Here is a 230686-nt window from a genome sequence, read left to right on the forward strand (position 1 = left end):
TACATCTAATGAAACTGGACTCCTTTTTGACAAAGCAAAAACTCCCATCATGGTAGAAGTAGAGGTTTTGTTTTTTCTACTGTCTACTATAATGGGAGCATATCACCCGGCTAGGATAGTGGTCTATTTCGGATCATTTCTGCCGAAGCCGACCGCCTTTGAAGCGGTCTACTGTGCTTCCCGGAGTCGTGTTAGCGCACGGCTCCTTCTTTAGTTTTATTATATCTTTGCTGGTTTATACATGCAACAGGAGGATTGTTGGTTAGAGTGATAAATCAACGAAGAGACAACAATTTTTTTTGGTAACACGAGTAACAGACTTGGAAAGACATTTTGCAGGGGATGGATTTGGGGACGAACCCAGTTCAACCACTTCATTAACCATAAACTGTATTTCGTCGTTGTATTGAGCAAAAGCAACCGCGCGACACGCAGGGTGGATTCATTCATATCCCTTATCTCCCGGAACAAGCGGCGCAGCATCCGAATCAGCCCAGCATGGCATTGGATACGATTGTGAACGGGCTGGTTGTGACTATTGAGACCACTATAGCCGCCACCTCTGCAGATATTGTAGAGGCAGGCGGGGAGATTAGTTAGAAATAGCTTCTCAACAGGGCTGAAGCCGTCCCATGGTCATCACGACCTGGGGCGGCCTTCTGCTGCTGCTCACTCCATGACTTGGCGAATGCCTGTTATGGAGGCCGCGCGGATAGCGTCCATTAGTCGATGCGTTCGCACTGCATGGGCGAAGTCGGGAAGCTCGGCTTCACCGCCAGCGATCCGCTCTGCGAATGTGGCGTACAGCTGGGCGACGTTATATCCCGGTCCAGGAGCAATGTGCTTCGTTAAGGAGGAAATGTAGAGGTCTGGTGTCTCAAGCTCCTCGCGTTCTCCGGACGGTCGGAGGAAGCTCATGTTCAGCCGGTCCATCTGGAACATTAGCCCGTCTCGAGGCGTTATAGCCAATTCTCCCTCCGTTCCGATAATCCGCAGCTGAAAGTCAGGCGCTCCCGCATTGACGAATTGAGCGGACACGAGTGCGCCTTGCGTCAGTTCTCCGCCGATAAGTACATGATCAGACCCAGTCGCGCGCACCGTCTGTCCCGTCTCCAGTATATTCACATCGGGGTATTGCGTCGCCAGTGTTGCGGACACTTCAGTGAATGGAGCCACCATGTATTCGATCGCATCCAATAGGTGCGCTGCTCCGATCGTCAGCTGATCGGCTCCGTTGGATTCATCCAATAGATAGGCATGCGCCTGATCGACTGTCCCATTCAATGTCGGGAATGTGGGCAGAGTGACGACGGCATTCACTGCCAGGATACGGCCTACTCTACCTTCAATGATCATATCCCGAATATAACGGACCGTCGGATTGCCGCGCGCCTGTAGGCCGACAATATGCTTAACTCCACGTTCTTCCGCAAGCGCAAGAATCGCCTCCGCTTCTGCTGTCGTTCGGGCAAGCGGCCATTCGCTATACACATGCTTCTTCGCTTCTAATGCCTTTCGAATCAATTGATCATGCTCCGGTACCTTCACTGTGACCGCTACGACATCAACGTCAGACTGCATCGCCATCTCCAGCGCATCCGTATAGGAATGCGCAATGCCGTGGCTTTCCGCCGTCTTCCGGGCGCTTTCCGGCCGTGTACCGGTTACCGCTTTCGCCTCGTATGCCTCCAGTCCTGCGATTGCAGGGACGTGAGCCATGCCGCCCCATGCTCCAGCTCCGATAATGCCTACTCCCCACTGCGTTTTCTTTTCCATGATTTATTCCTCCTCTATCTTGTCGAGCTATCGTACCTGACAAAGTTGAGTATGAACGATATAATCAAATCAGAAAAGAACGCACTTTTTCGTGATATAGTTACCGAATGGTTACGTTTAAGGAGATTATGTTATAGGAGATGATCATATATGGCGGTGAAGAATGACGAAGCGAATATCGGCGTCGTGAGCTCGAGCAAAACGTATCACAATCCGACCGAGGCGACGCTGGACCGCATCGGCGGCAAGTGGAAGACCGCTATTCTATGCATGCTTGCAGAACAGGGGGCGCTGCGCAACGGAGAGATGATGCGAATGCTCTCGCCAATTACGCAGAAAATGCTCACCCAGCAATTAAAGGAGATGGAAGCGGATGGACTCATTCTTCGCACAGTCTACCCGGAGGTGCCGCCCAAAGTCGTCTACGAGCTGACGGAGAGCGGCAGGTCGCTGCGCAAGGTGTTGGACCCCCTCTGTGATTGGGGCAAGCAGTTTATGAAGATATAATGGTCAGTGCTGTCTCTCCGGATAGAGTGACTATTTTGTTGCGGCAAAAGTACGTATAATAAACCCATAACAGGAAGATGGAAGGCGTGAACATAATGAATCATATTGTTTCTTTAAAATGGCTGCTGGCACGCATGTATGAGCCGGATGTTGTCATCGTAGACTGCAGATTTCTGATGGGCCAGCCGGATGCGGGGCGCGAGCTGTATGAGGCATCCCATATTCCCGGAGCAGTGTATCTGGATTTGGAGAGAGATCTGTCCGCTCCCGTTGAAGAGCATGGCGGCCGTCATCCGCTGCCGGATATATTCGACTTGACGGTGGCTATTAGCCGGGTAGGCATCAGCAATGAGTCACTCGTCGTCGCTTATGACGATCAAGGAGGCATGATGGCTTCGCGCTTATGGTGGCTGCTTAAGTATCTGGGGCATGAGCAGGTGTTCGTGCTTGATGAGGGTTACACGGCGTGGGTTGATGCCGGATTCCCGACATCTTCCCAGCAGAAGACGCTGATCCCTGCGAGATACCTGGCGACTGTCCAGCACAATATGCTGGTGGAGATGGATGAGGTGAAGGAGCTGCTCGGTCAGGATCGCGTGACGATCATAGATTCACGTGAAGGCCCGCGCTATCGGGGCGAGGTAGAGCCGATGGACAAGGTCGCCGGCCATATTCCCGGAGCAATTAACCGCTTCTGGAAGGACGGTCTGAGCGATAACGGAGCCTGGAAGGGTGCGGATGCCCAGAGCGAGCGCTTCGCCGATCTGGATCGCGACGGCGAACTGATCGTCTATTGCGGCTCTGGCGTGTCGGCGACACCGAATATCATTGCTCTGCAGGAAGCGGGCTTCTCCAAGGTTAGACTGTATGCGGGAAGCTGGAGCGATTGGATTTCCTATAGCGAGAATCCAGTTGCGGTGGGGGATGAGGAAGGAAAGAAACACGTAAAGTAGAATTTACTTGATAAATACATCGCCATGCGGTTTGAACGCGATGGCGATGTATTTTTTAATGTCAGACCCTGAAACCTCTTTCAGGAAGCTTAGGTCCGAGCGTATGTGTACGCTTTTGGATACATCGTACAGTCCTTGTGAACGTATAGCCTCAACGCTCACGCACACAAAAAGCCGTTCAGCCCCATCTATCTTGATAGCTCCAACCGCCTATCGTATGAAAACCTCGGAGTCAACCACTGGAACCTCCCAGATGTTTGATCAACAGCAAATCAACAGTAAAAGAAAAGAGAATAACAGAATTACTTCACTTCGGCCTCTTACAAATTATGCTATAATTAGACAAGCACATAGAACGGCTTGCAAGGGTGGTCGGCTACCTCTCGTCGAAGGGAGGGATGCCCATGGAGGTTAAAGATGCTTTGACGTTGATGATCGGTTTTGGTGCGCTTATAGTAGCGCTGCTGACGCTGGTTGTTGCCATCATCGCAATATTTAATCAACAAAAATAGACCGCCCCCTGCAAGGTTACGGTCTACTCTCGACTAGTTAACTGAAGCCGACCGCCTTTGAAGCGGTCTACTGTGCTGTCGGAGTCGTGTTGGTAGCACGGCTCCTTCTTTAGTTTTATTATAACGATCTCTATTTATACGTGCAACATGCAGAATGTTGGATAGAATATTAACTTGTATCTGAGAGAGGGGAATGTTGCATGAATTTATATTATTCTATGATCGGTCGATTACTGGACGGCAGGTCGTCGATTCCGAATGAAGGGTATTACATTTACCGGGTATTCCCCGATATTCGGGAGTTAGATGAGCAGTTTAACGAGGAAATGAACCGGAACCGGCTTTTGTCGGTTGCTGATTCCAACGAATATTGGTCTGATGCCATTGATAGCGATTATAGTTAGGAACCACCATTCACCTATATTAAACCTGCAATGGAGATATTTTTGCAGCATGAGCATTATGGCAATGAATTGGTCAAGGAGTGCCTTGAAAGATTGACGGCGCTCGCCAGTCGGGATCATTTCAACAGAAAAGATTATGAAAGACTTATGCTATAATTAGACAAGCACATAGAACGGCTTGCAAGGGTGGTCGGCTACCTCTCGGACGAAGGGAGGGATGCCCATGGAGGTTAAAGACGCTTTGACTTTGATGATCGGTTTTGGTGCGCTTATTGTAGCGCTGCTTACGCTGGTTGTTGCTATAGTCGTAGCGTTTAGCCAAAAGAAATAGACCGCCCCACTGCCAGGTGAACGGTCTATTTCTGACTTATTAACCGAAGCCGACCGCCTTTGAAGCGATCTACTGTGCTGTCGGAGTCGTGTTAGCGCACGGCTCCTTCTTTAGTTTTATTATAACTTTGCTGTTTCATACATGCAACAGAAGGATTGTCGGGTAGATCCAAGCGACTCCATTCGGATTTTGACTTGCGGGATGCTTGTTGGGCAGGCTGTGTCCTTTTCACACCCCGTGAATATAGCTCTTTTAGTGTCAAAAGTGTCAGGACTGACAACGCCCCAACTTTCGCAACTGACGCTTTTAAAGGAGTTTGCTGAGACTGAGGAGTTACAAAACGAGGGTTATCTTTGCAGTTGGCTTTTGCTTGGAAGAAGCAAAAGCCCCTTCCGCGCGTCCAAGCTGATCGTCAATGGCGTCACGGACAGCCGCTTTGCGCCGGACACGGACATCACGCGGGCGGAATTTACGGCTCTGCTCGTTCGCGCACTGGGACTTTATCTGAATCCTGACGGACAAACTTCCGACTTCGCGGATGTGGCGGTGAATGCGTGGTACAGGCCTGCCGTCGAGGCAGCGGTGAATGCAGGACTAGCGAGCGGCCTATCGCCGGACCGATTCGCGCCGAATGAGCGGATCACTCGCGAGCAGATGGCCGTAATGGTTGCCAGAGCACTATCGTTCACGGGCAAGGAGGCGGCAGCAGACATGGGAGTGCTGGGATCGTTCACTGACCGAACGTCAATCTCCGCCTGGGCCGCAGATGCACTTGCTCAAGCTGTGGCTGCAGGTATCATCATGGGCATGCCCGGCGGAACGATTATGCCTTCCGAACATGCAACCCGCGCGCAGGCGACAGCGATGTTGAAGCGGTTATTGCAATATACGGAATTTATCGACTAGAAAGTTGCCGTGTCATTTAGATTAGTAGACCGTCCGGTGATTTTACGGACGGTCTATCTGCTTTGTAAAGCAACAGACATCGTTGTGCAGCACATGTCCTTCTAAATGGAAGGCGTCCGTTCGGTCATTTCAGTCACTCCATTGCACACGGGAAAAATGCCGGCCGTTTTGGATGAGAATGAGTTTTTTTTCGATGTAACCGATGATTTTATGGTGGCCGGATCGTCTATACTTATGAAACTCAATCGAATCAAAATTTGAGGAGGAACAATCTTATGACAGTAAAACTTACCCCTTATATTACTTTGGAGGGACGGGTAAAGGAAGCAATTGCATTTTATGAACAAGCCATCGGTGCAGAAATCCTCTCCATAGCTACTTACGGTGAAATGCCGGACATGCCTAATACGTTCACTGACGAGTTGAGTAGTCTTATAGCGCACGCCAAGTTAAAAGTCGGTGAAACAGAACTCATGTTTTCGGACTCTCCAGGCGGTTCACCTATTGAGAACGGGAAACGGGTAACCATTTGCATTACAACGAATGACGTAGAACAATCAAGACGGATTTATGAAGCCTTGCGGCAAGAAGGTCAAGTCAACATGCCGTTCAAAGAGGAACCTTTCAGCCCAGGATTTGGTGATGTAACGGATAAATTCGGCGTGACCTTTCAAATTTATACGGAGATTGAGCACTAAAAACGATAGCGCCGTGGACGCGTAGCAGTATTAATTCTATGAATACATCGCTATGCGGCTTGTACGCCTTGGCGATGTATTCTTCATGGCTCGAGGTCAACATGGAATGAACACTTACATACGCTGTATCAAAATTTGGACAGTTTGATTATCGGCCTCAAAATGATACGAAGATAATAAGCCAGCAAAGACGCTTTGACGTTGATGATTGGTTTTGGTGCGCTAATTATTGCGCTGCTGACGCCGATTGTTGCCATCATTGCATTAATTATCCAACAAAAATGGTCGGGATCGCGCTTTACTTGGTCAGCATACCTTCCTTCACGCTCGAATTTATTCGCAGCAGAAATCGGAGCAAAGCGGACAAGTGGGTGTGGACCGGCCTGCTTTCATTGTTGCCGATTGTCTATATCCTGTTCTATGATCCCAATACAAGCCATTCCTTTTATGTGCTGATTCATAGTCAGCCTGAACGGGCAGCATGGCTGGCTATGCTGCTGGTCGTTCAGGTTATGATTGTCATTCTTATTCGGTTCAGAGGCATAGATACAACCATGATGTTCAAAAATCGGCTAATTAACCGGAATGTCCACGCGCTTAACCAAAATCTGAAGGGAGTGTTTCATTCCTTCAAAAATACGATCTTTACAGTGAAAATATTATCGATCGCGAGCAGGATATGGAGGTAGTCGGCACGGCTTCAAGCGGGAAGGAAGCGGTACAATTAGCACATAAGGCGCGTCCTGATATTATGTTGATCGATATTGAGATGGAGACGGAAACATCGGGTCTTGAAGCGATTGAGCACATCAAGCGCGAGCTGCTGGATATGAAAATTATCGTGCTCACGATTCACGCCGAGGACGATGTCATGTTCCGAGCCTACGGTGCGGGGGCAATGGATTTCATTGTGAAAACAAATTCGATCTCCGTTATCATTGACTCGATCCGCAGCGCTTATAACAACCGCCTCTACATGCGTCCAGAGATAGCAGAAAAAATACTCGGCGAATTGACAAAGCTGCAAAACGAAAAGAGCAGCTTAATCTATACGCTTAATATTATATCAAAGCTTACGGCAACGGAATTCGAAATCGTAAGAGCGATTTATGATGGAAGCACATACAAGAGCATCGCTAGTGAGCGATCCGTTGAGGAGGTCACAATACGTACCCAGGTCAACAAAATATTGAAGAAATTCAACAAAGGGAGAATGTCGGAGGTCGTTGCTGTGCTGCGCGAGTTGAAAGTTTTTGATATTTACTCGCGTTAAGCAGAAGCTGGAGCGGCTAGCTCTACCTCGATGAAGCCTTCAAAACTAACTGGATATTTTTCTTCTGGCCCAATATTGCTTCCAATGAAAATACATAAAGCAGCCGAAGCAAAATCCGGATAGCGCCAATATGACTGCGACCGCAAGCAAACCTAAGCTGATATTCGCCATCAGGGTGAGATTCAATACATATGCCCCGATACTGATGGATAAAAATAGAATGGCCAACAGGCTGTTGAATCTTAAAAGCTCTCTGCTTTCTGATTTATGACTGGCAGGCAACAAGGGAGAGATCAGGCGTACAAACAAGTTGTAACGAATGCCAAAAGTACGGCTTATCATTTGTACAACGAGGGGAAGAAGCAGAATCCAAAATTGCTGCGAAAGGAAAGTGGCAATAACACATAACAAAATCCCTGTCTGATTCGCTCTTACTCTATGCATGGGAACTTCATCAAGGCATTCATAGGATAATACAGGCTTATTGTTCATAAGAGATTTCCTCCTGAGTTCATAAGTGGTAGAAATATCTTTTATTATACAACATAACATAGTTATCAGGTAGGAAAAATGTAAATTAAACTTTTGATGAGAAGACGAGTCATGTAGTGGAGCTTATCCTACGCCATCACTTTCCAACAAGGAGTAAAAATGATCACGGTCGTCGTTATCGAATTGGCCCAGTGTCCGTATCCTGACAATTTCGTGTCCGCCATGTAATTCTATTTCCTCACCATACCAGTTGTATAGCGCAATCATATGGCGATCCCTATCCAACTCCATGTATCCGTAACATGGTGTCACAGTCACTTTACCGTAAAAGAGCTTAAATTTGATTTTAGCAACAGCTATCCGGAGAAGGAATAACCCAAGTATCTCTCCGCGTTGCGCAAGCTTGGCCAAATATCCGGACTTTCTCCACCTATATACCAATACGCCGATCCAGCTAATCCGTTGTTGACAACCAATTCATACTTCGCGATTAACGATCGGCCTTCCTCGAACCAGATCATATGTTGCACAGACTGCTTTTTATATCCAGCAATATATTGGCCCAAAGTGTGGTTCCATACAGGCTTAAGAGAATAGGGCTCCATCATCTCATTCTGCTCCGTAAGCGTAATGAATGCTGAGGAAGCGACGCTGCCGCTCGGCTTCAATGTCCAATCGCGGTTATAGAAGGGCAGGCCTAGAATGACCTTATCACTAGGCACAACCTTCAGCAGCGTATGGATGGCATTCGTAACATAAGGCAAGGAAGCATTGGGACCTGCGCCAGACAACGCTCCATAATGCTCGTCGTATCCCATCATTACGATATAATCCGCTTGCTTGCCAAGCGCAGCATAATCGAATGCCTCCGTCCAGCTTGTTCCCAGATCAGGAGATACATCTATCGATAGTACCGCACCTTGGGCATGCAGTCGTTCAGCTAACAAAGTAATGAAAGTTGTGTAGGATTGACGATCCTTAGGAGCTACATTTTCAAAATCAATATTAAGCCCATCTAAGTCGTATGTTCTCACCATTTCGACTAATTGATCAATCATTTTGTTTCTGGCCGCTGTATTGGTTAAAATGAAATGCGTCGTTTCCTGGTGGGAGCGATTGCCTACCATAGGCCAAATGGCTTTGTTATTGTTCGTTGCCCATGAAATAAGCTCCTTATCGGTCGCATCTGTTATCGTGCCCGTTTCATCAAGGAAATACCAACGCGGAGATAACGTATTTACATTTGATTTTAAAATATGTTTCGTATATTGTTCCGTCGTCTGACCATATTGCCACCCGATCACGATCCGTTCAGTCGATTTTTGCTCAAGTTCCGCAGCCCCGCGGTCATTTTGCAGCACCCGATCCATGAACATGGCTGTTTCTTCTCTTGATAGCGGGTCCGTCGGCCTGAACTTTCCTCTATCGTCCCCTTGTATTAGCCCCAGCTTATGGACGGCAGCAACAGATGCACTTGCCCAATCGGCAATCTGATCTTCATCTTTGAACGCCTTATTCGCAGTGGACTGGATCTCGGATTGTTTCAATGCCCTTGCCATCCATACCGCAGCTTCCTGACGTGTAACGGATTGCTCCGGTGCGAAGGTTGTGGCTGACTTGCCCTTCGCAAGCTCTAATTGAGTGGCCGCTTGAACGGAGCCATAATGCCAAGAGCTCTGATTGAGATCGGTATAGGGAGTGATGGGACTTGCCACAGGTTCTAGACCCAGCAAGCGGTTCAGCATCACAATAAATTCAGCTCTTGTAACCGATCTATCGGGCGAAAAAGTGGTTGCAGATGTGCCGGTTATGATTTTTTTGTTATATAAGTGAATGATTTCATCCTTGGCATAACTTGTGCCTATATCTTGAAAGGGCAATGCGCTAGCTGCAGCATAGTGCGGAAAAAAGCTGCTTATTGCAAATGAAAAAACAAATAGCACAATATGTAATCTACCAACAATCCTCTTCAAATCTTCGCCTCCCTATACTAACTTAGGAATCATATCAAAGATTGGATGAGTCATCATCGTAAAAATATTGGTAGATTCAGTCGACGGCATGCTATGCCGCGGACTGCTTTTGCTGTGGGCTTGCCTGCTCCGCTTCATCGCTTGCGAGCTGGTTGCGAAGCTCGTTCAGAAGCGAGTTCAGCTCCTGGCGCAGCTCATGAAGCTCACTGCGGCAACGGGCTTGCAGTCGGTCCATATGCGAAGCGGATACTTGCTGCTGCCGAATTTGATAAATCAATTTGTTCGTTATCGTTTCGTTATCGCATAGGCGCGGGGTATACGTAATGGCGGAATGGGATGACATGGAACAGGCTCCTTATTCGTTGATGAAGCCAATATACCAAGCGATTGTTAACGGAGTACTCGTCATTTGTGAAAACAATGTAAGAAATTGTTGTTAGCCGTTTCTTCCCTTGCTGATGGAATCGTTGCTTTGTTACACTTGATCTATATTTTGCCGGCCTTTTGTCGGTTTCCGGAGGTGTGAACGGTGATGTCATGTTGGGGGATCCATTTTCTGCGGTTAAGGTCATGCGAGAGGGCAGGTATATTTGGCGCGCACTCGTTCAAGCTTGTATAGAATCGCAGAAAATGGTTGTTGGCATGTCTGAATGCCTACAACAAAGGAGAGATTGCCGTGCAGCTGAATTGGAAAAAGAAATTCGCCTTTATTTTTACTGGACAACTGTTCTCTATACTGACAACCTCGATGGTTCAGTTCTCGATCATATGGCACCTGACCGAAACAACACAGTCTGCTGTCGTATTGACGATAACCGCTCTCGTCGGATTCCTGCCGCAAGCCATATTGGGCCCGTTCATCGGCGTATGGCTGGATCGCTGGAACCGAAAGCTGACGATGATTGTTGCTGACGGCGCTATTGCGTTGTTCAGCTTGGCGCTCGGTCTCTATTACTACTTCGGTGACCCCGGTCTTGGCTTCGTCTACTTGATTCTGATGGCGCGCTCCGTGGCTTCATCGTTCCATGCGCCGGCCTTCCAGTCCGCGATCCCGCTTATCGCCCCCCAAGACCAGCTGACTCACGTCGCCGGCTGGCATCAGATGGTGTTCTCCAGTTCCAACATTATCGGCCCCGCGCTTGGTATCGCCGTCTATTCGGCTACGTCCCTTGGCACGGTGCTGTTCCTCGATGTTGCGGGAGCATTGATTGCCAATATCATGCTGATGCTTGTTCGCATCGATCAACCGAAGCCGGATACGAAGCAGAAGGCTGAGTTTTTGAAGGAGTTTAAGCTGGGCTGGCAGGCTTTCGTTCAAGTAAAGCCAGTCGTCATCGTCACGGGTGCGACGGCTGTGTTCTCCATCGTATTCATGCCGCTAGCAACATTATTTCCGTTCATGACCTTGTCCCACTTCGAACGGGGCGGCTACAGCGCCAGTCTGGTGGAAGCGGTATTCGCAATCGGTATGATCGTGGGAGGATTGCTGCTGTCCGTCGTAGCGTCCAAGTGGAAGGATATTGCCTATATTTGCATGAGTATATTGATATTGGGCGCTGCCAGTCTGTTCAGCGGTCTGCTTGCGAAGGAAGCATTCATCTTATTCGTCGCGCTGTCGCTGGTCATGGGCGCCGCGGCCCCGTTCTTCAACGGACCATACATGGCGATGATTCAGAAGGCTTACGATCCTGCCATACTTGGCAGGGTCATCTCACTCGTCACTAGTATCATGCTGCTTGCGTCCCCGATCGGATTGCTGATCGCAGGCCCCATCGTCGACCGATACGGCATCCAGTTCTGGTTCGTCGGCTCAGGCCTCGTCACGATGGCGACGGGATTCGTTCTAATTGCGATGTTTAAGCGGTTGGATGCTGCAGTGCCTGCGACACAACAGGAGAGCGGAGCGAATGGCTAATTCGTCAATAATGTGTGAAGCGACCTTGAACCAATAACAACAAAAGCCTCCGAATCCGCTAGATGCGGCTCGGAGGCTTTTCCGTTTATAGGTTACATCCATAGTCGATTGGTCATTTAGAAGTCTGCGCTGCCCATCTTGCCTGCTTGGAAGTCAGCATATGCCTGGACAACTTCATCCTTGGTGTTCATAACGAACGGACCGTATTGGAATACAGGTTCGTTAATTGGTTCCCCGCCGAGCACAAGTACGAGTGTTTCGTTGGTCGTACCTTCAATCCGAATAACGCCGTCCGTATTGTTGAACATTACGAATGAGCCTTCATCGGCTTCGCGCTCTGCGTTAATTATGGCACTTCCCCGCAGTACAATTGCGGCGGCGTTATACGTAGCGGGCAACTCGAATTCGGCGATGCCGCCTTTATTGAAGGCGATATCGAACAGATGAATTGGCGTGAACGTCTGAGCCGGACCTTGTACACCCTTGTAATCGCCTGCGATAATGCGAACCTCGCCTCCGCTATCGGGCAGTGTAACGCGGCCCATCGACGCTTTTGGCAGCTCCTGATAGTTCGGTTCATGCATCTTGTGCTCACGCGGCAGGTTGACCCATAGTTGGATGAAGTGAAACATTCCCCCGCGCTTCGAGAATTCACGTTCATGGTATTCCTTGTGCAGCAGTCCCGAGCCTGCGGTCATCCATTGCACATCTCCGGGGCCGATGATGCCGTGGTTACCATGATTGTCATGATGCTCGACGAAGCCTTCGTATGCGATGGATACCGTCTCGAAGCCTCTGTGCGGATGTGCGCCTACCCCTCTTGTATGGTGACTGGGCGGGAACTCGTAAGGCGCGTTGTAATCGAGAAGCAGGAAAGGGCTGAAGCGCTGGCCGAAGTTATTTCCCGACGGGAAGTAATTGGATACCCGGAATCCGTCGCCAACCATATGGAATGGCGCTCCGCTGTAGATGCCTTCAATTGTACGGAATGTCGTTGTCATAGTCGTATTCGCTCCTTTAAAGATTATTTACATAAATCTTAATATTAATTATCTTTAATTAAAGATAACATGGAGTGCACGGGATGTCAACGTGTGCCGAGTGACCTTTACTGTGCAGAGCTATACTTATCGCATTTTAACATAATAGGAAAATCAGAATAGTGAAGAGTCATTTGCAAATATAGCTACAATTGGCTTTTTACAAGTGGTATATTGAAGGTGGCTGTATGAACAGAAGGCCTAAGATCTTGTTGTCACTTGTAACACCGGAGTCGTTAAGAGGAAGGAAGAAAGGCATGACGTTTCCGATTTGGATTGATTTGGGCTTCATCAGGCTGCATCCGCATGTGGTGTTTGAAGCGCTGGCTTATTTTATCGGCTTTCGCGTGTACCTCTACACCCGCAGGAAGGACAAGCTGCCAATTGCACAAGGCATATGGGTCATTGTAGGAGCGATTCTGGGAGCAGCCGTCGGCTCCAAGGCGCTGTATTGGCTGGAAGATCCCGTCCGTACGATTGAGAATTGGCGCAGCTATACGTATCTCATGGAGGGTAAGACGATCGTCGGAGGGCTGCTTGGCGGATTGATCGGCGTCGAGTGGATGAAGAAGCGCGTAGGCATTGTCCGGTCGACGGGCGATGATATGGCTATTCCTATCATCGTAGGCATGGTCATCGGAAGAATCGGTTGCTTCATGACCGGCTTGAGTGATCATACGTATGGCACGCCGACCTCGTGGATCACGGGCGTTGATTTTGGTGACGGAATTCCGAGACACCCTACGCAGCTTTATGAGATTGTGTTTTTGATCCTTCTGGGCTTGTTGCTCTATCGTTGGAAGAAGAGAGAGCGCTTTCCGGAAGGTGCTGTTTTTCAATTGTTTATGACTGGTTATCTGCTGTTTCGGTTAGCTATAGACTTTATTAAGCCGACACTTCATCCCTATATGGGGTTGAACAACATCCAGCTTGCTTGCATCGTCGGTTTGATCTATTACGCTGTGCTGCTGTCGAGGTGGCTGGGGAAGCCGCACTATTCGCATAAGGGGGAGTTGTAATTGCCGACGAAGAACAGGCCCTATATTTTCTACGAGCTGACGAATAGCATCTGTTCGAAATGCTTGCGCAAGGTAGAAGCCAAGGTCATTATTGAAGACAATCAAGTATTTCTGCTGAAGTATTGCGGGCAGCATGGACGCGAGAAGGTGCTCATTGCGACCGATGCGGACTATTATAAGAAATGTCGCGAATTTCTGAAGCCGGCGGAGATGCCGCAGCATTGGAATACGCCAATCCGATACGGCTGTCCCTACGATTGCGGGCTATGTCCCGATCATGAGCAGCATAGCTGCCTGACGCTGCTGGAGGTGACGGAGCGCTGCAACCTCCAATGTCCCATCTGCTATGCGGAGTCTTCACCGCACAAGGGAGAATGGCGGTCGCTAGAGCAGATTGAGCATATGCTGGACGCAATCGTCCGCAACGAGGGCGAGCCGGATATTGTGCAGATCAGCGGAGGCGAGCCGACGATTCATCCGCAATTTTTTGAAATACTGGATATGGCAAAGAGTAAGCCCATCAAGCATATTATGGTGAATACGAACGGACTTCGCATTGCGCAGGACCGCAGCTTCGCCAAGCGGCTGGCGGACTATATGCCGGGGTTCGAAATTTACTTGCAGTTCGACAGCTTCCGGGAAGAGGCGCTGCTGGAGCTGCGCGGAGTCGATCTTCTGGAGGTTCGTCGACGGGCGCTGGAGCATCTGAATGAATTCAACATCTCTACTACGCTGGTCGTGACGCTCAAGAAGGGGCTGAACGATGACGAGATCGGGGAGATTATTCAGTATGGGCTGCAGCAGCCTGCCGTGCGCGGCGTTACCTTCCAGCCGATTCAGGCTGCAGGCCGGCTGGAGGAGTACGATCCGGCGAAGGACCGCTTGACGCTAACCGAAGTGCGGCAAGGCATCATTGACCAGAGCGGTGTATTCCGGGCGGAGGATATCATTCCGGTGCCATGTCATCCCGACTGCCTGGCTATGGGCTACGCTCTGAAGCTGGGCGGAGAGACGCTGCCGCTGACGGGCTTGATCGACCCCGACATACTGCTGGAAGGCGGCCGTAACACAATCGTATTCGAGCAGGATGAGACGCTGAAGTCCAGCATATTCGAGTTGTTCTCGACCGCGCATTCACCGGAGTCGTCGGCGTTATCGCTGAAGAATCTGCTGTGCTGCTTGCCGATGGTTGCCGTACCGGAGAATATCGGCTACGACAACGTTTTTCGCGTCATCATTATGCAGTTTCTGGATCCTTATCATTTCGATGTGCGCTCGGTCAAGAAGTCATGCGTGCATATTGCTCACCCGGATGGGCGAATCATCCCCTTTGACACCTACAATATTTTTTACCGGGGCGACCAAGAAGAGAAGCTGAAGGCGTTAAGAGAGGAATACGATATGCGTCAAGGAGGGAATTGCCATGATTGATCAACGCGAGGAAGACGGCGGGCAGCAGCCAGAAGTGGCAACGCTTGACAAAGGCAAGCCGCCAGGCCATATGAAGCAGGTATGGCTCGGCATCGGATTGATGGCGCTGCTGCATCTATTGTTATTTATCGTGCCTATTGCTTTTTTCTTCATCGGCATTGCCCAGATCGTGTACTTGCTGCCTGCCATGTTCATCGTACGCAAGAGGAGCGGCATCGTGCAAGGGCTGCTCATTGGGGCGGGCATTACTTTTCTGCTGAACGCGGCTTGCTTCGGCCTGCTGATGGGCGGCGTATTCTCACTATAACCTAAGTGAAAGGAAGCGACGTTTCCGCTGTGGAAACGTCGCTTCGTTCTTGTTGCACGGCATGCAGCGCTACAGCGCCTTGTCATCAATTCCGTTCAGCCACTTCTCAATCTCGCCGATGATGGAATCGACGCAGCCGTCCTGGAACGGCGAGATCAGACCCGCCTCGCGTACAAGCGCCGTGAAGGAGAGGCTTCCGCCCAGCCGGCACAGCTTCATATAAGATGCCCATGCCGCCTCGCGATCCTCTCGCATCCACTTCCAGAATTGAAAGGCGCAGATCTGCGCCAGGGTGTAATCGATGTAATAGAACGGCGAGCTGAAGACATGGCCTTGCTTATGCCAATAGCCACCTTGCTCGTAATACCCGTTGTCCCCATAGCTCCGATGCGGCAAATAGTTCTGTTCGATCTCGCGCCAGGCCTTCTTCCGCTCCGCTGGTGTCGCATCCGGATGCTCATAGACGAAGTGCTGGAATTCGTCCACAGTCACGCCATAAGGGATGAACGTTAATGCGCCGGCCAGGTGGTTGAAGCGGTATTTGTCGGTGTCTTCCTGGAAGAAGCGCTCCATCCACGGCCATGTCAGAAATTCCATGCTCATGGAATGGATCTCCGCCGCTTCGTACGTCGGCCAGTAATATTCGGGAACCTCGAATCCGCTGCTGGAATAGACCTGGAAGGCATGGCCGGCTTCATGCGTGAGCACATCGATATCGTCGGCCGTTCCGTTGAAGTTGGCAAAGATGAACGGCGCCTTGAACTTGCTCATGTAGGTGCAGTAGCCGCCGCTCATCTTCCCTTTCTTGCTGAGCAGATCCATCAGCTTATGCTTCTGCATGTACTGGAAGAAGGCATCCGTCTCCGGCGACAGCTCGGCATACATGGATGCGCCATGCGCAATAATCCATTCAGGGTCGCCCTTCGGCACGGCATTGCCGCTCAAGAACGATAGACTTTCGTCGTAGTACATCAATTGATCGACGCCGATGCGCTCCTGCTGGCGCTTCTTCAGCTTGGACACGATCGGCACGATCGAGACGCGCACTTGCTCACGGAAGCTCGCAACCATGTCCGCATTGTAATCCGTGCGGGACATGCGAATGTAGCCGAGCTCTACGAAGCTGGTATAGCCAAGCTTCCTTGCGATCCGGGTTCTCGTCTTCACCAGATCGTCGTAGATGCGGTCCAGCTGCTCTTCGTGCTGAGTCATGAAGCCGCTGGCGGCTTCCGCTGCGCGCTTGCGCAGGTCGCGATCCGTCGCTTGCTGGAACGGCCTGAGCTGCGAGAGCGTCCGCTCTTCGCCCTCGAACATGATTCTAGCGGATGCAATCAGGGCGTCATACTCCGTAACCAGCTTGTTCTCCCTCTGCAAATCTTCGATAATGGCGGGAGTGAACGCCTTCAGCGACAGCTCGGCCAGTCGGAACAACTGCGTGCCCCACTTCTTCTCCAGCTCATCGCGGAATCGGGATTGGCTCAGCGCGCGATAGTAGTCCGTAATATATTCTTCTACTACAGGTCTGTTGTCGTCGAAGAATGCCTGCTCTTGCTTGTAGAATTCATCCTGTGTATCGATAGAGTGACGTATGTGCACAAGGTCGGCCATGGAGTCGAAGTCGCTGCGCAGCTTGTTAATCTCCGCCATCACGTCGTTTTGCTCCTCTAGTCGGCTTGCCGCGTTGAAGTCGGCCAGCAATTGCGTGAATTGCAGCTTCAGCTGCTTCACATCCGGTCTGACGTAAGGGAATTCATTTAATTGCATCCATTATCAACCCCTCAAGAATGAATTTGTTATTGCAATTCCAGCGGCAGAAAGGCGTATTTGCCATCTCTGACAATAGCGCCTTTACGGACTGGAACACGGTGCCGGAATAAAGGGCCGTCAATGACGGTCGTGTGGAACTCTCCGCCTTCGCCGCAGGGATCGATGCCGCGTGAGATCAGCTCTTGAACGAAGGCGCGGTCGAGCTGTCGGCCGAGATCACGCTCGGACATCCCTAATGTCAGGTTCACCGTCACAACGATAGACGTAAAGCCCAGATCGATAAATGTGTTCACAGCTGCTATGTGATCCATTCGCCATAGCGGCATGCCCAGCGCCAATCCCGCATTGCCGGCCACTCGCTCGTGCCAGCAATCTTCCACCGGCACATCCAGATCACCCGTGACAAGGACTTCTGCCCCTTGCTCTCTTGCTTGTATCAACAGCTTCGTGAACTTCCTCTCATAATCGTCCCAGCTGGTAGCCGCCGTATATACCGGCAGGCCGATCGCGTCGGCTTGCGCCTGAATTATCGCCGGAGACATGCCGTGAGAACGGGAGCGCTGTCCCTCTTCCTCCAGCATAACGATAATGCCGATCGCCTCGCCCGTCTGCATGGCCCGATAGAGCGCTAGCGAGCTGTCCTTCCCTCCACTGTAGGAAGCGATGAAGCGGCGACCAGCGGCGCCGGTAAGCCAATCTTTCTCATCTTTCATGTAGACCGCTCCTTCAACCGATGTATAAGCGTATTTTACCATAGCGCCTTCGCTAAGCAAGCGACGCCTTCCTGGATGGCTTCAGGGGGCAATGCGCCATAGCCCATGACGATCCGGCTTTCGTGACGCCCCTTCACGATCGCATAATCCTCTACCGCATACACCAGCACATTCTGTTCGCGGATCTGACGTATCCGTGCTGGCGTGAAGCGGACTCCCGGAATCTCTACGACCAGATGCATGCCAGCGGATTCACCCAAGATGCGCGCGCCGGGCAAGTGTCGACGCAAGGCAGAGACGAGCGTTTCCCTGCGTTTGCGATATATTTTCCTCATGCGCCGGATATGACGGTCGAAGCAGCCCTCATCCATGAAGCGGGCGAGAACCAGTTGCTCCAGCGTGGACGTATGTCGGTCTGCGAACCATTTCAACCGTCGGTAAGCTTCCACGTACTGAATCGGCAAGACGGCATAGCCGATGCGAAGCGCAGGCGATAATATTTTGCTGAATGTTCCGACGTAGATGACGCGCTCCGGATCAAGTCCCTGAAGCGAGTGAACCGGCGCGCCTTCATAGGTGAATTCGCTATCGTAATCGTCCTCTACGATGAAGCAATCCATGCGGCGTGCGTATTCGATTAATTGAATGCGCCTCTGGATGGGCAATGTGCCGCCAAGCGGGAATTGATGAGAGGGAATGACGAAGATGAAGTCGGGCCGCTCGTGCTCGGGCAGCTCCTCCGGGCGAATGCCCTTATCGTCTACGGGAACTGGGATTAGAGACGCTCCCGCATAGGTGAAGATCGTCCGCATCTCGTCCGTCACGGGATCCTCGACCGCAATTCGCGCCTGCTTGTCCTTGGACAGCAGGTCTGTAATGAGATGGAGTGCCTGCGTCGCGCCAGACGTGATGACGATCTGGTCGGGATGGCAGCGTACACCGCGCGCAAGCTGCAAGTAACGGGCCAGCATCTCGCGCAGCTCCGGCGTTCCTTCCGGGCTCGCATAGCCGAATGCCCGCTCGGGGGTATGCGTACACACTTCCTTCGCCAGCCTGCCCCAGATCGCGCGCGGGAAGTAATCCGCCGCAGGGTGTGCCGCGCGAAAGTCGATCTTGCCCTCCGCAAGCTGCTTGCTCCCTGCAGCGGGAGGCAGTGTCTCTTCGCACCCGTCATCCACCGCAGCTGTAGGGAAGTGCGAGCCGGCGGCGATATAGGTGCCGGACTGCGGACGCACCTCCAGATAACCCTCAGCGAGCAGCCGGTCGTATACTTCCATAATAATATTGCGCGACACGCCAATTGAGGAGGCCAGCTCGCGGCTGGAGAGCAGCCGCTCCCCTTCGCGTAGCTCCTTCTGCAATATGCGCTTTCGCAATTGTTCATACACTTGAACGGTAAGAGAGGTAGTGCTTGTGCGATCTACCGGAAACCACAGCATAGCGAGCTCGCTCCTTTCTGCAGCATGATGATAACTGGTACCATCATATATTCATCTGTCTGGCACTTTTGAATACCAGTATATCATGTTATGCTGTCGATAACGAAAGGGGCGTGCTTGCATGATGAAGACGATCGGACTAATTGGAGGGCTAAGCTGGGAATCGACGGCTGAGTATTACAAATATATTAATCAAGGCATGATGAATAAGCTGGGGGGATTGAACTCGGCGAAAATCCTGCTCTACTCTTGCAACTTCGAGGAGGTTGTTCGTCTGCAGAAGGCGGGCGCCTGGGAAGAAGCGGCGGCTGTATTGGCGGATGCCGCGCGGAAGCTGGAGGCTGGAGGCAGCGACATGATATTGATCTGCACTAATACGATGCATGTCGTGGCGAAGGAAGTGCAGGAAGCGGTGTCTATTCCGCTGCTTCATATCGTGGATACGACAGTGGCGCGAATCAAGAGCAAGGGACTGCGCGCAATCGGCGTGCTGGGCACACGTTATACGATGGAACAGAGCTTCTACTGCGACCGTCTGCGGGAGCAAGGCCTTGAGGTGATTATTCCCGAAGAAGCGGATCGTATTCGCATACACGATATTATTTTTGACGAGCTGTGCAAGGGAGAGTTGAAGGCGGAATCCAGAGCGGAATACACAGCTATTATAGAACGGCTGCGGGCGCTCGGCGCAGAAGGCGTTATACTGGGCTGTACGGAAATTCCGCTGCTGATCAAGCAGGACGACGTAGACCTTCCGATCTTCGATACTACGCTTATCCATGCGGAAGCGGCCGTGGCATTCGCTCTTTCGCATGAAGCATCGAGCTTGCAGGAAGCTTGATGACCATTGTGGCATAGAAAGATCCGTACCTAACCGTTAGCGCAGCGCGCGGGGATGGGACGGTTCTTTTTTTTCATTCATGCTGAATCTGTCAGATTGCTCATGATACGCGGGCCGTGCTGCATATGCTCATTATAAGCTGGCAGTCGGGAATTCATGAACGAGGAGCAATGCGCGAAGGAGGCGTCTCGTATGAGGAAGCGAATCGTCATATTGGGCGGGGGATACGGCGGATTAATCTGCGCGCGTACTGTGCGCACACATCTGTCTCCTCAGCAAGCTGCCGTAACGATGATTAATCGTCATCCCACTCATCAAATTGTAACAGAGCTGCATCGTCTGGCTGCAGGGAATGTATCACAGCATGCCGTGTCCCTCCCATTGGAGAGATTATTGAAGCGGAAGGAGATCGCTCTGCAGATCGGAACTGCAAGCAGCATTGACATACAAGGCGGCGGAATCAGGATGGATAGCGGCGATAGCCTGGAATATGATGTTCTGGTGCTGGCGCTCGGCAGCGAGACGAATTACTTCGGCATTCCGGGCTTGCAGGAGAATAGCTTCAGTCTGAAGTCCGTCGCCGACGCGAATCGGATACATGCTCATCTGGTGCAACAGATTCGGCAATTCAAGCTGACGGGAGACCGTTCGGACGCTACGTTCGTGGTAGGAGGGGGCGGGCTGTCAGGCGTAGAGCTGATCGGGGAATTCGCTGACGAGCTGCCCGGCATATGCCGGCGGCACGGAGTGAGCTTCGAAGATATTCGTCTCTATCTGATCGAAGCGATGCCCACTATTCTACCGATGTTGCCGCCGCACTTGATGCAGAGAGCGATCTCCAGTCTGGAGGCAAGAGGGGTTCGCTTCATTCTGGGATGCCCAGTTATCGGCATGCGGGACAGGGCTGTCAGCCTGAAGGACGGCACCGTAATCCAGACGGGCACGTTCGTCTGGACGGGCGGCGTGAAGGGCAATCCGTTGGTGGCGGGGTGCGGAATCGAGGTGGAGCGCGGAAGAGCGAAGGTGAATCCGTTCCTGCAGTCGGCGTCCCATCCCTCTGTCTTCTTGGCTGGCGATTGTGCGGTCGTCATGCATTACAACGGCAAGCCATATCCACCTTCCGCACAGCTCGCGATGCAGATGGGAAGAAGGGCTGGCGAGAATATTGCTGCTTCTATCCAAGGAAAGCGAATGAAGGCGTTTCATCCTCAATTGACAGGAACATTGGCTAGTCTGGGGCGCAAGGATGGCGTTGGCACCATTGGCAAGCGGGGCATTACGTTAAAGGGACCGGCTGCTTCGATGATGAAGAAGGCCAGCAATGTCCGTTACCTGTCGAGTATTAACGGCTTGTTCTCATTGTTGCAATAAGAGAGTGACGGCATGAATGACGAAAAGACCGTGCCCATGCTGAACTGCCCCCAATTATTATTAGCACGTTGTCTGATAATAATTGGGGGCAGTTCGAGTTGGGAAACGGTCTTATTGATGTGCGGGCTTAAGCCAATCGCAATTCTTCCCTTGAGGCAATGTTCTGCCGGAGCGCCTCCTGTCGCAGCTCCAGGTACAGCTCCGCTTTGGTAGCGTTGATATAAGGCCATACGAACAGTACGCCGACGAACAGCGCCAATAGGCCCAGCAGAATCCAACCCAGGAAGCTGAGATCCAGTACGAAAATGCGGAATTTATGCCCTCTTGTCATGCTGTTGCTCAAGTCAACCGCCCGTCTATACCCGATATTGGGGTTATCCGCCAGAATGAAGGGGACCTGGCTGTAAGCGTAGGATTTCACAATGCCTGGAATAATGAAGAGGAGTGTCCACAGTATCGTCAGCAGAGCTCTCCAGAGCATCGCCTTCAATGTATCCCAGTATCTGCCCTTGCCGAATGCGAATCCCAGATGATTCAAGTTGACCTCTTGCTCTGCGGAGCGCTTGAAGTAAAGCATGGCGCCAATCTCCAACGGAAAGCCGAGGAAGATTCGGAAGGCAAGCGAAATCACAATCGCGCCTAACATAATAACAATCATGATGCCGATGAGGAATGCGGCTATTCCGCCTCCAACGTTGCTCCCCATGTCGCTCAAGGATGTTCCGAGATCAAAATCATCATTAAAGTCAAAGTTGAAAGATGGCAGTGAGACGCCGCTGCTGCCACCGCCTGCGATAACTAATAGGATGCTGGCAAGAAAGGCCTTCCAGTAAGAAGTTCTCAGTACATCTTTGGCCCTATCTTTCAATTGCTTGCGATTCCACATAGCGATACTCCTTCATAGTATATTTTCTAATATACTACAGGAATTGGGTATGGAAATATACCCATTATTTCACTTCTTCATCGTACTGGAGTGGAATTATCCAGTAATCGTTGCCGAAAGTCTTCTGCATGGTCCACCATCAGGTAAATGTGTGTGGAAGAACGCTTCATGCCAAATGGCAATGTCGCTTCCACAGGTTCAGCGCATTCGATAAGTACGTTAGGCGCGTCGCTGCCCACCACGATCGCCACATTCCGTTGCTCCTTCGTCACTTCCAGCTCATAGACGGCAGCCGTTACAGCTGTAATCTGATGCAAGGGAATGTCCAGCTGTGCGCTTAGGCCGTAACGGATCTGGACGACGTTCGGCTTCACGACAATGGGACTCAGCTTCATCGCGCGGTAATTGCCCAGCACGGAAAGGAGAACGTACACGTTGCTAATGGTAAGTATCCATGCGGCGATATGCGACCACTGAGCGATTAGCAGATGAAAGGCCACTCCTTCCAGCGTAAGCGCAAATGCGAGAAAGTAGACCATAAGTAGAGCGTTGCTATTCTTATGATATGTGAACAGATCGGCTGCATCCGCATGATATAGGGCAGCTTGGCGTGAGACTGCCTTCTGTCCCCATGAGCCTAGCGCATAGTAATACATGCATGCCTCATAAGTCCAATAGCTAAGTCCGCGATCTTTTGACAGGAAAATCGCAATCTTTCGTCTTATAGCGTCATATCCAGAAGCGGGTGAGGGATTGCCGGCTTCGCATGCTTGAAGCATATGCCGGATGCGGTGGAAGCTTAGCCATCCCAATAGCAGGATGATGGGTAGCAAGATGAAGCCGAATCGATGTTCAGCTTCGTACCCGTAGGCGCTCAGCAGCAGAGCGGATCCGATATATCCCGCTGTCATTAGAAGAATGGGAATGATCCATCTGCTAATTGGCTTTCGCTTATGTATAACAAAGTAGAGTAAGGGAAGCACCAGGCAGAAGTCAATTCCGACAGCAAGCGGAACGAACGGGATAAGCTCCTTGTCTTGTACCGGATCAATCGTGTGAAGCATTGTCAGGTTAGCCGCGGGTAGGATGAGCAGAAGCAATGGGAACAGCAACTTGCTCATAGCGACCTTGCGCGAGAGGATCGTCATCATTGTTCATCTCCTTCATGATTACTCCTGTATTCTCCATTGTATAGAATGAAGGAGAGTATACAAGATGACAAAATAATGCTGATGGAAACTTTCTGTGAATTCAGCGCTAGGCCTTGGGACTAACCGGTATGTAGATGTCCATCTCCAACAGTTCGTTGCGTTCGCTGCAGCTGCGTTCGTCATAATATCCAAATTCGGGAGCCGCCGCATGTTCATAATTAGAGTTCGGCAATAACGCTGCCAGAAAGCAGGGATGTCCCCATTGTTCTCTCCATCTGCTGTCCTTGTACGAATAGCATACCCGATCACATCAAATCCTGGTTTCGTTACAATGCGTGCTTGCATGTCTACATCTTCCTTAATCCAATTGGATATTTCTTCTTACAGTATAACGCGATAAGAACTTATGTTCTATTTCCGGAAAGGGATAGCTGAAGATAGGATCTTTCCATTTTACATATTGCTTTTGTAGTCGATTAGACGATATGCTGAATATATCTTTATTATAATTTAGCGATAGGAATCGATTACACATGACAATAGGTTTTTTTGACTCCGGTATCGGTGGATTGACGGTGTTGGAGGAATCGTTAAGGAAGCTGCCGAACGAGGATTATCTGTATATGGCGGATACGCTGCATGTGCCATACGGTACTAAGACGAAGGAAGAGGTCAGATCGCACATTCTGGAATCCGTAGCGCGGATGGTGGATATCGGCATAGATGCGCTCGTTGTTGCATGCAATACGGCGACCAGTATCGCAGTGAACGATCTGCGGGAGCTGTACGACTTCCCGATTATCGGGATGGAGCCGGCTGTCAAGCCTGCGGTGGAGATGAACCGCGCCACTGGGAAGCGGGTGCTCGTATGCGCGACGCCGCTAACGCTGCAGCAGCCGAAATATTACGCGCTCGTATCGCGGGTGGACGAGACGGGCATCGTCGATTCTTTGCCGTTGCCGGAGCTCGTGCTTCTCTGCGAGAATCTTCAGTTCGATAAGGGCGTGATGGAGGATTACTTTCTCTCCAAGCTGGCGCCATACGACCTGAGCCAATATGGCATTATCGTGTTGGGCTGTACGCATTATCCGTTCTACAAGCATATCCTTCGCGGATTGCTGCCGCCGCATATCGAAATTGTCGACGGCAATGCGGGGACTGTGAAGCGGCTTACCGCCATGTTGAACCGTTACGGCATCGGTATAGGCAAGGGAAGCGGCAGCATACGGTTAATGTGTACGGATGACAGCCCGGCATATATCGATAAGATGGCGAAGGCGCTGGCCTTCCTGCAAGGCAATCATGGCGAGCATTCCTCGCTTCAGCCGATGCATCATTCATAAGCTAACACAAGCCCAATAACACCCCTGTCATAAGACTCTCTTATGACAGGGGTGTTGTTGTTTGCCGCAATATTGAAGACAAGCACAAAGGGAAGTAACCGGACGAAAATGGTAAGACGATCCGTTATACGGTGTATATAGGCGGTGTGACCTCGGTTAGAGGTAGGAGAGTAGTCGAATGGTGAGCTGCAAGTGATGTAGCCTCAGTTGGAGAGTAGAAAGTAGGCGTATGGCGAGCTGCAAGTAATGTAACCTCGGTTGCAATTTGAGAGTAAGTATAATATACGCCGCTAGGCGTTATTTTCATGTCCAAAATGTGCAGTAAACCTAACATTTTTTTGCTATATAAAACTATGGTCGCTATTTGTCGATAAATGATAGAGGACACTACTAGAGCAACTACAAATGAATATGGGGGAACATCGTGAAGAGACTTCGTAAATTATCATTATTGGTCAAGGTTGTTGCTTTGCTGGCACTGGTGTTAGTATTTGCTTTCGGAGGGCTGATTGCATTCAATCTGAATCAATTGAAGAATATTAGTCAGGAGAAAGGGGAACTGGAGGCGAAATATGCGGGCAACGCATTCTCCATCGAATTCGAAAAACAAATTACATCGGTGCATGCCACACTGGAGTCGCTGTCGGATACGTTGATGGAAGCGCGGGACAATGACAGTCTGTCGCGGAAAGAGACGGTAGCCTTGTTGCAGCGAATGCTGGAGCAGCGACCTGGATTGCTGGGCTTCTATACAGTATGGGAGCCTAACGCGTTCGACGGAAAGGATGACGCCAACATAGGGCTGACAAGCTACGATGACCATACCGGCCGATTCCTGCCATACGTCGTGCGCAATGGGAACGACATTCTTATCGAGGCGATCAAGGATTATGACAAGCCGGGCAAGGGTGACTATTATCTCATTCCGAAGCAGACGAAGCAGATGACCTACATGGACCCGTATGTCTGGGAGATAGGCGGACAGAGCGTTCTGATGATGTCGGTCGTGATGCCGATACTGGATGAGCAAGGTACATTCCTAGGGATAGTCGGAGCGGATATTGCGATGGATGATATGCAGGCCATTGCTGGACAATTCACACCACTTGGCGGCTATGTGTCGCTGGTTACCGAAAGCGGTATATATGTGGCCAACCCTAATGATCCGGAATCTATCGCGGGTCATTTCGGCGATAACCAGCAGAAGGAAGAGCTGTGGCAGAACGTCATTCAAGAAAAGACGTTAAGCGGCTACACACTGAACTCGAAGGGGATAAATGTCCTTCGTTCGTTCGAACCGATCAAGCTGCCAGGCAGCGAAGCGGTATGGTACGCCGTGACGGCGGTAGAGAAGGAGGTCATCTTTGCCACATATAATGAGAATCGCATCATCTCGTTAGCAATGGCAATTGCGGCTATGCTATTCATCGGTATCCTGCTGACATTCATCCTTCGATACATGGTGCTGAGGCACATTAACACGTTGATCGGGAAGCTGGAGTTAATGGCCCAAGGTGATCTGACGCAGAGGCTGGAAGTGCGCAGCGGCGATGAATTCGGCCGGATGGCACAATACTTCAACGTAATGACAGAGAAGCTGAGAGACATGTTCAGAATGGCTGCCGATCTGGCTATGTCTGTAGGAGCAGCTTCGCAGCAGCTTACGGCAAGCGCGGAGCAGACGAGTCAGGCATCGGAGAGCATTGCACAGTCAACGCAAGAGATAGCGGCAGGCGCGGAGACACAGCATAAGCACGCTCACGATACGTCGATGGCGATGGCGGAGATGTCGCTCGGTGTGCAGCGCATTGCGGACTCATCTATGGGAGTATCGAAATCGGCGGGCAGCGCAGCGGATCATACGGAGGAAGGCAGCAGGCTGATCCAACGCGCGGTGCAGCAGATGGGGCTTGTACAATCTGCTGTCTCGGAGACGGAAGGGGCATTCGGGCGGCTGTCGGAACGTTCGGATCAGATCGGCGGCATCATCGATCTGATTACGGGTATAAGCACCCAGACGAATCTGCTTGCCTTGAACGCCGCTATTGAAGCGGCCCGCGTCGGCGAGCAAGGAAGGGGCTTCGCTGTCGTAGCTGGCGAGGTGCGCAAGCTTGCCTCACAGACGCAGCAAGCCGCCGAGCAGGTCGGTCAGCTTATTGAAGCTGTCCGCCACGATACGGCATCAGCGGCTTCCGCTATGGCAAGAGGCACCGACGAGGTGGAAGCAGGCGTGAAGCTGGTAGATCAGAGCGGCAATATGTTCCAGTCTATCTTGTCCGAGATGGAGACGGTCAATAGCCAGGTGCAGGAGGTGTCGGCTTCCGTGCAGCAGATGTCGGCAAGCGCGGAGCAGATTACGGCGACGGTAGAGCAGCTGTCCGGCATAGCGCAGGAAGCGGCGGGCAGCGCCCATGGCGTAGCAGCCGCCTCGGAGGAGCAGTTAGCTTCTATGGAGGAGATCTCTTCATCGGCGGAAGCTTTAAGCAAGATGGTGCAAGAGCTGCTGGACAAGATGTCACAGTTCAAATTGTAAATTACGCATAACGATCATGAAGGGCCGCTCCTTGTGGGTGGCCCTTTGTCTGTGATAATAGCGTTTAAAAAGTTCCAGTTGTTGAAGAACAGAAGCCAGAGGATTGACTCGTGCGAGCCGAAATAGTGTATGAATCCTACACAGGAGCGCTAAAAAGGGGCATGCGAGCCGAAATAGTGTATGAATCCTACACAGGAGCGCTAAAAAGGGGCGTGCGAGCCGAAATAGTGTATGAATCCTACACAGGAGCGCTGAAAGTGGGCGTGCGAGCCGAAATAGTGTATGAATCCTACACAGGAGCGCTGAAAGTGGGCGTGCGAGCCGAAATAGTGTATGAATCCTACACAGGAGCGCTGAAAGTGGGCGTGTGTAGTAAGAGTATAGGACGCTTTCAGGAATTTTTATCATGCCGAGCATTGAGGTAACTCGATTCTACGAAATTGAGTATGAAGTAGGGTTATCAGAATCTCATCTTGCATGAAGATAGTCCTGTCGAAACGAGGAGCCACTGTACCTGATCTGGGTGTAGCGGCTCAGCTAACAAAACCTGCATACGCCTGTAGTCGTAATATATCTGCTTACAGGTTCGGCGCTTAGCCGAGTACATCACGCAACCGAAAGCCACCAACCCCGGAACGGATAGAGGGGGTGGTGGCTTTTGCCTAACTTCACCTTATTTCCGGGAAGCCGGTTCCCATTCTGCATACATCTCCGGCACGAACTTTACTTCCGGATAGCTGGCGTCAGGTCCTGCCGAGAGTCCGCCGCCTTCTCCCCTCAGATGCTGATTGAAGAAGTCGAGAATATATGCTTTCACAATCCCGTCAGAGCGCTTCGGAGCAATGTCCCCGTTCAACCCGATATACTTCAGCACAGGAGAGATAAGCTGGGCATCCGAGAAGTTATAATGCTTCGTGCCTTCTACATACAGGACAGACGCGCCGTTCTGCGCAAGCTGCTTGAGATGCGCCAGGTCCAGCTCGAACTCCGCCCGATGCGATTCGTATTCCTCTCGAGTAGCCCCCAGCTTGTCCAGCTCTTCGTCGGTGAACGCGTCCTGTTCTACAAGCTTCTTCTGATTCTGATAGACTTCATCGGACAGCATGAACATGAATGGCTTGTCCAGTGCCGCCTCCTCACGCTTCCTGAACAGCGGACCGTCCATGTTAATGGAAGCTTGAATCCTCTCATCAAATGCCGAATCGTAAGCGGTCGCGCCGCCGAAGGAATGGCCGAATACGCCGATATGAGCAAGCGCGAGCTTGCCGGCCACTTCGCTGGCGATCTCGCCGGACTGAAGCTTCTCCAATTGATCCAGCACGAACGTCACATCCTCCGTCCATACTTGGCTGATTCGATCCAGCGTCGCGATGTCGAAGCCCAGCTTGGAGGTGGTGTTCGTCGTGACTCGGCCATCCGGAAAGAAGGTTGCGAATGTGCTATACGTATGGTCGATGGAAGCGACGATGTAACCGTGGCTGGCCAGCTCCTCCGCTTGCGAGACATGGAAGTGCCTGGTTGTGCCGAAGCCGTGGTTGAGGATGATGACAGGGTAAGCGACCTGATCGCCGGCAACCTCCGCGCTCATGTAGGAATGGCTTGGGATATATTTCAGATAGTCGCCGAACGCTTCGACCGGTCCCTTCAGGCTGCCCAGCATCTCTGCAATCTGCTCACTCTGCGACATCCGGGCCATGTCCGGGAAGAAGAGCTCGGGCTGACCGCTTGTCCGCTCTGCGGGATACCAGAGCTGAACGATCAGCTCACGCTTGCCTTCGGTTGCGTCGTCGAACGTCTCTTCGCGCGCCTCGTCAATCCAGTGGAATTGCTCCGTTCCAATCGCATATTGTCCTGTCGGATCAGGCATCTTCACGACCGGGAAGGCATACAGCAGCAAGCCGGTCTTGAGCAGCAGCAGCGAGACGATCGTGTAGAAGGGGATCGTCAGAGCCTTGGATAATCGCCTGCGCGCTTTCCCCGTCATATAGTCCGCTGTTGCCAATGCAATAGCGGTTGCTGTGAACAGGTAAGGCACGATTAGGTGAATGCGGTAGCCTTCCAGCGTCAGATGCAGGACTAGTAGCAGGGCGCTCACACTGCCGGCAATCAGCAGATGGAGACGGCGGTTATGCTTCGCTGCCAGCAGGAAAGCCAGATAACCGATATTGCTGGCGAGCAGCAGCCATTCGAATATTCTCAAGTGGAATCATCCTCTCATTGATGTATTAATGCCATTTTAGTAGGGAGGATTATCTTTTTTATGTCACGAATCTTACTTGTTTCTTACTGCTCCCTCTGTCTCCTATAAAAAGTAAACATTATTTATTTCCTGAAGAACTGGGTTGTTGAGTGTAACAACATAGGCATAATGAGTTCATATCCATTCAAAGGGGAGAGGAAATGAAGAGTAATAGAAATCGGCGAGCACGTTTCATAATATTTACCAGGACCCGTCCGATCCGAAGCATCAAATGCTGCGTAACCTTATAGACAATTACGAAGCGGAGCATTTAGGCGTGAAAATCGATCTGAACTCATACAACACCAAGTAGCATGTTCAATTAATAATTGTATGAAAAATCGTACAAAAGTGATGGATCGAGCGTCGAGACGCGGTAGTTTGTATGAAAAATCATACAAATGTGGCAAAAATGCACCGTCTGGCAGTGGAGTTGTATGAAAAATCGTACAAAAGTGATGGATCGAGGGTCGAGGCGCGGTCGTTTGTATGAAAAATCGTACAAATGTGGCAGAAATGCACCGTCTGGCAGTTGAGTTGTATGAAAAATCGTACAAATGTGGCAGAAATGCACCGTCTGGCAGTGGAGTTGTACGAAAAATCGTACAAAAGTGACGGATCGAGCGTCGAGACGCGGTAGTTTGTATGAAAAATCATACAAATGTGGCAAAAATGCACCGTCTGACAGTGGAGTTGTATGAAAAATCGTACAAAAGTGACGGATGGAGCATCGAGGCGCGGTAGTTTGTATGAATTCCAAACACCTTCCTGAGTGCGAGTCTTTAGATTCAAATTGCCCGCACGAATAATGGAGTAACCAATCGTTTGGAAGAGAGCCTTTGCAAATGCGACAATTGCAACGGCTCTTTTTCGTCCCGGCATGCAGTGCGAGAAAAGAAAAGGATGGCGGAAAGCTTGAAGCGAGGGAGTAGTCGGTTAGGCGGCTATAGAGAATAGCACATAGATGAAATGCGGGGTAAGCAACAGGACATTTTTTGGCTTGTATAATAGTACAAGACCTTCCAACTACTTGAAACAAATGACATAATTGCTGCGTACTAACAAGGGGAAGCTGACGGTAGTATGAGGAAAACTTGGCAGACAAAAGCATACCCCTTGAAATCAAAAAATAAGTTAAGTCATAGCGAAGGAGGTGTGTACGGGTGGGTGCCATGAAATGGCTGAAACTGGCGGGATTGGTCGTCGGCACCACGATTGTGAATGTCATCGTCCTGTCGCCAGGACTGCTGGGGGTGCGATTGGGCGGGGACAGCGCGATTGAGACCGCTTTCGCTGCGACTGTACTCATTATGAGCCTCATTGTCCTCTTATATGGCAGCTACGTGCTGACGAAGCCAACCGCTATCGTGCCGGTACAGCATATTCAGTCGCATGAGGACTATGCGGCCGCACTGGAACGCTACAGAGATGTCAAGCCGTTGGCGAAGGAGATCGTGCTGGCATTGGATCAATTAGAGCGAATAGTGAGGAAGAAAGGGGCCTTGATGGAGGTGCTGAGCCAGCGCTTCCAGCCGCAAGAGCTTAGCTATAGGAAGTTCACCGCTGTCATTGCGGAAGTGGAGAAGCTGTTCTATGCCAACTGCAGAAGCATGCTGAACAAGTTGGGCGTATTCGATGCTTCGGAGTTCTCCAGGCTTGCGAGCGGGGAATTGCCCAATCGCTTCTCGAGCAAGCTTCTGCATGAGAAGCGGGAGCTTTATGCTTCCTATATGTCGGCGGTATCCGGCTACCTGGATGCGAATGAGAGCATCCTGCTGAAGCTCGACAAGCTGCTGCTTGAGATCGCGCGGCTGGACAGCATGGATTATCGGGATGTCGAGAATATGGCATGCATGAAGGAGATTGACGCACTAATCAAGCAGACGAAATATTATCAGGCATGAAAGGGAGATGGAAATGGCCAGCAGAGGGAAATCAGGGAAAACGTTCATCACAATGCTGCTGATCGCAGTCGTTGTGTTCGGTCTTGTGTATGTCGGCATCAGCTTGACGTCCGACCTGGGCAAATCCAAGACAGAGATTACAGCGGAAAATGCGGATAACCAATTGAATAAGCTATATAAGAACATCCATGTGTCCAATGCAGAACCGATAAAAGGACAGATCGATATCGATCCCGTATCCGTCGGCGATTCATTGCCGGATATTGCGAAGTTTCCCGTATCGGTGGAGCCGGCAACGGCTCACTATGTGGAAATCTTCTCCTCCACGGAGAAATCCGGATCAGGGACCGACGGCTGGCTGAATGAAGTGGCACAGGCTTTCAACCAGTCCGGCATTGAGGTGAACGGCAACATCGCTTTTGTCAAAATACGCAGCATCGCCTCCGGTACCGCTGCCGATTACATAAGGTCAGGCAAGTATGTGCCGGATGCCTTCTCGCCTTCCAACGAATATTGGGGGGAGATGGTGAAGGCACAGGGGATAAAGACCGAGCTGGTGACGAAGCGGCTTGTCGGCAATGTGACAGGGATAGTGGCGAAGAAAGCGAAATACGATGAGCTGATCGATAAATACGGCTCTCTGAATGTAAAGACGATAACGGATGCAATTGCGGCCAATGAGCTTGCTATGGGCTATACGGACCCGTTCGCCAGCTCGACAGGCTTGAACTTCCTGGTGACGGCGCTGGCCACATTCGACAGCTCTAATCTGCTGGGAGAGCAAGCCGTGCAAGGGTTCGAGAAATTCCAGGCGAATGTGCCGTTCATCGCTTCCACGACGCTTCAGATGAGAGATGCGGCGAAGACGGGCATGCTGGACGCCTTCGTCATGGAATATCAGTCTTACATGAACGCAGCGGATATGAAGGGGGGCTACGTATTCACGCCGTTCGGCGTGCGGCATGACAGCCCGCTCTATGCGCTTGGCGACTTGCCGAAGGAGAAGGCAGAGATCATTGCCGCATTCGCCGCGTTCGCTGCCGAAGACGCCTACCAGCGGAAAGCGGAAGAGATGGGCTTCAACGGACACGAGGAGTACATGGCGGAGCTGGAGACGGTTGACGGCAATACGCTATCGGCTGCGCAGAAGCTCTGGAAGGAGAAGAAGAACGGGAACAAGCCGGTCGTCGCCGTATTCGTGGCCGATGTGTCGGGCAGCATGGACGGCGAGCCGCTCCATCGGTTGAAGCAGTCACTGTTGACGGGACAGAAGTATCTGGGCCGCGACAACAGCATCGGATTTCTCTCCTATGCTAATGATGTGACGATCAATCTGCCGATCGGGAAGTACGATACGAACCAGCAGTCCATGTTCGTCGGCGCGATCAACAGTCTGCAAGCCGGTGGGGGAACCGCCACCTTCGACGGGATTGTCGTCGCTATGAAGATGCTGCAGGAGGAGATGGCGGTCAATCCTGACGTTAAGCCGCTTATATTCGTCCTGAGCGACGGGGAGACGAACGAAGGACATTCCTTGAACGACATTCGAGATCTGATCGAAGCGTATCGCATACCGGTCTATACGATCGGCTACAACGCCAACATACAAGCGCTACAGAGTATTTCCAGCATTAATGAGGCAGCCAGCATCAACGCCGACACGGAAGATGTCGTGTACAAGATCGGCAATCTTCTCAATGTGCAGATGTAACGGTCGGTCACGATCATAAGGAGGGGTACAGAAGATGACGTTCACAATGGAAGTGGCAAGCCAGGAGAAGATCAGGTCGGCGATTGCCGAGCAGGTGCAGCCGGAGCCGGAGGAGGTGTCGCAGCTAAGAGAGCTGGCGCAGAGCAACGTGGCGGCGATATTGGACTTGGATATGGAATCGCTGGAGAAGCGGAAGTCCGTGCTGCAGTCGATCGACAGCTTCGGCATGGGCACGCTGCGTTCCTCCTCTGATAAAAATTCGCTTCTGCAAGTGTCCGTCGGCAATCTGTCGAAGGCGGGCGATGAAGGCGGGCAGGTCGCCAAGGATCTGACAGAGCTGAATATTCAGCTGAAGGATCTGGACCCCAGTATCATTGACTTCGCCAAGAGCGGCCTGTTGGGCAAGCTGTTCAACCCGATGCGCAGATATTTCGCCAAGTATCAGAAGGCGGATTCCGTCATCTCCGATATTATCGTCTCTCTGGAGAAGGGGAAGTCCGTCTTGAAGAACGATAATACGACGCTGGAATTCGAGCAGCAGGCGCTCAGGGAGCTGACGAAGAAGCTGGAGAAGGAGGTGCGGCTCGGCTCCATTATGGATGCGGAGATCGAAGCGCAGGTCGAGGCGGCCAAGCAGCGCCAGGAATCGGAGGATCGCATCCGCTTCATTACGGAAGAGGTGCTGTTCCCGCTCAGACAACGCGTCATGGATCTGCAGCAGATGCAGGTAGTCAACCAGCAGGGGATTATGGCGATCGAGGTGGTCATGCGCAATAACAAGGAGCTCATTAGAGGCGTGGACAGAGCAAGGAATGTCACAGTCTCCGCGCTTCGCATTGCGGTCACCGTAGCCAGCGCACTGTATAATCAGAGCATTGTGTTGAAGAAAATCGAGATGCTGAATCAGACGACGGACAATCTGATCAGCAGCACCTCCAGAATGCTGAAGGAGCAGGGAGCGGCCATCCACAAGCAGTCGCTGGAGACCAGCATCTCTGTCGAGACGCTGAAGCAAGCGTTCACGGACGTTATGTCCGCGCTTGACTCGATCAGCACCTACAAGCAGGAGGCGCTTCCCCGCATGCGCGATACGATCCTTCAGTTCCGGGAGCTGGCCGATGCCGGCGAAGTGCAGATCCAGCGGCTGGAGAAGGGGCAGCGGATGGGTCTATAGCTTGCCTTGCATCCCCCTCATAGCTGGTGTTGTTTTCTGTATTCGCCCGGCGTGATTCCGATCGTTTGCTTGAATCTTCGGATGAAGCTGTTTACGTTGAAATAGCCGACTTCAGTTGCGATATCCTTAAGCGGAAGCTTGCTGGTGACGAGCAATTGCTTGGCTCTATTCAGCTTTAGCTGGATTTCATAGTCCAGCAGGCTGGTGCCGGTCTGTTCTTTGAACAGCTGGCTCAGACTGGCTTGCGACATGTGGAAGTGCTCCGCTACTTGCTGAACCGAATAGTCGTAGTCCATATAATGCTCTTGAATATAACCCAGTATATTGTCCAGAAGGGTGCCATTATGGCCCCTTTTTATTTTTTCGAGCGACTCGCTAATATCCCGGCTCAATCGTTTGACCATCTCCACAAGCTCTTCGACCGATTCGTATTCCGCAAGAAGGAACACATCGGGGTAATCCAAGGGGATATGATATTGCTGTTTGTTCAACTCTTTGATCGTCTGCATGACGGCGCTTATCATTTCGAATCCGATCAGCTTGACGATGAACAGGGACGGACGTTCATGCTTGAGGAAGTGAATGATCGACTGCAGCACCTGCTCGATCTCATCAATGTCGCCTTGTCGAATATATAGCTTGAGCTTCTCTGCGGCAAGCTGCGGGTATGCGTCCAGGTTGAACGCGTCAGAAGCGCACTCCTGCCAGAAGATGACGCGCCCCGTCCCCTTGACGAGCCTGTAATCAACGGCAGACATGCCTTCTATGTAGGAACGGGGAATGAGATGAACGTCTCTATAGGCAGTGCCAATGCCGACGGTCGTGTGAAGCTGGAATCGTTCCAGCAATTGTTCCTGAATCCCGGAGAAGACGTCACTCAGGCGAGCGTCATCTCTTTCTTCGCTTGCCAGCACCAATACGAGTTTATTTTGATCCGTGTGATCTCTAGCGTATCCTTCAAGCTCATCAGGCAGCGCATGCTCAATAGCAGTCAATACGGCGTCGATATCCGGCATTCCATTGTGACCCAGTTGAAAGACGACGGCGCGAAGCCATGGCTTAGTGATCGTCAGATTGATTTCCTTCGCACTGTCTCGCAATTGCTCCAGCGTTCCGAACTTCCCCTTCAATACTTGGAACAGAAAGTATTCCTTCGCCGCTACCGCCCCATCCTCAATTCTGGCATGCAGCTCCGTATTCTGATTGTTCAAATAGGCAATCGCATGCTGAACGCTTTCCAATTCATTGCTTCTCGGCGTGTGATCGCTCCATATCCCATCGGCATATTGCTTCAGGCGGCGAATGGGGCGGTAGTTCATTCCCATCAAGTAATAGATGATCGCTCCGCCAATGACAAGAATGAAGCACAATACAAAAATAAACAGCAGCTTTAATGATGTAATTCTCTGCATAACCTCACTTACGGGTACAAGGGTCATATAAGTCCAACGGGTATCTTCAGACTTCAAGTAAGAGAACAGATAGTCTCTTCCGTCGAGCGTCAAGGTTCTGTTCGTACCGGATACAGATTGCTGCAGCGCATGGCGAAATTGATCGGACTGAAGGTATGAAGCATTTGATAAAGCGCTTACAATGTTGCCCTGTTCATCGAAAACGGCCGTATTGCCATTGTAATGCTGCATCGAAGTGGCTAGCACACTATGGAAGGCTTGTTCGGGAACGAGGAACAGCACGGTTCGAGTAGCCTTGAATCCGTTATACGACAATGGCGATAGAAAAGTGACGTGCTTCATCGGCTCCGAATTGTCATTTCTATCCACCACGTCCGTTGCCCGAACTTCAGGTTTAGCGATCGTGTTCAATTTCTCTGTGAAATCTTCGATAGACCAATTCTCATAGCGATAAATACTTGAAAGAAGCATGGATAGCGAATTGGAGCCGGTAGATGTATAAATGTAGTCGTCGCCGCGATGATACAATAAAATATCGGATATAAAATCATGGGTAACTTTATATTCTTTCAATTCTTCCACAACAATGGTGGAATGCAATGGATCATCGAGAAACAAGAACGGCTTTAAATGTTGATTGATGGATAGTTGATTCGTAATAATCCGAATTTGCCGCACCTTATCATCTATATCATCCTGCGTTCGTTCCAGCTGCGTTAGATTGGCTGCTAGAATATCTTGCTTGATAATGTTGATAAAGTAGAAATAGATGAGTCCTCCCAAAATTAGAAATGGGACAAGCAAGATGGCAATATAGGAAACAAGATGTTTGACATACAAACTGCCGGTCCTCACGGTTCTCTGTTTTTTCAATGCGTGATCCCCCTCTTGATGCTGCTATCTCTCGTGTTATTATAGCATTCTTAGTGAAGCTGCAACGCCAAATGATAAAAGTGCATATTGCGATGAAATGCATATTGATTGACTGAAAAGCCCGGGAAACGGCGTCGTTGCAGCGAAAGTGAAGGTGTGTACTCCGGAGGGAAAGTGCATATATACATCGTGTAAGCGCTTCTAGTATTGTTAATGGCATGACAGCAGAGCATAAAAGGAGGCAGTGCATGTGGCACACACAGACATGACTATGATACGGAGGAAAGCCGGCCCCGTTATCGTAAAGGCATCACCTTGGAGAAAGATGATTCGCGATTATCAGCTCTATTTATTGGCTCTTCCAGCCGTTGCCTATTTATTTATTTTTCACTATATTCCCATGTACGGCGTCACGATTGCCTTGAAGAATTACAATCCGCTGGAAGGCATACTGGGCAGCCCGTGGGCCGGGTTTCAGCACTTTGAGCGGTTTTTCAACCTATACCAGTTTTGGCCGCTAATTAAGAATACGATCGGCCTCAGTTTATATCAGCTGATCGTAGGCTTTCCTGTTCCTATTCTATTGGCGCTTCTGCTGAACCAGACAAGAAACAAACGATTCAAATCGTTTGTCCAGACTGTCACCTACGCGCCTCACTTTATTTCTATCGTTGTACTCGTTGGTATGGTTACGCTATTCCTGTCGCCGCGATCCGGCTTCATTAATCATCTGATTGTGGCGTTCGGAGGAGAAGCGATTCTGTTCATGGGCGAACCTGCTTACTTTAAAACGATCTACGTCTTGTCGGGCATATGGCAGAATATGGGATGGTCCAGCATTATCTACCTGGCTGCGCTGGCTTCCATCAGTCCGGAATTGTATGAAGCGGCCAAGGTGGATGGCGCCAGCAAGTGGAAGCAGATTCTTCATATCGATATTCCCGGCATTATGCCGACGGCGATTATTCTGCTCATTCTGAATGTGGGACAATTGTTGAATGTAGGTTTTCATAAAGTCTACTTGATGCAAAATCCGCTGACGGAAGCTTCTCAGGAGATTATCTCCACTTATATTTACAAAGTGGGATTGATTCAAGCGCAATACAGCTTCTCGACGGCTGTCGGGTTATTTAATGCCTTGATCAATATTGTGCTCTTGTTCGGCGTCAATTACTTCGCTCGCCGCGTATCGAACTCAAGCTTATGGTAGGAGAAAGGCTGGTCACGCAATGAATAAGAAATATATATCGGCAGATCGATATTTCGACTGGATGAACTACGCCCTGTTGTCGGTTATTGTGGTCATCATACTGTATCCGCTTTATTTTATCATCATCGCTTCCGTATCGGACCCTACTTATGTAAATAGCGGAGCGTTAAGCTTTTGGCCGAAAGGATTTATGATTAGCGGCTACGAGAGAGTATTCGCTTATACGCAGGTGTGGATCGGTTATCGGAATACGGTATTCTACACGATTGTCGGCACGATTCTCAATGTTTTCCTGACGATGGGCATTGCTTATACATTAAGCCGCAAGCGGTTCTACGGCAAGCGATTGCTGACGTTTTACTTGCTGGTTCCCATGTTTTTCAGCGGCGGTTTAATCCCGACCTTCCTGCTCGTGAAGAGCCTTGGGCTCTACAATTCATGGCTGGCAGTGATTCTGGTCAACGCCGTCAGTATATTTAATGTCATCATCGCCCGTACCTTCATTCAAGGGTCGATACCCGAAGAGCTCTATGAAGCGGCGCAAATCGATGGCTGCAACCACTTTACTTACTTTTTCCGCATCATTTTGCCGCTATCGGGCTCTATTCTTGCGGTGCTGTTCCTTTATTACGGGGTAGAGCATTGGAATGATTTCTTCACCTCATTGGTGTATTTGAATGATTCTAATTTATTCTCGTTGCAGCTTGTTCTGCGGGGTATATTGATTCAAAGCACGGTGCAAGCGGATCTGGTGACGGGTACGGAGGATCTGGTCCGTCAGCAAAATGAAATCGAGCAGATGAAATACGCGCTAATTATTATTACAACGATTCCTCTTCTGGTCGTTTATCCGTTCGTACAGAGGTTCTTTGTGAAAGGCGTAATGATCGGCTCAGTTAAAGCCTAGCGGCTTCTCGAAACGGCGTCTTCATTGAAGACAAGGTTTCTTAAGCGAATAGCATATAGGAGGATCACACATGAACAAAACAAGAATGGGAGTCGCATCGGTTGCCCTGCTTGTCTTGCTGGCAGGCTGTTCGGGCGGTCAAAACGGTGTGCAAAACGGGGGTCAAAACGAAGCGAATGCTGGTCAGAAGGGGAATGAAAGCGCAAAGCCGTCGGCAAGCACATTGCCTGAAGCGGGAACGCTTCCGCTGTCCAATGAGCCGGTGACGCTTAAAATCGGGACGGTTGTCGTGGACGGGGCTCCGGCCAGCAAGGATGTTGTGCTGTGGCAAGAGATTGAGGAGCAGACGAATGTGCATATCGACTTTCAGGATGTCAACAAGAGCCAATGGCCTGAGAAGAAGGGACTGGCATTCGCGAGCAACGAGCTGCCGGAGGCCTATGTCGGGAATGGTATCCTGACAGATGTGGAGCTATTGAATTACGGCGCCAGCGGACTTATTATTCCGCTGGAGGATCTGATTGAAGAGCACGCGCCTAATCTGAAGAAGGCATTCCAGGAATATCCGGAGCTGAAGCAGCAAATTACAGCGCCCGACGGTCATATTTACGCGATTCCTTCCTTCAATGACGACTGGCAGCTGCCGAAGGTGGATGCGCCGCTATTCGTCAATAAGAGCTGGTTGGAAGCGGTGGGAATGGAACCTCCGACAACGACAGAGCAATTCGAGGAAATGCTGAGAGCGTTCAAGGACAACGATCTCAACGGCAACGGGAAAGCGGATGAGATTCCTTACGCCGTGGGTAAGGACTTCGGCTACTTCGTCGATATTCTGGGCACCTTCGGCGTGATGGACACCGACTTCAAGACGCATATCGGACTGGAGGACGGCAAGGCGATCTATACCTATGCGAAGCCGGAGCTGCAGGAGGCGGCCGCCTATCTGCACAGACTGTACTCCGAGGGCCTGATCGATAAAGAAGTGTTTACCCAGGACAGCAGAAGCTTCGGCGCCAAGGTGAAGACGGTTCCCCGCATCGTTGGCGTATTCCAGGGCTGGCGCAGCACAGCATGGGTTAATCAGCCGGAAGAGATGGGCGATTACATCGCGATCGGACCGCTGGCTGGGCCGAGCGGCGATCGGCAGTGGCGCAAGATCAAGAGTGGATTGTCGAACCGCGGCTCCTTCGTCATTACGAATGCAGCACAAAACAAAGAGCTTCTCATCCGGTGGGCAGATCATCTCCTTAGCGATGATATCCAAATGCAGATGGCCAATTCGGGACGATTTGGCGACTATCTAGAGAAGACGAGCGACAACAAAGTGAAGCTGCTGCGTCATCTGGACTTCACGAATCCAGTAGAAAGCACGAATACGCCAGGCAATCAATCGCGAATCGTGTTCATGACAGAAAGCAATTCGAAGCGCCTGAGCGAGGCGACTGCGGTTGCGGCGGAGAAGGCGGAATACGATAAGCTCTACCTGGATTACTTCCCTGAGGAAGTGTATCCGCAAGTGTTCCTGAGCGCTGAAGAATCCCAGGAGATTTCAACAGTGGGCAAGGACATCATCTCTTATTCGGACAGCATGCTGGCGAAGTGGATTGTCAACGGCGGCGTCGAGAAGGATTGGGACGGGTACTTGAAGAAGCTGAACGATATGGGAATGAGCCGCTATATCGAGATTTATCAGCAAGCGCTCGATCGGCAAAATAACGCCAATTAATTGGCGTGGTTACACTAATCATGCGAGGTGCTTAATATGAATCGATCTATCGTATGCGAGCCTTTGAACATGGATTGGGCAGCGATGAAGATGCCTGAGCGCGCCTTGTTCGATGAAGCGCTTGCTTACAGTGTGGAGAAAGTGAGGGGGAATCTGGGCGAGTATACCGACCAGTTCTTATCCCCTGCCGGCAAGAACAATAATTACTGGCCTGAGGACAATGTAGACTGGACGAACGGATTCTGGAGCGGTATGATCTGGATCGCGTATGCGCTGACAGAGGATGAGCAATTCCTGCGGTCGGGCCGAATTCATAGTGAGTCCTTCAAGAAACGGCTGGAGCAAGACGTCGTTCTGCAGCACCATGATATCGGGTTCCTGTATACGCCGTCTTGCGTAGCGGATTATAAGCTGACCGGCGATACGACCGCCAGGGATACAGCCATTGCAGCCGCGAATCGGCTCGCCCGATTGTACAGGCCCGTTCCCGGCATTATTCAGCGCGGCGGAGATATGGCTGATCTGTCGCACCGCTTCACCGGCATATTCATTGTAGACTGTCTTATGAACATTCCTCTGTGGTATTGGGCTGCGGAAGAGACGGGGAACAAGGATTGGCAAGAGATGGCTTACCAGCATGCCAAGAACAGCCTGATTGCGCTTGTGCAGGATAACGGCGCCGTCGTGCAGCATGGACATGCCGATGTCCGGACAGGCGAGCTAACCTGCGATCCGGAAGCTTCGCAGGGCAAGGGCGGATGGGATGCCTGCTGGTCCAGAGGACAGGCTTGGGCCATGTACGGGTTCGCATTGTCTTACAGCTATACGAAGGATCGCCGCTTCCTGGAAGCGGCGCAATGCCTGACGAATTATTACCTGAATCGGCTGCCGGACGATCTGATCGCCAACTGGGATTTGGCGTATACGGAAGATGATGCGCAGCGGGACACCTCTGCGGCGTCTATTGCCATCTGCGGCATGCTGGAGCTGGCATCCCAACTCCCTATATACGACGATTATAAGCGGACTCTGGAGAGTGCGGCGCTGAAGATGCTGGAATCCTTGACCAGGAAGTATCTGACGACGAAGGAAGAGAGCTCCAACGCCTTGCTGAAGGGCGGCGTCTACGCGTACCGGATCGACAATGGCATCAATGAGCCGTGCGTATGGGGAGATTACTATTATATGGAGGCGCTGTGGCGAGTGCTTCGCCCATTCAACAGATTCTGGTAAATGCTTGCGAATATCCTGACGCATGAATCAAAGGAGGAATCAAGCAAATGAAGAGACTCAAGAAATCCAGCTGCTTGTTGCTATTAATGTGCATGATTTCGGCACTTCTTGTGCCTGTGTCTGAACGGACGGCATACGCCTCTGATGAATACGATCTGCTAAGGGTAAAATGGACGGACTACTTGACGGGAGGCGGCGGGTATAATCCCGCCGATCTCGATATTGCCGCCGCTATCACGGCAATAACGGATAAAGCTTCCAACGCCGGAGGGACGGGCGCTTGGGATACAATGGACACAAGTCCGGGGCGGACTTATCTGTGGAGCGACTTGACCAGTACGACGAATTCCGGCCATCTGACGAGCAATTACAGCCGACTGCGGGATATGGCTGTCGCTTATTCGACTGTCGGATCGACGCTATATCAGGATACAGCTCTGGAGAGCGCCATTGTCGGCGGTCTGGACTGGATGTACGCCAATCGGTATAACGAATCCACCGCCAAGTACGGGAACAACTGGCATTGGGACATTGGCGCCCCTCTTGTTCTGGGCGATGTTATGGCGTTAATGTACGATTCCTTGTCCGCTGTTCAGATTGCGAACTACAGCGCTGCGGTCGACCACTTCACACCGGGAGTCGGAGCCGTCGATACGGGGGCTAATCGGCTGGACAAGGCACTTATCCTTATGCTTCGCGGTATTGTTGGCAAAGACAGCGGCAAGCTTACGCAAGGCCGGGATGCCGTCAGCGCTGCACTGCCCGACGTGTCCTACAGCAAGTGGCAGGCCAATATGGCATATGGCGACCGAGACGGGTTCTATTCGGATGGCTCCTTCATCCAGCATAACTATGTTCCCTCTACTGGCTCCTACGGCATCGGACTGCTCGGCGGAGTGACCAAGCTGACCATGGTGCTCCAAGGCTCGACGTGGACAATCACCGATCCTAACCTAAGCCATGTATATGACTGGGTTACGGAAGTATTCGATCCTCATATCTACCGGGGATTGGTGATGCATGGCGTTATGGGAAGAAGCATCGCACGGTCCAAAATCTACAGAGGACCGGACATGTATGTCCTGCGCCTGTCGGAAAGCGCTTCGCCTACTCAGGCAGCGTTATTCAAAAGTATGGTGAAATACTGGATTGAAGCGGACTCTACGCTGGCCAACCCTTATGAAAATCGGCGGATTAGCGACATCGCATTATTGAAATCGCTTACAGATGATGCATCTGTCTCCCCTCGGGGAGATCTGACCCTGCATAAGCAATTTTCGGTGATGGATCGCATCGTCCACTTAAGGCCAGGCTTCGCCTTCGGAGTCAGTATGTCGTCTTCGCGCATATACAATTACGAGTCCATTAACGGAGAAAACTTGAAGGGCTGGTATACCGGCGAGGGCATGACCTACTTGTACAATAATGATCTAAATCAGTATACGGACGCCTTCTGGCCGACGGTGAACGCTTATCGCTTGCCGGGTACGACTTCGGACGGCGCTACCAGGGGTCAGGGGTATGCGTCTACGAAATCCTGGGTTGGCGGTTCTGTCATCGATCATGAATACGGCGCGGCAGGCATGGATCTCGACCCCCATAACAGCAGTCTGTCGGGCAAAAAATCATGGTTCATGTTCGACGATGAGATCGTCGCTCTAGGGGCAGGCATAACGAGTACGGATAATCGCAACGTGGAGACGATTGTAGACAACCGTATGCTGAATGCCGCTGGCGATAATACGCTTACCGTTGACGGAACAGTCCGCTCCGGGCTGCTGAACTGGTCAGAATCGATGAGCAATGCCGATTGGGCGCATCTGGCCGGGAATGCGGCAGATTCTGACATCGGCTACTACTTCCCGCAATCTCCGACGGTGCACGGCCTGCGCGAAGCGAGAACGGGTAGCTGGCAGCAGATTCACAGCAGTGGAGATCCTGCTCCTCTGACAAGGAATTACTTGAGCATGGCACTGAATCACGGTACAAATCCGGCCGATGCCTCCTATTCATATGTTCTGCTGCCGAACAAGAGCGCGGCTGCCACATCCGGCTACAGCGCTAATCCCGATATCACAATTATGGCCAATAATGCCCATGTGCAGGCCGTCCATGAGAAGAATACCGGGGTGACGGCCGCTAACTTCTGGAGTCCGGGGACAGTTGGACCGATCCGATCCTCTAATCCTGCATCGGTCATGATAAGAGAGAATGGCAATGAACTGACGATTGCGGTGTCCGATCCCACGATGCTGCAAAACGAAGTGGCGGTCGAGCTGGGGAGAGCTGGCCTGTGCATTGAGAGCTATGACCCCGAGGTTTCGATCAAGCAGTTTACGCCGACGATCAAATTGGCGGTGGACACGACGCAATCATGGGGGAAAACCTATACGGTCAAATTCAAGTACAATCCCGAAGTAGAGGTGCCTCTGACGGAGACGCTGCTGCCTGTCGCCGATGCTTATGTAAGAGGAGGCGTACATGGCAACAACAATTACGGTTCCTCCAGCTTCACGGTGATCCAGGATGCCGTGAATCCGGATTTCAGCCGCAAGACTTATATGAAGTTCAATCTGCCTGACGGGGCTGTGATCCGTTCCGCCAAGCTGCGCATTCACGGCAGAAACGCGACGGATACGCTCCCTGTAACCGTCAAAGCATACGGGACGGCGGACAATTGGACGGAGAACGGCATCACCTGGAATAATGCGCCGTCTGCCGCTACCGCCATGCTGTCCTCTTCCGGCGTAGACAATATCCCTGCTTACCATGAATTCGACGTTACTGAATTTGTGCAGGGAGAGACGGCGGATGGTATTGTTTCCTTTGTCCTGTTAAGTGATGGTGATGAAGGGGAATACCTGGATTTCAGTACAAGAGAAAGCGCCGATCATAAGCCGGAATTAGTTATAGCATATTAGTGGAAAGCTTTGCTTTGTTATCCGGCTAGCTGTTGTTGCCCCATTCATTGGCGAATGGGGCTTTTTCCATACTACTTCTGCTTGAATAGCATATGCGAACTGATGGGAGCGTGACGCCAGGCGCTGGCTTTGTCACAACATGCGAATGTGCTTAGGTGGATTATTGCTCCGCCGCCTGCATCAGCTCATAAATTTTGCGAGTCGTATTCACATTGCGGATCGTAACCAGCTTGTACAGCTTGGTGCCGATAATTTTGGACATGCCGCTCTTCGTCACGTTATTACGATCTACCGACCAGATGACCGCTCCGGGAGCATAGACGGCCCGGTCAATCTCCGGCTTTAATGGCAATTGCTCCATAACGGATTCGTCATTCACTTCGTCCCACAGGAAGAGTACGTCACTTTTCATCGTCTGATCGTTCACCCAACTATCCGGTAACGCGCTCATCACATTCTTGAATTCATCCAGGCTTCGAACCACCACTCGTATAGGCAATCCGAAATCGGCGAGAATGGCTTCTTCCAGTACGGCAACCAGTTCATCTTTGCTCAATGAAGATTGCGTGAAGATGATATTACCTGTATTAATATAAGTTTTGACATGATTCATGCTCACACGTTCAAACGTTGTTTTAAGCTGCTTCATATCAATTTTATTGTTTCCGCCGACATTGATCCCTCTCAGCAAAGCCACATAGACCAACAATATCCCTCCTGTCGATATTCCATGTATAATTGAGATACAACGAGAAAGCAATTTCATTGCACATGTGTGCGGCAAGCTGCGTAGTCGTTAAGACTTGATCTTATAGTAACGTAGTTGTAAAAGAATGTATATCGCAGGAGATGAACGGCGAGTAATATTGAAATGATCTAACGTAGAAGGGGGCATGAAGCATGTACGAGTTGAAGACCAAGGAAAATGATAACAGTGTGATTGAATTTATCGAGAATGTAGAGCAGCCCAGGAAGCGCGAGGATGCCTACAGGCTGCTGGATATCTTCACGGAAACGACCGGTTATCCGGCGAAAATGTGGGGACCAAGCATCATCGGCTTCGGTTCGTATCATTATAAATACGCTACAGGGCACGAAGGCGACGCTCCGCTTGTTGGTTTCTCCCCAAGAAAAGCCAAGATCAGTTTGTATTTTGCGACGGGTGATACGGAGCGAGAAGAACTGCTGAAGCACTTCGGGAAGCACACGGCAGGAAAAGCCTGCGTCTACATCAACAAAGTAGATGATATTGATGTCGAAGTTCTAAAGGCATTAATCCGACAATCCGTTAAGTTTCTCAGGGAAACCTATGGTTCTTGATGCGCGCAATAAGCGAGCGTCTGTATGGCGTCCACCCGTCATCAGATTGACTGATGACGGGTTTTTACTCTTTGCGTACCCTCTGGCGAGGGGTGCTTGCTCTTAATCCACTTTTGAATATTGTGCTATTGTACCCGATGAAACGATGTGTGTCTCCCGATATTGGGATAGTTACTGGCTGAAGGATTACTCCCATTAGCGCTTCGTGAAATGGTTCACGCAGATTGTTGAACTTCTGGTAGAATGGGTTGAGGATTCATGCGAGTGATCTCGCATTCATACCGCCATAAAAAGAAGAATGAGGGAATGCTGTGAATCAAAAATTTGTCATCTATTTGGGGTTAGCTTTTATCGCTGCGGTATGGGGAGTGAATTTTGGGCTCGCACGGTGGGCTATGGACGTATTCGCCCCTGAGCTGTTTGTATTTCTCCGTTTTGGATTAACCGTTCCTTTGATCTTCCTCTTCCTGAGATGGAAGGAGGGCAGTGTTGGTATTGCACTCAGAGATCTATGGAAGCTTGCACTGTACGGCTTCATCGGCGTTACGATCCTGGAAATCGCAGTAATGTATTCTGTGAAATATACTACGATCGCCAACGCATCGTTGTTGAATGTCGCACCCTGGCCGATATTCACCGCCTTGCTCGCTCCGCTGTTCACCAAGGAAAAGGTGACGAGAGTGCTCGCGATCGGCGGGGTGCTGGCCGTAGCAGGAGTCACGTTCATTATTGTCGGTGGCAAGGAAGGCTTCAGCTTTTCATCGCAATATATGTGGGGCAATATGATCGCAATCGGCATTAGTCTGCTTGGGGCTGTATACAATTTGTCTTACATGTCATTGATGGAAAAGTATTCACCGCTGCGCGTTACGGCGTGGATAACCTTATTCGGCGTTATCTTTCTGCTTCCGTTTACTTGGGGGACATGGAGCTCAGTCAAGTGGACGGAGCTTGATGTGTCTGTCTGGGCGGTTTTGTTCTACAATGTGTTCTTCTGCACATTTCTTGCCTTTATCATTTGGAACATTGGTATGAAGCGGATCGGTGCTTCACGGGCGAATTTTTACCGCTATGTCGTTCCGGCGAGCGCTGCTGTCACCGGATATCTCATGTTTGGCGAGACGGTTACGCTGTGGCAGCTGCTCGGCGTGTCCCTCATCGCGGCTGGACTCCTGGGCATTACGCTGGAGCGGCAACCGAAGGAGGAGGGCATCCCGTCAAAGCCTGCAGTCATTGCTTCTATGCCAAAATCTGTACCAAAGAAATCCTAGAGCTTGTTACAGATACGTTTCGAAATTTTTTTAAATGAAATCAAACATTTTGCCATGTTGGATTGTGTTACATATAAAGGGGGGGGGAAAAGCAGCATGGAGGATACCTTGCAGCGTACGGGCAAGGAGATCACTCAAATCTATCAACGTCATGCAGACACGATTTATAAGGTCTGCTTCATGATGCTACGAAATGTTGTGGATGCGGAAGAGGCAACACAGACTGTCTTCCTGAAGCTGATGCAGACGGACAAAGCTTTCCACGACAGTGAGCACGAGAAGGCTTGGCTCATTGTGACCGCCCGCAATCATTGCAAAAATATGCTCAAAAATTGGTGGAGACGGCTGCGGGTCTCTTGGGAAGAGAGCGACCAGAAGCAGCTAGCCGAGGAAATCAAACATGACGAAGTGATCGATGAGGTGCTTTCTCTCCCCGAGAAATATCGGCTCCCGATCTATCTCTTCTATTATGAAGGGTATAGCACGAAGGAGATTGCAGATCTGCTCTCCGCGAAGGAAGCCACAATTCGCACAAGGCTACATACAGGCAGGAAGCTCTTGAAGCTGCAGATAGGTGGTGAACGGCATGAATGAGAAGGAATTGATCACCCGCTTAGGGAGAATCGGTCCGACTGAGACGCAGAAGGAGCGGATGCTTGACCGCATACTTGCGCCTGAAGCGCCGAAGAAGGCGCCCTTGAAAGCGGCCTATCGATTCGGGATTCCCGCCGCATGCTGCGCGATGCTCGCGCTCGTTCTCGCCATTCCTCTCCTCTTCAAGCAAGAGTCGGTCATTCCGCAGCTTGTGCCTGCGAATGCGCAGCCTGTCGTTGGAATTTCAGTGCTAGGGGTTCATACCCGGGGAATGGACAGGATGGGACCACAGAAGTATATGAACTATAACGGACATCGTTATACGTTCCTGCAGCAAGGTGTCGCTTACGATCTGTCCGGCTTCATGCGGGAGTCGAAGGAGGAGTTAGGTACGCTCCAATTCGATGTATTGGAAGATCTAGGAAGCGGCGGAAAGAAAGGCTATGCCAACAAGGATTATGCGGCGACCTACCTTGTAGGGGGAACGCTGTATCGTCTGCCTGGCTACGATACCGGATTCCGCCTTGCAGTGGAGCTGGACGGGCAGTATTATATCGCCCAGCTTGCCGGCAGAACGGATGAAGGAATCATTCCGGCTAATGAGTATATCGCGTTGGCCGATCTGAAGCGGCTCGCCGAACGGGTAGACATTATGAATCATAGCGGAAGCAAGCTGCTGCATTCGCTCGTGGAGAAGCAAGCTGTCAAGGAGTGGATTGAGGCGATAAGCGCCAGCAGCAGTGCGGATGATTTGACAAGAGAAGATATGGAGAAGCTTGCCAGAGCGCAATCCGAGGGCCGATCGTATAAGATTGCATTCCAATTGAAGGATAACACTTCCATTGATATGTATGTCGCACCGGAATTAAAGCTGGCATCCATCGGCAATGGAAGGTATGTGCTGGCTGAGGCGTTCCTGAAGCAATATGGACAACTATTCATAAACAACTGAGACGAGAGGATGAATCATGATGAAAAAATATATGAAGCGTTCCATTGTAACATTGACAGCAGTATCCTGCATCGCGGGAGGGGCTTCGGCTATGGCAGCCAACGTGGTGGCGGTACCGATCAGTGCTCCTATTGAAGCAGTGCCAATTAGCGCTCCTGTGGAAGCCGTGCCGATCAACGCGCCGTTGTATGAAATTGCGCAGCAAAAGATGCTGGAATCGCTGCGTATTTACGGCACAGCAACTTCTATTGAAGAAGGCCGCATCATGCTGGAGAACAACAATGAGAATGCCGAGTTCGACAAAATTGTCGTCAATGTGGGCGAGGATACATTAATTCTGGATGCGGTGACCGGCTTGCCGATGTCCATCGATGACATTCGCGAGAACGAGACCGTGTATGCGTATGTAGGTCCGGCTATGACAATGAGCTTGCCGCCGATGTCTGGAGCGGAGCTTGTGCTGGCGAATATTCCGGCTGACTTCCGGGTTCCGGCATATGAGGAAATCGATCGTGTCGAGGAAGGCGAAGACGGCAGTGTCATCGTTCATACGAATCGCGATACCACATACACAGTGACTGACGATACGGAGCTGTTCCCATATCTGACGAGAAATATCGTCACAAAGCATCACTTGATTCCCGGCACCAAGCTGCTCGTATGGGAACCGGCGGTAATGGGAGAACAAGCTGAAGGAGAAGCTGGAGAACAAGAGGAAGCAGCTTCTCTGAAAATGATGGTGTTCGCTTACGGTTATAGCGGTACGGCTGAAGTCGGGCTGGACGGCATGACAATTAAAGGAGAAGCGCTAGAACTGTCCGAAGATGAGCAGCCGTATGTCGAGAATGGTCATCTAATGCTTCCATTCCGCCAATTCGTAGAAGCGCTGGGCTACGAGATTGAGTGGAATGAGGAAACTAGAGGCATTACAGTGCTGAACGGTGAGAAGGAACTCTACAGCTTCACTGCCCGCGGTACAGAAGTTAAGCTAGGCAATGAAGAAGAGACTCGCACATTGTTCGAGGCTGCTGCAGTTGAGAACGGCGTATCCTTCATGACTGCGGACGATCTCTTGTTCCTGAACAACGTGAAGCTGGTGGAAGAGGAATAATCCGCAAGCAGCGGCGATACGAGCGAATAATCTCGTGGACTAATTGCACCATAACAGAAAAGTACAGGCTTCGAGGCTGACCAGCCCCGAAGCCTGTACTTTTTTTTGTTGGGGAAAGGGGCCGCTGTATGGTGTGGGGGAACAATTCGATTTCGAATTCTGTATTTTTATGGTTAAATTCGAAACTATTTGTCGAAATAGTATGCTATTATGTCATTATAGTTTCTGTATAGTTTATAAGTATGGTTAGTTTAAAGATAAGTAAGGAGGGGGATTGGAAAGCAATGAAGGTAGTTAGCATTTATTTCGAGACTTCTATTTTACTTTGTTGGAGAGAGAGGTTGTAATGGACATGAAGAGTAAGCACAAGGCATGGATTCGCATGAGAACTCGATTCATGATGGGATTATTCATGATATCCGTCATTACAGGAAGTTTGGGTATGCCCGTCTATGCAGAGCCGGATGCGCCGGCTCCGACGATTAGCGCGCACCCGCAAGACGCTAACGTAGATCAGGGAGCTCCGAGCATTACGTTAAGCGTAACGGCTAACGGAAGCGGCACGCTGAGCTACCAGTGGATTCGTAACTCGACTAATTCCTACATTGGCGGAAATACGATTAACGGGGCGACATCCGCGACATATGACATCCCGACCTCTACCCCACGCGACGAATATTATTACGTCATTGTGACGAATACGGATAACAGCGTATCGGGCATTAACAAGGCTACGACAAGGAGCGACTTCGCCCACGTGACGGTTAACGCGCTGGCGAATGCGGCTGTTCCGGTCATCAGCGCGCACCCGCAAGACGCTAACGTAGATCAGGGAGCTCCGAGCATTACGTTAAGCGTAACGGCTAGCGGAAGCGGGAGCGGCACGCTGAGCTACCAGTGGATGCGTAACTCTACTAACTCTTACATTGGCGGAAGTACGATTAACGGGGCGACATCCGCGACCTATGACATCCCGACCTCTACCCCACGCGACGAATATTATTACGTCGTTGTGACGAATACGGATAACAGCGTATCGGGCATTAACAAAGCTACGACAAGGAGCGACTTCGCCCACGTGACGGTTAACGCGCTGGCGAATGCGGCTGATCCGGTCATCAGCGCACACCCGCAAGACGCTAACGTGGACCAGGGAGCTCCGAGCGTGACGTTAAGTGTGACGGCAAGCGCAAGTGGAAGCGGCACGCTGAGCTACCAGTGGATGCGTAACTCTACTAACTCTTACATTGGCGGAAATACGATTAACGGGGCGACATCCGCGACATATGACATCCCGACCTCTACCCCACGCGACGAATATTATTACGTCGTTGTGACGAATACGGATAACAGCGTATCGGGCATTAACAAGGCTACGACAAGGAGCGACTTCGCCCACGTGACGGTTAACGCACTGGCGAATGCGGCTGATCCGGTCATCAGCGCACACCCGCAAGACGCTAACGTGGACCAGGGAGCTCCGAGCGTGACGTTAAGTGTGACGGCAAGCGCAAGTGGAAGCGGCACGCTGAGCTACCAGTGGATGCGTAACTCTACTAACTCTTACATTGGCGGAAATACGATTAACGGAGCGACATCCGCGACCTATGACATCCCGACCTCTACCCCACGCGACGAATATTATTACGTCGTGGTGAAGAACACGGACAATAGCGTATCGGGCGCCAAGACGGCCACCGCAAGGAGCGACTTCGCCCATGTGACGGTCAATGCGCTTGCTAATGCGTCGGCTCCGACGATTAGCGATCAGCCGGTAGGCGGAATCGTACATGAGTATGATACGGTCACGCTAGGCGTAACGGCAAGCGCAAGTGGAAGTGGCACGCTGAGCTATCAGTGGGTTCGCAACTCTACTAATTCCTACATTGGGGGAAATGCGATTAATGGGGCGACATCTAGCACATACGATGTGCCGACGTCCTATGCGCATAATGACTATTACTATGTGGTCGTGACGAATACGGACAACAGCGTTCCGGGTACCAAGACGGCCAGTACGAGAAGTGATTTCGCTCACGTCACAGTTCTTGATGTGACTCCTCCTTCAGTAAGCATCTCCTCGGCGCAAGCCAATCCGACGAATGCGTCCTCATTCCCTGTGAAAATCGCGTTCAGTGAAGCAGTAACGGGATTTGATCTAGCGGATATTGCCGTCACGAACGGTAGCGCAAGCAATCTCGTTATGAACAATAGCCGTACTTTTACAGCAATGGTTACACCGTCTACGGAGGGAGAAGTGAGGGTTAACGTTGCGGCAGGTGTTGCGGCTGACGCAGCGATGAACAGCAATACAGCGGCCACGGAATTTAGTGTTACATACGATACAACGGCCCCGACGGCAATTATCACATCGACAGAGCCTGATCCGACTACAAGCAAGCCTTTCAGTGTAACGATCGCATTCAGTGAAGCGGTGACCGGATTCGCGGTGGGCGACATTGCTGTGACGAACGGAACCGCGAGTAATCTATCGACGGCGGATAACATGACGTACAGGGCAGACATTACGCCTGTCGCGCACGGGGAAGTCAAGCTTAATCTGGCGGCGGGAACTACAATCGATGCGGCGGGTAACGACAATATAGCGGCAGCGGAGTTCACTATCGCATACGATGGCACAGCGCCTAGAGTAAGCGATTACTATCCGGAGGACGAAGCGACGTCAGTGGGATGGGATGACGATCTCAAGCTGGTATTCAGCGAGAATGTGACGGCTGTAGCGGGCAAGTCTATCGTGATCAAAAAAATGAAAGACGATAGCATTGTAGAATCGATTGCTGCAGCCGATACGTCGAAGGTGACGATTGCAGGCGCGGAGGTTGTTGTAAATGTGGAGACACTGCATTCCGGAACCGGCTATTACGTTCAGATCGATGCAGGAGCGTTCAAAGATGTAGAGAATACGGAATATGCAGGCATATTAGATAAGACATCCTGGAATTTCATGACGGTTGCGGCATCCAGAGGTCCAAGCGAAATGTTGATAGGAACTTCTGTGAACGGAAAAGAAGTGGACTTGGGGAGCGAGGTCGTTAACAGATCGGAGAATTACACGAAAACGACCATTATGCTAGATGATCGGAGCTTAATGGAAAAGCTAAAGGCAGTAGCGGACGGTGCTGTGATTACGATAAAGGACAGGAATGATTCCGATCTATACGTCACTCAGCTTAGCGGCCAGTTGCTTCGTTATTTGAAAGAAAAGCAGGTCACTCTGGAATTCAAGACGGAATACGCAACCTATACGCTTCCGGCTCAACTGATCAATATGGAGGCATTGGCGGCGCAACTGGGAGAGAACATCTCTTCGGAAAATGTCGGCGTTCGCGTCGAATTGGTTATGCCCTCGGCGGGTACGGTGAATACGGCTGAAAATGCCGCCAAGGAAGGTTCATTCGAGCTTGCAGCCAATCCGGTGAGCTTCAGAGTTATCGTGACGCACGGCGATTCTTCCGTTGAAGTAGACACATTCAAAGCTTACGTGGAGCGTACACTTCTACTTCCGGAAAGTGTCGATCGGCATCGGGTAACGACTGGCGTCGTCATCAATTCAGACGGAACGGTTCGCCATGTGCCAACCTCGTTCGAAGTGATTAATGGTCGTCAGTACGCGATCATCAACAGCTTGACCAACAGTTCGTATGCGCTGGTGTGGAATCCGGTTCAATTCGGCGATATGAGTCGTCATTGGGCGAAGGATGCCGTTAATGACATGGGCTCGCGGATGGTCATTAACGGCACGGGGGACGGTAATTATACTCCTGATACGAACATTACACGCGCCGAGTTCGCCGCAATCATCGTTCGTGCGCTAGGTATGAAGCCGCAAGCGGGAACAACGCCGTTCTCCGACGTTCAGGCATCAGATTGGTACAGCGGGGCGGTCAATACTGCGCATGCATATCGACTAATCGCCGGCTATGATGATGGAACCTTCCGCCCGAATGAGAAGATTACCCGAGAGCAAGCGACGACCATTATGGCCGAAGCGATGGCGATAACGGGATTGTACGATCAGTACGCGTCTTCATCCGCGGAATCGGCGCTTAATAAATATGCGGACGCTTCAGATGTATCTCCATGGGCGAAGCAGAGCCTTGCAGTCAGCTTGCAGGTAGGCGTCATTCAAGGAAGGAGCGGCTTGAAGCTCGCGCCGCAAGCCTTTGTCACCAGAGCTGAAGTTGCGGTCATGGTGGAGCGATTGCTGAAGCGGTCCGGGTTAATTTAACTCTTCCTTAAAGAAAGGTGCATTCCTTCAGTACAATTGAAGCGGATGCACCTTTTTTCTATGGAATGGAGCCTGCAAGAGATGAGCGTCCGATGCAACTTTAGCGATATTGTTACGTCTAATCCTAACACGAGGCTAAATTATCCAATCTAATGAAATCGGGTCACTCTACATTTGACATGTAAGGAGAAAAGTCTATGCGCAGGTCTATTGTGATGATGATAGTGTTGTTAAGCTTCATGGTCGCTATTCTGACGTTGCCGGGGTGGAAGGAAGCCGCAAGGGACAATACGAGTTTTGATGCGCCGCTCCTACCCGCTGCCCTCGAGAAGCAGGATGAACAGACGGGAGAACGATTATCGCCTGAGAAGCTGTCTTTTGCCTTGGAAGAGGAGGAGGACGGCTTCGGACTGCGGTTCGATAAGGAACAATATGTCACGCTGCTCAGGACCGTGCAGGCAGGTCATGCAATTGTACATATGACGGAAAGGTCATCGAAGTCCGGGGACAGTCGTATTTATGATGCCATAGTCGTTCGTCCAGACACGGGAGAGGCGGAGTCATATCCCTTATTCGAGACGTTCGGCGACAACTATACCTACATTGGCTCTCCGCAATTCTATCCTTCGGGCAACAATCAGGTATGGTTCATCAAGCACACAGTGGACAATGAGCAGCTGAGCTACAGTCTTATGAGGCTGGATGTGAGCACAGGCGGAGTAAGCACACGGGTTCCGGACTTCTGGCTGGTGGATCAGCGGGACGAAGCGGAGCGGGATGACTTTATCATCCAATCTTATCCGCTGTACGATGAGCATGGCCAATTGCAGAAGCTTATGGTGACGACATTCCAGGGGAAGATGTGGGTGCTGCCGTGGGAAGGCGATTACGGCCCGGCTGTCTACGACTCTCCTGCGACGTATCCCGCCTATGGCGATATCGGCAGCAAGCCTCCGCGAAGCCTTCTCTTCCCATCTCCTGACTTGGGGCGGTTCGTCTATCGGTTCGTCGACCGCAATCAGATTATGCCGGGCAACCATTATGAGGTGATAGATACCGCAACAAGACAAGTGGTGGGCCTGATCGGCATGGAAGAGACGATGATACCGATGGATAACGGTATTCGCTGGAATGAAGAGGGCAGTTTGTTTCTTCTGGAGTATGCGGATCGGGAGGAGACGATGGGCATGACCGGGGATAATGCGCATTATTTGTTCGCACAAGGCATTAACGTCTACAATCGGGATGGCGAGCTTGTTCGCAGCTTGAAGGCTCCTTCGGCCAAGCGAATGAACGCTTACGGTTGGGTGGGCGAGAACCATTTGCTTATTGAAGTATATACACCGAAACAACTGCAGGGAGACGGTACTTGGTGGAAAGAGCGTGTCGGCTACCAGCTGTATGATGTGGACAGCGACCAGTTGGCAAGCTTAACGATTGTACCAGATGTCAGAGAAATGAACGAGGCGGTTCAAAAGCTCTGGGCAGGAGCCGGCTTCGGCCATGATTCGCAATCATTCCTGCTGCTGGATAGAAGCGCAGGCCAAGTATGGGAACCTGGAGTAAAAGGTTATCAGTGGCATGAGCATGCAAATATATGGAACGTGTATATGGATGAGGGAGCATTATTGTACCGCTGGGACGAGGAGAACAGAACGCTGGAACCGGCTTACTTCGACCAGGAATACGCCTTGCAAGCTGTCGCTGGAGATTGGGGCGTGTTCCGGCACAGAAGCGCGGATAATGAGGGACCTGTTATTCGATATATACTGTTTAAGCAGTATGAGGAGGTCCTGACGCAAGACGAATTGCCGCAGCTTCCGTCTTCCTTCTTCTATGAAGAGCCGAATAGATGGTGGGACTCTGATGACCGTAAAGCTCGTAAGCTAGAGGAGAAGCAACTGCGCGTCAAAGGAAGCAGCCGATACGGAAGCTTGCAGTTGACGGCGTTGCCTGGCGAGTGGGGAAGTAGAATTACTCATAACTATTACGGTTCATATGAGGTATCCTTTCGTGATCGCAACGGGCGTGACACTGAGGAAGGTCGGAGTCCAATTCGAACAAGCCGGGAATCCATGGCGGGCATTCCCTTGGCCGGCGATCGGCGCTGAGCTGCTGCGGCCGGATACGATTAAAGTGACGTTCACCTTCAATCTGATCTATGCGATCGGGAAAGCGGCTCATCTTGAAGGAACTCTCAAACAAATAGATGGACAATGGCGATTCTATGATTTCGGCACGCTGAAGACGGAAGATTGGCAGGGAGATGATACGATGCCGGAACTGAACGGGCTGCATATAGAGGATGAGCTGGAGTTGTAGAATCAGCCATTAAACTATACAATCGTATGCATAAGATGAGCCTCGCATCATAGAAGAGACAGGAGAGAGTGTGGTTATGCAATTCGTGTTCGATCTGGACGGAACCATATGCTTCCGGGGAAAGCCGATATCGGATGGAATAGTCGGAGCATTAGAGAGGCTCTCCGCGGCAGGACATGCCGTCATATTCGCATCGGCTCGACCGATACGAGATATGTTGCCCGTGCTGCCGGAACGCTTCCACAGTTATACGATGATAGGCGGGAACGGTTCTCTGGCAGCTCGGAACGGACATATTCTCGTCTTCGGCAGCTTCAGCGAAGAGCAGTCGGCCAAGTTAAGGCAGCTTCTACAGCAGTATGATGCCGCATATCTAGCCGACGGGCACTGGGATTATAGCTATACCGGTATCATGGATCATCCTATTAGGAACAACCTTGATCCCGCAGGGCTGGCGAAGCAGGTTGATATCGACGTCCATGAAGCGATCGTGAAGTTGTTGATCTTGTCTGCGACCGATATGGAAGAAGTTGCGGCGAGACTGGAGGAGCTTGATCTGGTGCTGCATCGGCATGATAAGGAGAACGTCATCGATATTAGCCCGTCGGGCATTCATAAGTGGTCTGCGTTGCAACGATTGAACGTGCGGAGAGGGGAATATATCGCATTCGGCAACGACGCTAACGATGTGACGATGTTCATGAACGCAGCCCGTTCCGTCATGATCGGCTACCATGCAGAATTGGCCAAGCACGCGACGGATTTCATTCCACACGATGGGAATAGTGAAGAGACAGAAGCTAGAATTGAAGAGAAATTAAGAGAGCTCGGTTCATGTCCATTTGGCCGCCCATAGCTTCATCTCCTTAATAATCCGGTGAAGATCCTCTCCCTTAGGCGTTAATGTATATTCCACCGTGACTGGAACGGTGGGGAATACTTGCCGCTTCAATACGCCTTTCTCTTCCAGGTGGCGCAGTGTGGTCGTCAAGGCGCGCGGGCTAACGGCAGGGATAGAGCGCTGCAGCTCGCCGAACCGCTTCGTCCCGCCGAACAATTCTCTCAGCACGAGGAACGCCCATTTGCCGCCCAGTACCTCCAATGTTTTTTCGATATCGCATGCGATGACACAGGGGGTTTTTGGAATGTAATTGTTCGAAGACAAGGTTCATTCTCCTTTCACTAATGTATCTCTACTAACCTTAAGTATAGTAGCTATAACGCGTATAATAAAGTGAAGATTATTTCACTACTTCACCCTTGCGAGAAACTGCTCTACAATAAAGGAGTAGACAGCTTAGAGGGCATGTATGCAGCATAGATTCAGTAACAATAGGGGAGATGAATGCGGATGCAATATCGTAAGCTGGGGAAGAGCGGGTTGAAGGTAAGTGAGATCAGTCTGGGCAGCTGGCTGACCTATGGCGGTTACGTGGAGCGCGAGAATGCGGTGCAGTCCATTCAGCGCGCCTATGAGGCGGGCATTAACTTTTTTGATACTGCGAATATTTACGAACGGGGAGAAGCGGAGAAGCTGCTGGGCGAGACGCTGAAGGCGTATGCTAGAGAATCCTATGTGCTGGCTACGAAAGTATTCGGCAAAATGGGCGACGGACCCAACGACGCCGGCTTGTCCCGCAAGCATATTATGGAGCAGTGCGACGCCAGCTTGAAGCGACTTGGAGCGGATTATATCGATCTGTATTATTGCCATCGTCATGATCCGGACACACCGATGGAGGAGACGCTTCGCGCGCTTGACGACCTGGTCCGCCAAGGGAAAGTGCTCTATGTCGGCGTAAGCATGTGGACGGCTTCGCAGATGGCGGAGGCGCATGCGATTGCGGACCGCTACTTGCTGGACCGCGTGATTGCGAACCAGCCAATCTACAATATGTTCAATCGTACGATTGAACAGGAGGTTATTCCATACGGCGAGCGTGGCGGCATTGGTCAAGTCGTCTATTCTCCGCTGAGCCAAGGCATCTTGACGGGCAAGTATACGTCAATGAACGACTTGCCGGACGGCAGCCGGGCTGCTAAGCTGGAGACAGCGCGCAATGCGCTTACGGAGGAGCGGCTGGAGAAGGCGCGGCGGTTGAGTGAAGTAGCTGCGGGGCTAGATATTACGTTGGCGCAGCTGGCGTTGGCCTGGATATTGCGGCAGCCGAACGTATCCAGCGCGCTCATCGGCGCGAGCCGTCCGGAGCAGGTAGACGAGAATGTGAAGGCATCGGGCATTTCGCTTGACGAAGAGACGCTGGCTGGGATTGAGCGAATTATCGGATAAGCGAATTATCGGATAAGCGAATGATATGATAGCAAGGAGGAGCTGGGCCGCATGCGGTCCGGCTTTATTTGCGATTAGAATGACTCGTGCGAGTCTGTATTGTATGCAGCCAACACAAGAGTGGCGAACCCCCTTGTGAGCGAGTCTGTATTGTATGCAGCCAACACAAGAGTGGCGAAATCCCGAGCGAGCGAGCCTGCAGTGTATGCAGCCAACACAAGAGTGGCGAAATCCCTTGTGAGCGAGTCTGCAGTGTATGCAGCCAACACTACAGTGGCGAAACCCCTTGTGAGCGAGTCTGTATTGTATGCAGCCAACACTAGAGTGGCGAAATCAAGAGCGAGCGTGCCTGCAGTGTCCTACACTGGAGCGTCTTAAAGAAGCATACGAGCAGGAAGAGAGTAGTAAAGGACTCCGCAAGGCGCTTTTCTTATGATAAGGAAATGATTCACAAGTCCGAACTGTGGATAACAAAGTGAGTTGGATCAAAAAGTTAGCGGAGCGAAAGAAGGTCGACATTTCACCCGTGTGGTGCAGGAGCGAGAGCAGATGTATCGGTTGCCATAGAGCTTAATTGACTCATAATGATCGGATTTGTCGGCTAACGGTTCTCTTGGCGCTTATGGAGCATGGATAGTGGAATATCGGGTGTCACAGCGTAAAATAAGCTTGGTGACAGCCGTTACAGCAAAAAAAGAGGGACTAGAGACGCCATAAGCGCGATGGCATCCGTTAAAAGCCATGTCGATCAGAATATCCGAAGAGCAATCGGTGAAGCCTGTTGTTCAACAGGGTGATTTGATCTTCTGCATGAAAGTGTGCAGGATCTTCGGTGGGCAATGTGTTGGGGTAAAACGCAAAGAAACCGCGATTTACGCGGCACTTGATGATTTGAGATCCTAATAAGCTTATCTCGTCTCATTGCAATCAATTAGTACGTATTATAAATGTTTTCACATTCGTTCGCGGTCGGTTCATAAAAACAGTGCTTTTTCCATCGTCCTGCGAACGGCTGATTATACCAAGTTGGCGGACATGGTCCGGGACTTTCGAATGAGCCTGGACGGAAATACCATAGGGAGAATTTGGCTGGCCAATTCCGTTCCCCATTCACGGCCCGTTGCGCCAGACGGCGCTCCCTATCTCTTGCATTCTGATAGTACAAACCGTATTGCAACGCTTCGAACGCATGCGGCTGGTTGATCATTTGCGGAATTGTCCGGATTTCTTTGAAGTCAGAGCAATTCCCTCTTATTCGGTTAATGCCAACATTGCCAACAAGGAGCATTCCCATTTCGCCTTCTGTCTCGGCTTCAGCCCGAAGCAACCTCGCCAACATATCAATATCCTGTTTCCTGGCTTTTACGACTGCCATTGGCTCACCTCTTTAGATGTCTAGACTAGACTATCATATTGCAGGTGAAGCGAATGTGTTACTCTGGCAACTGCCATTTAGCTTCAAGCATGAAGCTGGGGACTTCCAACTTCATATGAACACTTTCTCCTAGTCAGAGCCGTCTTTTGGATCGTCCACCCGTAAGTCGCTCTCTATCGCTCAGTATGCTCACATAGTCACCGGATAGAGCTGGAAAGTAAACGCTATCGCTCAAAATGGTCACGGAGATTCTTGATTGCTATATATGAAGCTGACCCCTGGGGACGGCAAAGCACATCTCACCCGACTTGTAGGATGCGAATAAGATGCACTCCTATGCAGATATGACAAACAGCGCGTTCCGCGGAGATGCGGAACGCGCTGTTCAAGGTAATCACCAATCGTCAGCTTGCGAGCTGAATACGGTAAAGGGAACGGAGCGGATCCGCTCCAGGCCCTGCTTCGACAATGCTCCAGCCGACGGAGAGCACCTCGGCTAGCCGGGCATATTCTTCGGCAGTCAGGCCGGCTGTGACGGATTCCTTGCCGGGGTCCAGCGTCAACTCGGCTTCCTGCTGCAAAGCAACTTGAATCCAGCTGGAGATGCCGCGGATCGTGTTGTACTTAATCCGGTAGCCGTCCAATACGGCGGCGCGGAACAGCTCAGGCTGTTCCTTCGCCAGCTCCGTCAAGCTGCTGTAATCGAATTTGAACTTGGAATCGTCCGCGGGCAGGTTGCCCTCCTGCACGCGCCGGATCAGCTCGTCGCCGCTCCAGCCGTGCGCCCTCAGAGATTCCAGCATTAAGGCGTCCCATTGGGACAGCTTTGTCAATGCTGCGTTTTGATCGGTCATGGGGCTATCCCTCCAGTTCGGTTATTATTTGCTTGCTTTGTAGGCGTTCAGATGCTCTTTCGCCTTGGCAGCGTCAGCTTTCACTTCCAGCCCCGTGTTGACTAGCGGGCTGACGGTGGATACGGCTTTCAGCTTATTGTTGTTGTAGAAGGCCAGGAACTCGTCTTGATTGATGGAGTAGAGCACCGCTTTCCTCAGATCCACGCTTTCCGCGACATCGCGGCCCTTCGTGTTGAAGATCAGATACCATACGGCATTGTAGGGCTCCGATTGCAGCTCCAGCTTGCCGTCGCCCTTCACGATATCCAGTTTGTTTTCCGGCACACCGTAGTACACATGGATCTCTCCGCTGCGCAGAGCGGACAGTGTGCTGTCGGCGTCCTTGATGAAGCGAACCTTCACATTTTGGATCAGGCCGGCGTCTTCTGTTCCAGGGGCGAATCCTGGATTGCGGTAGAAGATCGCTTCATAATCGTTCTTGTGCGACAGGATGTACGGGCCGCTCGCATACAGATGATTGTTGTAGCTGTTGCCTTCCGTTACTGTATTCTGGTCGCCATATGGAATATCTTTGTTCACGTCGAACTTGTCCACTTCGTACGTATTGATGCTCTCCACTTGCTTCTTGGACACGATGCCTGCGGATTGGTGAGCCAGATAGTTCAACACTTGAGGGAACGGCTTAGTCGTCGTTACTTTCACGACTTGGTATTTGCCGGCTGCGTTATCGACTGCTGTTTTGTCAGTTACCAGCTCAGAGATGCCGGACTTCAGTCCCTTCTCCAGCGCCGCCTTGACGTTTTCACTGGAACCGGATACGTTCAGTCCTTCCAGAGAGGCAATATCCGTCACGATCTCTGCAGTTGCGATATGCTCGTGCAGCGTGTATGTGCGGTGATCCGGCACGGAGTTTTTGTCCTTCGCACGGTTCAGGGAGAAGACGACGTCTTCTGCGCTGACGAGCTCTCCAGTGTCGACGACACTCTTGTCTTTAATCGCGGCGAAGTTGATGTCGTCGCGCAGAATGAAGTAATATTCGGAATTCCCTTCGGCAATGGCGAAATTACGAGACAGGGACGCATCCGTCGTCAACTGGTCGTCGTCTGTTAGGTTGAGCAAGCGTACATACATATTCGTGTTGATCGTGTTGATAGAGCCGTCGTTGCCTTTAATAGGGTCAAGCGATGTTAGCGTGGACGCTGTCTGTTGAAGAACGAGCGTCTCTGTATCGCGCTTCGATTCGTCCTTGAAGTCCATATCGTCCCAAGCCATGGCACGGGACTTAGACAAGCGGACGGATTCCGGCTTCAAGACTTCCTTATTCAAGCCTTGCGACTTGAAGGAGATGAACAATGGCGCGATGTAAGCTTTGTCCAGCACCAGCTTCTGCTCGAACTCTTTGTACGTATCCACATATTGATCGGGCGTCTCTGTTGACGCTTTGTTGACGAGCTCGTCAATCTCCGGGTCGGACATGATGCTGTAGTCGCCGCCTGTCGTGAACAGGGAACGCACCGCATAGTCCGGATTGCCCGTAACCGTCGTCCATCCGGTAAGGGCGATGTCATAGTTGCCCGCATCTTGCTGAGCTTTGAATGTGCCGTAGTCCGGCTGAAGATTCAGCTTTACGTTGAAGCCGTTCCTGGACAATTGATCGCGTACGATATTCATATCGGCTTCGTTCTGCTGCATGCCCAGAAGCTCGATATCGACTTTGCTATTGTCGGTAACCTCTTCTTTCTTGTCTCCGTCGGTATTGTTCGCTACATCCTTCTTCGTTGTCAATTCACAAGCGCTGAGCATCAGCGCCAGGATGAGCAGCAATGGGATGAGCAGTTTTCTTGTTGTCATTTTGACCCCTCCTAAATGTATGTCTTGCATGATATCTATGAACAACATACGCATCGTTCCGATCCTATAGCAGCGGAGCAAAGCGTATGCAGTTGCCAAAAGTGATGGTTACCTCGATCGACTCGTTAGTCCAGCTTCGGATCAAGCGCGTCCCGCAAGCCGTCGCCCAGGAAGTTGAAGGACAGTACGAGCGCAATGATGGCCAGACCGGGATAGATGGCCGTAAAGGAATGCGTCTCCAGATAAGCGCTGCCGAGCTTCAGAATATTACCCCATTCCGGAATATGCGGCTCCACACCGAGTCCCAGATAGCTTAAGCTGCTGGTCGCGATTACTGCGCTGCCGATGGTCAGCGTCGACTTGACGATCATCGGCGCGATGGAGTTCGGCACGATATGCTTGAACAGAATGGTGAAGTCGCTTGAGCCGAACGCTCTGGCCGCCTGCACATATTCCAGCGTGGATACGAGCATGACGTTCGCTCTCATCGTGCGGGCGTAGGTCGGTATAGCGGCTACGCTAAGGGCAAGAATGAGATTGACCGTGCTTGCTCCGAAAGCGGCGATAATAGCAATGGCAAGCAGCAAGGCCGGAATGGCGTACAAAATATCCAGCACGCGCATAATCAGGTTATCCGTTCTTCTGCCGTAATAACCGGAGATGGCGCCGAGCGTTCCCCCGACGATAACAGGCAGCAAAGTGGACAGGAAACCGACGACGAGCGAGATGCGCGCGCCGAACACGATGCGGGAGAACAGGCATCTGCCGTAGTTGTCCGTACCAAGTGGATAAGTCAGACTAGGCGGCTGGAGAATGGCGCTATAATTATTGTCGATCGCCATGCTGTAATCGAACGTCATATAGCTGCTGACGGAGACCGAGAACAGGAATATGATGAAGAATAGTCCCAGCATAGACGTAGAGCTTCTGGACAGTCGGTCGATGACATTGTTCATCTTGGAACCGGAAGTGTGCCCTCTGTCGCGCAGCTTGGCCAATATCAAGGTGCCTAGAAACAGAGCGAACAGATTGCCCAGCAGGACGGTAGTGATGAGGGCGATCGCTACGATCGCCATCCAGCCCGGAAGCTGATCCCTGTCGCCATACTTCGCGATAAGCAGCAATGAGATCAATTGAATGCCCGCCGCAATGAGAAGCAGCAGCATACCTAGCAGGAAGGTGTCCGCTACATAAGGCTTGAACAAGTTAAGCACAGACAGAGCGAACACCAGCAAAGTCGTTATGACGGTATAGCCGGCCAAAATATAAAGAGCATTAGGTCTGCGCTTGATGAGCTGGAAGGCCGCCATCCCCACGAATAAGTTGACAGTCAGCAGACTGGGCAATAACAGGTAGCCCAACCTTCTAGTCGACTTGCTTATTTCTCCGTGACGGAGTAAATCTCTCCGTATTAAGAGGTAGGCGATGCCTTGCAGCAGAGTGAAGAGCAAGTAGGCGGAAGCTACCGTCAGCATGACGGGCTTGACGCCGCCATCATCCCAGCGGAAGCTGTTGAGCAGCAGCACCAGTGTCAACACAAGCGAGAGGACGCCGCCGAATCCGGCCTGTCCATATTCCCGGCTTGACTTGAGGCGGAAGCCTGCTTCCTGCTTGGATAGTGTGAATGTACTTGAAGTCACGGGCATGCACCTCCTTTACTGTTGTTTCATGGTTGAGCGAATTCTAGGGTCGAGGAAGGCATACAGCATATCCACCAGCACATTAATAATGGAAATCGCGATGGCGATATAGATGACACCGCCCATAATGGCGGGAATGTCGGGAATGAACTGCTTGTCGACAATGTAGCTGCCGATGCCGCTAATATTGAATACCTTCTCCGTTACTGTAGCGCCGCCCAGCATTCCGCCGAATTGAAGGCCGATGACGGTTACGATAGGAATTAACGCATTGGTGACGGCATGTCTCCATAGCACATGGCTGCGGGATAGTCCCTTCGCTTTGGCTGTTGTGATATAATCCTCATGAATAACCTCCAGCGTGGACGAGCGAGTCATCCGCGCAACAGCAGCGGTCAATGCAGTGCCCAGTACGACGACGGGCATAATCATCGATGTCCAGTCGTTCGGACTGTAAGTTGCGGGCAGCCAGTCCAGCTTGATCGAGAAGTTCAGGATGAAGATGAGACCTTGCCAGAAATTCGGGATCGACAATCCAATCAGAGCAATGAACATGAAGGAATAATCCATGAAGGAATTCGGCTTCGTTGCGGACAGGATGCCGATCGGCAGTGCGATCAGAACAGCGACGATTGTTGCAATGATGGTCAGCGTGAGTGTGACCGGAATTTTGTTCGCAATAGCTGTCGTAACCGTTTCATTGCCGGCGAACGATCTGCCCAGATCGAACGTCAGAATGCCTTTTATCGTATTCCATAGCTGCACAAGATAAGGTTGATCAAGTCCGTAGATAGCATTGAAGTTGGCGATCTGCTCTTCGGTCGCTGTATTGCCTAGAATATTGGCAGCAGGGTCCATTGGCGATATGTACAGGATGGTGAATACCATAATCGTCACGCCAAAAATAACAAATATCGTCATGAACAGCCGTTCCATGATATATTTCATGTAGGGATTGCTGTACAGGGCTATCAATGCGTACATGAGCAAGCCGGGTAACAAGGTTAACAGGAGGAACAGCGGCTGTTCCAGCAGCGATTGCATCGTAGATGAAAATGTTGCCGGGCGGATGCCTGACAGACGAGCCTGCTTCTCTACCTCTTGCTCAACATGGCGATCGAATGTTTGCTTAGCAAGACGCTGTGCTTCCTTACTTAGTTTGACTTCATCCATTCTTTGACTGAAAAATGCCGCTTTGCGGCGCAGCTGCTCTTCCCGTTCGCCTACCAGCTTCTCCATACTGCCGGAGGCGGCCAGAGCGGCTTCCGTCTCCTCACGAAGCTTCGCGTAGCCATTGGGCTGCGTTCGGCGGTACAGGTGGATGAAGGAAGCTACGATGTGTACAAGCGCTCCTATTATATATAGAAGAAATCGGTATGCCGGATGAAGCGTCATGGAGTGGTAAGTGCTGCTCAATCTATTCGTGAAGCGGGAAAAAGTGCTCTCGTTATGTTCTGATGTTGTCGTCAACTTTCTCGCCTCCTGTGCGACCTTTAAATTCCACTGTTTCTAAATGCAATTGCATTATTCCGATCAATATAGTAGATTTTATTTTAGGGTTAAGGGATTGTCAAGACGCGAATAGTATATGTAAAATGTCGGAAATCCATCAATGACAGGCTGTGGCGCGTATATTGGCTCAATTATATAGTAATTATTGGATACTAACAATAACATTGTAGGTGAACATATGGCTAATCTGTTGCAAGTGAGACATCTATCGGTTTCGTTCTTCGCGCGCGACACGGAAGTAGAAGCGGTTAGGGATATCAGCTTCGAGTTGAAGAAGGGAGAGACGCTCGGCATCGTCGGCGAATCCGGCAGCGGCAAGAGCGTGACGGCCCGTACCATCATGCGGCTGCTGCCCTCTCCTCCAGCAATGGTGAAGGGTGGCGAAGTGCTGTTCCAGGGCGAGAATCTGGCTGAGAAGTCGGACAGAGAGATGGAAGTCATCAGAGGCAAGGATATCGGCATGATCTTCCAGGACCCCATGTCCTCTCTCAATCCGACGATGCGCATAGGAAGGCAGATTGCCGAGAGCTTGATCAAGCATAGGGGAATGCGCCAGGGTGAAGCCAAGCGGGAGGCGCTGGAGCTGCTAAGCATGGTCGGGATCACCAATGTGGAGACGCGCTATGAGCAGTACCCTCATGAATTCTCCGGCGGCATGCGCCAGCGGGTCATGATCGCCATCGCGATGGCGTGCCGTCCATCCCTCTTGATTGCGGACGAGCCGACGACGTCGCTGGATGTAACGATTCAGGCCCAGATATTGAAGCAGATGAAACAGCTGCAGCAGGAGATGGGCACATCCATCATTCTGATTACGCATGATCTGGGTGTTGTCGCAGGCATGTGCGACCGCGTCGTCGTCATGAAGGAAGGGCAAATTGTGGAGACGGGCACGACGGAGGAGATATTCTATACGCCGAAGCATGAGTATACGAAGCGGCTGCTGGCAGCTCTCCCAAGACTGGATGAGAAGAAGAAGCCGAAGACCGCACCCGTACGTTCCGATGACAAGGATGATCATATGCCTCTTATTCAGGTGCGTTCGCTGAAGCAGCACTTCGACTTGGGCAGAGGGCAGAGGCTAAAGGCTGTGGACAATATTAGCTTCGATATTCGTAGAGGAGAGACGCTGGGCCTTGTCGGGGAATCCGGCAGCGGCAAATCGACGACGGGACGCACCATTCTCCGCTTGCATGAAGCGACGGATGGCGAAGTGCTGTTCAGAGGCATTCCTCTCCACCTGCTGAACCGTTCGGAGATGAAGCGGATGAGACGCCATATGGGCATCATCTTCCAGGACCCCTATGCTTCCTTGAATCCGCGTCTGCGTATTGTGGACATTATCGGCGAAGCGCTGGATGTGCACGGCATGGCGACGGGCAGGCAATCCCGGCTGAAGCGAGTCGAGGAGCTGTTGGATATGGTCGGGTTAAGTCCGATGCACGCGCTGAGGTATCCGCATGAGTTCTCGGGCGGGCAACGGCAGCGGATCGGCATCGCCCGAACACTGGCGGTAGAGCCGGAATTCATCGTCTGCGACGAGCCGTTGTCCGCCTTGGACGTCTCCATCGGGGCGCAAGTGGTGGAGCTGATGGAGGAGCTGCAGCAGCGACTGGGCTTGACCTACTTGTTCATCGCGCATGATCTGTCGATGGTGAAGCATATTAGCGACCGGGTGGCAGTCATGTACAAGGGCAAGCTGGTAGAGCTGGCGGAGAGCGAGGAGCTGTATGCCAATCCGATGCATCCCTATACGCAATCGCTGCTGGCGGCTGTGCCGGTGCCGGATCCTCGTGTGGAAGCGGACAAGTATGCGACGCCATTGCTCGCGGCGGAATCACATCAAGGCACAGGAGAGCGAAGCAGCATTTCTGGCGAAGATCCATACGGGCTGCGCGATTCCGTGTTCACAGAAGTGAAGCCGGGACATTGGGTTGCTGTGCAGGAGTAATCGTCGACATCAGCCTTTTGCTTAGGAGTTGTAGCGAAGCTCAGTGTGACGGCGGGGACCAGCCTGCAACGTTAATTAATAGGGATATTATGCATAAGAGGGATCGACATTCCGTATAGACACCAAGAGATGCTTGAAGTGAGCTGAACTGGGTTGGTGCAATTGCGGAATGCCGATCCCTTTTGTCATTAGCGTCAATGGCACCCGTTACCTTCTAACCTAGTTGACAGCCATGAATCGGCAAAAAAGACTACTATTGAGCAGGAGATTTGGAGATGAAGAAATACTTTGCAATAGAAAATATATATGTAGTAGCAGCTGGCTGCATAGCCGTATGGCTCCTGTTCCTGGATCCGTTCATCGGCGTTGCGGACAACGGCGATTTTCTTCGTATTATGGGAACGGCCGGATTGAACTATTATGACGCTATGGAGTCCTATGGCGATCGTTTCTTTAGCTTTGCGCATGCGTTATTTGCTTATGATGATTTCTTTCGCGGCTTTTATCCTTCTACACAGATATTGCTGGTAACGATTGCGAGGTTCGCAGGGCAACTGCTGAACGGCTCCGCCTTCGATATTCGTATCTTGGGATTCATTTATATGGTTCTGTTGCTGGCAGCCGGTTATATCATTATGAAATACAACAAGACTCGATGCGGAATAACGGCCGTGACGCTTGCCGCATTAATGGTATTCCTGTTTACAGACATCGGGTATTTGGCTTACTTCAATACCTTGTTCGGGGAACCGGTATCGTTCGTATTTCTGCTGCTCACGATCGGAACGGGATTGATGCTGACGAATGTGCAATCCCCTTCCAGGAAGCTGCTTGTTCTATTTTTTGGATGCGCGTTGTTCCTCGTCTGCTCCAAAACGCAAAATGCTCCGCTCGGCATCGGCTTTGCTCTAATCGGGCTGCGTTATGCGTGGATGAAGGAGGAGAGCAAGTGGCGTATCCTTGGTGTAGCGCTGGCGGGGGCAACGGTGCTGGCTTCGGTCATCATGTATATAGGGGCGCCTAAAGATTTTAAACATATTAATATGTATCAGACCGTGTTCTTCGGCATCTTGTATGATTCGCCGGATGTGGAAGGAGACTTGGAACAGCTTGGTCTGCCGACGCATCTGTCTGTGCTGGCGGGCACGAACTACTTCCAAAGCGACACTGCTATACCGCAGAACGATCCGTCTCTGAAGGCAGATTTCTATGATCGGGTATCTCATATCGACGTCCTGCAGTTCTATATGAAAAATCCAAGTCGATTAATAGGATTGCTCCAATATGCGGCGGAACACAGCATGAACATCAGACCGTACTATCTGGGCAACTACTTGAAATCGGAGGGGGAGCCGCCGGGTGCACTGTCTTACAGCTTTAGTGGTTGGAGCGAATTTAAAAGGCACTGGATGCCCAATCAGCTTTGGTTTATTGCCGTATTTTTCGGGCTGTACTTTGCGGTTGTCATAACGGAATGGATTCGCAGCAGAGAGACTCGCGTCAGGGTTCGAATTGAACTGTTGGCGCTGCTGGGCTTGACGGGTATATTCAGCTTCATGATTCCTGTGCTCGGCGATGGCCGGGCAGATCTTAGCAAGCATCTATTTCTATTCAATGTCGTATTCGATATGATGGTTGCCGCCAGCATCGTCTGGCTGGTTCATCAGATTGCAAGCAGGCTGCGAATGCGTTGAACAGGGCGAAGACGTATATGGAGCCTGAAGCGGGTCCCAGCGCGATAGTGTCCTCTTAGCTAAAAGAAGGGAACAAGCGTTATATGAACAATAGATGAGAATGCCGGAATTCCCATTCTGTTCAATCGGGAGAGTGTGTTATACTGGAAACACTATGACTATCGAAATGAATCCAATGACGATACAACAGCATACGGAGAGCAAACGATGCGCAACATGCGGCGCGATGAAGCCGCTTGGTGATTTCCTGCGGAGAACGGGCAGGAGATCCGGCCGCTACGGGCGGCGAGGCACGTGTCGCTCGTGCAGGCGACAGGAGCGACACGTGCCGGAGCGGAGCGCGCTTGCACGCAGCGGCACTCGTGCGTCAGCGGAGCAGCGTGCGGCGCCCGGAGGCGGCGCGGTAGCGGGCGTGGAGCGAGCGCAGCAGGCGGCGGAGATCGGCGCGGGAGCTGGCGCGGATCGAGTACAGCAGCGTGCGGAGGCCGAAGGCGACGCGAGAGCAGGTGAGGAGCGGGCGCAACATGCGGCGGCGGAGAGTGGCGGCGCGAAGCTGCGCAGTAAGCCGCGCCGCAAGCGCCGCAGAGGCGGTGCCAAGCTGAATCGGCAGGAAGCCGCCGCAGCACCGGCAGCGCCGATGCGTCCTCATATGGGCGATCCTCGGGACGAGTCTCTGCTGCGCCCAACGCATAAGGGCTTTATTCGCATGCGCGGCAAGACGGACAAGGGGCGGCGCTGGTATCAGGAGATCGAGCCGGAACTGGCTCGCGTACTGGTGCGGGAAGGCGCCGCAGTCATTGTCAATCCGCGGACAATCAGGAGACTTTACAGCAACAAGGAGTTCCGCCATCTTATTCTGACGCGCGACAATTATACTTGCCGCTTCTGCGGTGAATACGGCGATACGATCGATCATGTGCTTCCGCGCGCCAAGGGTGGACATACGACGCCGATGAACTGCGTATGCGCATGCAATGAATGCAATCAGATGAAAGCAAGTAAGGATATGGACGAATTTCTGAATATGCTTCCCTCCAAGTAGAGTGATTCAGAGTGGTGAGTGATCAATATGTTTGCAAGAATAACAGCTAGCTCCTACTGGCATTCGGATGCAGGGGGAGCTTTTTTTTCATTTCTCGATATCACATTACCCGAGGCTATCTATCTCTTCCCATAGTGTGCTCGAAACTGCAGTGGAGTCATACCCGTCATTCGGCGGAACGAATATACGAAGTGACTAGCGCTCTGGAAGCCTACCGTCATAGCAATGTCCTTCACAGCAAGAGATTTCGAGGAAAGAAGCATATCCTTTGATTTCTGAACTCGGAACTGCAGCAAATATTGATATGGACTTATTCCCCAACTCTTGCGGAACAACGCATTCAAATACTGTGGGCTGACCTTCAGTGTATTGGCCATCCGTTCCAATCCAAGATCGGAATCTCCGTATGCTTCCTCAATAAGCAAATAAAGAGGCGTTAGCCTCTCATGGCCTTCGGACAGGGAAGGTTGCCTGCCGGCTTGTCCGAACTGCTTGATAAGCGTCAGAAAGGCATATACCTCAAGCGAACCGTTGGTTCCTGCTAGATCGAAGCTGTAATTGCATTTGCGATAAAATTGCTGGTGAATTTCTGCGAGCGGACAATCAGAATCCCAGCTTAGCGGCTGCATGTGCTGAAGATCAAACGATGCCGTGATGGGATTGGCGAGCGCTCCGTCGAAAGTCATAAACCATGTCGACCAGACGTTTGTATCTGCGTGATAGCTGTGACTAACGTTCGGTTTAAGCAGAATGCCCTGATTCGGATGCAGCTTCACCGTCCTTCCGTTCACAGAGAACTCGCCGACTCCCTCTACTGTATGCAGCCAATGGAAAGTGTGAAATCCCTTATCCCGATTGATAGCCCCTTGATGCGTCGACAAGCCGACACTGACCAGATGCAGCGGCAGCCCCCGATTGCGCTCCGTCGTTACGAAATGCCTACCATAGCTGCTAGTCATAACCGTCCCCCAGTTTCATTTTTCGATATTGAAAGCGTTATATTTGATATATTAATACGAAAATAGATCCATTAAAATAGCTTACATAGTTAAAATATCATACCTTGGGGAATGGGAGTGATAACAATGACTGTGAAGCTTGGATTTATCGGAACCGGGGGCATCGCCAATTATCATATTGGAAGTCTAGTTCAAATAAAGGATGTATCCTTAACCGCCTTCTGCGATGTCGACCTGGGGCGTGCCCAGAGGGCAGCTTCGGGGCACCATGGCGCGAAAGCGTATGCTAAGGTCGAGGATATGCTTGACGACAACAAGCTTGACGGTGTCTACATTTGCGTTCCGCCAATGGCCCACGGGGACGTTGAACGGCAGTTGATTGAACGGGCCATCCCCTTTCTAGTGGAAAAACCGCTCGGCATCGACCGCAACACACCTGCAGCCATCAGCCAGGCGGTCAAGGCCAAAAAGTTAATCACATCTGTCGGATATCACTGGCGCTACAGTGAAGCTACAAATGTAGCCAAACAACTGCTGGCCGACAGGACGCCTGGCATGGCACTCGGCTATTGGATGGGAGGCATGCCGATGGTGCCCTGGTGGAGAGTACAGACAGGGTCGGGTGGCCAATTCGTGGAACAGACAACGCATATTGTCGATCTGCTTCGCTACTTGTGCGGCGAGGTGACAGAAGTATACGCTGCTTATTCGCATAAAGTAATGGATAAGAAAGTGGAAGGGACAGATGTTCCCGATGTCGGAACAGTGACTTTGAAGCTTGCGAACGGCATGGTCGCTACCATATCCAACACATGTATGATGCCGGTCGTCCACCACGTCGGACTTGATATTTACACGGATAAAGGAGTGCTGGAGGTTCGCGGCAACTCACTGAAGGAGATCGGAAAGGAAGGCGTACTCACGCACACCAATAAGCTGCAGCCTACTGCCGCCGAGGATGAAGCTTTCATACACGCGCTGCGTACGGGTGACACCTCTCGTATTTTATCCGATTACGAAGACTCGCTCCGTACTCACGACATTACCATTGCCGCTAACGAATCCGCGGTCTCCGGTAAACCGGTATCACTTGCAACATTTTTATAGATTGGAGGAATGAATGATGAATTTTTCATTGTGCATCGGCGCTTATGGCGGCAAAGACATCATTTATCATTTGGAGAAACTGAAGGATCACGGCCTGCACGGCTTGGAGTATTATGCATGGTGGCAGCTTGATGATCTGAGACGAATCGCGAAGGAGCAAGAACGTATCGGCGTTGGCATTAGCGCGACATGCACGAGATTCATAAGCCTGGTTGACATATCGCTGAGAGAAGCGTATATTGCCGGCGTACGCGATACGATTGAAGCGTGCAAAATATTGAATGTCACCTCCATCATCTCTCAGACGGGCAATGAGCTGGCGGGGGTGCCTCGTGAAGAGCAGCGGTCTGTCATGGTGGAGACGCTTAAGCGTTGCGCACCACTGCTTGAAGAAGCCGGTATCGTCTTGGAGGTGGAGCCTCTCAACGGACTTGTCGACCATAAGGGACATTTCCTCCAGCGCTCGGACGAATCGGTAGAAGTGATCGACCGGATAGACAGTCCGAACGTCAAGCTCGTCTTCGACGTATATCACCAGCAGATCACGGAAGGGAACGTCACTCGGAATGCAACCAGTTACATTGACCGGATCAACCATTTCCATATCGCGGACAATCCGGGCCGCAAGCAGCCGGGTACAGGCGAGCTTAACTACGTGAACATCCTGCGGGCGATTAAAGAAACAGGCTTCTCCGGATTCGTGGGGCTGGAGTGCGGCTATACGATCGATACCGACGAAGCGATAGAGCAATTTAAGCGGGATATTGTTGCCCCCGTGTTAGGAAGCTAGCGTGTTCTTACGAGTACACCTCAATTGAAGAACAGGACATAGCGATAGAAACAAAATCACCACCGTTACATTCAGCAACGACGCTCACACATACCCCAGGGTGCTGTCCCGGTACGCGCCCGGGGATTGGCCGGTCAACTTGCGGAAGACGCGGATGAAGTAGTTGTAGTCGTCATAACCGACCTGTTCCGCAATCTCTTGCAGCGGTAATTGGCTGTGGCTCAACAACTGCTTGGCCCTCTCCACCCTGATCCATTGCAAATATTGCAGCGGACTCAATCCTGTATGTCTGCGAAGGCAGCGCGCCGCGTAATCTTCATGGAAGTGAAGCTCGCGGCGCATGTCCTCCGCATGATAAGAATGCGTCATACGCTCCTCCAAATAACGCATGACCATCTCCGCCACCTTGTAAGAACGCCGATCGTGCCCTCTCCGCTGCATGGATGCCTGTAGTTGCGACAGCAGCTGGCCCAGCAGTACCTGCAAATCCATCGCTCTATTCATCGTCAGTGACTTGCGTAACTCCAGCATTCGGTCCAATATAGGGCGAATGGCGGCCGCGTCGAAGGAGCCGTGCTTCGGTAAGTACAAGTATTGCTCGCGCGGCTGCAAGTCGAAATCCGTGCCTTCCGTGACACGATGCGTCCAGTCGATCTTGCCTTCTTCAATGCGGTTCACGGGAAGCTCATGCTTGAAATGTATCCAATACACTTCGGTCGGTTCTGTACACGGCCTATGTCCCACATGCATCTTGTTTCTCTCCAGAATAATCAGCTGGCCGGCCCCGATCTCATAGGGCTCTCCTTCCTCCGTCATATATAATGTCCCGGAGCACACGAGCAGGATGTCGTACACGCTGAAGGTGCGTTCGAAGTGCTGCGTACCGGGCGTCCACATGGCATATCCGCCTGTAATGAATTGCGGCAGCGGCGGTATGCGTAGCTGCAGGATGTTCATGATTGGTCCTCTCCTTGTATCGTCTCACTAAGCTCTATCATATCATTGCGGAAGTGTAGGGCAAAGGGGGGGGGAGCTGTGAAAAAAATACGACCGCAAGTCCGTAAATGCCGTGATGGCCATGTCCTAAGAAAAAAAAGGGGTCGGTATTGTGCTATAGATAGTCGATTCTATAACTGTCGAAGGCCAGGTCAATTCCTATAAACTGAGGGCATTACATCAGTTAAAGGAGTCGGTTCAATATGCGATTCAGACAGATTCATTTGGATTTCCATACTTCCGAGGCGGTAGAGGGGATTGGCAAGGATTTCTCCAAGACGCAATTCCAGGACATGCTGAAGCGGGGACATGTGGATTCCATCACCGTGTTCTCAAAATGTCATCACGGATGGGCTTACCATCCTTCCGAAGCGAATGAGATGCATCCGCATCTTGACTTCGATCTACTGGGAGCGATGATTGAAGCGGCGCACGAGATCGATGTGAAGACTCCGGTCTACCTGTCAGCAGGGCTCGACGAGAAGCTGGCCAGAAGGCATCCGGAATGGCTCAACCGCGACGAGCAGGACCGGACCAACTGGGTAAACAGCTTCCTGAAGCCGGGCTACCACCAGTTCTGCATGAACACGCCTTATCTGGATATTCTACTGAACCAGATCGAAGAGGTTGTGCAGCGCTACGATGCGGACGGCATCTTCCTCGATATTGTAGGCGTCAGACGTTGCTTCTGCCACAGCTGCCTGGAGACGATCCGATCCGCGGGCAACGATCCATTGGACCCGGACGTCCAAGTGAAGCATGGGGAGCGGGTGTACGCGAATTATACGCGTCGCGTCAGAGAGAGGGTTGACGCCATCAAGCCGGGACTGCCTGTATTCCATAATGGCGGCCACATCCGTCGTGGACGACGCGATCTCGCGGCGATGAACTCTCATCTGGAGCTGGAGTCACTGCCGACAGGCGGCTGGGGTTATGACCACTTCCCGCTGTCTGCGCGTTATGCGCAAGGGATGGGCATGGATTACCTGGGAATGACGGGTAAATTCCATACGACATGGGGAGAGTTCGGAGGATATAAGCATCCTGCAGCATTGAGATATGAGACGGCGCTGAGCATTGCTAACGGAGCGCGCTGCTCAATCGGCGATCAGCTTCATCCGGAAGGGCTTATGGATCCCGCTACGTATAGCATTATTGGCGAAGCCTACGGCGAAGTGGAGAAGAAGGAAGCATGGTGCACGGCAGCCCGCAACGTGGCCGACACTGCCCTTCTGTCTGTCGAATCCATTATATCCCAGGGGGCGGAATCTCAAGAGGATCGCACCGGCGCGTCGGATACAGGGGCGATCAGAATGCTGCTTGAAGGACATTATTTGTTCGATGTGGTAGATATGGAGAGCGACTTCGGCGCTTATAAGGTACTCATCCTGCCGGACCGGATTACAATCTCGGATGCATTGGCGGACAAGTTGAATGCCTTCACGGCTGGAGGAGGCAAGCTTCTCGCTACAGGCTCGTCGGGCTTGAATAAGGAGGGGACAGCCTTCGCTATTGACCTCGGAGTCCGCTATGTAGGGCCGAGCGCTTATAATCCGGAATATTTCTGTCCTTCTTTCTCACTGAAAAGCTTGCCGTCGGCTTCATTCGTCTTCTACTCCGAAGGGCATATCGTAGAGCCCGCTGCCGGAAGCAACGTTCTTGGATACCGGGAATTTCCGTATTTCAACAGGGAGGGCATCACCTTCTGCTCCCACCAGCATACGCCAAGCGCGAAGCGGAACGACGGCGCGGGCATGGTGGAGAGTGCGGGCGGCATCTATATCGCATGGAGCGTGTTCGAAGATTACGCGACGAAGGGGAGTCTGGCGCTGAAGGAAGTCGTCGTGCATGCGTTGGACCTGCTGCTTGGCGCAGAGAAGAGCCTTCGCGCCTCGCTGCCGGCGCAAGGCATCGCGACCTTAATGGAGCAGCAGGAGGAGCGGCGTTATGTGAACCACTTGCTCTATGCGGTTCCCGTCAAGCGCGGCGATGGCGTCGAGGTGATCGAAGATATCGTTCCGCTCTACAACATTGAGGTGGAGGTCAAGCTTCCTGCGGAGGCGAAGCGCATCTACTTAGCGCCGGAGATGACGGAGCTGCCCTATGTGCAGGATGCGGAAGGGCGAGTCAGCTACACGCTGCCGAAGCTGGAATGCCATCAGATGATCGTACTGGAGACGTAGAAGATAATCGCTAATCCTCGGCAAAGATCGGCTTGGCGGGCAGAGCTGACGGGTCTTGCCGGTATGCCTTCGGCGTCATGCCGGTCATCTGATGGAACATGGCGCTGAATTGCGAGGGTGTCGAGAAGCCGCATTCCACGGCAATGGCGGAAATCTTCATCCGCGTGGTGGACAGCAGCTCCAGCGAGCGCTCCAGCCGCTTCATAATCATATAGTTACGGGGCGAAAGCCCCGTTCTTTCTTTGAAGGCGTGTCGAAAGCGGTCGAAGCTGTAGCCGGACAGATGCGCCAGATTGTGCAAGTCAATGCTGTGCATGTAATTCTCCTTCATATAATTGAGGGCGTAGATCATGCGATCCTCCTTCTCCAAGTCGTCCATGCTGACCTGCGGCAGGCGGCATACCTCCAGCAGCAGCTGTCCCCCGATCAGATTCAACTGCAGCGAATGGAAGCTGCGCTTCTCCATGAATTCCTTCTTCATCGCTTGTAGCAACTGCCATATCGTTCTGTGCTCGTCATCGTGGTAGATGCCGCTTGGCAAGTTGACGGGAATATCGTCGTATTCGAATCCGATGAAGAACACCTCCGTATCCGTATAACGCTTCTCGTCATGCGGCGTATGGGGGCGGATGATGGCGAACGTGCGCGGAGCGTATTCGTACCGGGTATCTCCGATATGCGTGTAGCCGGAGCCCTTACGGTAATAGACAAGCTCGAAGCAGCCATGCTTGTGCATGCCCGGAGAAGCTGCCTGGGACAGGTGATAAAACTGCAGAAAGTTCAGATTGAAGTTCATCGCAACTCATCCTTCCTTCCATCTTCATGTCCATTGCGTGATAGAAATTAGCCAGTCTGTTATAGATAAGCCTTTTCATTAACTATATGATGGATTCATGAGTTATTTCAATAATAATTCATGAAACTATCATTATTTGGTCCTGCAATAATTTATAATTATTATTTATTGTGTTGTTAGGTCCCTGAAAGGATGCTGAAGCAGGTTATGACAGAAGTGATTGTGGATACGGATATCGGCGGGGACATCGACGACCTGCTTACCCTGGCCATGGCCGCACGCTCTCCCGAGATTCGGCTTGTCGGAGTGACGACGGTCGGACAGCAGCCGGAGAAGCGGGCAAGCATTGCGCGTGCGCTGCTCGTGCTGAACGGAATGGGCCATATTCCCGTAGCGGCGGGAGCTGCATTGCCTCTGTCCGGGCAATGGCGGTATGAGGAGCCGCCCAACCAATACGGGGATGAACTGGCGCATTATGGAACGGAAGCGGAGGAAGACGGAGCCGATCTGATGATCAGGCTGGTCAATGCCGCGCCGGGGCGGATCAGCGTGATGGCGATCGGCGCCATGACGAATGTAGCATTGGCTATAACGAGATCACCTGAATTTTCTAAAAATGTAAAAGAAATAATTATTATGGGCGGCGAATATGAAGCGCATTACAAAGAGTGCAATATTGTAAGCGATCCGGAAGCGGCGGACGTGCTGTTCCGGTCCGGGATTCCCATTACTGCGGCGGGCCTGGAGGTATGTCTGGAGCTGGCATGCGATACGGATGAGGTAATTGCTACATTGCAAGCTACGAATACGGAGCAGTCGCGCTATTTGGCCGTGCTGGTGAAGCGCTGGAAGGCTGTCGGCGTCAACAGGCCAATCATTATGTTCGATGCGATACCGCTTGCCATTCTCATTGACCGCAGCTTTGTCCGGACGGAGTGGAAGCGGGTGCAGGTGGAGACGAAGGGCGAGCATACGAGGGGGATGACGTTCAGCTTGAAGCCGCATTTCGGCGAAGTGCAGGAGGGGGAGCCGAATGTGCACGTATGTGTAGATGTCGACCATAAGAGGTTGATGACGATGTTCCGAGAGAGGGTGCTGGAGGAGACATTTGAAGCAGCCGATATGAAAACGGTTTCTGAGATTGCGGCACGCGCTTTTGAAGGAGGTGAAGCTTAGATTGGGGCACTTGGCCCGACAGGAATAGCTTCAACCTTGGGGCGGCTTGAACGGCTGTCCGAGCGCAGGCAGTAAGGCATGTACAGATAAAGGGGTTCTTAACGAAAAGGGAGGATATCGATATGAAGCTTCAATTATTCAAAATGACGCTGGCTGTCATCATGGTGTTCGCCGTATTGGCGGGCTGCTCCGGCAACGGCAACAATGGCAACAACGGCAACAATGGAAAAGGCGGCAATACGGGAGCGACGGACAACGCCGGAGGCAATAGCGACGGCGAGTCGGCCCAGAAGGAGGAGCCGGTGACGCTTAGAGTTTCTTTCTTCCAGGGCGGCTATGGCGACTCCTGGTTCGTATGGTTGAAGGAACAGTTCGAGCAGCAATATGAGCATGTGACGATCGAGCTGGAGGGCAATCCGAAGATGAATGAAATTATCCAGCCGCGGATGGAATCGGGCACGAATGTGCCGGATATTGTATTCGTTGACGATTCTCTCATGCGCAAGTGGGGACCTGCCGGCCTACTCACGGACATTACCGATCTGTATCAGGAACCGCTCGCGGACGGCAAGACGATTGCCGGGACGATTACGGATTCCACCGACAATGCGATGGATGTATTCGGCAAGCGTTATGGCGTGCCGTGGACGAAGTTGACGCAAGGCATTATCTACAATGTGAAGATGTTCGAGGAGAACGGCTGGACGTATCCCGAGACGTGGGAAGAGATGGAGGAGCTGGTGGAGCAGATCAAGGCGAAGGGAATCGCTCCGTTCACCTATCCCGGCCAATACCCAATGTATCTGTTCCCGTTCGGTCATGCGGCATATCTGCAATACGGCGGTCCGGAATTCATCGAGAAGCTGACGAATCCGTCCGAGGAGGATATTCCGTCGCTCTATGAGCATGCCGGCTTCAAGCGGGCATATGGCTTGCTGGAGCAGATGATCCAGGAGGACTGGATGCTGAAGGGGACGCTGGCGCTGAACCATACGGAATCGCAGATGGAGTTCCTGCGCGGCAAGGCGGCTATGATTCTGAACGGCGAATGGCTGGAGAATGAAATGAAGGATGCTCTGCCGGAAGGCTTCAGCATGCGCATGATGCCGATTCCTCCAGCAGCGGACGCTGTCGTGAAGGAACCTGTCATCGAGTCGCTGACATCCGGCTTCGGCGGTATTCCAAGCGCTTCCAAACATCAGGAGTGGGCGAAGAAGTTCCTGCTGTTCACGTCTACGGAGGAAGCCAACCGCAAGTTCACGGAGCTGACGGGATCATCCCGTGCGTTCACCTACTCTGTCGATGGCTTGCCGATCAGCGACTTCACGAAGAGCGTGCTGGAAGCGACGAATACGTACAAGACGATTGCGCTCGTATACAAGCCGCAAGCGTTGGAAGAAAGCCCGGGCATCGACGCCTATTCGGCAATCGCTTCCGGCAGCAAGACGGTAGACGAGGTTGTAGAAGCGAATATGAAGCTGTCTCCCGACAAGTGGAAGGAAAAGCAGAAGCTTCTGAACACGCAGTAGCGGGTAGAGGGAAGAGGGAGAGGAAGGATCAGGTCTGGATAGTGCAGGCGCTGGTCCTTCTCCGTCCATTCTAGCCACATCCTTCTCCGGCACCGACATTAGCATCAGCATCACAAGAAAGGATACAGAATGCTTATGAAACTCCCCATTACGAAACGAGGCATATTCATTGCAGTTATGCTGGCATGGCCGCTGCTGCATTATGGTGTGTTCGGGCTTTACCTGCAGATCCAGACGCTGCTCTATTCCTTTCAATTTTGGAATCCGCTTACAGGCAAGCGGACGTGGGTCGGCTTCGACAACTATGTGTCCGCGTTCAAAGGAATGGCGAACGATGTCGTATGGATCTCCGCGATCAAGAACAGCCTGCTGTTCATTCCCGTCAATCTCATGACGCTGGCGATTTCCTTTGTCGTGGCGCTCATTTTGCACCGGAGGCTGCCTTTTGCGCGATTCTACCGAGTCGTGTACTTCTTTCCCTCCATCATCTCCATTGTGGTCATTACGATGGTGTTCTCCTTCTCGCTCAATCCGACGCAAGGAATTGTCAATGGACTGCTGGGCCTGCTGGGTCTGGAGGAGTGGCAGCGGGCGTGGCTGGGCGATACGAAGACGGCGCTTCTCTCCGTATTCGTATTCTATGTATGGGTGACGATCGGCTGGAACAATGTCATCATTACCGGCTCGCTGCAGCGCATCCCGACGGACTTCTTCGAGGTCGGCAAGCTGGACGGCATCGGCTTCTGGAAGGAGCTGTTCAGCATCGTGGTTCCATCCGCCTGGCCGGCGATATCGACCCTGCTTATACTGGGGACGAGCGGCGCCTTCACCATCTTCCTGCAGCCGCTCTTGCTGACGAACGGCGGACCGTTCAGCTCTTCCACGACTGTGGCGCTGGAGATGTACCGGCTTGTCGTGGAGAAGAATTCCTACGGACTGGCGGCGGCGTACGGCATGATCTTCGCGCTGCTCGGATTTGTCGTCGTATGGAGCATCAAGTGGTTGACGGAACGGTATGAGACGTCGGAGTTCTAGAGCGTGGACAGGAAGGGGAATGGAGATATGAATTCGGAACGCAAAACGTTGGGGCAGCTTGCTCTTCGCACGGTCATTCAGTTGTTGTTCATGGCTTATGCGGCCAGCTTGATCTACCCGTTCATATGGATGCTGATCAACTCGCTCAAGAGCAATCAGGAGTTCTTCATGGACATATGGTCGCTGCCGAAGGAATGGCGCTGGGATAATTACGCGTCGGCGTGGTCGTCGGCGAATATCGGCAAGTACTTCTTCAATAGCGTATGGATGACGGCGATCGGCACGTTCACATCCGTCATGTGCGCCGCCATGCCGGCTTATGTGGTGGCGAAGTACAAATTCAAGGGCTCGAATATCGTATATGCGCTGGCTATCGTAGGCTTCCTTATCCCTACCGTGGGGACGTTCGGCCCGTGGTATCTGCTTATGCAGCAGCTCGGGTTGTTCAATCCGTTGGGCGTTATGCTTGGCTATGCGGGAGGCATCGGATTCAACATGATTATTTTGTATTCCTTCTTCAAGGGAATCAGCTGGGAATACGCCGAAGCGGCGTTCATGGACGGAGCGGGACACTTCCGCGTCTTCCTGCTCATTATGCTGCCGCTCGCCAGAGGGGGCATCGTGGCGGTGTGCATCTTCGCGGTCATCGGCATATGGAACGATTACTTCCAGCCGTTCATTCTGCTGCAGGATACCAGCCAATATACGATTGCGGTAGGGCTTGCCAATCTGGTGGAGGTGCAGAAGTACAGCGCCAACTACACGGTATTGTTCGCAGCGATGTGGATTGCGGTGCTGCCGATTCTGATCGCCTACCTGTTCCTGCAGGAGAAGCTCATATCCGGCTTCGCGATGGGCGGGCTGAAAGGGTAGTAAATGCAAGATCAAAGTGAAGAAAGGTGTTGAGGCAACGGATGAGAAGCGTGAAGGCGATACTCATGTTGACGATGCTTATGTCACTACTGGGAAGCGGAACAGGATGGGCTGAAGAAGCAAGCCAGAAGGAGGCGGCTGCTGTGCAAAACAGGCAAGGTGGAGGAACGGTGCCGCCCACGTTCCAGATCGGTACGCATAACGGCGCTCCGGCGCTCTTCGTGAACAGCGAGCCGGAGTTCCCTATGTTTCTGTTTGAGCAAGAGATATCTGCACAGGATGCAGCGGTGTTCCAGGATGCCGGGGTGAAGTTGTATTCCTTCATCGAGAAGACCAGCTTCCTGGATCTCGGCTGGACTGGTCCCGACCAGCAAGACTTCACGACGGTAGACGGCGTGATGGATATATTCGCCGGCCGGGTAACGGACGGCTACGCGCTGCCAAGGCTGCATCTATGGGCGCCGGAATGGTGGCTGCAGCAGAATCCGGCGGAAGCGGTAGGCTACGCGATCGATCCCGGCACCAACCCTGTGACGCGCGATGCCTCTATGGCCTCGCAGCTCTGGCGCGATGAGGCGGGAGCGATGCTGCGTTCCATGGTGCGCCATCTGCTGGACGGTCCGCATCGCAATCAATTGATGGGCTTCACGCTGTCCGCAGGCATGTACGGGGAATGGCATAACTGGAATTCGGAGTACTTGCCGGATACGAGCGAGCCGATGCGTCTGGCTTTTATCGAGCATGTGAAGGCGAAGTACGGGAATGATGTGAACGAGCTGCGTAACGCATGGGGGGATCCATCCGTTACGTTCCAGTCCGTCATGATCCCAACCGCCGCGGATCGCTCTGCAAGCGACGTCGGCTTGTTCCGCGATCCTTCCCTGTCGACGCGGCTATCCGATTATTACGAGGCTTACCAGTTGTCTGTGGTGGATGCGATCAACCACTTCGCCGGCATTGTGAAGGATGAGAGCAATGGACAGCTCATTGTCTCCGTCCTGTACGGTTATACGCCGGATATGGGGTATATGCCGCAGGAGGTGCATCATCGGGAGGCGGCGCTCGCTCACCGCCTTACGAATGTGGATCTGTTGACTTCGCCGCATACGTACTGGAGAAGGGGGCCGGGAGAGGACGGCTCGCTGCGCACGTACAGCGACAGTCTTGCGCTGCACAATAAGCTGTTCATCGACGAAGCGGACGACCGCACGCATCTTGCGCCGCCGGGCACTTCGTTCGTGCTGGCCTCCAATATGGCGGAATCACTCGGCATTCTGCAGCGGGCGCTCGGTCAGGCGGTCACACATGCGACCGGTATGTGGTACATGGACCATTCCTCCGGACTATGGCATGACGCGCCCGAGATTGCCGCCGAATTCAAGCGGCTGAAGCACTGGGGCGATTACTCCATGCATCTGCCGCGTGAACGCAATTCCGAAGTGGCGGTCATCTCATCCAACCAGAGCGCTTATTATTTGGGAGGAGACAAGGATGTTACCGCGAACTTCTATGAAGGCCCTGTTGTGGGCCGACCGCAAGGAGTAGGTGAGCTAAGCAAGGCGGGGGCGCCTTACGACCGCTATTTGATCGAGGATTTGGTGGAGGGGCGGATTCCGGACCGCTATAAGGTGTACATCTTCCTGGATACGTTCCTGTTGACCGGTCAGCAGCGCGCAGCAATCGAGTCTCTCAAGGACAACGACCGCACGCTGGTGTGGAACTGGGCGCCCGGCTATGTCGGCGAGCCCGGGGAAGGGCTGTCGATCGACCGAATGGAGAGCCTGACAGGATTTACTCTACAGCAGACTGTGGCGGGCGGGGGACCGATTGCCAATCCCGTACCGCTGCTGACGGAGGACTTCGAAGGGGGAAGCTTCGCATCGAGCCCATTCACAGGAGGGCATAACAACTATGGCGAGATCACATCTGCCGCGGGAGAAGTCGTATCGGACAGCTACTCTGTTCATGGCGAAGCACCCGCAACGACAGACTGGTATGAATTCCTGTATAGCGACGACAGTGAAGTGGCGCTGGAAGCGGGAGCGACTTATGAGGTGAGCTTCAAGGCCAAGACGACGGCTTCGCCGGGGACGGACGGTTACTTCTACTTCCTGGCGAGGACCGGGGAGGGAGGAGTCGCGCAGGATGTCGGCGTGAATAGCTGGATCGATGCGCCCGGCGCCTCCTACGAGAAGAGCTTTACGTTCACACTGAAGCACTTCGACGATTATCGTCTCATCTGGGGGCTTCATAACGGAGGCGGACTATCGGTTGACGATATTGTCATTACGAAGGTGGGCGAGCCCGGAGCGCAGCCATTGTCTTATGAATTGGATTCCGGCATGTTCCCTGGTGTAACTGAAGTGTACGGCGATACGCCGCTGGACCCGCTGTTCCAGGCGGATGCGACGGGCGCAAGCGTATGGGCAAGCTCCGTGAAGGACGGCAGCCCGGCTATCGTCGTGAAGGATCTGGCCGATTGGCGCAGCGTGTATGTCAGCTCCACGCCGATTCCTGCGCCTGTGCTGAACAAGCTATATAAGGATGCGGGAGTACATGTGTATTCCGACAGCTATGACAATGTGGAAGCGAACGCTTCATGGATTAGCGTCCATGCTGCAGCAGCGGGGACGAAGACGATCAAGCTGCCTCAGCCGACGCCGGTGTTCAACATCATCTCCAATGAACTGATCGGCACATCGGTCACGCAGTTCCAACTGAATATGGCGGCAGGCGAGACGGCGATCTTCGTCTTGGACAATCCCGCTGTATCGGGCGCGATGACGGAAACGTTCGAGAGCGGAAGCTTCGGCGACAGCTACTACTTGCCGGGCTTCACCGGCACATACGGGCAGTTGACGGACGATCCGAACCGTGTCATAGCGGGGGACTATTCCGCGTATGGCGGAGCATCCGCTTCGACGGACTGGTATGAGTTCCTGTATAGCGATCCCGGCAGGGTCGTGCTGGAGGCCGGCGCGTCATACCGGGTGGGCTTCAAGGCCAAGACGGTTGTGTCACCGGGGACGAATGGCTACTTCTACTTCCTGGCCCGCACACCAACGGGCGGTATCACGAAGGATGTCGGCGTATACAATTGGATCGATGCGCCAGGCGATCCTTACACGAAGAGCTTCACCTTCACATTGGATCAGTACGACGATTACAAGCTGATCTGGGGTCTGCATAACGGCGGTTCCTTGAGTGTGGACGATATTACGGTTACGAAGCTGGATTAAAGGACATATCCCCGGATCACTTGGAATGACATATAATCCAGTTAGCCCGAGGCATCACCGTGCTTAGACTTATTGAAATGCAGTCCCGCAATCGCGGCCACAGGCGGGCTCAGACAACTAATCGCATATGTTTATCTTGGCTTCGTCCTTCGGCTTTGCTGAGGAGGAGGCTTTCTTTTCGTGCAATAACGGGTTGGTCAGGCTGAGATTTGGACAAAGGAATGATATAGTATAGAGAGGAAGTGTGGAAATTCGGACGGACAAGCTGCGAGAGAGGAAGCGCTTGTGCCGCAGAAGGAAAGGTAGTGGATATCCAATGCATGCAGAGACGTTATCCTTGTTCAAAACATTGACGGAATTGCCCGGCGCTCCGGGCTTCGAGTCCCAAGTACGGGCATTCGTCCGGGAGCAGATTGCCCCGGTATCCGATGAGATCATAACAGACCGGCTCGGCAGTATCTTCGGAGTTCGCCGGGGAGAAGAAGGCGGTCCGAAAATCATGGTGGCGGGCCATATGGATGAAGTGGGCTTCATGGTCACGCAGATTACGCCGCATGGCATGCTGAAGTTCTCGCCGCTTGGCGGCTGGAACAACGGAGTGCTCCCTGCACAGCGAGTGCAGGTTATCACTTCAAGCGGGGCGCTGGACGGCGTCATCGCCACTCCGCCGATGCTCGGCAAGGATCGCGACAAGACGGTTGACATGGAGCAGATGTTCATTGACATCGGCGCTTACAGCAAGGAGCAAGCGATGGAGCTTGGCGTTAAGCCGGGACAGCAGATCGTGCCGGTATGCCCGTTCACGCCGCTTGCCGATGGCCGCACGATTATGGCGAAGGCGTGGGACAACCGCTACGGCGTCGGCCTTGCCATCGAGCTGCTCAAGGCGCTGAAGGATGAGAAGCTGCCGAATACGCTGTATGCGGGAGCGACGGTGCAAGAGGAGGTCGGACTGAAGGGAGCCCATACGGCGGCCGAGCTCATTCAGCCGGATATCGCCTATGTGCTGGATGCCAGCCCGGCATTCGATGCGACCGGCGACCGCTCGGCGTTCGGCCGGCTCGGCGACGGCACCTTGCTGCGCATACTGGACGGCGCCATGATCACGCATCGCGGATTGGTGGAATTCGTCACCGACATCGCGGACAGCTGCGGCATCAAGTATCAGTATTATGTCGGCAAGGGCACGACCGATGCGAGCCGTGTCCAGCTGCATGGCATCGGCGTGCCGTCTACGGTCATCGGCATTTGCACCCGCTATGCGCATACGTCGTCTTCCCTCATTCATACGGAGGATTACGCGCAAGCGAAGGAGCTGCTGATTCAGCTTGTGAAGCACACTGATCGTTCGGCCCTGGAGACGATTGTGGGATAACGGGAAGGGCTGTCCCCTTGATCTCGTACGAAAGAACACCCCCGATGAGCATGACGGGATGGCAGTAATGAAGAAAAAGCGTAAGTTCTCGGGATATGTTCATCTCGGAACTTGCGCTTTTTTTGAGGAGCCAATCCGGTTGCTGAGCCATTGGGCATAGGCTATAATATGTGATAAATTGAGAGCGTTTTCCATAAGTGTGACGATTAGGAAGGGGATGCTTCTATATCGATGAAGAAGCTGAAAGTTCTTATAGTTGACGATGAGCTTCCTCTCAGACAGGAGCTTCGGATGTTTCCATGGGAGGACTGCGATGCCATATTAATTGGCGAAGCCAGCAATGGAGAAGAGGCATTGCGCATTTGCGCAGAAGTTTGCGTTCCAGATGTTGTGATCACAGATATTACGATGCCGATTATGGACGGAATCGCGCTTATTCGGGAACTTAAGAAGCGGTATCCCATTGTGCAGATTGTACTTTTAACTTGTCACAGTGAATTTCAATACGCTCAGGAAGCGCTCCGCTTAGGAGCGCTTGAATACATTTTGAAAGCGGCAATTGACGATGGCGAGTTAAAACAAGTGTTGGATAAAGGAAGACTTGCGATAAAGAGAGAACGAAAGTCATTAGATAGTGAGAAAGCTGAAAAAAGACAACTGCAAGAAGCATTGTTTGGCAAGCTTCTGCATCAACAACAATTGAATAACGCCGACTGGAAAGCTTTTGAACTGGACGGGAGGTCCGCGTATCAATTGATTCGTTTCATTGTCGATGTTCCGGACACGTTGTATTTGACGATCAAACATCGTGTACAATGCTTATTTTCAGAGCTTGAGGCTTCTCATTCGGATAGACTGACATGGTTATCCGTTCGAAAGCAGGAATATTTCGTTATTTTTATTGTACAAGATTGGGATAAGGAGCCTGTTATAAACACGATTGAAGACGTGATTAGCAGGTTGAATGCGATGATAAGCGGAGCAGAGAGGCCGCATGAGTATACGCATGCCGTTCAAGCCGTAATAAGCGAGCCGTTCGCGAAAGGAGAGGAACTTGTTCATTCCATCGACGGTACAACGGCATGGATAGAAGCGCTGTTCTACGACAGCTTGGAAGGGAACAAGGTTCATTCGGGTCTTCCTCATCCTCTGAATCCAATTACGGATACGCATGTGAAGGAAATAAGCGAGATGTTAAGAAAGTCTGCTTGGTCTGCGGACAGCTTGCTTGCATGCTTGAAGACGGAGTTTTTCAATTGGTGCGTCATACAGCGCATTCAGCCGGTGCAGCTTAAGCAGCGCATACTGGGCTGGTTGGTAGAGTGGTTGAAGCTGCAAGGAGACGCTGAGTTAATCAACCCAACTATCACTAATTTAATGGCAGTGCGAAGCTTGCCCCAAATGATGGATAGCTTAATCACAGCTATTGTAAAGGTAGAGAGCGAGAGGTCGCAATCCCGATCCGAGATTCGCTCCGCGCTCCAATGGATTCGAGACAATTTGAAGCAGCCCCTATCGTTGCCGATTATTGCCGAGCAGGTCGGTTTAAGTCCCCAGTATGTTAGCCGGTTGTTCCGCGAGGAGACAGGCGTCTCCGTTACACAGTATATTACACAATTACGGATGGAGAAGGCTATGGAATTGCTCAAACAAACGAATATGAAAATATATGAAATAGCGGAAGAGGTAGGCATTCCCAGTTATCGTTATTTCACCGTCATGTTTCGCAACTGGACGGGGGTTCCTCCGACGGATTATAAAAGGAACACTTAACGACAGATGCGGAGGAAGCGCGTGATGACAAAGCTGTTTCATTGGTACGGAAGCCTTGGTCTTGCCACCAAACAGTTTATTTACTTGTTTACAGTGACGTTGCTGCTCGTTATGATACTGGCGTGGAACAATCTTCGCGAGTCCGAGAGCTTGCTGCGCAATCAAGTCGTTAGAGATGCAGAGATGTTAGTGAGCCGAACGAATCAATACATTGACGCCAACCTGGATAATGTGGAGAATATGCTGCTGCTTCTATCTACCCAGTCCGATATCCTGGAGGATGGCAAGGAAGATATTGCTCTACAGACATTGCGCAAATTCGCTGATTATAACAATTCAATAACCAAATCGCTATATATCATTCGCGCCGACGGGAAAGTCTACGCCAGTTCCCAAGTTTATTATGAGATTATCGGGAATCCGTATTTGTCGGAGCTCTATAAGCTTGCGCTGCAGAACTATGGAGGAATTAACGTTAGCGAGCCTTACAATTCACCGATTTCCGGCGATACGTTAGCTTATGTGCTTCCGATTACCGATGCCAATAAGGAGCTGAAGGGGGTTGCCGTGGCGGAGGTGAACCTGGAGCTTCTTTCTATGCAGATCACCCCTATGAATTATCAGTCCTATGTGCTATTCACGAAGGAAGGAAATGTCATCAATCGGCTGCAGTTTAACGATAAGCTGCTGCCCTATAAGCCCAGCTCTTATCCGCGAACGCTTAAAGACGATTTTCAAGAGCAGTTAGTTTCTCTTAAAGTAGGCGTTAGCAGTATACAGGCGGATTCCTCAAAATCGCTGGTAGCGGTAAGGTCGACGACTAATCGGCTTGGCTGGTCTTTAGCCGCTTTTATAGAGGAGGATTATTTTTACAAGGATTTACGAAAGCTGGACAATAACTACCGCACGGCTGTCGTTATTTGGGTTGCGATACTATTAATAAGCGCCTATCTGCTTAGCCGTTCCTTCACGAAGCCGATTCGCAGATTTGTAGAGAAGATGGACCGCCTTCATGATTTGCAGATTATTACGAAACTTACGGTATCGAGAAGAGATGAGATCGGGAGATTGACACAAAGCTATAACGCTATGCTTGAGAGAATTCAAAATTTGCTGCAAAAAACGAAGGCGGCCGAGGAGCAGAAGAAGGAGTTCGAGCTTAAGATGCTGCGCAGCCAGATCGCGCCTCATTTCCTGTACAACACGCTAAGTTGTATAAGCAGCTTGGCCAAACAACAGAAAATTGATGAAGTGCGAGAGACTATCCGCTCATTGGTCAAGCTGCTCAGCTTCAGCTTCGACAAGCAATCCGAATTTGTATCGTTGGCGGAAGAATTGGAAAGTCTGCGCATGTATATGTACATTCAACAAGTGCGTTATGGGGACCAGTATACGTATAAGCTTGATCTGGATGAAAGTCTGCTGCAGTATCGTATACTTAAGCTAACCCTTCAGCCTCTAGTCGAAAATGCTTTATTCCATGGGATATCTCCGCATAATGGAGGACTTATCACCATTAAAGGAAAGATGGAGAAGGGGATGATCAGGCTTTATGTACGCGATGATGGCATAGGCATGTCCAGAGATAAAATCAATAAGCTGTTGTACGGCACGATTGCGCAGGAGCGATCCCGATATAGATTCACAGGGATCGGATTGCGCAATGTACATGACAGAATTCGAATTCATCACGGCGAGCATTACGGGTTGCGCATCGGGAGTAGACTCGGTGTCGGAACCGTTATACGCATCGATATTCCGCTTCTTCTGGATAAAGATGAGAATCTGGGTATTTGGGATTGATCGAAATAAGAGAATGGCTGTCTTCGGGACAGTCTTTCTTTTTGCCCAATATGAGGTTGAGGGGTTTATCACAAATTGATACACTTTTTACGTTTTTATGTATATCGGCGATGCGTCAGACCATTTATACTTTACTTAAATATTGAAAGCGCATACAAATAGGAGGGATATGATGAAAGAAAATAGCAACGTAAAGTCATCCCCTCGGATACAGCCTGTTTCACTAGCGAAACTGCAAATCGTTTTGAGAGCTGTCTGGCGGTTCCGGGCATTTTACATGATGCTTCTTCCGGGAGTTATCTACTTTATTGTATTCAGGTATCTCCCAATGTATGGAGTCATTATTGCTTTTAAAGATTACGCCATTCTGGAGGGGATAACGGGAAGCGCATGGGTCAATCCATGGTATAAGCATTTTCAATCCTTCTATGAGTCTCCTTATTTCAATCAATTGTTGAGCAACACGATATTGATTAGCTGTTACAAGCTTCTATGGGGCACCTTGCCTCCGATCCTGCTGGCAGTGCTGTTGAACGAATGCCGTGTGCGTTGGCTGAAGTCAATTGTGCAAACTTTAACTTATATGCCGCATTTCTTGTCATGGGTCATCATATTCGGTATTCTGCTGACGTTATTTTCTCAAAATGGCGGGTTAATCAATCGATGGATTGTAGAGGCCGGCGGTACTTCAATACCGTTTTTGACTTCTACGGAGTATTTTCGAAGCATTCTGGTCGGTTCAGAGGTTTGGCAAAACCTTGGCTGGGGAGCGATCATCTATTTGGCGGCAATGGCCGGTATCGACCCTACTCTATATGAAGCTGCCAAAGTAGATGGCGCCAGTCGATTGCGCATGATATGGCATATTACGTTGCCGGGGATTCGAAGCATTATCATATTACTGTTTATCCTTAAACTCGGCCATTTGCTCGATGCAGGCTTTGATCAAATTTATATTTTATACAATATTCAGGTATATCCCGTGGCGGATATTCTCGATACATGGGTGTATCGGACCGGATTGCAGCAATTGAATTTCAGCTTGGCTTCGGCGGTCGGACTGTTCAAGTCAGTTATTGGGTTATTTCTTGTACTAGCCGCTAATCGAATAGCGAAGAAGTGGGGGGAAGGGATATGGTAAGAAGCCTGGATGACAAATTATTCAATCTCATCGTTTACATCATTCTTGGCATTTGCGGGCTGTCTGCTATATTGCCGATTCTGTTCGTCGTATCAGTATCCATCACGCCTTTCGGTGAAGTGCTTCGCAATGGCGGCTTTATATTAATCCCGAAAGAAATTACGTTCACCGCGTATCGAACATTGCTGACGGAATCCAATATTCCGCAAGCTTTCCAAGTTACGTTGTTCATCACGATTGTCGGAACGGCGGTTAATATCGTGTTGACGGGGTTGATGGCGTATCCACTTAGCCGCAAAAATTTGCCTGGGAGAAATTTTTTTCTTATGATGATCGTCTTCACCTTGTTGTTTAGCGGGGGGATCATTCCGACTTATCTCATTGTAAAGTCTGTAGGGCTGCTTGATTCGATATGGGCAATGATTTTACCTAACGCTGTATGGAGTTTTAATGTGCTGATTATGAAAAGCTTTTTTGAAGGTCTGCCTGAAGAACTGTTTGAATCCGCCAGGATGGACGGGGCCAAGGAGTTCCGTATTTTGCTCCAGATCGTGACCCCGCTTTCGATACCTGTACTGCTGACGGTCGGATTATTTTATCTGGTTGGTCATTGGAACGAGTTTTTTCAAGCGATCTTTTATGTGACAGACCGGTCATTATTTCCGTTGCAGGTCGTCGTCAGAGAGATATTGATGCAAAGCCAGCAGCCTCTTGAGAACGCAGAAAATATAATGCCGACTCAGACGATGCAGATGGCCGCTGTCATTATTGCCAGCCTGCCGGTTATCGTTATTTATCCATTCATCCAGAAGCATTTTACGAAAGGCATGTTGCTGGGATCGATTAAAGGTTGATCCAGGCTGCATAGATCTGGCCAGCTATGCGGACCTGTTCAATAGATACAGATCTGAGAGGGGTATGAAGATGAGAAAAGTATATGCTATTTTATTGTCGGTATCGCTTCTGTCAGGCTTGCTTGCAGGTTGCTCTGGAGGCACCAGTAATAATAAAACAGGCGACTTGTCCACTGTTCAGCCTAATCAATCCGTCGCAGAATCAGGTAACGATTCAAACAGTAAACCGATAAAGCTTGAAATTATCGAACCCGGCAATAACTTGCCGTCTCCGGATAAAGACATGATTAAGAAAGAATTGGATAAAGCGTTAAATATAGATCTGAATTTGACAGTATATCCTTCAGGCGATGATTATGCCAACCAATTAAATGTGCGTATGGCATCGGGCAATTTTCCTGATTTGTTCATGGTCAGTCGTCAGCAGATTATCCAGTTTTCCAAACAAGGACTTCTGCTTGACTTAACCCCCTATATGGATGAGCTTCAGCAAACGGTCGACTTCATTGGAGAAGAAAGCGTCAAGAAGGGAATGGTGGATGGGAAAGTATTCGCGATCTCCAAATCTTCGCAAATTCCGTATAACACTTATTGGATTCGCAAAGATTGGCTGGATAAATTGCAACTGGCCGTTCCGACAACAGTGGAGCAATTGGCAGCTGTTGCGGAAGCCTTTACGAATAATGATCCCGACGACAACGGCAAGCGGGATACTTTTGGCTTGACGGGATCAAAATTTGGCGCTTTCGCTCCTGTATTCGGAGCCTTTGGCGTCGGTATGCCGGGCAATTTCTACGTGAAGGACGGTGCGGTTGTCAATTCATTGTATGACCCTGCAATAAAAGACACGCTTGCGTTTATTAGGGAAATGATACTATCGGGCTCGGTTGATCCGGAGCTATTGGCTAATACCGGACTGCAGCATCAAGAAAAGGCGATTAAAGGCCAAGCGGGCATTGTTCATATCGACTGGCCGAACATGACGAAGGAGCAATTCGTCGAGCAAATTAAAGCAGTGAATCCCAATGCGGAGTGGCTGCAGATTGCTCCGCCGAGCGGACCGGGAGGGCAATATGACGGTTCATGGGATATTGGAGCCACGCCTGCCCGATTCGCGATTCCGAAAGCGCTCGAGAAAGATCCGGAAAAGCCGCAGCGAATATTTGATCTGTTGAATTATATCTCGAATCCGGAAGGCGGATCGCTTCTTGTACAATTCGGGGTGCAGGATATTCACTTTACGCTTAATGATGGCAAGCCGGTGATGACAGACAAAGCAGGAGAGGTCGGACACTCGTGGTTATATCAATTTACCGGACGGCCCGAGATGGAATATTTGCAAACGAAGTTTGCTCTTCAATCGAAAGAGATACAATTCGCCAGTGATCAACCGCGAATTGAGGCATTAAATGGATTTATAGACAATCCGGAAGGTTATAATCCTGCTGACGCTGACCGTTATATTGAAGAAGAGCTTGCGAAGTTTATTTACGATAAGCGATCGCTTAGCGAATATGACGATTTCCTCAAAACATTAGAGACGACGATGAATTATCAATTATTGTTGGAGAGTGCGAAAGCGCAGCTTGCACAACTGGGCTTTGGCGGATAAATCGTGTGGAAGACCCTTGGCGACAACAGCCAAGGGTCTCTTTTCCAATGTCTATTATAAGGGATGCACATCAAATTGCATGCGGGGCTATCATGTTACAGGGGAATCAAGTCACGATATTAACAATATGGTGCTGCTGTACAACGGATTTTCCAAGCATGACGAGAAAGGTGACAGAGTTCCCTCAGTTTATAAAAGGCACGTGGAGGAAATAAGCTCCAGTAATACCCTCCCTTTAAGTCGTTATGTGATTGATTGAGTGAGTGGCAAGCGAACTGAATCTGTCCCTGACTGTAAACGTGAAGCCGGAAATTCCTTTCCGAGGGACTCCCGAAGCTGTACAAATCTTAGGCGAGATGAGAAGATTACTTTTGTGCAAGTAAAGTAAGGAGAAGAAAGAGTCAAGGCTATGAGATGAGAACGACTGCATTTGAGGAGTGGGGGAAAGTATGCTGGTAGCGGCGATTATCGGAAGTCTTGTTTTTCTGTTCGTGACCGTCATTTATGTGTTGCTCGCGATAGGATTGCCATTGGGAGAATATGCGATGGGCGGTAAATATCGGATTATGCCAAAAGCCATGAGGGTTGCTTGCGCGTTATCAGCGGCCGTTCAAATGTTTGCTGTATTTTGCATATTGCAGGCCGCCGGTATTCTTGAGATCGGTGCATGGAACGATTTCGCACGAGGCGTTTGTTATTTTTTCGCATTTTATCTTGCGCTTAATACCGTCATGAACGCGTTGTCGCGAAGCAAGAAGGAAAAAATGCTCATGACGCCTCTGTCGTTTGTTGCCTCTGTTTGTTTTTTCTTTGTTGCGTTCAACGCTTGACGATGGAGTCGGAATACCGCATTTCGATGTTCGGTCATACAATTGACATTTTACTTGCCGGGGGGGCAAAATGGTTGGGAGTGTGTTTCGCTTGCAGGATCAGGCAATGGAGGTAGATTTGAATGTTTGATGTGAAGATGGATTTGATAGAGGACTGGATCAAGACGGTGAAGGAAGTGTTCCGCGGATCGGGCTATCCGCTGGAGGACGGCATCTCCGAAGAGGAACTGGCGCTGCTCTATTACGAGCAGACGCTTGAAGGAGAGCAGGCGCAGCAGGCGGCAGCGGCGACTTTGACGCGGCTGCGGGAGCTGGAGGCTGCGATTCGCGACAACCTGTCGGCGGTCATTGTGCCGGATATTCGCAAGCGGACGGGCTATAAGGGCGACCTGTTTCACTTCTGCTGGGTATACAATCAGGGGGAGCATATTATCGAGATGGAGTCGGAATACCGCATTCCGTTGCAATAAGCCTTACGGAGACATAGGGACACCGGGACAGCTGGGCTAGGGGGATATATATTCCTCTGAGCTCGGCTTTTTGATTTGCGTGTAGCTAGTTAGGAAGCTGCAAGTCATGGCGCATAGGCTGGAGCGAGGAGATCAGCCAGTTCAGGTGCTGCAAGCTATGGCGCATAGGTTGGAGCGCAGAAAGAGCCATTACCCGGACACATTTATTAAGACTTTGTAAAGAAATGCATTGACGCAGCGTCATTGAAGGTATAAACTCATAACAAAACAACTTTATTTATTATAATTTATATTGTTTTATGTGGTTTTTATTTGATCTTAACTTGAGGTGATTATCATCGCGTTAGCTGTCATTTTGGTGCTTTGCTCCGGTGTTACGCATGCCGTGTGGAATTTGTACACGAAGTCAAGCAGCAATAAAAATGTGTTCCTATGGCTTATTCATGTTTTAGGCATCGTATTGTTCCTGCCATTTCTCATTCATGACATCTGGCAAGGCGTGCCTCTACAAGGTTATCTGTTCATGGCCATGACGTTCCTCTTTCAAATGAGCTATGCGTTCTTTTTGCCGAAGGCGTACGAGCGTGCGGATATGTCGCAGGCGTATCCCATCATGAGGGGAATCGCAGCGCTGCTTGTGCCTATACTGGGAGTATGGCTGTTCGGCGAACGATTAACGCTAATTGGCTGGCTGGGCGTAGCAGCGATTGTGATTGGCTTATTCGCTATCGGGGGGCTTTGGCGGTTGCCTTGGCGCAGTTTTTTCACGTCATACTGGCCTATTCTCGGCGTCGGTGCGTCTATCACATGCTACACGCTGACGGATAAAATGCTGCTTCAGCATATATCGCCGCTGTCTCTCATTGCATTGTCCAATGTCGGCTTCTCTCTTATGCTGCTTCGCAGCGCCTTGGCTTCTCGTGAGATCGCTGCAGCATGGAAGCGCCAATGGGGTAAAATTGTAATCGGCACCTTCCTGGCGCCTGGTAGCTATATTTTGTTCCTGTTCGCTATGACGCTCGGACCCGTCTCGCAGCTGGCGCCAATCCGGGAAATTAGCACGGTGGTCGGCACGCTCTTCGGCATCTGGCTGCTGAAGGAAGCCGACGGCATACGACGTGTGTCCTTCGCTGGACTCATAACCGCAGGCATTATTGCAATCGGTATATGGGGTACGTAACACTGACATGACCAGAGAATAGCAGTAGCCTAGCCCCGGTCTTAACGTTATAATAAGGAATAACCATGACGTAAAGGGGCCGTATCATTGTCTTTAGCAGGTGAAGAGCGGAAAGCGTTTATATTGGAGCAACTGAATGCCGAAGGTCAGGTGAAGACGCTAGAGCTGGTGAAGCATCTGGGCGTCTCCTCGGAGACCATTCGCAGATATTTGGAAGAATTGGAGTCGGACAACCGGCTGAAGCGAGTATACGGAGGGGCCATCAAGATCAGTCTTGATAACGAAGAGCCGACGTATATGAAGCGTGAAGTGCTGTATATGGAAGAGAAGCGCGGAATCGGGAAAGCGGCGGCAGAGCTCGTAGAGGATTACGATGTCATCTTCATCGATGACGGCACGACGCCGATGCAGATGATTCATTATTTGATGAACAAGAAGAATCTTACCGTGCTTACAATTTCCATTGCCACGCTGCATCTACTGATGGAATACAAGAACAAGGAGTTGTTCTCGGGCGATATCTACTTCATCGGCGGCAAGGTCAATGCTGCGCAGTCTCGCGTATCGGGTCTGGTAGCCGAGCGGATGCTGGCGCATTTCAACGCCGATAAGGCGTTCGTATCGGTAGACGGCATCGTCTTGAACGGCTGTATCAATTCATTCGATGCGGAGCGGGGACAACTGGTGAGCCGGATGATTGAGCAATCCAAGCAGACGATCGTGATGACCGATAGTAGCAAGATCGGACAATCCCATCTCTACCGTACAGCGGAATGGCGGCAGATCAATATGGTCATATGTGAAGTGCCGATGCCGCGCGGCTGGCAGCAGACGCTGGAGGAGCATGAGGTCGGATGGATTGTTGCGGAGTGAGAGATGAGTGCTGGCTATGTGACCAGAATGAGCGATAGTGGGTTACATTGTGGCGATTGAAGGAAGTAATGACGGCAGGACTATGTGACCAATAGGATGAAGATAATAGTTGAATTTACAATAATAACCGGCGAAGGCCGGTTATTTGTGTCGTGCACATGATAACGGAAGGATAGAGGTGAAGCCGTTTGAAGCTAATCCATCAACCAATGAAAACGTCAACATTGCTCTATGCGCTTCTGATTGGCGTCATTCTCATCCCGGCATCCATCATTACAGCGCTAATTCTTAACGTATACAAGGACGACCTGTTAGCACAGACAACGAATCGGACGCTACAGACACTGCGTGCCGTTACGTATTCACAGGAGCAGGAGATTCATCGCGTCGTCAGCTATTCCGCTGCGGTCAGTATGGATCAGGAGGTATTGACCGTCGCGACGAAGCTGCATGATGCTGCGGCGGACGACAGGCATTCCTATACGAATAACCTCCACACCTATCTGAATAAGTACAGCGCCTCCATGTCCGGGCATGTGCTGGCGATCAATTTTCATTATAAGGACGGAACAGTGTATTCCTACTTGAAAGAACCGATGCGGAGCGAGCGCGTTATTCGAGCTTCCGAATGGTACCGCCTGGCAGTGGAAGAGCCGGACCGTATCCTGTTCGCGGGCATGCAGCATGGCATGATCTTCAACGCCAATGATGACAAGTCGATTGTAACGGCGATTGCGCCGAGCATGATGCAAGGCATGCATGAGATCGAAGTGATCTCCTTCGTCTTCAGCCGTGAAGGATTCCAGAAAGTGCTGCGTCAGCATCCCGATACCCAGAGCTCACAGTTCGCCCTTCTGTCCAAGGACGGTTCCATTATCGGAACGAGTGGACCGTTCCTGACAGACGTGGAACATGACCTTGCAGACAAGCTGTTCTCGCAAAGGGAAGGCGTGTTCACGCAGAAAGTGGAAGGGCGCAACATGCTGATTACGTTTACGAACGTGGAAGGCGCCGATTGGCGCGTCATGCACGAGCTTCCGGTGAAGAAGCTGACGAGTAATTACGACCGGATTTACCGATTTGTCCTGATCGCGACAGCTATCATTATAATCGTGTCGCTGTGCATTGCGTTGTACTTCGTGAATCGCCTTGTCAGACCGATTCAGATGCTGGTCGTCAAGATGTCGCGGGTTGTGCAGGGCAATCTCAATGCGAAAATCGAAGAGACCGGCACACGGGAGCTGGTCGCCGCAGGGCAGACGTTCAATCATATGATGGACGAGATCAAGCGTCTGATCATCGAGAGAGAAGTGGTGGAGAAGGAGAAGCGGACGGCGGAATTCACCGCGCTGCAATCGCAGATCAATCCTCACTTTCTCATTAACACACTGAACTCTATCCGGCTCATGGCAATTATATCGAAGGCGGACAATATTAAAAAGATGACCCATGCGCTCATTCAACTGCTACATTCTTCCTTCAACCGCGGGGGAACCATGACGAGCATCGCAGACGAAGTGCAAAATCTGAAGCAATACTTATTCATTATGGAAACCCGTTACGGCAATAAATTCGAGGTCGAATGGGAAGTAGACGAAACTGCGAAGAACGCCTATATATTGAAAATGCTGCTGCAGCCCATTATTGAAAACAGCATATTCCACGGCATGTCCGGCACTTACGGTGGTGGAATCATCCGCATCCTTATTGTTCGGCAATTGCAATCGCTTCATATCACCATCCGGGATAACGGCGCAGGTATGACGCAGCAAGCGATGATCGAACTGCTGGAGGAGAAGGAGAGCGCTGCGTTCAGCGGCATGGGCATCAGCAATGTTCACAAGCGAATTCAGCTTCACTACGGCGAGCCGTATGGCATTATGATCAAGAGCAACTCTTCCGGTGGCGTAACGATCGACGTTCATGTGCCGCTTCACCTGCATGGAGACGAGGAAGAGTAGACGGCAAGTAGTTCAAAAAAGATCAAGAAGTAGGCAAAAACCATCATTCAACGCTTTATCATCATAAATTATGCTGGAGACAGATCATTGCTCTCCAGTCGGCAACGGGAGGGAAGCAGCTTGTACCAATCAACACGAATCATCCTGATTGTTGTTCTCGCGCTAGCGGCATCCAGTTTTGTTACCGCTTGCGGTGGAGGAGAACTTCGGATAACGCTCACGACAGAAGGGGGGAAGAACGAAGGTTCGGCAGCTGCCGCAAGGAACGACAAGACGGGCAGCAGCAATGAAGAATTCAAAAAGCCTGTCAAATTGAAGCTGGCCATGTGGAATACGAGGAATGAACTACAATTCTGGTCATCCAAAGCGAAAGAGTATAACCGTCTGCACCCTCACGTCACGGTTGAAGTGGAGATGGTCCATGGTAACAATGACCAATATTTAAAGGTGCGAATGGCTGCGAATGACATGCCGGACTTGTTTTTCTTAAAACCCAGCTATTTCCATACCTACAAGGACGTGCTGTTGCCTCTTCATGACATATCTGTAACCGCTATCAATAAAAAGCCTATGGTCATTAACGGCGAGGTGCTTGGGCTGCCGCTTGTCTCCTTCACGGAATATGTCTTCTATCATCCCGGCATACTGGAGGAGTTGGGGCTTGAGGTGCCAAGGACACTGGAGGAATGGCTGGATGTGATGGAACGCATTGGCAACTCTGGCCAGTATACACCGCTCGCCTTGGGCGGCAAGGACAGCTGGACGTTCTACCCGCTGCTGGAGTTCGGACCGATGATTCATTCCGGCAACCGGCATTATCTGGCCGATATGGCGGGGCAGTCCGAGCCTTTCCGGCAAGGAAGCAGCTTCCATGCGATGGCTGAGCTTATACAACAATTGGCCAACCGGGGATACGCGGGAAAGGATGCATTGTCCGTGTCCTATGACAGCGCCATGGAGCAATTCGAGAGCGGTAAAGCGGCGATGATTGTGCTAGGGCAGTGGTATTATTCCAATTATGTCGACAAGGTAGGGGACGACGAGAATTTGGGCGTCTTTCCACTGCCATTGACTTCCGACACGAGCGGTCCGCCTCATGCGATGGTCATGACGGATATGCATGTTGGCATCAGCAGGCATTCCGACAATGTGGAAGAAGCGAAGGCATTCCTGAACTGGATGTTCAGCGAGGATATCTACCGCGAATATATCGCGAAAGTGGAGCAAGATTCGACGGTGGAAGGCATTGAGCATCACATTCCCTTTTTCGAAAAATGGGAGAAGCAGAATCCTTATGAGCCCTTTTACTATGAAGGCCCTAACGAGCAATATGCGCTTATCAGCTCAGCTGTGCAATACGATCCCAAGTTCATCGCGCAGGAAATTTTCGCTGGACGTTCCATAGAGGAACTGATGGGAGAGCTGAATGCAAGGTGGGGCCGGGCGAAGGAGGCTGCGCAAGCAACTGACAACTAAAGAGGTGAGTTTCGCATATGAAACAAATAACGCAGCAGCGGCTGACGATTATTACGTTCCTGGCTGTGCCGGTTACGCTCATGCTGTTTTTTCTCATGTATCCGACTTTGCAATTGTTCCATTACAGCATCACGAATTGGAACGGCTACAGCTCTAGCTTCGATTATATCGGATTGGACAATTATACGAAGCTGTTCAGCGACTTCCCGGATGCGTGGAGAGCAATCAGCAACAACGGACTGTACTTCATTATCCATACGCTGTTCCTTCCGGTTGAACTGCTGGCAGCGGTTCTGCTCAACCGAACAATCCGAGGCAGCGGTTTTTTTCGATTCGGCGTTCTCATGCCTTATATTATCAACGGCATTGCCGTTGCATTCATGTTCAGCTACATTTATAACCCGATCAATGGACCGCTTAATGAATTTCTCCGCCTCATCGGGCTCGAGAATCTGATCCAGAGCTGGCTAAGCGATCTCGGCGTCGTCAACTACTCCTTGATTGCGGTATCGATATGGCGCTTCGCCGGCGTCCATATCGTACTGATGCTGGCGGGATTGCAATCCATTCCGAAGGACCTGTACGAGGCGGCGCGGATCGACGGTGCGAACTTCTTTCAGCAGATTCGCTATATTACGCTGCCGGGCATCCGTACCGTTATGGAAATTATCCTGTTCATGAACCTATCCGGCGCGTTGCTGCAGTATGATATTCCGTATGTCATGACAGGCGGCGGACCCGGCGTTGCGAGCAGCACGTTCGGCTTGTTCTCTCTGCAGACAGCGTTTACGCACAACAATTACGGTCTGGCTGCGTCCATGGCGGTCACTCTGCTGGGACTAATCATTATCTTCACATTGATTCAGAACTGGATTGTGAAAGACAGGAGTGGGTCCTAATATGAATCGGAGTAACTATAAAGCGCAACAATTGCTGGGCAACACGGGTTATTATATCTTTTTCATTGCGATGAGCATTCTGGTGTTCGTGCCGATTCTCCTCGTTGTCTTCGGATCGTTCAAGACGGCGAAGGAGATTGCGGAGACATCTCCGTTCTCGCTGCCTGACAGCTGGCTGTATGTTCAGAACTATATTACGGCCTATACAGAAGGCAACATATTGCGCGGCTTCATTAACACGTCCATTCTCGTCGGCGTCAGCATTGTAGGCAATGCGATATTGGGAACGATGACGGCATATGTGCTGAACCGATTTCAGTTCAAGCTACGCAACGCGATTTTCCTGCTGTTCATGCTGGCGATGATCATACCTTCCTATACGACAGAGATTGCCAGATTCCAGCTGATTCACGGCATCGGCGCCTATAATTCCCTGTACGGACCGCTCTTGATCTATATTGGAACGGACATTATGCAGATTTATATCTACACCCAGTTTCTCAAGAAAATATCCACGCAGTTGGATGAAAGTGCTATGCTGGATGGAGCGTCTTATTTCCGGACATTTGTCTCCATTATCTTCCCGCTGCTTCTGCCGGCAACGGCTACGCTGGCCATCTTGAAGAGCGTGACGATTATGAACGACATATATGTTCAGACACTCTATATGCCGAAGCGGGAGCTGGCTACGCTCTCTACCGCGCTCATGACCTTCGTGGGCGAGAGGACGGCCGATCTGGCTGCTCTGTGTGCGGGAATTATTCTCGTGCTTCTGCCTAGCGCGGTCATGTATATGGTGTTCCAGCGACTAATATTCAAGGGACTGATGGATGGCGCGATAAAAGGATAAAGAAGATGCTGCAAGTGAGGAGGAGGGCTTACCATGTTCAAAATGCTCATAGTGGATGACGAGCCGCTGGTCCGGTTGGCTCTGCAGCAGATGATCGATTGGGAGCGCGAAGGCATCGTTATTGCGGGAGAGGCGTCTGACGGCAGAGAAGCGCTGGAGCTTCTGCGGCAGCAAGGCGATATCGACATCTTGCTGGCGGATATGATGATGCCGCGGCTCGATGGTGTCGGGCTGCTGCGCGCATTGTCGGAGGATAAGGAATTGTCCGGACGAATCGTGCCGATTATTCTAAGCGCTCACAACGACTATAGCTTTGTGCGGGAAGCATTCCTCCTCGGCGCTCTCGATTATATCGTCAAGGCGGATATGGAGGAAGCGGCGATATTGTCCGTCGTGCGCAAGGCCGTCTCGGCTCTGGAAGAGCGGCGTGGCGCAGCGATCGACATGGAAGCTGGTGCTGACGATGTCGGGGTGACGGGCGGCGTGATTCGCAGCAGAGATGAGCGCTGGCTGAAGGAGCTTCTGACGAAGGAAGCGGCGGAGTTCAGCGATGCCGCAGTGGCATCGCTGGGCGAAGAGCTGGCGAAGGAGTGGAAGGGACATGCCGGTGTGGCTGTCCTTAAGCTGGCTGCTTCCAGTCGGGAAGAGAGCGTCCATTCCTTCATTAGAGGGGCTATTGACAGCGTCATGAAGGAAGCGGAGCTACCGCTCGCGTTATGTCGGACCGAACGGCATGAGTATGCGCTGCTAAGCGGCTGGGGCTGGGGCGTCAGCGGCGCTTGCAGCCTGTCCGCGCTTCACGATCGGATGCATACGGTACTGGGGCTGATTATGACGCGAATGCAGAAGTATATGAACGTTCCGGTCTCCATCGGCGTCAGCGATCCCGGCCATCGCAACCGCTCATGGAAATACCTGTACGAGCAGGCGCATGACATGGCCGAGGAATGCTACTACGCCGGCTTCGGTCATATTTTCTACGCCGGAGCGAGCAGGACGGGCAGCCGCTTGCCGTTGCAGTCATGCGAAGGCGACGAGGACATGACGAGACTTCGTGCTGCAATTATGCATGAACTGAAGGGTGCAAGCGAAGCAGATGACGGTCTTGGCGTTGAACAATCGGATCGCTCTGCGCGCGCAGGGTGGTTAAGACTTGTCGACTGCGGCGATCGGCTGTCTCCGCTGGAGACGGCGTGGGAGGAGTTATGCCGTCTGCTGAACGATCCCGCGCAGCGTTCGCCGCAGGATGTCAAGCGCTTCTGGGGCGACTTGCTGTGGGAGCTGGGTTCCATGCTGTATATGCGGGACAAGCGCTGGGAAGACATCGACGGGGCCGGAGGAGGACCGCATGAGGCGCTTCATAGCTGCGATACCTTCGCGGATACGAAGGAGATGATATGGAGCCTGCTCATGCGAGTGAAGCAGCTGCTGTCCCCGTACCATTCTGGGCAGGATGCTCCGCCTGTCTATAGCGCTCCTGTCGCACAGGCGAAGCAATTCGTCGACGAGAACTTCTGCGAAGATGTTAACTTGTCTCTGCTCAGCTCCATCGTCGGCGTCAGTGAAAGCTACTTGAGCAAGCAATTCGCCAAGGAGGTTGGCAGCAACTTCATTCAATACCTGACCCGGCTACGGATGGAGGAGGCGAAGCGGCTGCTGCAGAACGATGTGAAGATCGTGGAGGTGGCGGAGCGTATCGGTTATTGGAACCCGGAGCACTTCAGCCGTCTCTTCAAGAAGATGACCGGCATTACGCCGAAGGATTTCAAGAAGAAGTCAACGGCGCGTCTGGCGGGGGGATGACCTGACGCCGGGCGCGCTTTTTCCAACCTCTTAGAAAATGTGCGAGGACGAGCTGTAGACGACTTAACTATAGGAGGCGAAGCGAAGATGGGGAAGCACGATTTATTGTTCAGGAAGCCGATTGCGAGATGGGATGAAGCGCTGCCGCTTGGCAACGGGCTGACGGGCTGCTTATTGTGGGGAGACGGCGCGCCTCTGCGCTTCAGTCTCGATCGGGGCGATCTGTGGGATCTAAGGCTGGCGCCAGAGGTGCAGGACGAACGGTTCACTTATGCGGAGATGATTGACTGCGTGCGCCGTGGCGATCAGGAGGCGTTACTGTCCCGCTTCGACAGCAGCTATGAGCGTTATCCTTATCCGACGAAGCTGCCGGCGGGACGGCTGGAGCTATGTGTGGACCAGCCTGCCGACCAAGTTGTCAGTCGACTAGCATTGCGCGAAGCTTGTGCGCATGTGGAGCTCACCTACGGCAGCCGAGCCGTACAAGTGTCGAGCTTCCTGCATGCGGAGAATGGACTGGGGTATATACGTATTACGGGTGGATTGTCTGGCAAGCTGGCTGTCGTGCCGCCAGACTACACCGGTATGCATGAAGAGAGCGGGGAGAGCGCTGTCTTTCATACCAGCCTTACGCGGCTTGGCTTCCCTGCAGCGAGCATGCATGAAGAAGAGAGCTTGCACTGGTTCCATCAGAAGACTCCGCTGGAGCTGGAATATGCTATCATTGCAGGCGATCAGGAGCTGGCCAATGGGGATAGGCTTGTCGTCTATGCCATAGCGGCGAACCATGACGGCGAAGCGTGGTTGGAAGAAGCGAAGCGAAAGGTGAAGACGGCGCTAGTCGAAGGGTATGAGAATGCCCTTCGCGATCATGCGTCCTGGTGGAAGCGATATTGGGACAAGAGCTCCGTAAGCTTGCCGGATGAGGAAGCGGAGGGCATGTGGCTGCTCACCAATTACTTATTCGCTTCCTGCTCGCGCAAGGGAGCTCCGCCGATGCCGCTGCAAGGCGTGTGGACAGCGGATGAAGGCAAGCTTCCGCCATGGAAGGGCGACTACCATAACGATCTCAATACGCAGCTTAGCTATTGGCATTACATGAAGGCGAATCGGCTGGAAGAAGGGGAGAGCTTCCTCGACTTCTTATGGGAGCTGCGTCCTGCCGCGAAGGCATTCGCTCGAAGCTTCTATGATGCGCCAGGCATTAACTTGCCGTCAGTTATGACGCTGAAGGGCGGGGCGATGTGCGGTTGGCCGATGTACAGCCTGAGCATAACGAACCAGATCTGGCTGTGCCAGGCGTTCGATCATTATTGGCTGTATACAGGAGACTGGTCGTTTTTGCGGGATAAGGCGTACATTTATTTCAAAGAATCGGCGGAGTGCGTGTTGCGCTGGCTCGCTCCCGGGGAAGACGGCAAGCTGAGGCTGCCGGTGTCCAGCTCACCGGAATTTCATGACAACCGATTGGAAGCGTGGCTTGACCCCATGAGCAACTACGATCTGGCTCTGCTTATATACTTGTTCCGACGGCTGGCGGATATGGCGGACCGTCAGGAGCTTTATGAGGAGCGCGACCAATGGTCAGCGGTGCTGGCTCAGCTGCCTGAGCTGGCGGTGAACGAGCGCGATGTGCTGATGATTAATGCGGAGGAGTCGATGACGGAGAGCCACCGACATTTCTCCCACATGATGGCGGTCTATCCGCTTCAGCTGCTGGACCCGCGGAATTCAGAGCGAGACAAGAGAATCGTTGATGCCTCGATATATAACCTGGAGGTGCTGGGCAAGGGACAGTGGGTCGGCTTCTCGTTCGCATGGGCAGCGGCGATGTATGCGCAGCAGGGCAACGGGACAGCGGCGCTCTATCATCTTCAGCAGATGTGGCGCTACCTGTGCTCGCCGAACGGCTTCCATCTCAACGGGGATTACCGCCATGCGGGTGTAACCATGTACCATTATCGTCCGTTCACGCTGGAGTCCAATTTTGCCGCTATAAGTGCGTTGCAGGATATGCTGCTGCACGCGGACGGAGAGACAATTCGCGTATTCCCGGCCGTACCGGCGGATTGGGCGGAACAGGAGGTGGCGTTCCAGGATTTCCGTGGAGAGATGGGCGTTGTCGTATCTGCGCGCATGTCCTCCGGACAGCTGGAATATGTGAAGCTGCGGGCAGAGCGAGCTGGAGTGTTTCGGCTGCAGAATGATTTCTCCGGGGAACGGTTGCATCTGGACATGGGCGGGAAGACGGAGTTCATCATATGCGGACGGAAGAAGGTTGCGGACATTCGGCTTGAAGCAGGAGAGAGCTGTGCAGTTACCATGATGAAGTAGAGAGTTCGGTGCGAACAAGCCAAATTAGAGAATGCGGCAGACGCTGAAGTTCTTAGCATGAGTACGAGGCACGAACACGAGCATGAGTACGAGATGGAGCAGGAGTTCAAAAATTATCATTTTCACATCAAAAAGCATCATTTGTATCCCCTTACAATTCGTCTAAGATGGAGTCAGGTCATAAGAGGGACGAACGTCATACGACCGAGACCGACTATTGAAAACGGAGGGTACACACAAAATGAAAAAGAAAAATTGGACGATCCTGCTCCTGTCACTGATGCTGATGAGTGTCATGGCGCTCACGGCTTGCGGGGGCAACAACAATGCTTCCACCTCAGGGAACAAGGAGGAGAACGGGGCAGCAGCGAATGGCGAGAAAGACAAAGACCAAAAGCCTGTCAAGTTGACCGTTGGTATATGGGAATCTACGGCAGATATTAACTTCTGGACAGAGAAGCTGAAAGCGTATACAGCTGAGCGTTCTCATGTGACGGTTGAACTGGAGAAAATCCCGGACAACGGCGGCCAGTATTTGAAAGTACGTCTGGCGGCGCACGACTTGCCGGATATGTTCTTCCTGAAGCCTGCCCACTTCCAAACCTACAAGGAGAAGCTGCTGCCTCTGGACGGATTAAAGGCGGTAGAAAACAATAAATATCCGACGGTAGTGGACGGCAAAGTGCTGGGTCTTCCGCTCGTATCCTTCTCGGAGTATATTTACTACCATCCTAGCATATTCGAGGAGCTTGGTCTGGAGGTTCCGACTACGCTGCCTGAATTCGAAGATGTGATGGCGAAGATTAAAGAGGATGGCAAGTATATTCCGCTATCCCTCGGCGCCAAAGACGCTTGGACCTTCTATCCGTTCTCCGAGTTCGGTCCGCATGTCCTGTCCGGAGACGAGGACTATCTGGCCAATCTGGCGAAGACGGAAGAGCCGTTCGGCGAAGGAAGCACATTCCAGCGAATTGCGGGTCTGCTGAAAGAGATGAAGGACAACAAATATGCGGGGCCTGATGCGTTGGGCATTTCCTTCGAGCAATCGAAGCAGCAATTCGAATCCAATAAGGCGGCTATGATCGCCGTAGGCCAGTGGTACTACCCATCTTATATGGAAGTAATCGGGAACGATGACGATCTGGGTGTATTCCCGATGCCGTTCCGCGCTACAGAATCCGATCCATTGTATTCCATGACGATGGCGGATATGAACATCGGCATTAACAGCGACTCCAAACAGCAGGAAGAAGCCAAGCTGCTTCTGGAGTGGATGCTCAGTCAGGATGTCTACACGGACTACATCAATACACTGCAGCAGGTATCCACGATGAACGATGTCACAACTGATCTGCCGTTCTTCAATAAGTGGAACGAGCTGCATCCATTCGAGACGTTCATCTATAATGGCACCGACGAGGGCTTCTCCAAGGTGAAGGCGGCTGCGCAGTTCGATCACAGCGTATCTGCGCAAGAAGTGTTCGCGGGCAAGGCAATCGAGAAGATTGCAGAAGAGCTGAATGGACGCTGGGCGAAGGCAGTCAAATCCAATCAGTAGCGATCTATCAAACCCTTATGCTAAAGAGTGTGCTGTTTCAGTACACTCTTCAGGCAGAAGGGTTTTTTCTTATGTTCTTAGAGTCTTCGATGTCTGCAAATATGAGTTCTTGATCCGAGCGAAAGTGCAAAACTGTCTGCCCAAAGGATAAAGCTTTTGCAGGGCGTTCCCATTATGATAAAGTTGAGCGCGCGCTACAAGCAAGAAGTATCGGAGGGCATCGAAATGTCAAAACAAATTCGCACAGCAGTTGTCGGATTGAATATGGGGCTCAGTCATGCGTATGCGTATTACGAATCGGAACAAGCAGACTTGCGCTGGGTCGTCGATCTGGACGAAGCCAGGGCGAAGTCGGTTGCCGAAGAGCTCGGCTGCAAGTATGCAACAGATTGGACGACGATTATGCATGATGTCGATGCGATCAGCTTATGTACGCCGCATCATCTCCATGCGCCGCAGGCGCTGCAGGCCATCGCCCAGGGCAAGCATGTGCTTATCGAGAAGCCGCTGGCCAATACGGAGGAAGAATGCCTGCAGGTCATTCAAGCGGCAGAAGAGAACAACGTCACGCTAATGGTGGCTTACGTGCTTCGCTACTTGCCGGCGTTAGTCCGGCTGAAGGAGGTACTGGACAGCGGCCGATACGGCAAGCCGATTAATGCGAACTGCTGGGTCGAAGGCAGGCTGCAGCCGAGCCCGGGAAGCTGGTTCTCGCGCAGGGACCAGCTTGGCGGCGGTGTGCTGTTCAGCCATGGCTGTCATTACGTCGATCTGCTGCTCTGGTTCTTCGGCGAGCCGGAACGGGTCGTATCACTGGGTACCCGGCTAGGGACGGAATGGATGGAAGGAGAGGGCACTGCTCATGCCACGATTCTGTTCGAGAGCGGAACGCTTGGCCATGTCGGCTGCAGCTGGGGATTCCGGCATGCGGCTCCACCGGCATTGTTCCAGATACATACGACCGAGGGGCTTATTACGGTACCCAGAGACTACCGTACGATCGAAGTCATTACGGATAAGGGCAAGGAGATCTTGTACGAGGAAGCTCCGAGCGCGAATACGAGTAAGGCGAGGACAGCCATCTATGAGATTGAGCATTTTCTGTCGTGCATTGCCGAAGACCGCTTGCCGCAGACGAACGGACGGGACGCGCTGCGATCGCATCGGGCGATATGGGCTGCGTATGCCGTGGCGGACAACTAACGGAGAGAAGGAGGAGCTCATATGCTTAAAGTTGGCATGATTGGTTGCGGGCTGATGGGAAGTCTGCACGCGCGCACATTACGGCAGATGCCGGATGTGCAGATTGCTGCGCTGTACAATCGTTCGCGCGAGAAAGCGGAACAATTAAGCGCGGAAGTGGGGGGCAGCGTGTACGACAGCTACGAACGACTGCTTGAGTCGGATGTGGACGCTGTATGGGTGGCGACCCCGGATCATTTGCATGCGGAGATTGCCATTGCCGCATTGGAGGCAGGCAAGCATTTATTTCTGGAGAAAGTAATTGCGACATCGCCGGAGGATGCCGCCTCCATCGTTGCAGCCAGCGCCAAGCGGCCCGAACTGAAGGCAATGACAGGTTACCCGCTGCGCTTCGCGCCGGGATATCGCAAGATGAAGGAAATCTTATCGCGGCCCGATGCGGGCAACGTGCTGCAGGCATGGTCGATGCGGACTCACTTTCTGGTGCCGACGACGAAGGTGTATGACAAGTACCGCGATCATTACTACGATACGCCAGATTGGTATTTTGACGGCAGCGACAAGGCAGGCCCCATCTATTCGCATGCTTCTCACGATTACGACCTGCTGCATTGGTACGGCGGTGATATTGAAAGCGTCTTCGCATATGGCGCGAGCAGTCCTGCGGCAGGCGGGGTCACTGATGCTTTCACATTGGCCGTTCGTTATGCGAGCGGCGCCATCGCCCACGTAAGCACGCCATGGGTGACCCGTGTTGAGAATGATGCGACGGGCGTCGCCACGGATCGTCTGACGATCGTCAATACGAACGGGGAGCTGTCTCTGAAGGAAGATAGCGGGCCGGAAGAGCGGATTAAGTTCGCGGAGAACGATATGTGGGAGAAGTTGAACGGGCATTTCGTATCGTGTATTCGTGACAATGTGCAGCCGCTCGTCTCGCTGGAGGACGGATGGCGTGCGATTGCCGTATCGGAAGCCGCGATTCGTTCACTGCGGGAACGACGTGAAGTGGCAGTCGATTATGGACCAGTTGCAGGCAGACGCGAAGTGGCGAGCGGAGGGCGCAACGCATGATCAAGCTTGCTTGCATGACTTGGCCGTATACGAACTGCTCGTTCGAACGAGCGCTGCAAGGGATAGCGGCCGCCGGTTATCGCTACGTGGCCTTCGGATTGCCGCATGAAGGCAAGCAAGTGCCGGAGAGCGCAGATGAGGCCGAAGCGGCGACGATTGTCCAGCTTCTGGATCGATATGGGCTGACAGCGTCCATGCTGATCGGCACGTCATGGATTGCCCCGGGACAGCCGGTGGAACATGCGGCCCGATTGTTTGCTTTTGCAAGGCGGGTGGGCGCCGAGGAGATCATCAGCCTTGGCACATGGGGATATCGGCGATTCCCGGATGAACCGCTCGATGCCGATGAGCAAGCGGCGGCCGACGATGCGTTCACTACGCAGCTGCGGCTCGTGTCTGCCGAAGCGGAACGCGCCGGCGTAACGGTAACGTTGAAGCCGCATACTGGGAATACAGCTACAGCCGCCATCCTGAGAGAGACGCTAGCGGCAATTGGATCTCCTGCCGTGAAAGCCTCCTATGATCCAGGAAATGTTCGTTACTATGAAGGGGTAGATCCCGCTGCTGACTTGGCGAGCATTGCGGAGCAGACGGTATCGCTCATTGCCAAAGACCATCGCGGGGCACGCGCTCATGCGGATTTCCCTATACCGGGTAAGGGCGAAGTTGATTTTGACGCAATATTCCGAACTCTTCATGCAACCGGATTCGCCGGGCAGGTGGTAGTCGAACGTATTGACGGTACGGACTCTTCGTTGGATGCTGATGAGATTGACCGTCGCCTTGCGGAAGCGCGGACCGAGCTGATAAAGCTGTTGTCCAGCACAGGCATTGCCGCAGATTAGAAGACATGTATTTTGAGAATGGACGAATTAGCTGCTTCTCCTTCAGCTCGAGGGATGAAGCAGCTTTTATGTCCGTGAGACCTTTGCCTGAATGCTTTTGGCGTACTCGGTTGGAGTCATGCCGATCATTTTCTTGAAGTCCCTGGAGAAGTAGTGAATGCTGCTGTACCCGAGCCGCTCGGCAATCTCAGTCATACTGCTGGTCTCTTCGCGAATGAAGAGTTTGGCTTGCTCGAATCGGGCCCTGCGCACATATTCAGAGATGCCGCAGCCGAATCTTTTTTTGAATGCATTGTACAAGTGTGTCCTGCTAATGGCGAACTTGCGGCAGAGCGAAGGCAGGGATAGATCGTCTCCTAAGTTCTCCTCGATGTACTGGAGAAGCTTGTCGATGGCGGATTTCTCCCGATTCTCTTGCGACACTGTCGGCAAATTCGGTGTAGTCCTGTCCAATTCGATGCGGCGCAGGAGAGAGACCAGCAGCACTTCGATGTAGTTTCTGACCAATTGATGGCTTCCCAAGAGAGCTTGTTCGTTAAGGCTAAGCGGTTCTTTGCTAGAGGTAGGGTTGAGCGGTGGTGGAAGAAACGCATTGTTGCCTTCTCGAATCAACATCGACAGAATATGGCGTTCTTGGTCATTGAGTCGGAATATGCGGCGAGAGAGGCGCTTCATAGTGGCAGATCGGCATTCAAAGGAAAGGATTAAGACATTGGGAGGTGTAACCTGCTTCGTCTGACTGCGGCGAATGACGCCAGGCGGGACCAATAGGCAATCTCCTTGCTCCATGGCAAACGTATTCGGTTCGGCGCAAAACTCCCATACTCCCTTGTCCACATAGAACATCTGCCAAAAGTCGTAGCAGTCCTGTGCCTTGAAGCTTCGAGGAAACTCCGTGTATCTAAAACTAATCACGCTATTCACGTTGATTATTCGGCTTAACTTCAGTCTGCGATGCTGCATCGTTTTGCACACTCCTTTCACTTCGCACAAGTCACATCATGTTTTGAGGAAAGGTAATCGTCTTCGATCGATATTCCAGCCGATTATCGATTTAATTATAGTATGATGACTACAATTTATAAACAGAAAAGTTACTGCTGTTCTAAACCGGTTGACATTCATCGCAAAATTTGCGACACTTACCAAGTAGTTGATCTATCAACTAATGGAGATGAATAGATGAAGCATCCATTGTCCGATCACATAGGGGTCCTTATTCATATGATCGACCTGGAAATCGTTCAATATATGAAAGAAAGGCTCAGTTCTGTGCAACTGACTCCGGAACAGCATCTCATTATCGCATTGTTGCTCAAGCGGCAAGGACTGATGCAGAACGAGATTGCGGAGGCGCTAAGCAAGGACAAGTCTAGCTTGACCAGAATGCTGGGAAGTCTTGAGACGAAAGGATTCATCACAAGACAATGCTGCGGCGATGATCGACGTGCGATGAAGGTATTTCTGACAGAGAAAGGCATGTTGCTTCAGGATCATGTTGATGAGGTCGATAAGTCGACCAGAGCCATCATGCTAAGAGGCTTCTCGGAGGCTGAATGCGCGGAACTTGCAAGATTGCTGCTCAAGCTTCGCGACAATGTGAGGGACGAACAGCGCTCGATGAATCATCTAGACGCGCCAGAAGGTTGATTACGGCGCAAAATTACAAGGGAAGACGGAGGAGAAACAATGAAAATCGCTGCAATTATTGGAAGCAATCGCAAAGACTCTTACAATTTGAAACTGGCTCAATTTGTGCAGAAACGTTATGCCGATCGATTGGAGATTGAGATCGTCACTTTGAACGAAGTGCCTTTTTATAATCAAGATATTGAGAATGAGCCTCCCGCAGGGGCGGCAGCGCTGGCGGAGCGGGTCAAGAAGGCTGATGCGGTGCTATGGGTAACGCCTGAATATAATGCGACCATTCCCGGCGTATTGAAAAATGCGATTGATTGGCTGTCCAGAGGAGAGCGCGTCATGGTCGGCAAGCCGTCCTGGATAATGGGCGCTTCCATGGGACTGCTTGGCACGGTGAAGGCGCAAGCTCATCTTCGCGATATCTTGTTCGCGCCCGGATTGTCCTCTCCGTTGTTGCCCGGCAATGAGGTCTATGTCGGAGCGGTGCATGAGAAGTTCAACGCTGACGGCGATCTGATCCATGAACCGACTGCAGCCTTCCTGGACCAAGTGGTGCATAATTTTATGACATGGTACCACAACCATCAGAAGGGCTTCTCCAACGTATAAAAGGAAGGAATCTGATGGGTAGCCGTATGTTGGGGGCGCTGATCAGCTTCAAATCTAGTGCTGATAGTCAAATAAGAATCCCTATATGCCAGAGCTTCACGCTCTGGATATAGGGATTTTTTGATGCCTGCTTTATTGACCTTGCTCGTCTTGCACTTCTGATTGGAATGCCGCAATGCTGTTTTGACGGCGCTCATTTTTCTCTTCGATGTTGTTTTTGTCGACAGCGGAGATTTCTTCCGCATGCTCGGCGAGATAGTCATTCGCTTCCTGCATGTTCGCCTTCGTATTCTGAATGTGCTGCTCAAGATGCTCGGCATTGTCTGCGCGATTATCCGGTTTTGCCATATGTGTTCCCTCCCCTCCGATGCGAAATCCTACCTTATAATTGCCAAGTGAGAGGTACGCTATACATCTTTGCAGAGGAAGTGTTGCGGATGAGTTGAATGGTAGAGGTATGGATAGTGGGCTAACTTATGTTGAGAAACGATAAAAAGAATAGTAAAATACAGAAAACAGCTTAACGGAGAGGTGGAGGCAAGATGGAGTCGAATGAAAGAGCCGCAAACGTAAAGCAGGCCGAGTTAAAGCAGGCGGAAGTGAAAAAGATGGAAATTGGCATTAGCACATTTCTGGAGGCCACGCCCCATCCCGTAACGGGGGAGCGAGTTAATCATGCAGAACGGCTAAGGCATGCGGTAGAGGAAATTGTGGTGGCGGATCAGGCGGGACTGGATGTCTATGGCATCGGCGAGCATCACCGATCGGATTATGCCGGGTCGGCGCCGGCTGTCGTGCTGGCAGCTGCCGCATCCATGACGGAACGTATCCGATTAACGAGCGCGGTTACCGTACTATCCTCTGACGATCCTGTCCGCGTATATCAGGAGTTCGCCACGTTGGACGGCATATCGAACGGGCGTGCGGAAATCATGGCGGGACGCGGCTCATTCATCGAATCGTTCCCGTTATTCGGATACGATCTGGAGCATTACGACGCATTGTTCGAGGAGAAGCTGGAGCTGCTGCTGAAGGTGCGGGCTTCGGAGAAGGTCACTTGGCGGGGCGGCCATCGTCCCGCCATTCACAATCTGGGCGTGTATCCGCGGGCGGTGCAGCATCCGCTTCCTGTATGGATCGCCAGCGGCGGCAATCCGGAGTCTGCGGCCAGAGCGGGCATGCTGGGGTTGCCGATCGCATTCGCCATTATAGGCGGTATGCCTGAACGCTTCGCGCCGCTTGTGGAGCTCTATAAGAGAGCCGCTGCCAAGGCGGGTCATGATGTGAACAAGCTGCATATTGCGACCCACTCCCACGGATTCGTGGCAGATACGACGGAAGCGGCTGCGGAAGCGTTTTTCCTCCCGACGCAAGCGCAGATGAACGTGATCGGACGCGAACGAGGCTGGGGACAGCCGTATGATCGGGATACCTACGATGCGGCGCGCAGCTTGCGAGGGGCGCTATATGTAGGAGATCCGGAATATGTGGCGGAGAAGATTGTGCTGCTGCGCAAAAATTTGGGCGTCACCCGCTTCTTCCTTCATGTCAATGTCGGCACGATGCCGCACCGCGAGGTGCTCCGGGCGATAGAATTGCTGGGCACGAAGGTGGCCCCTATCGTGCACAGAGAGTTGGCCAGGATCGAGGGAAGCGAATAATTAATCGGAACTGAATACTCCGAACGCCAAGAGATAGGGGCTGGGAAGCTTCAGGGGTGTGGCTCCTTGCGGTACAGCCCGGGAGGACGCCCTTTCTCTTCGGAGAACACTTTCGTAAAGTAGTGTACCGACTGGAAGCCAGTCGCTTCCGCTATATCTTTAATAGACATCGAGGTGGCGACTAGCAGCTCCGAAGCCGCTCGAATGCGCTCCTGCTTCACGAATCCGCTAAAGGTGTGCTCCGAATGCTGCTTGAACAAGCGTGACAGATGCCTCTCGGATAGGTGCAAATATTGCGCCACGTCCTGCAAGCTCAGCGGTGATGCAATATTGTCTCTTATAAAATGCTTGGCTTGAATAACGATTCGGATGGCCAGGCTGGAAGAGGGATGCCAATCCCTCATGTTCCCCTCGGCTCCGGAAGAGAATACGTCTGCCAGCGATGTCAGCAGCACACCACAAGATTGCCTGATCCATTCGACGTTATTCACCGGCTGAAGGGAAGCTTGCGCAGCCAGCGCTCTCCAGTAGAGAGCCGATGGCAATTCTTCGACGTTATAACGGACGATTCGCTCAGCGCGTAGAAGCCGTTCTGAGTAGACATCATAGGAATCACGTTCGCTCGTTGCTTCATTCAGTTCGAAAGCGACATACATCATCGCCATTCCATCACTGCTCCTAATCTGGTGGGCAATGCCCGGTCGGGATAGGAACAGGGTGCCGTCTACAAGCTTGTTCGCCTTTCCATCTTCCTCATATTCCCCGCTGCCGCGAAGGACATAGCATATCTCGTAGAAGGAGTGCTTGTGAACGAGATTATCATAATGCTTCTCCATAACCCCCCAATAATGGATGTGAAATCGCAGTCCCTCCGTGGCGCAGTGCATGATGAAGCTGTTCAGGAATTGTTCTGCAGCGCGATAATCCATTCCATTCACCTGCCTGATCATCAATCTATATCCATGGCGTAATATTGCAAAAAAAAGACTTGTAAGAATAAATACAAGCGATGCTTATCAAAGTAAGATGTGACTATGATCACATCTATTTCTATTGTAGCTCATTAAGGGAGGAAAAAATATGATTACTGCAGAAGATGTACAATTTTACAAAGAAAATGGATACCTGCTCGTCAGAGAAGTGTTCAATAAAAGCGAAGTTGAGGAAATGAGAGAGGCGATTGACGGCATTATCCGCAAAGCAGCGGATGCGAAGCTGGATCGCAATGCGGCTTGGTCCAACGATTTCATTCCGCCTGAGGAACTGAAGAAGCTGGTGCTGAAGGGCTTCCACGATGTGCATTACCAGCATGCCGCCTTCACGAGAGCAGCTGTCCATCCGCGAATGGCAGCGGTGCTATCGCAGTTGATCGGCCCGAACGTGCAACTTCATCATAGCAAAATGCTGGTGAAGCCGCCGGAGAAGGGAGCCGCCTTCCCGATGCATCAGGATGCGCCATATTTTCCTCACGCGAACCATACCATGCTGGCAGGCAGCGTACATTTGGACGACGCCGATCTCGAGAACGGCTGCTTGTCCGTCGTTCCTGGATCGCACAAGCAAGGCGAGCTTCCGCACGTAGGCAAGTTCTATCTGAATCATAAGGAGTACCCGATCTCCATGGGCACGCCTTGTCCAGCGAATGCGGGCGACGTGTTGTTCTTCAATTATTTGACGATTCACGGCTCTGATGTGAATAAGAGCGACCGTCCTCGCCGCAACGTCTTGTTCCAGTATCGCGATCCCATGGATCCGCCGACAGAGCAGGTGCATATTAACTGGGGGCAAGGCTTGATGGTGTGCGGAGAGAATCCGGTCTACAAGGAATATCATCCGAACTTCGCGTTGAAAGAGTAGCTGTTTGGCTAGGCTGGGGGAGCAGTGAGTCTGTGACAAGGACTTTGCTGTTCCCCGGCCATGTGCAGTTGTATTGCTTGATGACATAGACAACAAAATCATATTGTTGATTTGCGGATAAAGTGATAGTATTAATCGTGTACGATATATGATAGTGGAAGTGGTGCTACTATGAGCAAGGGCTTGAGCCGTTACGTGTTGGCTGGCGAAATTTACACGGTGATTAAAGAGAAAATATTGAGCCATGAAATTTCGCCCGGCGATAAAATTAATATCGACCGATTGGCACGTGATCTGGAAATCAGCAATATCCCGATTCGCGAATCGTTGTCCAGATTGGCTGCGGAAGGACTTGTCGAGACGATTCCCTTTAAGGGAATGTTTGTTGCCAAGCTGTCGCTACAGGAATTGGAGGAAATGTTCGAAATCCGCAGGGAGCTGGAAAGTTTGGCTCTACGCAAAGCAGCCCCCCGAATTCCGGCAGAGCGACTCCATCAGCTGGAGCACGGCATCCTGGAGCGAGGAGACAGAAGTCACGAGGAGGATGAGGCGGGACTACGAACGATTTCTGAGATGAACGATGGTGTGCATGGATTAGTATTGGACTATTGCGGCAATCATTTGCTTGAGCACATGATTCGCAGCTACATCGAGAAGATCCAGCGCTATTTGACCTTATCCAGAAAAAATGTCAATGATGACATTGTCCACGAAGAGCGGGAGGAACATCTGGCCATTGTCCGCTTTCTGGCATCTCGCGATACGAATTCGGCTGAACGGGCTTTGAAAACACACCTGGACAACTCATTGGAAAGAACAAAGAAATTGTTCCACTAATTTTTTTTGAGTTAAATCATACACGATATATGATAACAGGGGAGAGGTGAAGAATATGAGTTTTACCGGTAAGACAGCTATCGTGACAGGCGGCGGATCAGGCATCGGCGAAGCTATTGTCCGTGAACTGGCCACACAAGGTGCGAATGTCGTCATTGCGGACGTGAATGAAGAAGCATCTTCGAAGCTGGCGGCATGCTTGCAATCGGGGGGCGCAAGTGTTGTTGCCATGACGGCCGATGTATCCAAGGAGGAGGATGTTCGAGGCGTTATCCAGGAGACAGTGGCGCGATTCACGGGAATTGATATTGTCGTTAACAATGCGGCAGCGATTATGCCGAAATTTTTGGAAGCGTTTCAAGAAGATGAATGGGATCGCATGATGGATGTCAACTTGAAAAGCGTGTTCCTCATGGTCAAACATGCCATTCTGGAATTGAAGCTGTCGCAGGGGACAATTGTCAATATGGCCTCGCTTAACGGTCTTGTCGGGCAAAAAATGAATCCTGTCTATGCGGCAGCCAAAGGCGGCATCGTCGCCTTGACCAAGTCGCTTGCGTTGGATTACGCGCCATACGGCGTTCGCGTCAATTGCATCTGTCCCGCGGGAGTCAGCACACCTCTATTGCAACAATGGATAGGAGAACAGGAAGATTCGGCTGCGGCGGTACAGCAACTGAATGACATGCATGCTTTGGGCCGGCCGGCTACGGCCGAGGAGGTGGCCCAAGCGGTTTTGTTCCTGGCGGGACATACATCCGGATTCATCACTGGCGTGGCATTGCCGGTCGATGGGGGAGCCTCGCTTGGCTATTAACTCTATTAACTATTCCAAATCATTTTAAGGAGCTGAAATTCATGAAGATAACGAAGGTTGAAACGTTTGTCCTGCATGTCCCGATCAAGCCGGCGATTACGGATGCCATTAACGCAGCCACCCACTGGGGGCTTGCAGGGGTGCGCATTTACACAGATGAAGGCTTCATAGGCTATGGCTACACGGGCACCTGCGCGGAAGGCGACGATATGATTGTCGACACAATCGAGAAATACTACGCTCCATTATTGATCGGGAAGGATCCCTTCATGGTCAAGGAGCTGTGGAACGACATGCGCTACGGAAAAATGCACTGGATCGGCAGAGCGGGCGTCACGCATATGGCGCTGGCGGCGGTCGACATCGCATTGTGGGACATTATGGCGAAAGCGTCTAACAAGCCATTGTGGCAATACCTCGGGGGGGCGAAGTCGAAGGGGATCAAGGCCTACAATACGAATGGCGGATGGTTGAATTGGAGCAAGGAGCGGTTGATCAAGGACGTAACGGAAATCGTCGAACAAGGATTTACGGGCGTTAAGATTAAAGTCGGCAAATCCGACCCGCGCGAGGACTATGACCGCTGCAAGGCGGTTCGCCAGGCGATCGGTGACGAAGTGATCTTCATGATCGACGTCAATCAGCAATGGAATATTAATACCGCGATGACCTGGGGCAAGAAGCTGGAGGAGTTCGATCTGTTCTGGCTGGAGGAACCGCTCAATCCGGACGATATTATGGGTCATAAGAAGCTGGCGGATGAGTTGAACGTTCCCATCGCGTTAGGGGAGCATGTGTATAACAAATATGCGTTCAGGGATTATATTCATCAAGGCGCGATCGAGTATTGCCAAGTCGACGTGACTCGCGTCGCCGGCATTACGGAGTGGCTTCAAGTTGCCGGGCTTGCAGCGTCTTACGACGTGCCGATCTGTCCGCATGTGGGCGACATGGGACAAATTCACCAGCATCTGGTCGCATCGACGCAAGGCGCCTTCATGCTGGAATATATCCCGTGGATCAGACACATCTTCGTGGAGCCGGCTACTGTGAAGGATGGTCATTACGTCCTTCCGGAAATGCCCGGCGCATCGACGGAGATCATTCCCGAGAAGTTCAACGAATACCGCATACGATAATGATCTGCTCGTAACGAAGTCAGCAGCTATCATTCGAAGCGCCGAGAGTCTTCGCCAACTTGGCGAAGACTCTCGGCGCAATTAAGAGGTTTAGAACGAAGAGGCTTTATGCGTATCGGGACACCAGCGTGCTGTCCTGTGGTACCGGAGCAAGACGTCGACCGCCTCTGCGGACCGCAGGTAGGACAAGGCTTCGAAAGCATAGGCGCGGACATAACGGTCGGAACTGCTTAGTGCCGGTTCCAATGCTTTTACAACTTCGTCTGCTTTCCCGTATTTCCCGATGCGAAGCAGCGAAAGTGCCGCTGTATACCCGATTTTATTTTGAATGTAATCTTGGTTGATGATGTGATCTTTTTTTGCAGCCGCCTTATCGGATTGGTCCACTGACTCCTGTCTAACCGATTCCTGAAGGATTCGGGCAAGCGCTTCGACTGCCTGAGCCGATGGCGAAGCCAGCATGCCGAGCGCTTCCGCTGCATTCCGCCTCACCCACACGCTGTCATCGGAGAGAGCGTGAATCAGCGTTTGTTCCGTACCATCGCCAGGAGCGCCGATCATGCCAAGCGCAAAGCATGCAAAGGCGCGCTTTCTCTCTTCGGGATGGCCCAGCAATGCAATCAATCCGTCGATTGCGGCGGTACCTGCTGCAGGCAAAGCGTAGGCAGCTCGCATCGCGGATACGTTCGTCCCGTTCTGCAGAACATGAAGCAGCGCCTGAATGCCCGCTTCTCCCATTCCCGCAAGACGATAGGCGGCATCGAGAGCGTCGTCTTCCGAAGCTTCTCCCAGAAGGGTTGCCAGTTGAGCCGCATCTCCGTCATCTTGACTTACGGCAATCGTCTTCGCACCACGAAGCCAATGCCACACATCCGACCAGACACGGTGGAATGGATAATCATGGTTGCCGGCGGGACATGGGAATTCCTTGACTTGATTGTTCCAGCTCGGAGAAGCAGGCGGTCTCAATCTGGCGAATTGGAATTTCAGCATATAGCGATCCATCGAAGATGTATTGAGCGAAGCTTTATGCCAAAGGTCGAAATGAACGAGTACCATCGTGCCGGCAGGCCCCGTTGGAAGTGTAAAGGGCTTGTCGTGACCGGGAAATTTCTCCTTGTACTGAGAGCCGGGCATGATCGCCGTCGGACCAAGCTGCTCGGTAACCGGCTGTGTGTAGTAGAAGATCATCGCCCACCAAGGACGATGGCTTCTCATGGCGCTCCAGTAGCCGTCCTTATGCCATTCTCCGCCTCCAGGTTTTTGATTATGCGGCTGATTGTAATGGCAATGCCGGTGAGGGTGCAGGTAATATTCCGGTCCGAGAATGCTCGTTAAAGCTCCTTTGACAATCGGCGTTTCAAAAAATTTTTGGATGTCTGGAACTCTCGGCAAAATGTTGTTGCCAGGATTGCCTTCTTCCATTAAGGAGAAATGAATTTGATTCATCACCTTCTCGTGAAGCTGATCGGGAAGGTCGTTCCGGAGCACTAGATACCCTTGCGTAATAAACTGTGCCATTTGTTCGTCTGTTAGTAAATACGAAGCTTCTTGCATGGTGATCACTCCTCGTATAAAGTTGAAGTTGATGTAATCATCATAGCTTAGTGATCTTTCGAGGTATTTAGCAGATGGTCTGTAATTTGCACGATCGTCGGGTGAATTGTCTTCGATTGTTTCGTCTGAGAGGGATGTGAAATGGATTTATCAGCATTCAATCCTTATGTGTATTACGCGACGCGCTATCCTTTCGCCAAAGGTCAGGAAAGCACTTCGCGGATTTGTTATGCCAGTTCCATCTATCTGATTAGCGAGGGACACGGCATTCTGCGCACCCGGGGGCGCAGCTATGAGACGGGGCCAGGCTCTCTCGTCCACATCCCGGCAGGTCAGCTTCATGATTGGCTGGCCGACGACCGCGATCCCATGGTTCATATTTGCTGTTATTTTGATTGGCACTTCATAGACAGAAGGGAATTGTCGCATTGGGCTTCTCCGATCTGCTACCAGCCGGACAGCTTGCAGAGCGATTATGTCGGACCCCAATTGCCTTATCCCATCAGTGAGGTGGTGCAAGTAACTACACTCCGCCCATGGATCGATCTGTTCCAAGGCTTCTACAAATCTGGGGAATATACGAATGAACGGACCTTTATGCGGAATTTGACCATCCAGCGAAATTTCCAAACCTTTATTGAATACTTCCTGACGTACATGCTGAGGGATGCCCATATCCCGGATCCTAGAATAATTCGCATCATTGAATGTATGGAGACAGACTTGTTGGGCGGTACTTTAAAGCCGCTAGAGCATTATTATGAGAGTCTCCTGATGAGTCGCGGGCATTTTTTTGATACGTTCAAAAAAACGACGGGATACGCTCCGACACAATATATGAACAGATATATGATCGGACGGGCGATGAACGACCTGCTTCATACGCGTCTAAGTATTACGGAAATTGCCGCCAAATATCATTTCAGTTCCGTTCATTATTTCTCTCGATTGTTCCAGAAACATACGGGTTGCTCTCCCCGCGAGTACCGGAAGGCCGGACAGTTTCAGTAGAATGAATCCATTTGTGTACCCGATATCCAGCCTGCAGGGCGTGCGCTTCTCATCCCTTTACTTACGTTGCTAGTGTTTCGCCTTCATTTTCGATATAGTTAAGGTAGACAAAAAGACAGCCCGGATAAGGATAGGGTTCTGGAATGGGGGGAGCTGTCCTGCCAAAGCTTGAAGTGCGGGGACATATCGGCACGTATATGGAAGATTTCCAGGATTACGGCTTTCATCATAACGATTCATGTGAGATTAGCATAGTGCTGGAGGGCAGAGGCGTATTCGAGACGCCGGACAAGAAGCACTTTATCGAGGACGGGCATATAATCATTGTGCCGCGAGGCATGCTGCACCGGTTCGGCGCGGTGACGAAGGTGCGCTTCGGTGTGATTCATATCGCGAACGGACCGGAGAGACTGGAGCAATGGCTGCGCATGCTGGCGGCTGGCCCCGATGTCAGTGAGCTGACGACGGCTGCGGACGTGCAGGGCAGACTGCGCGCGGGGGACAAGAGTTCGGTGGTGCAATTCGGCGGGGCAAGCGATGCGGGGGACGTAGCGAGTGCACAAGCTCATGCGCAGCATGCCGCTTCAAGCTCGGTTCGCATAGCGGCTCTGTCCCGTATCGATAAGGAACGATTCGAGGGATTGCTGCGCGAATGTCTGCGGGAAGTGTCGTATCCGCTGAAGGAGCGCGAGGTGACGATCGTCGCCTGGCTGGAGGTGCTCGTGTTGTTCCTGCTGGAGCATTCCCAGACGAACGTGCAGGCGCTGACGGTGACGAAGGCGGCCGACTATATTCGCGAGAATATGCGCAGCAATGTGCAAATATCGGATCTGGCTGAGCTGTCGGGCTTATCCGTTCCTTCGTTCCGCCGTCTGTTCGAGCAGACGTACGCCATGAGTCCGAAGCAGTACCAGCAGCAGTGCCGGATGAACGAAGCGAAGTGGCTGCTGACGGCTACGGATAAGGATATTCAGGAGATCGCCCTGCAAGTTGGCTTCACTCGCGTGCATTCCTTCTCGCAATGGTTCAAGGAGACGGAAGGACAAGCGCCGACGGCATGGCGCAAGCATCAGCAGATGCGCCCCCATATGTGAGCGACAGGCGTTATATACATGCGCTGACAGCGTTGTTGTAACCGGAAGCCGGAATGGGACGAACAGCACGATGAAAAAGCTCGAAAATGCGCAGGCGAACAGCAGATTGCTCCCGCGCATTTCTTTTTGCGTAAATTGTTGAGCGTTTTCCATAAATACTTTTCCGCATGATTGTACTATTCTTAAACCTATCAAGTACGTTAATTGTTGAGGAGGCTATTGGAATGAAAATGGTAAGAATCGGATTTATCGGCGTTGGGGGTATGGCACAGCATCATATGAAAACGCTGCAAAACATGGAAGGTGTGCAGCTTACCGCTATATTTGACATTAACGAAGAGAGAGCTAAGGAAGTAAGTGCACAGTTCGGATCCAAGACGTATGCCAGTGCGGAAGCATTGCTGGACTCCGGTGAAGTGGATGGCGTCTACATCTGCACGCCGCCGTTCGCGCGCGAAGGAATCGAGGAAGCCGCGGCGAAGCGAGGCATTCACTTGCTGTCGGAGAAGCCGATCGGACTGGATATGGAGGTAGTGCGCCGCAAGGAGCAGATCATCAAGGAGTCCGGCATCATTCATACGTCAGGTTATTGCCTGCGTTATCTCGACATCGTACAGCAAGCGAAGGAATACTTGAAGGACAAGGCGATTCATCTGGTCATGTCCTACCGCTTCGGCGGCATCCCGCCGGTGAAGTGGTGGCTGATGATGGAGCAGTCTGGCGGACAGCTTGTTGAACAGTCCACTCACCAGTTGGACCTGATCCGTTACCTGGCCGGGGGTGTGAAGGAAGTAAGCGCCATTCACGAACAGCGCCACCTTCGCGAGGTAGATCCGGATGCTACAGCATATGACGTCGGCACCGTATCGTTCGTACTGGAGTCCGGGGCAATTGGCAACATTACGAGCACTTGTCTCGCTTCGTATGTAGGCAAGGGCGAGATTGAATTTTTCGGCCATCAGTTCTATCTGTCGCTGAACGGCAGCACATTGCGCATTGTGGATGATGAGCAAGACATTACGATCAAGTCAAAGGTCGATTTCTACTACGAGCAGAATAAGACTTTCGTAGAGGCGATTCGTACGGGCAATCAGGGTCTCCTGCTAGGCGACTTCAGCGACGCCGCCGATACGCTGGAAGTGACTTTGGCTGCGAATGAAGCAGCCGAGACGCGCAAGACGGTATCGCTTCAGTTATCCCGTGCAGGTATATAGGAGATAGGAGGCAACGCTTATGCTGAAGAGTGTTAATCAATGGTGCTATCCCGATCACACACCACTGGAGAAAGTGTTCCAGATAAGCGCCGATGCGGGTTATGAAGCCGTGGAGCTGAATCTCTACGAGCAGGGCGGAACCGGATTGACGTTGGATTCGACGCCGGAGGAAGTGGCTGCAATCGGAGAGTTAGCGAAGCGTTACGGGCTCCAGCTTCGTAGTCTGTCAACGGGCTTGCTATGGAAGAGTCCGCTGTCGTCGGCCGATGCAGAGGTGCGGGCGCAAGGCCGCAGCATCGTGTCGAAGCAGCTCCAGATTGCGGAGCAGCTCGGCATGGACACGGTACTTGTTGTGCCCGGTGCGGTTAGTGCGGAGACGCCGTACGATGCCTGCTACGAGCGTAGCCAAGGGGAGCTTCGACTGCTGGCAGAAGAGGCGGAGCGCCGGGGCGTACGCATCGGCGTGGAGAACGTATGGAACAAGTTCCTGCTGTCGCCGCTGGAGATGGCCAGATATGTGGATGAGATCGGTTCGTCGCATATCGGTGTATACTTCGATGTAGGCAATATTCTGTTGATGGGCTTCCCGGAGCAGTGGATCCGAATATTGGGCGACCGCATCTTCAAGGTGCATGTGAAGGATTTCCGTCCCGGCGTCGGTACCGGTCAAGGCTTCGTACCGCTGTTGTCCGGCAATGTGAACTGGAAGGCGGTTCGTGAGGCGCTGGATGAGATTGGCTACAGGGATACGCTGACCGCCGAAGTAGGCTTCTACGAGAGTGATCCATGGCAGCTCGCTTATGATACGGCGCAGCATATGGAAGTCATACTGGGAAGACGCGACGACAGATAAGGTCATTGATCGCTGCCGATTGATAATGGCATGAGCGGAGTATAGGGCCGCCAGAACGCAGGATTACGCGTTCTGGCGGCCTTCTGCTATTGTGGATCTCCTAGAATGCATGTTTGAATAATGAAATGATAAACATCCTACCAAAACAATGAAAACATATTAAATTATTGTGTGATTTTGGTTGTTTGCTTTGACTCTTAGCAGTACAATGATCATATAATTACCTGATCGATTGGGGAATGGGGGAACTGTCAATGAATCAAAAAATGAAATTCAGGGAAGACGGAACGTTTACGATTATTCAATTTACCGATGTGCACTGGATGGACGGGCTGGAGAAGGACAATCGGTCCAAGGCAGTCATGGAGACGGTGCTGAATTCCGAAGATGCCGATCTGGTCGTGTTCACCGGCGATCTGATCTATCCGACGGAAGACAGCGCGACGGATCCCGCAGTGTTAATGAGGCAGGCGGTGGGGCCTGTTGCATCCAGAGGCATTCCGTGGGCGTATATATTCGGCAATCATGATACGGAGCACCGCATCACCCGTACCGAGCTTATCGAGGCGGTTATGGGTGAAGCCCATTCTATGACGCAGCGCGGCCCGGAGGAGATCGCGGGAGAAGCCAATTACATCATTGAAATCAGCGGTCAGAGCGGAGACGCGGAAGCCGCGCTTTACTTCCTGGACTCCGGCAGCTACTCGTGCTTGCCGGGAGTGAAAGGGTACGACTGGATACGCCGGAATCAAATCGACTGGTATGTGGAGCAGTCCAATAAACTTGCGGACAGAAGCGGTCGCCGCTTGCCTTCACTCGCATTCTTCCATATTCCATTACCGGAATACGATGAAGTGTGGTCCAAGGGGCAATGCTTCGGGCTCAAGTTGGAGAATGTATGCTGTCCGAAGGTGAATACCGGATTGTTCGCGGCTATGGTGGAGCAAGGGGATGTGATAGGCACCTTCTGCGGACATGACCACCTGAACGATTACTGGGGCGAGTGGCACGGCATCCGATTATGCTACGGACGTGCTACTGGCCTGAACACCTACGGCAGAGAGGACTTTCCGCATGGAGCGAGAATGATCCGCTTGCAAGAAGGGACGCCAGGATTTCAGAGTTGGATAAGGCTTGAGAGCGGAGAGAAGATCGAGCAGCAGGAAGCGGCTGGGACTGCCGAGTAGAAGAAAATATGCGCGTCATCTTAATTTTTGACCGTGTCCTTTGACTCGATTCTGTGGTATCTATAGGTAGACCAACTTCCAATGACAAAGGATGGAGTGACTCTGCAATGAAATATCGCCAATTAGGAAAAACGGATATGGATGTGTCTGTCCTCAGCTTTGGAGCATCATCGCTAGGCTCCGTATTCCGCCAAACGGATGACGGGGCCGGCATTCGTACGGTGCATGAGGCGGTCGATGCCGGCATCAACTATATCGATGTATCGCCCTATTATGGAGCGACGAAAGCGGAGGCCGTGCTTGGCAAAGCCATTCGCGATATCCCCCGAGACAAGTTCTATCTCTCCACCAAAGCAGGCAGGTACGGGATCGACACTTTCGACTTCTCGGCTCAACGCATTATGAGCAGTCTGGAGGAGAGTCTGACAAGGATGCACACCGATTATGTGGACATTCTGTACCTTCACGATGTGGAATTCGTACCTGCGAATATCATTATCGAGGAAGCGGTTCCGGCTCTGCACAAGCTGAAGGAGCAAGGGAAAATCCGGTATGCGGGCATATGCGGGCTGCCATTGTCCATGTTCGAGCAACTGCTGCCGCATATCGAAGTGGATGCTATTATATCTTATTGCCATTATTCACTGAATGATCATTCGCTGCTGGGTCTGCTGCCGCTGCTGGCATCCAGAGGTGTCGGGCTGGTGAACGCTTCGCCGCTATCGATGGGTCTGCTAGGTACGAGAGGTGCGCCGGAGTGGCATCCCGCCAGCGCGGACGTGAAGGAGCTCTGCAGTAAGGCTGCCGCCTATTGCGCCTCGAAGGGAGAGGACATCGCTCGTCTGGCCGTGCAGTATTCCACAGCGAATGAGCGTATTCCGACGACGCTGGTTAGCACCGCGAATCCGGCGAATATCGTGAAGAATGCGCGATGGACAGAGGAGCCGATCGATGAGGAATTGCTGCAGGAAGTGCTTCAGCTACTGGCTCCAATTCAAAACGTAACATGGGAGAGCGGTCGGCCGGAATATAACCGAACGCTGAACGGACAGGAGGAATCCGCCGAATGAGAGGAATACTCTGCGAGCAAGTGAATGAATTCCGCATGGCGGAGGATCTGCCCGAGCCGGAATGGAAGACTGGAGAGGCCATCGTAGCTGTGAAGAGGATCGGCATATGCGGCACCGACTTGCACGCTTATAAAGGGAACCAGCCCTTCTTCAGCTATCCGCGCATACTGGGACACGAGCTGTCGGGCATCGTCGAGCGCATCGGTGAGAATGAAGCGGGGGTGTCAGAAGGTGACCAAGTTACCATCATTCCTTACCTTCATTGCAGCGAATGCATCGCTTGCCGGAGCGGCAAGACGAACTGCTGTGTAGCGATGCGGGTACTCGGCGTCCATACGGATGGGGGCATGCGCGAGCGGATCGCTGTTCCCATCACCCATCTGATCAGGAGCGAAGGGCTCACTCTGGATCAGGCGGCTTTGCTGGAGCCGCTGGCGATCGGAGCCCATGCGGTAAGACGATCTGGTCTGACTGCCGCCGATACTGTGCTCGTCGTCGGAGCGGGTCCGATCGGCCTGGGTGTTATGGCATTGGCGAAGTATGCCGGCGCTCGTGTCATCGCGATGGACATGAACGACGATCGTCTTGCCTTCTGCCGCTCCTGGGCTGGCGTTGACCACGCCATTAACGTCAAGGAGCAGCCCGGGGAGAGGCTGTCGGAGCTGACAGGAGGCGATTATCCTGCGCTAGTATTCGACGCTACAGGCAATGCCCAGTCCATGATGGCTTCCTTCGGGTGGGTCGCCCATGGCGGCACCTTGATTTACGTAGGACTGGTCAAGGGAGAGCTGACCTTCAATGATCCGGAGTTTCATAAGCGGGAGCTTACCTTGATGGGCAGCCGCAATGCGACGAAGGAAGACTTTGATCACGTGCTGGAGGCAATTAGATCCGGCGCCGTCGATATGGAGCGCTACATTACACATCGCTCCAGCTTCGAGGACATGATCGGGTCGTTCGACAGCTGGCTGAAGCCGGAATCCGGTGTCATTAAAGCGATCGTAGAACTATAAAAAAATGAGCATGACGAAAAGGGAGACCGGTGCAATGGGAAGCAATGTCGCTTCATGTGCCGGTCTCCCTTTATTATGCTAGTGTTGTTGCTATCCGTCCTTCTTCAACAGGGCTGGAAGCACGAAGGCGTTGATCGTCTCGTGCAATTGTTCTACAGAGTGGCTGCCCGGCTGTTTGATGTAATACAGACAAGATGTCTCGATTAAGCCCAGCAAGCCTGCGGCTATCCACTCGCTGTTGAATTTGTTCAGCACGCCATCCTCATAGCCCATTGACAAGATACCGGACAAGAAGGCAATATAATCGGCCTTCAGCTTCCCTATCCTCTCCAGGATGTCAGGTTCGATGCCGTTCGTCAGTTCGTTGGAGATGATGTGAATCAGTTCGTTGTAGCGCAAGAACAACTCGATATGCTTCTGCACGATAAGGCGAACTTGCTGCTCGGCGCTCTGGTCCTCGCGGAGAACGTTCTGAACCTCGCTCTTCAGCATATTGATGCCGTTCGTCACAATTGTCTCGAACAGCTCGCCTTTGCCGGAGAAGTGATAGTACAAGGTACCTTTGGCCACATTCGCTTCAGCAGCGATATCATCCATGCTCGTTCTATGATAGCCCAGCTTGGAGAACAGCTTGATGGCCGCATCAATAATTTTATTCTTGCTCACTAGCCGATCTGTCCTTTCTCACTACACTATGATGCTGTTCATTATAGCATAATTCAGCACATTCAACCTATCGTTACCGTTCTTGATCCGCCTTCGGAGGAAGGAGCGATGCGAAGTATGGCAGCTCCGGATGTGCCGACCCGGGTCCACTCGAAGCCGCTGTCCGCCGGGACGAGCCGTACGCTTCTCTCATGGGACGAATGCTCCGGGTGGGGCGGCATATAGATTAGCGTCGGGGCGGATAAGCTGTCGTCTTCTTCCCATTCCATGCGGAAGGTGTCCTCCTCGTGGCGATAAGCGTAGCTTGTAATGGTGCCGGACACGGCCATGGGATACGCCCGGCATACCCCCTTGAAGGAAGAATAGCGATCTATATCCGATGACCAATAACACCAGAATACATCGCCGCACAGCAGCTGCTCGAAGATGCTCTGAACATGCAAGGAAGCGTTCTCCGCTTCGTTAGAACTGCCGTACGCTCCCCATTCTCCGATGAGCATGGGCATATTTAGCCGCTGCCGTGTAGCTTCGTGCTGCCGGAAAATATAGCTGACCCGTTCGTTATCTGCGGCATGGACATAATCCGAATCCGTCACGAGGTCATACCCGTGGGGCGCGTAAGCTTGTTGTCTATCCTGACGCCCGCCCTGATCCAGCACCGGGGTTATCGTACTGGGCACACCCATGTTAGAAAAATAGTTGGTCTCCAGGAACAGGATGCCGTCGGGATCGTATTCGCGAATAGCATTGCCTACCTTCTGGTAGAAGGGCGAGAGGATGTTGCGCTCGAAGTCTCCCTGAGCGCTTGCGGAGGCCTCCATCACTTGACGGTAGGCATCAATGGAGCCCAACATCGATAACGCTTCCATCTTCTTGTCCTGATCATGCCACATATCGAGCAGTTCCTCCATGGCGGGCGGCTGACTGCCTGTAAGCCGGGAGGCAAGTTCCCCGTATGCAGTGAACATAGCCTGGACGATATGTTGCACGTCGCTGCCGATGAACGGTTCGTTAATCATATCGTAGCCGATCAGATTAGGCTCGTCCGCTAGACGGCGCACTGTATATTTCCAAGCTTCGATGAAGTGATCCTGAATGCCGACGCCGTCAGGGGCGGGCGAGTTGTTCCAGAAGTGGTCGAAGGCAGTCTGAACGGCTCGGTCGAACAAGTAAGCATCGCTCCACAGCGCGGTCTTCGCATAGGCGTGGCCGTCTGTGATGGTGGCCCATGCCGGTGCGCCGTCCGAATACAAGGAACTGTACAGATCCTGATGCATATCCAGAAAAACATACATGCCATGCTGATTGGCCAGCTGAATCCAGCGTCGAATTTCTTCTAAATACTGGTCGTCGTAGCGGCCCGGCTCCGGCTCGATCCCGTCCCAGATGATACCGAGTCGAATGACATTAAAGCCCCATTGCTCAAGCTTCGTAAAGTCTTCCGGTGTCCAGTCGCCGATATAGTTCCTTTCCTTGTCCTTGCAGACCATGCTGATGCCGTGCAGAATAATGTGCCGGTTATCGGAATCAATGAAGCGATTACCCGATGTACGAACAGTTGTCATACCCATCCCTCCTAAACTTAAAATGACTAGTCAGTACAATAACTATAAGCGGAGGCGACGGCAATGTCAATACAGTCCCCTTATTACATCTTCGCAGTTTTTATATGATCCCAGCTTGCGTGCTCCTTTCTTATGATTAATTGTTAAATTCGGATAATGAGCTGAAAAATGAACAATACAAATATCAAAATAGGGTATAAAAAACCGAGAATTGATCATTTTATTTTAATTTTAAACAGTTAAAATAAAGCTGCGTAAACCAACGTCAAAGAAACAGGTGAATGCTGTACATTTGGCATCCACCAATCGTGTAGATGGAATAGGTCAATAACGTAGATTTCCGCCCATTAACATGGTAGAAGGGAATGGTTAAACGATGAGGATTGACGCCCATCAGCATTATTGGACAATGAAACGGAACGATTACGGATGGATTACACCGGAGCTTCCAGTCCTGTACCGGGATTACTTGCCGGAGCATTTCGCCCAGCATCTGCAGAATCATGGATTGGACGGCAGCATTGTCGTGCAGGCGGCGCCGACGATTGAAGAGACGGACTATCTGCTCCAGCTTGCCGAAGGGGATGATACGGTGCTCGGCGTCGTAGGCTGGCTAGATCTGTTCGATCCCAATCACCGTCTCCATTACGAGCGCTTCCGCCGTCATCCCAAGTTCGTGGGCTTCCGCATCATGATACAGGACATGCCGGACACGGCACGCTTGATGGATCCCACCTTCGTGGAGGCGTTGCGTCAATATGAAGCGGAGGACGTTCCCGTAGATTTGCTGGTCGTATCCCGCCAGCTATCGGATGTAGTTGAGCTGCTGAAGCTGACGCCCCGACTGCGGGCCGTCATTGACCATATCGCCAAGCCGCGTATGAAGGAAGCGGAGCGGGAGCCATGGCTGACGCATATGACCGCATTGTCCCGGATGCCGAACGTCTATTGCAAATTATCCGGTATGGTCACAGAGGCCGATCACAGTCGCTGGAGGAAAGAAGACATCTTGCCATACATCGGACAGGTGCTGGAGCTGTTCGGGTCGGAGCGGGTCATGTTCGGCAGCGATTGGCCCGTATGTCTATTGGCAGCGGAGTATGACGAAGTGATGGACGTTCTGTTAAGCGGACTGCCGGATTACTGGGGAGAAGAGGAACGTGCCCGCCTGTTCGGCTTGAATGCTCAGCAATTCTATAAATTGGAACAAGGGAGATGTAACAATGGCAGATAGAGACGTGAATCAGAATAAGGGGAGCGGACTACACCGACTATGGTACAGTGAGCCGGCTTCCATATGGGAAGAAGCTCTTCCCGTCGGCAACGGCAGTCTGGGTGCCATGGTCTATGGAGGCATCGAGCAGGAGCGCATCAAGCTGAATGAAGATACGTTATGGTCGGGTTATCCTTACGATACGAACAACTACAGTGCGCAAGGCCATCTGGAACAAGTGAGAAGTCTCATTCGGGAGCAGCGTCATGAAGAGGCGGAGCGCCTGATCGAGAGCAGTATGCTGGGCCCATTCACCCAATCCTATATGCCGCTGGGCGATCTGTTGATTGATATCAAGCATGAAGGAGAAGGGGTGTCCGCATACAAGAGGGAGCTGAATCTGGATGAGGCTGTCATTCGCGTCGACTACGAGGGCGGAGGAGTCGCGTACAGCCGCGAGCTGTTCTGCTCCGCTCCGGACGGGGTTATGGCGCTAAGCTTCCGGACGAGCCGTCCCGGCGGCGTTCATCTGGCGTTGAAGCTGGAGAGCCAACTGCATCATACAACCGAGACGGTCGAGGGCGGCATGTTCGTCATGCGGGGACGCTGTCCGAGCAACGTTGATCCTAATTATTTTCAGATGGAAGGGCGAGAGCCGATTCAGTACGAGGAAGGGAAGGGAATGACCTTCGCGGCTGGCGTCAAGCTGATCCACGAAGGGGGGGCGCTTCATGCTGCGGAAGACGGCTACCGCATCGAGGGCGCGGACAGGGTCATTCTGCTCGTTCATGCGGCGACCAGCTTCAACGGCAGCGGTCGGGAATCTTATACGGCCGGCCAAGATCCGCTGGCGAAGTGCTTGGCGAAGCTCAATGACGCGTCGTTGCATAGCTGGAAGAAACTTCAAGAGCGCCATATAGAGGATTACAGCCCCTTGTTCGACAGAGTTGAGCTTGATCTCGGCGGTAGCGAACGCATGCATCAGCCGACGGATCTCCGGCTTATGGAGCTGAAGACAGGCGGAAGCGACCCGCATATGGAAGCGTTATTATTTCAATATGGCCGCTACCTGATGATCGCCGGTTCGCGGCCGGGGACGCAGGCCCTGAACTTGCAGGGCATTTGGAACGCTGACATGCGTCCTCCCTGGAGCAGCAACTATACGCTGAATATCAACGCGCAGATGAACTATTGGCCAGCGGAGACGTGCGGCTTGGCGGAATGCCATGAACCGATGCTGGATATGATTGGGGAGCTGAGCGAGACGGGAGCCGAGACAGCCCGCATCCATTACGGCTGCGACGGCTGGACGGCCCATCACAACTCCGACATATGGCGGCTATCTTCGCCGGTCGGCAGAACCGGCGAGATGCCGGATACCGTCTCCTGGGCAATGTGGCCGATGGGCGCCGCATGGCTGGTTCGTCACCTGTGGGAGCGATACGCATTCGGAGGAGACACGACCTATCTGAGAGAGAAGGCTTACCCGTCCATTAAGGGGGCAGCTCTGTTCCTGCTAGACTTCCTTGTGGAGGGAGAAGGCGGGCAGTTGGTGACGAATCCTTCCACCTCGCCCGAGAATAAATTCATCGTCGCGGACGGCAGCAGCACCAGCGTTAGCAGCGCCTCGACGATGGATATCGCCCTCATTCGCGACGTATTCCGGATAGGCTTGGAGGCGGGTCTACTCGTGACCGACGATTCAGCAGAGGAGTCGTTCCGGAACAGGCTGCAGGCGGCGATTGACAAGCTTCCGCCATACCAGATCGGCCGTCACGGCCAGCTGCAGGAATGGCTCGACGATTATGAGGAGGCGGAGCCGGGGCACCGGCACATGTCCCATCTGTATCCCCTATATCCCGGCAATGAGATTACGCCCGGCCTGACTCCAGAGTTGGCGGAGGCATGCCGCCGTACGCTGGAGAGACGTATGAGCCACGGGGGAGGCCATACCGGATGGAGCTGCGCCTGGTTGATTAATCTGTGGGCGAGGCTGGAGGACGGGGAACAGGCTCATCACTTCGTGGAGACGCTGCTGAAGAAGTCGACTTACCCCAATCTGTTCGACGCACATCCGCCGTTCCAGATCGACGGCAACTTCGGTTATACGGCAGGGGTAGCAGAGATGCTGCTGCACAGCCATGCCGGTGAACTCGTGCTGCTGCCGGCGCTGCCGAAAGCTTGGAGCAAGGGCTCCGTGCGAGGGCTGCGTGCCCGTGGCGGCTATGCCGTCAGCATGGAATGGAGCGAAGGAACACTTCAGCATGCCGTCCTGTTCGCGGAGAGAAGCGGCGTGTGCACGCTCCGCACCGGTACGGCTATCCAATTGCGCAGCTCCGGAGACGGCAACGTATGGGATTCCAATGCGCATATGGTAGCGGCTTCCGAAGGAGGGTTACGCTATCAATTCCCCGTTCATGCCGGCCAGACGGTGGAGATCATTGCCGAATAATAATGCGATGACACCGGCGTACAGCGATCCAATCGTCGCACAGCGCCGTAGGGAGTGAGAAAATGCTTGCTGTATTTAAGATGGACAGCTCGAATGAACAAGGATGGCTTAGCGGCCATCTGAAGATGGGCGGAACAAGCCCGTCCGGTGAAATAATCGATGTGAACAGCCATTGTCTCATTCGCAATGGAAAGCCATGGCTCCCCGTGATGGGCGAATTTCACTTCTCCCGCTATCCTTCACGGTATTGGGAGGAGGAATTGTTAAAGATGAAGTCCGGAGGCATCGATGTCGTCGCGACGTATGTATTCTGGATTCATCATGAAGAGAAGGAAGGCCGCTTCCGTTGGGACGGCGATCGTGATCTGCGCCGGTTCGTCATGTTATGCGGGAAGATGGGGATGGAGACCATCGTCCGAATCGGTCCATGGGCGCACGGCGAATGCCGCAATGGAGGATTCCCCGATTGGCTGTACGGAAGATGCGTCATGCGAACGAATGACGAAGATTATCTGGTCTATGTCAGAAGGCTATATGCGGAGATTGCGGCTCAGTTGCAAGGGTTAGCCTTCCAGGATGGCGGTCCCGTCATCGGACTGCAGTTCGATAATGAGCTGACAGATAACGCTGCGCATCTGAAGCGATTGAAGGAGATTGCCCTGGAGGAGGGGCTGAAGGCGCCGCTGTATACCGTCACCGGATGGGGCGGACCGGGCGGAGCAGCCATCCCGAAGGATGAAGTGCTGCCATTGTTCGGCGGCTATCCTGACCACCCTTGGGACAAGCATACGGAGAAGCTGGCTCCGGGACCGCACTACTTCTTCCATTCCGTGCGTAATGATCCTGGTATCGGCAGCGACATGCTGCAAGCGACGGAGGGCGTCACGGGCGATCTGGCGCATATTGATCGTTATCCGAACGGCACCTGCGAGCTCGGAGGAGGCGTGCAGCATACATACCACCGGCGTCCTGTTATTGCGGCTGACGATATCGCAGCCATGGCTACGGTTCGGATCGCGAACGGCTGCAATATGCTCGGCTATTACATGTATCATGGCGGCAGCCATCCTGCCGGTGAGTTGACCACGATGCAGGAATCCAGCGCGCACGGTAATCAGCTGCCTGTACACAGCTATGACTTTCAGGCACCGATTGGAGAATACGGATTTCTTCGCGAATCGTATCATCTTTTGAGGCGGTTGCACTTGTTCATTCAAGATTTCGGCTCCTGCCTGGCGTCTATGGCTACGGTATTCCCGGACAATCGTCCGTCCTCGTTCAACGACACGGATACACTTCGGGTGGCGGCGAGAGAGAAGGATGGAGCGGGGTACGTGTTCTTCAACAATTATCAAAGACTGACGCAGATGGGGAGCAAGCAAGTCGATGGAATTGAACTGCAGCTCCGGGAAGAGCGCTTGATTGTGCCGGAGGAAGACGGCTTCGAGCTGAAGGACGGCGCTTATTTCTTCTGGCCTTTCAATATGAATATGGAGGGCGTCCTGCTGAAATATGCAACGGCTCAACCGCTGTGTGTCTTAAGAGGCGAGCAAGAGACGGTGTTCGTATTCTTCGAAGCTGGAGGCGTGAGGCCCCGATATGTATTCGATAGCGATACAGTGTCTCTTATTGAAGTGAATAGAGCCGCAGTAAGTCGAGAAGGGCAAGTGTTGACCGTCAGCGGCCTTCATCCCGGCACCTCGTGCATGATCACCGTGCAATCGTCGGATGGGAAGGCGATCAAGCTGTTGACGCTAACGGAAAGCCAATCGCTGCAAGCGTGGCGCGGCAAGGCGTTCGGACAGGAACGGCTTGTGCTGTGTGGATCCGGCGTCCTGTTCAGTCCTGATGGGGAGGACATGCGGATATATGGGCATAGTCCCGATCATGCCGCGTTCTCTATCTACCCGCCGATAGAGCGATCTTTAACCTGCGACAGCGTATCTCTGCCCGGTGAGCGGGAGGCGGTGTTCCAGACGTACCGGTTCCTTCCGGACAAGCATGCCGTCAAGACGGCGTACAGACGGGTCCATAGTAGCAGCTTGGACCGTGACCTGTTCCCTTACTTGTTCGAGGAGGATGGACAGGAAGGGCAGTCGCCGGAATGGGAGATAAGCGTAGATGTGTCCGCATGGCATGATGGCGCGCAGGATATTGCGTTGACGATTGACTTTATTGGGGATGTGGCACAGCTGTATATTGGCGGACGTTGCGTGGCCGATCGATTCTATGACGGGGTTCCCTGGCAGATCGGACTGAAGCGATACCGCGAAGAGCTGGAGCGAGAGCCGATGATTCTGAAGATATCGCCGTTGCTGAAGAAACGGGATGTCTACTTGGAGTACCGCCCAACTGTCGACAGGGTGGCGGAAGTGAGGAGTATCAAGGCGGAGACGGAGTTCGTATTGGCGGTTAGATGCGAAGCGTGACAAGACTAGCTGTATAGATAGATGGATAAAGGAAGGATTGATACCTATGAGTAATCGGAATGCAATTGTCCGCCAATTGAGACAAGTAGAGAATGTCATACAAGAGGGTCGATTCAAGTCCGAGTGGGAATCGCTGCAAGGGTATACGATACCGCAATGGTACGAGGATGCGAAGTTCGGCATCTTCATTCATTGGGGCGTCTACGCCGTACCGGCCTTCGGCAGTGAATGGTACGCGAGGCAAATGTACACGAAAGGATCGCCTTGTTATGATCATCATGTGGCGACGTACGGCACACAGGACAAGTTCGGATACAAGGACTTCATCCCGCACTTTACTGCCGAGAAGTTCAATGCTGAAGAATGGATGACGCTCGAGAAAGAGTCCGGCGCAAAGTTCGTCGTGCCCGTGGCGGAGCATCACGACGGCTTCCCGATGTACGACTGTCCGTTCACGGAGTGGAACGCGGTGCGAATGGGACCGAAGCGCGACATTATCCGTGAATTGGCGGATGCCGCGAGTCGGCAGCATCTCGTATTCGGCGTCTCCAGCCATCGGGCGGAGAACTGGTGGTTCTTCAATGGAGGAGCTGAATTCCACTCCGATGTGCGAGATCCCCGTTATGCCGGACTGTACGGGCCGGCGCAGCCTTGCCATCCGGACGGATGGAGGCCGGAGCAGCAGCCGAACGAGCCGTTCCTGGAGGATTGGCTCGCCAGGACGTGCGATCTGGTCGAGCGGTATGAGCCGCAGCTGCTATGGTTCGATTGGTGGATTAGCCAGCCCGCCTTCAAGCCTTATCTGCAGCGGCTGGCCGCTTATTATTACAATAAGGGGCTGGACTGGAAGCGGGGTGTCGCCATCAACTACAAGGACGATGCGTTCCCGGAAGGAACCGCGGTATTCGATATCGAGCGCGGGCAGTTGGCGGATATCCGCCGGACGTTCTGGCAGACGGACACATCCGTCTCGGAAAACTCCTGGAGCCACATTGCCAATCACAAATATAAGTCGGCGGACAGCATCATTGGCGATCTCGTCGATATCGTCAGCAAAAACGGTGCATTGTTGCTCAACATCGGTCCTCGCGCGGATGGCACGATTCCGGAGGAAGAGCAAGCCCTATTACGTTCAATCGGACGTTGGCTGTCCCTATATGGCGAGGCGATATTCAGCACGCGGCCGTGGAAGGTGTTCGGCGAAGGGCCGACGGAGATCGGCAGCGGTTCGTTCAGCGACACGAAGCGGCAGCCATTCACTTCGCGCGACATTCGCTTCACAGTTAGGGACGAGCGGCTGTATGCCATCGTCATGGCTGCGCCGGATGATGGGCAAGTGCTGATCCGCTCGCTCGCCGACACGCTTCGACTCCATCCGTCTGGAATAGAGTCGGTGGAACTTCTTGGCTATTCGGGCAAGCTGGAATGGTCGCGAAGTTCGGACGGACTGACAGTCCGACTCCCTTCCGATTACGAAGTGGACGGAGCATTCGCTTTGCGAATCACATAAAGCCTCGCAGCTTATTTCCCGGTCAATAATGGCCGGGATTTGTTTTGGACTTTAGAATTGAGCGTGAATTTTTGACAGCATCCAATAATTTATAAATCTATAAATATGACAACGATCTTCAAAAATGAAAATCGTTTATTTTAGTTATAGGCATTACAGTAGGGGGGAGGAATAGCTTAATACAGTATTGGAATTCGGGGGGGAGTTAGGAAATGCCGATAAGAAACGAGGATCATACCTTCATAATGGCATGCGGCGATATGTCCGTCTCGCTGGACAAGGAAAGTCTGTCCGTCAAAGTGGATACGGGGACTGCCGTATGGGAAACGTCCGTAGGCGGTGCAAGTATGATGCGGGGAGAGGAACGGACGGCACTTCATGCGGCGAGGGAGAAGAGCTTCACGCCCATTGCGTCGGGCTATTTCGAAGGCGTCCTGATTCGTCTTAGGCAGTTAGTCTGCGGGGATGGTGCAGAAGGCGAGGCAGAGGCTTCACTGACCCTGACTATTCTGCTGAATACACACAATAAGGAGCTGATATTCGAGCTTCTTGAAGGGGACGGGGAAGCGGGACAGGCCACCGAGGTTGTCTGGCCGGGTGCATTCCGGTTCCCAAGCGGACCGGAATCGGACTACACGGTCATTCCTGCTATGCAAGGGTATATCGTTCCCGCATCCTGGGAGCAGCCCGTCTTAAGATACCACAATGGGATGATGTTCGGACGGGATGCCTATATGCCGTGGTGGGGGCAGATGAGGGAGAATAACGGCTACCTGGCCATTATCGATACCCCTGACGACGCCCGATTATTCATCGAGCATATTCCACAGCTGCATACCCTCGCCGAAGCAGTGTGGGTTCATTCGCACGGCAGTATCCGGTATTCGAGACGGCTGCGAATGTACTTCGGAGAAGGCATGGATTATGTTGCGATGGCAAAAGGCTACCGGAAGCATGTGGCTCGTCTCGGGAATTTGCAAACGCTGTCACATAAAAAGGAAATAAACCCCAAGTTGTCCCGCTTAATAGGATCAGCGGTCGTGCATACGGGCATTCATACCCATATCGTTCCGCAGTCGAACTATTACGATCACGAGCATCCCAGCAACAACGATTATGTCGTACATTTCGAAGAGAAAGCCCGCCAGTTGGCAGATTTGAAGCGGCGATATGGGGGCAAGCTCTATGTCCATATAGACGGATGGGGGCTTCGGGGCTACGACAATCTGCACCCCGACATACTGCCTCCCAGTCCGAAGGGAGGGGGCTGGCAAGGACTGCGGACACTTCAGGAGGCCTGCAGAGAAGAGGAGATTCTGTTCGCTATCCACGACAATTACCGCGATTTCTATCATGATGCGGCCTCCTATCATACCAGCTTGACGATTAAGGATAGCGATGGCAAGCAGGAGTACTGCGATATCTGGGCAGGCGGCGCGCATAGCTTCCTGTGCACAACCTTTGCAAGAGGATACATGGAGCGCAACTACGATATGCTGAAGCAGCATGACGTTGAGCCGGACGGCGCCTACATTGACGTATTCGCAGTCGTTCCCGGGGACGAATGCTACGATCCCGTCCATCCTATGACCAGATCGGAGAGCTTGTCCTACCGCAAGGACTGCTTCCAGGAGATTAGAAGCAGAGGGATGATTATAAGCTCGGAGGAGCCGGCGGATTGGGCTGTTCCCGTCCTGGACCTTGTTCATCATGCGCCTTATGCGCTTGCGCCAGGCCCTGGCGAGGGTGTGGCGATCGGCATTCCGGTGCCGCTGTTCTCACTGGTGTACCATGATGCGCTGATTGTGCCTTGGTCGCTGGAGAAAGGCGCATGGGGCATCCCGCTGGAGGACTTCGGTTATTTGCATGGCATGTTGAACGCAGGCGTTCCGTACCTGTCCATACAACCGTCGGAGGAAGAGGTTCGAATTGTACGCTTAATGGCCCAGTTGCATGAACGGGTTGGCGGACTTGAAATGACGGACCATACGTTCGTAAGCGGGAATCGCCGCAAGCAGCGCACAACGTTCTCGGACGGCACAAGCGTCGAGGTAGATTTCGACGAAGAGCGTTATGTGATCAGAATGTCGGACGGAGCGGTTATCGCTACTTCATCCTGATAATAACCATCTATCGCTCAGAATGATCACATAGCCCACCAGCACAAGCATGTTCTCTGAATACGCCGAAGGTTGTATGAAAAATCATGCAGAATGACGCACAGACGGTTCGAACTCCGAAGATTGTACGATAGATCGCTCAAGTAACCAGATGTCGAAAGAGTCGATGGAGCCAAATGAATCGAATGAGTCGGAAGAGACATGCGTTGTAAAGAGAAGGAGACATATGCTTATGAAAACAATAGCCAGCCATGAACCGCCGGCTACGCACGCTTCGCACAGATGGAATCCCGAAACACGCACGTTGACATACGAATACAATGGAGGTTCTCTGCTCACGTTCCAAATTCCGGAAGGGGTGGAGCCATATTACCGGCAGTATTCCAACGGCAATGTGCAGAGCAGGCCGCTTGCACAACAGCTCTATCTCGCGCTGGATCAATCCGCAACGGTCAAGGTTCGGTTCCGGCTGAGCAAGGATGCGATCAACATGCGGCCGCAGCGCGCCACGGAAGGGCAAGCGATACTGGGGCAGATAGGAAAACCGCTCATGCACGGCGTGAACGGCCTGTACGATGTGCTCCAGGATCTGCTGATCGACTGGCACGGTGCGGAATGGGGCTGGCTCCAGCCGCACCTGGAACAGGATAGCGATGGGAACTGGCAAGCGGAATTGGAGGTTCGGGCCGGTCAGCGGCCATGGATTGTCAATCTGCGAATGCACTATTATCGGGAGCATCTTCACTATCAGAACCATCGTCCGTGGGAATGGCGTCCGAAGCTGCGGCTGATTGCGGGCTGGAGCACATGGGAAGCGTTCGCCCAGCATGTGACGGAAGGGGATATCGAACGTTCGGTAGCCTGCTTGAAGGAGCACCTGCAAGACTACGGACTAGAGTTCATCCAGTTGGATGACGGCTATCAGACGGAGCTGATTCCGCCCGCGAAGGAAGGCATCGCCGCGGATGCATGGCTGCAGACGAATGACCGATTCCCCGGCAGTCACGACGGCATTTTATCCGCTGTACGCGGAGGAGGATTCCAAGCGGGCATATGGACGAGCGCAATGGTGACCAATGAAGAGTTCGCTTACGCCAATCGCGACAGCTTCGAGCAGGATAAGGCCGGTAATCCTTTATACGGGGAGTGGATTTACTATGTGCTGAAGGGAGAAGCCAATACGCTGACGGAGCAAGTGGCGCCGTTGTACAGAGGGCTGAATGAGAGCGGCTACAGCTACTTCAAGACCGATCAAATCCGGCACTACTTGTACGACGGGCTGCACAAAGCGGTTCAAGCAGGCGACATTGACAACGATGAGGCATCACGGCAATTGCGCGCTTATCTGGCCTGCGCGCGTGAACAGCTTGACGACGACGCATATTTCCTGGCCTGCTGGGGTGTGCTCACAGAAGCGGTTGGCCTGGTCGACGCCTGCCGAATTGCAGGAGACTCCAATCCGACTTGGCCGGCGATCTGCAAGCAGATGGTGGAATCGGCCCGCTGGTATCATACGCATCGCATTCTATTCGTGAACGATCCCGATTATGTGTGCATGCGGACAGAGGAAGCGTGGGGCAAGTCTCTCCTCTCTCTGGTATCGCTGTCTGGAGGACTGTTGATGATTAGCGACAACACCGATCTGTATGATGCGGATAGGCGCTATGCAATTCAACGCTGTCTGCCCCCGCTGCCGACTATGACCGCGGAGACCGGTACGCTTGATCTCTCGTATCCGCTGGATCTGTCGTTGCCGAAGGCGGACTACAAGAACGACCCCGCCGCCGCCTTCGCCTTGCTGGGAATCGATGCGGCGTTACAGCCCGCTTGTCCGACGGCTTCCATATGGGCGTTCCACTTCCAGTTGCCGCACCGCCGCTGGTGCGTCGCTGGCCGCTTTGCCGTTGCGCCGCTTCCGTCACTGGAGCTGGAGCTTGAATCGCTCGCTCTGTCTCAGGATCGCTCGTATTACGCCTTCGACTTCTGGGAGCAGAAGTATATGGGCCAGGTTACGGGCGCTATCGCGCTGAAGGAACTGGAGCTGGGACATTGCCAGATTGTAGGTTTGACGGAAGTAGAAGCCTATCCGCAGCTTATCGGCTCTTCCAGACATGTCAGCATGGATGCTGTCAGTGTAAGGAATGAGTGCTGGAACGATGACGAGCTGCTTCTGGAGCTGGACGGGGTGAAGGGGACGACGGAGAATTACTGGATTGCCGTTCCGCCGGATTATAAATTTAAGGAGCATGAAGCTTCCGGCCTGACGCTCGCAGGGATGGAGCATGGCGATGGAGTATGGATTCAACTACGCATTCGTTTCGACCAGGCAGGGGGCGGCCATATTACATTGCGCTTCAGATAGTAGCGCAGAACATAATAGCATGAACATAAGGGGATGAGTAAAGTGAATGGATTAGCCAAGAGAGTCATTATTATTGGATTGGACGGCGCAGGCAATATGGTGAAGGACACGGTAACGCCGAATATCGACCGGTTGTTGGCCGGCGGCTTCGTCAGCTACGAGGCCAGAACGGTGCTGCCGACGATAAGCGGAGAGTGCTGGGGGTCGATGTTCCACGGGGTGCAGCCGAAGCTGCACGGATTAACCAATGAAGTAGCCGCTACGCAGAAGTATCCGCTCGACTCGCCGTATCCTTCATTCATGAAGCTGCTCAGGGATGCGGAACCGGACTCCGTTATCGCATCACTGAGCGCATGGCAGCCGATTAACGACGGGATTATCGAAGAAGGAGCCGCCAATTATGTAGCCAATGTACATGCCGACAGGCATCATGTCCAGAAGGTGGGCGAGCTGCTGGAGACGCATCCCGACTTCAGGCTGCTATTCATGCAGTTCGACGGCATTGACGGAGCGGGACATGCCTTCGGGTACGGAACGCCGGCTTATCTGGACATTATTCGCGAGACGGACGGCTATATCGGCGACATTGCCGCGATGTTGGAGCAGCGAGGATTGCTCGACGGGAGTCTGATCATTATGCTCGCGGATCACGGCGGGGGCGGAGCGGATCCAACTGGACACGGAAGCGCCCATCCGCAGGACGTGACGATATTCTGGGGCTGCAGCGGGCCGGGCGTCTCCTCCGCCATTGCGGAGGAAGACATCTGCATTACCGATACAGCGGCAGTAGCGGCATACGCGCTGGGCCTGGAGGCGCCGGAGTTGTGGTCGGGCCGGGTTCCGCAAGGTCTGTTCCGGACGGAGTCGGAGCAAGACGGCTTCGGCGATTTGCCCGAGTATTACCACGGCCCTCTTCGAGAGGCGATCGACAAGGTGCGGCAGGCGCAGGATGAAGAGACCGCGACTCTGATTTATTACACTGATGCACATCATAAGACAGGGGGCAATCAGTTGCGCGTCACGCAAGCGATTCGGCACCTGGCCAGGGAGATTGCCCCAGATTGTATTGTAGCTGGAGGTGACTGGAGCGAGAATGGCGATAAGGAGGAGGTGCTCCGTTCACAGCGCGAGCTGATGAAGGCCCTCCATGTGGAAGGGTGTCCGGTGCTGCCGGTGAAGGGGAATCACGACGACAACTCCATTCACGATTTTCACCGGAATTGGAAGGGCGCCAATCATGTGATCTTTCCGATCGAAGCGTATAACGATTTCTACAGCAAGCTGGAGGGAACCGTCTCCTTCGACAAGGGGAACGAGACTGGACTGTATTTCTACTACGACCTCCCCGGGAAGAAGACAAGAGTCGTCGTGCTGAACAGCATCGATATTGTCTATCAAGTCAACCGCGACGGCATGCTGGAGCAGAACGGGCAGTGGGAATACGCCTTCTCCGATCGGCAGCTTCACTGGGTCAAGGAGCACGTATTTGACTTTAGCGGCTTGGAGAATGAGGATGAGTGGAAGACAGTCATCTTCAGCCATGTGCCTATTCTGCAAAGGGAACTGGCCGGTTATACGGATGGTGAAGTGGAGAATGGAGAGAAGCTGTGGAAGGTGCTGAGAGATAATCGCAGCCGAATCTCGGCATGTCTATTCGGACATGTGCATATCGATCAGGTTTACGCCATTGACGAGATTCCGCTCATCACGACTTTGAATTCCGTCAGCTACAAGAACTTCCCGGAATCGCCGGACAAAATCCGCGACACGATATCGGAAGCGGTCGTGGACATTGTTACTATTAACTATGCGAAAGGCGAGCTGCTGCTTACGCGGTTAGGTGCCGGAGAGGACAGGCGGGTCACCATCACCAGCACAAATGGCCTGACTTTGCAGAAGTAAGTTGTTCTGGATTCAGAAAGCGTAAAAAAGGGGAATTCACCGCTGCCGCGAGTGATTCCCCTTTACGCTGTAATTTACTATTTAACTGTATTTCATGCTACTCTTTCTGCCATGCGTTGCGTTACTGTGCAATTTAGCCTGATTGAACTGTACCTATTCCATTTGCAGCGTGAAAGATTGAGAAATTGTCATTAATAATGACACAAAATCCAGTTAGCAGTCTTCGTACTTCAACTTGATGTATATGCACATCCAAAATGGATCTGCCAAGCTCCAGTTATTACTCGCTTCAGCTCTGCTGAAGCTTGGCATGCTGCGTCGGCGTTGTTCCGGATATCTTCTTGAAATGGCGGATGAATGTGCCCGCATTAGAATATCCCACTTGCTCGGCGACTTCCTTCATCGTCAGGTCGGGATTCGAATTCATCAGGCGGATCGCGGCGTGAATCCGTATCGTATGCATATAGTGATTCAGGTTGTAGCCGGATTGCTTCTTGAAGTAGGACGACAAATATACATGCGTAATAGAAAACTGTTCGGCGATCAAGGTTAGCGACAGGTCAGGATTGGCATAATGTTCTTCCATATAAGCTTTGATCTGTTCCAGCAGCGGCGTATTCGGCAGCGCAAAGCGCTTCGCTACGTCGATGTACCCCTTGCGAATTTGATTGTACAAGTACATCAGATGATAGGTGTGATTGAAGTCGGGAGCGACGTCCCATATCTCGCTTGGATTCAATTTCTTGCTGTTCATCATGACAAGCAGCAAATCGTGCAAGTAACGCAACATATTGCGGAACTGCTCGAAGGTCATATGTTTGAGCGTTTTTACCGTCATCTTGTCAAAAAAATGGTGAATGGCGTCGGAGTTGCCCTTCAACGTATAGTTGACGAGCTCCTGCTCCTTGTCGATGGACAAATGAAGGACAGCCTCCTGATCGTTGTTCCATTCCTCATAGCGGAGTACCCGAGTCATGCGGTCAGGATCGGGCACATGCTTGGAGATGGCGTCTAGCGATTCCCGCAGCGCCTTCCCGACTGCTTCCAGGCGGGTATGGGCATTGCTGACGCCGCATAATACATAGCGCTCCTCCCCGGTAGAGGCATGATTCTCCAGCAGCTCCGCAATCAGTTCCTCCAGTTCCTCGGCCTTGGAACAACCGACGATATAGATGCGCTTGTCATTGTGAGCATGCAGATGAATAAATGGGTAAACGCTGCTAAGTACGATCTCCAGCGCTTCCGCATAATCGTCGGTCGCTCTACCATATCGATCCTCTTCGATCAGCGTAAGCAGCATATACGATTGGAATTTGTGCTGAAGCGATTGCCTAACGCTAGGCTTCATCTGATATTGCTCATCGGCTAACAAGCGAAGCAATGTATTATGTTCCAGGATGACGGCTTGCTCCGTCATCTCCATCTGCATCGACGTCGTCGCATAATTCAACTTCCTGAACGTGTCGGATATGATGGCGAATTCATTCCTCGTAGCTGATGGCACAGTCCAGCCATTGAATGTGCTTGCCAGTTGCCGAAGAGGCTTGAACATCGACCAGTTCACAAGCAAGAACGCAAGATTGGCAACGAGGAACACAGCGAATAACCCGAACGTGTACCCGTTCGTACGCTGCAGCCGTTCTTGCAAGAGGCTGTCTGAGAACAAGACGGTGTACGTAAAGCTCTGACTGACTTTCTGAATGGGCGTATACGTCGTTCCCTCAATGCTGATTGTTGTCCCAGCATGCACTTCCAGCCCAGCCGCATCAGATGGTATGTCTGCAGTGCTGACGATGGGTTGGCCTGTCTGGTCGCCGATGACGATGACATTGTCCAGCAGTTTTGTTTCGCTGTTCAGATAACCGAGTAGCTCGGTTTTTTCCACTTGCGCGAAGATATAACCTTCCGGGAACAGCCGGTAAGCGAATAGAATCATTTTATTGAAGTCGTACAATTGCTCCAGTTGATTGCTTTCATGAAGACAACGGCAACTCTCTAGACCGTTCTTCACTTCCAGACTGTCGTAGAATACGTTAAGATTGCGGGTTCCGTCGCTGCTGATGACCATGTCCTGATTGGGAAAGTAGACGGAAATTTGGGCACGGAACGGCAACTTCAGATTGGATTCCAACAGCATGTCTTTATAAGTCAGCAGTTCGGTTTGATACGTCCGCGAATTTTTCGGATGAATGGATAGAAACTTGGTATCCGGGTTTACGCTGATATCGTAAATTGCTGTCCGAATCTCATGCCACTCCTTGGATAGATTGCCTGACAGCTGATCAAGGAAGTCTTTATTTGTTTCCAGAACTTGCTCTTTCACATTGTTTTTCAGATAGACATAGTTAAATCCCAGCAAGCAAGAAAGCGAAATAATGAAAATCATATTGACCACAAGCAGCTTCGATAGAACGCTGCTCTTCTGAATACGTGAAGTAACAGAGCGGAACAAGCTGTACATCCCGGAAGCCCCCTTTAATTGTACAGTGTGTGTTGCAGCCTGAATCTCTCTCTGATTTTTTTAAAAATGAATACGCTTGCAAAAATGCGATATCAGCTCTATCTATGTTGATTATTATAATCGCATTCTGGGTATCTGTCTCGCGATACTGAAATATTGAACAGGACATTAATTATTGGAAACACGCTTCTTACGCGGTGCTGTCGTGTTGGCCCTTGTTAATATTCAGCTGTCATTTATAACGATATGAATTATTAGGAACGATGTGAAATGTTGCGCATTGCCCCGGAACGGAGACGTCCATTAAGCTAATGTTATCAAGAGCGGCCGACACATAATAAGGCGGTTTGAGATGAAAAGAAAAGGCTTACATTTTGTTTACGTATTGTAAAGCTGTAAAGCGCACAGGAGGGGTGAACTTGCAAAGATTGCAACTACAAAAAAGAAACGGTATTTTACAAATGCTTTGGAAGCAGCGTTACTTGCTGCTGATGGTCTTGCCGGGGTTTCTGCTTATTCTTGTTTTCAAGTACGTTCCTATGTACGGTGTGACGATCGCTTTCAAAAGTTATGACGCTTCATTAGGATTTCTGAGGAGCCCATGGATCGGTTTTCAGCATTTCCAGGCTTTTTTCGACAGCCCGATGAGCTGGAGAATTGTTAAAAATTCATTGTTGCTGGCGTTTTATTCACTGCTGTTCGGTTTCCCAGCACCCATCATATTTGCGCTTCTACTCAATGAGTTGCGGCACAAACTGTTTAAGCGGACTGTGCAGACGATTACGTATTTTCCGCATTTTCTGTCTGCGGTTATCGTCATCGGATTCGTTCACGAGTTCACATCAGTAGAGGGGATTATTAACGAGGTGCTGAGCTGGTTCGGTATGGAGCCAAGAACGCTTCTATATCTGTCGGAATGGTTCAGGCCTCTGTATATTGGTTCCAGCATATGGCAGGAGCTGGGGTATGGAGCCATTATATATCTCGCGGCGTTGACTGGTGTCGACCACTCGCAATACGAAGCTGCGGTAATAGACGGGGCGAACCGCTGGCAGCGGCTGCGATACGTCACATGGCCCGCAATTATTCCCGCGACAACGGTCATGCTTATATTGAAGCTGGGCTCCATCTTGAGCACAGACTTCCAGAAAGTACTGCTCATGTACAATCCTAAAATTTACGATACCGCAGACGTCATTGAGACCTATGTATACCGGGTCGGAGTGCAAGGCGGTCAATTCGAATACGGTGCCGCTGTCGGCTTAATGCTATCGGTCATCAGCTTCGTACTTATTGTGTTCGCCAATTACTTCTCCAAGAAAGTATCCGAGAACAGCTTATGGTAAAGGAGTGAATCGCCTTGAAAACATATAACGAAGGCATTTGGTCGAAGACGTTCGATTTCATAAACTACATGTTCATGATTGTGCTTTGCGTAATAATGCTGTATCCGCTGCTGAATACGTTCTCTGTATCTATCAGCAGTCCCGACCTGATTGCTCAGGGCAAGATTAGCTGGTACCCGCAAGGCTTCGACATTCACGGTTATAAATATATTTTTCAGAGCAACGATATACTGACTGCTTACAAAAATACGATCGTCTATCTGGTGATCGGCACATTCCTGCAGTTGCTGCTCACCTCCCTGTTCGCGTATCCGCTAGCGGTAAGCGAATTCATTCTGCGCAAGCCGCTCGCCATATTCGTCATTATAACGATGGTGTTCAACGGCGGATTGATTCCCACTTTTCTTCTGATGCGGGATCTGCAATTGTTCAATACGATGTGGGCTATCGTGTTGCCGGTCGCGATGAGCGCTTTTAATATTATTATTTTCCGGACATTCTTCCAGGATATTCCGAAGGAGTTGCGCGAATCGGCTTATTTGGACGGGGCAAACGACATCGGCATTCTATTTCGCATCTATTTGCCGCTTTCCAAGCCACTGCTGGCCACCTTTGCTCTGTTCGGTGCGGTCATGTTCTGGAATATGTGGTTCGAGCCGATGATTTATTTCAACGACGAGAAATATCAGCCGATTCAGCTTATACTGCGAAGAATGACAATAGAACTGAATGATTACACCGATGTCGGCGGTCTGCAGCGTTATATCGAGACGTTTAACGTGAATCCGAAGAACATCAAGATGGCTGCGGTCATCGTCACTATTTTGCCAATATTGTTCATCTACCCGTTATTGCAGAAGCACTTCGTCTCGGGCATGATGATCGGTTCGGTGAAAGGTTAATAGCGGTTGATCTATAATTCACATAGATAGATTAACAATACAAATAATGGAGGGGTTATATTGAAGAAGACATCACTTATTCTATTCAGTCTGATGCTTGTCGCGACGTTCGCGCTTGCAGGATGCAGCGGCAACAACGAGAACAAACCTGCAGATACCGGGAATTCCGGTGAGAACGCTCCGCCGGCAGGGTCTAATGAAGAATCGATTAAAATCCAGGCGTATATGTCCAGCTTTGGGGACGACCCTCGTGAGACCGAGTTATATAAGCTGTGGAAGGAGAAGATGGAGCAGCATATTGGCAAGAAGCTTGATATTGAGTGGATCTATGTGAACAGCGACGATTATCCGGAGAAGATCAAGTTGACGCTGGCCAGCGGCGATACGCCGGACATCATGTCGGGAGTGAAGGATGCCGAGGTCATGTTTCAGTTCGGCAATCAGGGAGCGCTACTGGATATTGCGCCGTATCTGGATGAGTACGCTCCGAACTACAAGAAGTATCTGGAGTCCACCAAGTTCTCCGATAAGAGTATGTATACACCGGAGGGCAAGATGTTCTTCTTCGGTGACGGCTTCAACAACGACACCGGATTGGCAGGTTCGGCTTATCCCGCACTGTACCGGTTCGACATTTTTGAGAAGCACAATATTAAAATTCCTGAAAACTGGGATGAATTCTACGATGCCGCCAAAAGGCTGAAAGAGCTTTATCCGGATTCTTATCCGGTGAACGCACAAGAATGGCCGAAATTCTGGGATGCGACATCTTTGTCCAATCATACCAAAAACGACATTTATTGGAATGGTCAAGAGTACGTCTATGGACCAATGGAAGAATCCTTCAAAGAAGGCTTGATGTATATCCGCAAGCTATATGATGAAAAGCTGCTTGATCCGGAGTTTCTGAGCCAGTCGCAAGATCAGCTTCAGGCGAAGGTGACGACGGGCAAATCGTTCATGATTCCGATAGCGTGGGCAGGCTGGTGGGAGAAGTACTCCGTTCCCACTGAAGGAGTTGAGTGGGGTGCGGCTGTCAACGCGAAAAATGAAAACTACGGCGATCAATGGGTGCTGGGGCCGGCGTTATTGGGGCAAACGATCTTCCCGAACTACGGCGTGATGATTTCCAAAAAGACCAAATATCCCGAGTTGATTATTCAATTGCTCGACTATCAATACTCGCCGGAAATGGTCGATCTGATGCATTGGGGCGTTGAGGGCAAAACGTATGAAATGGTGGATGGCAAGCGAGAGTTCATTAATGAAAGCGGCGAATGGGAGGAGCTGTCCGCGTTCGGCCTAGGCGAGCCATGGACGCGCCAAGGGTTCGTCTATGCGCCTCAAAACTACTCTACCGACTACATCAAATATAAAAAAGTGAAGTTCTACGCGAATGGCAGTATTGAAGAAATTCGTCCACAGGAGGGAATGGGCAGGCTGGATTCCGAGAAAGTCATCCCTCCATATGAACAATCTCCAGTTATTCGTCTGAGCAAGCAGGATGAGGCTAAAAAAGCCCAGGTGATGACGGCGGTCAGCACGTATCTGGACGAGAATATTTATAAATTCCTGCTGGGAGAAAGAGATTTCAGCGAGTGGGATGACTTCAAGAACGAATTAGCGAATATCGGTGATTATCAGTCGATCGTAGATATGATGAACGAACAGTTGTCCCAGTAAGAAGTAGAAGCCTGGCGGCGTGAGAGAGTGGCGCTGCCGGGCTTTTTTTCTCTCATGCAGAATGAATTAGAAAGGAATGGATGAACGATATGAAGAAAATGACTGAGAGCAGCAGAGGAACTGAGGCGTGGCGCTCCATTCCCGGGGATATGTACGATTGGAAGAAAACGATGCAGCCGGAAACACCTTATCGGCATGATTATAGCCAGAAGCTGACGATGAAGCTGTTCTTGTCGGAGCCCGACGGCAATGGTGGATCCGCTGTATATTGCACGTTCTCCCAGGCACTCCGCTATATCGAAGAGACGGACCAGATTACGAGGGGCATACCGAAAGTCGTCTATCTCGTAGGCTGGCAGTACAACGGTCACGACGACCAGTACCCTGCATGGGATGAAGTGAATGAGCGATTGAAGCGGCCCCAGGATCGCACAGCCAGAGACAGCTATCTGTGGCTCGTCGAGGAAGCTCGCAAGCATCACACGACGATTAGTGTACATGCCAATATGACAGATGCTTACGACGATAGTCCATTGTGGGAGCAATATGTGAAGGAAGACCTTCTTGCCCGTCATGAAGACGGCTCCCTGATGCAGATAGGCGTGTACAACAATAGAGCCGCTTATCATATCTGTCCGAAGCGGGAATGGGAGAGCGGGATGAGCGTGAAGCGCATTGATAAGCTTATCCAGCTTTTGGAGCTGGATAAGTCCGGAACGGTCCATCTCGACGCTTATTTCCCTCGCAACAATGCTTATCACGGAATAAGCGAGGAAGAGGAATCCGCCTATATTCGTCGCGTCATTCGTTATTTCAATCAACGCGGCGTCGACGTGACGAGCGAGAATTTCAATCACAAGCGAGATGATCCCTTCATCGGGCTGCAGGCTTGGAGCTGGGTGCTGGATCAATGCGACGAGCGGCATTATCTGGAGCGTCCCGCTTCATTGGCGAGCGGCGGCGTCATCCGTGATTATTCCACTTCGGATATTCCATTCCGTAGGGATCTGGAATTTCTGTTCGGGGCAGGCATGCACGGGGAAGGCATCTATCTGGAGGCGGCTAAAGGCGGTTATGCCAATTGGCATGGGGAGTTCATCGAGCAATTCTGCTTAAGGATGCTCTACTCCCTCTACTTGAATCGGCTGGACCGGCTACGCATGGAAGGCGAGGGCGAGGAGCGAATCGTTCATTATTCTGGCGATCATACTGTCAGCTTGGCAGACCGTACCTTGCGCTGCGATGGCCGACTTCTACGGGATGGCGACGATATGCTACTTCCCGCATCATGGCGTCAGACGCCGGAGCTGATTGCGTTCAGCAAGTCGGGATACAGCAGCAAGAGCTGGTTGCTGCCATCGGATTGGACCGGTATAGAAGCGGTTGATCTGTACGAGATTACGGTGAATGGATTGAAGGAAAGGAAGACGGGGCATCGCCTGGAGGCAGGAAAGTTAACGCTTGCCTTGGAGCCGGGGATGGCTGTATCGGTAGTGCCTTGTGATGGCTGAAGCAGGTCTCATGCGCATCGTAATGGAGTATCCGGTTATATTGGTTTACTTAACTAGGAGAGAGGAGGGGGCGTATGTTATCACTTGACTATGTGAATATCGCCGATTTCGGAGCTAGGCCCAATAAGGGCGAAGACAGCACGGAGGCAGTACGGAAAGCGATTGCGCATTGTCGCAAGCACGGGATCGGCAAGCTGGTGTTTGAGCGAGGGCGCTATGATTTCAAGCATCCGTCGTTTCTAGAGCAATATGATCAGGTCATGAAGCATGGCGCACAGATGGATCTCGGACAGTCGTCGGAGCAGAAGGCAGTTGCATTCCGTTTGGAAGATATGAGCGATTTTGAATGGGACGGGGGCGACTCGGAATTTGTGTTCCACGGACTGGCGCAACCGTTCGCCTGTCTGCGATGTCGCAGCCTGAAGCTGCATCGCTTTACAGTGGATTGGCATAGGCCCTTGTTCTTGCAAGGGGTTGTGGGAGATGCTGGTGACAGTAGCGCTATCGTCGAACTGGGCAAGGGATATGAAGTGGATGGCCCGGTTCCGATAGCGGCATTGTTGAATTACGACCCTGATTCGGAGTACCCGCTCACAGGAACGGTGGATGCTTTCCATTGCGTGGAACGCACGGAATGGCTGGCGCCGAATCGGCTGAAGCTGCACTATTCGAGACCTCAAGGCTTGAAGCCGGGCATGCATTTTGTCATGAGACATCTGATGAATTATCGGATGGGCATTCTGTTCTACGAATGTTCGCAAGTGCAAGTACATGATGTAACGCTTCGTTATACGCCGGGTATGGGGATTATCGGGCATCGCAGCGAAGATTTGGCGTTTACCCGATTGAAGGTAGCGCCGGGTGCGGGCCGGGTGCTGTCGACGAATACGGATGCGACGCACTTCATAAGCTGCAAGGGAGAGATCTCATTTACAGAATGCAGCTTTGAAGGCATGGGAGACGATGCGGTGAATGTGCATGGATTTTATTTCCGTGTGCGAACCCTCATCGACGACTATACGATTGAAGCATTCGTGGATATTGAGCCCCAGTCCGAGATGCCGGAGTATCCGGACGCCGGAGATGCAATCGAATTCGTTCGGGGCGATACGCTGGAACCCTATGCCACCCATGTGCTGGAAGCAGTGGAGAGAAAGTCGAATGGAGTTGTTCTGTTCAAGTTCCGTCAGCCGATTCCACCCGGGATGAACATGACAGACTTGATGGCGAACGCAACGCGGGTAGCCGCGTTAACGATGACGGATTGTACCGTCCGCAATAATCGGGCGCGTGCCATTCTTGTTCAGACGAGGAATGTGAGAATTGAAAACTGCCTCTTCGATCATTGCACGGGAACGGCGATACACCTGAATTGCTCAATCCACTGGTATGAGAGTCTTACCGTCCGGCAGGTCGTTATTCGCAACAATAAGTTTCTGGAGTGCGGCGGCGGGTGCGGGACGATCGGTGGAGCGGGAGTGATGACAGTGAGCGCCGAAGGCGCCGAATCGGTCTTGGTCGTTCACCGTGACATTCAATTCCGGAACAATATCGTCTATGGACGAGGCGGCTTGGGACTTCGAATTCAGTCGGCTGAGCATATGATCGTTGCGGATAACCAGTTCAACGGCTGCTCTCCGATTGCGGAGCTGGATCATTCGCGTCACATACGATTTCGGGGCAACCGATACGATCGCAATCGTGCCGGGATTGTCATCGGAGAAGGTTGCGTGGACAAGACGATAGAATTGGGGAAAGAGCAGTGATGGATAATAGCGCAGCAGTCGGGAACAGGCCAATGCCGCGCGTCTTCCGGGTAACCGATTACGGGGCGAGACGGGATAGCGGAGAAGATAGCGCAAGGGGAATTGCGGCTGCGATCTCCGCCGCTTCCTCTGTGGATGGTCCCGTCGTGATTCAGTTCCCGTGCGGTCGCTACGATGTATTCTCAGAAGAAGCCACAAGAGCGCCTTATTATGTATCCAATACGGCAAGTGAAGAAGAGCATCCCGATCCCGTGAAGACGATAGGTATCTTGCTTCGCGGGATGAATCAGTTCCGGATAGAGGGCAACGGTTCCTTACTTGTGTTCCACGGCCGTATGACGCCAATTGTACTGGATGGATGCCGGGAAGGAGAGATCTGCAATCTGAGCATCGATTTCGCCCGGCCGACAATATCGGAGATGCAAATAACGGCAGTCGGAGATCGCTACTGGGATGTGGTAGTTCATCCCGATTCACACTATGAGCTTGCCGATGGAGCGTTGCACTGGATAGGCGAGGGCTGGAGCCATCGCAGCGGTCCGGCACAGGAATACGATCCCGCCAGCAACCGGACGTGGCGGGTGCCCAATCCTGTCACGACAGCAGAGCGCATCGAGGAGCTGCAGCCGGGCAAGCTCCGGCTGTGGTTCCGGGACGAAGCCGCTACGCATACTGAGGTTGGGCGTGTGTTCCAGATGCGCGACGGTATTCGGGATCAGGTAGGAGCGCTCATTGTCGGATGTCGGGATATCGCGTTCCGGGACATGTGGATGCGGTATATGCACGGCCTTGGCATCGTGGGGCAGTTCAGTGAGAATCTGACGTTCGAGCGTCTTAAGCTGGCCCCCGATCCCTCTAGCGGCAGAACGGCGGCAGCATTCGCCGACTTCTTTCATCTGTCCGGTGTGAAGGGCAAGGTGAGTGTGACTGACAGTCACTTCGTCGGTGCTCATGATGATGCCATTAATATTCATGGTACGCATCTGCGAATCGTAGGAAGCGATGGCGAGAGGCGGATACGCGTTCGTTTCATGCATCCGCAGAGCTACGGTTTTCAAGCTTTTCATACCGGAGACGAGATCGAGTTCATTCATGCCGATACGCTCAGGTCTTACGCTGCCCGCAGTGTTGTAGCCGTACGAGTCTTGAGTCTGCGGGAGATTGAGCTTGAGTTAGACGCTCCGGCTCCTGCCACGAAGGAGGGGGATGTGGTAGAGAATGCAACCTGGACGCCTGAAGTGGATATTAGCGGCAACAGCTTCAGTCGAATCCCGACACGCGGCGTTCTCCTGACGACGCGTCGCCCGGCGCTTATCGCGCACAATCGATTCGAGAAGATGACGATGAGCGCCGTCTTAATCGCCGACGATGCCAGCAGTTGGTACGAATCCGGGATGGTGCGGCATGTTCAAATCATGCGGAACCGGTTCATGGACTGCGGTAGTGCCAGTGCCCCAGTCATTCTGATCCATCCCGAGAATACGGTATGGTCGGCGGATCAGCCTGTTCATCAGCAGATCATCATTCGAAGCAATCGGTTCGAAGATGGGAGTGCGCCACTGCTGGCAGCCAAGAGCACGGAGCATCTGATCTTCTCGGATAACGAGATATCAAGTGCGTTCAGTTCGGATAAGTATTCCGAAGCCACGGAGAAATCGTCGCCTCCGTGTATCTCGCTAACAGCCTGCAGTGAAGTCGCTATCATCGGCAATCGAACAGACAACGGCGGGCAGATGGGTCATGAGGCTGGTACCGTCATTGTTCATCATATGGAGAAACATCATATTCGGGCATGTGAAGGACTGCTCCTTGTTGACGGGGATAGGAAGCATGCTGCGGGATGTGAATTAACGAGAACGTGCGGCAAGTGAGAGAGGGATAAGCCAAGCGCGAATAGGAGGCTAAACAGATGAATCAGTCCATGCAATATCGGGAAGACGGTACCTTCACCATCATTCAATTCACAGACGTGCATTGGCATGATGGGCAGGAGTTGGATCGGCAGACAGAAGCCGTCATGCGAACCGTACTTGATCATGAAAGCCCTGATCTGGTCGTATTTACAGGAGATCTTATTCACCCTACTGACAAGGCCGATCCAATCCTGATGATGAAGCAAGCTGTGCAGGAGGTCGCGCGGCGCGGTATACCATGGGCATATATATGTGGCAATCACGACACGGAAGCCCATATTACTCGTTCCGAGCTCGTAGAGGCCGTTGCGTCAGAGCCTTACTCCGTTACCCGGCGCGGACCGGAGCAACTGACGGGGGAAGGGAATTACATTATTGAAGTTCGCAATTCGGAAGGACGTATTGCGAATGCTCTATACTTCCTTGATTCCGGCAATGTGTCGGGGCTCTCTTCGGTGGACGGCTATGACTGGATTCGGCGCGATCAGATCAATTGGTATGCGGAGCAATCCCGCTTGCTTGCGATCTCGCAAGGTGGAGTAACCGTCCCGTCGCTTGTCTTCTTCCACATTCCCCTGCCGGAATATGCGGAGATGTGGCTGGAAGGAGAGTGCTATGGGAACAAGCTGGAGAAAGTATGCTGCCCTAAGGTGAACTCCGGCATGTTCACAGCTATGCTGGAGCAAGGAGGCGTAATGGGAACGTTTTGCGGACACGACCATTTGAATGACTACTGGGGCGATTGGCATGGCATACGTTTATGCTACGGAAGAGCAACGGGTCTGAATACGTATAGGAGAGAAGGATTTCATCACGGCGCGAGAGTCATTCGACTCCACGAGAGTCGTCCCGGTTTCGAATCGTGGCTAAGATTGGGGAACGGAGAGATAATTATGCAGCAGGAACCCAACCCTCGTTAAAGTAGCAAGGCTGTTCCTGAATACATAGAGCAGATTTCAGGAACAGCCTCTTATTGCGCCTTGTCATGAGAATTGAGGCGATTGAGGCGCCATCCGTTAACCGGTCACCTGGAAGCTTACCGTCTCCATCGCTCCCCGATTGCCGTTCTTATCGATTGCATACACATCAATTCTGTACGTCTGAAGCGGCGCTTCCCAAGGGATAGTGTACGACCACGTATAAGTGCCGTCTGCTTCGCGCTTCATCACATCGAAGATGCTGTAGTCCGGAATGCGAACGATGGATTTATCGAGCTCGATGTCCGGAGCAAGATTGACATATTCCACCTTCATTGTGACCTGTTCTCCTCGCTTTCCTTCATTCTGTTGGAACGTCGCTTTTACTTCGTAAGACGGATTCATAACAAAAACCTCCTCATTAATTTATACTGACTAGTCAGTTATAATGATAGCAAGCTATGAAAAAAATGTCAATGTTGATATGGATAGACTGATATGGACACGATGAAACGAAATAGCCCTGCCCGTTCATCGCGTTCGCGACAATGAGCAGGGTTGTTGCACTTGTAGGTATATTATAACTTGGAGTATAACCGCACGCGAAATATTCGCAATCTCGATCAAATTAGCAGGCGGGCAGCTATGTTATGCTACTGACATGAGGTGATCACGTGACAACAACTCATTCGATGATTCACAAAGCGCTGCAATATATCGAAAGCCACCTGGGGGAGGAACTGCGGCTGGAGCATATCGCAGCTGCGGCAGGCTTCTCCATGTATCACTTTCATCGCTTGTTCCAGGAGCAAATTGGGATGACGACGGCGGACTACATCCGAAGCCGGCGTCTCGCACTGGGAGCGGCGATGCTGATGCATACGGACGAGGAGGTGTTGCACATCGCGCTGCAATGCCGATTCCAATCCCAGGAGGCGTTCACGCGGGCGTTCAAGAAGCTCTATCAGCTTCCGCCCGGACGGTACCGCAAGCTTATGGCAAGTGTAACGGCGCAGAAGAAAGAGTATAAAGGAGAGTGCGAGAAGATGGAGAAGCAAAATGTGACAGGCTGGCTACTAAGCGGGTCCGACCCTTCCCGATATGAGATGGGGACTGACAGGCAGCATGTGCATATGGGGCAAGTGTCTGGCTATTTGAAGTCATTATCAGCGACTACGGCGGAGCAGTTCGCGACGATGATGCAGCAGTTCCGGGCCGACAAGTACAGAGGTGAGAGAGTAAAGCTTTCCGCATTCATCCGAACGGAAGACGTGAAGTGCTTCGCCGGCTTGTGGATGCGCGTGGACAATGCTGCCGGAGATACGCTGCAATTCGATAATATGAGCGACCGTCCCATCGTGGGCAACCATACATGGAATCAGTATTCCTGCGTGCTTGATGTGCCTGAAGACAGCGCTACGATCTCATTCGGAGTGCTGCTGACGGGAAGCGGCAAGGTGTGGATGGACGGTTTTGCGTTCGAGAAGGTTGACCGCCGTGTAGCCAGCACGAATATGGGAATGAGCGCAGAGCTGCTGGACGAGCCGACGAACTTGAATTTTGAAGCTACTGTTTAATGAATCGGGTGAGCAGTTGCCGGACCAGTTCCCGGCGGCGTCTATCATTCCGAGCAGTTGCTGGCCGTCCGCCCGGATAAGAGTAAACTGACGCTTGCGCCGGATAGTCCTGTATGGAGAGGCAAACCGTCTCGCATTTGGGCGGAGGGCGTCGATTGCCGGTGGGGAATAGGGGATATGTTATGATAAGAGTGAGATGAGTACGAGGGGGATATGGGGTGAGAGAAATCCATACGAGCAGATTATACTTGAAGCAGATGGAGCAAGCGGACGCAGGAGCGCTATATAGCATTTGGTCCGATCCGGCTGTTACGGCATTTATGAATATCAGTGCGATGACTGATGTAAGTCAAGCGATGGAAATGATTGGGTTGCTTACGGAATTGGAACGTGAGAATAAAGCGGTTCGATTCACTGTAAGAGATCGGAAGAGTAAAGACATTATCGGTTCCATCGGCTTCAACACATTAGACTTTGACAATGAGAGAGCGGAAGTAGGATATGACATTTCAAAATCTCATTGGGGCAAGGGATTCGCCGGTGAAGCTATTGCAGGGATGATGGAGTATGGATTTGGTCAATTAGGGCTTAACAGAATAGAGGCGAAAGTAGAGCCGGATAACAACAACTCGATCAGAGTGCTGGAGAAGCTTCGTTTTACATTGGAAGGAACGCTCAGACAATATGAAAAAATAAATGGAAAGTTCGTTGACTACCGTGTATATTCGAAGTTGAAAGCAGACGAATGAGATGAATGGTCTTGCACGATTAAGGAAGGGAGGCGAAGCTTGTGGATTACGAAGTAAAGCACGAAGGAGCTTTTGCCATGCTGTGCGTGGAGCTGTCGCAAGGAGATCGGGTCAAGGCGGAGTCGGGCGCAATGGTATCGATGACGCCAACATTGGAGCTGAAGGGGACGACTGACGGTGGCGTGATGCGGGGATTGGGCAGAATGCTCAGCGGGGAAAGCTTCTTCTTTCAGGAAATCACTGCCGCGCGAGGAGGCGGGCAGCTCGTGCTGGCGCCCAAGTCAATCGGTGATATTCGTGCGGTCGAGCTGGACGGCAGCTACAAGCTGCTGGTGCAGAAGGACGGCTTCCTGGCTGCAACAGACGGTATCGAGGTCAGCACGAAGATGCAGAACCTGAGCCGCGGAATATTCTCGGGTGAAGGTTTTTTCATCGTTGAGATTAGCGGACGAGGCACTGTCTTCCTCTCTTCATTCGGCGCGATCAGCGAGGTGAAGCTGGGGGCGGGCGAGGAGATCATCATCGACAACGGCCATCTGGTCGCCTGGCCCGGTTATATGGAATACAGCATCGAGAAGTCTTCGCGTGGCTGGGTATCCAGCTTCAAGAGCGGCGAGATGCTCGTATGCCGCTTCCGCGGCGAAGGCACCGTACTTATTCAGAGCCGCAATCCTTCCGGATTCGGCAGCTGGCTGCGCCGCTTCATCCCGACTTCATCCAGCTAGCACGGGCTTTTGCTTCAGATAACCCTATCATAGCGCCGCGTCCGCCGTGTACAGTTGTACGAAAAAACGTACAACTGTACCAACTTAAGCGCTCAAACCAAACAAGACCCGAGTAGCAGAGGGTTTGTATGAAAAATCGTACAAATCCCCTTGCCTGAGCGCCGAACAGTGGCAAATTGTACGAAAAATCGTACAAATCCCCCAACCTGAGCGCCGAACAGTGGCAAATTGTACGAAAAATCGTACAAATCCCTCAGTTTGAGCGCCGAACAGTGGCAAGTTGTACGAAAAAACGTACAAATGCCCCGGACTGAGCGCCGAACAGCGGCAAGTTGTACGAAAAAACGTACAAATGCCCCGGACTGAGCGCCGAACAGCGGCAAATTGTACGAAAAATCGTACAAATGCCCTAGCCTGAGCGCCGAACAGTGGCAAATTGTACGAAAAATCGTACAAAATGGCGTATGAAGTAGGAAACAGCTCATCATTTGCTAAATATTCACATCAGCATCTCCCAGCTTCAACTCCAGCAACACGGGACAATGGTCGCTGCCCATAACGGCAGAGTGAATATCGGCTGCCGCAATGGCAGGAGCCAGCTTCTCCGAGACGAGGAAGTAGTCGATGCGCCATCCGATATTCCTCTCACGTACCTTCGGCATGAACGACCACCATGTATAGACGTCGGTTCGATCCGGATATAGATGACGGAAGGAATCCACATAACCGGCCCCAAGCAGCCGTGTCATGCACGATCTCTCTTCCGACGTAAAGCCGGCATTGCCGTGATTAGACTTGGCGTTCTTGAGATCAATCTCTTGATGTGCGACATTCAGGTCGCCGCATAAGACGACTGGCTTGCGCGTCTCCAATTCCGCAATGTAAGCGAGGAAGCGTACTTCCCACTCCATTCGATAGTCCAGTCTGGACAGGTCGCGTCGCGCATTGGGCGTATATACATTAACCAGGTACCAGTCTTTGAACTCCAATGTAATGACGCGTCCTTCGAACTCGGAGTCTTCTTCCAATCCATAACGGACGCTTAACGGTTGCAGCTTTGTGAAGATTGCCGTACCGGAGTAGCCCTTCTTCTCGGCATAGTTCCAGTACTGCTGGTACTCCTCGCCTAGATCCATTTCAATCTGGCCTTCTTGCAGCTTCGTCTCTTGCAGGCAGAAGATATCGGCATCCATCTCGCGGAAGTAATCAAGAAATCCCTTTTTCACGCAAGCACGTATACCGTTTACATTCCATGATATCAATTTAATCATTGCTTTCGCTCCAAGCTGTCCATTCTTTTAGTAATAATTCGATTCGAATCCGCTGAATGCGACGATAGCGACGACGAATATGAGAATAATCACGGCATAAATTGCGGTGCCGATAATGCCGCACACCAGACCGGCGATAGCCAATCCCCGTCCTTGCTCTTGCCTCTGCTTAATCTCCTTGAACGCCAGACTTGCGAATATAATGGCAACTATGCCAATAATAAACCCGAGATATGGGATTATGATAGCCAGAATGCCAAGCACAAGCGCTGTAATCGCCTTTCCGTTCGTCTTGGGCGGATACGAATGCAGGGGTTGCTGCTGGTAACCGTATGAATATTGTTGGTTGTTGTTCGGATATTGCGGGTCCATGACGTTGCTGCTGCCTCCTCTTGTGAAGTATCCGTTGTTTAATAGAATGTTTAATGTCGTAAACATCATAGCAGACATCCTTACCGGCGACAATAAAAACACTCTCCCAATCGGGAGAGTGCAAGGAATACGCTGGATCGTCCTGCGAAAACTATTACAGTTTTAAGCTGACGATCAATACGACTGCGAGAATAGCGATGAAGAAGCCGATGACCATAGTCAAGTAACGGGATAGAGCGATAGCGTCATTCGGGTGCTGAGTGAGCTTTTTTTTCAGCTTGGCTCCCATTATTCCCGCGATGATCAGGAACAACAGAATAATGGTGCCGCCGGCTTTCTCCATCATATCCAGCCAGAATGGCTTGTTGCTGCCGAGGTCGAGTTGAACGATCATCACAACGCCACTGATCAGTACGACGAAAGCGGACGGATGGGCGAAGCGGTTAAAGATACGAATAATAGATCCGGTAAGTCTATTAACATCGGCTGTTCCTAGTTGCGCCTTTAGCAGGATCAGCATGATAACGATCGTCATGATTGCGCCAGCCCAGAGAATTAGTCCCGTCAAATGAGAAAATAGCATAAATCCGTACATATAGTAGTCCTCCTTATTGATAGCTTTCCGATGAAATATGCCGGGCAGATGCATGAGGTGCGCTGCGCTTAATCCAACGCTCCAGCAAGAGTAGCAGGGAAGGGAGCAGCATGCCCCGGATAATAAAAGTATCCATAATAATGCCAATGCCCATCATGAAGCCGAATAGGAACAGTTCCTGCAACGGTTGCGTCATCAGGACGCAGAAGGTGGCTGCAAGGATAACGCCTGCCGAGGATATCACTCCGCCAGTCGCTGACAAGCCATGGAAGACCGCTTCCTTCCATGAGCGACGCTTCGCTTCTTCCATAATGCGCGACACGAGCATGATGTTGTAATCGACGCCAAGCGCGATTAAGAAGACGAACGTATACATCGGCAGCCGGTAGCTGATGGATTCATAACCGAAGCCTAGACTGACAATAAGCCAGCTTAATCCGAACGCCGCAGCATAAGACAGCAGCATCGTAGCCATCATGGTAAGAGCGATCAGTATCGATCTTGACTGGAAGATGAGCATAATCGTAATGAGCAGGATGACGATGGAAAACACGAGCATCGTGTCACGTTCGTTCATGCTTCGGACGTCCAACTGCTGAGCGGTAGGACCAGCGTAATGAAGTCGATACTGATCGGCATCCAGCCCGGCTTCCTCAAGCAGCTGCTTGCTATTGTCCCGCAGCCCGTCGATAACTTGCAGGGCGGAATGCTCGTAGGGGTTATCCGCCAAGGTCAATTGCAGGCGTACAGCCTGACCGTCGACAGCCATGAAGTCGCGCGGCAATTGTCCTTCCAGAATGCCGGCCGAAGCTTGCTCCACATTCGGCGTCAGCTCGCTTACACCCTCAGTTGCTTCAAGAGACTTCGTCAGCGCGTTCAGCTTAGGAAGCCACTCCTCCGATAGATCGATTGGCAAGTCACTCTCCAGAATAATGGTCACCGGAGCTAGTCGACCCTTCGGGAAATTCTGTTCCAGGAGCTCGAAGCCTTGACGCGAGGACAGATCCTCGGGGAACGACTTCATCAGGTTGAAGGAGAAGCTGATGCCGGGCACATTAACGGCGGCGAGCAGCATTACGGCGGTAATGGCTCCGGCTGTGTAACCGGGCCGCTTGACGACCAGCTTCGCGATCCTCGCCCAGAGCGGTTGCTTGCGTGGTCGTGCGGCTGCGGATTTTGTCGTAACACGGCTTCTTCCGAGTGTTGCCGTATCTGCTCCGGGCACTTCCCCGTCTTCACCGCTTCCCAGTTCCTGCTTCGGCTTGAACGGCCAGAAGGCGGCTCTTCCCGTCAATGTGAATACGGCAGGGATTAGCGTCAGCCCGCCCAGGAGAATGACGGTCATGGCGATGGAGAATACGGGAGCGAAATAATAATAAGGCTGGAATACGGCCGTGAACAAGACGGTGACCGCAATCAGTACCGTGCCGCCGCTGAATAGAATAGGCTCGCCTACCCGCATCATTGCCGCCTGCATTGCATCGTGCTTGCTCGTTGTCTTCCGGAGTTCTTCCCTGTAGCGGGAGACGACGAACAGGCAGTAATCCGTTAATACGGCGAATAACAAGATCATCATGATCGATAAAGCTTGCTTGTCTACCGTAATCCAGCCGTTTTGCGCCGCCAGCCCGAGCAGACGATCGACAGCCTGATAGACGATTCCCGCGATCAATAGGGGAATCAGGGCAAGCAAAGGCGAGCGGTATATCGCAATAAGCAGAATGAGAATAAGGCCGACAGTAGAGAAGAGCAAGACAAGATCCGCATCTGTGAACAGCTTGATGGTGTCGGAGGCAATGCCTGCCGGTCCTGTGATTTCCAGTAGCATGGCGCCTAATCCGATGGACTCGCCATGCTCACGAATATCTTCCAGTGTGTCATAGATGACGCCGGATTCCGCCTCTTTCTGGAAAGCGGCTTGAAGAAGCAGTGTGCTTCCATCGTCCGAGAACAGCTTGTCTTGCGTCTCTACGGGGAGCATATGGAAAGGTAAAGCTCCTGCGATGGCGGCTGGCCGTTCCTCGGAAGAAAGCCATTCGCTCATTGTACTTATCGCTTGCCGTTCATCCGCCGTAATGGGCTGGTCGCTATGGAAGACGAGCAGCGCCGTCAATCCTTGATCCGACGGAAAGTGTTTATCTGCCAGCGCTTTGGCTTCGGCGGATGGCGTATTCGCATGAATGCTGCCTTCGCTGCTGCTAATGGCATGTTGTTTGGCGCCGGGAGCAATGCCGGACAAGATGACGATGGCGGCAAGCCATATGACCAGCACCGCTATACTTCCTCGCTTGCTGCTGACGAAGCGAGCGTAAGAACGCAGTAATGTATGCATGTCTAATGTACCTCCTGCTTTGATCTTCTTTGATCGTAGAGGAGGAATATGAACAAACGATGAATGGAGTGTTACAAAAAGAAGAAGACAGCCCGATAATCAATCGGACTGCCTTCCATTGGACACAGGAAGCCATACCGCAATGGACGTTCCTTTGCCTTCTTCACTGGAAGCCTGAATAGTTCCGCCATGCAGCTGAACGATCTTGCGGCATATGGCTAGACCTAAGCCGCTGCCGCCGTCGCGGCGACTCCTGGCTTTGTCCGCTTTGTAGAAGCGATCGAATATATGAGGAAGAGCATCCGGAGGAATGCCGGTTCCAGTGTCTGATACAATTATATGTACGCCTTTCGCCTCTTCGGAGATGCTAATAGCAAGCGAACCGTCTTCGTGCGAGAATTTGATCGCATTGGCGATTACATTCGTCCAGACATGATGCAGCAAGCTCTCATCTGCGTTGATCGTCGTCGCCGGCAAGTCTAGCTCCAGCTCCAGCCGCTTCTGCGTCCACTGCCATTCCAATACGATGAGAACATGGCGGATCTGCTCATCGAGACGGAAGCTGGACGGCTTCATAACGGGCGTATCCTTGTCCAGCGATGCAAGCGTCAACAGCTGCTTGCTGAGAGAGGAGAGGCGGGCGCTTTCCTCATGAATGATGTCGAGGTACTGCTTCTGTTCTTCAGGTGTCACTTCGCCCTTCAGAATAGCATCGGCGAAGCCGTGGATGGAAGTCACCGGCGTCTGGAACTCGTGGGACACATTGGCGACGAATTCCTGGCGCATCTCATCCAGTCGCTCCAGCGCGCCTGCCATATGGGAGAAGTGTCTGGCAAGATCACCGATCTCGTCCTGACGCTTCACATCCAGTGCGACCTTGTACGAGCCGCTTACAATTTTGTTGGTTGCCTTCTTCATCGCTTGGAGTGGCTTGACGATGGAGCGGGTTAGTATGACGATGAACGCCAGAATAAGCACGAAAGCGTAACTGAGCAGAAGGGCAAGCAGCACCCTCACTTCCCCAATCTGCTGCTGCAGATTGGGACGTATGAACATGGCATAGGTTTCTCCGCTAGCTTGCAGCGGAAGTCCGATCGTATTCTGGACGCTATTCTCGAAGTAGCCTAGTATTTTCAGAATATGCTTCGATTCGCTGCCGTAATAGGGATATCCGCTCAGTACTTGCCGGACTGTATCTTGCGCAATGTCATCATGCTTGAACGGATCGCCATAAGTGTGTACGTCCTGCGCCTTGTCGACAAGATAGATTTGATAGCCTAATGAAGCGACATGCTCCATATAGTTGTCGAGCCCGATAGCGGGATTGGACTGGAAGAAGCTCTGGACGCCTAGGGCAATAGGCAGCACGCTTTCCCGATTGTCGTCTTGCAGACGATACTCATAATAGTAATCGGTAATGAACAGAGCAGCCAGTCCGCTAATAAGCGTAATGCCGATAAAGCTGGCGACGATGCGCACGTATAGTGTTTTCATTTGCCCGCAGCCTCCAGCCGGTAGCCGATACCGCGAACAGTGGCGATGATGAAGTCCCCGCTTGCTTCCGCGAATCTTTCGCGTAGCCGCTTAATGTGGACATCAATGGTGCGACTGTCGCCTTCGAAGTCGTCTCCCCATACTTGCTGCAGCAGCTGTTCGCGAGTGAAGATCTGCCCGGGATGGCTCGCAAGCTGAGCCAGCAGTTGGAACTCTTTTAGTGGCAGCTGCTTGGGCACTCCTCCAATCGTCACTTCATAGCTGCGCCGATTGATGACCGTCTGGTTCAATGTAATAAGATCGGTGGAGACGATATGATAGCGCCGAAGCAGCGCCTTGATCCGGAAGATGAGCTCGGCGGGATCGAAGGGCTTGACCATGTAATCATCCGTGCCGGATAGGAAGCCCTTCGCTTTATCCTTTTGCTCCCCTTTTGCTGTGAGCAGGATGATTGGCATATCGTAATAAGTGCGGATCTCTTGACACAGCTCCCAGCCGTCCTTCAGGGGCATCATCACATCAATGATAGCCAGCTGGACGGGGTGCTGCTCCAGCAGCATGGAAGCGTGCTGTCCGTTCTCTGCTTCCAGGACGGCATACCCTTCCTTCTTCAGATGGTATGCAAGCAATTTTCGAATATGGGGATCGTCGTCTGCTATCATAATTTGCAGCTTCATGTATTGGCAGGCTCCTTTTTGTACTATTTCCGCAATATGTCTGGACTTTCCTATTTATTTCTGTCACCTAATGGGTTAATATTAGCTTAACTATACAGAATCGTTCAACCGTCAGATTGCGACGGTTTTTCTTATTTTTATTCTAGGCAAAGGAAAGGAGAGTGAGCAAGCTTGACATGGATGGTGAATGGTTTTAGAAGGTCGCCGTTTTGGGCTGCCTTTCTTTTTTTAATGTTGAAAATGGTCTTATTTCGTCAGTTTATTTTCGAAGGGATTCAGTTCGATCGGCTATTGGCTGATGCTGCGGCTGTATTGGCGTTATTATGCCTGTTCGAATTAATTACGACGGCAAGGTGGAAGTCGGCAGTATTCATAGCCGTCAATGCCATCGTTTCGCTTATGCTGTTTTCTTCGTCAGTTTATTTCAGTTACTTTAGCAGCGTGCCTACGTACAAGGCGCTTCTTAATTTGGATCAGGTGGGACAAGTCAGCGACAGCGTTGAAGCTTCGATGGAATTGAAGTTTTTCTTATTCTTTCTTGATTTCGTCGTATTGGCATTGCTCAAGCTGGTTACGTTAAAGGTGAATAATAAAGTCAAAGTGTCCAGTAAATCGGTAGCGAAGCCGTATATTGTCATGATAGCATTGGTCATTAGTTTGGGCGCTTCGTTACTCTATATTCGGATCGATCGAGATATTAGCAATGAGCTGGTACAAGCGGAGCGGCTTGGCTTCCTTAATTATCAGGTAGCAACGGCAATCAAGGAGAAGAAGGCGAGCGACGCCCTGGCGGATTCCTCTATCAAGGAGATGGAGAAAGCGGTGGCCGCGCATCTGGAGAGTTATAATGATGGAGCGATTGCCGGTACGCCTAACTACTTCGGGGTATCGGAAGGAATGAACGTGGTCGTCGTGCAATTAGAAGCATTCCAGAATATGATGATCAATCTGGAGGTAGATGGGCAGGCGGTAACGCCGGTCATGAATGAACTGCTTGGCGACAGCTTCTACTTTCCTCATTTCTTCCAGCAGGTGGGGCAAGGCAATACATCGGATGCGGAATTTCTGTCCAACACCTCGATCTATCCGACGGGGGCAGTCGCCATGTCGAAAGGCTTCGGAGACCGTGATCTGCCCAGCCTGCCGAAGCTGCTGAGCAAGCAAGATTACAGCTCGCTGANGGGCTTCACGAAGTATTATGAGCGAGCGGATTTCATCAACGATAAATTCAATGCTTTCGGCGCTTCCGACAAGGAGATGTATCGGGTTGGACTGGAGGAACTGACGAAGCTTCATGAACAGGATAAGCCGTTCTACGCTCAGTTCATCAGCACATCCAGCCATCATCCCTTCAAAGTGCCAAAGGAACTGCAGACGATGACGCTGCCGGAGTCGCTGGAAGGAACACAGCTAGGTCACTACATTCAGGCAAGCCGTTATACCGACCAGGAGCTGGGCCGTTTCATTGAAGGACTGAAGGCGAATGGCATGTGGGAGAATACCGTGTTAGCCATCTATGGCGACCACTTCGGCTTGCAGACGAAGGACAACGACCCGGCGTGGGTTGAGGAGCAGCTTGGCATGAAGTACGAGGAGCGAATGAGTCGCTTTAATATTCCATTCATTGTGCATGTGCCTGGTGTGGAAGGCAAGACGCTGCAGACGGTGGGCGGACAGATCGATATTATGCCGACGATCGCGAATTTGCTTGGCATCTCATTGGAAGAAGAAGGCTTCACGGCGTTCGGCAAGGATCTGCTGAACGTGACGAGCAATGCAATCGGCATGAGGTATTATATGCCGACGGGCTCCTTCTTCAATAACGATATCATGTTCGTACCTGGCGAAAGCTTCGAGGACGGTACGGCGTATGACTTGGATACGATGGAACCGGTCGAGGAATTCAGCCAGTACCGCGACGATTACGATTATGTGCTGAAGCTGATGAAGCTGTCCGATGAATATGTGAAGCTGCTTCCGAAGCGGTAACAGCAATTCGATAACCGCTCGTCCCTCAGGGGGCGGGCGTTTTTTTTATTGGCACCATAAAGCCCCCAGTGCTGTGCGAGGGTTGTACGAAAAATCGTACAAAGTGGGACACAAAAGGCGCTAGTCGCTGGGATTTGTACGAAAAATCGTACAAAGTGGCACAGAAAAGGGGCCAGACGCTGGGATTTGTACGAAAAATCGTACAAAGCGGCACAGAAAAGGGGCCGGACGCTGGGATTTGTACGAAAAATCGTACAAAGTGGCACAGAAAAGGGGCTGGGCGCTGGGGCTAGCCCAGTACGGCGTTCGAGCAGATGAGGGGATAGAGCGCTGACGGAGCGCCATAGTAGAAATAGGTTGCAGCATAACTTGCAGTTCAATATGGAATGTGGGAAAGTGTGATAAAGGAGATGAGCAGTCGTGGAAATTAGAAATGAAGGAGATGTGGAGCGGCTTCTCGCAGAGCATTCAGCTTACTTCCATTCTGGAGCAACGTCATCGCTGGCGTTCCGGAAGGAACAGCTTGTCAAGCTGAGACAGGCGATTCTCGCGCATGAGAAGGAACTGATGCAGGCGCTGTACAAGGATCTGCGCAAGAGCGAGACAGAGGCTTACGCCACGGAGATAGGCCTTGTGCTGCACAGTATTAGCTATACGATGAAGCGGCTAAGCCGCTGGATGAAGCCGGAGCGGGTGAGGACGCCGCTTCATCAGGCAGGGACAAAGAGCTGGATGATGCGGGAGCCGTATGGCACTGTGCTCATCGTAGGTCCGTTCAACTATCCTGTGCAGCTCGTATTGGAGCCGTTGGTAGGTGCAATTGCTGCAGGCAATTGCGCAATTGTGAAGCCGTCCGAAAGCACGCCCCATGTATCCGCCGTTATCCGCCAGCTGATCGAGGGAGCATTCGAACCAAAGTACATCCGCGTCGTTGAAGGGGGGAAGGAGACGACTTCCCTGCTCGTCAATGCGCGATTCGATTACATATTTTTCACTGGCAGCGTAGCTGTAGGCCGCATTGTGATGGCAGCGGCCGCACGCCATCTCGTACCCGTCACACTGGAGCTGGGAGGGAAGAGTCCGGTCATCGTGGATCGTACTGCTAACATAGAGCTGGCTGCGAAGCGCATTATTTGGGGGAAGTTGATGAATGCGGGTCAGACCTGTATTGCTCCTGATTACATGCTTGTGCATCGCGACGTGAAGGAGAGGCTGGTTGTGGAGATGCGAAGGGCAGTCGCTGCGTTCTACGGGAACAATCCCGCTGCCAGCGAGGATTACGGCCGGATCGTCAATGAACGACAATTCGACCGGTTAGCCGGCATTGTGGAGGCAGATCGCCAACGCATCATATGGGGAGGTCAAGTCGATCGCAAGGATCTGTATATAGAGCCTGTGCTGCTGGATGCCGGCGAAGCGGTGGACAGAGGAGCAGGGGTGGCGGCGATGGAAGATGAGTTGTTCGGCCCCGCGCTTCCACTGCTCACCTATTCCCGATTGGAAGAGGCGATCGCCATGGTGCTAGATCGTCCCAAGCCGCTGGCTCTCTACCTGTTCACAGAAGATGAAGATGTTGAACACCAGGTGTTGGGGCGGATTTCATTCGGCGGCGGTTGCGTCAACGATACTATATCCCATGTCATTAACACAGGGCTGCCGTTCGGCGGGGTGGGAGAATCCGGGATGGGCGGCTATCACGGCAAACATACTTTCGAGACGTTCTCTCATCGCAAGAGTTTAATAAAGCGCAGCACACACATCAGTTATAAGTTCATGTTCCCGCCCTACAAGGACAAGCTGAAGTGGTTGAGAAAAGTGCTGAAATGAGAGAAAATTTTAAAAAAATGAAACATTATGACCGATAAAAACGTTATAGTTATTGGTACATATTGGGTAGATTGGGAGAGGGGTTAAAGAGAATGTGGAGACAAACAAAAAAAATAGTGCCCGCCGCCGTAATGGCTTCAATGCTTGCGGTAACGGGCTGTAGCACCGGAGGCAACAGTGAAAGCGGAAACGAGCAAGCGGCCATAAAAGTTATGTACTATGATGAGGGCAGCTTCTTCAGGGAATACGGCATGTTGTTCAGCGCTTTGTTCCCTGAGATTGAGATCGAAGTCGCCTCGACGCAGAGTCTCTATCGCAATCGGGGCGAGGGAGATGAGGAATTCGATTACGAGAAAGCGCTGCAGGAATTCATCGATCAGGAGAAGCCGGATATTCTCATGTTGGAAAGCAGCCAATTCGAGAAGATGGCTCAGGATGGCAAGCTTTACGATATCGAAGCCTTGATGACAAAAGATAAGTTCGATACGGAAGGTCTTGTGCCCGGCATGGTCGATTATATGAAGGAATTGGGCGGCGGCCAGCTCTACGGCATGCCTACCTCATTCAGCAGCCAGGTCATTTATTATAACAAGGACTTGTTCGACAAATATAACCTGCAGCCTCCGACAGACGGCATGACATGGGATCAGGTCATTCAGCTTGCGCAGATGTTCCCGACTGAAGGAGAAGGAGAAGAACGTGTCTACGGCATGAGTCTGGGCTATCGGAGCAATCTGCAAGATCTCGCTATGATGTTAGGCGCTTCGGAAGGCTTGAAGTATGTCATACCGACGTCGAAGCAAGTTACGTTCAATACAGATGCCTGGAAGAATATCGTGACCAAAGCTCATTCCGCTATACAGTCGGGGGCTCTCTATGATGAAAGCAAGGATACATTATTGCAAAATCAGGGAAATAACATGATGTATAACCACTATGCGCTACGCAATCCGTTCGTATCCGGCCGGGCGGCTATGACGCTGGAAGGCTCTCATTTCATTCGAGAGATGAAGGATGCGAAGGAATATGGCGGCGACGATGCGAAGGTCGTGGAGAACTGGGATATCGTCACGACTCCGGTTAGCGTGCAGAATCCGGATAGCAGTGACTCTACTTGGTATTCCAACATTCTGTCGATTGCGAAGGATTCTCCTAATGCGGATGCTGCCTGGAAGTTGATCTCTTATATTTCCAGCGACGAGTACGCCCGGGTCAAATCGAAGGTGATCGATTACGGCGGCTTCCCGATTCGTACGAAGTATATTAAGGATGAGGAAGGGCGCAACTTTGCAGCATTCTATAAGCTGAAGCCATCCCGCCAGGACATGTATAAGGATTATGACAAGCTTCCGCAGCAATTCAACATGATGTTCTACGATCATATGAGAACGGAGTTCGAGGCGATCACTAACGGCACGAAGTCGGTAGAAGAAGCGTTGGAGTTGCTTCAGGTGAAGGGCGAGGAATTGATCGCCCAAGAGGATATGACGGAGGAAGAAATGCAGAAATATTATGAAGAGAAGTATAAGGATGAAAGGAACGCCCTGAGGGAAGCGGCCGGAGAAGTTATCGTAGAAGAGGAAGCCGCAGAAACGGTCACAGTAGAATAGCTATCATAAAGTAAAGCGCTTTGCTGGTTCACTTTGAACGGCAAAGCGTTTTTGTTTTATTTGCTAACGCAATAATCCAAGGATGAAAATAGAACATCCATCTGCTGATTACGCATTGTTGTAAAGCCTAGGCAGATTACCCGCGACTCCTTTCTTAACCGAATTTGTTGCCGATTGCCGAAATCGGCTGAATAAGTGATGCCCCTTCCTTTGTATGGTAAAATAAGCATAATTGACGAGAGAGGGTGGGAGAGGGATGAGTAGCAAGTTGGAACTTATCATTGATGCGGGAGCCATGCTGGGAGAAGGACCGTGCTGGGACAAGAGGCAGGGATTGCTCTATTGGGTGGATATTATCGGGGAGTGCATCCATGTATACAATCCGCATGACGGCAGTGATCGCGCCATCCCTGTCGGCATGATGCCGGGGGCGGTCGTTCTTCGAGAGTCCGGCGGACTTGTCATGGCGGCGGGAAGAGGCTTGTACGGATTGGATGCGGAAAGAGGAGAGCCGAAGGAGATTGCAATTCTGCAGGATGAGCCGGCAGGCAATCGGTTCAATGACGGCAAGTGCGATCCTGCAGGCCGATTCTGGGCAGGCACGATGCCGATGGGAGAGTCGGCGCCTACTGGCAGTCTGTACTGTCTGGATACGGAGCATAGTGTCGCCCGGCATGCCGAAGCCATCTATTGCTCGAACGGATTAGCGTGGAGCGCTGATCATGCAACGATGTATTATATCGATTCTCCCACCAAGAAAGTAGTGGCATATGAGTACGATAAGCAAGCCGGTACGATTGCCAATCCCAGAACAGTCGTTGTCATTCCTGAAGGCGAAGGAGTGCCCGACGGCATGACGATCGATGATGAAGGTATGCTGTGGATTGCGCAATGGGATGGCTGGAAAGTAAGCAGATGGAATCCGGCTGATGGCACGAAAATCGGTGAGATTGCGGTACCGGCGTCGCAGGTGACGTCTTGTACGTTCGGCGGTGACCGGATGGACGAGCTGTATATTACGACTGCGAGAGTGGGGCTGGATGAAGCAGCTCTGGTCGAACAACCCCACGCAGGGGGGCTGTTCCGCATCAAGCTTGGCGTGATAGGGACGGAGAGTTATCTTTATAAAGGGTAACTGGGGAGATTCGGAAGGAGGATGGCTCATCGCCTGAAGCTCCAGCCGAACACCTTCACATGAACGAGCAGCTTGGTTACCCAATGCGTCGCGACATACAGCACCAGAAATAGAAGGACGAGCGGCTTGAACAGAATCCACGCCAACAGCCAGCCAACAAGGACTTGCCAAGGCTTGAATCGCTTGATGGCATTGGCGGGAGCGAGTATGATACGGTATAGCTTGTAGCTTCTCTGCAGCGCACTCAAGTATTCATCCCGAATCTGCTTGTCAGTCGGTTCGAGCCGGATGGCGTTGGCGAGCATCTGCAACTGTTCATCGTAGTCGCTGCGCTGCTCCGCCGCCCAGCCCAAATACATGAACACTGTATAGGATTCCACGTCAAGCCGCAGCGCTTGACGGGCGTGTTGCTTGGAGGGTTCTATCTCTCCGAGCAACGCTTCCGTATAGCTTAAAGCTGCAAGCAGCAAGGCATGGTCAGGCGATATCGCCAATCCGTCCGACAAGCGCTGCTTCGCTTGCTGGAACTTGCCGTCCTTGTTGTACAGATTGGCATGAAGGAAATAGTAATAGGGCTCGTAAGGGTCGATCCGTTGCGCGTCGACGAGTGTATTTTCAAGTTCTTTCCATTGGTTGTTTTCATAGAAAATGACGCTTCGCACGAACCAGGCGAGATGATTGTCGGGATCTTTCCGCAGCGCTTCCTCTGTCCATTGCTTCGCTTCGTCGTGCCTATCCATACGTAGACAGATCTGGGCAAGTACAGCGTAGCCGCTAGCATCCTCCGGTTCTTCGCGAATGACAGCCATCGCTTCCTCTGTGGCCTCTTTATATTTTCTCCACTCCAACAACTTATAGATGCGTTCATAGCGCACTTCCGAGGCTTCTTTGTACATGGAGCATCCAATCCTCTTCTATGATTTCACTTCAGACCGTTGTTCTTCATATAGTCGAGCACATGCTGATAATCGTTGTTCATGTCGCTGAAGGTGGCGTAGTTCTTCGCCGTGGCGAACCACTCTAACGTGGTCGCCTTCCGCTTGCGGGCGGCGGTCCGCAGATCGTCTTGCGTGATGGGCTCAATACTGCCGGATTGCAGAGACCGTTCCAGCGCATGCTCTACGGCATCCTTAACCGTCTGTTCCAGGTCCGCTCCCGAGAAGTGGCGTGTCTCCTTGGCAATTTTGAGTAATTGGAGCCGATCGACGGGTTTGTTTGCAAGTTTAAGCTGCAAGATGGTCTCGCGCTCCAACTCCTCCGGCGGAGGAACGAATACGAGATGGTTGAAGCGGCCGGGACGGCGCAAGGCGGAATCCAGATACCACGGCGTATTGGTGGCGCCGATGACGAATACGCCGTCGTTCAGCGACTGCAGACCGTCCAGCTCAAGGAGTAGCTGGTTGACCAGCATGCGGTCATGGTGTTGACGCATAGTGTTGCGGCTTCCACCCATCGCATCCAGCTCGTCGATGAAGATGACGCAAGGTTTGTTTTGCCGCGCCTGCTGGAACAAGTCGTGCAGATTGCTCTCGCTCTGGCCCACATACATGGATAGAATCGCCTGCAGCTCGATGTGGATGAAGTTCGCATTTATTTCCCCGGCAATAGCGCGGGCCAGGAACGTTTTACCGCAGCCGGGCGGTCCGAATAGAAGCAAGCTGCCGCCGGCGTCTTTTCCGTATGCCGCGAACAGCTCCGGCTGCTGCAGAGGGAAGATGAAGTTCATACGAATTTTCTTCTTCACTTCCTCTAATCCGCCTACGTCCTCCAGTGTCTCCTTCGGTTTCTCTGTCTCTACCAGCTCATTGCCGTCCTTGCCATCGAAATGCAGCACTCTCAGCTTGTTTCTCCGTCGTTCCGCCAGTTCGTCGCGATCATTGTAATCAGACACCGCTATCACCCTTTGGCTTACAGTATTTTGTTTTATTATAGCAGAAAGTGACAATTGGGGGCAGTGAAGCGATAGATTGATAGGAATGAAGGTTAGCGGGGGAGAGGTCGGGCTGACATGGGATGATTCACGCCGAACCGATTGTTCGCTTCAAAGAGAAAATGCGGGACAAGTGCATGGAAGCGGCACTCGCCCCGCATTTCAGCGTGGTGGTTTGGCATTGCAATTAGCGGTTTCTTGGCACGACAGTTTCCGATTCCACGACTTCCGGCTCGACGGTAATCGGGGATAATTTAATGTTTCCTTTGATTGTCGGTTTGGACAGTGACGGAGCAGGATAGATGACCGATCCTCGATCGTCGAGTTCACTCATCGTGCTGGCTTTCACTTGCGATTCGGACAACGTATACAGCGTATCTCCGGAATAGAGAATCCGCTTCACTTTCTTCCTGTAATCATATCCGTATTGCCCGCTCTTCTTGTAGTCATCGTCAGTCATGTGGGTGATGCGTCCCTGCAGCTGGAAGCCGCTATCCAGATCGACGCTATAAATATATGCGCCTTGATAAGTGAAGTCGCCGTATGCGGGGAAGCCGCCTGCAGCGGCCTCATCCTTGCTCTGCAATTCGTGCAGTTCTACCGGGAAAGCCATCAGCCCCTTCTGCCGCGAGAAGAGTAACGCTTTGTGATCATTCAACAGATCGGAGTGCGTACCTCTATCGCCAATAATCTCCTTGAATTTCTCTTTCGGATTGTTCACGTCCGTAATATCGAATAAGGCGATCTTCATGCCTTGGTAATAAGCTACCGTTTCATCCGGCGACATGCCCTTGGAAGGCACTTCAATTGTATCCTTGCCGAATCCGATCAGATGATTCTCGTCATAGGGATGCAGGTAATCGCTGTATCCCGGAATTTTCAGCTTGCCCAGCAATGTCGGATTGTCGGGCTGTGTCAGGTCGATAGCGAATAAGGGATCGACATTGCGGAAGGTGACCATATAGGCACGGTCTCCCATGAAGCGGGCGGAATAGATTCTCTCGCCGGGAGCGAGTCCCTCCAGCTTGCCAACCGGCTTCATCCGTTCGTCCAGCACATACAGATTGTTGGTCGACTGTGCTTCACCCGTTGCCCACATATTGCCATTGGTTATGGCTGCTCGGAAGAATCCGCGGTGCTCATCCATGGAAAATTGATTGAGCAGCGCTCCCGGTACAGTCCCCTCTCCGATATAGACCACTCCTCCTTGATCCAGACGGAATTTATGGAATTGGGTTTGCTGCACATAAGCTTCGCCATTGAATTCGTGCCTCGACTGAGCGACGTACAGATTCCTCTTGGAGGCATAGATGCTCTCTCCTGCGCCCAGATATGACGAGATTTGCATACCGGTATCCGTATCGTCAAGATTAACGGCACCGACAAGCAGCATGCTCTGTTCGACGGGGTTCGGGAAGTAACGGATCTGGTCAAGTGGGATAGTCTGCGCTGCCTTCGTGATGGCGGTATCGCCATAGACCGGCTGAAAGCTTAAGGCTAGTTCTTCCATATCGGTGGGTTCTTGAGACCGCTTCTTGTTCACATTCGCTTCCGGTTGGACAACCATTGTATCGAAGGTGCGGTAATAGTGCGCATATTTGTTCGTGATGACATACAAGGCGCTGTCCACCTTCCGCGAGGAGAGATAGCTGCCTTCCTGGAACAGCTCGCGCTTCAAAGTGGGCCGCCCATTATCGTCCAGCTCGTACTGCAGCGTTTTGACCGTGCTGCGGCTGTCGCCCATCGGTGGAGGCAAGCTAACCTCGGGTGATGGAGCCACATCTGTTGCAGCGGGTGTGCTCTGATTATCGTTATTCGAATCGGCTAATGGATAGGGGACGAATGTATGACTCTCGCCAAGGACGATTAACGTATTTCCGTCCACATACAACGCCACGGGAGTGAATCCGTCCTCACTGTCATATCGCAAGGTGGCGGCCAACTGAGGCTTCTCTTCATCCGAGATGCTGGAGATGTAGACGTTTCTGCCGGAGATTTGATAAATAAAATTGCCGTCCGTTTTCGCCCAATCCCCTTCATCTACACCGGCAACCTGCACGTTAGTCGTCGAATAGTCGTCTCCGGGCGTCGCTTCGGTAGTGATGTCGGCGGATTCTGCGGCAGCTACCGATTCAAATTCTCCTGTAACGCTTATTCGCGTCTTGTACTCCAATGCCACCGATTGCTGAATCAGCTCCTGCAGCTTATCTACAGAGCCTATTGTGGGCAGCTGAAGAGGCTCATCGATGAAAATGGTACGCGTGGCGTTGTCCCAAGCGACGATAGAGCCGAACGACTCCGTGATCGCTCGCAGCGGTACCATTGTTACCCCGTTCACGAGGCGCGGCGCTGCTTCAAGCCGAATCGACGTATCTCTTGCCGTCATAACCGTGGAGCCGATCGTAAGGATAGCTTCTCTGTCGCCACGGATCAGACGGACTTGCTTCGTACCGCCATTGATGGATTCCTCGAACGTAACTTCTGCGCCAAGCGCTTCTGCGATATCGCGGGCAGGTGCGAGCGTGATGCCGTCTTCAATGAATGCGGGCTCGGATAACGCCAATTCGGCTCCGTTCACCTGGATTTGAATCGGTCTCTGCGCTGCTTCGCTCTGTTGTGGCGGACTTGCCAAGAGCGGGATAATGGATAGCAGTATGGCCAGTGCGACAGCTAACATTCCTTTCTTCTTCACAATCGTCTTCCTCCTTCTCGATATGGATTGAAGTATGGATTGAACATCTCCATGTGGTTGAGACTTGGTTATTACGTTAGACGAATCAGAATTGGAATAGGTTGCGCTTTCACAAGTTCTTAACAACGTGTCGAAAGTGTCCGCTATCGCTCAAAATGCTCACATAGCCGTCCCGGAGGAAATAGTGGCTATCTATTGGTATGTCTAGTGAAGCCACAGTCGTGCCCCACGCACAGTCAGACGGTATCGCCGAATATAAGCTGCTTGTGTAGCAGAAGCTCCTTCTAATAATCCGACAGAAACAAGTTGTTTCATATTTCGACGAACGGTAGAAGGGTGCAGACTTAATGATGTTGCAATTTGCATAGGCGAGCATATTTGGTTCCCAGTTTGTCTGCTAATAAAGCGCAGAATTTCTCGCTGAACAGGAAGAATATGCTGCAGAATGGGATCAGGTTTATTGGAGCCATATAATTTGCCAAGCAATTGCTGAACATACTGTTGACACAGTCGGGGGTTGTCTGTCACATCATCGTACGAGAATCGGATCATAATCCAACCGTCCATAATCAGATCGTTCGTTCTGTCTGAAAAGATCGTCAGAAAACTGCTTGCGGGAAATATTGCGATTGTGCCAGCTATATCCGTCAATTTGAATGCATATGCGATATGGCGGGCGAATGTAAGCAAAGTCCAGGAATCTGCTACGATCGCGGTAGTCGCATACTTCTTATTCAGGATGCAAATAACCAAAATCGTCAACGGCTTCCAGCCATATCTTCTTGGCGAAATCAGACTCTGCATGACCGTGTCCTTCCTTCAATCTTCTCCAACGTTCGCTGCTTTTAGCTCGTCGCTGCAAATGTCCATTGATCCAATTACCATACATCTCCTCATACATCATCCTCATAATCTCCTCCTAAAAAAATAACACCGCTCGTTCCTGAACGATAATCGTTCAAAAACAAGCGGTGTGCTTCACCGATACCATGATTGTACAGAACTTGCAAACAACTGTCACTCTCTCGATGCTGTACGCTCAGGTCTGAATATATAAGGATGATCTAAGGCAATTGCATCAATAAGTGGTAGGTGTATTCATGTCATTCGTCCCAATTCACATCCTCTGAATGTGAACAACAGTAGGCAAGTCAGCAGGAGCCCATTCCAGTTCATGAAGTCGCTCGGATGGCAGCCACAACAATTGCTCGTGCTCATTGGCGCAAGGCTTACCTTCCACGACGATCGCCCAATAGGTAAGCAGCCTGATTCGAACGGAGGGATAGTCGTGCACGACATCCTCAATTAATTCTCCCACGTCAATCGCACATCCCAACTCTTCACGTATCTCTCTCACAAGCGTCTCTTCCGGTGCTTCCCCAGCCTCAAGCTTTCCACCCGGAAATTCCCATAGGCCCGGCATAGTCATGTTCCCAGATCTCAGCGCACACAGCACCATCTGCTCATTATTCCTGATTACCGCTCCAGCCACCGTTATTGCCTTCATATCGTAGCTCCTCGTAAACTTGTCTGTTCTTGTCATCTATCGTACAAAAAGCCCGGCATGCATGCAAATCTGCTGAAAAAGGTGGCAGAAGTCGCAATTGAAGGTGTGGATAAGTAGGCTAGAAGTGGAAGAGTGCAGAAGTGTGGATAAGTAGGCTAGAAGTGGAAGAGTCCAGAAGTTAGATGGTGACAAGAATCGAAGATAGTGGAGTGGACAAAAGTCGTAGGTTTCAAAGAACCGAAGACGGCTACGTGGCAAGTCGGCAGTGGAGACAGTCGTGTTGAGCCATCGAATTTGCAAAGAAAAGGTTTGACAGCACACGCACTGGTCATATGATTTTGAAAAACTAGGCTTGACGAGAAAACGGGAATGATATATGGTTAGTTACATAAGTAATGAACCATGTAAGTAATGAGGTGATGAAATGTTTCATGACCAGAGCCCGATATACCAGCAAATTGCTGAAGGAATTAAAAACGATATCATAAGCGGAGCTTTGAAGGAAGAGGAACAGGTTATGTCAACGAACCAATATGCGGCGTTCTACCGGATTAATCCCGCCACCGCGGCAAAGGGATTTCAATTACTGACGGATGAAGGGATCTTGTACAAGAAGAGGGGGATTGGTATGTTTGTAAGCCCGAATGCAAGAGAGACCTTGCTGGAGCAGAGGCGAGAGCGGTTTTTCGAGGAAGTGGTGGATCGGATGCTGACGGAGGCGAATCAGATCGGCATTCCGCTGGAAGATATTGCGTCACGCATTCAGAGTCGCAGGGGGGATCGGTCATGACAATGGGCATTGAGGTACGCAGGCTGACGTTGAGGTATGGGAGGCAGAGAGCGCTGGAAGACATATCGTTCAAGCTGCAAGGCGGCAAAATCTATGGGCTTCTGGGACGCAACGGGTCAGGCAAGACAAGTCTGCTCTCCGTTCTGGCGTCTCTGCGCAAGCAATCGGACGGCGAAGTGTTCATAGGCGGGCAGCACCCTTATGAAAACGCGGCTATTACCAGTCAGGTATGTATGGTGGGAGAAAGCGTCCATTTCGCAGACTCTTCTTCAATTCGAGACGTTCTTAGATTGGCGGAGTTATGCTGGCCGAATTGGGATGATCAATATGCAAGCCAGATGCTGGATATGTACGAGCTACCCTTGAAAAAACGAATCCATGGATTGTCGCGCGGAATGAAGTCGGCGCTCAGCGTTACGATCGGGCTTGCAAGCCGGGCTCCCGTTACGATTTTCGACGAAGCTTACATCGGTATGGATGCCCCCTCTCGATACGCATTCTACGATGAGGTACTGAAGGATTACATGGCACATCCGCGTACGATCATCTTGTCCTCTCATCTGATTGAAGAGATTGAAAATCTATTCGAAGAAGTGCTTATACTGGATCGGGGCAAGCTGCTCATTCATGAGGAATCGGAGGCGTTCCGCGCTCGGGGAGCGTCGATAACCGGTCCAGAGCATCAGATTGACGATATAGCCTCAGAGCTGCAAGTGTTGAACGAACAGAAGCTGGCCAGTACGAAGTCGGTAACAGTGTACGGAGAGCTTCCGGCACATCTGCTGGAGCGGATCGAGAGGGAGGGGCTTGCTGTTGGCCCAGTGTCTCTGCAGGACTTGTTCGTTCATATGACGAAGAAAGGAGCGAAGGAACGATGAATTGGAAGGCTCAATCTCCCGTCTACCGTGTCGCACGGCATCTGTGTGCTTCGCATATGCGTGTAATGCTATGGTATTGGATCATCTTTATAGTTGTTCTCATCGTTGTCGGTGCATTACTGAATCACTTCGGGGTCAATGGCGGAGAGAAGGATATGCTGCAGAGCACAAGCTATTCGCCGAAAATTTTTCTGCTTGTATTGGGAATTCTGTTGACCTCCTTATCGATGCCTTCTTATGTAACCAATGGTATAACGCGTAAGCACTTCGCAATGGGGGCCATTCTTAACATTTTGTTTCTATCCGTTATATGTGCCATCCTTCAAAGTGCTGGAGTGTATGCAGGCGGATGGATCTATGGTCTGCTGAGCATTAAGCAAGAATGGGGGGGAACTGCCCTATTTCAGTCCCTCCTGACTAGTATCCTGTTATATGTCTTGTATTTTACTTATGGCTGGCTGATCGGCTCCAGTTATTATCGATTCGGATGGATGCTCGGGACGGGGATTACCATTATAGTCGGAATAGTCGTCGTTACGATGGAGAAGCTGCTGGAGGCATTTTATGCGGGCGGACAGCAGACGAATTTTACGATTGCGGGACTGGGAAAGATAAGCTTCTACATGGCGGACTTGGGCTTCGCGTTTGTGCATGTTATTATTTTTGTAGCGGCGTCGCTGCTTGGAGTTGCGAATTGTTTCGTGCTTCGCCATGCGGCGATCAGACGCAAGATCATGTAGAGGCGCTATTCGACATTATCCAACAAACCTGTCATGTTGAAAAAACTGCAGCAAGAGGTTTTTAAACCTTTGCCGCAGCTTTTTTGATATTTCGATAGTAATCTACAAGCGCTGGTATTATGATAAGAGAGAAGGGAAAAGTTTCTAGGGATTCATGACGAAATATGTCGAATTTCACGCAGTGATAATAGACGAAAATAGAGATGAATAAAAGGATGGTTTGACAGGGGTATGGAACGTATCAGTATGAGAATAGTCGCATGGATGATAGCATGCCTGTTACTTTTTTCGGGAGCGACGGCTTATGCTGATTCCGGCGACGATCAGAAGGAAACTATCGCAATCAGCCAATGGAAGATGTTGTGGGAAGATCCAGGTCAAGAGCGAACGATTGAAGAAGTGATGCAGTTGAATGAGGAGCATTGGTTCGACGTTATGTCAGATGTATATCCGGCGGTGCCTGACGACGTTTCTTCCGCATGGCTCATGATTCAGTTGCCGGAACTGACTGACATGCGCCCTGCGATTTTGTTTGAGAAGCTCCATGCCCAAGATGTTATGATGTATCTTGAAGGGGAAGTTATTTTTGAAAGATATAGGGACTATGCGTATAATTTGAATGAATTTATTGTTCCGGTATCGACTGCAGAGATAAATAAAACAATCTACATTCATTTGGTGAAAAGTGGTACGAAATTAGGCTTGTATGAATCGATTAGTATTGGAAACTTTGATCGAATATTTGAAAAATATATTGCTGTTGATTTGATTAATTTAGCATTAGGTGGAGCTCTTATCATTGTTTCATTTTTTATGCTTCTTTGTATACTATTTTTAAAACGTGCTTTCCTGCCAGGATGGAACTCCTTATCCATCGTCATGTTTTGTATTGGTGTTATGATATTATCGTACTCTACTTTAATCGAAAAGGTTTATCCTGAATACGGATATGTTTCCTATTACGCTTTTGATATTTCCTCTACCATATTGATTCCGGCTATATTTTTCTTTTTTGAAAGAGTGATCGGTAAGGGACCTTTTCGGATTATTACTATTTTTAAATGGGGTCAAACTTTTGTTGGTGTATTATTGTTTACGCTTTTTCTTGGCAGCTTCTTTATAGAAAGCATACAAATGATTTATAACAATTTGGGAATGCTTATTTATGGAGTAGTTATTTTGTTGGGAAATATTGCGTTGCTGGGAGTGCTTATTAATCAATGTTTACGCGGCAATCGGGACGCAATGATTTTAGGTGTAGGATTCGGAATATTTATTGGGGTAGGAATAGGAGAAATATTATGGTATTTTTCCAGTGATAGAATGCATAAAATGTTTTTCTGGAAGATCGCTTTGCTTTTCTTTCTTGCTTCATTAATCATCATATTGGTAAGGAAAGTAATGAAAAACTACGAACAAGCCGTCATCTACTCTAAACAAATTGAAATATTCAACAATGAACTTCAGCAAGCAGAAAGAATTGAGACCATAAGCCAATTAGCGGCTTCGATTGCTCATGAAGTTCGAAATCCCTTACAAGTAACGCGAGGTTTTTTGCAACTTTTAGGTGCTAAAACGGACGTTGCTCAACAAAAATATATGCATTTGGCAATAACTGAACTGGATCGGGCATCTGAGATTATTACTGATTTTCTAACATTTGCGAAGCCGGATGTCAGAGAGGATCATCATTTAAATCTCGGAGGTGAGATTCGACAAATAGAGGCGATATTAGCGCCTTTAGCTACTTTGCATGGTGGCAGTGTTAAAGTTGATGTTGTAGATGAAGTTTATATTCGAGGGAATTCTTCGAAGTTTAAACAAGCACTCATAAATATTATTAAGAATAGTATTGAGGCGTTTAAGGAAGAAGAAGAAGGTGTTGTAGAAATACGTGTTAGAAAAAAAGAGGAAAATGCTGAAATCATTATTATTGACAATGGGAAGGGAATTGAACAAGAAGATCTAAAAAGGTTAGGTGAACCTTATTACTCAAAAAAATCGAAAGGAACCGGTCTTGGGTTAATGGTTACATTTCGCATAATAGCTGCAATGAAAGGAGAGATGAATTTTAGTAGTAACCTAGGAAAAGGAACAAAGGTGAGGATTATTCTTCCATACGCAAAAACTGCCGATGAATAAGTCATCGGCAGTACACTTCTTATTCCCACATAGGAGCCGTAACACTATCCCCATCGACAGAAGCGGGGTTTTGAGGAAGCACTAAGTAGTAGGAATCTTCCGACTCTTCCAGCACTTGAAGATTGACGTTTGCTGGAACATCGATATTAAAAGCCTCTTTAATTGCAGCTTTTGGATCAGCCAAGAGCTGCTTTTTGAATTGCGCATCCGCCCAAGCTTTCTCGATAATTTGCTGACTTAGTTCTTGTTTACTAGGCACACGAATCACCCTCTCAAATATGTATAATGTTACCATAACTAGTGTACCACTCATTTTCGCCAAAATCTACAACTTTTTTACTATTTTTGATAAAAATATAGTTCTATCGATAGGTGTCACAAGTTCCGATATAAAAACAGCCGAGATTCGACTCGACTGTTGGTATAGCTTATGCGATAGTTGTTCCTTCACATATATTTCATTCGATCAACGACTGATTGAATCTATAATTGAACCCACCCTTAAGGAGCTTTTGTTTTTTTTGGGATATATGTTCAGCTATCTCTGTCAAGCATTCCGCCATATAGGTGTGAAAGTCAATAAGAGGAGACGGCACGCCATCCAAAAGCAACAGCTGCTTATGATTGCTCTTGGCGATTGCAGCGTATCGGTTCATACAGCAATGGACATAGATGGCGGCGTCCACCTGCTCCTTCGTTAAGCGCGTTATCGTACAAGCTTCAGCACGATGTCCCTGGACTGCGTCTGCTTGTAATGCCAGCTCAGATGCAATCATGCCTAGCAGTCCGTTATAGCTGCCTTCTCTCATGTCCACCTCCCAATCGGCCCAGTCGTCCAGCATTTGCAAGGTCATGAGTGCGACGTCGACGGCTTGTTCGGACTTTGCGATGTTATGCGGCTTTCCCGTAAGCAACCAGGCGGCAACGCAAGAAATTTTGACTGGACCGGCCTTTCCCGCAGTGCGCAGCGGGTCATTCAGGAAGTAGTTGGCATCGCCTTCATTCACGACACAATCCGCCCATACACTTACATATCGGTCATAATGCTGCCAGAATGGGCTGTCTGAAGGGAATAAGGAACGGAATACGGCGAACATCTCCAGATAGAGAAGATTACCCAGCGCAAGCTGCTGCTTCAAGCTGGAAGCATTCATTGGGCCGTCATCCATTACATCATCCTGAATAAAAAAGTACAGCATCCCATATACATTGGCTAATGACAGTTGTCCGCATTGCTCGTTCGTCAGTCCGGCTTGTTCTTGGAGCCAATAGGGAAGTAGTGTGCATATGTAGTCCTTTCCGTTATCCTGCTTGATGGGGTTGAACTTCTCCGCATATTGCAGGCCAGCCTCGTTGAGCGGCGACGGAAACTGTGCAATACGTTCTGACGCAGCGCGATAAACCTCAGTCAATTGTTTGATATAGCTTTCATACCAGATCATAGCCGTTGTTTTCCCTCTCTTCAGCATATAAATCCAATGTCTTTGCTACCCATAATATAGCACGAAAGCACCCGATTGATAGAAAAAGTTTACAGGAATTGAAATATGTTTGAAGTTCACAAGAGAACAATAGGTTGAGTAAAGGAGAGAAATCCAGTAGAATGAAGGAAGATTGATAGATGTTCAAGTTTTGCTCACAATTTCACCTATGAGACGAATCCGAAAAACTAGACTCAAGTCGGGGGATCATCTATACCTGCAGCAGGTTATAATTATCCGTCTCCTGCATTAAAGTTAATACTTAGACGAGAGTTCTTTAATGTGGAGGTATACGCATGAACATGAATAGAGATAAAGACATCTATATTTTATTGACAGATACAGGAACTGTGCTTACCAAAATTATAAGATCTTTTACTAAGGACCCACTCAATCATGCGTCTATTGCCTTCGATGCGGATTTGAACGAGGTGTACAGCTTCGGACGCAAAAATCCGAGCAATCCGTTCATAGCCGGATTTGTTCGGGAGGATGTCCGCGATACGTTCTTCGAGGATTCGATGTGCGCAATCTATCGGCTTCGCGTAGGTCATAACACGTACAATAGCATTAGAACCGAAATTGAGCATTTCATGCGCAATCAAGATAAGTACCGTTATAATCTGATTGGCATGCTGGGCGTAGTGTTCAATATAGAGTGGGAAAGAAAGAACCGCTACTTCTGCTCACAATTCGTAACGACCGTCTTCGCAAGAAGCGGAGTAGATCTGGTTAGCAAATCGCCGCTGCTTGTAACGCCAGGCGACCTGCAGCAGACTTCCATACTTGAGTTAGTATACCACGGAAGACTGCATGCTTATGCAGGCTGTGACCAGCTTTCATCCTCGGCCAGCTCCTTCCGGACAGCATAATGAACAAGACCTCCGTATATGAAAGCTATACGGAGGTCTTGTTCATTATGAGCTAATCTCTTCCCTCAAGTAGCTGCTCCGCCTGGCGCAGCAGTATAGCTGCGGCATTCGCAACAATGTGCTTACCGTTTTGAGCGCGCACCTGGTTCATAAACGCCTGTAGATCGCCATGCTCTACTTTTGTCCGCAGTGCGTTCGCTATGCCATGATTGTCTATATCGCCTTGAGCTGCAAAGATATCAAGGTGAGTTAGCAACGACTGCTCGCTGGCTGGCGGCGTATACTTCCATAAGTCCGAGCTGTTATCGGAGAAGTAGAGATTGCCGAACACATCGCGTGTCAAGTAGTTGCCGTAGGAGCCGTTAAGAACGACGAACTCCATCGTATCCGGCTTCACCATGAATAACTGCCCGCGAGATGTGCCGTACATGTTGCCGTCCGCTCCGATCGCCATGAAGCCATAAGTCCATGTTGTGCCTACCGTCTTGTAGCGCCGAAGCTTGGATGACTTGTAGGGATAAGTAAAGGTAACGGGATCGAATTTGAACAGGTAGTCCTCGGCGATGCCCCATATCATCCCGTCAGGGCCGATGCTAAGCCCCGTTACTCCCTTCCGTCCAGATGCCGGAATACCTTCGTATACCTTTTGCTTCGTGGCCAGATCGAATACGAACAGCTTGGCATGCTGCTCGGTCGGGCCATCTGTTCCCAATCCTCCGTATACGGTCGTACCTACATAGGCGAATCCATCCTTATAGACGACGGAGATAATACTTTGATTGGGGACGATATTGTTGTACACGTCCAGTTGCTCTGTCTGAAAGTTATACAACGCAAGAGCGCCTTCCAGAGAATCCGGGCTTGGAACCGTGCCTACGATAAGCGTATCCTGATCTTCCGCATAAGCCATAGCGAACGGTCTGTCCTGCCCATGCGCTCGCAGGTCGAACAGCTGCTTCGGATTCTGGCTGGACCATGGGAGCGCAGGATCGTATTCCAGAATGCGCGAGCCTGCGTAAGCTCCGATGATCATCTTGCCGTTGCGGTTAATGGAAGCTTCCACCTGACCGAGCGTCTGCGTGTCCGAGACTGCTCCGGTAACAGGATCATAGGACGCGAATCCCGACATATAACCTGCTGTATACATTTTCCCGTCCGGGCCTTGATGTATGCTCTGGATGAGGATAGGAGCGCCGCTATACAGCGACGGGAGCACTTCGGCACGGTCTAATGCGGGATTGTAGTACAGGATATGACCGTAACGGCCGACAGCTACGAAGGTATGTCCTGGCCATGCGGGATCGTTCAAGCTCACGAAGGAGCCGGAATAGAAATTCATGCCGTCTTGTACATCTTTCAACAAAGAAGCGGTTCCTGTAGCGGAATCGTACACGTAGTAATCGCCGCTATACGTGAAGAGCGCTTTCCCCGGTTCGTCGGGTATCGGCGACACCTTCTCGGAGTGGATGTCCATGCCGCTTGGGTCGTAGTATTCCACCGTATCGTCTTCCGCCCGCATGACAAGCAGATCTCCATTCGAAAATTTCACAAACAGTCGATCGTTGGCGAAATCTAAGCCGTATGTGAATGTATACTGGTCGCCGCCTCCTGGTATGCGAGATGCCAGCAACTCGGTATATGAGCCGTCCTGCTCCAAATACTTGTATACACGGGCTTTCGTACCGCTCAACCCGACATAAAGTACGCCTCGAGATGCATCATAGGCGAGTGAACGAACATACTTCTGTGCAGGATCAAACTGTCCTATTTCCACGATGGAATCAGAAACGGGATTGAATTTATAAAGCTTTCCGCTAGGATAAGTGCCGGCATACATCTCACCGTTCGCCCCAGCGACAAGCGAGAACACATGCGTCTCTTCACCGAATCGTCCCAAATACTGGAACGAATTATCGGCTGGCGTATAGCGGTACAACCCACCGTCGTAGTGGGTACCGATATACACTCTGCCATCGGTTGCGATCTTGACGCCCCAGGCGGCTTCGACGCCTGGCATAGGATGGGAGCGAAGCACTTCCCGGGTAAGCACGTCGATGACGGCGAAGGTGGTAGGCACTTCTCCGCGCCCTTTGAATACCGTGTACATGACCGTACGGCCATTCTCCGTGCCGATTGCTCCGTCTTCGTTAATCATGCCTTTCACAATACCGCCGATTCGCTCGAACGTGCCGATCGGATTGAGAGCGATTCGTACATCGTCCGCATAACCGCGCGTAATGCCTGCTCCCGAGGAATAGATGAGCACGGTGGCGCTGGAGGCGTTCGCAGGCACGATGGAAGAAGTGCCATTTTTGATCCATTCACCGTTAGTCGGAGTCAGCCAGTTGCTAGACTCTCCAACCTTGGTCCCCGTACTGTCGAAATAGCGCATATAAAGCGCCATGGAACCGTTTTCAACATTCATCATGGAAGTGAGGGAATAGCTTGCGCCCGGCGTCACCGGGAAGGGATCGCTCTCGATGCCCAGCGGACGCACGGCATTCTGGTCGTCCAGCAATAAGCTGTGCGTGCCTTCCTCTGCTTGAGCGGAAGTGACTTCATAGAACAGACTGTCGTATCCGTTACCGAACGTCTGGCTCCAGCCGGGGATGTCGCTGCTTGTAACAGGCTCTTCGAACCCTGCATTGAGGACGGCTGGAGGCGAAGCAGCTGCTTCGAGCGCTTCAGACTCTGTTCCTGCTGCGGCGACGGCTGCTTGAGGTGCGGAACCGACCGACCACAGCAACGTTACAGTTAAGGCGGCAGCGAGTAGAACTTTCGTCATGTGTTGAGCATGCTTCAAAGTACATCATCTCCTTTAATTGGCATACATCGCATTTGTTGACTCACATCTGACTCACAAATACAACTTCATCGTAATAATAGAAAGCGCATCTGTCAATAGGTCTACTGTAGCAGTCAGGCTCAGGCTATTGCCTCAGCCGAGAGATTCGGTTATGCTGTGAGCAAGCATTGCTGAAGGCGTGAAAGCGTCACAAAATTGATGCCAAAGGTGTTTTTATGTCAGTTAATGAACAAAACGAGAACGGGCGTAAGCATTTTCGAAAAAAATTGGAGCATATGATTCATACGCTGCGCGACGATATGCTGGCGGGACGGAGGCGGCCTGGCGAATTTCTGCCTTCGGAACGGGAGTTGGTCAAGCAGTTCCATCTGAGCAACAAGCTGGTTCGAGTGGGGCTGGAGAAGCTGGTGGAGGAGCAATTGCTGGAGAAGATCCCGCGCGTTGGCAATCGGGTCGCCGATCCGCTTCCTTGCCTGCCTGTTACGTTGAAGCTCGGCTATCACGCTTCCCTTCAGCGGGAGGCGCGCTTGCTGGATGCGATTGAAGCCTTTCAGCAGGAATATCCGCATATACGGGTACATTCCTTGCCGATTGCTTTCGACCGCTATTCTGAATACGCTCAGGAATACTTGGAGTCCGGGATGCTGGATATAATCTCCATGAACTACAATAATTTTTATGACTTTCAGTCCCGCGGGCAGTTGGATCGGCTGGAGCCACTTCAGCAGCTGGGCGGACTGTATCCCGGATTGAACGAGCTGTTCCAAGCCGATGGCCGGCAGTATGTTCGACCGCTTGTCTTCTCTCCACTTGTGCTCTGCTACAATCGCGATCATCTGGCGGAAGCGGGCATTGCGGAGCCCTTTCGTCCACAGAGCTGGGACGAGTTGATCGCTGCCGCGGCTTCCCTGACGATTGAGAATGTTAGGTTCGGGTTCTACTTCTTCCTGCATTCCAAAAATCGGTGGCCGGTCTTTCTTCTACAGAACGGAAGCGGCCAAGCCGGGGGAGAAGATGATATTTCCTTGAAGGTGGAGAGGATCGTACGTGCTCTGAGCAAGTTAAGAGAAATGATTTATGCCCCGCAATCGTTCCCCACTTTCCTGGCGGAAAGTGAAGCGGATGCCGAAGCGTTATTCAAGCAAGGTAAGCTATCGATTATTATGACATCCTATTTGGCCATGAACGCTCTTGTATCGGAGGAGAGAGAGGGCAGACAGCGATATGCCATTGCGCCGCTACCGACATTAAGCGTTCCGGCCAATATTCTGATGTCAGTGGGATTGGCTATATCCCGCGCGTCTGAGCAGAAGGCTGCCGCTGGGTTGTTTCTGGACTTTATGACGTCGAGCCGTATGCAGATGATGATCCGGCAGCGGACCACGAGCATCCCTGTCTTGCAGGAAGCGGCGCAATGGCAAGGGGACGAAGAGCAGCAGCCTGTCGGGTATGCGCTTTTCCGACAAGAGACGCCTTTTATGAAGGCCTTTACGGAGACGGGACTGAGCGTGGATGAGCTGGATATGATTTTCCAGGAGGCCCGCATTTACTGGTCCAAGCTTCAGAGCGAAGATGATATGCGGGACAAGCTGTACCGGATATTGGACAATGGGTCAACGCAGAGTAGAGGGCTGTGAATCTGACTGAAATGCATCATAATAACAAGAGAGGAAAGTGAAGCTGCTATGCCTGATATGCTGGTGAAGTTATATGATCTCCCGGAACATGAGAATGTGCAAGAATACGAACGGAGGACAGGAATTACCATACGCCGCGCCATAGCGCCAGAGAAGCATGTCATCACGGAGTGGGTGCGCAATCATTTCAATGCGGCGTGGGTCAGCGAATGTGAAGCCGGCATGGCAAGATCTCCTGTCACATGCTTGGTCGCTGTTGAAGATGGAAAGCTGCTTGGGTTTTCTTGCTACGATGCCACGATGCGGGGGTTTTTCGGTCCTACCGGGGTGGCGGAGGGAGAACGCGGTAGAGGGGTAGGGAAGATGCTGTTCCTGCACGCGCTGGAGCTTATGCGTCTTGACGGCTATGGATACGCCATAATCGGCGCAGCTGGCCCTACTGCATTTTATGAGCGTGTGGCAGGTGCGACTGTTATCGAAGGTTCGGTGCCCGGCATTTACCGGGGGATGCTGAAGCAGCAGTAGCCTCTGAGCACAAGTAATGATCGCTCTGTTGTGAGGAGGCTATCATAGATAAAAATCTGGATTTTGGCATGGGCATCTCGCTAGCGTCGGGATGCCCTATCTGTTTTGGATTGAACGCTTAACTTTATCATTTTCCAGCACTTTATTATTTTCCCTATGCCCTAAATCCTTGTTGTATAAAGGTTTTCGATTGAATGAAAACGGTTGCAAAGGAAAAAGAAATAGGAATGAAAATGCTGCCTATACAAATCCGATCCATTGAATTATTGTGAATTTGTGCTTGGAGGTAACCGTTCTCACTCACCTCTTCTATGTGTGGGATTGCCACGAAAGAGGAAGGTCAAAGCGCACGAGCAAGCGATATAAAAAAAGAGGAGGAAAAGAAATGTCTCGAAAACTGGTACCGTTGCTTCTCGCATTGACGCTAATCGTCGGATTATTGGCAGCATGCAGCGGCAGCAACAATGGTGGAAACAAAAATGGGGGAACAAACGAACCGCCGAAACAATCGACGGGAAACAACAATCCGGATGTAACGAAAGAGCCGGAAGCTGATCCGAACAAGTATGGCGATACAGGCGGGCTAAAGCTCCCGATCGTTGATAAGCCGACAACCATCTCGATGTATGTAGCTAGCGATGCCCAAGATTTAAATGAGAAATGGGTAGCTAAGGAATTGGAAGAGAGGACGGGCATTAAAGTTGACTTCCAGTTTTTCTCTACAGCCACATACAAGGACAAAATGAAAGTAACCTTAGCGTCAGGTAAGCTTCCGGATATTATTCATGGCTTAACGGTACCTGAAATCAATGAAATGGGCGGAGCGGGCGCATTCGTTCCAATTAACGACTACATTGATGAGCTGCCGAATTTCAAGAAGCTATATGTAGAAGAAAATGGATGGGTCATGAAGTCGTATTCCGATGATGAAGGAAATATGTACTCTTGGCCAATATACGGATTGAACCGAGAAGTTAATCATGGATTCCTGTATCGGAAAGATATATTCGATAAACATAACATTCCGTTGTGGACGAATACAGAAGAGTTCTATCAAGCACTGAAGCAACTAAAGGAGATCTATCCCGATTCGTTCCCGTTCGCATCCAAAACGAAAGAATTTATCTTCAGAGACTGGGGCTTTGGATGGGGAGTTTCCGGTGAAAACTATCCGATGAATTTCGACGATGCAGCACATCAGTGGGAGTATTCCTTCACTCAGCCAGAATTTAGAGAAATGCTGGATTTCATGAAGAAGCTCTATCAGGAAGGCTTGCTTGATCCTGAATTCCTTACCGATACGTCTGCCTCTTGGTCTGCGAAGATGACAGCGAATGATAAAGCTTTCGTTACGTTTGACTGGATCGGGCGCCTAGATTTGTTCTACAACCAGATCAAGGATCAGAACCCTGACTATAATTTACGCTATGCCAACCCCGTAGGGCCGCAGAACACGATTCGCAGCCTGCCGAAGATAACGATGTTCGGTCATGCCGTCGCGAACAATAAGAACAAGGAAGTCGCCTTGAAGTTGCTTGATTACTTGACGAGCCCTTCCGGTGCTGAATTGATGACCATAGGTGAAGAAGGCGATAACTATGAATTTGATGCGAACGGCAAAGTAAGCTATCCAGAATTGAAGGATGTCGAATTGATTGAAATCAAAGCACTGGAGGAGAAATACGGCATGTGGGTGCAAGGAGCCTATGTGCGTACTGACCACCGCAGCGTCTATTATAATTTCACTGAGAAAGAGCAAGAAGCTCAGGATATGATGAAGGAAATGAAGCAGCCTCTTGATCCAGTGCTTAAGTTTACCGATGAGGAGAACTCCACCATTGCAGATGTAGCAACAGAATTGTTGAAAGCGGGAGAAGAGTTCAGCTCGAAATATATCTTCACTGCATCCTACGGCGATAAGGAATGGGAAGCATGGAAGGCCAAAGCGAAGAGCTTGGGCGAAGATGATCTTGTCGGCGCCTATACCGACGCGCAAGCAAGATTCGACAGCGAATAATATAGTCATTCACATAAGTTGCCGAGGCAGGACACTTGAAGCTTCTTCGGGTGTCCTGTTCATCATAGGGATAGGAGGAAGACATTGTGCCTAAGTCAGAATTGAATACCGGGCAGCTGCAGCCTGCGTCCAAAACGTCTTCGAAATGGACGTCAACGCTGCGTCATATCAAAAGAGATCGCCAATTGCTAATACTATTGATTCCTTGTATTGTATTCTTTGTCCTATTTCGTTACGGACCGATTTACGGTCTCATTATCGCTTTCAAGGATTATAAGGTTTTTACAGGCATATTGGCTAGCGAATGGGTAGGTTTTGAGAAGTTTATCAAGTTTTTTTCAAGCCCGGACTTTTGGCTTTTGTTCCGTAACACGTTCTTACTAGGTTTATATACTTTATTATGGTCATTTCCCTTTCCGATTATTTTCGCAGTTCTATTGAATGAGGTGCGGTTAATATGGTTTAAGAAGTGGGTGCAGACGCTCAGTTACTTGCCTGCATTCTTATCCGTTGTTATCGTCTCCAGTATGATCATCGATTTCTTATCTCCGGGGCGTGGGTTGATGAATCAATTCATTGCCTGGCTCGGATTTGAGAAGATTTACTTCCTTTCTATGCCGGAGTGGTTTCGTACGATTTATATATCATCCGACATATGGTCTTCTATGGGATATGAAGCGATTATCTTCCTGGCGGCAATTGCCGGAATTAGTCCGACTCTGTATGAAGCGGCCAAGGTGGATGGCTGCAAGAGGTGGCATATGATGCGTTACATTACTATCCCCTCGTTGATGCCGACCATTTTGATTTTGTTTATCATCAAATCCGGCGCGATGTTCCGAATTGGCTATGAGAAAGTGCTCTTATTGTACAATTCATTAACGTATGAGGTTGCGGATGTTTTCTCTACTTATGTTTATCGTAAAGGGCTTCTGGAATATGATTACAGCTATGCTTCAGCAGTTGGATTATTCGAGTCCCTAATCGCATTGGTCATGCTTCTCATAACCAATCTGATGAGCAGAAGATTGGGAGGTAGAAGTTTATGGTAGGAGAAAGAAGAATTACGCCATTCACCATTTTCAATACGATCATTCTCTCTCTAGTAGCGATGGCGACCTTATATCCCGTCATTTATATTGTTGCTATATCTTTTAGTGACAGCTCTTACATTGTTCAAGGCAAAGTATTTCTATGGCCCAAAGGGTTTACGTTCGATGCATATAAGGAAATTCTATCGGAAGACAGAGTGCCGAGAGCGTATTTGAACACGATTTTATACACCGGGGTCGGTACGTTTATTAACCTGTTGATGACAGCGGTTGCTGCCTATCCGTTATCGCGCCCGGGGATGTTTGGACGAAAATTCTTCATTATTGCTATTGTTTTGACAATGTTTATTAACGGAGGGATGATTCCTACCTATATCGTAGTACAGAAGCTTGGATTGTTGAATACGATGTGGGCGATTGTTATTCCGAATGCGATCTGGACGCTTGAGCTTTTAATTTTGAAGAGTTTCTATGAGAACATGTCAGATTCGCTGAGGGAATCTGCCGTAATCGACGGCGCTTCAGAATTCCGCATATTGTTCAGCATAATTATTCCGTTGTCGAAGCCGGCACTCGCCTCAATCGGCCTGTTCTATTTCATGGGCCACTGGAACAGCTTCTTTATACCAATGATCTATCTGAACGATATGGAGAAGTTCCCGCTACAGGTCGTATTGAGGGAAATGCTGATATACCAGCATGGTGCGGAAAATCAATTATCAGAAGAAAAGCTGTTAACACCGGAAGCATTGAAAAATGCGACGATATTCATCTCGATGATTCCGATGCTGATGATTTATCCTTTTGCGCAGAGATATTTTGCCAAGGGGGTTATGCTCGGTTCGGAGAAGGGGTGAGATTGTCAGTCGAGCTTGTCAATCCATTTGGGCCTTGTGGACTATCCACCCGTAAGGCCTGTTTTGGATTCATGATGAGTTGATACGGGGGCATCCAGTACATGATGGAAGCTCCTCCATTCCGCTTGTTGGGATCGCAGAAGGGATAGAGGCGCTGTCTGCCGAATGATATAGGATATACTTCATGAAGTGAGGGGGATGACAGATAAATATGAAGCGCTTACTTCAAAATCAAGGCATGATTCAGATATTTCTGGCCATGCTTGTGGTCATTGGAACTATGCTTGTTTCGATGTATGCGATCTATCGGATTTCCATCTCCAGCATTTATGAGAAGGTAACCCAGAATAATTCATTGGTTGTGAAATCGTTGATTCAATCTTACGATAATCAATTCCGCACGATCAATAATTTAATTCATTCCATACATGGACTGCCATATAACTTTGAGACGGGTGAATTTGGTCGGATGGATATGACGGGCGTATATAAAATGCAGGATCAGATGGCTACTCTTGTATCCTCCATCGATTACATTGAAGAAGCCGTTGTCTTCTACGATAATTTGGATATCGCCATTACGTCTACGGGAACAAGTAATCTTTCACTGATATTGGACTATAAATATGAACATAAACGTTTTAATACAAATTATTGGCGCACTTTCATGAATTCCGATAATTCCTTGAAAATATTTGCTGGCGAAAGATACAACATAACAAATGTTAATATGATGAAAGTGCCGAAAAAGCTGATTGTAGTAGCGGGTGGCAATAAAGTAAGAATGTCCAGCAAAAACATACTCATCTATATTGATGAAGCCGCTTTCCTAAAGCATGTCAATCAGGGAGGCATGATTCCAGGTTCTTCGCTGGCAGTGTTGGATCAGAATGAACAGCTTATCTTCAGTACGGAGGATGGGTTTGATATAGGCAGCATACTGGAGCAGGTATCCAGCAATGAAAAATCATTAACGAAAGGCAACTATGAATATCATATGTACCGTTCTAACTTTAACGAGTTTTATTACATTGAGAAAGTGCCGTATCAATTCAGTAACATTTCATCAGTCGGCAAGTCGAATCGCATTATTATGGTGACTGCTGTGCTGGGCGCTGTATTGTTGTCCATCTTGCTTAGTATCTACTTGTACCGTCCCATGAAACGGATTATGAGTCAGCTTGGCGGCAGGCATAGCGGTAATGATTTCAAAAAGATACTGAGTGGAATTATCCATCTGCAGATAGAAAACAGTGAAATCAAAAAGCAGCTTCAAGCAGCGGAGAACGAAGCGAAGCGAGGTGTGCTTCTGCAAGCGATCGATGAGTTCGCCAGCAGTTCCGAGCAAGATCCGGCTTTTAACCGTTATAATGCTGAATTTTTTATTTATCGTTTATTTGTGATGGTTGTCGTGCAATGGAGAAGTCCCGGTGAAAATCAGGCGCGATCTTTGGAGCATATGACAGAATGTCTTCAGAGCGCATTGCGGGAGAAGCAAATGATGGCTAGCGTATATTATGAAAAGGATTTGCAATTTATCGTATTGATTAGCATCCGCGAAGTGAAGGAACGCGACCGTCTATCCCAGAACTTGAATGAGGTGCTGCTAAGGCTGGAGCAGGATGAGCTAACCGGTTACAGCGCACGCGCCAGCATTAGCAAAGCATATGCTTCAGAGCTGGCTAACTGCAGGCAAGCGTATAGTAATGCCGTTCAAGCGCTGGAGTACCGCCTTGTGAGTACGACTAGCAAAGTATTGGATGCCGGGAAGATAAATGGCGATTGGAATATGCACTATCCATTCGATAAGGTTGAAAAGCTGTCCAATTATATATTAAACAGGCAAGTCAAGGAAGGGAAGCAGATCATTAGTGAGATCATAGGCAACGCAGTGGAACGCAATGTTCATCATTATCAGCTTATCCACATAGCGGAGACGATGTTCTATTTCATGCTTCGTCATGCTGGGAATGCAGCGAAGGACAATGAAGAGCTCATGAAGTTGGAACGAGCATTTCATGCTGCGGCCAGTCATTCCTTTGACGGCAATGATGTGGAATCGATGTTGCACGATGCAGCTGTAAGAATTGCGAAGTATATCGGCAGCAGCCAGCAAGAGGCCAGCAAGCTGAATCCTACCTATATCAGCCAATATATTGAGCTGAATTATATGCGCAATCTGTACCTTGATCATATTGCGGAGGTGACGGAGACGTCTCCGAAGTACTTCTCCAGCTACTTCAAGAAGACGTTCGGGGTCAATTATGTGGAATACTTGAACAAGGTTCGTCTTTCCCACGCGCGCGAGCTGCTGCAAAATACGAATTACAGCGTATCGGAGGTTGGTGAGAAAACGGGTTACTTGAATAGCTCCACCTTTACGACGACATTCAAAAAATATTACGGCATCTCGCCAAGCGAATATCGAAAACAGCAAATTAGTTGATGCGTTCACCTCGACAACGTCGCGTTCTGCTCATTTATTCCCTGGACCCCCCACAGATTACAGATTTGTGGGGTTCTTTGCCGTTTATCGATAGGCGGGACCAATTGCAATTGCGCCAATGCGCACATTGCGATAGACTTATGGCACAACACTTTGAAATGAATGGCAGGAGGGGTGCGAATGAAAGGACAAAGCATGCTCATATCGGCTTTTGCATTCGCTTTAGTCATCGCAATATTCGCTGTAATTAATGTAGATACCGTTCAAGTCAATTTCCTGTTCACGAAGACGTCTACGCCGCTCATTCTTGTTATTCTAGTCTCTACCTTGCTTGGCGGTGTGACGGTCGGCCTGTTCGGCATGATCCGTATCTATCGTCTGCAGCGGCAGGTGAAGGGATTGGAGAAGCAATTGGCAACCAAGGAAGCAGATAGTGCCGAAGAGCGTACGTGGGAAGAAGCCCATGTTGAGAACGATGGCAATACTCAGCTACAGTCTGACGATGAAGCGATGCAACCGCTGGAGGATGCAACTGCGGACAGACGGGAAGATCCGGCTGATGACAAGAAAGAATAGAAGCGGCGATGACTTTCCCATACGATATGTGTACACTTATGCCAGCCATGAAGATGAAGTGGAGCTATGCCAGCTGGAGTTATCCACTTTATTCGGCAGAGCTGTTACAGGAAAGAATGGAGTCATCGCATGTCGGGAAGAGCACCCTCCCGATGTGAATCGCAGCCCATTCATTAAGCGCAGGATAGATGTAACGCAGCAGGTCTGTGAGCTGTCTGAACTCATTCATCGGCTGCAGGGAATGGATACGGCTGGAGAAACGTTCAAGGTGATCTATACGGAAGGCGATGAACGGCATGCTTATGAGGCGCGAAGGGCGCTGGAACGGCAGGTAGGCGCAATTATTAAGGGAATGGCGGATATGCGTCAGCCGCAGCGCGAGTACGGGCTGATGCGATACGAAGGACAGTGGCTGTTCGGTCCTTGTCGAGACAGTGAATCCGTATGGCTTCGCCACCAGCGCAAGCCGTGCAATTATTCTACGGCGCTGCCGGTCAGAGCGGCCAGAGCGATCGTCAACCTTGCTGTCGGACCTGTCCCAGAGGGCAAGCGGCTTATCGATCCTTGCTGCGGAATGGGAAGCGTGCTGATCGAGGCGTTGTCAATGGGCGTTAGAATAGAAGGGGTGGATATGAACCCGCTTGCCGTTCGCGGCGCACGAGCGAACTTGTCACACTTCGGCTATCCCGATGTCGTCGGGCTAGGAGATATGACAGAGCTGGAAGGACATTATGATGCGGCTATTGTAGATCTCCCCTACAATCTCTGTTCCGTATTGACTGATGAGGCGCAATTGTCCATGCTGCAAGCGGTTCGACGATTGTCGAACAGGGCTGTCATCGTTGCAACCGCCGATATAGGCGTGCAGATTGAGGCGGCCGGCTGGTATGTTGCGAACAGCATTCTGCTCAGGAAAGGATCTTTCGCGAGGCACGTAAGTGTAGTAAAATAACAGTGACGTAGTATAAAGAGAGGTGAACCTACCTTATGACGAACCATGAAACAAGTGAATCAGCGGAGCAGCCGAAGAAGCTGTCGCAGGCTGAACGAGCCAAGCAACTGCTGGCACAGAAGAAGGGTCAATCGGGCATGCCGGGCCAGAAGCATTTCTCGACCGGTACGAAGGAAATGAAGAGCCAGAATACGAAAAAAGTAAACAACCAACGGAAGAAGATGGGAGTATAGGAGCACCCCGCTACTGACCATTCCTCAATCGGTGAGACATGACGACCGACTAGCGCCAGCTGCTTAGCTGGCGTTTTTTAGTTGCTTGCGCAGACGCATGAATTATGACGATACCCCGCATAATGAGGGAAGAGAAATCTCAGCTTAGAGTGACAAGGAGGTACTGGCCGATGGCGGCTAAGACGTCTTCGCTTCATGTATACTTGCTGGCTGGTGTGAAAACATCGCCAAGCGTATTCCACGCCTGCTCGAAAAAGTTGGATGAGGAGCTCAACAGTAGAGGAATGAAACCAGCCATTCATGTTCTATTTCCTTATGGGGACGCCAACCGCAGCTTGTTCCGACAAGTGATGGAGGTGAGGAGCGATCTAAGCAACCGGATGAACGCGGGAAGAGTGGGAGGTCGGAAGGTGTGGGAGAGTATCAAGGACAGCTTCACAGGCGACCGGATGCTGCTGATTGGGCATAGCGGCGGGGGGGCGGCGGCATATCAAGCTGCCAGACTGCTGAAAGCAGCCGATTCCTCCATTGATCTGCGCGTTGTCCAAGTAGGCTCGCCCAAGACGCCAATCATTCCGGAGATGCAGGAGAACGTGAGCTACTTCCATTCGGTGGATACTCTGGGCAAGTTGAACGATCCCATCAGCAAGCTTGGCAGCTGGGGCGGCTGGACAAGTTACAAACGCACTGTGCCTGTATGGAATCGGCACAAATATGCACCTGGCTATGTAGGAGGCATTCCTGTTATGGGAGGGCATGCCGATTACTTCAGGCATGAGCATCCCTATATCGATCAAGAAATGATATGTAATCTGGATAAAACGCTCGGCCGTGTGAAGGAATGGTTGAAAGGGTGGTTGTAACCCTTTAATATGGAGTGTATAGCATATGTTTGTGAAGGAGTAGATAATATGGCTGACACTCATACATTTACAAAACGAGAAGAGATCGCCAATGCCGTCACGCATGGCATTGGCGCGCTCCTCAGCATCGCAGCCCTTGTACTGCTTATTGTTTTCTCCGCAATGGCTGGAACCGCTTGGCATGTGGTGAGCTTCACGATATACGGGTCGACGATGCTTCTGCTCTACATGGCCTCCACGCTTGTCCATAGCTTTCCGCAAGGCAAGGCCAAGCGGGTCTTCGAATCACTTGACCACTCCTTTATTTATGTGTTCATTGCCGGGACGTATACGCCGATTCTTTTCCACATTATCGGAGGAGCTTTGGGATGGATATTGTTCGGCATCGTATGGGGAACGGCTCTTATTGGCGTTATTTTTAAATCCTTCTTCCCATCCAGATTTCTGTTTACTTCCACGCTTGTATATATTGCCATGGGCTGGCTTATCGTCTTCGCCTGGAAGCCGCTTGTTACACATCTGGCTCCGGGAGGGCTTTTGCTGTTGGTAGCCGGAGGCGTACTTTATACGATTGGAACTGTTTTTTATATGTGGAGAAGCTTTCCCTATCACCATGCAGTATGGCATTTATTCGTGCTGGCGGGGTCCATCGTTCACTTCTTCGCGATTCTGTTCTATGTTCTGCCTGCTTAAGCGTTAATCAGACAATGGGCACCAGCCTGGGGGATCCGCACATATGATGGCCGCAGCGGCAGGCTCTTCCCTGGCCAGATCAGCGAAGTAGCTGGGTAGCACATGATTGCCCGATACCGAGCCCATGCGGAAGGAGCGCATCACTTCACCTTTTACATGAAGATAGTAGTAGGTCCCTTTCGAGCGTGGCGACTGGTAGACGAGGGGAGGCAGATGAGGCACGATATCGAATTCATTCTGGAAGCGCCAATGAGTGTGTACGGTATAGTTATAAGTCTGAACGAATGAAGGGTCTCCGACCCGCGGTGCAGCGAAGGTGTAGACGACAGGAGAAGAGAATACAGTATTTCTAGCTATGTCAAGCGCGGCGAGCGTAGCAAGAGCACCTCCCAGGCTGTGACCAGTAATGAACAACGGCTTGTCTGCGGGAAGTTGATTGAGGAGCAGATGCACGCTGCTTCTGGCGGACATATAAATATCCGTAAAGCCTTTATGAGTAAGTCCCGCATTAGGGACAGGTGAATATGGGGTCTGCTGCGCGATGAAATCGGATACCCAGTCAACGGCTGAACCGCTGCCCCGGAAAGCAAGAATAGAGCATTGCTCGGAAGTAATAACGAAGCCGAATGGTTCCGGACGGTTGTCGTAGGAGGATGCCTTGAATCCTCCGATCAGATGGTAGGTTCTCGGGACAAGGAATAATTCGTCCTCTTTATTGTTGTACTGTACATAAGTTTGTCCGCATACTGCGGCAAGGAAAAGCGCAGTTTCCATATCGGGTCTGTGTATGCGTGCAAAGCTCTTGAACATCATCATCCCTCCACTCAGCGCGATCTGATTCTACATTGTATGTTCGCAGCACGCAATGGGTACCGGCGGAGAGTGGAATGGGACAAAAATCGAACGATAGCTGTCGGTTCGCAAGAAGAAGCCTCCTATCCACTTACAAGTTGTGGACGGGAGGCTTCTTCAATCGCCGAGTACTATAGCGGGAAGTTATCCTTTCCGGACAGCCTTCTTCCTTCTTGCCCGCGGTTGCAGCGGTTGTTCTTTGATCCAGTCATTGTTCAGCTGTATAGAGGGAGAACCCGGCTTGCCGGAGTGGCGGCGAGAGCGGCTGACGCTTAAGTCGGATTCAACCTCTTGGATCGCCGAGCGGCTGCTTCTCTTGCGGTAATGAAGGATGTCGCCGGTCCAGCCCTTCTTCCATAACCACATATATAAGCCGCCTGTAATGACTGCAATGACGGCAATCATTAGGACGAATCCCCAAGGCTTGTCTCTAAGCGGCAACCAGTGGAAATTGCTGCCCATCAGCGTTCCTGCTACAGTGCCGGGCAAGCAGAGTACGGTGAAGATCGTCAGTGTCCGAATAATATCGTTGCCCTTGAAGCTGGACATGGCGTCATCCATCGAGATGAGCGTATCGATCTCCAGGGAGTAGTGCTTCAATAACGTATCGATGCGGTCCAGCTTATGTGTTATGCGCTGGAAAGCGTCCTTGGCGGTCAGCGTCTCCATGAAGGCTTCCTTAGCCGCGCCGTACACTTCTCTGACAGGAATGAACAGATGGCTCCAATGCAACAGGTCGTAACGTCTGTCGAAGATGGTATCGATTAAGCCGCTGCGATTACGGTGCCGCATCGCTTTCTCCAATTCGCCGAGCCGTCGTTCGAAGCCGTCCAGTCCGGCATGGAACGATTCAAGGATAACTCCGATCATAATGAAGAAGGCTTCTGGAGCACTGCTGCATCGTTCATATTTTTCGGTATGATGGGGGGATTGCAGGCGCAGCGGCAGTCTCATATCGCTATGCATTGTCACAAGCGTAGATGAGGATAGCCAGAAGTGAAACGGCTGAATATCGGATTGTTCTTCCGATACTTGCACCATTAATGTCCCGCTGATGACCGCTCCTTCATCCGTCATGGAATTAACCGATATATGATTGCTGCTTCTATCCTTCGCTTCTTCCAGCCAGGAAGAGCATGCGGGCAGCATACGCTTCATTTCCAACATATCCTGCTCAGCATGAAGGGATGTGGGTCCGGCCGCGGTGTCCTGAATCTTTTGTCCTTTTTCCGGTTGTCTGGACAACTGCAGAATGTGCCAATCCCATTGCGCTGGATAGCGTAGCATTCGATGAATCATCGCTTAGCCATCCTCCCTTACTTCATCCATATTTTCACACATCTACTCATCATCATACCCTGAACGGCAATGGAGTACAACCTTGCGTCGCGATTCTTCCACAACCTGTCATGAGCGGTCATTATTCGACATATATGATTGTTCAGGTGACTGTTAGGGCATACCAAGAGGGAGTGTCAGAAGTAAGTATACAAGCGAATATGGAGGCGGTAGGCAATGGCCAAAAAATTCGGTATCTTTCCTAATCAACAAGGGGTAATTGATGCTATCGAGCAATTGGAGCAAGCAGGCTTCTCTCCCGGAGAGATGAAAGTGCTAGCCAAGGATTGGGAGCATTCTCGACGTGTAGAGTCGGAGACAGATGTGCATGCGGATGAAATGAGAGAGCTGGAGTTGACGCAAGAGGCGACGGCTCCGTTCGGAGACAGTCCCTCCACGCGGGCGGGTGTAGCGACGGCTGGCGCAATAAGCTTTGGCGGCTTGGGGGGATTCACAACGTTGGCCGGCGGTATCCCGGTTGCGCTGGGAGCGGTAACGGGGGATTGGGATGAGAATCATCAGGCGGCTTATGCGAAGTCGGGCCTCGACAGCGAGGAGACAGAGCTTTGCTCGCAAGCTGTGGAGAGCGGTTCTGTCATTTTGTATGTGGAGTCGGACGAAAGCAAGGCATTGCTGGACAAGGACGGCGGCCCCGATCTGTCCAAGCTGGGCATCGCGGAAGCGGTCTTCCGCCGATGCGGGGCCGATCGTATCGTCGACGGCAGCTGACGCGGCGCATCGCGCTGCATGGGCTTGCAAGCAACGAGCGCGCGACTGTTCATTACCAGCGTATGCGGCAGACACAATCGAGAGGCGAGTACTAGTGTGCGTACCTCGAGTGTATGCCACATACGCTGGAGCGGCGAAACGGCCTACGTGCGCGCCCCGAGTGTATGCCACATACGCTGGAGCAGCGAAACGGCCTACGTGCGCGCCCCGAGTGTATGCCACATACGCTGGAGCAGCGAAATGGCCTACGTGCGCGCCCCGAGTGTATGCCACATACGCTGGAGCAGCGAAATGGCCTACGTGCGCGCCCCGAGTGTATGCCACATACGCTGGAGCGGCGAGCGAGCCAATGAGTGTGCCACCTTCAAAGGTTAAGAGTTCGCAAGCGTCGTGCGCTTCAAGGACAGGATGTTCAGAAGCTGCCGATCATCGCCAGTGCTGCTGCCTTGAATCAGGCCGAGCAGCAGGTGTGCCGCCACCATGCTGTAGACGGTTCCGTTGCCGCCGTAACCCAGACTATAATAGACATTCGGCCAAGCAGGGTCCTCCCCGATGAAAGGCAGATTGTCTCGGGATTCCCCGAAGGTGGCATTCCACTCATACTCCGCTTCCAGCTTCAGCGCCGGGAACAAGGCTTGCAGCTGCTTCAGCAGCTTGTGGCTGCGGTTCAATTGGGTATGGCGGTTATGCGTAGGCCTTTCCTCCTCCTCGTCCAATCCTCCTGCAACGATACGATTGTCAAGTGTCGTGCGCAAGTACAAGTAAGGTCTAGCCGTCTCCCACAGCATATACTTGCCATGCCATGCGGCGAGATCTGTCTCCAGCTGCACATTCGTGACGATCGCATAAGAGCGGTTCAAGGCTGCTTTATTCAAGCGGCCACGAAGCTCTTCCGGCTCGTATCCGACGGCGTAGACGACATGCTCCGCTTCAATTAGATGTCCTTCCGAGGAATGGAGCCGGTGGCTTCCGTCAGGCGAAGTATCGTGCCGCACGATATCGGTTCCCTCGTATATGCGAAGCCCATGGCGTACCGCGGAAGCCGCGAGCGTGTGGACGAACTGATAGGGATTCACCTCGGCGTCCCCATGCGTAACAATAGCGCCCGGCTTGCGGAATGGGAAGCGGGCGGCGATGTCCTCCGGCTCCCAGTATTCCACGCGGAAGCCGCAAGCCGCCAATGCTTCGTACTCTCGTTTAAGCTTGGGAAGATCCTGCTCGCTTGAGGCGAAATACAAGCTGGACCGCTTCCGAAAGCCTACATCGACCGGCAAGCTATCCGCTGCTGCAGTGAGCTGGCCTATCGCATTCTCGCACCTTTTATAGAACAGCTCCGCATCCGCTTTCCCAATCTGGCCGATCAATTCCGAGAGCATGACATCGTTGCAGAACTGCAGCAAGCCTGTGTTCGCGGAAGTGCTTCCCCCGGCAATTTCTCCTCTTTCCACTACAATCGTATCCACGCCGGCCGATGACAGTACGAAACCGCATATCATGCCGGACATTCCTCCTCCGATGATGACGGCCTTCCCTTTTGCCGACGAAGTAAGGGAGGGATAGTCGGGGACTTGCGGCAGTGTTGTCGGCCAATATAATCGGCCAGTGTGCAATTCTTTCATATTCATTCTCACCCCGACCTCTAGTATGTCCTTAATCAGGGGTGTTTAGCATATCTTGCCGGTAGGAAGTCGGCGATTGGCCATGAATATTTCGGAACTGCTTGGAGAAGTACAAGGCGTCCTGAATGCCGACGGAGGCGGCGACCTGCTCAATCGTCAGCTCCGGACGCTCCCGCAGCATGTGCCTGGCTTTGTCGAGTCGGAGCCTGAGCAGGAACGTGACGGGGGACAAGCCTGTCTGACGCTTGAACAAGCGCGACAGATAAGCGCGATTATAGCCCAGTGTCTCCGCCATCGCTTCAATCGATACGGGATGCGTATATTGGGTGCTGAGATAATGGACGACTTGCTGGTAGAGGCGGTCGCTCTCCTTCTGCTTGGAGTGTCGCGCGGTAGGGCTGAGTGGGAGCAGCGCTTCGCTGTAGCTGGCCAGCAGCATATGAAGCGAGCCCATCGCTTGTAGGGAAGCCGACGGCCTGCCATGGCGCAACGCTTCATAGATACGATGGAATAGCAGGGCGGCCTTGCGAATGTCTGGCAGATATGCGATTTCCCGCTCAGACGCGAAGCCCGCTTGCTGGAGCAGAAGCGGGATATGGTCCCCACGGAACGCCACCCAGCGGTATCGCCATGGCGAAGCTCCGTCGGATTCATAGCTGATTAGCTGCTCCGGGCGGATTAGGAAGGTGTGTCCCGGTCCCAGTCTGTGCTGTTCGCCGCCTGCGGAGTAGGTACCGTGTCCGGACAGCACGATATGCATCAAGTAGAAGTCGTATACTTTTGGCCCCAGACGATGAGCCGGCTTTGTCTGGCTTTCCCCTGCGAACAGTACTTGCATGGGGACCGGCTCGGAATCGGTATCGGGTATGAACGGATTGGATGCGACTTTATAGTACTCCTGTTCCATGGATTCACCTGCTTCCATCCCAAGAATGGCTCTCTGGTCTTATCTCTTTCATCATAGCATGTACATTCCGAGAAGGAAAAGTCACATAAATCCATATGCAATTCACATGCCGCCATTTCGCTTCTCCACTCTATCCTCTATACTGGAGCTATACTATTTGATGAAAAGGAATGTGATCGACGATGGCGAATTTGGATGCGTTGAAGAAGCAATTTATCGATTTGTACGGCGGTGACGAACAAGGAATCTCTGTATTCCACGCACCGGGCAGAGTGAATCTGATCGGCGAACATACCGATTACAACGGCGGCTACGTATTCCCGGCGGCGCTGACCTTCGGCACGACGCTGCTCATTCGCAAGCGGGAGGATAAGGGGCTGGGCCTTGCTTCCACCAACTTCCCCGATAGCAAGACGCTGTCGATAGAAGCGGTTCAGTACGATGAAGCGGACGACTGGATGAATTATCCGAAGGGGATCGTGAACGAACTGCACGGTGAAGACATCGTCTTCACGAGCGGTTACGACCTGCTCTATCATGGCGAAATTCCGAACGGAGCAGGCTTGTCCTCGTCGGCTTCGATCGAGGTCGTTACCGCATATGCGCTGCTAGCCTTGGAGAAGCAGCCGCTGGATACGGTAAAGATCGCCTTGCTGGCTCAGAAGTCGGAGAATGAGTTCAATGGCGTGAAATGCGGCATTATGGATCAATTCGCCGTTGCGAATGGCAAGAAGGATCACGCAATCCTGCTCATGTGCGATACGCTTGCCTATGAGCTGGTACCGTTCAATTCGGGCAGCTACAAGCTGATTATCGGCAATACGAATAAGAGACGCGGTCTTGTCGATTCCAAATACAACGAGCGCAGAAGCCAATGCGAGCAGGCCGTCGGCGAACTCCGCAAGGCGTATCCGGAGCTTAAGCTGCTGGGCGAGCTGAACGTAGAGCAGTTCAATGCCGCGAAGCACCATATTGCGGATGAGGTCGTGTGCAACCGAGCGCGGCATGTCGTGGAGGAGATCGACCGTGTGCTGCAATCGATCGAAGCGCTGAAGAATAATGATCTGGAACGCTTCGGAGCGCTGATGAACGGTTCGCACGATTCCTTGCGCGATCTGTATGAGGTGACGGGCGCGGAGCTGGATGCGATGGTGGAAGCCGCACGCGAAGTGGAAGGCGTGCTTGGCTCCCGAATGACGGGTGCGGGCTTCGGCGGCTGCACCGTATCCCTTGTTCATGAAGACAGTGTAGAGGCATTCATTGCAGAGGTGGGTCAGCGCTACAAGGAAACAACGGGACTTACGGCCGATTTCTATGTATGCAGCATCGGCAACGGCGTAGAGCAGCTGCAATAGATTGTGCAATCATCCAGTGCGTGAAGCGGCGGTTAGCGCACTATTCATCCAAGCATATAGAGGGGAATGGGGACAATGGCGGTATTGGTAACAGGAGGAGCGGGGTATATCGGCTCCCATACGGTAGCGGCGCTGAGGGAGCGCGGAGAAGAGATTATCATTGTGGACAATATGCAGCAAGGGCATCAGGAAGCGCTCTTGGCCGGCAAGCTGTACAAGGGGGACTTGCGCGACAGCGACTTCATGGACGTCGTATTCGGTGAGAATCGCATCGACGCCGTTATCCACTTCGCAGCCAACTCTCTCGTAGGAGAGAGCATGAAGGAGCCGGGCAAGTACTATCATAACAACGTCTACGGCACATTGTGCCTGCTGGAAAAGATGAAGCAATACAATGTGGGCAGCATCGTCTTCTCCTCCACAGCGGCAACTTACGGCGAGCCGGAGAACGTGCCGATCGACGAGTACGACCGTACGCTTCCGACGAACGCTTATGGCGAGACGAAGCTGGCGATGGAGAAGATGATGAAGTGGTACGATGTCGCGCACGGCATCAAGTATATATCGCTGCGCTACTTCAACGCCGCAGGCGCCCATGAGAGCGGGGCTATCGGGGAAGATCACAGCCCCGAGACGCATCTGATCCCGATCGTGCTGGAGGCGGCGCTGGGCAAGCGCCCTCATATATCTGTATTCGGCGAAGACTATGATACTCCCGACGGTACATGCATTCGCGACTATATTCATGTCAGTGATCTGGCCGACGCTCATGTGCTCGCGGTGGAGCGGCTACGCGGCGGGGCGGACAGCTCCGTCTACAACCTGGGCAACGGTAAAGGCTTCTCTGTGAAGGAGGTCATCGACATTGCCCGCTCCGTAACCGGACGCGACATTCCGGCCGTCATGGAGCCGCGCCGCGCGGGAGATCCCGCGGTGCTGGTGGCATCTTCCGAGCGCGCTCGCAAGGAGCTGGGCTGGAGCCCAAGCCGCAATACGCTGGAGCAAATTATCGCAAGCGCATGGCAATGGCATAGCGCGCATCCCGAAGGCTACAGGAAATAAGCGAGAAGCGGAGCACGGAAGAAGGAGCGAGAGGAGATGCAACAGATGCAAGAGTTAACAAGCAAAGCCCGTACGATACCTTCCGCGCAGGAAGCGCAGCTGCTGATCGAGAGGCTGCTTCAATTCGCGCGGCAGAGAGAGCTGCTTCATGAATTGGATGTCAGCTTCGCCCGCAATGCGCTGCTGGACTTGTTCCGGTTCACGGAGCCGTATGGAGGAGACGTGCCGAACGAGGAGTTGGAGAGTGCAGGCGAGCTGCTGGAAGCGCTGCTGGATTACGGCTGCTCTATCGGACTCATTCCGGACGATACGACGACGCAGCGCGATCTGCTGGATGCCCGTCTGATGGGCCTGCTGATGTCGCGGCCTGCGGAGACGGTTCGCACATTCCGCGACACGGCTGCCAGCGATGGCATCGCCGCGGCGACGAGCGCCTTCTACCGCGCTAATATCGACTGCAATTATATCCGCATGGATCGGATTCGGAAGAATAAGTATTGGCTCCACGATACCCCTTATGGGAAGCTGGAGATGACAATCAATCTGTCCAAGCCGGAGAAGGACCCCAGAGAGATTGCCCGGCTGAAGAGTATACCGCAGGCGCATTATCCGAAGTGTCTGCTGTGCGCGGACAATGTGGGCTATGCTGGGCGCGCGGATCATCCCGGTCGTCAGAATCTGAGGGTCATCCCGATGGAACTGCAGGGAGAGCGCTGGTTTTTCCAATACTCGCCTTATGTGTACTACAATGAGCACAGCATCGTGTTCAAGGGTGAGCATGAGCCGATGGTCGTCTCCCATGCTTCATTCCTGCGGCTGCTGGACTTCGTGGAGCAACTCCCGCATTACTTCATCGGCTCCAATGCGGATCTGCCCATCGTCGGCGGCTCCATCCTGAGCCATGACCACTTCCAGGCGGGGCGGCATGTCTTCCCGATGGAGGAAGCGGCCGTGGAGGAGTCGTACCGTTGGAGCGATGAGCTTGCCGAAGTGCGGGCGGGTATCGTCAAGTGGCCGATGTCCGTCATTCGCTTGAACGGAACGTCGAAGACGGCCGTGCATGAAGCGGCATGCCGCGTGCTGGATGCGTGGCGAGCATACAGCGATCCTGCGGCCGACATTCTGGCCTATACGGATCAGGCGGACGGAACGCGCACGCCGCACAATACGATTACGCCGATTGCCCGCTTGCGTGAAGACGGGGAATATGAGCTTGATCTGGTGCTGCGCAACAACCGTACCAGCGAGGAGCATCCCGATGGCATCTTCCATCCTCATGCGGAGCTGCATCATATTAAGAAAGAGAATATCGGCTTGATCGAAGTGATGGGGCTGGCCGTATTGCCGGGCAGGCTGAATGATGAGCTGGAAGCGATCGCGGCATTGCTGACCGAGGCTGGCGGCACGGGGGCGAATAGGCTGGCGGATTCCGAACATCCGCTTCATAAGCATGCCGACTGGACGAATGAGCTTATTCGCAGACATGGTGCCGGATTAAGCCGGGAGCAAGCAAGAGACATCGTTCTTGCGGAGACGGGAGACAAGTTCCTGCAAGTGTTGACCGATGCCGGCGTGTATAAGCGCTCGTCCGAAGGGCTGGAAGGCTTCCGCCGCTTCCTGTCCGCCATTTCCTTAGCCCCAATATTATAATTTGTAGTGCCGACTATAACAACCTCCTATTCCCACAGGTGTAATTGGATTAATTTCTGTGAGAATAAGGAGGTTCTTTATTGTATTCCTGATAAACTTATGGTATTTTTTATATAATAATTATTGAATTTATATTTTTTTATTTTTTTTATATGGAGGGGTCAGGATGCCTGAGACTATGCTTCCGCTCGACGAGTTTTTGAAGCTAGATGCTGACGAGCAAGTAGAGAAGTTGAAAAGATGGAAGATGGACTATACACTGAAGGATATTCGGGAGGCTTGGAATTTCAAGCATTCCGCGCAGTATTACATGCTGCTTAAGAAGCTGCGCATCTACGAGCGCGTCGTGAACAAATCGGACAAATTCTATCCTGTGCAAGAGCAGCTTCAGCAGCGTCCCGGCGGGATGGAGGAGCGAGGCTGGCGAAGCGGCGGTTACCAGGAGATGAAGCCGGACGCTTTCGATTACCAGTTGAATACGACGTTGAAGGGACCGGATCTTGCGGACAAGCTTGAGCGTCTTGCGCACTTCCTGAAAGGGGAGCAGAAGGACATTTCCATTAAATTGTCCATCGTATCGTTGGAGAAGCAAGAGCAACAAGCGCATTCGGACGAAGGGGCTCGGCAATCTGAATAGTGAAGAAGCAGACACCTGAACATAAGGCGTCTGCTTTTTTGTCTTTACTTACATGTTTTACAATGGGAAAATTGTCGAAATATAAAAGTTAATTGAAATATGTGGAAATTATGAGCTGAAGCCATTTATTTACGTAACTTGCCCAGCTCGGAGACGAGCGCTTCCACTTCGCTGATACTGAAGTTGTTCTTGGATTGGACGACTTCATAAATGTCTCTGATGTCCTCGTATTGTTCGATTTTGAAATTCGAAGCCTGCATCGCGGCGCCTGACGCCATCCTCAGCTTGGTTTTGATCGCTTCGATCATGTAGACGATATTCTCTTCTGAATGCTGTTCCAAACTCACGACTTCACTCTCCCCCTCTCGTATTTATCACATTCAATTATTGTAACATGTTTCTCTTGGACGCGCTTTAATCAAATTGATGCTGGCGGAGAAATTGGCTACAATGAATGGATAGATAGCCTCTATCGAGGTTAATGAATAATGGGACAATCCGTTCGAAGGAAGGGTTGGTAAATGTTGGATGTGCGCGCGTATGCAGCAACGGGCGAGGACCTTCGTCGTCTGCTGAGCGATATTGCGGCCCGGCACCCGGATTGCGGCCAAATCACCTTTGTGTGCATCGGAAGCGATTGTTCGACAGGAGACGCCTATGGTCCATTGGTCGGCTCTGAACTTGCCGCGAAAGGATTTCCTCATGTAATAGGCACGTTGGAGGAGCCTTGCGATGCAAGAAGCTTCCCATCAGTTGCAGCGGCTGCAAGGGAACGTGAGGTTGCCGGAGCGATAACGATTGCCATTGACGCGTGCTTGGGCAAGCCTGAAGCTGTCGGGAGCATGCTGATGGCCAGCGGTCCGTTGGAGCCGGGCGAAGCGTTAAGCAGAGGATTGCCGTCGCTGGGACACTATCATATTAAGGGGATTGTGAATCGGTTCGGTCCTAAAGCGTATTGGATGCTTCAGACGACGTCATTGCGTCTGGTGATGGAGATGGCGGCGGTGACGGCAAGCGCCATTGCGCAAGCCTGGATGGATTCAACCGATTCTGATTAGGATAAGGAATAGAAGGAGTGAGCGCATATGCAGGAAGCGTGGCAGCAGGACATTATCAATTGGATGAGAGAGGGATTGCTGCAGGGAGCGACTCTGAGTGGATTGCGTCGCAAGGATAATGAATTGCCGGCCCGAGTCGTCGTTAGACCTATCCTATTGAAGAGCGGGTCTCACTATCAGTTCGAATCGCACTTCGCCAAGAAAGTAACGCATAGGAATGTGGAGGCGGAGAGAGCGGGAGAGCAGTTGTTGGACGTGTTGCTGGGCGATTACAAGCAGGCGCTCCTGAAGACCGCTGAAGCGGATGTGCAGATTCTATTGAACAAGAAGGGGAGGGCTGCAATCCGCAGGTCGGCCCCTACCGGCAATGTCAACGCCAAAGCCGAAGATAGGCAGCACAATCGTCAGAAGCAAAGAGTTCTGAACGAGGGAGAAGCGGCACCTTTCCTTGTAGAGCTTGGAATTATGACGCCGGACGGGCGTGTGAAATCCCAAAAGCAGGATAAATATCGGCAAATCAATCGATTTCTGGAGATGGTCAGCGATGTGATGCATGCGCTTCCGCAAAATCGCACCGTTCAGATCGTGGATTTCGGCTGCGGTAAATCTTACCTTACCTTCGCCCTCTATCATCTGCTTAAAATCGTTCATGGATATGATGTCAATATCGTAGGTTTGGACCTGAAAGCGGATGTGATCAGTTTTTGTTCAGACTTGTCTGATAAGCTGGGATACGAGGGGCTTTCGTTCCAGGTAGGCGATATTGCGGAGTACGAGGAGACGCGGAGGGCTGACATGGTCGTGACGCTGCACGCATGCGATACCGCGACGGATGCGGCGCTTGTGAAGGCCATTCATTGGGGGGCCTCCGTCATTATGTCTGTTCCTTGCTGTCAGCATGAGCTGTTCAGGCAGGTTCGGAACGACACGCTGGCGCCTATATTGTCGCAGGGACTTCTTAAGGAGCGATTTGCCGCGATTGCTACTGACGCTGCCCGAGGAAGCTTGCTTGAAGTGCTAGGCTATAAGGTGCAGATGTTGGAGTTCGTCGATCCAGAGCATACGCCAAAAAATTTGCTAATCAGAGCGGTGAAGGGTGAGAATAAAGAACGATCCCGGCAAAAATGGGAAGAGTATAAACGCTTTAAGAACTTTCTTCAGGTGTCTCCTGCAATGGAGAGAGCGTTAGCGGAGAAGTGGCCGGAGAAGTGGACAGAGTGAGCGGGGAAATGCTGGCCATTCTTGCAATTTCGCTAATTGTCGTTGTCGGTAACATTTGATACAATGGAAGAAGATGGCTAATAAACGAAGTGGTGAACCTTATTGGATTGGATGATATGGCTCGATTTGGCGATATTCCTGGGTTTATTGGGCTTGCTGCTGTACATATATATTACAAGCGCCGTCACGGTTTTGCACCGCATCTATTTGCTGTTGCATGTGTTATTCATGTTATGGCCGTTGTTTCAATTCGCCGCACAAACTGCGGACGGACCTCAGTTTAAGTTATTTTATCTATCCGCATCCTATGTTGCGCTGTCATTACTGGGTTTGGGCTGGTTTGTGTTTATTCTGTTTTTGACGGCCAGATCCTATTTCATCATCAGGAAGAGCGTGTTGTTTTTATTATCGTTGCCAGCCCTTTTGTCGGTTCTGATGATTGTATGGAATCACAATCATCACTTTCTGGACGTGTACGAGACGTTGGAATCCGGCATTCAGCAGGAGCATGGCCCTTTGTTCTGGATTATGGTGGGTCAGCTGACGCTGTATATGTCCGTGTCCATCATTATATTGCTCTACAAGCTGAAGAACGGAGAAGCGTCCTCCAAGCACCGCGACATGATCTGGACTGCGTTCAACAGCGTGTTTCTGCTGTCTTTCTCCGCAGTGCTTGACTTTGCGTTGAACATCCTGCTCATCGGTTATATCGGCCGATTCATTCCCGTTATATCGATTGGGCTTATGCTGACTGCCCTCTATATCGTCCATGCCATTATTCGCAGCAAGGTGTTCGATATTATTCAGATTGCCCAGCAGGATGTCATGAACACGATGTCGACGGGCATTATCGTGTTGGATGAGAACAACCGAATCATTGAAGTGAACAAGGCAATCAAGCATATATTCCGCTTCCACTTCGGAGACATGTTCAATCCAGCCATGCTGAGCGGACAGTTCAAGGGAGAGACGAAGCGTGAATTCCAGCGTATCTTCGATGAGATGGAAGCCCATCCGCTGGAGCGTCTGGAGTTCGAGATTATGCTGAAGGTGGAGGCGGAGCGGCATATTATTATGCAGTCGGCCCCCATACTGGACAGGAAGAAGAAGATGCTGGGGAGGGTGCTCACCTTCCAGGATGTTACCGAATTGCGTCGGCTCGTCGTGGCGACCAATCAACAGAACATACAGCTCCAAGATCAGAATACGGAGCTGCTCAACATGCAGGATAAGCTGTATCAGGCGAACAAGCAGCTCGAGCAGATGGCGGTTACGGACAGCTTGACAGGCTGCTTCAATAGAAGGTACTTGCTGGAACAGCTGGAGAAGGAAGTGGTGGATAATATTCGTTACGGCATCCCGTTCTCGCTCTTCATATTCGATCTGGACTACTTCAAGACGGTGAATGACAAGTACGGTCATCTGGCAGGCGACGAAGTGCTATGTAGTACGGTGGATACGGTCCGCAGCGTGCTCAGGCTGACCGATGTGTTAGCCAGACTGGGAGGGGAGGAGTTCGCGGTCTATCTTCCCCATACGAATCGAGAGCAAGCGGAGATAATTGCGGAGCGGGTGAAGAACGCTGTCGAGCATAATCGGATTAGTTCAGATCAGTGTGATTCCGATATTTCGATTACGATCAGCATGGGCGTCGTGTCGATAGACCGATTTCATGAGGATTGCTTGTTCGATTCCAAGCGGTTTCTGAGAGGCTTGATGGCCCAGGCTGATGCGGCCTTATATGAGGCCAAATATAACGGCCGCAATTGCGTGGTGAAGCGAAAGCTGGCATAATGTCTTGCCTGCACTTTTCATGGCTGATAAGATAGAACTAGTCAATCTGGGAAGTGCAAGGGCGGGAGCAAGCTAATGAGAAGAGTACACCTTGGAATGGTCAAGCCTGGCGACAAGGTAGCAAAGCCCGTTTTTCAAGAGAATGGCAACGTTCTGCTTGGCGAAGGGGTAGAGTTGAATGACCGCTATATCGAGCGGTTACGCAATTTGGGCATTGATTTTTTGTTTATTGAAGATGGACTTACCGACGATATAGAACCTGAGGATGCTATTCGGGAAGAGACCAGACGGCAGGCGGTTACGACGATCTACAATACGATGAATTCTATTAAAGAAGACTTCGGCGACAAAGGAAGAACGATTGCTCCGGATATGGGACGTAACTTTCGGAATTTATTCGGCAGCATTATGCAGGACCTGGCGACTAGGCCTAATATGTTGGTCAATCTGTCCAGCATACATTCCATGGACGCCTATCTGTTCCAGCATTCCTTCAACGTGGCGGTGCTGGCCGGAATCATGGGCATTGCGAAGGGGCTGAACCGCATACAGCTTGAAGAGCTAGGCGTGGGTGCGTTGTTGTTCGATATCGGGATGACCCGCATGCCGCAGAAGCTGTTAACGAGCAATGGCCGTTATACGCCGGAGGAGCAGAAGCTGCTGCATTCGCATCCGAAGGAAGGCTTTGATATTTTGCGCAAGTATCATGACATATCTATTGTATCGGCCCACTGTGCGCTTCAGCATCATGAGCGGTTCAACGGCTTCGGTTATCCGCGCGGACTGAAGAAGGACGAAATTCATCTCTACGGGCAGATTGTTGGGCTGGCGGATATGTACGACGCCCTCGTCTCGCCTCGACCCCACCGCAAGCGTTACACAACAAGCGAAGCGGTGGAGTTTCTGTTTGCTGCGGGAGGCACTTTTTTTGATCTGGAGCTTATCAAGCTGTTCTGCAGCCACATATCTGTCTATCCTGTATCCACTACGCTGCTCTTGAATACGGGACAGACAGTTGTCGTAACCGAGAACAACCCGCTTGCTGTACACCGCCCTCGAGTTCGGGTTATTAAGGAAGCGGACGGTACGGAATTGAAGTCTCCATACGAGTTGGAATTGAAGGACGAGCTGCATATTACGATTGTGAAAGAGCTGTGAACGTCTATCCTGCCTCTTCCGGGCTGCCTAATTGCAGCGGAGGAGGTTTTTTTGCTGCAGCTTTGAATCCGACAACGATTGGGTTACAATGTAGGAATGAATCTGGTATAAGTACGGGATGGTCTGGGGGAGCATGTCGTGGACGAGTTCACAAGTATTGCATACTGGACAAGCGGCAGGCAGCCGTTGGAGTGGCAGCGCGAGCGAGGTGTAGAGCAGGGCATCGGGGACGATGCAGCGGTGATCACGCTGCCCGCCGTTACTTGCGGCCTGACTGCCGATGCACATATGGTACTCGCCGTAGATACGATGGTGGAACACGTGCACTTCAATTCTATCACGATGGCCGATGAAGATATTGGCTACAAGGCGCTTGCTTGCAATGTAAGCGATATAGCGGCAATGGGGGCTATTCCTCTGCATGCTCTTGTCGCGATCAGCGTGCCGAAGTCATATGACGTAGACCGCATCCGCCGTCTGTATGACGGCATATACGCATGCGCGGATAAGTATGGCGTGGCAATTATCGGAGGCGATACGACGTCCGCGCCGAGTCATCTGACGATAAGCGTGACCGTAACGGGAGCTGTGGAAGCGGGCCGGGCGCTGAAGCGGTCCGGAGCGCGGCCCGGCGATGCCTTGTTCGTGACGGGACCGATCGGCATGTCGGCGGCCGGTCTGCACCTGCTGCAGCATGCCGGCGAAGCGGAGCAATCGGGGTATTCCCGATTAATTGCCGCGCATCAGCGGCCGGCGCCGTCCGTCAGAGCGGGCAGGCTGCTGCTTCAGAGTGGCGCATGCACGTCATTGAATGATAGTAGCGACGGACTGGCCAGTGAAGTGTGGGAGATTGCGGAAGCTTCGGGTGTGCGATTGCTAATCGACGAGCAAGCCTTGCCGAAGAGCGGCAGCATGGCAGCTTATGCTGCGCGAGCAGGCGTTCCTCCGCTGGATTGGATGCTGTATGGGGGCGAGGACTACATTCTGACTGGGACCGTGACGGGGGAGGATGCGGCGGAAGTGCGTGAAGCCTTTCTTCGGGAAGGCCTTCCGTTCTATGTCATTGGTCAGGTCAAGACGGGCGATCCCGGGGTGGAGCTGCTCTTGAGCGATGAAGGATTCGGACAGTCTCAGCATTCGGGTGCAGCAAGAGGTGGACGCGGCTCGCGGAGGACAATTCTGATCGAGAAGCGGGGATATAATCATTTTTCTACAGTGAACGGGTGAATGCAATGGAATGGACTAACGGTGAATTGTTATGGATAGCGCAATCGCAGGAAGATACGACACGGCTTGCAAGGAAGCTGGCGGATCTGGTAGTGCCTGGAACGGTCATTGCGCTTGACGGCGATCTGGGAGCGGGGAAGACGACCTGGTCGCAAGCGTTCGCAGCGGCGATCGGCGTTCGGGAAGTAGTGAACAGTCCTACTTTCACAATTATTAAAGAGTACGAGGGGGAGAAGCTTCCCTTCTATCATATGGATGTATACAGACTGTCCCAGGAAGAAGCCGACGAGCTTGGACTGGATGAGTATTTCTTCGGCGATGGCGTGACGGTAGTGGAATGGGCCAGTCTGATCGACGATCTCCTGCCGCCTCGGCGGCTGGTGATCTCTATCCAGCATGCCGGAGACGGATCAAGAGAATTCCGGATCAAGGGATATGGCGCTCCCTATGCAGAATGGTGCCAGATGCTGAATGAGATAGGGGAGTCGGAAGGATGAGAGGAATTGTCGCAGGGACGGTCATTGCATTGGATACTTCGACGGCGGCTATGGCAGGAGCGGTCATATGCGATGGAGTAGTGAAGAGCGAGGTGCAGGCGGTGGCGGAGCGGAATCACTCCGTGCATGTCATATCTCATATGAAGTCGTTGCTGGAGCAAGCTGCGGTAGGACGGGAGCAACTGGACGGCATTGTCGTCGGACAGGGACCTGGCTCGTATACCGGGGTAAGAATTGCCGTGACGGCTGCGAAGACGTTGGGATGGGCATGGGACAAGCCGGTTGTGGCCGTATCGAGCCTTGAATCGTTAGGGTATGGAGCGCTGCATCAATGCAAGGCGCAATACGGCGCAGAAGCCGGGGAGTACTGGATCATCCCCATTATGGATGGCAGGAGAGGACAAGTGTACAGGGGCGGCTTCCGCTGGAGCGGAGAAGCCGGCGGCAATTGGACGCGCTGGGCTGAGGATGGCATTGTTCTGATGAAGGATTGGGTGAATACGCTGCTGAGTATGCTGTCGCAGCGGTTCTCCGAAGATGCGGACGGGCCGTTGCTTGTTGTCACAGGCGATGTGTCGCAGCATGAAGCGGAAGTAGAGCGGCTGAGCGTGAAGGCGGCTGAGATCGGTGTCCACACTCGTGTTCTCCCTTACGTCATGGAAGGGCGATATCTCGCTCAGCTTGGGCTGAAAGCGCTGAACGAAGGGGCAGGCAAGGCTGCCCATGAGATCTTGCCTAATTATACACAGCTTACGGAGGCGGAAGTGAAGCTGAAGGCGAAGCAGGCGGGTGAGCGGTCGTAAATGAACGAGCAAGCAGACCAGCTGATGTATCGAGCAATGACGGTACATGATATTCCCGCCATTCTCGCGATTGAAGAAGAAGCGTTCACAATACCGTGGTCAGAGGAAGCATTCCGCAATGAACTAATGAATAACATGTTCGCACGTTATGTTGTGATGGAGTATCGGAATGAACTGATCGGGTATGGAGGCATGTGGATTATTGTCGATGAAGCCCATATTACCAATGTTGCGATACGCGGCGATTGCCGTGGGATGGGACTCGGCTCTCGGCTGCTGGAGCGGCTGCGCGCAACGGCGGTGGAGTACGGCGCAGTGCGAATGACGCTCGAGGTGCGCGTCTCGAACGAGCATGCGCAGAGGCTGTATCGGAAGCAAGGCTTCCAGCCGAGCGGCATTAGGAAAGGCTACTATTCCGATAATAACGAAGATGCGCTCATTATGTGGGCAGAGCTACCGAGTGATCGACGGAGCAAGGAGGAGCACCAATGAAGGGCAGCAGTGCAGCAATAAAGGAGCGGGGACGGCAAGGGCGATCCTTAATTCTGGCGATAGAGACCAGCTGCGACGAGACTTCGGCCGCGGTTGTGGAAGACGGTGCGATTGTGCGATCGAACGTCGTCTCCAGTCAGATCGACGTGCATGAACGATTCGGGGGCGTCGTTCCGGAGATTGCCTCCCGCAAGCATGTAGAATCCATTACTCGCATTATGGAACAGGCGATAGAGAAGTCCGGTTACCGGATGAAGGATCTCGACGCGATCGCAGTCACACAAGGGCCTGGACTGGTCGGCGCGCTTCTAGTCGGCATTGTGGCGGCGAAGACGCTCGCGCTTGCGCTGGATATCCCGCTGATCGGGACGCATCATATCGCGGGACATATATATGCGAACAGGCTGCAGCAGGAGTTATCGTATCCCGCTATGGCGCTTGTCGTATCGGGCGGGCATACAGAGCTCGTGCTGATGCGCAGCGAGGGCAGATTCGAAGTGATTGGCAGGACGAGAGACGATGCGGCAGGGGAAGCGTATGACAAAGTGGCCAGAGCATTGAAGCTACCTTATCCCGGAGGGCCTCATATCGATAAGCTTGCAGCAGAAGCGGATGAGGCAGTTGCGCTGCCACGGGCCTGGCTGGAAGCGGATAGCTACGATTTCAGCTTCAGCGGCTTGAAGTCTGCGGTGCTGTCCGCGATCAACCAGGCGAGAATGAAGGGACAGACGCTCGATGAACGCTCACTTGCAAGAGGCTTCCAGGAGTCGGTTATCGACGTGCTCGTAACGAAAGCGCTGCGCGCCGTTAAGCAGTATGAGGCGAAGGAGTTGCTGCTGTGCGGCGGCGTTGCGGCCAATCGGGGGCTGCGTGAAGTGCTGACGGCCAGCTGCGAGGCGGAAGGGGTACGGCTATGTATTCCGCCTCACACCTTGTGCACGGACAATGCGGCCATGATCGGGGCAGCCGCTTATCTGAAGCAGAAGCGCGGTCTGTACTCCGATCTGGATATGAAGGCCGACCCCGGCTTGTCGCTTGAGAAGTGGTCGGTAGAGTAAGAACAGGGTTGTTCCTTCATGCAGTTCACTGCGTGAAGGAACAGCCCTTTCTGTCTAGATATCGTCAGATATCGCCAGTTTCGAAGCTGTCGGGCATGTAATCACGGTTTGAGATATGAGCCAATGAGGAGTCGTAAGCGATGTGATCGTGGTTGCAGAGCAGGTTGTAAGCGGATTTGCAGGCGATGGACGATTGACAATTCGACATTGTGCACAAAGTTATCCACATATCCTCAACATTATGTGCATAGATTTGTGAATCCTTTGTAAAAAGCGGGTTTATTAAAGGAACAAGCTGTATTGCAAATGGGGATATTTTTTTCACATTGGTTCTGTGGATAATGTGGATAAAGTGGATAAATATATAGTCAAATTATGGTGTAGATGATGAAAAAGCAAAAATTAGATGGTGGCGCATGAGCGGAGTCGTCAATTATCGACAGAATTAACTAACAATTTATTCACGGGTGTGGATATCTCTGTGTATAACATTGTATGCGAGTTCTGAGATTCACGCAAAAGCAGTTGCGTGAATTACAAATCATCTTTTCGGTGAAATGAGACAGGCTATGAGCTATCGTAGACATATACTAGTATATGTCGGAGGTACCGGAATGGATGAGCAAGCTGTTATTCAGGTAAATGCAGTCAGCAAATGCTATGGCGAGAATAAAGCGATTAAGTCTGTATCCTTTCAGGTGAAGCGTGGGGAATTGTTCGGGCTTATAGGCAGGCACGGTTCCGGGAAGTCAACACTGCTGGAGCTGCTGATGGGACACCGCTTGCCGGACGAAGGCACCATTAAGGTGCTTGGCGTCGATGTGAAGGGCGGCAACTCGGCATTGAAAGAGAATATAAGCATATTCATGCAGAGCACCTCCCTGGTGGACAAGTTGACGGTGCGAGAAGCGCTGCATAAATTCCAGAGCTTCTTCCATCAAGACTTGAAGACAGAAGGGGTGATTGAGCAGTTTGGTTTGTCTGCTTACGCCGACAAGGAAGTGAAGCGGCTGTCCGGCGGCTTGCGTCAGAAAGCAATGCTTGCTATAGCCGTCTCCAATGATCCCCAGGTCGTATTTCTGGATGAACCGACAACGGGGCTGGATGCCGCAGCGAAGCAGGAATATTGGAAGATGCTGTCCGCGTTAAAAATGCAGGGTAAGACGATTATTATCAATTCACACGATATGAGCGAGATCTATTCCCATTGCGATCGCGTAGGCGTTATGCGCACGGGGCAACTGGTCGCTTGCAATAAGCCTAGGCAGCTAATCGATGAGCTCCCATACGGTGGCATGACGATGGAAGCAGTCTATATGCATTACGCCATCCATGAGGTGGAGGGGGGTGTCGAAGTTTAATCATTTACATCATGAGGAACCGCGCAGCAATCACTCCTGTCAGCATAAGCAGTTGCTGGCGAAGAGAATGGAGATGATTGCACTGATCCTTAATTGGAAGAGAGAAGGGGGGCATCAACGCGAGAAAGAAGATAAGGATGTTTCTTCACCTAAAACATAGTATACTGGTAAAAAGTAACTTTTGGAGGAAGGCAAGTGGAGAATAGCTATGAACGCATAGGTCAATGCATGAAGGATCTTGTGAATCAGTGGTTCGTAGCGGAACCGCTGGCTCGCCATGCTATCCTGTTCATCGAGGACAAGCTCCGCGAGAGGAATATTTTTGGGGAGTTGACGTTATTCCATTATCATATGTTTAATGGAATTTCAGGTGACATATACCAGGCGGCGGCCGCAGTAGAGCTGTTTATCCTTGCGTCGGATATGCTGGACGATCTACAGGATGGAGACGCCCCCTTCAAGCCTTGGATGCAGGCTCCTCAGCCAATTGCGATTCATGTCGCCTCATCCATCATTACTTTGTCCCAGCAGGCGTTGATGGATAGTGTGACGAACAGAAGCGACAGCGAAGCGCTGGTCCGTATGATGAATAGTCAACTGCTGCAGGCGGCTAACGGTCAGATGCTGGATCTGATGAATGAAATACATACCGAAGAAGCTTACCTGGATATGGTCAGGATGAAGTCGGCCTCGCTATTCGTATTTGCCTGTATGGCTGGCGTCATGGTAGCCGGGTATCCTTGGCATGATACGGTGGCGGAATATGCAGCGGAACTGGGAATTTCCGCGCAAATCAAAAACGACGTCCGAGACATTTTGAAATGGGACGAAAAAAATGATTTTCTGCAGAGGAAACGAAACCTGTTGCTCTTATATATGATGGAAGAGAGAAGCGATGAGTTCGAGTGGATCTCCGACTACTACGAAGGACAATTAACCGTGGCGGATGTGTCACATCGCAAGGAGATGTTCCTGCAAGCCTGCGAACAATCCGGCGCAATTCTATATGGTTCCGTTATAGGACGCAAGCATTATAACCGCTGTCTCGAGCTCGTGGGCACTTTCCCCCAAGGAAAGGCATGGCAGGAGCGGCTATCCCTTATGTTAAACGGTTATTCGGCGAATGCTCCCACCACGCAAAAGTCATTTCGGTAAATACCAATCACTTTTGCGTTCCTTGAGAAACTATTAACTGATATAGTAGAAATGTACTAGATGGCAAAAAAGTATGAAGAGGAGGACTTCTAATGTTAAAAGAAACAATTCGACAATTGGCAAGCAACAAAGAGAAAATGTCCTTGGTTATGGGGGGGCAACTTCAGCTTGCGGGAGTTTCTGCAGAGGAACAAAAGGCATTGCTTAGCGAACTGAACAAGAAGGACAACGGCGTTAGCCGCTACGATTACGGTTGGAACTAAGCTTACGAATTCACTAGATTGAAAGGAAGAGACTTGCATGATTTTCGTACTTTTCAAGCGCCTGTCGGCATTTCTCTTCCTCGGTTTATTTCTTGCCATCACGCTCTATTTGACGACCGTAATCATAAAGGCTCCATCCGTCGGGCTTTATGTCGAGAGGGATATATCTGAAGGTTATATCGTACACTCCATCGGACCGGAGGGGCAGGCCAAATTCCAGGGGATGCAAGTCGGCGACCTGATTCTTGAAGTGAACGGAGAGCCGGCGGGCGAGTTCAACAATTTAATAAAGTATAACTCGCTTGACAACGCCGATCATGTTCTTGTATACAGGGGAAGCACGAATGAAACACTTGCTTTTACTTTTGCTAAGGCATGGTCAAGTGAACAGTCTGTGGTGGAGTTGCTGCTGCAGTTATACATTCCGGGCGCCTCCCTTTTTATTTTTTGCGCCTTTTCACTTTTTCTGTACGTGAAGCGCAAGGACGATCCGGCCGCGATTATGCTCATATTGTTTATTATCTCGGTGGGCATTTGTTACTATAGCTCGTCAGCCTCCAACCTGCGGGATCCGGTTGGCTTATCGATTATATATGTTGTATTGCCGCTCGTTCCACTGTTCTATATGAGCTTTATGAATATGTATTTGCGGCGGTTCGACTCTCATTTTATAAGCAATAGGTTGCTTGGCTGCTTGTTCGGTGCGGTTGGCGTCGTGAGCCTCTTCAGCCTGATGTATATATGGCAGGATATATTGGGAAGAGAAGTCTATACGTATATTAAGGGTGCCCATAGCGGGATATTGCTACTGGGCAATTTAACATGTGTGTTCAAGTTGATTGACAAGTTCGTCAAGCATCGCAAGACGAAATTAAAGTCCTTGTTCACGATTACGCTCATTACGCATATCATCGCCTTTACGCCGTTCGCGATGCTGAATCTGCTGCCGCAGATGCTTGGCGAGACGCAAGTGTTGCCTTCTGCGTTTACAGCGCTATTTTTATTCGTGCTGCCGATCGTCTATTTCTATCTGTCGACATCTAACCAACTGTTCGACATTGACTTCATACTGACGCGCTTCAAGTATTACACAGCGCTGTCGCTCATACCTTCGCTTGTCATCGCGCTGCTGCTGTCCCTCTTCATATGGACGGCGAACCAATCTTGGTCAGGGTGGCTGATCATTTTCCTGATCGTATATATCGGAATAACGCTCTTCCTGTACGGGAAGGAGCAGATCGACAACCGCTTCCGGCCGAAGCTGTTCAAAGCGATGTACAGCTACCAGGACAGCCTTGATCGATTCTCTCGCAATATTGCGAAAGTGATGAAGCAATCCGATCTGGAGAATGTGCTGAAGGAAGAGATATCCCATCTGCTGCCGGTCAATCGGATCACTTTCCTTATTGTGGATCAGGAGGAGCAGGCTGTCTTTCCAATGAGCGACAACCATGAGGAGAAAGTGACAGGGGATTTTATGCTGGGCATCGTCAATTCTCTCAAGCTGGGGGAGTTGATCGATCTGCCTTTCGGATTAGGCATGATTATCGGGAGACAGAGGTCACGTTATCATCTGTTATGGATTGGTATGAAGACGAATCATACGCGCTTCAACTCCGATGAGATAAGGTGGCTGAAGACGATCGCGAATTATTCCAGTATCGTATTCGAGAATTTATATTTGATTGAAGGGTTAATTGAAGACCTGGAATCTGAGGTGCGGAAGGAGCATTCCACGTCTCCCTGGGTGCTTCGTCTGTTGTTCTGCCTGTCGGAGAATGAGAGAAGGAAGCTTGCAGCGGATCTGCACGACTCTGCGCTCCAGGATCAGCTTCTATGGTATCGGAAGCTGGAATCCGTCATGATGGATCATCCCATGTCGGCCAAGCTTGGCTCCGAACTAGAGGATATCAAGGAAGGACTGCTGGATGTGATCCATCAAATTCGTGAAACCTGCAACGAGCTGCGTCCTCCTCTATTGAAGGAAATGGGAGCTGTGGAAGCGGTGGACTCCATCATCGAGCATACCCAGATGAGAGTGAACTTCGAGGTCCAGTTCCATCCGAAGCCGCTGGAGGATCAGCTGGACGAGGAGCAGATTACCGCAATCTATCGTATCGTGCAGGAGCTCCTCCGCAATGCGGACAAGCATGCAGGCGCCAGATTAGTGACTTTGGAGCTTGAGCAGCGGCAAGACACCATCTACTTCCGGTATCAGGACGACGGGATCGGCATGGACGTCAACCATATGACTGAATCGTTCCGGCACATGGGGTTGTCAGGCATCAAGGAAAGAGTAGCCAGCCTTGAAGGCGACATATCATTCCATTCCAAGCGGGGGAATGGCTTGGAGGTATTGATACTGATGCCGGTGATGACGGCAGGCGGACGTTCGGAAAGGGGGGTAACGCGTGATTCGTATCTTATTAGTTGACGATCATCCATCTGTAGGAGAAGGGACCAAGACGATGATCGAACAAGATGGCGAGATGGAAGTAACAGTCGCATTATCTGCCCTGGAAGCGTTGGAGAAGGTACAGAATGACTCGTACGACCTCATCTTATGCGACTTGAATATGCCTGGCATTAATGGTCTGGAACTGACCAAACGGTTAATCCAATTCGATCCCAATCGCAAGGTGATTATTTATTCCGGGTATGAGATCGGATCGCACTTCAATCTGCTGGTAGAGTCGGGCGTATCGGGGTTTATATCCAAGACGGCATCCAGGGAGCAGCTTCATCAATCGCTGCGCTGCGCACTCCGGGGAGAGGCTATCATTCCAATCTCCCTGTTGAAACAGCTACGTAGAAATGAAGTGGCGATCTCGCGTTCGGAACTGTCGATCCAGGACGTGTCCATTAATGAGAAAGAGCTGACGATATTGCATGAGGTGGCGGCAGGCATAAGCAATAAGGAGCTCGCGGCTTCCATGCACGTCAGTCAGCGCAATGTAGAGTATCAGCTATCTCGCATATTCGAGAAGCTGAACGTTCGTTCTCGCTCGGAAGCGATAAGAGAAGCGAAGCGGCTTGGTCTTATAAGCAGCTTATGAGCTGCTTATAAGGTCATCTGGATGCAGCGTCGGCTGAGTCGCTATGTAACGTTACCGACCGCTCCATCAAGTGATGAAATCACTCCATATGCTGCTCCCATTGCTCGTACGCTTCTTCAAGAGCCTTTTTCCTCTCGTCAATGTTGGCCTGAATTTCGCCGATACGAACGTAGTCGTTGAACACTTCAGGCTCTGTGAGCTGCTGCTCCAGCTCGGCAATTTGCTCTTCCAGCCGCGCTATGTCGTTCTCCAGCTTCTCTAATTTTCGCTGTCTGCTGCGTTCCGCTTGCTTGGCTTGCTTGTTGGCCTCGTAAGTTCCGGCAATTGCAGCAGCAGCCGTCTCGGCCTCTTGCTTAAGCTTCGCTGGAGCTGTCGATATTTGCGACAGCTCCTTGTCCGCCTCCATATCTCGCTTTTTCTCTAACATATCGTCATAATTTCCCAGGAAATGCTGTATCCCTTCAGGACTTAATTCGACAATACGCTCCGCCATCTTGTTCAGGAAGTAGCGGTCGTGTGAGATGAATAGCAAGGTGCCTTCATAGTCGATTAGAGCCGCCTCCAGCATTTCTTTGCTGAACAGGTCCAGATGGTTCGTCGGCTCGTCCAAGATGAGGACGTTGGCTTTGGCCAGCATTAGCTTGGAGAGAGAGACGCGTGCTTTCTCTCCACCGCTTAGCGCTGATATCCGCTTTAATACATCTTCGCCACTGAATAGGAAATTGCCGAGTACAGTCCGAATTTTCACTTCTTCCAAGTGTGGATAAGCGCTCCATACTTCCTCAAGGACGGTGTTATTCGAGTTCAGCCGGGCATGCTCCTGATCGTAATAACCGATCTTCACATGCGAGCCGAAGGCAATCGTTCCGCCGGAAGGTTCCATCGCGCCTGTCAACGCTTTTAACAATGTGGATTTCCCGATGCCGTTCGGTCCGATAAGCGCAACGGTCTCGCCGCGCGATAGCTGGAAGGATACGTTGTCCAATAGCGGTGTGTTCCGACCGGGGAAGGTAATGGACAGATCGCTAACCGTAAGCACATCCTTGCCGGTCATCCGTTCGACCTCGAATGAGAAGTGAGCTTTCTTCAATTCGCCTAGCGGCTTCTCGACACGATCCATCTTCTCCAGCGCCTTGCGTCTGCTCTGTGCCCGCTTGGTGGTCGAAGCGCGAACGATATTGCGCTGAATGAACTGCTCCATGCGGGCGATCTCCTCCTGCTGCTTCTCATAATGCTTCAGATCCGTCTCATATTGAGCGGCCTTCAGCTCCAGGTATCGGCTGTAATTGCCGCTATATCGTCTTGCGGCGTGCCGTTCGATCTCGATCGTCGTTCCCGTTAAGGCATCCAGGAAGTAACGGTCATGAGAGACGACCAGAATTGCGCCAGAGTAGCTTCTCAAGTAAGACTCCAGCCAAGTCAGCGTCTCAATATCCAGATGGTTGGTCGGCTCGTCAAGCATGAGCAGATCGGGTGCCTGCAGCAGAATGCGAGCGAGTGCGAGCCTCGTCTTCTGTCCGCCGCTAAGTGTGGAGATGGGAGTATTGTGATCGAAGCTCCCGAAGCCCATGCCGTGCAGCACGCTGTTAATGCGCGTATTGATTTCGAATCCGCCCTGTTCGCGGAACCAGTCGGATCGCTTGGCATATCGTTCCATCGTGTCGGCGTAGAGTTTCTCATTCTCATGAAGCGAAGGATCGGCTATTCGTACCTCCAGCTCGCGGAGCTCATTCTCCGCTTCAATAAGATGAGCGAATACGGTCCGCATCTCCTCAATAATCGTGCGTTCGGATTGCAGCCCGCTGTTTTGTGCCAAATAGCCGAGCGTTGTTTCTTTGGACTTGTGAATGTCGCCGGAGTCCGCCGACATCTCGCCCGCAATGATTTTAAGAAGGGTAGATTTCCCTGCCCCGTTCACACCTACAATACCAATCTTTTCCTTGTGTTGAACCTGGAATGTTATATGATGAAGTACGGCATTGACACCGTAGCTCTTGGACAAGTTCGATACTTGCAGTAGCATGATCGTGATTACCTCCAATGTATAATAGCTATGAGAGCGTACTCTACGGTTCAAATTCGCCTGTCATTAGCAGGGAAATGATGATTCAGCGCGAATATATGCGATAAACGTATTTCATTGTAACATAGGCGGCAAGCACTATTCATGGAAAGCTTGCTTCCTATTCATAGTTTACCATAACATCGGTTATCATTGGCGAAAGTTGCCTGACAGTGGTACACTACTAGTAACTTTAGGTATGATGGAATTTAGAACGGATGATGGGATTGGAAAGTGAAATAGATAAGTCCGTCTTGCGGGCCAGACTCGCTGCGGAAAGAGACGCTCTGAATGAAGAACTGCGCGTTGTATGGTCTGAGCGCTGCTCACAGCATTTGGTCAATTACGTTCAGGAATGCGGGTTCAATCGGATTTTGGCGTATGTACCGTTCAGAAGCGAGCTGAACATATCGCCTTTTGTAGAGTGGTGCTGGAGCTCCGATGTTGAAGTATGGGTTCCACGGTGCAGGAGACAAGATCGCTCCATGACGTTTTATAGACTGCGAGACTGGGATAATCTGGTTGATGGCGCTTATGGCATTAAAGAGCCCGATCCGGAGACGATGGAGACGCTGTCTGAAGCCGTCTTGCCCGATCTGGTCATCGTACCGGGTCTTGGATTCGATTATCATGGAGGGAGAATCGGCTATGGCGGTGGCTATTACGACCGTTATGCGGCAGCGGCAAGCAATGACTGGAAGAGCAAGCCAGTGAGCTGGATTGGAGTGGGCTACGAATCTCAGATTATGGAGAAGGTGCCAACGGAAGCGCACGATCTCCGTCTAGGCGGAATAGCTACCGAGACGGGGGTACGGACTTCAATTGAAGCGTAATGGGAGCTGCTCTCCAAGTTCTGGCGGCAAGAGCGGCGATTATACAAGAACTGCTGGGATGGGAGGAAAGGGACATGCAGTGGAAAGTGGCAATATTGACAGCCAGTGACAAAGGTTCGCGAGGGGAGAGGGAGGATACTAGCGCACAAGTCATACGCGAGCTGGTGGAGGAAGAGCTGGGCGGCGTTATCGTGGATTATCGTATTGTACCGGATGAGCAGGATGAAATTATGGCCGCCCTCATCGAGATGACGGAATATTATCAGGCGGATCTTGTGTTGACGACAGGAGGAACGGGGCTAGCGCCGCGCGACATAACCCCAGAAGCGACGAAGAAGGTGATCGATCGCGAAGTGCCGGGCTTGTCGGAAGCGATGCGAATGGGGGCTATGAAGAAGAGCAGACAGGCCATGTTGTCCCGCGGCATATGCGGCATTAGAGACAGCTCGCTAATTGTAAACCTGCCGGGCACTCCGAAGGGCGTGAGTGAGAATCTGCTTGCCATTATCGACCAGTTGCCTCATGCGCTTGCCATTCTGTCGGGACGGCTTGGAGAGCATATTCGTGAGTATAGATAGCGATTAGGGCGCTTGCGGATGGAAAAAGTCAATAGAATACAATATTTATTGCAGAAAGATTGTGATATAATAATCGTAACTGGCA

Annotated in this window: 192 protein-coding genes and 1 pseudogene; 141 read left to right on the top strand and 52 right to left on the bottom strand. The window is 51.4% G+C overall.

Features of this window, described 5'->3' with window-relative positions; translation table 11 throughout:
- Window positions 1-405: 405 nt before the first annotated feature.
- Entirely contained in the window at window positions 406-600 is a 195-nt protein-coding gene (locus ACFQ2I_RS14985) for a pyroglutamyl-peptidase I family protein (protein ID WP_377565992.1), read from the top strand.
- A 69-nt stretch (window positions 601-669) separates the two neighbouring features.
- On the opposite strand, the gene ACFQ2I_RS14990 is transcribed toward ACFQ2I_RS14985, so the two are convergent.
- Window positions 670-1776 carry a Gfo/Idh/MocA family protein gene (locus ACFQ2I_RS14990; protein WP_377565351.1) on the bottom strand — a complete coding sequence of 369 codons (1107 nt, stop codon included), beginning with the start codon at window positions 1774-1776 and terminating at the stop codon, window positions 670-672.
- Between the two features lie 150 nt (window positions 1777-1926).
- On the opposite strand from ACFQ2I_RS14990, the gene ACFQ2I_RS14995 reads away from it, so the two are divergent.
- From ACFQ2I_RS14995 to ACFQ2I_RS15040, 10 genes and pseudogenes are all read left to right on the top strand, one after another.
- Window positions 1927-2283 (top strand): winged helix-turn-helix transcriptional regulator, encoded by a 357-nt coding sequence (locus tag ACFQ2I_RS14995; protein WP_377565354.1) that lies wholly within the window; start codon window positions 1927-1929, stop codon window positions 2281-2283.
- 95 nt (window positions 2284-2378) lie between these two features.
- Window positions 2379-3236 carry a sulfurtransferase gene (locus tag ACFQ2I_RS15000; RefSeq protein WP_377565995.1) on the top strand — a complete coding sequence of 286 codons (858 nt, stop codon included), beginning with the start codon at window positions 2379-2381 and terminating at the stop codon, window positions 3234-3236.
- 404 nt (window positions 3237-3640) lie between these two features.
- The gene (locus tag ACFQ2I_RS15005; RefSeq protein WP_262679856.1) at window positions 3641-3748 is read left to right on the top strand and encodes a putative holin-like toxin; all 108 of its coding nucleotides are present in this window, start codon (window positions 3641-3643) and stop codon (window positions 3746-3748) included.
- A gap of 200 nt (window positions 3749-3948) precedes the next feature.
- The gene (locus tag ACFQ2I_RS15010) at window positions 3949-4152 is read left to right on the top strand and encodes a hypothetical protein (RefSeq protein WP_377565356.1); all 204 of its coding nucleotides are present in this window, start codon (window positions 3949-3951) and stop codon (window positions 4150-4152) included.
- 223 nt (window positions 4153-4375) lie between these two features.
- Window positions 4376-4483: a putative holin-like toxin gene (locus ACFQ2I_RS15015; RefSeq protein ID WP_377565358.1), complete on the top strand. Its 108-nt coding sequence runs from the start codon at window positions 4376-4378 to the stop codon at window positions 4481-4483.
- A 366-nt stretch (window positions 4484-4849) separates the two neighbouring features.
- Complete coding sequence (locus ACFQ2I_RS15020) at window positions 4850-5389, top strand: S-layer homology domain-containing protein (RefSeq protein WP_377565360.1); 540 nt, start codon at window positions 4850-4852, stop codon at window positions 5387-5389.
- 275 nt (window positions 5390-5664) lie between these two features.
- The gene (locus tag ACFQ2I_RS15025; RefSeq protein WP_377565363.1) at window positions 5665-6087 is read left to right on the top strand and encodes a VOC family protein; all 423 of its coding nucleotides are present in this window, start codon (window positions 5665-5667) and stop codon (window positions 6085-6087) included.
- A 195-nt stretch (window positions 6088-6282) separates the two neighbouring features.
- Window positions 6283-6342 (top strand): annotated as a pseudogene (locus tag ACFQ2I_RS15030) (putative holin-like toxin); the annotation flags it as partial.
- Window positions 6343-6389: 47 nt separating this feature from the next.
- Window positions 6390-6776, top strand: a complete 387-nt coding sequence (locus ACFQ2I_RS15035) for a hypothetical protein (RefSeq protein WP_377566046.1) — start codon at window positions 6390-6392, stop codon at window positions 6774-6776.
- Window positions 6767-7360, top strand: a complete 594-nt coding sequence (locus tag ACFQ2I_RS15040) for a response regulator (protein WP_377565365.1) — start codon at window positions 6767-6769, stop codon at window positions 7358-7360. The genes ACFQ2I_RS15035 and ACFQ2I_RS15040 overlap by 10 nt, the downstream gene beginning before the upstream one ends.
- A gap of 45 nt (window positions 7361-7405) precedes the next feature.
- On the opposite strand, the gene ACFQ2I_RS15045 is transcribed toward ACFQ2I_RS15040, so the two are convergent.
- The 4 genes from ACFQ2I_RS15045 to ACFQ2I_RS15060 form a co-directional block, all read right to left on the bottom strand.
- Window positions 7406-7852, bottom strand: a complete 447-nt coding sequence (locus tag ACFQ2I_RS15045; RefSeq protein ID WP_377565367.1) for a DUF4395 domain-containing protein — start codon at window positions 7850-7852, stop codon at window positions 7406-7408.
- Window positions 7853-7975: 123 nt separating this feature from the next.
- Window positions 7976-8212 carry a hypothetical protein gene (locus tag ACFQ2I_RS15050; protein WP_377565998.1) on the bottom strand — a complete coding sequence of 79 codons (237 nt, stop codon included), beginning with the start codon at window positions 8210-8212 and terminating at the stop codon, window positions 7976-7978.
- Complete coding sequence (locus tag ACFQ2I_RS15055; protein ID WP_377565369.1) at window positions 8209-9825, bottom strand: S-layer homology domain-containing protein; 1617 nt, start codon at window positions 9823-9825, stop codon at window positions 8209-8211. The genes ACFQ2I_RS15050 and ACFQ2I_RS15055 overlap by 4 nt, the downstream gene beginning before the upstream one ends.
- A gap of 91 nt (window positions 9826-9916) precedes the next feature.
- Window positions 9917-10168, bottom strand: a complete 252-nt coding sequence (locus ACFQ2I_RS15060) for a hypothetical protein (RefSeq protein WP_377565372.1) — start codon at window positions 10166-10168, stop codon at window positions 9917-9919.
- Between the two features lie 333 nt (window positions 10169-10501).
- Between ACFQ2I_RS15060 and ACFQ2I_RS15065 the strand changes: the two genes are divergently transcribed.
- On the top strand, window positions 10502-11740 hold the full coding sequence (locus ACFQ2I_RS15065; RefSeq protein ID WP_377565374.1) for an MFS transporter: 1239 nt from the start codon (window positions 10502-10504) through the stop codon (window positions 11738-11740).
- 116 nt (window positions 11741-11856) lie between these two features.
- Here the strand turns inward: ACFQ2I_RS15065 and ACFQ2I_RS15070 are convergent, their stop codons facing one another.
- Entirely contained in the window at window positions 11857-12741 is an 885-nt protein-coding gene (locus tag ACFQ2I_RS15070; protein ID WP_377565376.1) for a pirin family protein, read from the bottom strand.
- 296 nt (window positions 12742-13037) lie between these two features.
- Here ACFQ2I_RS15070 and ACFQ2I_RS15075 point away from each other — a divergent pair, with 296 nt between their 5' ends.
- Genes ACFQ2I_RS15075 through ACFQ2I_RS15085 form a run of 3 tightly spaced genes read left to right on the top strand, consistent with a single transcriptional unit; the run spans window position 13038 to window position 15537 of the window.
- Window positions 13038-13799 (top strand): prolipoprotein diacylglyceryl transferase, encoded by a 762-nt coding sequence (locus ACFQ2I_RS15075; RefSeq protein ID WP_377565379.1) that lies wholly within the window; start codon window positions 13038-13040, stop codon window positions 13797-13799.
- Window positions 13800-15230 (top strand): radical SAM protein, encoded by a 1431-nt coding sequence (locus tag ACFQ2I_RS15080; protein ID WP_377565381.1) that lies wholly within the window; start codon window positions 13800-13802, stop codon window positions 15228-15230.
- Complete coding sequence (locus tag ACFQ2I_RS15085) at window positions 15223-15537, top strand: hypothetical protein (RefSeq protein WP_377565383.1); 315 nt, start codon at window positions 15223-15225, stop codon at window positions 15535-15537. Before ACFQ2I_RS15080 ends, ACFQ2I_RS15085 begins: the two co-directional genes overlap by 8 nt.
- A 69-nt stretch (window positions 15538-15606) precedes the next feature.
- Here the strand turns inward: ACFQ2I_RS15085 and ACFQ2I_RS15090 are convergent, their stop codons facing one another.
- Genes ACFQ2I_RS15090 through pdxR form a run of 3 tightly spaced genes read right to left on the bottom strand, consistent with a single transcriptional unit; the run spans window position 15607 to window position 19456 of the window.
- On the bottom strand, window positions 15607-17301 hold the full coding sequence (locus ACFQ2I_RS15090) for a M3 family oligoendopeptidase (RefSeq protein ID WP_377565386.1): 1695 nt from the start codon (window positions 17299-17301) through the stop codon (window positions 15607-15609).
- 29 nt (window positions 17302-17330) lie between these two features.
- Window positions 17331-18017, bottom strand: a complete 687-nt coding sequence (locus tag ACFQ2I_RS15095; protein ID WP_377565389.1) for a Dph6-related ATP pyrophosphatase — start codon at window positions 18015-18017, stop codon at window positions 17331-17333.
- A 35-nt stretch (window positions 18018-18052) separates the two neighbouring features.
- Window positions 18053-19456, bottom strand: a complete 1404-nt coding sequence (gene pdxR / locus ACFQ2I_RS15100; protein ID WP_377565392.1) for a MocR-like pyridoxine biosynthesis transcription factor PdxR — start codon at window positions 19454-19456, stop codon at window positions 18053-18055.
- A gap of 124 nt (window positions 19457-19580) precedes the next feature.
- On the opposite strand from pdxR, the gene ACFQ2I_RS15105 reads away from it, so the two are divergent.
- Complete coding sequence (locus ACFQ2I_RS15105; RefSeq protein WP_377566000.1) at window positions 19581-20297, top strand: aspartate/glutamate racemase family protein; 717 nt, start codon at window positions 19581-19583, stop codon at window positions 20295-20297.
- Between the two features lie 192 nt (window positions 20298-20489).
- The gene (locus ACFQ2I_RS15110; protein ID WP_377565395.1) at window positions 20490-21668 is read left to right on the top strand and encodes an NAD(P)/FAD-dependent oxidoreductase; all 1179 of its coding nucleotides are present in this window, start codon (window positions 20490-20492) and stop codon (window positions 21666-21668) included.
- 127 nt (window positions 21669-21795) lie between these two features.
- Here ACFQ2I_RS15110 and ACFQ2I_RS15115 read toward each other — a convergent pair whose 3' ends face one another.
- Window positions 21796-22554: a DUF975 family protein gene (locus tag ACFQ2I_RS15115; RefSeq protein ID WP_377565397.1), complete on the bottom strand. Its 759-nt coding sequence runs from the start codon at window positions 22552-22554 to the stop codon at window positions 21796-21798.
- 77 nt (window positions 22555-22631) lie between these two features.
- The gene (locus tag ACFQ2I_RS15120) at window positions 22632-23705 is read right to left on the bottom strand and encodes a hypothetical protein (protein WP_377565400.1); all 1074 of its coding nucleotides are present in this window, start codon (window positions 23703-23705) and stop codon (window positions 22632-22634) included.
- A 533-nt stretch (window positions 23706-24238) separates the two neighbouring features.
- Between ACFQ2I_RS15120 and murI the strand changes: the two genes are divergently transcribed.
- Both murI and ACFQ2I_RS15130 read left to right on the top strand, forming a co-directional pair.
- A complete protein-coding gene (gene murI / locus ACFQ2I_RS15125) occupies window positions 24239-25048 on the top strand; it encodes a glutamate racemase (protein ID WP_377565402.1) in 810 nt (269 codons plus the stop codon).
- Window positions 25049-25472: 424 nt separating this feature from the next.
- Window positions 25473-27581: a methyl-accepting chemotaxis protein gene (locus tag ACFQ2I_RS15130; protein ID WP_377565404.1), complete on the top strand. Its 2109-nt coding sequence runs from the start codon at window positions 25473-25475 to the stop codon at window positions 27579-27581.
- A 673-nt stretch (window positions 27582-28254) separates the two neighbouring features.
- On the opposite strand, the gene ACFQ2I_RS15135 is transcribed toward ACFQ2I_RS15130, so the two are convergent.
- The gene (locus tag ACFQ2I_RS15135) at window positions 28255-29781 is read right to left on the bottom strand and encodes an alpha/beta hydrolase family protein (RefSeq protein WP_377565406.1); all 1527 of its coding nucleotides are present in this window, start codon (window positions 29779-29781) and stop codon (window positions 28255-28257) included.
- A gap of 1211 nt (window positions 29782-30992) precedes the next feature.
- Here ACFQ2I_RS15135 and ACFQ2I_RS15140 point away from each other — a divergent pair.
- From ACFQ2I_RS15140 to ACFQ2I_RS15150, 3 genes are read left to right on the top strand one after another with little or no spacing between them, the layout of a single operon-like run.
- Complete coding sequence (locus ACFQ2I_RS15140) at window positions 30993-31724, top strand: hypothetical protein (protein WP_377566003.1); 732 nt, start codon at window positions 30993-30995, stop codon at window positions 31722-31724.
- A gap of 13 nt (window positions 31725-31737) precedes the next feature.
- Entirely contained in the window at window positions 31738-33435 is a 1698-nt protein-coding gene (locus tag ACFQ2I_RS15145) for a vWA domain-containing protein (RefSeq protein ID WP_377565408.1), read from the top strand.
- A 34-nt stretch (window positions 33436-33469) separates the two neighbouring features.
- Window positions 33470-34609 carry a toxic anion resistance protein gene (locus tag ACFQ2I_RS15150; RefSeq protein WP_377565411.1) on the top strand — a complete coding sequence of 380 codons (1140 nt, stop codon included), beginning with the start codon at window positions 33470-33472 and terminating at the stop codon, window positions 34607-34609.
- A 17-nt stretch (window positions 34610-34626) separates the two neighbouring features.
- Here the strand turns inward: ACFQ2I_RS15150 and ACFQ2I_RS15155 are convergent, their stop codons facing one another.
- Window positions 34627-36894, bottom strand: a complete 2268-nt coding sequence (locus tag ACFQ2I_RS15155; RefSeq protein ID WP_377565413.1) for a helix-turn-helix domain-containing protein — start codon at window positions 36892-36894, stop codon at window positions 34627-34629.
- A 271-nt stretch (window positions 36895-37165) separates the two neighbouring features.
- Here ACFQ2I_RS15155 and ACFQ2I_RS15160 point away from each other — a divergent pair, with 271 nt between their 5' ends.
- The 5 genes from ACFQ2I_RS15160 to ACFQ2I_RS15180 all read left to right on the top strand — a co-directional run bounded on the left by ACFQ2I_RS15160 (window position 37166) and on the right by ACFQ2I_RS15180 (window position 44891).
- Complete coding sequence (locus ACFQ2I_RS15160) at window positions 37166-38104, top strand: ABC transporter permease (protein WP_377566005.1); 939 nt, start codon at window positions 37166-37168, stop codon at window positions 38102-38104.
- A 19-nt stretch (window positions 38105-38123) separates the two neighbouring features.
- A complete protein-coding gene (locus ACFQ2I_RS15165) occupies window positions 38124-39011 on the top strand; it encodes a carbohydrate ABC transporter permease (RefSeq protein WP_377565415.1) in 888 nt (295 codons plus the stop codon).
- Between the two features lie 70 nt (window positions 39012-39081).
- Entirely contained in the window at window positions 39082-40737 is a 1656-nt protein-coding gene (locus ACFQ2I_RS15170; protein WP_377565418.1) for a hypothetical protein, read from the top strand.
- Between the two features lie 36 nt (window positions 40738-40773).
- Window positions 40774-41970 (top strand): glycoside hydrolase family 88 protein, encoded by a 1197-nt coding sequence (locus ACFQ2I_RS15175; protein WP_377565421.1) that lies wholly within the window; start codon window positions 40774-40776, stop codon window positions 41968-41970.
- Window positions 41971-42017: 47 nt separating this feature from the next.
- Window positions 42018-44891 (top strand): polysaccharide lyase family 8 super-sandwich domain-containing protein, encoded by a 2874-nt coding sequence (locus ACFQ2I_RS15180; protein ID WP_377565424.1) that lies wholly within the window; start codon window positions 42018-42020, stop codon window positions 44889-44891.
- Window positions 44892-45051: 160 nt separating this feature from the next.
- On the opposite strand, the gene ACFQ2I_RS15185 is transcribed toward ACFQ2I_RS15180, so the two are convergent.
- Window positions 45052-45597 (bottom strand): DUF1697 domain-containing protein, encoded by a 546-nt coding sequence (locus ACFQ2I_RS15185; RefSeq protein ID WP_377565428.1) that lies wholly within the window; start codon window positions 45595-45597, stop codon window positions 45052-45054.
- A gap of 194 nt (window positions 45598-45791) precedes the next feature.
- On the opposite strand from ACFQ2I_RS15185, the gene ACFQ2I_RS15190 reads away from it, so the two are divergent.
- The 9 genes from ACFQ2I_RS15190 (at window position 45792) to ACFQ2I_RS15230 (ending at window position 57566) form a co-directional block, all read left to right on the top strand.
- Window positions 45792-46211, top strand: a complete 420-nt coding sequence (locus ACFQ2I_RS15190) for a DUF1801 domain-containing protein (protein WP_377565431.1) — start codon at window positions 45792-45794, stop codon at window positions 46209-46211.
- A 311-nt stretch (window positions 46212-46522) separates the two neighbouring features.
- Window positions 46523-47482: a DMT family transporter gene (locus ACFQ2I_RS15195; RefSeq protein ID WP_377565434.1), complete on the top strand. Its 960-nt coding sequence runs from the start codon at window positions 46523-46525 to the stop codon at window positions 47480-47482.
- A 96-nt stretch (window positions 47483-47578) separates the two neighbouring features.
- Entirely contained in the window at window positions 47579-48076 is a 498-nt protein-coding gene (locus ACFQ2I_RS15200) for an RNA polymerase sigma factor (protein WP_377565437.1), read from the top strand.
- Window positions 48069-49028, top strand: coding sequence for a hypothetical protein (locus tag ACFQ2I_RS15205; protein WP_377565440.1), 960 nt, complete (start codon window positions 48069-48071; stop codon window positions 49026-49028). Before ACFQ2I_RS15200 ends, ACFQ2I_RS15205 begins: the two co-directional genes overlap by 8 nt.
- A 16-nt stretch (window positions 49029-49044) precedes the next feature.
- Window positions 49045-50139, top strand: coding sequence for a stalk domain-containing protein (locus ACFQ2I_RS15210; protein ID WP_377565443.1), 1095 nt, complete (start codon window positions 49045-49047; stop codon window positions 50137-50139).
- A 352-nt stretch (window positions 50140-50491) separates the two neighbouring features.
- Window positions 50492-54388, top strand: coding sequence for an Ig-like domain-containing protein (locus ACFQ2I_RS15215; protein ID WP_377565446.1), 3897 nt, complete (start codon window positions 50492-50494; stop codon window positions 54386-54388).
- A 197-nt stretch (window positions 54389-54585) separates the two neighbouring features.
- Window positions 54586-56499 carry a hypothetical protein gene (locus ACFQ2I_RS15220; protein ID WP_377565449.1) on the top strand — a complete coding sequence of 638 codons (1914 nt, stop codon included), beginning with the start codon at window positions 54586-54588 and terminating at the stop codon, window positions 56497-56499.
- A complete protein-coding gene (locus ACFQ2I_RS15225; RefSeq protein ID WP_377565452.1) occupies window positions 56402-56710 on the top strand; it encodes a hypothetical protein in 309 nt (102 codons plus the stop codon). Before ACFQ2I_RS15220 ends, ACFQ2I_RS15225 begins: the two co-directional genes overlap by 98 nt.
- Before the next feature lie 76 nt (window positions 56711-56786).
- On the top strand, window positions 56787-57566 hold the full coding sequence (locus tag ACFQ2I_RS15230; protein ID WP_377565455.1) for an HAD-IIB family hydrolase: 780 nt from the start codon (window positions 56787-56789) through the stop codon (window positions 57564-57566).
- Here the strand turns inward: ACFQ2I_RS15230 and ACFQ2I_RS15235 are convergent.
- Window positions 57543-57875, bottom strand: a complete 333-nt coding sequence (locus tag ACFQ2I_RS15235; protein WP_377565458.1) for a winged helix-turn-helix transcriptional regulator — start codon at window positions 57873-57875, stop codon at window positions 57543-57545. The genes ACFQ2I_RS15230 and ACFQ2I_RS15235 overlap by 24 nt on opposite strands.
- 186 nt (window positions 57876-58061) lie before the next feature.
- Between ACFQ2I_RS15235 and ACFQ2I_RS15240 the strand changes: the two genes are divergently transcribed.
- Window positions 58062-59000, top strand: a complete 939-nt coding sequence (locus ACFQ2I_RS15240; RefSeq protein ID WP_377565460.1) for an aldo/keto reductase family protein — start codon at window positions 58062-58064, stop codon at window positions 58998-59000.
- 931 nt (window positions 59001-59931) lie between these two features.
- On the opposite strand, the gene ACFQ2I_RS15245 is transcribed toward ACFQ2I_RS15240, so the two are convergent.
- From ACFQ2I_RS15245 to ACFQ2I_RS15265, 5 genes are all read right to left on the bottom strand, one after another.
- Complete coding sequence (locus ACFQ2I_RS15245) at window positions 59932-60375, bottom strand: cell wall hydrolase (protein ID WP_377565463.1); 444 nt, start codon at window positions 60373-60375, stop codon at window positions 59932-59934.
- 404 nt (window positions 60376-60779) lie between these two features.
- The gene (locus ACFQ2I_RS15250) at window positions 60780-61229 is read right to left on the bottom strand and encodes a hypothetical protein (protein WP_377565467.1); all 450 of its coding nucleotides are present in this window, start codon (window positions 61227-61229) and stop codon (window positions 60780-60782) included.
- 24 nt (window positions 61230-61253) lie between these two features.
- A complete protein-coding gene (locus ACFQ2I_RS15255; protein ID WP_377565470.1) occupies window positions 61254-63080 on the bottom strand; it encodes an ABC transporter substrate-binding protein in 1827 nt (608 codons plus the stop codon).
- Window positions 63081-63205: 125 nt separating this feature from the next.
- Entirely contained in the window at window positions 63206-64726 is a 1521-nt protein-coding gene (locus ACFQ2I_RS15260) for an ABC transporter permease (RefSeq protein WP_377565473.1), read from the bottom strand.
- A gap of 9 nt (window positions 64727-64735) precedes the next feature.
- Complete coding sequence (locus ACFQ2I_RS15265; protein ID WP_377565476.1) at window positions 64736-66190, bottom strand: ABC transporter permease; 1455 nt, start codon at window positions 66188-66190, stop codon at window positions 64736-64738.
- 220 nt (window positions 66191-66410) lie between these two features.
- Here ACFQ2I_RS15265 and ACFQ2I_RS15270 point away from each other — a divergent pair, with 220 nt between their 5' ends.
- The 3 genes from ACFQ2I_RS15270 (at window position 66411) to ACFQ2I_RS15280 (ending at window position 70919) form a co-directional block, all read left to right on the top strand.
- Window positions 66411-68183, top strand: coding sequence for an ABC transporter ATP-binding protein (locus ACFQ2I_RS15270; protein ID WP_377565480.1), 1773 nt, complete (start codon window positions 66411-66413; stop codon window positions 68181-68183).
- Window positions 68184-68458: 275 nt separating this feature from the next.
- Complete coding sequence (wsfD, locus tag ACFQ2I_RS15275; protein WP_377565483.1) at window positions 68459-69877, top strand: glycan biosynthesis hexose transferase WsfD; 1419 nt, start codon at window positions 68459-68461, stop codon at window positions 69875-69877.
- Between the two features lie 166 nt (window positions 69878-70043).
- Window positions 70044-70919: an HNH endonuclease gene (locus tag ACFQ2I_RS15280; protein WP_377566008.1), complete on the top strand. Its 876-nt coding sequence runs from the start codon at window positions 70044-70046 to the stop codon at window positions 70917-70919.
- 119 nt (window positions 70920-71038) lie between these two features.
- On the opposite strand, the gene ACFQ2I_RS15285 is transcribed toward ACFQ2I_RS15280, so the two are convergent.
- Entirely contained in the window at window positions 71039-71878 is an 840-nt protein-coding gene (locus ACFQ2I_RS15285) for a helix-turn-helix transcriptional regulator (RefSeq protein WP_377565485.1), read from the bottom strand.
- Between the two features lie 126 nt (window positions 71879-72004).
- Between ACFQ2I_RS15285 and ACFQ2I_RS15290 the strand changes: the two genes are divergently transcribed.
- Together ACFQ2I_RS15290 and ACFQ2I_RS15295 are read left to right on the top strand one after the other, a co-directional pair.
- The gene (locus tag ACFQ2I_RS15290) at window positions 72005-72985 is read left to right on the top strand and encodes a Gfo/Idh/MocA family protein (protein WP_377565488.1); all 981 of its coding nucleotides are present in this window, start codon (window positions 72005-72007) and stop codon (window positions 72983-72985) included.
- A 16-nt stretch (window positions 72986-73001) separates the two neighbouring features.
- A complete protein-coding gene (locus ACFQ2I_RS15295) occupies window positions 73002-73775 on the top strand; it encodes a TIM barrel protein (protein ID WP_377565491.1) in 774 nt (257 codons plus the stop codon).
- Between the two features lie 84 nt (window positions 73776-73859).
- Here the strand turns inward: ACFQ2I_RS15295 and ACFQ2I_RS15300 are convergent, their stop codons facing one another.
- Complete coding sequence (locus ACFQ2I_RS15300) at window positions 73860-74732, bottom strand: AraC family transcriptional regulator (RefSeq protein ID WP_377565494.1); 873 nt, start codon at window positions 74730-74732, stop codon at window positions 73860-73862.
- A gap of 242 nt (window positions 74733-74974) precedes the next feature.
- On the opposite strand from ACFQ2I_RS15300, the gene ACFQ2I_RS15305 reads away from it, so the two are divergent.
- Entirely contained in the window at window positions 74975-76954 is a 1980-nt protein-coding gene (locus ACFQ2I_RS15305) for a beta-galactosidase trimerization domain-containing protein (protein ID WP_377565497.1), read from the top strand.
- A 10-nt stretch (window positions 76955-76964) separates the two neighbouring features.
- Here ACFQ2I_RS15305 and ACFQ2I_RS15310 read toward each other — a convergent pair whose 3' ends face one another.
- Window positions 76965-77750, bottom strand: a complete 786-nt coding sequence (locus ACFQ2I_RS15310; RefSeq protein WP_377565500.1) for a helix-turn-helix domain-containing protein — start codon at window positions 77748-77750, stop codon at window positions 76965-76967.
- Window positions 77751-77957: 207 nt separating this feature from the next.
- Here ACFQ2I_RS15310 and ACFQ2I_RS15315 point away from each other — a divergent pair, with 207 nt between their 5' ends.
- The 25 genes from ACFQ2I_RS15315 (at window position 77958) to ACFQ2I_RS15435 (ending at window position 111516) form a co-directional block, all read left to right on the top strand.
- The gene (locus ACFQ2I_RS15315) at window positions 77958-78926 is read left to right on the top strand and encodes a nucleoside hydrolase (protein ID WP_377565503.1); all 969 of its coding nucleotides are present in this window, start codon (window positions 77958-77960) and stop codon (window positions 78924-78926) included.
- Between the two features lie 122 nt (window positions 78927-79048).
- Window positions 79049-80455, top strand: coding sequence for an extracellular solute-binding protein (locus tag ACFQ2I_RS15320; RefSeq protein WP_377565506.1), 1407 nt, complete (start codon window positions 79049-79051; stop codon window positions 80453-80455).
- A 129-nt stretch (window positions 80456-80584) separates the two neighbouring features.
- On the top strand, window positions 80585-81490 hold the full coding sequence (locus tag ACFQ2I_RS15325) for a carbohydrate ABC transporter permease (RefSeq protein WP_377565509.1): 906 nt from the start codon (window positions 80585-80587) through the stop codon (window positions 81488-81490).
- Between the two features lie 27 nt (window positions 81491-81517).
- Window positions 81518-82363 (top strand): carbohydrate ABC transporter permease, encoded by an 846-nt coding sequence (locus ACFQ2I_RS15330; protein ID WP_377565512.1) that lies wholly within the window; start codon window positions 81518-81520, stop codon window positions 82361-82363.
- 41 nt (window positions 82364-82404) lie between these two features.
- The gene (locus tag ACFQ2I_RS15335) at window positions 82405-85602 is read left to right on the top strand and encodes a hypothetical protein (RefSeq protein WP_377565515.1); all 3198 of its coding nucleotides are present in this window, start codon (window positions 82405-82407) and stop codon (window positions 85600-85602) included.
- 316 nt (window positions 85603-85918) lie between these two features.
- Window positions 85919-86977 carry a M42 family metallopeptidase gene (locus ACFQ2I_RS15340; protein ID WP_377566010.1) on the top strand — a complete coding sequence of 353 codons (1059 nt, stop codon included), beginning with the start codon at window positions 85919-85921 and terminating at the stop codon, window positions 86975-86977.
- Between the two features lie 231 nt (window positions 86978-87208).
- On the top strand, window positions 87209-88750 hold the full coding sequence (locus ACFQ2I_RS15345; protein WP_377565518.1) for a response regulator transcription factor: 1542 nt from the start codon (window positions 87209-87211) through the stop codon (window positions 88748-88750).
- Between the two features lie 24 nt (window positions 88751-88774).
- Entirely contained in the window at window positions 88775-90553 is a 1779-nt protein-coding gene (locus ACFQ2I_RS15350) for a cache domain-containing sensor histidine kinase (protein ID WP_377565521.1), read from the top strand.
- A 277-nt stretch (window positions 90554-90830) separates the two neighbouring features.
- Entirely contained in the window at window positions 90831-91694 is an 864-nt protein-coding gene (locus tag ACFQ2I_RS15355) for an ABC transporter permease (protein WP_377566012.1), read from the top strand.
- Complete coding sequence (locus ACFQ2I_RS15360; RefSeq protein WP_377565523.1) at window positions 91688-92548, top strand: carbohydrate ABC transporter permease; 861 nt, start codon at window positions 91688-91690, stop codon at window positions 92546-92548. Before ACFQ2I_RS15355 ends, ACFQ2I_RS15360 begins: the two co-directional genes overlap by 7 nt.
- A gap of 64 nt (window positions 92549-92612) precedes the next feature.
- Window positions 92613-94160 carry an extracellular solute-binding protein gene (locus ACFQ2I_RS15365; RefSeq protein ID WP_377565525.1) on the top strand — a complete coding sequence of 516 codons (1548 nt, stop codon included), beginning with the start codon at window positions 92613-92615 and terminating at the stop codon, window positions 94158-94160.
- Window positions 94161-94609: 449 nt separating this feature from the next.
- Window positions 94610-94990: a hypothetical protein gene (locus ACFQ2I_RS15370; protein WP_377565527.1), complete on the top strand. Its 381-nt coding sequence runs from the start codon at window positions 94610-94612 to the stop codon at window positions 94988-94990.
- A 122-nt stretch (window positions 94991-95112) separates the two neighbouring features.
- The gene (locus ACFQ2I_RS15375) at window positions 95113-95460 is read left to right on the top strand and encodes a hypothetical protein (protein WP_377565530.1); all 348 of its coding nucleotides are present in this window, start codon (window positions 95113-95115) and stop codon (window positions 95458-95460) included.
- Window positions 95461-95788: 328 nt separating this feature from the next.
- The gene (locus ACFQ2I_RS15380) at window positions 95789-96640 is read left to right on the top strand and encodes an SMR family transporter (protein WP_449290081.1); all 852 of its coding nucleotides are present in this window, start codon (window positions 95789-95791) and stop codon (window positions 96638-96640) included.
- 87 nt (window positions 96641-96727) lie between these two features.
- Window positions 96728-97513, top strand: a complete 786-nt coding sequence (locus ACFQ2I_RS15385; RefSeq protein WP_377565533.1) for a DeoR/GlpR family DNA-binding transcription regulator — start codon at window positions 96728-96730, stop codon at window positions 97511-97513.
- A gap of 209 nt (window positions 97514-97722) precedes the next feature.
- Complete coding sequence (locus ACFQ2I_RS15390) at window positions 97723-99474, top strand: sensor histidine kinase (RefSeq protein WP_377565536.1); 1752 nt, start codon at window positions 97723-97725, stop codon at window positions 99472-99474.
- A gap of 120 nt (window positions 99475-99594) precedes the next feature.
- Window positions 99595-100950 carry an ABC transporter substrate-binding protein gene (locus tag ACFQ2I_RS15395; RefSeq protein ID WP_377565539.1) on the top strand — a complete coding sequence of 452 codons (1356 nt, stop codon included), beginning with the start codon at window positions 99595-99597 and terminating at the stop codon, window positions 100948-100950.
- 17 nt (window positions 100951-100967) lie between these two features.
- Window positions 100968-101849 (top strand): carbohydrate ABC transporter permease, encoded by an 882-nt coding sequence (locus tag ACFQ2I_RS15400; protein WP_377565542.1) that lies wholly within the window; start codon window positions 100968-100970, stop codon window positions 101847-101849.
- Between the two features lies 1 nt (window position 101850).
- Entirely contained in the window at window positions 101851-102699 is an 849-nt protein-coding gene (locus tag ACFQ2I_RS15405; protein WP_377565545.1) for a carbohydrate ABC transporter permease, read from the top strand.
- 33 nt (window positions 102700-102732) lie between these two features.
- Window positions 102733-104502, top strand: a complete 1770-nt coding sequence (locus ACFQ2I_RS15410) for a response regulator transcription factor (RefSeq protein WP_377565548.1) — start codon at window positions 102733-102735, stop codon at window positions 104500-104502.
- An 87-nt stretch (window positions 104503-104589) separates the two neighbouring features.
- Window positions 104590-106836, top strand: a complete 2247-nt coding sequence (locus ACFQ2I_RS15415) for a glycosyl hydrolase family 95 catalytic domain-containing protein (RefSeq protein ID WP_377565551.1) — start codon at window positions 104590-104592, stop codon at window positions 106834-106836.
- Between the two features lie 241 nt (window positions 106837-107077).
- On the top strand, window positions 107078-108394 hold the full coding sequence (locus ACFQ2I_RS15420; protein ID WP_377565554.1) for an ABC transporter substrate-binding protein: 1317 nt from the start codon (window positions 107078-107080) through the stop codon (window positions 108392-108394).
- 225 nt (window positions 108395-108619) lie between these two features.
- Window positions 108620-109597 (top strand): Gfo/Idh/MocA family protein, encoded by a 978-nt coding sequence (locus ACFQ2I_RS15425; RefSeq protein WP_377565557.1) that lies wholly within the window; start codon window positions 108620-108622, stop codon window positions 109595-109597.
- Between the two features lie 21 nt (window positions 109598-109618).
- A complete protein-coding gene (locus tag ACFQ2I_RS15430; RefSeq protein ID WP_377565559.1) occupies window positions 109619-110671 on the top strand; it encodes a Gfo/Idh/MocA family protein in 1053 nt (350 codons plus the stop codon).
- Complete coding sequence (locus tag ACFQ2I_RS15435; protein WP_377565562.1) at window positions 110668-111516, top strand: sugar phosphate isomerase/epimerase family protein; 849 nt, start codon at window positions 110668-110670, stop codon at window positions 111514-111516. The genes ACFQ2I_RS15430 and ACFQ2I_RS15435 overlap by 4 nt, the downstream gene beginning before the upstream one ends.
- 66 nt (window positions 111517-111582) lie before the next feature.
- Here the strand turns inward: ACFQ2I_RS15435 and ACFQ2I_RS15440 are convergent, their stop codons facing one another.
- On the bottom strand, window positions 111583-112479 hold the full coding sequence (locus ACFQ2I_RS15440) for an AraC family transcriptional regulator (RefSeq protein WP_377565565.1): 897 nt from the start codon (window positions 112477-112479) through the stop codon (window positions 111583-111585).
- 219 nt (window positions 112480-112698) lie between these two features.
- Here ACFQ2I_RS15440 and ACFQ2I_RS15445 point away from each other — a divergent pair, with 219 nt between their 5' ends.
- Window positions 112699-113166 (top strand): MarR family winged helix-turn-helix transcriptional regulator, encoded by a 468-nt coding sequence (locus ACFQ2I_RS15445; protein ID WP_377565568.1) that lies wholly within the window; start codon window positions 112699-112701, stop codon window positions 113164-113166.
- Window positions 113167-113205: 39 nt separating this feature from the next.
- Window positions 113206-113766 (top strand): NADPH-dependent FMN reductase, encoded by a 561-nt coding sequence (locus ACFQ2I_RS15450; protein WP_377565570.1) that lies wholly within the window; start codon window positions 113206-113208, stop codon window positions 113764-113766.
- Window positions 113767-113898: 132 nt separating this feature from the next.
- Here ACFQ2I_RS15450 and tlp read toward each other — a convergent pair whose 3' ends face one another.
- Window positions 113899-114114, bottom strand: coding sequence for a small acid-soluble spore protein Tlp (gene tlp / locus ACFQ2I_RS15455; RefSeq protein ID WP_377565572.1), 216 nt, complete (start codon window positions 114112-114114; stop codon window positions 113899-113901).
- A 260-nt stretch (window positions 114115-114374) separates the two neighbouring features.
- Here tlp and ACFQ2I_RS15460 point away from each other — a divergent pair, with 260 nt between their 5' ends.
- The gene (locus ACFQ2I_RS15460) at window positions 114375-115427 is read left to right on the top strand and encodes an Atu2307/SP_0267 family LLM class monooxygenase (protein ID WP_377566018.1); all 1053 of its coding nucleotides are present in this window, start codon (window positions 114375-114377) and stop codon (window positions 115425-115427) included.
- A 50-nt stretch (window positions 115428-115477) separates the two neighbouring features.
- Here the strand turns inward: ACFQ2I_RS15460 and ACFQ2I_RS15465 are convergent, their stop codons facing one another.
- Complete coding sequence (locus ACFQ2I_RS15465; protein WP_377565574.1) at window positions 115478-116356, bottom strand: helix-turn-helix domain-containing protein; 879 nt, start codon at window positions 116354-116356, stop codon at window positions 115478-115480.
- Window positions 116357-116507: 151 nt separating this feature from the next.
- Here ACFQ2I_RS15465 and ACFQ2I_RS15470 point away from each other — a divergent pair, with 151 nt between their 5' ends.
- From ACFQ2I_RS15470 to ACFQ2I_RS15485, 4 genes are all read left to right on the top strand, one after another.
- Entirely contained in the window at window positions 116508-117284 is a 777-nt protein-coding gene (locus ACFQ2I_RS15470; RefSeq protein ID WP_377565576.1) for a phytanoyl-CoA dioxygenase family protein, read from the top strand.
- A gap of 171 nt (window positions 117285-117455) precedes the next feature.
- Entirely contained in the window at window positions 117456-118121 is a 666-nt protein-coding gene (locus ACFQ2I_RS15475) for a GntR family transcriptional regulator (protein ID WP_377565579.1), read from the top strand.
- A gap of 55 nt (window positions 118122-118176) precedes the next feature.
- Window positions 118177-118938 carry an SDR family NAD(P)-dependent oxidoreductase gene (locus ACFQ2I_RS15480; protein ID WP_377565581.1) on the top strand — a complete coding sequence of 254 codons (762 nt, stop codon included), beginning with the start codon at window positions 118177-118179 and terminating at the stop codon, window positions 118936-118938.
- A gap of 41 nt (window positions 118939-118979) precedes the next feature.
- Complete coding sequence (locus tag ACFQ2I_RS15485; protein WP_377565583.1) at window positions 118980-120077, top strand: mandelate racemase/muconate lactonizing enzyme family protein; 1098 nt, start codon at window positions 118980-118982, stop codon at window positions 120075-120077.
- Window positions 120078-120167: 90 nt separating this feature from the next.
- Here the strand turns inward: ACFQ2I_RS15485 and ACFQ2I_RS15490 are convergent, their stop codons facing one another.
- Window positions 120168-121634 (bottom strand): HEAT repeat domain-containing protein, encoded by a 1467-nt coding sequence (locus ACFQ2I_RS15490; protein ID WP_377565585.1) that lies wholly within the window; start codon window positions 121632-121634, stop codon window positions 120168-120170.
- Window positions 121635-121775: 141 nt separating this feature from the next.
- On the opposite strand from ACFQ2I_RS15490, the gene ACFQ2I_RS15495 reads away from it, so the two are divergent.
- The 7 genes from ACFQ2I_RS15495 to ACFQ2I_RS15525 all read left to right on the top strand — a co-directional run bounded on the left by ACFQ2I_RS15495 (window position 121776) and on the right by ACFQ2I_RS15525 (window position 129076).
- A complete protein-coding gene (locus tag ACFQ2I_RS15495; RefSeq protein WP_377565588.1) occupies window positions 121776-122645 on the top strand; it encodes an AraC family transcriptional regulator in 870 nt (289 codons plus the stop codon).
- A gap of 143 nt (window positions 122646-122788) precedes the next feature.
- Complete coding sequence (locus tag ACFQ2I_RS15500) at window positions 122789-123739, top strand: helix-turn-helix domain-containing protein (RefSeq protein ID WP_377565591.1); 951 nt, start codon at window positions 122789-122791, stop codon at window positions 123737-123739.
- 224 nt (window positions 123740-123963) lie between these two features.
- A complete protein-coding gene (locus ACFQ2I_RS15505; RefSeq protein WP_377565594.1) occupies window positions 123964-124953 on the top strand; it encodes a Gfo/Idh/MocA family protein in 990 nt (329 codons plus the stop codon).
- A 19-nt stretch (window positions 124954-124972) separates the two neighbouring features.
- Window positions 124973-125806, top strand: coding sequence for a sugar phosphate isomerase/epimerase family protein (locus ACFQ2I_RS15510; RefSeq protein WP_377565596.1), 834 nt, complete (start codon window positions 124973-124975; stop codon window positions 125804-125806).
- A 254-nt stretch (window positions 125807-126060) separates the two neighbouring features.
- Window positions 126061-126993 carry a metallophosphoesterase family protein gene (locus ACFQ2I_RS15515; RefSeq protein ID WP_377565598.1) on the top strand — a complete coding sequence of 311 codons (933 nt, stop codon included), beginning with the start codon at window positions 126061-126063 and terminating at the stop codon, window positions 126991-126993.
- A 107-nt stretch (window positions 126994-127100) separates the two neighbouring features.
- Window positions 127101-128063, top strand: a complete 963-nt coding sequence (locus ACFQ2I_RS15520) for an aldo/keto reductase (RefSeq protein ID WP_377565600.1) — start codon at window positions 127101-127103, stop codon at window positions 128061-128063.
- Window positions 128060-129076, top strand: coding sequence for a zinc-binding alcohol dehydrogenase family protein (locus tag ACFQ2I_RS15525; RefSeq protein WP_377565602.1), 1017 nt, complete (start codon window positions 128060-128062; stop codon window positions 129074-129076). Before ACFQ2I_RS15520 ends, ACFQ2I_RS15525 begins: the two co-directional genes overlap by 4 nt.
- 90 nt (window positions 129077-129166) lie before the next feature.
- Here the strand turns inward: ACFQ2I_RS15525 and ACFQ2I_RS15530 are convergent, their stop codons facing one another.
- Both ACFQ2I_RS15530 and ACFQ2I_RS15535 read right to left on the bottom strand, forming a co-directional pair.
- Window positions 129167-129742 (bottom strand): TetR/AcrR family transcriptional regulator, encoded by a 576-nt coding sequence (locus ACFQ2I_RS15530; RefSeq protein WP_377565605.1) that lies wholly within the window; start codon window positions 129740-129742, stop codon window positions 129167-129169.
- Window positions 129743-129804: 62 nt separating this feature from the next.
- Window positions 129805-131307 (bottom strand): cellulase family glycosylhydrolase, encoded by a 1503-nt coding sequence (locus tag ACFQ2I_RS15535; RefSeq protein WP_377565607.1) that lies wholly within the window; start codon window positions 131305-131307, stop codon window positions 129805-129807.
- A gap of 376 nt (window positions 131308-131683) precedes the next feature.
- Here ACFQ2I_RS15535 and ACFQ2I_RS15540 point away from each other — a divergent pair, with 376 nt between their 5' ends.
- From ACFQ2I_RS15540 to ACFQ2I_RS15570, 7 genes are all read left to right on the top strand, one after another.
- Complete coding sequence (locus ACFQ2I_RS15540) at window positions 131684-132541, top strand: amidohydrolase family protein (protein WP_377565609.1); 858 nt, start codon at window positions 131684-131686, stop codon at window positions 132539-132541.
- Window positions 132531-134972 carry a glycoside hydrolase family 95 protein gene (locus ACFQ2I_RS15545; RefSeq protein ID WP_377565611.1) on the top strand — a complete coding sequence of 814 codons (2442 nt, stop codon included), beginning with the start codon at window positions 132531-132533 and terminating at the stop codon, window positions 134970-134972. The genes ACFQ2I_RS15540 and ACFQ2I_RS15545 overlap by 11 nt, the downstream gene beginning before the upstream one ends.
- Before the next feature lie 62 nt (window positions 134973-135034).
- The gene (locus ACFQ2I_RS15550; protein WP_377565613.1) at window positions 135035-137401 is read left to right on the top strand and encodes a beta-galactosidase; all 2367 of its coding nucleotides are present in this window, start codon (window positions 135035-135037) and stop codon (window positions 137399-137401) included.
- Between the two features lie 46 nt (window positions 137402-137447).
- Entirely contained in the window at window positions 137448-138911 is a 1464-nt protein-coding gene (locus tag ACFQ2I_RS15555) for an alpha-L-fucosidase (protein WP_377565616.1), read from the top strand.
- Window positions 138912-139123: 212 nt separating this feature from the next.
- Entirely contained in the window at window positions 139124-141031 is a 1908-nt protein-coding gene (locus ACFQ2I_RS15560; RefSeq protein ID WP_377565618.1) for a DUF5696 domain-containing protein, read from the top strand.
- 232 nt (window positions 141032-141263) lie between these two features.
- Window positions 141264-143393 (top strand): hypothetical protein, encoded by a 2130-nt coding sequence (locus ACFQ2I_RS15565; protein ID WP_377565620.1) that lies wholly within the window; start codon window positions 141264-141266, stop codon window positions 143391-143393.
- 42 nt (window positions 143394-143435) lie between these two features.
- Window positions 143436-145295 (top strand): alkaline phosphatase family protein, encoded by a 1860-nt coding sequence (locus ACFQ2I_RS15570; protein ID WP_377565622.1) that lies wholly within the window; start codon window positions 143436-143438, stop codon window positions 145293-145295.
- Window positions 145296-145584: 289 nt separating this feature from the next.
- Here the strand turns inward: ACFQ2I_RS15570 and ACFQ2I_RS15575 are convergent, their stop codons facing one another.
- Window positions 145585-147756, bottom strand: coding sequence for a helix-turn-helix domain-containing protein (locus tag ACFQ2I_RS15575; protein ID WP_377565624.1), 2172 nt, complete (start codon window positions 147754-147756; stop codon window positions 145585-145587).
- Window positions 147757-148169: 413 nt separating this feature from the next.
- Here ACFQ2I_RS15575 and ACFQ2I_RS15580 point away from each other — a divergent pair, with 413 nt between their 5' ends.
- From ACFQ2I_RS15580 to ACFQ2I_RS15610, 7 genes are all read left to right on the top strand, one after another.
- Window positions 148170-149102, top strand: coding sequence for an ABC transporter permease (locus tag ACFQ2I_RS15580; RefSeq protein ID WP_377565627.1), 933 nt, complete (start codon window positions 148170-148172; stop codon window positions 149100-149102).
- A gap of 14 nt (window positions 149103-149116) precedes the next feature.
- Window positions 149117-150004 (top strand): carbohydrate ABC transporter permease, encoded by an 888-nt coding sequence (locus ACFQ2I_RS15585; protein WP_377565629.1) that lies wholly within the window; start codon window positions 149117-149119, stop codon window positions 150002-150004.
- Window positions 150005-150064: 60 nt separating this feature from the next.
- Window positions 150065-151687, top strand: a complete 1623-nt coding sequence (locus tag ACFQ2I_RS15590) for an extracellular solute-binding protein (RefSeq protein ID WP_377565631.1) — start codon at window positions 150065-150067, stop codon at window positions 151685-151687.
- A gap of 89 nt (window positions 151688-151776) precedes the next feature.
- Window positions 151777-153198, top strand: a complete 1422-nt coding sequence (locus tag ACFQ2I_RS15595) for an endo-alpha-N-acetylgalactosaminidase family protein (RefSeq protein ID WP_377565634.1) — start codon at window positions 151777-151779, stop codon at window positions 153196-153198.
- Window positions 153199-153272: 74 nt separating this feature from the next.
- The gene (locus ACFQ2I_RS15600; RefSeq protein ID WP_377565636.1) at window positions 153273-154964 is read left to right on the top strand and encodes a right-handed parallel beta-helix repeat-containing protein; all 1692 of its coding nucleotides are present in this window, start codon (window positions 153273-153275) and stop codon (window positions 154962-154964) included.
- Window positions 154964-156835 (top strand): alpha-1,3-galactosidase-related protein, encoded by a 1872-nt coding sequence (locus ACFQ2I_RS15605; protein ID WP_377566021.1) that lies wholly within the window; start codon window positions 154964-154966, stop codon window positions 156833-156835. Before ACFQ2I_RS15600 ends, ACFQ2I_RS15605 begins: the two co-directional genes overlap by 1 nt.
- Before the next feature lie 38 nt (window positions 156836-156873).
- Complete coding sequence (locus ACFQ2I_RS15610) at window positions 156874-157797, top strand: metallophosphoesterase family protein (RefSeq protein ID WP_377565640.1); 924 nt, start codon at window positions 156874-156876, stop codon at window positions 157795-157797.
- Window positions 157798-157893: 96 nt separating this feature from the next.
- On the opposite strand, the gene ACFQ2I_RS15615 is transcribed toward ACFQ2I_RS15610, so the two are convergent.
- Complete coding sequence (locus ACFQ2I_RS15615) at window positions 157894-158199, bottom strand: hypothetical protein (protein ID WP_377565643.1); 306 nt, start codon at window positions 158197-158199, stop codon at window positions 157894-157896.
- 287 nt (window positions 158200-158486) lie between these two features.
- On the opposite strand from ACFQ2I_RS15615, the gene ACFQ2I_RS15620 reads away from it, so the two are divergent.
- The 3 genes from ACFQ2I_RS15620 to ACFQ2I_RS15630 all read left to right on the top strand — a co-directional run bounded on the left by ACFQ2I_RS15620 (window position 158487) and on the right by ACFQ2I_RS15630 (window position 160845).
- A complete protein-coding gene (locus ACFQ2I_RS15620; protein WP_377566023.1) occupies window positions 158487-159371 on the top strand; it encodes a helix-turn-helix domain-containing protein in 885 nt (294 codons plus the stop codon).
- 218 nt (window positions 159372-159589) lie between these two features.
- Window positions 159590-160120 carry a GNAT family N-acetyltransferase gene (locus ACFQ2I_RS15625; RefSeq protein WP_377565645.1) on the top strand — a complete coding sequence of 177 codons (531 nt, stop codon included), beginning with the start codon at window positions 159590-159592 and terminating at the stop codon, window positions 160118-160120.
- 41 nt (window positions 160121-160161) lie between these two features.
- Window positions 160162-160845 carry a TIGR00266 family protein gene (locus tag ACFQ2I_RS15630; RefSeq protein WP_377565647.1) on the top strand — a complete coding sequence of 228 codons (684 nt, stop codon included), beginning with the start codon at window positions 160162-160164 and terminating at the stop codon, window positions 160843-160845.
- A 491-nt stretch (window positions 160846-161336) separates the two neighbouring features.
- Here ACFQ2I_RS15630 and ACFQ2I_RS15635 read toward each other — a convergent pair whose 3' ends face one another.
- The 6 genes from ACFQ2I_RS15635 to ACFQ2I_RS15660 form a co-directional block, all read right to left on the bottom strand.
- Entirely contained in the window at window positions 161337-162113 is a 777-nt protein-coding gene (locus ACFQ2I_RS15635; protein WP_377566027.1) for an exodeoxyribonuclease III, read from the bottom strand.
- Window positions 162114-162143: 30 nt separating this feature from the next.
- On the bottom strand, window positions 162144-162488 hold the full coding sequence (locus tag ACFQ2I_RS15640; RefSeq protein WP_377566029.1) for a DUF4190 domain-containing protein: 345 nt from the start codon (window positions 162486-162488) through the stop codon (window positions 162144-162146).
- A gap of 154 nt (window positions 162489-162642) precedes the next feature.
- Complete coding sequence (locus tag ACFQ2I_RS15645) at window positions 162643-163083, bottom strand: hypothetical protein (RefSeq protein WP_377565649.1); 441 nt, start codon at window positions 163081-163083, stop codon at window positions 162643-162645.
- A gap of 13 nt (window positions 163084-163096) precedes the next feature.
- Window positions 163097-165415 (bottom strand): MMPL family transporter, encoded by a 2319-nt coding sequence (locus tag ACFQ2I_RS15650; RefSeq protein WP_377565651.1) that lies wholly within the window; start codon window positions 165413-165415, stop codon window positions 163097-163099.
- A gap of 99 nt (window positions 165416-165514) precedes the next feature.
- Window positions 165515-166909 carry a sensor histidine kinase gene (locus ACFQ2I_RS15655; RefSeq protein WP_377565653.1) on the bottom strand — a complete coding sequence of 465 codons (1395 nt, stop codon included), beginning with the start codon at window positions 166907-166909 and terminating at the stop codon, window positions 165515-165517.
- On the bottom strand, window positions 166906-167586 hold the full coding sequence (locus ACFQ2I_RS15660; protein ID WP_377565655.1) for a response regulator transcription factor: 681 nt from the start codon (window positions 167584-167586) through the stop codon (window positions 166906-166908). Before ACFQ2I_RS15660 ends, ACFQ2I_RS15655 begins: the two co-directional genes overlap by 4 nt.
- A gap of 897 nt (window positions 167587-168483) precedes the next feature.
- On the opposite strand from ACFQ2I_RS15660, the gene ACFQ2I_RS23875 reads away from it, so the two are divergent.
- The 4 genes from ACFQ2I_RS23875 to ACFQ2I_RS15680 all read left to right on the top strand — a co-directional run bounded on the left by ACFQ2I_RS23875 (window position 168484) and on the right by ACFQ2I_RS15680 (window position 174147).
- Window positions 168484-169575, top strand: coding sequence for an LTA synthase family protein (locus tag ACFQ2I_RS23875; protein WP_449290082.1), 1092 nt, complete (start codon window positions 168484-168486; stop codon window positions 169573-169575).
- A gap of 420 nt (window positions 169576-169995) precedes the next feature.
- The gene (locus tag ACFQ2I_RS15670; RefSeq protein WP_377565657.1) at window positions 169996-171402 is read left to right on the top strand and encodes an aldehyde dehydrogenase; all 1407 of its coding nucleotides are present in this window, start codon (window positions 169996-169998) and stop codon (window positions 171400-171402) included.
- Between the two features lie 92 nt (window positions 171403-171494).
- Window positions 171495-173012 carry an ABC transporter substrate-binding protein gene (locus ACFQ2I_RS15675; RefSeq protein WP_377565660.1) on the top strand — a complete coding sequence of 506 codons (1518 nt, stop codon included), beginning with the start codon at window positions 171495-171497 and terminating at the stop codon, window positions 173010-173012.
- Window positions 173013-173268: 256 nt separating this feature from the next.
- Window positions 173269-174147 (top strand): SMP-30/gluconolactonase/LRE family protein, encoded by an 879-nt coding sequence (locus ACFQ2I_RS15680; protein ID WP_377565663.1) that lies wholly within the window; start codon window positions 173269-173271, stop codon window positions 174145-174147.
- Between the two features lie 26 nt (window positions 174148-174173).
- Here ACFQ2I_RS15680 and ACFQ2I_RS15685 read toward each other — a convergent pair whose 3' ends face one another.
- From ACFQ2I_RS15685 to ACFQ2I_RS15710, 6 genes are all read right to left on the bottom strand, one after another.
- Window positions 174174-175043, bottom strand: a complete 870-nt coding sequence (locus ACFQ2I_RS15685; RefSeq protein ID WP_377565665.1) for a tetratricopeptide repeat protein — start codon at window positions 175041-175043, stop codon at window positions 174174-174176.
- Window positions 175044-175069: 26 nt separating this feature from the next.
- On the bottom strand, window positions 175070-176038 hold the full coding sequence (locus ACFQ2I_RS15690) for an ATP-binding protein (RefSeq protein ID WP_377565668.1): 969 nt from the start codon (window positions 176036-176038) through the stop codon (window positions 175070-175072).
- Between the two features lie 226 nt (window positions 176039-176264).
- On the bottom strand, window positions 176265-178769 hold the full coding sequence (locus ACFQ2I_RS15695; protein WP_377565670.1) for a beta-propeller domain-containing protein: 2505 nt from the start codon (window positions 178767-178769) through the stop codon (window positions 176265-176267).
- Window positions 178770-178973: 204 nt separating this feature from the next.
- On the bottom strand, window positions 178974-179573 hold the full coding sequence (locus ACFQ2I_RS15700; RefSeq protein ID WP_377565672.1) for a hypothetical protein: 600 nt from the start codon (window positions 179571-179573) through the stop codon (window positions 178974-178976).
- Entirely contained in the window at window positions 179500-179679 is a 180-nt protein-coding gene (locus tag ACFQ2I_RS15705) for a hypothetical protein (RefSeq protein WP_377565675.1), read from the bottom strand. The genes ACFQ2I_RS15700 and ACFQ2I_RS15705 overlap by 74 nt, the downstream gene beginning before the upstream one ends.
- Before the next feature lie 207 nt (window positions 179680-179886).
- Window positions 179887-180276 carry a (deoxy)nucleoside triphosphate pyrophosphohydrolase gene (locus ACFQ2I_RS15710; protein WP_377565677.1) on the bottom strand — a complete coding sequence of 130 codons (390 nt, stop codon included), beginning with the start codon at window positions 180274-180276 and terminating at the stop codon, window positions 179887-179889.
- A gap of 424 nt (window positions 180277-180700) precedes the next feature.
- Between ACFQ2I_RS15710 and ACFQ2I_RS15715 the strand changes: the two genes are divergently transcribed.
- The 4 genes from ACFQ2I_RS15715 (at window position 180701) to ACFQ2I_RS15730 (ending at window position 184826) form a co-directional block, all read left to right on the top strand.
- The gene (locus tag ACFQ2I_RS15715) at window positions 180701-181066 is read left to right on the top strand and encodes a GntR family transcriptional regulator (RefSeq protein ID WP_377565679.1); all 366 of its coding nucleotides are present in this window, start codon (window positions 180701-180703) and stop codon (window positions 181064-181066) included.
- On the top strand, window positions 181063-181944 hold the full coding sequence (locus tag ACFQ2I_RS15720) for an ATP-binding cassette domain-containing protein (RefSeq protein WP_377565681.1): 882 nt from the start codon (window positions 181063-181065) through the stop codon (window positions 181942-181944). Before ACFQ2I_RS15715 ends, ACFQ2I_RS15720 begins: the two co-directional genes overlap by 4 nt.
- Complete coding sequence (locus ACFQ2I_RS15725; RefSeq protein WP_377565684.1) at window positions 181941-182684, top strand: hypothetical protein; 744 nt, start codon at window positions 181941-181943, stop codon at window positions 182682-182684. Before ACFQ2I_RS15720 ends, ACFQ2I_RS15725 begins: the two co-directional genes overlap by 4 nt.
- Window positions 182685-182915: 231 nt before the next feature.
- Complete coding sequence (locus ACFQ2I_RS15730; protein ID WP_377565686.1) at window positions 182916-184826, top strand: ATP-binding protein; 1911 nt, start codon at window positions 182916-182918, stop codon at window positions 184824-184826.
- Window positions 184827-184845: 19 nt separating this feature from the next.
- On the opposite strand, the gene ACFQ2I_RS15735 is transcribed toward ACFQ2I_RS15730, so the two are convergent.
- Together ACFQ2I_RS15735 and ACFQ2I_RS15740 are read right to left on the bottom strand one after the other, a co-directional pair.
- The gene (locus tag ACFQ2I_RS15735) at window positions 184846-185085 is read right to left on the bottom strand and encodes an NHLP leader peptide family RiPP precursor (protein WP_377565688.1); all 240 of its coding nucleotides are present in this window, start codon (window positions 185083-185085) and stop codon (window positions 184846-184848) included.
- Between the two features lie 199 nt (window positions 185086-185284).
- Entirely contained in the window at window positions 185285-186268 is a 984-nt protein-coding gene (locus ACFQ2I_RS15740) for a hypothetical protein (protein ID WP_377565690.1), read from the bottom strand.
- 335 nt (window positions 186269-186603) lie between these two features.
- On the opposite strand from ACFQ2I_RS15740, the gene ACFQ2I_RS15745 reads away from it, so the two are divergent.
- Entirely contained in the window at window positions 186604-187179 is a 576-nt protein-coding gene (locus tag ACFQ2I_RS15745; protein ID WP_377565692.1) for a hypothetical protein, read from the top strand.
- A 52-nt stretch (window positions 187180-187231) separates the two neighbouring features.
- Here the strand turns inward: ACFQ2I_RS15745 and ACFQ2I_RS15750 are convergent, their stop codons facing one another.
- Window positions 187232-189982 (bottom strand): hypothetical protein, encoded by a 2751-nt coding sequence (locus ACFQ2I_RS15750; protein WP_377565694.1) that lies wholly within the window; start codon window positions 189980-189982, stop codon window positions 187232-187234.
- 218 nt (window positions 189983-190200) lie between these two features.
- Here ACFQ2I_RS15750 and ACFQ2I_RS15755 point away from each other — a divergent pair, with 218 nt between their 5' ends.
- From ACFQ2I_RS15755 to trhA, 11 genes are all read left to right on the top strand, one after another.
- The gene (locus ACFQ2I_RS15755) at window positions 190201-191622 is read left to right on the top strand and encodes an extracellular solute-binding protein (protein WP_377565696.1); all 1422 of its coding nucleotides are present in this window, start codon (window positions 190201-190203) and stop codon (window positions 191620-191622) included.
- Between the two features lie 48 nt (window positions 191623-191670).
- Entirely contained in the window at window positions 191671-192147 is a 477-nt protein-coding gene (locus tag ACFQ2I_RS15760; RefSeq protein WP_377565698.1) for a GNAT family N-acetyltransferase, read from the top strand.
- A 385-nt stretch (window positions 192148-192532) separates the two neighbouring features.
- A complete protein-coding gene (locus ACFQ2I_RS15765; RefSeq protein WP_377565701.1) occupies window positions 192533-194164 on the top strand; it encodes an extracellular solute-binding protein in 1632 nt (543 codons plus the stop codon).
- A 116-nt stretch (window positions 194165-194280) separates the two neighbouring features.
- Window positions 194281-195216: an ABC transporter permease gene (locus tag ACFQ2I_RS15770; protein WP_377566035.1), complete on the top strand. Its 936-nt coding sequence runs from the start codon at window positions 194281-194283 to the stop codon at window positions 195214-195216.
- Window positions 195210-196073: a carbohydrate ABC transporter permease gene (locus ACFQ2I_RS15775; RefSeq protein ID WP_377565703.1), complete on the top strand. Its 864-nt coding sequence runs from the start codon at window positions 195210-195212 to the stop codon at window positions 196071-196073. Before ACFQ2I_RS15770 ends, ACFQ2I_RS15775 begins: the two co-directional genes overlap by 7 nt.
- Before the next feature lie 211 nt (window positions 196074-196284).
- Window positions 196285-198519, top strand: coding sequence for a helix-turn-helix domain-containing protein (locus ACFQ2I_RS15780; RefSeq protein ID WP_377565705.1), 2235 nt, complete (start codon window positions 196285-196287; stop codon window positions 198517-198519).
- 180 nt (window positions 198520-198699) lie between these two features.
- A complete protein-coding gene (locus ACFQ2I_RS15785) occupies window positions 198700-199095 on the top strand; it encodes a LapA family protein (RefSeq protein WP_377565707.1) in 396 nt (131 codons plus the stop codon).
- Entirely contained in the window at window positions 199079-200047 is a 969-nt protein-coding gene (locus ACFQ2I_RS15790; RefSeq protein ID WP_377565710.1) for a TRM11 family SAM-dependent methyltransferase, read from the top strand. The genes ACFQ2I_RS15785 and ACFQ2I_RS15790 overlap by 17 nt, the downstream gene beginning before the upstream one ends.
- A 35-nt stretch (window positions 200048-200082) precedes the next feature.
- Window positions 200083-200280 carry a hypothetical protein gene (locus ACFQ2I_RS15795; protein WP_377565713.1) on the top strand — a complete coding sequence of 66 codons (198 nt, stop codon included), beginning with the start codon at window positions 200083-200085 and terminating at the stop codon, window positions 200278-200280.
- Between the two features lie 170 nt (window positions 200281-200450).
- On the top strand, window positions 200451-201143 hold the full coding sequence (locus tag ACFQ2I_RS15800; RefSeq protein ID WP_377565715.1) for a hypothetical protein: 693 nt from the start codon (window positions 200451-200453) through the stop codon (window positions 201141-201143).
- A 48-nt stretch (window positions 201144-201191) separates the two neighbouring features.
- Entirely contained in the window at window positions 201192-201836 is a 645-nt protein-coding gene (gene trhA / locus ACFQ2I_RS15805) for a PAQR family membrane homeostasis protein TrhA (RefSeq protein WP_377565717.1), read from the top strand.
- A gap of 3 nt (window positions 201837-201839) precedes the next feature.
- Here the strand turns inward: trhA and ACFQ2I_RS15810 are convergent, their stop codons facing one another.
- Window positions 201840-202646 (bottom strand): lipase family protein, encoded by an 807-nt coding sequence (locus ACFQ2I_RS15810; protein ID WP_377565719.1) that lies wholly within the window; start codon window positions 202644-202646, stop codon window positions 201840-201842.
- Between the two features lie 186 nt (window positions 202647-202832).
- Complete coding sequence (locus ACFQ2I_RS15815; RefSeq protein ID WP_377565721.1) at window positions 202833-203987, bottom strand: magnesium transporter CorA family protein; 1155 nt, start codon at window positions 203985-203987, stop codon at window positions 202833-202835.
- A gap of 216 nt (window positions 203988-204203) precedes the next feature.
- On the opposite strand from ACFQ2I_RS15815, the gene ACFQ2I_RS15820 reads away from it, so the two are divergent.
- Window positions 204204-204755, top strand: a complete 552-nt coding sequence (locus ACFQ2I_RS15820; RefSeq protein ID WP_377565723.1) for a hypothetical protein — start codon at window positions 204204-204206, stop codon at window positions 204753-204755.
- A 371-nt stretch (window positions 204756-205126) separates the two neighbouring features.
- On the opposite strand, the gene ACFQ2I_RS15825 is transcribed toward ACFQ2I_RS15820, so the two are convergent.
- Together ACFQ2I_RS15825 and ACFQ2I_RS15830 are read right to left on the bottom strand one after the other, a co-directional pair.
- Window positions 205127-206374 (bottom strand): NAD(P)/FAD-dependent oxidoreductase, encoded by a 1248-nt coding sequence (locus ACFQ2I_RS15825; RefSeq protein ID WP_377565725.1) that lies wholly within the window; start codon window positions 206372-206374, stop codon window positions 205127-205129.
- Window positions 206375-206405: 31 nt separating this feature from the next.
- The gene (locus ACFQ2I_RS15830) at window positions 206406-207281 is read right to left on the bottom strand and encodes an AraC family transcriptional regulator (protein ID WP_377565728.1); all 876 of its coding nucleotides are present in this window, start codon (window positions 207279-207281) and stop codon (window positions 206406-206408) included.
- Between the two features lie 182 nt (window positions 207282-207463).
- Here ACFQ2I_RS15830 and ACFQ2I_RS15835 point away from each other — a divergent pair, with 182 nt between their 5' ends.
- The 4 genes from ACFQ2I_RS15835 (at window position 207464) to ACFQ2I_RS15850 (ending at window position 211985) form a co-directional block, all read left to right on the top strand.
- Window positions 207464-208636: a galactokinase gene (locus ACFQ2I_RS15835; protein WP_377565731.1), complete on the top strand. Its 1173-nt coding sequence runs from the start codon at window positions 207464-207466 to the stop codon at window positions 208634-208636.
- Between the two features lie 75 nt (window positions 208637-208711).
- Entirely contained in the window at window positions 208712-209698 is a 987-nt protein-coding gene (gene galE, locus ACFQ2I_RS15840) for a UDP-glucose 4-epimerase GalE (protein WP_377565734.1), read from the top strand.
- A gap of 45 nt (window positions 209699-209743) precedes the next feature.
- Window positions 209744-211348 (top strand): UDP-glucose--hexose-1-phosphate uridylyltransferase, encoded by a 1605-nt coding sequence (locus ACFQ2I_RS15845; protein WP_377565737.1) that lies wholly within the window; start codon window positions 209744-209746, stop codon window positions 211346-211348.
- Window positions 211349-211514: 166 nt separating this feature from the next.
- The gene (locus ACFQ2I_RS15850; protein WP_377565740.1) at window positions 211515-211985 is read left to right on the top strand and encodes a hypothetical protein; all 471 of its coding nucleotides are present in this window, start codon (window positions 211515-211517) and stop codon (window positions 211983-211985) included.
- 125 nt (window positions 211986-212110) lie between these two features.
- On the opposite strand, the gene ACFQ2I_RS15855 is transcribed toward ACFQ2I_RS15850, so the two are convergent.
- On the bottom strand, window positions 212111-212332 hold the full coding sequence (locus ACFQ2I_RS15855; protein ID WP_377565743.1) for a DUF1128 domain-containing protein: 222 nt from the start codon (window positions 212330-212332) through the stop codon (window positions 212111-212113).
- Between the two features lie 174 nt (window positions 212333-212506).
- Between ACFQ2I_RS15855 and yyaC the strand changes: the two genes are divergently transcribed.
- From yyaC to ACFQ2I_RS15930, 15 genes are all read left to right on the top strand, one after another.
- On the top strand, window positions 212507-213043 hold the full coding sequence (yyaC, locus tag ACFQ2I_RS15860; protein ID WP_377565746.1) for a spore protease YyaC: 537 nt from the start codon (window positions 212507-212509) through the stop codon (window positions 213041-213043).
- Window positions 213044-213070: 27 nt separating this feature from the next.
- Window positions 213071-214264 carry a class I SAM-dependent methyltransferase gene (locus ACFQ2I_RS15865; protein ID WP_377565750.1) on the top strand — a complete coding sequence of 398 codons (1194 nt, stop codon included), beginning with the start codon at window positions 213071-213073 and terminating at the stop codon, window positions 214262-214264.
- 111 nt (window positions 214265-214375) lie between these two features.
- Window positions 214376-216058, top strand: coding sequence for a histidine kinase N-terminal 7TM domain-containing diguanylate cyclase (locus ACFQ2I_RS15870; protein ID WP_377566037.1), 1683 nt, complete (start codon window positions 214376-214378; stop codon window positions 216056-216058).
- Window positions 216059-216133: 75 nt separating this feature from the next.
- Window positions 216134-217216 carry an HD-GYP domain-containing protein gene (locus tag ACFQ2I_RS15875; RefSeq protein ID WP_377565753.1) on the top strand — a complete coding sequence of 361 codons (1083 nt, stop codon included), beginning with the start codon at window positions 216134-216136 and terminating at the stop codon, window positions 217214-217216.
- 138 nt (window positions 217217-217354) lie between these two features.
- On the top strand, window positions 217355-218443 hold the full coding sequence (gene thiL / locus ACFQ2I_RS15880) for a thiamine-phosphate kinase (protein ID WP_377565756.1): 1089 nt from the start codon (window positions 217355-217357) through the stop codon (window positions 218441-218443).
- 5 nt (window positions 218444-218448) lie between these two features.
- Complete coding sequence (tsaE, locus tag ACFQ2I_RS15885) at window positions 218449-218940, top strand: tRNA (adenosine(37)-N6)-threonylcarbamoyltransferase complex ATPase subunit type 1 TsaE (RefSeq protein WP_377565759.1); 492 nt, start codon at window positions 218449-218451, stop codon at window positions 218938-218940.
- Complete coding sequence (tsaB, locus tag ACFQ2I_RS15890; protein WP_377565762.1) at window positions 218937-219743, top strand: tRNA (adenosine(37)-N6)-threonylcarbamoyltransferase complex dimerization subunit type 1 TsaB; 807 nt, start codon at window positions 218937-218939, stop codon at window positions 219741-219743. Before tsaE ends, tsaB begins: the two co-directional genes overlap by 4 nt.
- A complete protein-coding gene (rimI, locus tag ACFQ2I_RS15895) occupies window positions 219744-220235 on the top strand; it encodes a ribosomal protein S18-alanine N-acetyltransferase (RefSeq protein WP_377565765.1) in 492 nt (163 codons plus the stop codon).
- A complete protein-coding gene (gene tsaD, locus ACFQ2I_RS15900) occupies window positions 220232-221293 on the top strand; it encodes a tRNA (adenosine(37)-N6)-threonylcarbamoyltransferase complex transferase subunit TsaD (protein ID WP_377565767.1) in 1062 nt (353 codons plus the stop codon). Before rimI ends, tsaD begins: the two co-directional genes overlap by 4 nt.
- 614 nt (window positions 221294-221907) lie before the next feature.
- A complete protein-coding gene (locus ACFQ2I_RS15905) occupies window positions 221908-222654 on the top strand; it encodes an ABC transporter ATP-binding protein (protein WP_377565770.1) in 747 nt (248 codons plus the stop codon).
- Complete coding sequence (locus tag ACFQ2I_RS15910) at window positions 222641-222814, top strand: hypothetical protein (protein WP_377565772.1); 174 nt, start codon at window positions 222641-222643, stop codon at window positions 222812-222814. Before ACFQ2I_RS15905 ends, ACFQ2I_RS15910 begins: the two co-directional genes overlap by 14 nt.
- A gap of 35 nt (window positions 222815-222849) precedes the next feature.
- Window positions 222850-223809 carry a polyprenyl synthetase family protein gene (locus tag ACFQ2I_RS15915; protein WP_377565774.1) on the top strand — a complete coding sequence of 320 codons (960 nt, stop codon included), beginning with the start codon at window positions 222850-222852 and terminating at the stop codon, window positions 223807-223809.
- Between the two features lie 92 nt (window positions 223810-223901).
- Window positions 223902-224072: a competence pheromone ComX gene (gene comX / locus ACFQ2I_RS15920; protein ID WP_377565776.1), complete on the top strand. Its 171-nt coding sequence runs from the start codon at window positions 223902-223904 to the stop codon at window positions 224070-224072.
- Window positions 224073-224109: 37 nt separating this feature from the next.
- Window positions 224110-226506, top strand: coding sequence for an ATP-binding protein (locus tag ACFQ2I_RS15925; RefSeq protein WP_377565778.1), 2397 nt, complete (start codon window positions 224110-224112; stop codon window positions 226504-226506).
- Window positions 226484-227128 (top strand): response regulator transcription factor, encoded by a 645-nt coding sequence (locus ACFQ2I_RS15930; protein ID WP_377565781.1) that lies wholly within the window; start codon window positions 226484-226486, stop codon window positions 227126-227128. The genes ACFQ2I_RS15925 and ACFQ2I_RS15930 overlap by 23 nt, the downstream gene beginning before the upstream one ends.
- 79 nt (window positions 227129-227207) lie before the next feature.
- On the opposite strand, the gene ACFQ2I_RS15935 is transcribed toward ACFQ2I_RS15930, so the two are convergent.
- Window positions 227208-229151, bottom strand: a complete 1944-nt coding sequence (locus ACFQ2I_RS15935) for an ABC-F family ATP-binding cassette domain-containing protein (RefSeq protein ID WP_377565784.1) — start codon at window positions 229149-229151, stop codon at window positions 227208-227210.
- A gap of 257 nt (window positions 229152-229408) precedes the next feature.
- On the opposite strand from ACFQ2I_RS15935, the gene ACFQ2I_RS15940 reads away from it, so the two are divergent.
- Together ACFQ2I_RS15940 and ACFQ2I_RS15945 are read left to right on the top strand one after the other, a co-directional pair.
- The gene (locus ACFQ2I_RS15940; RefSeq protein WP_377565787.1) at window positions 229409-230023 is read left to right on the top strand and encodes a 5-formyltetrahydrofolate cyclo-ligase; all 615 of its coding nucleotides are present in this window, start codon (window positions 229409-229411) and stop codon (window positions 230021-230023) included.
- Between the two features lie 74 nt (window positions 230024-230097).
- Window positions 230098-230601, top strand: coding sequence for a MogA/MoaB family molybdenum cofactor biosynthesis protein (locus ACFQ2I_RS15945; protein WP_377565789.1), 504 nt, complete (start codon window positions 230098-230100; stop codon window positions 230599-230601).
- Window positions 230602-230686: the final 85 nt, after the last annotated feature.

It is taken from the genome of Paenibacillus chungangensis (assembly GCF_042675905.1).
Taxonomy (GTDB): Bacteria; Bacillota; Bacilli; order Paenibacillales; family Paenibacillaceae; genus Pristimantibacillus; species Pristimantibacillus chungangensis.

Bases quoted from the DNA above. Each gene is read 5' to 3' on its own strand.
- ACFQ2I_RS14990 (WP_377565351.1), bottom strand. From the start codon at position 1,776: ATGGAAAAGAAAACGCAGTGGGGAGTAGGCATTATCGGAGCTGGAGCA.
- ACFQ2I_RS14995 (WP_377565354.1), top strand. From the start codon at position 1,927: ATGGCGGTGAAGAATGACGAAGCGAATATCGGCGTCGTGAGCTCGAGC.
- ACFQ2I_RS15000 (WP_377565995.1), top strand. From the start codon at position 2,379: ATGAATCATATTGTTTCTTTAAAATGGCTGCTGGCACGCATGTATGAG.
- ACFQ2I_RS15005 (WP_262679856.1), top strand. From the start codon at position 3,641: ATGGAGGTTAAAGATGCTTTGACGTTGATGATCGGTTTTGGTGCGCTT.
- ACFQ2I_RS15010 (WP_377565356.1), top strand. From the start codon at position 3,949: ATGAATTTATATTATTCTATGATCGGTCGATTACTGGACGGCAGGTCG.
- ACFQ2I_RS15015 (WP_377565358.1), top strand. From the start codon at position 4,376: ATGGAGGTTAAAGACGCTTTGACTTTGATGATCGGTTTTGGTGCGCTT.
- ACFQ2I_RS15025 (WP_377565363.1), top strand. From the start codon at position 5,665: ATGACAGTAAAACTTACCCCTTATATTACTTTGGAGGGACGGGTAAAG.
- ACFQ2I_RS15040 (WP_377565365.1), top strand. From the start codon at position 6,767: ATGGAGGTAGTCGGCACGGCTTCAAGCGGGAAGGAAGCGGTACAATTA.
- ACFQ2I_RS15045 (WP_377565367.1), bottom strand. From the start codon at position 7,852: ATGAACAATAAGCCTGTATTATCCTATGAATGCCTTGATGAAGTTCCC.
- ACFQ2I_RS15060 (WP_377565372.1), bottom strand. From the start codon at position 10,168: ATGTCATCCCATTCCGCCATTACGTATACCCCGCGCCTATGCGATAAC.
- ACFQ2I_RS15070 (WP_377565376.1), bottom strand. From the start codon at position 12,741: ATGACAACGACATTCCGTACAATTGAAGGCATCTACAGCGGAGCGCCA.
- ACFQ2I_RS15075 (WP_377565379.1), top strand. From the start codon at position 13,038: ATGACGTTTCCGATTTGGATTGATTTGGGCTTCATCAGGCTGCATCCG.
- ACFQ2I_RS15085 (WP_377565383.1), top strand. From the start codon at position 15,223: ATGATTGATCAACGCGAGGAAGACGGCGGGCAGCAGCCAGAAGTGGCA.
- ACFQ2I_RS15090 (WP_377565386.1), bottom strand. From the start codon at position 17,301: ATGCAATTAAATGAATTCCCTTACGTCAGACCGGATGTGAAGCAGCTG.
- ACFQ2I_RS15095 (WP_377565389.1), bottom strand. From the start codon at position 18,017: ATGAAAGATGAGAAAGATTGGCTTACCGGCGCCGCTGGTCGCCGCTTC.
- pdxR (WP_377565392.1), bottom strand. From the start codon at position 19,456: ATGCTGTGGTTTCCGGTAGATCGCACAAGCACTACCTCTCTTACCGTT.
- ACFQ2I_RS15105 (WP_377566000.1), top strand. From the start codon at position 19,581: ATGAAGACGATCGGACTAATTGGAGGGCTAAGCTGGGAATCGACGGCT.
- ACFQ2I_RS15110 (WP_377565395.1), top strand. From the start codon at position 20,490: ATGAGGAAGCGAATCGTCATATTGGGCGGGGGATACGGCGGATTAATC.
- ACFQ2I_RS15115 (WP_377565397.1), bottom strand. From the start codon at position 22,554: ATGTGGAATCGCAAGCAATTGAAAGATAGGGCCAAAGATGTACTGAGA.
- ACFQ2I_RS15120 (WP_377565400.1), bottom strand. From the start codon at position 23,705: ATGATGACGATCCTCTCGCGCAAGGTCGCTATGAGCAAGTTGCTGTTC.
- murI (WP_377565402.1), top strand. From the start codon at position 24,239: ATGACAATAGGTTTTTTTGACTCCGGTATCGGTGGATTGACGGTGTTG.
- ACFQ2I_RS15140 (WP_377566003.1), top strand. From the start codon at position 30,993: ATGAAATGGCTGAAACTGGCGGGATTGGTCGTCGGCACCACGATTGTG.
- ACFQ2I_RS15145 (WP_377565408.1), top strand. From the start codon at position 31,738: ATGGCCAGCAGAGGGAAATCAGGGAAAACGTTCATCACAATGCTGCTG.
- ACFQ2I_RS15150 (WP_377565411.1), top strand. From the start codon at position 33,470: ATGACGTTCACAATGGAAGTGGCAAGCCAGGAGAAGATCAGGTCGGCG.
- ACFQ2I_RS15160 (WP_377566005.1), top strand. From the start codon at position 37,166: ATGATACGGAGGAAAGCCGGCCCCGTTATCGTAAAGGCATCACCTTGG.
- ACFQ2I_RS15165 (WP_377565415.1), top strand. From the start codon at position 38,124: ATGAATAAGAAATATATATCGGCAGATCGATATTTCGACTGGATGAAC.
- ACFQ2I_RS15170 (WP_377565418.1), top strand. From the start codon at position 39,082: ATGAACAAAACAAGAATGGGAGTCGCATCGGTTGCCCTGCTTGTCTTG.
- ACFQ2I_RS15175 (WP_377565421.1), top strand. From the start codon at position 40,774: ATGAATCGATCTATCGTATGCGAGCCTTTGAACATGGATTGGGCAGCG.
- ACFQ2I_RS15180 (WP_377565424.1), top strand. From the start codon at position 42,018: ATGAAGAGACTCAAGAAATCCAGCTGCTTGTTGCTATTAATGTGCATG.
- ACFQ2I_RS15190 (WP_377565431.1), top strand. From the start codon at position 45,792: ATGTACGAGTTGAAGACCAAGGAAAATGATAACAGTGTGATTGAATTT.
- ACFQ2I_RS15200 (WP_377565437.1), top strand. From the start codon at position 47,579: ATGGAGGATACCTTGCAGCGTACGGGCAAGGAGATCACTCAAATCTAT.
- ACFQ2I_RS15205 (WP_377565440.1), top strand. From the start codon at position 48,069: ATGAATGAGAAGGAATTGATCACCCGCTTAGGGAGAATCGGTCCGACT.
- ACFQ2I_RS15210 (WP_377565443.1), top strand. From the start codon at position 49,045: ATGATGAAAAAATATATGAAGCGTTCCATTGTAACATTGACAGCAGTA.
- ACFQ2I_RS15215 (WP_377565446.1), top strand. From the start codon at position 50,492: ATGAAGAGTAAGCACAAGGCATGGATTCGCATGAGAACTCGATTCATG.
- ACFQ2I_RS15220 (WP_377565449.1), top strand. From the start codon at position 54,586: ATGCGCAGGTCTATTGTGATGATGATAGTGTTGTTAAGCTTCATGGTC.
- ACFQ2I_RS15230 (WP_377565455.1), top strand. From the start codon at position 56,787: ATGCAATTCGTGTTCGATCTGGACGGAACCATATGCTTCCGGGGAAAG.
- ACFQ2I_RS15240 (WP_377565460.1), top strand. From the start codon at position 58,062: ATGCAATATCGTAAGCTGGGGAAGAGCGGGTTGAAGGTAAGTGAGATC.
- ACFQ2I_RS15245 (WP_377565463.1), bottom strand. From the start codon at position 60,375: ATGGCAGTCGTAAAAGCCAGGAAACAGGATATTGATATGTTGGCGAGG.
- ACFQ2I_RS15250 (WP_377565467.1), bottom strand. From the start codon at position 61,229: ATGACCGATCAAAACGCAGCATTGACAAAGCTGTCCCAATGGGACGCC.
- ACFQ2I_RS15255 (WP_377565470.1), bottom strand. From the start codon at position 63,080: ATGACAACAAGAAAACTGCTCATCCCATTGCTGCTCATCCTGGCGCTG.
- ACFQ2I_RS15260 (WP_377565473.1), bottom strand. From the start codon at position 64,726: ATGCCCGTGACTTCAAGTACATTCACACTATCCAAGCAGGAAGCAGGC.
- ACFQ2I_RS15270 (WP_377565480.1), top strand. From the start codon at position 66,411: ATGGCTAATCTGTTGCAAGTGAGACATCTATCGGTTTCGTTCTTCGCG.
- wsfD (WP_377565483.1), top strand. From the start codon at position 68,459: ATGAAGAAATACTTTGCAATAGAAAATATATATGTAGTAGCAGCTGGC.
- ACFQ2I_RS15280 (WP_377566008.1), top strand. From the start codon at position 70,044: ATGAATCCAATGACGATACAACAGCATACGGAGAGCAAACGATGCGCA.
- ACFQ2I_RS15285 (WP_377565485.1), bottom strand. From the start codon at position 71,878: ATGACTAGCAGCTATGGTAGGCATTTCGTAACGACGGAGCGCAATCGG.
- ACFQ2I_RS15290 (WP_377565488.1), top strand. From the start codon at position 72,005: ATGACTGTGAAGCTTGGATTTATCGGAACCGGGGGCATCGCCAATTAT.
- ACFQ2I_RS15295 (WP_377565491.1), top strand. From the start codon at position 73,002: ATGAATTTTTCATTGTGCATCGGCGCTTATGGCGGCAAAGACATCATT.
- ACFQ2I_RS15300 (WP_377565494.1), bottom strand. From the start codon at position 74,732: ATGAACATCCTGCAGCTACGCATACCGCCGCTGCCGCAATTCATTACA.
- ACFQ2I_RS15305 (WP_377565497.1), top strand. From the start codon at position 74,975: ATGCGATTCAGACAGATTCATTTGGATTTCCATACTTCCGAGGCGGTA.
- ACFQ2I_RS15310 (WP_377565500.1), bottom strand. From the start codon at position 77,750: ATGAACTTCAATCTGAACTTTCTGCAGTTTTATCACCTGTCCCAGGCA.
- ACFQ2I_RS15315 (WP_377565503.1), top strand. From the start codon at position 77,958: ATGACAGAAGTGATTGTGGATACGGATATCGGCGGGGACATCGACGAC.
- ACFQ2I_RS15320 (WP_377565506.1), top strand. From the start codon at position 79,049: ATGAAGCTTCAATTATTCAAAATGACGCTGGCTGTCATCATGGTGTTC.
- ACFQ2I_RS15325 (WP_377565509.1), top strand. From the start codon at position 80,585: ATGCTTATGAAACTCCCCATTACGAAACGAGGCATATTCATTGCAGTT.
- ACFQ2I_RS15330 (WP_377565512.1), top strand. From the start codon at position 81,518: ATGAATTCGGAACGCAAAACGTTGGGGCAGCTTGCTCTTCGCACGGTC.
- ACFQ2I_RS15335 (WP_377565515.1), top strand. From the start codon at position 82,405: ATGAGAAGCGTGAAGGCGATACTCATGTTGACGATGCTTATGTCACTA.
- ACFQ2I_RS15340 (WP_377566010.1), top strand. From the start codon at position 85,919: ATGCATGCAGAGACGTTATCCTTGTTCAAAACATTGACGGAATTGCCC.
- ACFQ2I_RS15345 (WP_377565518.1), top strand. From the start codon at position 87,209: ATGAAGAAGCTGAAAGTTCTTATAGTTGACGATGAGCTTCCTCTCAGA.
- ACFQ2I_RS15350 (WP_377565521.1), top strand. From the start codon at position 88,775: ATGACAAAGCTGTTTCATTGGTACGGAAGCCTTGGTCTTGCCACCAAA.
- ACFQ2I_RS15355 (WP_377566012.1), top strand. From the start codon at position 90,831: ATGATGCTTCTTCCGGGAGTTATCTACTTTATTGTATTCAGGTATCTC.
- ACFQ2I_RS15360 (WP_377565523.1), top strand. From the start codon at position 91,688: ATGGTAAGAAGCCTGGATGACAAATTATTCAATCTCATCGTTTACATC.
- ACFQ2I_RS15365 (WP_377565525.1), top strand. From the start codon at position 92,613: ATGAAGATGAGAAAAGTATATGCTATTTTATTGTCGGTATCGCTTCTG.
- ACFQ2I_RS15370 (WP_377565527.1), top strand. From the start codon at position 94,610: ATGCTGGTAGCGGCGATTATCGGAAGTCTTGTTTTTCTGTTCGTGACC.
- ACFQ2I_RS15375 (WP_377565530.1), top strand. From the start codon at position 95,113: ATGTTTGATGTGAAGATGGATTTGATAGAGGACTGGATCAAGACGGTG.
- ACFQ2I_RS15390 (WP_377565536.1), top strand. From the start codon at position 97,723: ATGAAAACGTCAACATTGCTCTATGCGCTTCTGATTGGCGTCATTCTC.
- ACFQ2I_RS15400 (WP_377565542.1), top strand. From the start codon at position 100,968: ATGAAACAAATAACGCAGCAGCGGCTGACGATTATTACGTTCCTGGCT.
- ACFQ2I_RS15405 (WP_377565545.1), top strand. From the start codon at position 101,851: ATGAATCGGAGTAACTATAAAGCGCAACAATTGCTGGGCAACACGGGT.
- ACFQ2I_RS15410 (WP_377565548.1), top strand. From the start codon at position 102,733: ATGTTCAAAATGCTCATAGTGGATGACGAGCCGCTGGTCCGGTTGGCT.
- ACFQ2I_RS15415 (WP_377565551.1), top strand. From the start codon at position 104,590: ATGGGGAAGCACGATTTATTGTTCAGGAAGCCGATTGCGAGATGGGAT.
- ACFQ2I_RS15420 (WP_377565554.1), top strand. From the start codon at position 107,078: ATGAAAAAGAAAAATTGGACGATCCTGCTCCTGTCACTGATGCTGATG.
- ACFQ2I_RS15425 (WP_377565557.1), top strand. From the start codon at position 108,620: ATGTCAAAACAAATTCGCACAGCAGTTGTCGGATTGAATATGGGGCTC.
- ACFQ2I_RS15430 (WP_377565559.1), top strand. From the start codon at position 109,619: ATGCTTAAAGTTGGCATGATTGGTTGCGGGCTGATGGGAAGTCTGCAC.
- ACFQ2I_RS15435 (WP_377565562.1), top strand. From the start codon at position 110,668: ATGATCAAGCTTGCTTGCATGACTTGGCCGTATACGAACTGCTCGTTC.
- ACFQ2I_RS15440 (WP_377565565.1), bottom strand. From the start codon at position 112,479: ATGCAGCATCGCAGACTGAAGTTAAGCCGAATAATCAACGTGAATAGC.
- ACFQ2I_RS15445 (WP_377565568.1), top strand. From the start codon at position 112,699: ATGAAGCATCCATTGTCCGATCACATAGGGGTCCTTATTCATATGATC.
- ACFQ2I_RS15450 (WP_377565570.1), top strand. From the start codon at position 113,206: ATGAAAATCGCTGCAATTATTGGAAGCAATCGCAAAGACTCTTACAAT.
- tlp (WP_377565572.1), bottom strand. From the start codon at position 114,114: ATGGCAAAACCGGATAATCGCGCAGACAATGCCGAGCATCTTGAGCAG.
- ACFQ2I_RS15460 (WP_377566018.1), top strand. From the start codon at position 114,375: ATGGAAATTGGCATTAGCACATTTCTGGAGGCCACGCCCCATCCCGTA.
- ACFQ2I_RS15465 (WP_377565574.1), bottom strand. From the start codon at position 116,356: ATGGATTATCGCGCTGCAGAACAATTCCTGAACAGCTTCATCATGCAC.
- ACFQ2I_RS15470 (WP_377565576.1), top strand. From the start codon at position 116,508: ATGATTACTGCAGAAGATGTACAATTTTACAAAGAAAATGGATACCTG.
- ACFQ2I_RS15475 (WP_377565579.1), top strand. From the start codon at position 117,456: ATGAGCAAGGGCTTGAGCCGTTACGTGTTGGCTGGCGAAATTTACACG.
- ACFQ2I_RS15480 (WP_377565581.1), top strand. From the start codon at position 118,177: ATGAGTTTTACCGGTAAGACAGCTATCGTGACAGGCGGCGGATCAGGC.
- ACFQ2I_RS15485 (WP_377565583.1), top strand. From the start codon at position 118,980: ATGAAGATAACGAAGGTTGAAACGTTTGTCCTGCATGTCCCGATCAAG.
- ACFQ2I_RS15490 (WP_377565585.1), bottom strand. From the start codon at position 121,634: ATGCAAGAAGCTTCGTATTTACTAACAGACGAACAAATGGCACAGTTT.
- ACFQ2I_RS15495 (WP_377565588.1), top strand. From the start codon at position 121,776: ATGGATTTATCAGCATTCAATCCTTATGTGTATTACGCGACGCGCTAT.
- ACFQ2I_RS15500 (WP_377565591.1), top strand. From the start codon at position 122,789: ATGGGGGGAGCTGTCCTGCCAAAGCTTGAAGTGCGGGGACATATCGGC.
- ACFQ2I_RS15505 (WP_377565594.1), top strand. From the start codon at position 123,964: ATGAAAATGGTAAGAATCGGATTTATCGGCGTTGGGGGTATGGCACAG.
- ACFQ2I_RS15510 (WP_377565596.1), top strand. From the start codon at position 124,973: ATGCTGAAGAGTGTTAATCAATGGTGCTATCCCGATCACACACCACTG.
- ACFQ2I_RS15515 (WP_377565598.1), top strand. From the start codon at position 126,061: ATGAATCAAAAAATGAAATTCAGGGAAGACGGAACGTTTACGATTATT.
- ACFQ2I_RS15520 (WP_377565600.1), top strand. From the start codon at position 127,101: ATGAAATATCGCCAATTAGGAAAAACGGATATGGATGTGTCTGTCCTC.
- ACFQ2I_RS15525 (WP_377565602.1), top strand. From the start codon at position 128,060: ATGAGAGGAATACTCTGCGAGCAAGTGAATGAATTCCGCATGGCGGAG.
- ACFQ2I_RS15535 (WP_377565607.1), bottom strand. From the start codon at position 131,307: ATGACAACTGTTCGTACATCGGGTAATCGCTTCATTGATTCCGATAAC.
- ACFQ2I_RS15540 (WP_377565609.1), top strand. From the start codon at position 131,684: ATGAGGATTGACGCCCATCAGCATTATTGGACAATGAAACGGAACGAT.
- ACFQ2I_RS15545 (WP_377565611.1), top strand. From the start codon at position 132,531: ATGGCAGATAGAGACGTGAATCAGAATAAGGGGAGCGGACTACACCGA.
- ACFQ2I_RS15550 (WP_377565613.1), top strand. From the start codon at position 135,035: ATGCTTGCTGTATTTAAGATGGACAGCTCGAATGAACAAGGATGGCTT.
- ACFQ2I_RS15555 (WP_377565616.1), top strand. From the start codon at position 137,448: ATGAGTAATCGGAATGCAATTGTCCGCCAATTGAGACAAGTAGAGAAT.
- ACFQ2I_RS15560 (WP_377565618.1), top strand. From the start codon at position 139,124: ATGCCGATAAGAAACGAGGATCATACCTTCATAATGGCATGCGGCGAT.
- ACFQ2I_RS15565 (WP_377565620.1), top strand. From the start codon at position 141,264: ATGAAAACAATAGCCAGCCATGAACCGCCGGCTACGCACGCTTCGCAC.
- ACFQ2I_RS15575 (WP_377565624.1), bottom strand. From the start codon at position 147,756: ATGTACAGCTTGTTCCGCTCTGTTACTTCACGTATTCAGAAGAGCAGC.
- ACFQ2I_RS15595 (WP_377565634.1), top strand. From the start codon at position 151,777: ATGAAGAAAATGACTGAGAGCAGCAGAGGAACTGAGGCGTGGCGCTCC.
- ACFQ2I_RS15600 (WP_377565636.1), top strand. From the start codon at position 153,273: ATGTTATCACTTGACTATGTGAATATCGCCGATTTCGGAGCTAGGCCC.
- ACFQ2I_RS15605 (WP_377566021.1), top strand. From the start codon at position 154,964: ATGGATAATAGCGCAGCAGTCGGGAACAGGCCAATGCCGCGCGTCTTC.
- ACFQ2I_RS15610 (WP_377565640.1), top strand. From the start codon at position 156,874: ATGAATCAGTCCATGCAATATCGGGAAGACGGTACCTTCACCATCATT.
- ACFQ2I_RS15615 (WP_377565643.1), bottom strand. From the start codon at position 158,199: ATGAATCCGTCTTACGAAGTAAAAGCGACGTTCCAACAGAATGAAGGA.
- ACFQ2I_RS15620 (WP_377566023.1), top strand. From the start codon at position 158,487: ATGATTCACAAAGCGCTGCAATATATCGAAAGCCACCTGGGGGAGGAA.
- ACFQ2I_RS15640 (WP_377566029.1), bottom strand. From the start codon at position 162,488: ATGGACCCGCAATATCCGAACAACAACCAACAATATTCATACGGTTAC.
- ACFQ2I_RS15645 (WP_377565649.1), bottom strand. From the start codon at position 163,083: ATGTACGGATTTATGCTATTTTCTCATTTGACGGGACTAATTCTCTGG.
- ACFQ2I_RS15650 (WP_377565651.1), bottom strand. From the start codon at position 165,415: ATGCATACATTACTGCGTTCTTACGCTCGCTTCGTCAGCAGCAAGCGA.
- ACFQ2I_RS15655 (WP_377565653.1), bottom strand. From the start codon at position 166,909: ATGAAAACACTATACGTGCGCATCGTCGCCAGCTTTATCGGCATTACG.
- ACFQ2I_RS15660 (WP_377565655.1), bottom strand. From the start codon at position 167,586: ATGAAGCTGCAAATTATGATAGCAGACGACGATCCCCATATTCGAAAA.
- ACFQ2I_RS15675 (WP_377565660.1), top strand. From the start codon at position 171,495: ATGTGGAGACAAACAAAAAAAATAGTGCCCGCCGCCGTAATGGCTTCA.
- ACFQ2I_RS15680 (WP_377565663.1), top strand. From the start codon at position 173,269: ATGAGTAGCAAGTTGGAACTTATCATTGATGCGGGAGCCATGCTGGGA.
- ACFQ2I_RS15685 (WP_377565665.1), bottom strand. From the start codon at position 175,043: ATGTACAAAGAAGCCTCGGAAGTGCGCTATGAACGCATCTATAAGTTG.
- ACFQ2I_RS15700 (WP_377565672.1), bottom strand. From the start codon at position 179,573: ATGCAGAGTCTGATTTCGCCAAGAAGATATGGCTGGAAGCCGTTGACG.
- ACFQ2I_RS15705 (WP_377565675.1), bottom strand. From the start codon at position 179,679: ATGAGGATGATGTATGAGGAGATGTATGGTAATTGGATCAATGGACAT.
- ACFQ2I_RS15710 (WP_377565677.1), bottom strand. From the start codon at position 180,276: ATGAAGGCAATAACGGTGGCTGGAGCGGTAATCAGGAATAATGAGCAG.
- ACFQ2I_RS15715 (WP_377565679.1), top strand. From the start codon at position 180,701: ATGTTTCATGACCAGAGCCCGATATACCAGCAAATTGCTGAAGGAATT.
- ACFQ2I_RS15720 (WP_377565681.1), top strand. From the start codon at position 181,063: ATGACAATGGGCATTGAGGTACGCAGGCTGACGTTGAGGTATGGGAGG.
- ACFQ2I_RS15725 (WP_377565684.1), top strand. From the start codon at position 181,941: ATGAATTGGAAGGCTCAATCTCCCGTCTACCGTGTCGCACGGCATCTG.
- ACFQ2I_RS15730 (WP_377565686.1), top strand. From the start codon at position 182,916: ATGGAACGTATCAGTATGAGAATAGTCGCATGGATGATAGCATGCCTG.
- ACFQ2I_RS15740 (WP_377565690.1), bottom strand. From the start codon at position 186,268: ATGATCTGGTATGAAAGCTATATCAAACAATTGACTGAGGTTTATCGC.
- ACFQ2I_RS15745 (WP_377565692.1), top strand. From the start codon at position 186,604: ATGAACATGAATAGAGATAAAGACATCTATATTTTATTGACAGATACA.
- ACFQ2I_RS15755 (WP_377565696.1), top strand. From the start codon at position 190,201: ATGTCAGTTAATGAACAAAACGAGAACGGGCGTAAGCATTTTCGAAAA.
- ACFQ2I_RS15760 (WP_377565698.1), top strand. From the start codon at position 191,671: ATGCCTGATATGCTGGTGAAGTTATATGATCTCCCGGAACATGAGAAT.
- ACFQ2I_RS15765 (WP_377565701.1), top strand. From the start codon at position 192,533: ATGTCTCGAAAACTGGTACCGTTGCTTCTCGCATTGACGCTAATCGTC.
- ACFQ2I_RS15775 (WP_377565703.1), top strand. From the start codon at position 195,210: ATGGTAGGAGAAAGAAGAATTACGCCATTCACCATTTTCAATACGATC.
- ACFQ2I_RS15780 (WP_377565705.1), top strand. From the start codon at position 196,285: ATGAAGCGCTTACTTCAAAATCAAGGCATGATTCAGATATTTCTGGCC.
- ACFQ2I_RS15785 (WP_377565707.1), top strand. From the start codon at position 198,700: ATGAAAGGACAAAGCATGCTCATATCGGCTTTTGCATTCGCTTTAGTC.
- ACFQ2I_RS15790 (WP_377565710.1), top strand. From the start codon at position 199,079: ATGACAAGAAAGAATAGAAGCGGCGATGACTTTCCCATACGATATGTG.
- ACFQ2I_RS15795 (WP_377565713.1), top strand. From the start codon at position 200,083: ATGACGAACCATGAAACAAGTGAATCAGCGGAGCAGCCGAAGAAGCTG.
- ACFQ2I_RS15800 (WP_377565715.1), top strand. From the start codon at position 200,451: ATGGCGGCTAAGACGTCTTCGCTTCATGTATACTTGCTGGCTGGTGTG.
- trhA (WP_377565717.1), top strand. From the start codon at position 201,192: ATGGCTGACACTCATACATTTACAAAACGAGAAGAGATCGCCAATGCC.
- ACFQ2I_RS15810 (WP_377565719.1), bottom strand. From the start codon at position 202,646: ATGTTCAAGAGCTTTGCACGCATACACAGACCCGATATGGAAACTGCG.
- ACFQ2I_RS15815 (WP_377565721.1), bottom strand. From the start codon at position 203,987: ATGATTCATCGAATGCTACGCTATCCAGCGCAATGGGATTGGCACATT.
- ACFQ2I_RS15820 (WP_377565723.1), top strand. From the start codon at position 204,204: ATGGCCAAAAAATTCGGTATCTTTCCTAATCAACAAGGGGTAATTGAT.
- ACFQ2I_RS15825 (WP_377565725.1), bottom strand. From the start codon at position 206,374: ATGAAAGAATTGCACACTGGCCGATTATATTGGCCGACAACACTGCCG.
- ACFQ2I_RS15830 (WP_377565728.1), bottom strand. From the start codon at position 207,281: ATGGAACAGGAGTACTATAAAGTCGCATCCAATCCGTTCATACCCGAT.
- ACFQ2I_RS15835 (WP_377565731.1), top strand. From the start codon at position 207,464: ATGGCGAATTTGGATGCGTTGAAGAAGCAATTTATCGATTTGTACGGC.
- galE (WP_377565734.1), top strand. From the start codon at position 208,712: ATGGCGGTATTGGTAACAGGAGGAGCGGGGTATATCGGCTCCCATACG.
- ACFQ2I_RS15845 (WP_377565737.1), top strand. From the start codon at position 209,744: ATGCAAGAGTTAACAAGCAAAGCCCGTACGATACCTTCCGCGCAGGAA.
- ACFQ2I_RS15850 (WP_377565740.1), top strand. From the start codon at position 211,515: ATGCCTGAGACTATGCTTCCGCTCGACGAGTTTTTGAAGCTAGATGCT.
- yyaC (WP_377565746.1), top strand. From the start codon at position 212,507: ATGTTGGATGTGCGCGCGTATGCAGCAACGGGCGAGGACCTTCGTCGT.
- ACFQ2I_RS15865 (WP_377565750.1), top strand. From the start codon at position 213,071: ATGCAGGAAGCGTGGCAGCAGGACATTATCAATTGGATGAGAGAGGGA.
- ACFQ2I_RS15870 (WP_377566037.1), top strand. From the start codon at position 214,376: ATGATATGGCTCGATTTGGCGATATTCCTGGGTTTATTGGGCTTGCTG.
- ACFQ2I_RS15875 (WP_377565753.1), top strand. From the start codon at position 216,134: ATGAGAAGAGTACACCTTGGAATGGTCAAGCCTGGCGACAAGGTAGCA.
- tsaE (WP_377565759.1), top strand. From the start codon at position 218,449: ATGGAATGGACTAACGGTGAATTGTTATGGATAGCGCAATCGCAGGAA.
- tsaB (WP_377565762.1), top strand. From the start codon at position 218,937: ATGAGAGGAATTGTCGCAGGGACGGTCATTGCATTGGATACTTCGACG.
- rimI (WP_377565765.1), top strand. From the start codon at position 219,744: ATGAACGAGCAAGCAGACCAGCTGATGTATCGAGCAATGACGGTACAT.
- tsaD (WP_377565767.1), top strand. From the start codon at position 220,232: ATGAAGGGCAGCAGTGCAGCAATAAAGGAGCGGGGACGGCAAGGGCGA.
- ACFQ2I_RS15905 (WP_377565770.1), top strand. From the start codon at position 221,908: ATGGATGAGCAAGCTGTTATTCAGGTAAATGCAGTCAGCAAATGCTAT.
- comX (WP_377565776.1), top strand. From the start codon at position 223,902: ATGTTAAAAGAAACAATTCGACAATTGGCAAGCAACAAAGAGAAAATG.
- ACFQ2I_RS15925 (WP_377565778.1), top strand. From the start codon at position 224,110: ATGATTTTCGTACTTTTCAAGCGCCTGTCGGCATTTCTCTTCCTCGGT.
- ACFQ2I_RS15935 (WP_377565784.1), bottom strand. From the start codon at position 229,151: ATGCTACTGCAAGTATCGAACTTGTCCAAGAGCTACGGTGTCAATGCC.
- ACFQ2I_RS15940 (WP_377565787.1), top strand. From the start codon at position 229,409: ATGATGGGATTGGAAAGTGAAATAGATAAGTCCGTCTTGCGGGCCAGA.
- ACFQ2I_RS15945 (WP_377565789.1), top strand. From the start codon at position 230,098: ATGCAGTGGAAAGTGGCAATATTGACAGCCAGTGACAAAGGTTCGCGA.